At 62.2% G+C, this 230,686-nt stretch carries 203 protein-coding genes, 4 tRNA genes and 1 riboswitch (2 of these 208 only partly in view); of the genes, 55 read left to right on the top strand and 152 right to left on the bottom strand.

Annotated features, from left to right (window positions below; genetic code table 11):
* Positions 1-606 carry the start of a ribonuclease R gene (rnr, locus tag AC1PPK_RS20010; RefSeq protein WP_481114768.1) on the bottom strand. It extends 1,761 nt beyond the left edge of the window, so only the first 606 of its 2,367 coding nucleotides appear in the window; it begins with the start codon at positions 604-606; the stop codon falls past the left edge of the window.
* 150 nt (positions 607-756) lie between these two features.
* Between rnr and AC1PPK_RS20015 the strand changes: the two genes are divergently transcribed.
* The 5 genes from AC1PPK_RS20015 (at position 757) to AC1PPK_RS20035 (ending at position 5,399) form a co-directional block, all read left to right on the top strand.
* Positions 757-841, top strand: a tRNA-Leu gene (locus AC1PPK_RS20015).
* A 162-nt stretch (positions 842-1,003) separates the two neighbouring features.
* A tRNA-Leu gene (locus AC1PPK_RS20020) sits at positions 1,004-1,088 on the top strand.
* Positions 1,089-1,225: 137 nt separating this feature from the next.
* Positions 1,226-1,310, top strand: a tRNA-Leu gene (locus AC1PPK_RS20025).
* 119 nt (positions 1,311-1,429) lie between these two features.
* A complete protein-coding gene (locus AC1PPK_RS20030) occupies positions 1,430-1,780 on the top strand; it encodes a hypothetical protein (protein WP_481114769.1) in 351 nt (116 codons plus the stop codon).
* Between the two features lie 196 nt (positions 1,781-1,976).
* A complete protein-coding gene (locus AC1PPK_RS20035; RefSeq protein WP_481114770.1) occupies positions 1,977-5,399 on the top strand; it encodes a bifunctional diguanylate cyclase/phosphodiesterase in 3,423 nt (1,140 codons plus the stop codon).
* Here AC1PPK_RS20035 and AC1PPK_RS20040 read toward each other — a convergent pair.
* The 5 genes from AC1PPK_RS20040 to AC1PPK_RS20060 all read right to left on the bottom strand — a co-directional run bounded on the left by AC1PPK_RS20040 (position 5,396) and on the right by AC1PPK_RS20060 (position 11,725).
* Complete coding sequence (locus tag AC1PPK_RS20040) at positions 5,396-7,273, bottom strand: putative bifunctional diguanylate cyclase/phosphodiesterase (protein WP_481114771.1); 1,878 nt, start codon at positions 7,271-7,273, stop codon at positions 5,396-5,398. The genes AC1PPK_RS20035 and AC1PPK_RS20040 overlap by 4 nt on opposite strands.
* A 211-nt stretch (positions 7,274-7,484) precedes the next feature.
* Positions 7,485-9,281 carry an acyl-CoA dehydrogenase gene (locus tag AC1PPK_RS20045; RefSeq protein ID WP_481114772.1) on the bottom strand — a complete coding sequence of 599 codons (1,797 nt, stop codon included), beginning with the start codon at positions 9,279-9,281 and terminating at the stop codon, positions 7,485-7,487.
* 61 nt (positions 9,282-9,342) lie between these two features.
* Positions 9,343-10,008, bottom strand: a complete 666-nt coding sequence (locus AC1PPK_RS20050; protein WP_481114773.1) for an energy-coupling factor ABC transporter permease — start codon at positions 10,006-10,008, stop codon at positions 9,343-9,345.
* 26 nt (positions 10,009-10,034) lie between these two features.
* Positions 10,035-10,976 carry an FAD-binding protein gene (locus AC1PPK_RS20055; RefSeq protein WP_481114774.1) on the bottom strand — a complete coding sequence of 314 codons (942 nt, stop codon included), beginning with the start codon at positions 10,974-10,976 and terminating at the stop codon, positions 10,035-10,037.
* The gene (locus tag AC1PPK_RS20060) at positions 10,976-11,725 is read right to left on the bottom strand and encodes an electron transfer flavoprotein subunit beta/FixA family protein (RefSeq protein ID WP_481114775.1); all 750 of its coding nucleotides are present in this window, start codon (positions 11,723-11,725) and stop codon (positions 10,976-10,978) included. Before AC1PPK_RS20060 ends, AC1PPK_RS20055 begins: the two co-directional genes overlap by 1 nt.
* A 230-nt stretch (positions 11,726-11,955) precedes the next feature.
* Here AC1PPK_RS20060 and AC1PPK_RS20065 point away from each other — a divergent pair, with 230 nt between their 5' ends.
* Positions 11,956-12,549 carry a TetR/AcrR family transcriptional regulator gene (locus tag AC1PPK_RS20065; protein WP_481114776.1) on the top strand — a complete coding sequence of 198 codons (594 nt, stop codon included), beginning with the start codon at positions 11,956-11,958 and terminating at the stop codon, positions 12,547-12,549.
* Here AC1PPK_RS20065 and AC1PPK_RS20070 read toward each other — a convergent pair.
* The 7 genes from AC1PPK_RS20070 to ppx all read right to left on the bottom strand — a co-directional run bounded on the left by AC1PPK_RS20070 (position 12,524) and on the right by ppx (position 19,261).
* The gene (locus AC1PPK_RS20070) at positions 12,524-13,324 is read right to left on the bottom strand and encodes a TatD family hydrolase (RefSeq protein ID WP_481114777.1); all 801 of its coding nucleotides are present in this window, start codon (positions 13,322-13,324) and stop codon (positions 12,524-12,526) included. The genes AC1PPK_RS20065 and AC1PPK_RS20070 overlap by 26 nt on opposite strands.
* A gap of 13 nt (positions 13,325-13,337) precedes the next feature.
* The gene (locus AC1PPK_RS20075; RefSeq protein ID WP_481114778.1) at positions 13,338-14,138 is read right to left on the bottom strand and encodes an enoyl-CoA hydratase; all 801 of its coding nucleotides are present in this window, start codon (positions 14,136-14,138) and stop codon (positions 13,338-13,340) included.
* Between the two features lie 61 nt (positions 14,139-14,199).
* Positions 14,200-14,868: an ABC-type transport auxiliary lipoprotein family protein gene (locus AC1PPK_RS20080; protein WP_481114779.1), complete on the bottom strand. Its 669-nt coding sequence runs from the start codon at positions 14,866-14,868 to the stop codon at positions 14,200-14,202.
* 17 nt (positions 14,869-14,885) lie between these two features.
* Entirely contained in the window at positions 14,886-15,836 is a 951-nt protein-coding gene (locus AC1PPK_RS20085) for an MlaD family protein (protein WP_481114780.1), read from the bottom strand.
* A complete protein-coding gene (locus AC1PPK_RS20090) occupies positions 15,836-16,612 on the bottom strand; it encodes an ABC transporter ATP-binding protein (RefSeq protein ID WP_481114781.1) in 777 nt (258 codons plus the stop codon). Before AC1PPK_RS20090 ends, AC1PPK_RS20085 begins: the two co-directional genes overlap by 1 nt.
* Positions 16,609-17,739, bottom strand: coding sequence for an MlaE family lipid ABC transporter permease subunit (locus tag AC1PPK_RS20095; RefSeq protein ID WP_481114782.1), 1,131 nt, complete (start codon positions 17,737-17,739; stop codon positions 16,609-16,611). Before AC1PPK_RS20095 ends, AC1PPK_RS20090 begins: the two co-directional genes overlap by 4 nt.
* Before the next feature lie 10 nt (positions 17,740-17,749).
* Positions 17,750-19,261 carry an exopolyphosphatase gene (ppx, locus tag AC1PPK_RS20100; protein WP_481114783.1) on the bottom strand — a complete coding sequence of 504 codons (1,512 nt, stop codon included), beginning with the start codon at positions 19,259-19,261 and terminating at the stop codon, positions 17,750-17,752.
* A 160-nt stretch (positions 19,262-19,421) separates the two neighbouring features.
* Between ppx and ppk1 the strand changes: the two genes are divergently transcribed.
* From ppk1 to bioD, 7 genes are all read left to right on the top strand, one after another.
* On the top strand, positions 19,422-21,509 hold the full coding sequence (gene ppk1, locus AC1PPK_RS20105) for a polyphosphate kinase 1 (protein WP_481114784.1): 2,088 nt from the start codon (positions 19,422-19,424) through the stop codon (positions 21,507-21,509).
* Positions 21,510-21,734: 225 nt separating this feature from the next.
* Positions 21,735-22,934, top strand: coding sequence for a beta propeller repeat protein (locus AC1PPK_RS20110; protein WP_481114785.1), 1,200 nt, complete (start codon positions 21,735-21,737; stop codon positions 22,932-22,934).
* A 109-nt stretch (positions 22,935-23,043) separates the two neighbouring features.
* On the top strand, positions 23,044-24,375 hold the full coding sequence (bioA, locus tag AC1PPK_RS20115; protein ID WP_481114786.1) for an adenosylmethionine--8-amino-7-oxononanoate transaminase: 1,332 nt from the start codon (positions 23,044-23,046) through the stop codon (positions 24,373-24,375).
* The gene (bioF, locus tag AC1PPK_RS20120) at positions 24,368-25,552 is read left to right on the top strand and encodes an 8-amino-7-oxononanoate synthase (protein WP_481114787.1); all 1,185 of its coding nucleotides are present in this window, start codon (positions 24,368-24,370) and stop codon (positions 25,550-25,552) included. The genes bioA and bioF overlap by 8 nt, the downstream gene beginning before the upstream one ends.
* Positions 25,549-26,283 (top strand): alpha/beta fold hydrolase, encoded by a 735-nt coding sequence (locus AC1PPK_RS20125; RefSeq protein ID WP_481114788.1) that lies wholly within the window; start codon positions 25,549-25,551, stop codon positions 26,281-26,283. The genes bioF and AC1PPK_RS20125 overlap by 4 nt, the downstream gene beginning before the upstream one ends.
* A complete protein-coding gene (locus AC1PPK_RS20130; RefSeq protein ID WP_481114789.1) occupies positions 26,276-27,055 on the top strand; it encodes a methyltransferase domain-containing protein in 780 nt (259 codons plus the stop codon). Before AC1PPK_RS20125 ends, AC1PPK_RS20130 begins: the two co-directional genes overlap by 8 nt.
* A complete protein-coding gene (gene bioD, locus AC1PPK_RS20135; protein ID WP_481114790.1) occupies positions 27,052-27,726 on the top strand; it encodes a dethiobiotin synthase in 675 nt (224 codons plus the stop codon). Before AC1PPK_RS20130 ends, bioD begins: the two co-directional genes overlap by 4 nt.
* Here bioD and AC1PPK_RS20140 read toward each other — a convergent pair.
* The 17 genes from AC1PPK_RS20140 to rpsB are packed head-to-tail and all read right to left on the bottom strand — an operon-like array spanning position 27,715 to position 43,002.
* Positions 27,715-28,512 (bottom strand): TrmH family RNA methyltransferase, encoded by a 798-nt coding sequence (locus tag AC1PPK_RS20140; RefSeq protein ID WP_481114791.1) that lies wholly within the window; start codon positions 28,510-28,512, stop codon positions 27,715-27,717. The two genes, bioD and AC1PPK_RS20140, sit on opposite strands and share 12 nt — an antisense overlap.
* Positions 28,509-28,967, bottom strand: a complete 459-nt coding sequence (locus tag AC1PPK_RS20145) for a CopD family protein (protein WP_481114792.1) — start codon at positions 28,965-28,967, stop codon at positions 28,509-28,511. The genes AC1PPK_RS20140 and AC1PPK_RS20145 overlap by 4 nt, the downstream gene beginning before the upstream one ends.
* Positions 28,964-29,557 carry a ribonuclease HII gene (rnhB, locus tag AC1PPK_RS20150; protein WP_481118241.1) on the bottom strand — a complete coding sequence of 198 codons (594 nt, stop codon included), beginning with the start codon at positions 29,555-29,557 and terminating at the stop codon, positions 28,964-28,966. Before rnhB ends, AC1PPK_RS20145 begins: the two co-directional genes overlap by 4 nt.
* 2 nt (positions 29,558-29,559) lie before the next feature.
* Positions 29,560-30,705: a lipid-A-disaccharide synthase gene (gene lpxB / locus AC1PPK_RS20155; protein WP_481114793.1), complete on the bottom strand. Its 1,146-nt coding sequence runs from the start codon at positions 30,703-30,705 to the stop codon at positions 29,560-29,562.
* A 3-nt stretch (positions 30,706-30,708) separates the two neighbouring features.
* Positions 30,709-31,482 (bottom strand): acyl-ACP--UDP-N-acetylglucosamine O-acyltransferase, encoded by a 774-nt coding sequence (gene lpxA, locus AC1PPK_RS20160; protein WP_481114794.1) that lies wholly within the window; start codon positions 31,480-31,482, stop codon positions 30,709-30,711.
* Positions 31,479-31,910 carry a 3-hydroxyacyl-ACP dehydratase FabZ gene (gene fabZ, locus AC1PPK_RS20165; RefSeq protein WP_481118242.1) on the bottom strand — a complete coding sequence of 144 codons (432 nt, stop codon included), beginning with the start codon at positions 31,908-31,910 and terminating at the stop codon, positions 31,479-31,481. Before fabZ ends, lpxA begins: the two co-directional genes overlap by 4 nt.
* Before the next feature lie 8 nt (positions 31,911-31,918).
* A complete protein-coding gene (gene lpxD, locus AC1PPK_RS20170) occupies positions 31,919-32,947 on the bottom strand; it encodes a UDP-3-O-(3-hydroxymyristoyl)glucosamine N-acyltransferase (RefSeq protein WP_481114795.1) in 1,029 nt (342 codons plus the stop codon).
* A 10-nt stretch (positions 32,948-32,957) separates the two neighbouring features.
* A complete protein-coding gene (locus AC1PPK_RS20175; RefSeq protein WP_481114796.1) occupies positions 32,958-33,464 on the bottom strand; it encodes an OmpH/Skp family outer membrane protein in 507 nt (168 codons plus the stop codon).
* A gap of 33 nt (positions 33,465-33,497) precedes the next feature.
* Positions 33,498-35,789 carry an outer membrane protein assembly factor BamA gene (gene bamA / locus AC1PPK_RS20180; RefSeq protein WP_481114797.1) on the bottom strand — a complete coding sequence of 764 codons (2,292 nt, stop codon included), beginning with the start codon at positions 35,787-35,789 and terminating at the stop codon, positions 33,498-33,500.
* A gap of 6 nt (positions 35,790-35,795) precedes the next feature.
* On the bottom strand, positions 35,796-37,160 hold the full coding sequence (rseP, locus tag AC1PPK_RS20185; protein WP_481114798.1) for an RIP metalloprotease RseP: 1,365 nt from the start codon (positions 37,158-37,160) through the stop codon (positions 35,796-35,798).
* A 5-nt stretch (positions 37,161-37,165) separates the two neighbouring features.
* Positions 37,166-38,359: a 1-deoxy-D-xylulose-5-phosphate reductoisomerase gene (ispC, locus tag AC1PPK_RS20190; RefSeq protein WP_481114799.1), complete on the bottom strand. Its 1,194-nt coding sequence runs from the start codon at positions 38,357-38,359 to the stop codon at positions 37,166-37,168.
* Positions 38,360-38,364: 5 nt separating this feature from the next.
* Positions 38,365-39,186 carry a phosphatidate cytidylyltransferase gene (locus tag AC1PPK_RS20195; RefSeq protein ID WP_481114800.1) on the bottom strand — a complete coding sequence of 274 codons (822 nt, stop codon included), beginning with the start codon at positions 39,184-39,186 and terminating at the stop codon, positions 38,365-38,367.
* Positions 39,179-39,967, bottom strand: coding sequence for a polyprenyl diphosphate synthase (gene uppS / locus AC1PPK_RS20200; protein WP_481114801.1), 789 nt, complete (start codon positions 39,965-39,967; stop codon positions 39,179-39,181). Before uppS ends, AC1PPK_RS20195 begins: the two co-directional genes overlap by 8 nt.
* Before the next feature lie 45 nt (positions 39,968-40,012).
* Positions 40,013-40,570, bottom strand: coding sequence for a ribosome recycling factor (gene frr, locus AC1PPK_RS20205; protein ID WP_481114802.1), 558 nt, complete (start codon positions 40,568-40,570; stop codon positions 40,013-40,015).
* 10 nt (positions 40,571-40,580) lie between these two features.
* Positions 40,581-41,297, bottom strand: a complete 717-nt coding sequence (pyrH, locus tag AC1PPK_RS20210) for a UMP kinase (protein ID WP_481114803.1) — start codon at positions 41,295-41,297, stop codon at positions 40,581-40,583.
* Between the two features lie 16 nt (positions 41,298-41,313).
* Positions 41,314-42,210 (bottom strand): translation elongation factor Ts, encoded by an 897-nt coding sequence (tsf, locus tag AC1PPK_RS20215; RefSeq protein WP_481114804.1) that lies wholly within the window; start codon positions 42,208-42,210, stop codon positions 41,314-41,316.
* A gap of 39 nt (positions 42,211-42,249) precedes the next feature.
* Positions 42,250-43,002, bottom strand: coding sequence for a 30S ribosomal protein S2 (gene rpsB, locus AC1PPK_RS20220; RefSeq protein ID WP_481114805.1), 753 nt, complete (start codon positions 43,000-43,002; stop codon positions 42,250-42,252).
* 287 nt (positions 43,003-43,289) lie between these two features.
* Here rpsB and map point away from each other — a divergent pair, with 287 nt between their 5' ends.
* Together map and AC1PPK_RS20230 are read left to right on the top strand one after the other, a co-directional pair.
* Positions 43,290-44,102 carry a type I methionyl aminopeptidase gene (map, locus tag AC1PPK_RS20225; protein ID WP_481114806.1) on the top strand — a complete coding sequence of 271 codons (813 nt, stop codon included), beginning with the start codon at positions 43,290-43,292 and terminating at the stop codon, positions 44,100-44,102.
* Positions 44,103-44,116: 14 nt separating this feature from the next.
* A complete protein-coding gene (locus tag AC1PPK_RS20230) occupies positions 44,117-46,711 on the top strand; it encodes a [protein-PII] uridylyltransferase (protein WP_481114807.1) in 2,595 nt (864 codons plus the stop codon).
* An 18-nt stretch (positions 46,712-46,729) separates the two neighbouring features.
* Here the strand turns inward: AC1PPK_RS20230 and AC1PPK_RS20235 are convergent, their stop codons facing one another.
* On the bottom strand, positions 46,730-47,263 hold the full coding sequence (locus AC1PPK_RS20235; protein WP_481114808.1) for a peptide deformylase: 534 nt from the start codon (positions 47,261-47,263) through the stop codon (positions 46,730-46,732).
* Positions 47,260-47,997, bottom strand: coding sequence for an S-methyl-5'-thioinosine phosphorylase (locus AC1PPK_RS20240; protein WP_481114809.1), 738 nt, complete (start codon positions 47,995-47,997; stop codon positions 47,260-47,262). Before AC1PPK_RS20240 ends, AC1PPK_RS20235 begins: the two co-directional genes overlap by 4 nt.
* Before the next feature lie 129 nt (positions 47,998-48,126).
* Here AC1PPK_RS20240 and typA point away from each other — a divergent pair, with 129 nt between their 5' ends.
* Positions 48,127-49,941, top strand: coding sequence for a translational GTPase TypA (gene typA / locus AC1PPK_RS20245; RefSeq protein WP_481114810.1), 1,815 nt, complete (start codon positions 48,127-48,129; stop codon positions 49,939-49,941).
* Positions 49,942-50,044: 103 nt separating this feature from the next.
* Here typA and galU read toward each other — a convergent pair whose 3' ends face one another.
* The 4 genes from galU to smc are packed head-to-tail and all read right to left on the bottom strand — an operon-like array spanning position 50,045 to position 57,674.
* Positions 50,045-50,920: a UTP--glucose-1-phosphate uridylyltransferase GalU gene (gene galU, locus AC1PPK_RS20250; protein WP_481114811.1), complete on the bottom strand. Its 876-nt coding sequence runs from the start codon at positions 50,918-50,920 to the stop codon at positions 50,045-50,047.
* Complete coding sequence (ligA, locus tag AC1PPK_RS20255) at positions 50,920-53,019, bottom strand: NAD-dependent DNA ligase LigA (RefSeq protein ID WP_481114812.1); 2,100 nt, start codon at positions 53,017-53,019, stop codon at positions 50,920-50,922. The genes galU and ligA overlap by 1 nt, the downstream gene beginning before the upstream one ends.
* 11 nt (positions 53,020-53,030) lie before the next feature.
* The gene (locus tag AC1PPK_RS20260) at positions 53,031-54,125 is read right to left on the bottom strand and encodes a cell division protein ZipA (protein WP_481114813.1); all 1,095 of its coding nucleotides are present in this window, start codon (positions 54,123-54,125) and stop codon (positions 53,031-53,033) included.
* Positions 54,126-54,146: 21 nt separating this feature from the next.
* Positions 54,147-57,674, bottom strand: coding sequence for a chromosome segregation protein SMC (gene smc, locus AC1PPK_RS20265; protein WP_481114814.1), 3,528 nt, complete (start codon positions 57,672-57,674; stop codon positions 54,147-54,149).
* Positions 57,675-57,882: 208 nt separating this feature from the next.
* Between smc and dapC the strand changes: the two genes are divergently transcribed.
* From dapC to AC1PPK_RS20295, 6 genes are all read left to right on the top strand, one after another.
* On the top strand, positions 57,883-59,097 hold the full coding sequence (dapC, locus tag AC1PPK_RS20270) for a succinyldiaminopimelate transaminase (RefSeq protein WP_481114815.1): 1,215 nt from the start codon (positions 57,883-57,885) through the stop codon (positions 59,095-59,097).
* A 17-nt stretch (positions 59,098-59,114) separates the two neighbouring features.
* Entirely contained in the window at positions 59,115-59,945 is an 831-nt protein-coding gene (dapD, locus tag AC1PPK_RS20275; RefSeq protein WP_481118243.1) for a 2,3,4,5-tetrahydropyridine-2,6-dicarboxylate N-succinyltransferase, read from the top strand.
* 60 nt (positions 59,946-60,005) lie between these two features.
* On the top strand, positions 60,006-61,187 hold the full coding sequence (locus AC1PPK_RS20280; RefSeq protein WP_481114816.1) for a PilT/PilU family type 4a pilus ATPase: 1,182 nt from the start codon (positions 60,006-60,008) through the stop codon (positions 61,185-61,187).
* A 9-nt stretch (positions 61,188-61,196) separates the two neighbouring features.
* A complete protein-coding gene (gene dapE, locus AC1PPK_RS20285; protein ID WP_481114817.1) occupies positions 61,197-62,360 on the top strand; it encodes a succinyl-diaminopimelate desuccinylase in 1,164 nt (387 codons plus the stop codon).
* Positions 62,357-63,316 carry a 50S ribosomal protein L3 N(5)-glutamine methyltransferase gene (gene prmB, locus AC1PPK_RS20290; protein WP_481114818.1) on the top strand — a complete coding sequence of 320 codons (960 nt, stop codon included), beginning with the start codon at positions 62,357-62,359 and terminating at the stop codon, positions 63,314-63,316. The genes dapE and prmB overlap by 4 nt, the downstream gene beginning before the upstream one ends.
* Positions 63,317-63,458: 142 nt before the next feature.
* Entirely contained in the window at positions 63,459-63,908 is a 450-nt protein-coding gene (locus AC1PPK_RS20295; RefSeq protein ID WP_481114819.1) for a response regulator, read from the top strand.
* Positions 63,909-63,923: 15 nt separating this feature from the next.
* On the opposite strand, the gene AC1PPK_RS20300 is transcribed toward AC1PPK_RS20295, so the two are convergent.
* From AC1PPK_RS20300 to AC1PPK_RS20355, 12 genes are all read right to left on the bottom strand, one after another.
* A complete protein-coding gene (locus tag AC1PPK_RS20300; protein WP_481114820.1) occupies positions 63,924-64,424 on the bottom strand; it encodes a glutathione peroxidase in 501 nt (166 codons plus the stop codon).
* On the bottom strand, positions 64,421-64,615 hold the full coding sequence (gene iscX, locus AC1PPK_RS20305; protein WP_481114821.1) for a Fe-S cluster assembly protein IscX: 195 nt from the start codon (positions 64,613-64,615) through the stop codon (positions 64,421-64,423). The genes AC1PPK_RS20300 and iscX overlap by 4 nt, the downstream gene beginning before the upstream one ends.
* Positions 64,615-64,956: an ISC system 2Fe-2S type ferredoxin gene (fdx, locus tag AC1PPK_RS20310; protein WP_481114822.1), complete on the bottom strand. Its 342-nt coding sequence runs from the start codon at positions 64,954-64,956 to the stop codon at positions 64,615-64,617. The genes iscX and fdx overlap by 1 nt, the downstream gene beginning before the upstream one ends.
* Before the next feature lie 23 nt (positions 64,957-64,979).
* Entirely contained in the window at positions 64,980-66,848 is a 1,869-nt protein-coding gene (gene hscA / locus AC1PPK_RS20315) for a Fe-S protein assembly chaperone HscA (protein ID WP_481114823.1), read from the bottom strand.
* A complete protein-coding gene (hscB, locus tag AC1PPK_RS20320; RefSeq protein ID WP_481114824.1) occupies positions 66,848-67,378 on the bottom strand; it encodes a Fe-S protein assembly co-chaperone HscB in 531 nt (176 codons plus the stop codon). Before hscB ends, hscA begins: the two co-directional genes overlap by 1 nt.
* Positions 67,379-67,431: 53 nt before the next feature.
* Positions 67,432-67,755 carry an iron-sulfur cluster assembly protein IscA gene (gene iscA, locus AC1PPK_RS20325; RefSeq protein ID WP_374479566.1) on the bottom strand — a complete coding sequence of 108 codons (324 nt, stop codon included), beginning with the start codon at positions 67,753-67,755 and terminating at the stop codon, positions 67,432-67,434.
* Positions 67,756-67,769: 14 nt separating this feature from the next.
* Entirely contained in the window at positions 67,770-68,153 is a 384-nt protein-coding gene (gene iscU / locus AC1PPK_RS20330) for a Fe-S cluster assembly scaffold IscU (protein WP_079433533.1), read from the bottom strand.
* Between the two features lie 13 nt (positions 68,154-68,166).
* A complete protein-coding gene (locus AC1PPK_RS20335; RefSeq protein ID WP_481118244.1) occupies positions 68,167-69,378 on the bottom strand; it encodes an IscS subfamily cysteine desulfurase in 1,212 nt (403 codons plus the stop codon).
* Positions 69,379-69,421: 43 nt separating this feature from the next.
* Positions 69,422-70,570, bottom strand: a complete 1,149-nt coding sequence (locus AC1PPK_RS20340; protein WP_481114825.1) for a cysteine desulfurase family protein — start codon at positions 70,568-70,570, stop codon at positions 69,422-69,424.
* A 16-nt stretch (positions 70,571-70,586) separates the two neighbouring features.
* Complete coding sequence (iscR, locus tag AC1PPK_RS20345) at positions 70,587-71,075, bottom strand: Fe-S cluster assembly transcriptional regulator IscR (protein WP_481114826.1); 489 nt, start codon at positions 71,073-71,075, stop codon at positions 70,587-70,589.
* A 99-nt stretch (positions 71,076-71,174) separates the two neighbouring features.
* Complete coding sequence (gene cysE, locus AC1PPK_RS20350; RefSeq protein WP_481114827.1) at positions 71,175-71,936, bottom strand: serine O-acetyltransferase; 762 nt, start codon at positions 71,934-71,936, stop codon at positions 71,175-71,177.
* Positions 71,937-72,029: 93 nt separating this feature from the next.
* Complete coding sequence (locus AC1PPK_RS20355; protein WP_481118245.1) at positions 72,030-72,752, bottom strand: RNA methyltransferase; 723 nt, start codon at positions 72,750-72,752, stop codon at positions 72,030-72,032.
* Between the two features lie 78 nt (positions 72,753-72,830).
* On the opposite strand from AC1PPK_RS20355, the gene AC1PPK_RS20360 reads away from it, so the two are divergent.
* A complete protein-coding gene (locus tag AC1PPK_RS20360; RefSeq protein WP_481114828.1) occupies positions 72,831-73,637 on the top strand; it encodes an inositol monophosphatase family protein in 807 nt (268 codons plus the stop codon).
* A gap of 41 nt (positions 73,638-73,678) precedes the next feature.
* Positions 73,679-74,263 carry an arylesterase gene (locus AC1PPK_RS20365; protein ID WP_481114829.1) on the top strand — a complete coding sequence of 195 codons (585 nt, stop codon included), beginning with the start codon at positions 73,679-73,681 and terminating at the stop codon, positions 74,261-74,263.
* Between the two features lie 11 nt (positions 74,264-74,274).
* Here AC1PPK_RS20365 and AC1PPK_RS20370 read toward each other — a convergent pair whose 3' ends face one another.
* From AC1PPK_RS20370 to AC1PPK_RS20445, 16 genes are all read right to left on the bottom strand, one after another.
* A complete protein-coding gene (locus AC1PPK_RS20370; protein WP_481114830.1) occupies positions 74,275-74,859 on the bottom strand; it encodes a class I SAM-dependent methyltransferase in 585 nt (194 codons plus the stop codon).
* 193 nt (positions 74,860-75,052) lie between these two features.
* Positions 75,053-77,152 (bottom strand): polyribonucleotide nucleotidyltransferase, encoded by a 2,100-nt coding sequence (pnp, locus tag AC1PPK_RS20375; protein WP_481114831.1) that lies wholly within the window; start codon positions 77,150-77,152, stop codon positions 75,053-75,055.
* 197 nt (positions 77,153-77,349) lie between these two features.
* Positions 77,350-77,619, bottom strand: coding sequence for a 30S ribosomal protein S15 (gene rpsO, locus AC1PPK_RS20380; protein ID WP_481114832.1), 270 nt, complete (start codon positions 77,617-77,619; stop codon positions 77,350-77,352).
* Between the two features lie 74 nt (positions 77,620-77,693).
* Entirely contained in the window at positions 77,694-78,611 is a 918-nt protein-coding gene (gene truB / locus AC1PPK_RS20385) for a tRNA pseudouridine(55) synthase TruB (protein ID WP_481114833.1), read from the bottom strand.
* A gap of 48 nt (positions 78,612-78,659) precedes the next feature.
* Positions 78,660-79,076, bottom strand: coding sequence for a 30S ribosome-binding factor RbfA (gene rbfA, locus AC1PPK_RS20390; RefSeq protein ID WP_481114834.1), 417 nt, complete (start codon positions 79,074-79,076; stop codon positions 78,660-78,662).
* A 3-nt stretch (positions 79,077-79,079) separates the two neighbouring features.
* A complete protein-coding gene (gene infB, locus AC1PPK_RS20395) occupies positions 79,080-81,935 on the bottom strand; it encodes a translation initiation factor IF-2 (RefSeq protein WP_481114835.1) in 2,856 nt (951 codons plus the stop codon).
* Positions 81,936-81,954: 19 nt separating this feature from the next.
* A complete protein-coding gene (nusA, locus tag AC1PPK_RS20400) occupies positions 81,955-83,427 on the bottom strand; it encodes a transcription termination factor NusA (protein ID WP_481114836.1) in 1,473 nt (490 codons plus the stop codon).
* A gap of 21 nt (positions 83,428-83,448) precedes the next feature.
* A complete protein-coding gene (gene rimP / locus AC1PPK_RS20405) occupies positions 83,449-83,877 on the bottom strand; it encodes a ribosome maturation factor RimP (protein WP_481114837.1) in 429 nt (142 codons plus the stop codon).
* Between the two features lie 133 nt (positions 83,878-84,010).
* Complete coding sequence (rluB, locus tag AC1PPK_RS20410) at positions 84,011-84,949, bottom strand: 23S rRNA pseudouridine(2605) synthase RluB (RefSeq protein WP_481118246.1); 939 nt, start codon at positions 84,947-84,949, stop codon at positions 84,011-84,013.
* 187 nt (positions 84,950-85,136) lie between these two features.
* Entirely contained in the window at positions 85,137-85,709 is a 573-nt protein-coding gene (gene scpB, locus AC1PPK_RS20415) for an SMC-Scp complex subunit ScpB (RefSeq protein ID WP_481114838.1), read from the bottom strand.
* Positions 85,690-86,520: a segregation and condensation protein A gene (locus AC1PPK_RS20420; protein WP_481118247.1), complete on the bottom strand. Its 831-nt coding sequence runs from the start codon at positions 86,518-86,520 to the stop codon at positions 85,690-85,692. Before AC1PPK_RS20420 ends, scpB begins: the two co-directional genes overlap by 20 nt.
* Before the next feature lie 79 nt (positions 86,521-86,599).
* Positions 86,600-87,802: a tryptophan--tRNA ligase gene (locus tag AC1PPK_RS20425; RefSeq protein ID WP_481114839.1), complete on the bottom strand. Its 1,203-nt coding sequence runs from the start codon at positions 87,800-87,802 to the stop codon at positions 86,600-86,602.
* A 6-nt stretch (positions 87,803-87,808) separates the two neighbouring features.
* Positions 87,809-88,468 (bottom strand): site-2 protease family protein, encoded by a 660-nt coding sequence (locus AC1PPK_RS20430; protein WP_481114840.1) that lies wholly within the window; start codon positions 88,466-88,468, stop codon positions 87,809-87,811.
* Positions 88,469-88,565: 97 nt separating this feature from the next.
* Positions 88,566-89,189 carry an L-threonylcarbamoyladenylate synthase gene (locus AC1PPK_RS20435; protein WP_481114841.1) on the bottom strand — a complete coding sequence of 208 codons (624 nt, stop codon included), beginning with the start codon at positions 89,187-89,189 and terminating at the stop codon, positions 88,566-88,568.
* Positions 89,190-89,210: 21 nt separating this feature from the next.
* On the bottom strand, positions 89,211-90,050 hold the full coding sequence (locus AC1PPK_RS20440; RefSeq protein WP_481114842.1) for a 3',5'-nucleoside bisphosphate phosphatase: 840 nt from the start codon (positions 90,048-90,050) through the stop codon (positions 89,211-89,213).
* The gene (locus AC1PPK_RS20445; RefSeq protein WP_481114843.1) at positions 90,047-90,925 is read right to left on the bottom strand and encodes an alpha/beta fold hydrolase; all 879 of its coding nucleotides are present in this window, start codon (positions 90,923-90,925) and stop codon (positions 90,047-90,049) included. The genes AC1PPK_RS20440 and AC1PPK_RS20445 overlap by 4 nt, the downstream gene beginning before the upstream one ends.
* Positions 90,926-90,978: 53 nt before the next feature.
* Positions 90,979-91,073: riboswitch (glycine riboswitch) on the top strand.
* Positions 91,074-91,254: 181 nt separating this feature from the next.
* Between AC1PPK_RS20445 and gcvT the strand changes: the two genes are divergently transcribed.
* The 3 genes from gcvT to gcvP all read left to right on the top strand — a co-directional run bounded on the left by gcvT (position 91,255) and on the right by gcvP (position 95,734).
* The gene (gene gcvT / locus AC1PPK_RS20450) at positions 91,255-92,337 is read left to right on the top strand and encodes a glycine cleavage system aminomethyltransferase GcvT (RefSeq protein ID WP_481114844.1); all 1,083 of its coding nucleotides are present in this window, start codon (positions 91,255-91,257) and stop codon (positions 92,335-92,337) included.
* A gap of 54 nt (positions 92,338-92,391) precedes the next feature.
* Positions 92,392-92,769, top strand: coding sequence for a glycine cleavage system protein GcvH (gcvH, locus tag AC1PPK_RS20455; RefSeq protein WP_481114845.1), 378 nt, complete (start codon positions 92,392-92,394; stop codon positions 92,767-92,769).
* Positions 92,770-92,842: 73 nt separating this feature from the next.
* Entirely contained in the window at positions 92,843-95,734 is a 2,892-nt protein-coding gene (gcvP, locus tag AC1PPK_RS20460; RefSeq protein ID WP_481114846.1) for an aminomethyl-transferring glycine dehydrogenase, read from the top strand.
* Positions 95,735-95,819: 85 nt separating this feature from the next.
* Here the strand turns inward: gcvP and AC1PPK_RS20465 are convergent, their stop codons facing one another.
* From AC1PPK_RS20465 to modD, 9 genes are all read right to left on the bottom strand, one after another.
* Positions 95,820-96,611: a S1 family peptidase gene (locus AC1PPK_RS20465; protein WP_481114847.1), complete on the bottom strand. Its 792-nt coding sequence runs from the start codon at positions 96,609-96,611 to the stop codon at positions 95,820-95,822.
* Positions 96,611-97,489 carry a transglycosylase SLT domain-containing protein gene (locus AC1PPK_RS20470; RefSeq protein WP_481114848.1) on the bottom strand — a complete coding sequence of 293 codons (879 nt, stop codon included), beginning with the start codon at positions 97,487-97,489 and terminating at the stop codon, positions 96,611-96,613. Before AC1PPK_RS20470 ends, AC1PPK_RS20465 begins: the two co-directional genes overlap by 1 nt.
* Before the next feature lie 46 nt (positions 97,490-97,535).
* The gene (locus tag AC1PPK_RS20475; protein WP_481114849.1) at positions 97,536-98,816 is read right to left on the bottom strand and encodes a nucleotide sugar dehydrogenase; all 1,281 of its coding nucleotides are present in this window, start codon (positions 98,814-98,816) and stop codon (positions 97,536-97,538) included.
* Positions 98,817-98,858: 42 nt separating this feature from the next.
* A complete protein-coding gene (gene prsT / locus AC1PPK_RS20480; RefSeq protein ID WP_481114850.1) occupies positions 98,859-101,645 on the bottom strand; it encodes an XrtA/PEP-CTERM system TPR-repeat protein PrsT in 2,787 nt (928 codons plus the stop codon).
* Positions 101,646-101,662: 17 nt separating this feature from the next.
* The gene (gene prsR / locus AC1PPK_RS20485; RefSeq protein WP_481114851.1) at positions 101,663-103,030 is read right to left on the bottom strand and encodes a PEP-CTERM-box response regulator transcription factor; all 1,368 of its coding nucleotides are present in this window, start codon (positions 103,028-103,030) and stop codon (positions 101,663-101,665) included.
* 40 nt (positions 103,031-103,070) lie between these two features.
* The gene (gene prsK, locus AC1PPK_RS20490; RefSeq protein WP_481114852.1) at positions 103,071-105,131 is read right to left on the bottom strand and encodes an XrtA/PEP-CTERM system histidine kinase PrsK; all 2,061 of its coding nucleotides are present in this window, start codon (positions 105,129-105,131) and stop codon (positions 103,071-103,073) included.
* Positions 105,132-105,218: 87 nt separating this feature from the next.
* Complete coding sequence (locus AC1PPK_RS20495; RefSeq protein WP_481114853.1) at positions 105,219-106,604, bottom strand: TIGR03013 family XrtA/PEP-CTERM system glycosyltransferase; 1,386 nt, start codon at positions 106,602-106,604, stop codon at positions 105,219-105,221.
* 414 nt (positions 106,605-107,018) lie between these two features.
* Positions 107,019-108,914: a potassium transporter Kup gene (locus AC1PPK_RS20500; protein ID WP_481114854.1), complete on the bottom strand. Its 1,896-nt coding sequence runs from the start codon at positions 108,912-108,914 to the stop codon at positions 107,019-107,021.
* 183 nt (positions 108,915-109,097) lie between these two features.
* Positions 109,098-109,964, bottom strand: a complete 867-nt coding sequence (gene modD / locus AC1PPK_RS20505) for a ModD protein (protein WP_481114855.1) — start codon at positions 109,962-109,964, stop codon at positions 109,098-109,100.
* Between the two features lie 235 nt (positions 109,965-110,199).
* On the opposite strand from modD, the gene AC1PPK_RS20510 reads away from it, so the two are divergent.
* Complete coding sequence (locus AC1PPK_RS20510) at positions 110,200-113,508, top strand: EAL domain-containing protein (protein ID WP_481114856.1); 3,309 nt, start codon at positions 110,200-110,202, stop codon at positions 113,506-113,508.
* 9 nt (positions 113,509-113,517) lie between these two features.
* Here the strand turns inward: AC1PPK_RS20510 and AC1PPK_RS20515 are convergent, their stop codons facing one another.
* The 7 genes from AC1PPK_RS20515 to AC1PPK_RS20545 are packed head-to-tail and all read right to left on the bottom strand — an operon-like array spanning position 113,518 to position 122,268.
* Positions 113,518-114,468 carry a response regulator gene (locus tag AC1PPK_RS20515; RefSeq protein WP_481114857.1) on the bottom strand — a complete coding sequence of 317 codons (951 nt, stop codon included), beginning with the start codon at positions 114,466-114,468 and terminating at the stop codon, positions 113,518-113,520.
* Entirely contained in the window at positions 114,461-117,283 is a 2,823-nt protein-coding gene (locus tag AC1PPK_RS20520; protein ID WP_481114858.1) for an ATP-binding protein, read from the bottom strand. The genes AC1PPK_RS20515 and AC1PPK_RS20520 overlap by 8 nt, the downstream gene beginning before the upstream one ends.
* Complete coding sequence (locus tag AC1PPK_RS20525) at positions 117,249-117,869, bottom strand: purine-cytosine permease family protein (protein WP_481114859.1); 621 nt, start codon at positions 117,867-117,869, stop codon at positions 117,249-117,251. The genes AC1PPK_RS20520 and AC1PPK_RS20525 overlap by 35 nt, the downstream gene beginning before the upstream one ends.
* On the bottom strand, positions 117,869-119,242 hold the full coding sequence (locus AC1PPK_RS20530; protein ID WP_481114860.1) for a sigma-54-dependent transcriptional regulator: 1,374 nt from the start codon (positions 119,240-119,242) through the stop codon (positions 117,869-117,871). The genes AC1PPK_RS20525 and AC1PPK_RS20530 overlap by 1 nt, the downstream gene beginning before the upstream one ends.
* Positions 119,239-120,822, bottom strand: a complete 1,584-nt coding sequence (locus AC1PPK_RS20535) for a sensor histidine kinase (RefSeq protein ID WP_481114861.1) — start codon at positions 120,820-120,822, stop codon at positions 119,239-119,241. The genes AC1PPK_RS20530 and AC1PPK_RS20535 overlap by 4 nt, the downstream gene beginning before the upstream one ends.
* Positions 120,819-121,076 (bottom strand): PP0621 family protein, encoded by a 258-nt coding sequence (locus AC1PPK_RS20540; RefSeq protein WP_481114862.1) that lies wholly within the window; start codon positions 121,074-121,076, stop codon positions 120,819-120,821. The genes AC1PPK_RS20535 and AC1PPK_RS20540 overlap by 4 nt, the downstream gene beginning before the upstream one ends.
* A 31-nt stretch (positions 121,077-121,107) precedes the next feature.
* Positions 121,108-122,268 (bottom strand): pyridoxal phosphate-dependent aminotransferase, encoded by a 1,161-nt coding sequence (locus AC1PPK_RS20545; protein ID WP_481114863.1) that lies wholly within the window; start codon positions 122,266-122,268, stop codon positions 121,108-121,110.
* Positions 122,269-122,377: 109 nt separating this feature from the next.
* On the opposite strand from AC1PPK_RS20545, the gene mtnA reads away from it, so the two are divergent.
* From mtnA to AC1PPK_RS20570, 5 genes are all read left to right on the top strand, one after another.
* Positions 122,378-123,433 (top strand): S-methyl-5-thioribose-1-phosphate isomerase, encoded by a 1,056-nt coding sequence (mtnA, locus tag AC1PPK_RS20550; RefSeq protein ID WP_481114864.1) that lies wholly within the window; start codon positions 122,378-122,380, stop codon positions 123,431-123,433.
* 23 nt (positions 123,434-123,456) lie between these two features.
* Positions 123,457-124,143, top strand: coding sequence for a class II aldolase/adducin family protein (locus AC1PPK_RS20555; protein WP_481114865.1), 687 nt, complete (start codon positions 123,457-123,459; stop codon positions 124,141-124,143).
* 65 nt (positions 124,144-124,208) lie between these two features.
* Complete coding sequence (locus tag AC1PPK_RS20560; RefSeq protein WP_481114866.1) at positions 124,209-128,792, top strand: response regulator; 4,584 nt, start codon at positions 124,209-124,211, stop codon at positions 128,790-128,792.
* 23 nt (positions 128,793-128,815) lie between these two features.
* Positions 128,816-129,970, top strand: coding sequence for an HD-GYP domain-containing protein (locus AC1PPK_RS20565; protein ID WP_481114867.1), 1,155 nt, complete (start codon positions 128,816-128,818; stop codon positions 129,968-129,970).
* 91 nt (positions 129,971-130,061) lie between these two features.
* On the top strand, positions 130,062-132,869 hold the full coding sequence (locus tag AC1PPK_RS20570) for a putative bifunctional diguanylate cyclase/phosphodiesterase (RefSeq protein ID WP_481114868.1): 2,808 nt from the start codon (positions 130,062-130,064) through the stop codon (positions 132,867-132,869).
* On the opposite strand, the gene AC1PPK_RS20575 is transcribed toward AC1PPK_RS20570, so the two are convergent.
* The 5 genes from AC1PPK_RS20575 to AC1PPK_RS20595 all read right to left on the bottom strand — a co-directional run bounded on the left by AC1PPK_RS20575 (position 132,870) and on the right by AC1PPK_RS20595 (position 136,950).
* Positions 132,870-133,325: a glycine zipper 2TM domain-containing protein gene (locus AC1PPK_RS20575; RefSeq protein WP_481114869.1), complete on the bottom strand. Its 456-nt coding sequence runs from the start codon at positions 133,323-133,325 to the stop codon at positions 132,870-132,872.
* Positions 133,326-133,442: 117 nt separating this feature from the next.
* Positions 133,443-133,976, bottom strand: a complete 534-nt coding sequence (locus tag AC1PPK_RS20580; RefSeq protein WP_481118248.1) for an LEA/WHy family protein — start codon at positions 133,974-133,976, stop codon at positions 133,443-133,445.
* Between the two features lie 8 nt (positions 133,977-133,984).
* Positions 133,985-134,854, bottom strand: coding sequence for an NAD(P)-dependent oxidoreductase (locus tag AC1PPK_RS20585; protein WP_481114870.1), 870 nt, complete (start codon positions 134,852-134,854; stop codon positions 133,985-133,987).
* A 2-nt stretch (positions 134,855-134,856) separates the two neighbouring features.
* Entirely contained in the window at positions 134,857-135,729 is an 873-nt protein-coding gene (locus AC1PPK_RS20590) for an NAD(P)-dependent oxidoreductase (RefSeq protein WP_481114871.1), read from the bottom strand.
* Between the two features lie 75 nt (positions 135,730-135,804).
* Positions 135,805-136,950, bottom strand: a complete 1,146-nt coding sequence (locus AC1PPK_RS20595) for a PQQ-dependent sugar dehydrogenase (RefSeq protein ID WP_481114872.1) — start codon at positions 136,948-136,950, stop codon at positions 135,805-135,807.
* 170 nt (positions 136,951-137,120) lie between these two features.
* Here AC1PPK_RS20595 and AC1PPK_RS20600 point away from each other — a divergent pair, with 170 nt between their 5' ends.
* The 4 genes from AC1PPK_RS20600 (at position 137,121) to AC1PPK_RS20615 (ending at position 142,897) form a co-directional block, all read left to right on the top strand.
* On the top strand, positions 137,121-138,020 hold the full coding sequence (locus AC1PPK_RS20600) for a hypothetical protein (protein WP_481114873.1): 900 nt from the start codon (positions 137,121-137,123) through the stop codon (positions 138,018-138,020).
* A gap of 97 nt (positions 138,021-138,117) precedes the next feature.
* On the top strand, positions 138,118-139,050 hold the full coding sequence (gene ybiB / locus AC1PPK_RS20605; protein ID WP_481114874.1) for a DNA-binding protein YbiB: 933 nt from the start codon (positions 138,118-138,120) through the stop codon (positions 139,048-139,050).
* 130 nt (positions 139,051-139,180) lie between these two features.
* Positions 139,181-139,978, top strand: coding sequence for a caspase family protein (locus AC1PPK_RS20610; protein WP_481114875.1), 798 nt, complete (start codon positions 139,181-139,183; stop codon positions 139,976-139,978).
* Between the two features lie 186 nt (positions 139,979-140,164).
* Complete coding sequence (locus tag AC1PPK_RS20615) at positions 140,165-142,897, top strand: nitrate reductase (RefSeq protein ID WP_481114876.1); 2,733 nt, start codon at positions 140,165-140,167, stop codon at positions 142,895-142,897.
* 34 nt (positions 142,898-142,931) lie between these two features.
* Here the strand turns inward: AC1PPK_RS20615 and AC1PPK_RS20620 are convergent, their stop codons facing one another.
* From AC1PPK_RS20620 to AC1PPK_RS20630, 3 genes are read right to left on the bottom strand one after another with little or no spacing between them, the layout of a single operon-like run.
* Positions 142,932-143,810, bottom strand: a complete 879-nt coding sequence (locus AC1PPK_RS20620) for a hydrolase 1, exosortase A system-associated (protein ID WP_481114877.1) — start codon at positions 143,808-143,810, stop codon at positions 142,932-142,934.
* On the bottom strand, positions 143,807-144,637 hold the full coding sequence (locus AC1PPK_RS20625) for a hydrolase 2, exosortase A system-associated (protein ID WP_481114878.1): 831 nt from the start codon (positions 144,635-144,637) through the stop codon (positions 143,807-143,809). The genes AC1PPK_RS20620 and AC1PPK_RS20625 overlap by 4 nt, the downstream gene beginning before the upstream one ends.
* Positions 144,638-144,886, bottom strand: a complete 249-nt coding sequence (locus AC1PPK_RS20630; RefSeq protein WP_481114879.1) for an acyl carrier protein — start codon at positions 144,884-144,886, stop codon at positions 144,638-144,640.
* A gap of 234 nt (positions 144,887-145,120) precedes the next feature.
* Here AC1PPK_RS20630 and AC1PPK_RS20635 point away from each other — a divergent pair, with 234 nt between their 5' ends.
* The 4 genes from AC1PPK_RS20635 (at position 145,121) to AC1PPK_RS20650 (ending at position 150,173) form a co-directional block, all read left to right on the top strand.
* The gene (locus AC1PPK_RS20635) at positions 145,121-145,837 is read left to right on the top strand and encodes an N-acetyltransferase family protein (protein WP_481114880.1); all 717 of its coding nucleotides are present in this window, start codon (positions 145,121-145,123) and stop codon (positions 145,835-145,837) included.
* Between the two features lie 133 nt (positions 145,838-145,970).
* The gene (locus AC1PPK_RS20640) at positions 145,971-147,200 is read left to right on the top strand and encodes a glycosyltransferase (RefSeq protein WP_481114881.1); all 1,230 of its coding nucleotides are present in this window, start codon (positions 145,971-145,973) and stop codon (positions 147,198-147,200) included.
* A gap of 127 nt (positions 147,201-147,327) precedes the next feature.
* Positions 147,328-148,932, top strand: a complete 1,605-nt coding sequence (locus tag AC1PPK_RS20645) for an acyl-CoA ligase (AMP-forming), exosortase A system-associated (RefSeq protein ID WP_481114882.1) — start codon at positions 147,328-147,330, stop codon at positions 148,930-148,932.
* Positions 148,929-150,173: a pyridoxal-dependent decarboxylase, exosortase A system-associated gene (locus AC1PPK_RS20650; RefSeq protein WP_481114883.1), complete on the top strand. Its 1,245-nt coding sequence runs from the start codon at positions 148,929-148,931 to the stop codon at positions 150,171-150,173. The genes AC1PPK_RS20645 and AC1PPK_RS20650 overlap by 4 nt, the downstream gene beginning before the upstream one ends.
* 105 nt (positions 150,174-150,278) lie before the next feature.
* Here the strand turns inward: AC1PPK_RS20650 and AC1PPK_RS20655 are convergent, their stop codons facing one another.
* The 28 genes from AC1PPK_RS20655 to AC1PPK_RS20790 all read right to left on the bottom strand — a co-directional run bounded on the left by AC1PPK_RS20655 (position 150,279) and on the right by AC1PPK_RS20790 (position 177,926).
* The gene (locus AC1PPK_RS20655; RefSeq protein WP_481114884.1) at positions 150,279-150,572 is read right to left on the bottom strand and encodes a DUF3579 domain-containing protein; all 294 of its coding nucleotides are present in this window, start codon (positions 150,570-150,572) and stop codon (positions 150,279-150,281) included.
* Between the two features lie 287 nt (positions 150,573-150,859).
* Positions 150,860-151,132 (bottom strand): DUF2818 family protein, encoded by a 273-nt coding sequence (locus AC1PPK_RS20660; RefSeq protein ID WP_481114885.1) that lies wholly within the window; start codon positions 151,130-151,132, stop codon positions 150,860-150,862.
* Between the two features lie 79 nt (positions 151,133-151,211).
* Positions 151,212-152,678 carry an NADH-quinone oxidoreductase subunit NuoN gene (nuoN, locus tag AC1PPK_RS20665; protein WP_481114886.1) on the bottom strand — a complete coding sequence of 489 codons (1,467 nt, stop codon included), beginning with the start codon at positions 152,676-152,678 and terminating at the stop codon, positions 151,212-151,214.
* A gap of 40 nt (positions 152,679-152,718) precedes the next feature.
* Positions 152,719-154,200 (bottom strand): NADH-quinone oxidoreductase subunit M, encoded by a 1,482-nt coding sequence (locus AC1PPK_RS20670; RefSeq protein ID WP_481114887.1) that lies wholly within the window; start codon positions 154,198-154,200, stop codon positions 152,719-152,721.
* Positions 154,201-154,287: 87 nt separating this feature from the next.
* Positions 154,288-156,345, bottom strand: a complete 2,058-nt coding sequence (gene nuoL, locus AC1PPK_RS20675; RefSeq protein ID WP_481114888.1) for an NADH-quinone oxidoreductase subunit L — start codon at positions 156,343-156,345, stop codon at positions 154,288-154,290.
* A 12-nt stretch (positions 156,346-156,357) separates the two neighbouring features.
* A complete protein-coding gene (gene nuoK, locus AC1PPK_RS20680) occupies positions 156,358-156,663 on the bottom strand; it encodes an NADH-quinone oxidoreductase subunit NuoK (RefSeq protein WP_481114889.1) in 306 nt (101 codons plus the stop codon).
* 32 nt (positions 156,664-156,695) lie between these two features.
* A complete protein-coding gene (locus tag AC1PPK_RS20685) occupies positions 156,696-157,298 on the bottom strand; it encodes an NADH-quinone oxidoreductase subunit J (RefSeq protein WP_481114890.1) in 603 nt (200 codons plus the stop codon).
* Between the two features lie 42 nt (positions 157,299-157,340).
* Positions 157,341-157,829: an NADH-quinone oxidoreductase subunit NuoI gene (nuoI, locus tag AC1PPK_RS20690; protein WP_481114891.1), complete on the bottom strand. Its 489-nt coding sequence runs from the start codon at positions 157,827-157,829 to the stop codon at positions 157,341-157,343.
* 10 nt (positions 157,830-157,839) lie between these two features.
* Positions 157,840-158,889: an NADH-quinone oxidoreductase subunit NuoH gene (nuoH, locus tag AC1PPK_RS20695; RefSeq protein ID WP_481114892.1), complete on the bottom strand. Its 1,050-nt coding sequence runs from the start codon at positions 158,887-158,889 to the stop codon at positions 157,840-157,842.
* The gene (gene nuoG, locus AC1PPK_RS20700) at positions 158,889-161,237 is read right to left on the bottom strand and encodes an NADH-quinone oxidoreductase subunit NuoG (RefSeq protein WP_481118249.1); all 2,349 of its coding nucleotides are present in this window, start codon (positions 161,235-161,237) and stop codon (positions 158,889-158,891) included. Before nuoG ends, nuoH begins: the two co-directional genes overlap by 1 nt.
* A gap of 7 nt (positions 161,238-161,244) precedes the next feature.
* Entirely contained in the window at positions 161,245-162,555 is a 1,311-nt protein-coding gene (nuoF, locus tag AC1PPK_RS20705; protein WP_481114893.1) for an NADH-quinone oxidoreductase subunit NuoF, read from the bottom strand.
* Positions 162,552-163,028, bottom strand: coding sequence for an NADH-quinone oxidoreductase subunit NuoE (gene nuoE, locus AC1PPK_RS20710; protein ID WP_481114894.1), 477 nt, complete (start codon positions 163,026-163,028; stop codon positions 162,552-162,554). Before nuoE ends, nuoF begins: the two co-directional genes overlap by 4 nt.
* Positions 163,029-163,095: 67 nt before the next feature.
* Positions 163,096-164,349: an NADH-quinone oxidoreductase subunit D gene (locus tag AC1PPK_RS20715; protein WP_481114895.1), complete on the bottom strand. Its 1,254-nt coding sequence runs from the start codon at positions 164,347-164,349 to the stop codon at positions 163,096-163,098.
* Positions 164,342-164,944 (bottom strand): NADH-quinone oxidoreductase subunit C, encoded by a 603-nt coding sequence (locus tag AC1PPK_RS20720; RefSeq protein WP_481114896.1) that lies wholly within the window; start codon positions 164,942-164,944, stop codon positions 164,342-164,344. The genes AC1PPK_RS20715 and AC1PPK_RS20720 overlap by 8 nt, the downstream gene beginning before the upstream one ends.
* A 12-nt stretch (positions 164,945-164,956) precedes the next feature.
* Positions 164,957-165,433: a NuoB/complex I 20 kDa subunit family protein gene (locus AC1PPK_RS20725; protein WP_079433620.1), complete on the bottom strand. Its 477-nt coding sequence runs from the start codon at positions 165,431-165,433 to the stop codon at positions 164,957-164,959.
* 45 nt (positions 165,434-165,478) lie between these two features.
* Positions 165,479-165,853 (bottom strand): NADH-quinone oxidoreductase subunit A, encoded by a 375-nt coding sequence (gene ndhC, locus AC1PPK_RS20730; RefSeq protein ID WP_481114897.1) that lies wholly within the window; start codon positions 165,851-165,853, stop codon positions 165,479-165,481.
* A gap of 81 nt (positions 165,854-165,934) precedes the next feature.
* Positions 165,935-166,019: transfer RNA gene (locus tag AC1PPK_RS20735), tRNA-Leu, on the bottom strand.
* Positions 166,020-166,082: 63 nt separating this feature from the next.
* The gene (gene secG, locus AC1PPK_RS20740) at positions 166,083-166,433 is read right to left on the bottom strand and encodes a preprotein translocase subunit SecG (RefSeq protein WP_481114898.1); all 351 of its coding nucleotides are present in this window, start codon (positions 166,431-166,433) and stop codon (positions 166,083-166,085) included.
* Positions 166,434-166,454: 21 nt separating this feature from the next.
* Positions 166,455-167,216 (bottom strand): triose-phosphate isomerase, encoded by a 762-nt coding sequence (tpiA, locus tag AC1PPK_RS20745; RefSeq protein WP_481114899.1) that lies wholly within the window; start codon positions 167,214-167,216, stop codon positions 166,455-166,457.
* A gap of 123 nt (positions 167,217-167,339) precedes the next feature.
* A protein-coding gene (locus tag AC1PPK_RS20750; RefSeq protein WP_481113585.1) for an IS3 family transposase occupies positions 167,340-168,895 on the bottom strand; the annotation gives its coding sequence in 2 pieces (ribosomal slippage) (positions 167,340-168,466 and positions 168,466-168,895; 1,557 coding nt in all).
* A gap of 79 nt (positions 168,896-168,974) precedes the next feature.
* On the bottom strand, positions 168,975-169,814 hold the full coding sequence (pstB, locus tag AC1PPK_RS20755; RefSeq protein WP_481114900.1) for a phosphate ABC transporter ATP-binding protein PstB: 840 nt from the start codon (positions 169,812-169,814) through the stop codon (positions 168,975-168,977).
* 10 nt (positions 169,815-169,824) lie between these two features.
* On the bottom strand, positions 169,825-170,670 hold the full coding sequence (gene pstA / locus AC1PPK_RS20760; RefSeq protein ID WP_481114901.1) for a phosphate ABC transporter permease PstA: 846 nt from the start codon (positions 170,668-170,670) through the stop codon (positions 169,825-169,827).
* Complete coding sequence (gene pstC, locus AC1PPK_RS20765; protein ID WP_481114902.1) at positions 170,670-171,635, bottom strand: phosphate ABC transporter permease subunit PstC; 966 nt, start codon at positions 171,633-171,635, stop codon at positions 170,670-170,672. Before pstC ends, pstA begins: the two co-directional genes overlap by 1 nt.
* Positions 171,636-171,802: 167 nt before the next feature.
* Positions 171,803-172,840 carry a phosphate ABC transporter substrate-binding protein PstS gene (gene pstS, locus AC1PPK_RS20770; RefSeq protein WP_481114903.1) on the bottom strand — a complete coding sequence of 346 codons (1,038 nt, stop codon included), beginning with the start codon at positions 172,838-172,840 and terminating at the stop codon, positions 171,803-171,805.
* Positions 172,841-172,986: 146 nt separating this feature from the next.
* The gene (glmM, locus tag AC1PPK_RS20775; RefSeq protein WP_481114904.1) at positions 172,987-174,339 is read right to left on the bottom strand and encodes a phosphoglucosamine mutase; all 1,353 of its coding nucleotides are present in this window, start codon (positions 174,337-174,339) and stop codon (positions 172,987-172,989) included.
* Positions 174,340-174,405: 66 nt separating this feature from the next.
* The gene (folP, locus tag AC1PPK_RS20780) at positions 174,406-175,170 is read right to left on the bottom strand and encodes a dihydropteroate synthase (RefSeq protein WP_481114905.1); all 765 of its coding nucleotides are present in this window, start codon (positions 175,168-175,170) and stop codon (positions 174,406-174,408) included.
* Positions 175,171-175,298: 128 nt separating this feature from the next.
* Positions 175,299-177,191: an ATP-dependent zinc metalloprotease FtsH gene (gene ftsH / locus AC1PPK_RS20785; RefSeq protein WP_481114906.1), complete on the bottom strand. Its 1,893-nt coding sequence runs from the start codon at positions 177,189-177,191 to the stop codon at positions 175,299-175,301.
* 114 nt (positions 177,192-177,305) lie between these two features.
* Positions 177,306-177,926 (bottom strand): RlmE family RNA methyltransferase, encoded by a 621-nt coding sequence (locus tag AC1PPK_RS20790; RefSeq protein ID WP_481114907.1) that lies wholly within the window; start codon positions 177,924-177,926, stop codon positions 177,306-177,308.
* 38 nt (positions 177,927-177,964) lie between these two features.
* Between AC1PPK_RS20790 and yhbY the strand changes: the two genes are divergently transcribed.
* On the top strand, positions 177,965-178,420 hold the full coding sequence (gene yhbY, locus AC1PPK_RS20795; RefSeq protein ID WP_481114908.1) for a ribosome assembly RNA-binding protein YhbY: 456 nt from the start codon (positions 177,965-177,967) through the stop codon (positions 178,418-178,420).
* Positions 178,421-178,430: 10 nt separating this feature from the next.
* Here yhbY and AC1PPK_RS20800 read toward each other — a convergent pair whose 3' ends face one another.
* The 7 genes from AC1PPK_RS20800 to AC1PPK_RS20830 form a co-directional block, all read right to left on the bottom strand.
* On the bottom strand, positions 178,431-178,892 hold the full coding sequence (locus AC1PPK_RS20800; protein WP_481114909.1) for a DUF4149 domain-containing protein: 462 nt from the start codon (positions 178,890-178,892) through the stop codon (positions 178,431-178,433).
* 11 nt (positions 178,893-178,903) lie between these two features.
* Entirely contained in the window at positions 178,904-179,380 is a 477-nt protein-coding gene (gene greA / locus AC1PPK_RS20805) for a transcription elongation factor GreA (protein ID WP_481114910.1), read from the bottom strand.
* Positions 179,377-182,601, bottom strand: a complete 3,225-nt coding sequence (gene carB, locus AC1PPK_RS20810) for a carbamoyl-phosphate synthase large subunit (protein ID WP_481114911.1) — start codon at positions 182,599-182,601, stop codon at positions 179,377-179,379. Before carB ends, greA begins: the two co-directional genes overlap by 4 nt.
* Positions 182,602-182,672: 71 nt before the next feature.
* Positions 182,673-183,815, bottom strand: a complete 1,143-nt coding sequence (gene carA, locus AC1PPK_RS20815; protein ID WP_481114912.1) for a glutamine-hydrolyzing carbamoyl-phosphate synthase small subunit — start codon at positions 183,813-183,815, stop codon at positions 182,673-182,675.
* A gap of 158 nt (positions 183,816-183,973) precedes the next feature.
* On the bottom strand, positions 183,974-186,547 hold the full coding sequence (locus AC1PPK_RS20820; protein ID WP_481114913.1) for a response regulator: 2,574 nt from the start codon (positions 186,545-186,547) through the stop codon (positions 183,974-183,976).
* A 116-nt stretch (positions 186,548-186,663) separates the two neighbouring features.
* Positions 186,664-187,470 carry a 4-hydroxy-tetrahydrodipicolinate reductase gene (dapB, locus tag AC1PPK_RS20825; RefSeq protein ID WP_481114914.1) on the bottom strand — a complete coding sequence of 269 codons (807 nt, stop codon included), beginning with the start codon at positions 187,468-187,470 and terminating at the stop codon, positions 186,664-186,666.
* A 47-nt stretch (positions 187,471-187,517) separates the two neighbouring features.
* Positions 187,518-187,865 (bottom strand): outer membrane protein assembly factor BamE, encoded by a 348-nt coding sequence (locus AC1PPK_RS20830; RefSeq protein ID WP_481114915.1) that lies wholly within the window; start codon positions 187,863-187,865, stop codon positions 187,518-187,520.
* A gap of 123 nt (positions 187,866-187,988) precedes the next feature.
* Between AC1PPK_RS20830 and fur the strand changes: the two genes are divergently transcribed.
* Positions 187,989-188,441, top strand: a complete 453-nt coding sequence (gene fur / locus AC1PPK_RS20835; protein WP_481114916.1) for a ferric iron uptake transcriptional regulator — start codon at positions 187,989-187,991, stop codon at positions 188,439-188,441.
* Between the two features lie 12 nt (positions 188,442-188,453).
* On the opposite strand, the gene recN is transcribed toward fur, so the two are convergent.
* Both recN and AC1PPK_RS20845 read right to left on the bottom strand, forming a co-directional pair.
* Complete coding sequence (gene recN / locus AC1PPK_RS20840) at positions 188,454-190,121, bottom strand: DNA repair protein RecN (protein ID WP_481114917.1); 1,668 nt, start codon at positions 190,119-190,121, stop codon at positions 188,454-188,456.
* Positions 190,122-190,147: 26 nt separating this feature from the next.
* A complete protein-coding gene (locus AC1PPK_RS20845; RefSeq protein ID WP_481114918.1) occupies positions 190,148-191,032 on the bottom strand; it encodes an NAD kinase in 885 nt (294 codons plus the stop codon).
* 131 nt (positions 191,033-191,163) lie between these two features.
* Between AC1PPK_RS20845 and hrcA the strand changes: the two genes are divergently transcribed.
* From hrcA to AC1PPK_RS20860, 3 genes are read left to right on the top strand one after another with little or no spacing between them, the layout of a single operon-like run.
* The gene (gene hrcA / locus AC1PPK_RS20850) at positions 191,164-192,192 is read left to right on the top strand and encodes a heat-inducible transcriptional repressor HrcA (RefSeq protein ID WP_481114919.1); all 1,029 of its coding nucleotides are present in this window, start codon (positions 191,164-191,166) and stop codon (positions 192,190-192,192) included.
* Between the two features lie 11 nt (positions 192,193-192,203).
* A complete protein-coding gene (gene hemH / locus AC1PPK_RS20855; RefSeq protein WP_481114920.1) occupies positions 192,204-193,304 on the top strand; it encodes a ferrochelatase in 1,101 nt (366 codons plus the stop codon).
* Between the two features lie 43 nt (positions 193,305-193,347).
* Positions 193,348-193,692 (top strand): phage holin family protein, encoded by a 345-nt coding sequence (locus AC1PPK_RS20860; RefSeq protein WP_481114921.1) that lies wholly within the window; start codon positions 193,348-193,350, stop codon positions 193,690-193,692.
* 9 nt (positions 193,693-193,701) lie between these two features.
* Here AC1PPK_RS20860 and AC1PPK_RS20865 read toward each other — a convergent pair whose 3' ends face one another.
* Entirely contained in the window at positions 193,702-194,229 is a 528-nt protein-coding gene (locus AC1PPK_RS20865) for an AP2 domain-containing protein (protein ID WP_481114922.1), read from the bottom strand.
* Positions 194,230-194,384: 155 nt separating this feature from the next.
* On the opposite strand from AC1PPK_RS20865, the gene trxC reads away from it, so the two are divergent.
* On the top strand, positions 194,385-194,834 hold the full coding sequence (trxC, locus tag AC1PPK_RS20870; RefSeq protein ID WP_481114923.1) for a thioredoxin TrxC: 450 nt from the start codon (positions 194,385-194,387) through the stop codon (positions 194,832-194,834).
* Positions 194,835-194,841: 7 nt separating this feature from the next.
* Here trxC and AC1PPK_RS20875 read toward each other — a convergent pair whose 3' ends face one another.
* Positions 194,842-196,203, bottom strand: coding sequence for a protein kinase domain-containing protein (locus tag AC1PPK_RS20875; RefSeq protein ID WP_481114924.1), 1,362 nt, complete (start codon positions 196,201-196,203; stop codon positions 194,842-194,844).
* 162 nt (positions 196,204-196,365) lie between these two features.
* Between AC1PPK_RS20875 and grpE the strand changes: the two genes are divergently transcribed.
* From grpE to AC1PPK_RS20895, 4 genes are all read left to right on the top strand, one after another.
* On the top strand, positions 196,366-196,956 hold the full coding sequence (gene grpE / locus AC1PPK_RS20880; protein ID WP_481114925.1) for a nucleotide exchange factor GrpE: 591 nt from the start codon (positions 196,366-196,368) through the stop codon (positions 196,954-196,956).
* Between the two features lie 92 nt (positions 196,957-197,048).
* On the top strand, positions 197,049-198,986 hold the full coding sequence (dnaK, locus tag AC1PPK_RS20885) for a molecular chaperone DnaK (RefSeq protein WP_481114926.1): 1,938 nt from the start codon (positions 197,049-197,051) through the stop codon (positions 198,984-198,986).
* Positions 198,987-199,091: 105 nt separating this feature from the next.
* Entirely contained in the window at positions 199,092-200,219 is a 1,128-nt protein-coding gene (gene dnaJ / locus AC1PPK_RS20890) for a molecular chaperone DnaJ (protein WP_481114927.1), read from the top strand.
* A gap of 127 nt (positions 200,220-200,346) precedes the next feature.
* Positions 200,347-201,510, top strand: a complete 1,164-nt coding sequence (locus AC1PPK_RS20895; RefSeq protein WP_481114928.1) for an ABC transporter substrate-binding protein — start codon at positions 200,347-200,349, stop codon at positions 201,508-201,510.
* 113 nt (positions 201,511-201,623) lie between these two features.
* On the opposite strand, the gene cysS is transcribed toward AC1PPK_RS20895, so the two are convergent.
* Entirely contained in the window at positions 201,624-203,006 is a 1,383-nt protein-coding gene (cysS, locus tag AC1PPK_RS20900; protein WP_481114929.1) for a cysteine--tRNA ligase, read from the bottom strand.
* Between the two features lie 225 nt (positions 203,007-203,231).
* Here cysS and AC1PPK_RS20905 point away from each other — a divergent pair, with 225 nt between their 5' ends.
* From AC1PPK_RS20905 to AC1PPK_RS20920, 4 genes are read left to right on the top strand one after another with little or no spacing between them, the layout of a single operon-like run.
* A complete protein-coding gene (locus AC1PPK_RS20905) occupies positions 203,232-203,834 on the top strand; it encodes a tetratricopeptide repeat protein (protein ID WP_481114930.1) in 603 nt (200 codons plus the stop codon).
* On the top strand, positions 203,831-204,400 hold the full coding sequence (locus AC1PPK_RS20910) for a peptidylprolyl isomerase (protein ID WP_481114931.1): 570 nt from the start codon (positions 203,831-203,833) through the stop codon (positions 204,398-204,400). The genes AC1PPK_RS20905 and AC1PPK_RS20910 overlap by 4 nt, the downstream gene beginning before the upstream one ends.
* A 27-nt stretch (positions 204,401-204,427) precedes the next feature.
* Entirely contained in the window at positions 204,428-204,922 is a 495-nt protein-coding gene (locus AC1PPK_RS20915) for a peptidylprolyl isomerase (protein ID WP_481114932.1), read from the top strand.
* 21 nt (positions 204,923-204,943) lie between these two features.
* A complete protein-coding gene (locus AC1PPK_RS20920) occupies positions 204,944-205,678 on the top strand; it encodes a UDP-2,3-diacylglucosamine diphosphatase (RefSeq protein ID WP_481114933.1) in 735 nt (244 codons plus the stop codon).
* A gap of 148 nt (positions 205,679-205,826) precedes the next feature.
* On the opposite strand, the gene purF is transcribed toward AC1PPK_RS20920, so the two are convergent.
* The 24 genes from purF to AC1PPK_RS21040 form a co-directional block, all read right to left on the bottom strand.
* The gene (purF, locus tag AC1PPK_RS20925; RefSeq protein ID WP_481114934.1) at positions 205,827-207,356 is read right to left on the bottom strand and encodes an amidophosphoribosyltransferase; all 1,530 of its coding nucleotides are present in this window, start codon (positions 207,354-207,356) and stop codon (positions 205,827-205,829) included.
* Between the two features lie 10 nt (positions 207,357-207,366).
* Entirely contained in the window at positions 207,367-207,858 is a 492-nt protein-coding gene (locus AC1PPK_RS20930) for a CvpA family protein (RefSeq protein WP_481114935.1), read from the bottom strand.
* Positions 207,859-207,870: 12 nt separating this feature from the next.
* Positions 207,871-208,734: an SPOR domain-containing protein gene (locus AC1PPK_RS20935; protein WP_481114936.1), complete on the bottom strand. Its 864-nt coding sequence runs from the start codon at positions 208,732-208,734 to the stop codon at positions 207,871-207,873.
* Positions 208,735-208,747: 13 nt separating this feature from the next.
* A complete protein-coding gene (gene folC / locus AC1PPK_RS20940; protein WP_481114937.1) occupies positions 208,748-210,022 on the bottom strand; it encodes a bifunctional tetrahydrofolate synthase/dihydrofolate synthase in 1,275 nt (424 codons plus the stop codon).
* Between the two features lie 3 nt (positions 210,023-210,025).
* Positions 210,026-210,901, bottom strand: coding sequence for an acetyl-CoA carboxylase, carboxyltransferase subunit beta (gene accD / locus AC1PPK_RS20945; protein ID WP_481114938.1), 876 nt, complete (start codon positions 210,899-210,901; stop codon positions 210,026-210,028).
* A complete protein-coding gene (gene trpA, locus AC1PPK_RS20950) occupies positions 210,898-211,710 on the bottom strand; it encodes a tryptophan synthase subunit alpha (protein ID WP_481114939.1) in 813 nt (270 codons plus the stop codon). Before trpA ends, accD begins: the two co-directional genes overlap by 4 nt.
* Before the next feature lie 58 nt (positions 211,711-211,768).
* Complete coding sequence (trpB, locus tag AC1PPK_RS20955) at positions 211,769-212,980, bottom strand: tryptophan synthase subunit beta (RefSeq protein WP_481114940.1); 1,212 nt, start codon at positions 212,978-212,980, stop codon at positions 211,769-211,771.
* A complete protein-coding gene (locus AC1PPK_RS20960; RefSeq protein ID WP_481114941.1) occupies positions 212,967-213,590 on the bottom strand; it encodes a phosphoribosylanthranilate isomerase in 624 nt (207 codons plus the stop codon). Before AC1PPK_RS20960 ends, trpB begins: the two co-directional genes overlap by 14 nt.
* A gap of 5 nt (positions 213,591-213,595) precedes the next feature.
* The gene (gene truA, locus AC1PPK_RS20965; RefSeq protein WP_481114942.1) at positions 213,596-214,390 is read right to left on the bottom strand and encodes a tRNA pseudouridine(38-40) synthase TruA; all 795 of its coding nucleotides are present in this window, start codon (positions 214,388-214,390) and stop codon (positions 213,596-213,598) included.
* Positions 214,387-214,992: a CbiQ family ECF transporter T component gene (locus tag AC1PPK_RS20970; RefSeq protein ID WP_481114943.1), complete on the bottom strand. Its 606-nt coding sequence runs from the start codon at positions 214,990-214,992 to the stop codon at positions 214,387-214,389. Before AC1PPK_RS20970 ends, truA begins: the two co-directional genes overlap by 4 nt.
* Positions 214,993-215,021: 29 nt before the next feature.
* Positions 215,022-216,389: a motility hub landmark protein FimV gene (locus AC1PPK_RS20975; RefSeq protein ID WP_481114944.1), complete on the bottom strand. Its 1,368-nt coding sequence runs from the start codon at positions 216,387-216,389 to the stop codon at positions 215,022-215,024.
* 88 nt (positions 216,390-216,477) lie between these two features.
* Complete coding sequence (locus tag AC1PPK_RS20980) at positions 216,478-217,920, bottom strand: type IV pilus assembly protein FimV (protein WP_481114945.1); 1,443 nt, start codon at positions 217,918-217,920, stop codon at positions 216,478-216,480.
* Positions 217,921-218,158: 238 nt separating this feature from the next.
* A complete protein-coding gene (asd, locus tag AC1PPK_RS20985; RefSeq protein WP_481114946.1) occupies positions 218,159-219,283 on the bottom strand; it encodes an aspartate-semialdehyde dehydrogenase in 1,125 nt (374 codons plus the stop codon).
* A 37-nt stretch (positions 219,284-219,320) separates the two neighbouring features.
* Positions 219,321-220,382 (bottom strand): 3-isopropylmalate dehydrogenase, encoded by a 1,062-nt coding sequence (leuB, locus tag AC1PPK_RS20990; protein ID WP_481118250.1) that lies wholly within the window; start codon positions 220,380-220,382, stop codon positions 219,321-219,323.
* Between the two features lie 45 nt (positions 220,383-220,427).
* The gene (gene leuD / locus AC1PPK_RS20995) at positions 220,428-221,066 is read right to left on the bottom strand and encodes a 3-isopropylmalate dehydratase small subunit (RefSeq protein WP_481114947.1); all 639 of its coding nucleotides are present in this window, start codon (positions 221,064-221,066) and stop codon (positions 220,428-220,430) included.
* A complete protein-coding gene (locus AC1PPK_RS21000; RefSeq protein WP_481114948.1) occupies positions 221,066-221,191 on the bottom strand; it encodes an entericidin A/B family lipoprotein in 126 nt (41 codons plus the stop codon). Before AC1PPK_RS21000 ends, leuD begins: the two co-directional genes overlap by 1 nt.
* A 20-nt stretch (positions 221,192-221,211) precedes the next feature.
* Positions 221,212-222,621, bottom strand: coding sequence for a 3-isopropylmalate dehydratase large subunit (gene leuC / locus AC1PPK_RS21005; protein WP_481114949.1), 1,410 nt, complete (start codon positions 222,619-222,621; stop codon positions 221,212-221,214).
* A 34-nt stretch (positions 222,622-222,655) separates the two neighbouring features.
* The gene (locus AC1PPK_RS21010; protein ID WP_481114950.1) at positions 222,656-223,471 is read right to left on the bottom strand and encodes a M48 family metallopeptidase; all 816 of its coding nucleotides are present in this window, start codon (positions 223,469-223,471) and stop codon (positions 222,656-222,658) included.
* A 56-nt stretch (positions 223,472-223,527) separates the two neighbouring features.
* Entirely contained in the window at positions 223,528-224,679 is a 1,152-nt protein-coding gene (locus tag AC1PPK_RS21015) for an MFS transporter (RefSeq protein WP_481114951.1), read from the bottom strand.
* A gap of 133 nt (positions 224,680-224,812) precedes the next feature.
* A complete protein-coding gene (gene aroC, locus AC1PPK_RS21020) occupies positions 224,813-225,952 on the bottom strand; it encodes a chorismate synthase (protein WP_481114952.1) in 1,140 nt (379 codons plus the stop codon).
* 98 nt (positions 225,953-226,050) lie between these two features.
* Positions 226,051-226,386, bottom strand: coding sequence for an acetolactate synthase small subunit (gene ilvN, locus AC1PPK_RS21025; RefSeq protein WP_481114953.1), 336 nt, complete (start codon positions 226,384-226,386; stop codon positions 226,051-226,053).
* 19 nt (positions 226,387-226,405) lie between these two features.
* Positions 226,406-228,070 (bottom strand): acetolactate synthase large subunit, encoded by a 1,665-nt coding sequence (ilvB, locus tag AC1PPK_RS21030; protein ID WP_481114954.1) that lies wholly within the window; start codon positions 228,068-228,070, stop codon positions 226,406-226,408.
* Positions 228,071-228,343: 273 nt separating this feature from the next.
* Positions 228,344-230,020, bottom strand: a complete 1,677-nt coding sequence (locus AC1PPK_RS21035) for a long-chain-fatty-acid--CoA ligase (RefSeq protein ID WP_481114955.1) — start codon at positions 230,018-230,020, stop codon at positions 228,344-228,346.
* Positions 230,021-230,250: 230 nt separating this feature from the next.
* Positions 230,251-230,686, bottom strand: partial view of a CBS domain-containing protein gene (locus tag AC1PPK_RS21040; RefSeq protein WP_481114956.1) — the 3' portion only. Its footprint extends 14 nt past the window's final position; only the last 436 of its 450 coding nucleotides appear in the window; the start codon falls outside the window, past its right edge; its stop codon occupies positions 230,251-230,253.

The following is a 230,686-nucleotide window of genomic DNA, read 5'->3' on the forward strand; positions in this document are numbered from 1 at the left end:
TGCGATCTCGATCTCCATGCCCGGATCGGCGTAATTGCCGAGCACCTCGACCACCTGACCAATCGGCTGCGCATGACGGGTCGGCTGCTGGATCAGCTCGACGACGACGACCTGCCCTGCCGTCACCTTCTTCTTGCCACCTGGCGCCAGCAGCACTTCCTGTGCGATGCGCCGGTTCTCTGGCACCACCCGGACCACACCATGCTCGACCAGCACCCGGCCGACGATGCGCGTATTGGCACGCTCCAGCACCTCAACGATCTTCCCCTCAGGCCGCCCGCGCCGATCGACGCCAGCCAGACGGACCATCACCCGGTCGCCATGGAGAACTTCGCGCATCTCGTTAGGACTGAGGAAGACATCCGGCCCTTCCTCGTCGGTCACGACAAAACCGTAGCCATCCGGATGCCCCTGCACGGTGCCGCGAATCAGATCGGCCTTGGACGGCAGCAGATAGTCGCTACGCCGGTTGCGCATGACCTGACCATCCCGCTCCATCGCAAACATGCGGCGCTCGAAGAATTCGAGTTCAACCGGCAGGATGTCCAGCGCGGTGGCCAGATCCGGAAACGCCAGCGGCACACCATGTTCGGCGAGCGTCTGCATGATGAATTCCCGACTCGGCAGTGGGAAGTCGTACTTCTCGCACTCGCGCTCGAAGAAAGGATCGCTGCGACGCAGCTTGCTCAGTTTTCTTGTGTTTTTTGATTTAAATATTGACACGGATAATTTTTACTCTATAATTCTCGGCTCGTTGCCCAGATGGCGAAATTGGTAGACGCGCTAGTTTCAGGTACTAGTGCCGCGAGGCGTGGAGGTTCGAGTCCTCTTCTGGGCACCAAAAATACAAAAGCCGGTCCATGTGACTGGCTTTTTGTTTGTTTGTTCAACGCACAATGCATTGGAACAGGCTGAAAGCGGGCTCGTCTCGTTTCTCACTGCAGGAAAGTTCTCTTGAATAGCTTGCATCGGGATCAACTTGTTCTATAATAGCGCTTTCGTTGCCCAGATGGCGAAATTGGTAGACGCGCTAGTTTCAGGTACTAGTGCCGCGAGGCGTGGAGGTTCGAGTCCTCTTCTGGGCACCAAAATTCAAAAAGCCGGTCGTTTGACCGGTTTCTATTTTGCAGGATTCGTCGAAGTATCAATTTGACGAATTCAGGCGAGAAAAGTTCAAAAAGAACTTGCAATAAAGAAAATACCACCTATAATGGTGGTCTTCGCTGCCCAGATGGCGAAATTGGTAGACGCGCTAGTTTCAGGTACTAGTGCCGCGAGGCGTGGAGGTTCGAGTCCTCTTCTGGGCACCAAAATTCAAAAAGCCGGTCGTTTGACCGGCTTTTTTGTTATTAGCTCTCCCTTCCATCCATTGGCAAAGCAGCGCACACTGACACAGCTGACTGTCGCATGCGCGCCGCACGGGAGAGCAATGATGAGCAGGACTTCTGCCGAGCGCCAGGAGGGTATCTGGCGTCTCCTGTATCGCTATCTCTGGCCTTTCCCCTACTTCCGGGACGTAAGTCGCGGCACGCTGCTCGAACGACAACAGAACTACCGCTACAACCGGCGCATGGGCATTCACCACCTACCCGGCTTTGTCGCCAAATGGGTGTGCCTGACGCTGTTCTTCTTCGTCCTCGGTGTTCTTTGTGAGCAATTGCTTGAAGTCGTCCTCCCTGCGGCCTGCTGCTACGTAACAGGAACCTGGACGCTGACTATCGTCGTACAGCTCTTGGTTGCCTGGTTATGGCTATGGCGCTTTCCCGAATTGAGCCGATGAGCCACCCAATCATTCGGCCGGATGCATACAAGCTTCGATCACTTCACGCTGATATCCCTTTTTGGGTTGTGGAAATATCCCCGTTGGAGTTAGGCTCTGCCGCCGCCAAAGAGCCCATCATCGCTCGCGGCACGAGCTGCGGAGCCTGAACAGCCACACCGCAAAATCCAACCCTTCAAAACGATGTCCGTCCGACATGAGCGCCGGGCACTGGGAAAGCATGGCCGACAATCCGCGTAGCAATGAAATGCTAGGCTGGCTCAGGAACCAGCATGCACCTGCCACATATTTGCTGCTCTTCGTCGTTGGTGTCGGTGGCATCCTTCTCTCGGTCCTCCTTGGCCGCCTGGATTCAGAGCGCCAAGCGAGCGATGCCCGTGCCAGGGCAACCGGCGAACTGGCCCGCATCAGCGCCATGCTCGAAGGGCAGGTCCGCAGTACCTTCGGAACGGCCGAAGGCATTTCGCACATGCTGAGCATCGACGGCGACATTTCCGATGCACATTTCTACGGCATGGCCAGGATGGCCATCGCTTCCGCATCGCACATCCGCAGCATCGCCCTCGTTCCCGACGACGTGATCCAAAGGATTTATCCCCGGGCAAACAACGAAAAGGCTCTGGGAACAAACCTCAGAACGATTCCGGAACAATACGCCGCGATACAGCGTGCCCGGAACAGCCGTCACGCGCTGCTTGCCGGCCCCCTCAATCTCATCCAGGGTGGGGTAGGACTGATCTACCGGCAACCCATCTTCACCCATCCCCTCCGCGCGGCGCCTCGTTACTGGGGCACGATGTCGATCGTCACGGATCTGGAAAACCTCATCCGGGCCAGCGGAATTTCCAACGACGCCTCGCTTCGCCTGCTGCTGCGTGGCAAGGATGGCCTGGGCAGCGACGGCGAGGTGATCTGGGGCGACACAGCCGTTCTGTCCGAACACCCCGTCAGCCTGACCGTCATGGTCCCCGGCGGCACCTGGCAACTTTCCGCCATCCCGCGCAATGGTTGGCCCAGCCATGCACCGGCTGAATCCCCACTGTTCCTGATCTCGATCGCCAACACGGCCCTGGTGCTTTTTTTCATCGCCCAGTTGATGCGGCGCAACACCCTGATCAGGCAAAGGAACCTCCGCCTGTCCCAGGAAATCGCCGAGCGCGAGGAAGCCGAATCCTCGCTTGCACAAAGCGAGGTCCGCTTCCGTACCTTGTTCGAGCATTCCCCTGACGCAACGTGGGTCATTGATGGCAACGGCCGCTTCATCGAAAGCAACGACGCCGCACTGGCGCTTTTCGGCTTTTCCGACCGCGCTCAGTTCCAGGGCATAACCCCGGTGGAACTCTCTCCAGAACGGCAAGCCGATGGCAGCAGCTCTCCCGAAAAGGTGCGGGAGATCCTCGACATCACGCTCCGGGCTGGGCAGCACCGCTTCGAGTGGCTCCACCGCCGTAGCGATGGGCATTGCTTCCCAGCGGAGGTGACGCTGTGCGTGATCCCGCTCAGCGACGGCCCCATGATCTACGCGGTGGCCCGGGATATTTCCGAGCGCAAGGCGACCGAGGAGGCGCTGGGTTTGCAGCAAGCCCTGCTGCAAACCGTTGTCGATCACGCGCCGTCATTAATCTACGTCTTCGACAAGGACGGCAATCTCCAATGGTCGAACCGCTGTTTCGAGACGGCCATGGGGGCCTCACTGGACACAATGAGAGGCATGCCGCGGGAACATTTCCAGCCGGCCGACCTCGCCCGATTGCAGCGGACTAACGATCTGGCCGTACTGGCAGAGGGCCAGGCCATGCGCTTCGAGGAACAACTGGACGACCACGGGCAACAACGCACCTATCTGACGACCAAGTGCCCACTCCCTGGCGCCGATGGGCAGCCCCAGGCGATCCTGGCGATCTCCACGGACATCACGGAGATAAAGCAGACCACAGAGCAACTGCGCCTGGCCGGCGTCGTCATCGCCAATACCGCCGACGCGGTAATGATCACCGACGCCCAAAGCACCATTCTGTCGGTCAACCGTGCGTTCACCGATATCACCGGCTACAGCGCCGAAGAGGCCATCGGCCAGACGCCCCGTCTGTTGCGCTCCGACCACCAGCCGCCTGAGTTCTATCGGGCCATGTGGGAGACCCTCCGCGACACAGGGGGCTGGCGCGGCGAAATCTGGAACCGCCGCAAGAATGGCGCACTCTACCCCGAGTGGCTCACTATCAATGCAGTCAACGACGACGCCGGACATCACGTGAACTACGTCGCCGTCTTCTCTGATATCTCGGCGATCAAGCATTCCCAGGCCGAACTGGAGCGCCTGGCCCACTACGATCCGCTGACCGACCTGCCCAATCGAACCCTGTTCCACCACCAGCTTCAGCACGACCTGGACCGCGCGGTCCGCTACGAGCGCCAACTCGCCGTACTGATCCTGGATCTGGACGGCTTCAAGACCGTGAACGACAGCCTGGGCCACCCCGTGGGCGATTGTCTGCTGCAGCAGGCCGCAGAGCGCTTCAAGCGCTGCCTGCGGGTCGAGGATACCGTTTCCCGTTTTGGTGGCGATGAATTCGCGGTGATCCTCGGCGATCTCGGACAGGACACCGACGCCGTCGCCGTCGTCAAGAAGATCCTTCAGGCCCTGCAGGAACCCTTCGACCTGGACGGCCACGCAGCCCTAGTTACCGCCAGCATAGGGATCGCGATTGCACCCACCGATGGCCGCACGCCGGAAGAGCTGGTCCGCAATGCCGATACCGCCATGTATGGCGCCAAGGAAGGTGGCCGCAACAGTTACCGTTTCTACCAAGCAGAGATGACCCGCCGGGCTCAGGATCGCCTGACCCGCGAGCGCGCACTGCGACGCGCACTGGAGGAAAAGGAATTCGAACTCTGGTATCAGCCCAAACTCAACCTGGAAAGCGGCCGCATCAGCGGGGCGGAGGCCCTACTGCGCTGGCGGGATCCTGAGCGGGGCATGGTGCCCCCGGCCGAGTTCATTCCGCTGGCAGAACGCACCGCACTGATCATCCCGATCGGCGAACTGGTGCTCGACACCGTTTGTGCTCAGATCAGGCTGTGGCGGAAGACCGGACTGGAGACCGGGCGCATCGCCATCAACGTCGCCGCCCTGCAGATCGAACGCAGCGACTACGTGGATACGCTGGCCAGTGCGCTGGCCCGCCACGGACTTCCGCCCGAGGTGCTTGAAGTGGAAGTCACCGAGAGCCTGATCATGGAGAACCCGGAGCATGCCCGCCAGGTGATCCACGCCATCCAGGATCTGGGCGTGACGACGGCCGTCGATGATTTCGGCACAGGCTACTCCTCCCTCGCCTATCTGAAGGTGCTGCCGATCAACAACCTGAAGGTGGACCGGGCCTTCGTCTCCGATCTACCCCACGACGAAAACGACGTGGCAATCACCCGCGCCATCGTCGGCCTGGGCCAGACCCTGGGCTTCGAAATCACCGCCGAGGGCATCGAGACCGTCGAGCAACTCGAGTTTCTGCGCAGCATCGGCTGCAACCACGGCCAGGGCTATCTGTTCGGCAAGCCCATGCCCGCCGCGGAATTCGAAGACTGGATCATCCGCGGCCAGCACGGTGAGGGCATTTAAGCAGCAGCCAACTCAAGGGCCCCGTGCGTCGCCAGCCAGCTCGGAAAACGTTCCGCTTCGATCGGCCTGGAAAACAAATAGCCCTGCCCCTCGTGGCAGCGCATCTGCTGCAACACAGCCACCTCGGCCAACTTCTCGATCCCCTCGGCAACGATCGCCAGCGACAGGCTGTTTGCCAAAGCCACGATGGCCCGGGCGATCGACTCATTGACAGGGGTGCTATCGATGTCGCGCACAAAGGATTGGTCGATCTTCAGGCGATCGATAGGGAAGCGGCGCAGGTAGCTGAGGCTCGAAAAGCCGGTACCGAAATCGTCGATGGCCAGGCGAACGCCGAGCGCCTTGATCTCATTGAGGGTACGCAGCATCTCCTCGACATCCTTCATCAACACGCTCTCGGTCAGTTCGAGCTCAAGCAAGCCGGGTTCGATGGCGAACTCGGCGAGCAGCGCCTTCAGGAAGCTCACAAAGCCCTTCTGGCGGAGCTGCAAGGCCGAAATGTTGACCGCCACCGGCAACGGTTCCACCCCCTGTGCCCGCCAAGCATTCAGTTGAGCCAGCGCCTGCCTGACCACCCATTCACCAAGCTGAATGATGAGCCCGCTCTCCTCGGCCACCGGGATGAACTGCATCGGCGGAATCAACCCGCGTAGCGGATGACGCCAACGCACCAGCGCCTCCACCCCGCGAACCTTGCCGCTCGCCAAATCGACCTGAGGCTGGAAGAACAACACCAGCTCATCCCGCTCGACGGCGGTGCGTAACTCGGTTTCGAGCGACATGCTGGCCGGGTTGTAGGTATGCATCTCCGGAGAATACGAACAGAAACCGTTGCGGCCGGCTGACTTTGCCTCATACATGGCCGCATCGGCCTTGCTCAGGATGTTATGGATCTGGTCATCGTCGTGCGGATAGATCGCACTGCCGATGCTGACCGTGGCCACCAGGGAATGGCCGAGCATCTCGATCGGCTCCCGCATCGACGCCACGATCCGGTCTGCCACCAGTTCGGCCTGCCCGGGGTTCGACAAGTTCTCCATCAATACCACGAACTCGTCTCCGGCCAGTCGGGCCACGGTATCCACCTGACGGGCAGAAGCCTTCAGGCGCGCAACGATGCGACGCAAAACCTCGTCACCGGCACTATGACCAAGGGAGTCGTTGATCTGCTTGAAGCGGTCCACGTCGATGAACAACAGGGCTACCAGACTTCCCTTGCGGTCGGCCTCCAGACAGGCCTGCTCCAGACGATCGGCCAGCAGCGCCCGATTGGGAATCCCGGTCAGGGCATCATAATGGGCCAGGTAATACAGTTCGGCCTGCTTGCGCTGGGTGATGGTGTCGAGCAGATCGTGGCCGTTGGCGATCCCCATGTAGCGCCCCTGCCGACTGACCACGAAGCCCGTCACCATGTGCTGCATGCCGGCATCGATAATCATCCGCGCCGCATCCTCCACGGTGCTGCCTTCATCTACGATCAGCGGCGGTGTACTGTCGTACTGCTCATAGGCAAGCAATTCGACAATGTTACGGCGACCGAACAATTCCCTAATGTAAGGACGCCCGAAAAACTCCACGAAGGACTTACGATCCAGCAGCGCCACTGGGCGCGCCTGCTCATCCACGACAGGCAGGGCATACAAGCCCGCATCCACGAAGAAACGATCGAGGGCACATTGGCACGACGCACTTACGGACAGGGCATCCATCGCTCGTACCAGTTGGCGCACGGTCGTCGGCTGCTGCAACTGGCCGTTGAAGACATACGCCGCGCGACGTGGCAAGAATGTGGAAGACGCTGGTGTAGGGCTCATAAATTGCGAAGCCGGCCCTGAAGGCACATCCGCCAACCCGGACCGGCTCACCGAAAACACGGGAAACCCAGATACTGCGCATCAAATATTACAGAGCGACGACACTCGCCGCGTATCTGCCCATTACTCGGCCGATGAACTCATGCCATTCAATTGAAAGGATTTTTTCGAAAATCGAGACAAATGCAATAGGAACAAAACAAAAAAGCAAAGGCCGCCCCACCAGGGAGCGGCCTCGCGAACCGAATTGGACGAATCTAGTTCCGAAACGTCAGAACTGCGCCTCGTCCAGAGCCAGCGCGGCAGCCGCACCATTGACCACCGCGTAGGCCAGGCCCGGAGCCTGGGACAGCACGTGATCCGCGTAGAACCGTGCAGTTGTGATCTTGCCCTGATAGAACGCCGCGTCGCCCGCCCCTTCCGCCACCCGGCGGGCCGACACCAGTGCGGCACGCGCCAGTTGCCAGCCACCGGCCACAATACCGAACAGCTTCAGGAACGGGACCGAGCCCACCGACGCCGCCTTGATGTCATTGCCAAAAGTCGCCACGATGTAGTCGACGGCCTCCTCCACAGCACCGATGCCGGCCGCAAGGGATTTGCGGATCGCTGCGAACTCTTCGCCCGCAGCTTCCGCCAGCTGGGCCTCGACCTTGCGCATCTCAGCCACCACGCCCTTGGCCGTCAGCCCGCTCTCGCGAGCGATCTTGCGACCGATCAGGTCGTTGGCCTGGATCGCAGTCGTGCCCTCGTAGATCGCCGTGATGCGGGCATCGCGGAAATGCTGGGCCGCCCCGGTCTCCTCGATGAAGCCCATGCCGCCATGCACCTGCACGCCAGTGGAGGTAATCTCGATTGCGCTCTCGGTGAGCCAGCCCTTCACCACCGGAATCATCAGATCCACGAAAGCCTGGTTCTGGGCCCGCACGGCCGCATCGGCGTGGTGGTGGGCATGGTCGGTCGCGGCACCGACCACATAGGCCAGCGCGCGCTGGGCTTCAATTTGCGACTTCATGCTGAGCAGCATGCGGCGCACATCCGCGTGATGGATGATGCTGACCTTCGGGCCGCCGCGCACTCCAGCCTCGGTGCCTTGGACACGGTCCTTGGCATAGGCCAGAGCCTGCTGGTAGGCCCGCTCGGACAGCGCCAGGCCTTCCATGCCGACGGCAAAGCGTGCCTCGTTCATCATGATGAACATGTACTCCAGGCCACGGTTGGCCTCGCCGATCAGCGTGCCGATGGCGCCGCCCTTGTCGCCGAAAGCCAGCACTGCCGTCGGGCTGGCATGGATACCGAGCTTGTGTTCGATGGACACGCAATGCACGTCGTTGCGCTCGCCCGGCGTTCCGTCGGCATTCAGCAGGAACTTCGGCACGACGAACAGCGAGATGCCCTTCACCCCTTCCGGTGCGTCCGGCAAGCGGGCCAGCACCAGGTGGATGATGTTGTCGGTCATGTCGTGCTCACCGTAGGTGATGAAGATCTTCTGACCGAAAATCTTGTAGGTACCATCGCCCTGCGGTACCGCACGGGTACGCACCGCCGCGAGATCAGAGCCGGCCTGCGGCTCGGTGAGGTTCATGGTGCCGGTCCATTCACCGCTCACCATTTTGGGCAGGTAGGCCGCCTTCTGCTCGTCGGTCCCGCACAGCTTGATCGCCTCGATGGCGCCGGTGGTCAGCATCGGGCACAGAGAGAAGGCCATGTTGGCCGACTTCCACATCTCCATCACCGCGGTAGACACCAGCTTCGGCAGGCCCTGGCCGCCGAACTCCGGCTCACAGGCCAGCGCCGTCCAGCCGGACTCCGCAAACTGCGTATAAGCGTCTTTCCAGCCTGCAGCAGTGCGTACCTCTCCGTTGTCCCACTGGGCACCTTCCTGGTCGCCACTCCAGTTGAGGGGCGCAAGCACCCCGCTGGCAAACTTGTTGGCTTCCTCGAGGATCGCATCCACCACATCGGCGGTCGCCTCCTCGCAGCCCGGCAGGGCCGACACGGCGTCGAGGCCGGCCAGTTCCTTCATGACGAACTGCATGTCACGGATCGGTGCGTTGTAGCTGCTCATCGTTCTTTTCTCCACACGGTGTTGTTATTTGGTTTCTGGTGGCCGCGAAGCCGGGGCACTGCTATTTGTTCATCAGATAGAGACGATCATCGAAACTGGCGACCCACTCCGGGCGATAGATGACCATCAGCGTCAACGCCATGCCCGACAGCCAGGCTTCCGCAAAGCCCAGCAGCAGGAAGAACGGCAGATATTCGGACAGGAGTTTGTCGGCCGAATAGGCACCGGCCGAGAACAGCATCAGGGACGCGATCAAGCCCTGGATCAGAACGATCACCATCGCGCCAATGAAAGCGTTGACGAAGATATATACGAAGAAGTGCTTGGGCAGCCACCGTTCCACAAGACGGAAATACAGGGAGCCCAGTGCCACCGGCACAATGCCCATGGCCAGGAAATTGATGGGGACGGCGGTCCACTCTACGCTGCCGTTCAGCGTGACGCCGGTCAGAGCAAGGGCCAGTACGACAAGAGCCAGCTGCGGCCCAAAGATCAGCGTCGTAGCCATCGCCCCGAGGATGTGGAGGTTGAGACCGGGATACACGCCGGCATTCAGGCTCCACAGCAGAGTGAGAATGACGGCGGCGCCCGCCAGGGCATTCAGCTGATGCCCGTCGAGCATGCGCCGCCACGGGGCGGTCCGGATCACCCACGCTCCGACCCCCAGTCCGCAAAGACAGGCAAAGATGTGCCAGCCTGCAGAGAAGAGGTCAGGAGCGAAGTTCATTCAGCCAGCCCCGGCTCCGGGCGTCCTCAGACGGCGGAGGTCAGTTGCGGCACCGCCTCGAAGAGGTCGGCGACGAGGCCGTAGTCGGCCACTTGGAAGATCGGCGCTTCCGGATCCTTGTTGATCGCGACGATCACCTTGGAATCCTTCATGCCGGCCAGGTGCTGGATAGCGCCGGAGATGCCGACGGCCAGGTAGAGCTGCGGCGCCACGATCTTGCCGGTCTGGCCGACCTGGTAATCATTGGGCACGAAGCCGGCATCGACGGCCGCGCGGGACGCGCCAAGGGCGGCGCCAAGCTTGTCAGCCAGCGGCTCGAGCAGCTTGTGGTAGTTTTCGCCGCTGCCCACGCCACGACCACCGGAGACGATGATCTTGGCAGCGCCCAGTTCCGGACGGGCAGACTTGGTCAGCTCACGACCGACCAGCTTGGACAGGCCCAAGTCGGCAGCCGCAGCCACGTTCTCGACGGCAGCCGCACCGCCCTCGCCCGCAGCCTCGAAGGCGGTGGTACGCACGGTGATGACCTTGACCGGATCAACCGACTTGACGGTGGCCAGCGCATTGCCGGCGTAGATCGGACGCACGAAGGTGTCGGCGGACTCGATAGCGACGATCTCGGAGATCTGGGCCACGTCGAGCAGCGCGGCGACGCGCGGCAGCACGTTCTTGCCGAAGGTGGTGGCGGGCGCCAACACGTGAGTGATGGCACCGGCGGACGCCTGTACCGTAGCGACGACCTGGGCAGCCAGGTTCTCGGCGGCCTGATCGGCAAAAGCAGCGGAATCCGCTACCAGCACCTTGGCCACGCCAGCCACTTTGGCAGCCGCTTCGACGACAGCCACGGAGGCAGAGCCCGCTACCAGCACTGCGACGTCGCCGCCCAGTTTGGCGGCAGCGGATACGGTGTTGAGGGTTGCGCCCTTCAGGGACGCATTGTCGTGCTCGGCAACAACCAGAATCGTCATTACAGCACCTTCGCTTCGTTCTTGAGTTTCTCGACCAGCTGAGCCACATCAGCCACCATCACGCCGGCACTGCGCTTCGGCGGCTCGGCAACCTTCAGGGTCGCCAGGCGGGGGGTCACATCGACGCCCAGGTCAGCCGGCTTGACGGTTTCCAGCGGCTTCTTCTTGGCCTTCATGATATTCGGCAGCGTCGCATAACGCGGCTCGTTCAGTCGCAGGTCGGTAGTGACCACGGCGGGCAGAGAGATCTCGAGGGTCTCCAGGCCGCCGTCGATTTCACGGGTCACGCTCGCCTTGCCGTCACCCACCGTCACCTTGGACGCGAAGGTGGCCTGCGGCCAGCCCTTCAGCGCAGACAGCATCTGACCGGTCTGGTTGGCATCGTCGTCGATAGCCTGCTTGCCGCAGATCACCAACTGGGGTTGCTCCTTGTCGCACAGCGCCTTCAGCAGCTTGGCCACGGCCAGCGGCTGCAACTCGACATCGGTCTCGACGAGGATGCCGCGGTCGGCACCGATAGCCATCGCGGTACGCAGGGTTTCCTGGCAGGCACCCACGCCGCAGGAGACAGCCACCACCTCGGTCGCCACACCGGCTTCCTTCAGGCGTACTGCTTCTTCGACCGCGATTTCATCGAACGGGTTCATGGACATCTTGACATTGGCGATGTCCACACCGGATCCATCGCTCTTCACGCGTACCTTGACGTTGTAATCGACCACGCGTTTAACTGGAACCAGAATCTTCAATGCTGCGCTCCTTCCATTTGTAGAGGTTCTCCACCATATTCTGGATCTACCGCAGGCATCGACGATTCGACCTCCTGCCGGCAAACCTGTTCTCCGACCGCTGCTTACGCCGACAATCCGGTGCTGACACGGAGACGGACCAGCAAAGCCGCGAGCTTCTCACAGGCATCTTGCTTTGTCACTTTCCGTACGGTAGCGTATGGGAACTACACCCGTCAATGCTACACCGTATGGAAAAACCGCCCCGCCTTCAGCTCGACCGTGACTCATGGATCCAATCCGCCCTCGACACACTTGCCGACGAAGGTGTCACCGGCGTCCGCGTCGAAGTGCTGGCCAAGCGCCTGCATGTAACCAAAGGCAGCTTCTACTGGCACTTCAAGGACCGCCAGGACCTACTCTCCGGTGTGCTCGAGACCTGGAAGGACGGACGCATCCGTGACATCGTCAAGCAGACCCGGCCCATCGCCGGCGACGAGGAGGCGCAGATCTTCCACGTCATTGATGTGTATAGCGCCAGCCGCAACCGCAAGGGCATCCTCATCGAACTGGCGATGCGCGAATGGGCGCGCCGCGATACGGCTGCCGCATTGATCGTCGAGGAAGTGGACGCCTGGCGCCTGCGCTGCGCCCGCGAACTATTTCTGGCCGCTGGCATGCCGATGCATGAGGCGTCAACCCGCAGCATGCTGCTCTACGCTTACGTCTTCGGTATCTCGATGATGAACTGCGAGAAATTCGACGGGGACATTGCCCGTATGAAGGACGACATCCGCCAGCTCATCGCCTGCAACCGTCCTACGACCCCGACGCCACAGTCCTGAATCCTGGCAGCTCCGCCAGGCCGGGAATCGCGTCGACCGCATTATCCCCCGTTGCGGCGATCACGGCATCCATGTCGATACCGCGCAACGTCGCCAGTTCCTGCGCGAAACGCGCCAGGTTGGCCGGATCGTTGCGCCCGCCGGTGCACCACGCGGGCGGAATGTCCGGCGCGTCGGTCTCCAGCACGATGGAAGAAAGCGGTAGGCTCGCCGCCAACTCGCGGATGCGCCGCGACCCAGAGTAAGTCATCGCCCCGCCGAAACCGAGCTTGAAACCCAGCTTGATGAAAATCTCGGCCTGCTGCCGACTACCGTTGAAAGCATGGGCGATGCCGCCGCTCACCCGGATCTGGCGCAGGCATTTGAGGATAGCGTCCTGCGCGCGCCGGACATGCAGCACCACAGGCAGGTCGAATTCCCGCGCCAGCTTGAGCTGGGCAATGAAGAACGCTGTCTGGCGCGGCAGGTCGCCGTCCGGGATGAAGCCGTCCAGGCCAATCTCGCCGACCGCCACCGCCCCGCCCCGTGCCAGGCCATCGCGCAGCAGCTCCAGATCCGACTCCTGCGCACGGGCCACGTACATCGGATGAATCCCCAGCGCGTAGCGGCATTCCGGCAGCCGGCCGGCCAGGTCGACGACCTTCGCGAAGTTGGCCGCCTCGACGGCCGGCACCAGCAGACCGCTCACCCCTGCCGCCCGGGCCGCGTCGAAAACGGCAGCGCGGTCCGCGTCAAACTCCGCGGCATCCAGGTGGCAATGGGTGTCGATCAGCACGGGCAAGCTGCGCCTACCTACCGGTCCACACCGGCTTGCGCTTGGCCATGAAGGCGTCGATGCCTTCGGCGGCGTCCTCGCTCATCATGTTGCAGGCCATCACCTCGGCCGCCTGCTGGTAGGCGGCGTCGAGCCCCATCTCGAGCTGCGAGTAGAACATCTGCTTGCCCATCGAGATGGCCACCGGCGACTTGGCGCAGATCGACGCGGTGAGCTTCGCCACCTCCTCGTTCAGCGACTCGATGGGCACCACGCGATTGACCAGCCCGCGGCGTTTCGCCTCGGCGGCATCGATGAAGTCACCGGTCACCAGCATCTCGAAGGCTTCCTTGCGCCCCATGTTGCGGGACAGACCCACACTCGGCGTCGCACAGAACAGCCCGACATTGATGCCGGACACCGCAAAGCGCGCCACGTCTGACGCCACAGCCAGATCGCACATGGACACCAGCTGGCAGCCGGCGGCGGTAGCGATGCCATGCACTCGGGCGATCACCGGCTGGGGCATGGTCACGATCTGCATCATGACCTTGCCGCACAGGCGGAACAGGGCCTGCTGGAAGGACTTGGTGTAATTGCCACGCATCTCCTTCAGATCATGCCCGGCACAGAAGGCCTTGCCCGCTCCGGCCAGCACGACGACGCGCACCGAGGCATCGGCCGCAATGCCGGTGAGTTCCGCCAGCAGCGCCTCCAGCATCGGCTGCGACAAAGCGTTGAACTGACCCGGCCGGTTCAGCGTCAGCGTTGTCACACCATTGGCGTCGTCACGCAGCAGCAAGGGGTCGGTAAGGTTTTCGGCTACAGCATTCATGGGTTCTCCTCCTTGGTCCTCAGTTGTACCTAAGCGCCGGCACGTTCCTGCCGGTCGGCTTTCAGGCTGAACAGCGGGCGTGGACGCCACCACCAGGGCGCGCCCCGCCTTCCTTGTCGATCGCTTCCAGCCAGTCGATCAGCTCGCGGTTGAGCTGCAACACGCCTTCCCGCAGGGCGATGACGCCGCCGACGGCATCCAGTGTCGGCGCCGGGCGGGTGACCGCAAAACCGCGGGTCGCGATGAGCTGATCCGTACGCGGCGCCAGCAAGGCCGCACGCGCCTCGATGAGGCCACGGCTATGCCCTCCCTCATCGAAGACCTGGATGAACTCATCCAGATCTACCCGCAGCCGGCAGCCGCTGGAGGAAACGGCGGTTTCGCTCGTCTTCATCGAGCGCTTGACCGCGAGCTCCACGAGCTGGCCGGGCTGGGCGACCCAGCGGCTTTCCAGATAGAACTGGCGCCGGGTCGGCTGCGCGTAGGCAAGGCGATACTGCATGGTCGTCGAGGCAAGCCACGGCGCTGGCACCACCTCGGCGCTGCGGATCGGAAAACCAAGGGGGCGCAGTGTGGCCGAATCGAGCGGACCGAAATCATGCATCGAGTAGTTGGGCGCCGCCTTCGGCAGGCTGCCACACGCGGCCACGGTGAGCACCAGAAGGAGTACGGGCACCAGGAGCCGGAAGTGGAAATGCTCACGCATCAATAGTGGAGACAGAAAGCGCATCGTTGGTCGCCCCGAACTTACCGAACCGCAGGCCGATTATGAAACCCGGCTTCGCCGGGCCCCGGCGCAGGCTTGCCACGCCCCAACAGCAGGAGCTGCGGCGAGTTGTCGAGTTCGTCGAGCAGGTCGGACAACTGCCGCGACGTAGTGGTGAGTTCCTGCAGCAACACGTTCAAGCGCGGCAACGTGCTGGTCGCAAAACCCTCGCCAGCCGCACCAACGACGCCGTCCACCCGGTCGGCCACGGTCTGCAATCTCAGCAGTAGCGCGCGGCCGTCGCTGGCCATCGGCGCGGCGTCGGCACTCAGGCGTTCTAGATTGGCCAGGGAACGGTCGATGCGCGCAAGGTTGTCCTTGCTGAAGACCTGCCGCACCGCCGCAAGGGCCTTGGGCGCTTCCTGCAGGGTCTGGTCGAGCCCCTTGCTCGACGACTCCAGATTGGCCAGCGTCTTCTCGATGTGGGCCAGATTGTCCTGGCGGGTCAGCACCGCCAGACGATCGACAATTTCCTGCACGCGCCTGAGGGTCTGCACCGAGGCGTCGGCGACCTCCTCCATCAGACCTGGAGCCAGGCGGATGCGCGGCGGCCCGCCGTCTTCGCCCACCAACGGCTCGGGCTTGTCGCCGGCATCGTCAAGGGCGATGTAGGCCAGCCCGGTCACCCCTTGGTTGGCCATGCGCGCCCGCGTGCCGCGGGTGATCGGCAGATCGGTGCGAATCCGCACCTTGACCAGCAGATCCTTCGGATTGGCCGGATCGAGGGCGATGTCCACCACCTTGCCGGCGACAATACCGCGGTAGCGGACGGTAGACTGGGGGTTCAGGCCATTGACGCTGCCCGACGTCACCAGCACGACGTCACGGGTGCTCTCCCGCTTGTCCGAGAACCACCACAGGGAAAGAACGATCGCCCCGCTCAGCAGGATCACGAACAGCCCCGCGGCGATGGCGTGAGCCCGGCTCTCCATCAGCCCATTCCCCTCCCACGCGCCAGCGCAGCACGGGAACGTTCACCGTGGAAAAAACGTTCGATGAAGGGGTCTTGCACGTTCATTATCTCGTCAAGCGGGCCGAAGGCCAGTATACGCCCCTCCGCGAGCACCGCCACGCGGGTCGCCAATGCTGCCAGCGTATCCAGGTCATGAGTCACCAACACCACGGTAAGGCCGAGTGCTCGATGCAGGGCCCGGATGAGCCGCACGAAACCACTGCTGAGGTCTGGATCGAGGCCCGCTGTCGGCTCGTCGAGCAGCAATAACTCGGGTTCCAGGGCCAGGGCCCGCGCCAACGCAACCCGCTTGACCATGCCGCCCGACAGCTCGGCGGGCATGCGTAGCGCCACATCGGCATCCAGCTCGACCATCGCCAGCTTGAGTTGCACCAGATCCCGCAGCATCGCGTCGTCGGCGATGCCGATCTCCCGCAGCGGAAAGGCCACGTTGGCAAACACGCTAAGCGCCGAAAACAGCGCACCATGCTGAAACAGCATGCCGAAACGGCGGCGGCGTTCCAGCTGCTCGGCACGGGAGCCAGCGAACAATGGCTCGCCGAACAAGCTAACAGCACCAGCATTCGGCCGAAGCAAGCCGACCATCTGGCGCAGCAACGTGGTCTTGCCGCTACCCGAACCACCAACGAGAGCCACCACCTCTCCGGCCGGTACAACAAGATCGATGCCGCGATGGACCCAGGCTTGCCCAAAGCGGGTTTCAAGCCCCCGAACCTGAATGGGACAGTCGCTCATCGCGGCAGACCGATGGAACGGGTTGCAATCGCAAATACTGCGTCCACCAGGATGACGACGGTGATTGACGTGACAACCGAGGCCGTGGTGTTGGCCGATAGACTCTCTGTATTCGGCTTAACACGCAGCCCGAAATAACAAGCCACGAGCGCAATCAGCAGTCCGAACACGGCACCTTTGCCCAAGCCGATGACCAGATTTGCCACCGGCACCGCCCGCGGCAAGGCATTCACGAAATAGTCGAAACTCAGGTCCAACTGTAGATTGGCCGACACCATGCCGCCGAACAAGGCCACCGCCGAGCCCCACAGGGTCAGCGGTGCCATCGCCAGCGTCAGCGCCACCACCTTCGGCAGCACCAGCCTCACATAGGGCGAAATCCCCATCGCCGCCAGCGCGTCGATCTCCTCGGTGACGCGCATCACGCCGATCTGCGCTGTCATCGCCGAACCCGAGCGCCCCGCAACGAGCACGGCCACCAGCACCGGACCGAGCTCCCGGATAATGCCGAGCCCCAGGATATTGACGATGAACACATCTGCCCCGAAGGCACGCAACTGCAGCGCCGACAAATAAGACAGCACGACCCCGATCAGAAAGCCCACCAGCGCCGTGACCGGCATGGCCCTGACCCCGACCTTGTAGAAATTGGCGGAGGTTTCCAGCACCGGCCAGTGCCCGCGCGTGTGCAGCAGATGGGCGAAATCAATGACGAGCTGGCCAATCAGCGCCACGAAACCGACCGCATTGCGGAGCATCTTGAAGAAGATGCGACCAACACCTTCCGTGCCGTCGAAGAAACGATAACCCCGCTCGACCGGCAGGCAGCTGTCACCCAGCTCGGCTAGGCGCGCAAAGACCGCCTCCAATCTGTCCGGCAACACGAGCCCTGGCGGGCGCTGCCGCCCCCAACGTCGCCACAGCAGCAACGCTCCGAAGCTGTCGAGGCGCGATACGGCCTCCAGATCCCAGGCGCAGTCAGCCGTGGCCTGTTCGAGCTGACGTTCCAACGCATCGAGATCCGGCTGCAGCAGGCGCAGCGTCCAGTCCCCCGACAACACAGCCCGTGGCGCCCCACCTTCGCGCTCGAGGCGGATCAGGGGAAGCAGACGGGGCTCCGGGCTCATCGACCGACGCCTAGGCGCCAGCCGGACTGCGGGCCGCGGCCCGCTCCACGCGCACTTTCAGAGGCAAACCAATGGTCTGCCACTGACGCTCCTCCTCGTCCAGCGCCGCCGCGGTCAGCGGCAGGTTGCGCAGCCATTCGGCATCCGCCACCACCACGTGCCCACGCCCCTCGCGCTTGAGGCGTAGCGGCGGCACGCCACGGCCATCGCGGGCGCGATGGACAACCGCCGCCAGGCGCAGGCACAGGATCAGGCGCCACTCAGGGCTGTCCGGATCAAGCGCGCCGATGCGCGCCAGCTTACCGCGATGGGCCAGAACCACGCGCGCCAGGCGCCCCTGGTCCATGCGCGAGAAGCCCGGCATGTCGGCATTTCCTAGAATGTAGGCGCTGTGCTTGTGATAGCTCGAATGGGCGACGGACACCCCGATCTCATGCAGCCGTGCCGCCCACTCGAGGAAGCGCCGATCCACGTTCTCCTCGTCGCTGGAAGTCGGATCGAGCTGCGACAGGAAGGCCAGCGCCGTCTCCGTCACCTGACGGGCATGAGCCATGTCCACGCCATAGCGTTCCATGAAGGCCGAGACTGTCGCGTCGCGCAGGTCATGGTGGTGGTAACGACCAAGCAGATCGTAGAGAACGCCAAGGCGCAGCGCGCCTTCCGAGAAGGTCATCCGCTCCAGGCCGAACTCCTGGAAGATCGCCCACATGATCGCCAGGCCGCCGGGCAGCACCGGCAGGCGATCGGGACGCAGCCCTTCCAGTTGCAGGTTGTCCAGGTGCCCCGCCTTCAACATCAGAGTGCGCAGACGATCCAGGCCACTACGGGTGATGCCTCCATCGGAGAGCCCATTGAGCTCCAGGATGTCCACAAGTGCCTTGGCCGAGCCGCTGGAACCGACCGCCTCTTCCCAGCCGACCTCGCGGTAGGCATGCGTGATGGTCTGGATCTCCCTCTGGGCCGCCAGTTCGGCTTCGCGCATGCCGCGCTTGTCGATGCGGCCATCGGGGAAATAACGCAGGGAATAGCTCACACAGCCCATGTAGAGGGATTCGAGTTTGATCGGCTGGAAGCTCCTGCCGATCACGAACTCCGTGGAGCCGCCGCCGATATCCACCACCAGTTGCTGCTTATGGGGATTGGGTAGCGTGTGCGCGACCCCCACGTAGATCAGACGCGCCTCCTCCCGCCCGGCAATTACCTCGATCGGAAACCCCAGTGCCGCCTCGGCCTGAACCAGGAAATGCGGTGCATTCTTGGCCACCCGCAGCGTGTTGGTCGCCACCGCCCGCACGGAGTCCGGCGGATAGTCACGGATACGTTCGTTGAAGCAACGCAGCGCGCTGATGCCGCGGAACTGGGACGCAGCATCCAGCATCCGGTCGGGCGACAGGCCGGCCGCGAGTCGGACGGCCTCCTTGATGCCATCGAGGGGGTAGATCTGGTCGTTGACGATCCGCCCGACCTGCAGACGGAAACTGTTGGAACCCAGATCGATGGCGGCAATCAATTCACGATTCATGAAACACGCACAGATGGCGCCAGACGGCGCGAAAGCTCGAAATTCTAGCACCGTGCGGCACGACGCCCCGCATCAATCCTGCCTCGGCGGCCATCGTCATCTATATGCAACAAAAATGTCACATACTCCGGGCCTAATCAGAAGATCAAGAGGAGAGCCCATGCACCGTGCCAACAATATCCGCCATTTCAACTCGGATCACTTCATCAACCGCGAACTCTCCCTGCTCCAGTTTCAGCGCCGCGTCCTCGCCCAGGCCGCCGACCCCGCAGTACCGCTGCTCGAGCGCCTTCGCTTCCTGTGCATCGTGTCCAGCAACCTGGACGAATTCTTCGAGGTGCGGGTCGCCGGCGTGAAGGAGCAACTGCGTCTCGGCAGTCACGCCATAACCACTGACGGCTTGAGCCCATCCGCGCTGCACAGCCTGATCAGCGCTAAGGTGCACAGCATCATCGCCGAGCAGTATGCACTGCTCAACGACACCATCCTGCCGGCCCTCGCCACCGAAGGCATCGTCTTCCTGCGCCGCAGCGTCTGGACCGACGCCCAGCACCTGTGGGCGCGGGATTATTTCATGCGTGAGGTGATGCCGGTGCTGACACCGATCGGCCTGGACCCGGCCCACCCCTTCCCGCGGGTACTCAACAAGAGCCTCAACTTCGCCGTCGAGCTGGAAGGCCGCGACGCCTTCGGCCGCAGCTCCGGCTCCGCCATCGTACAGGCGCCCCGCGCCCTGCCCCGCGTGATCCGCCTGCCGAAGGAGCTGACCGGCGTCGACTACGGTTTCGTCTTCCTGTCCTCCCTGCTGCACGCCCACGTCGGCGAGCTCTTCGAAGGCATGAACGTGCTCGGCTGCTACCAGTTCCGGGTCACCCGCAACTCCGACATGTTCGTGGACGAGGAAGAGGTCAAGGACTTGCGCGCCAGCCTCAAGGGCGAACTGCAGCAGCGCCACTTCGGCGACGCGGTGCGCCTGGAGATCGCCGACAACTGCTCAGGAGCCATGGCCAACTTCCTGATGAAGCAGTTTGCCCTCAGCCCTGCCGATGTCTATCGGGTTCCCGGCATGGTCAACCCGGTGCGCCTGAATCAGGTGCCCGACTGGGTCGAGCGCCCCGACCTCAAGTACCGTCCTTTCCTGCCGACGCGACCGAAGGGCCTCGACAAGCAGGAGAACATTTTCGCGGCGATGCGTCGTCAGGACATCCTGCTGCACCACCCATTCCAGAGCTTCGAACCGGTCATCGAACTGCTGAAGGCCGCGGCCGACGACGCCGACGTGGTCGCAGTGAAGATGACCGTCTATCGCACCGGCACCGATTCCGTGCTGATGGAGCACCTCGTCCGCGCCGCCCAGAAGGGCAAGGAAGTCACCGTAGTGCTGGAACTGATGGCCCGCTTCGACGAAGAAGCCAACATCAGCTGGGCAGCCCGCCTCGAAGAGGTCGGCGCCCACGTGGTGTACGGCGTGTTCGGCTACAAGACCCACGCCAAGCTCCTGCTGCTGGTGCGCCGCGAAGACGGCAAGCTGAAGCGCTATGCCCACTTGGGCACCGGCAATTACCATCCGCGCACGACCCGCTTCTACACCGACTTCGGCCTGCTCACCGCCAACGACGAGATCGGCGCCGACGTCGCCGAGGTTTTCAAGCAGCTCACCGGGCTCGGCCAGGCGGGCAAACTCAAACACCTGTGGCAGGCCCCGTTCACGCTGCAGCCCAACGTGGTTGCGGCCATCCGCGAAGAAGCCGAGATCGCGCGGGCGGGCCGCAAGGGCCGCATCGTCGTCAAGGTCAATGCGCTGCTCGAACCGGAAACCATCGAAGCGCTCTACGAAGCCTCCAGCGCGGGCGTCGAGATCGACATCATCGCCCGCAGCGTCTGCGCCCTGAAGCCCGGTGTGCCGGGTCTATCCGAGCACATCCGGGTGCGCTCCATCGTCGGCCGTTTCCTGGAGCACCATCGGATCTTCTATTTCCGCGCCGATGGTGCCGACAAACTCTACATGTCGAGCGCAGACTGGATGGAACGCAACTTCTTCAAGCGCATCGAAGTCGCGTTCCCGATCCTCGATCCGAAAGTCAAGCGGCGGGTCATCAAGGAAGGCCTGCGCCCTTACCTGGGCGATAACTGCCAGGCGTGGGAAATGGATAGCGACAACGTCTATCGGAAGAAGAATCCCCGCACGACCCGCCGCGCGGCGCAGGAAATCCTGCTGAAGGAACTGGCCGGCGTTCCAATCGCCTGATCCGGCTCGTTGCAAACACTCCCGCATTCCCGTCGATAACGGAATGCGGGAGGAGCATGGCGGCTGGCGTGTTGTAAAATCGCGAATTCAATCCATTTCTCGATGGCCAACTCCATGTTCCTCCCCCGACGCCGACTGCTCCTCACTGCAACTCTCAGTGCTGCCGTTCTTTCCGCCTGTGGTGGCGGTGGCAGTTCTTCGTCCGCTCCGACTAATGTCACGGCGGTGGCAGGTGATCAACAAATCTTCATCACCTGGGACCAAGCTTCCGGGGTGGAGTACTGGCTGTGGTTCAACACCGGAACGACAACCGTCAATCCGGGGGACAAGACAGCCAGCTTCAAGCTCAGCGTGGGTTCCCCTTATCTGCTGAACATGGACGACCGCTCGGCAGCGCTCGTCAATGGAACAATTTACGCCCTCACACTCAACGGCCGCACCAACGGCGGCCCTGGCGGCCCAGGCTCGACGCCCGTCACTGCGACTCCCCGCCTTAGCGGCGATAACTGGCCGGCTGGCGCAACCCTCGGCAGCAAGACACTGCGCGGTATCGCCTTCGGGCGTGCAATCGGCAGTTCGAGCAACAATTCCTACGTGGCGGTGGGCGATGGCGGCAGCATCTACAACACGCCGGACACCGATGCCGACCGGATCTATCGCTCCACGTCCAAGCTCAACTGGATCACCCCGACCGGTACCGGCGTGTCGTCCTCCATCGACCTGAAAGCAGTTGTCTACGCCAGCGGTCTGGGCAACTACTATGCTGTCGGCACCGGTGGGAACGTCGTCTACAGTTCCGACATCAACAACTGGACGACCCTCGGCAGTTCCACCACGGGCACGGCGAACACCTTCAACGCCATCGCCACCAACGGCTCCACGCTGGTGGCCGTCGGCGACAATGGCACGATCCGTTTATCGACCAACGGCACGTCGTGGAGCACGCCGACGTCCATCAGCCAGGACATCAGCGGTATCACCCTGCGCGGCGTCACATACAACAACGGCATCTGGGTAGCCGTCGGCAGCAACGGCAAGGTACTCACCGCTACAGATGTAAACACCTGGACGGTCAGCACCCAATCGGGCGACCTGACCTCGGTGTCCTCCGGTAGCCAGACCGTCGACAGCACCACCACCTACTACTACATCGCGGTGGGTGCCGATGGTACGGTGCTCACCAGCACCGATGGCGCGTTGTGGACGAGCGCATCTCTGGGCGCCACCCTGTACACCGCCTCCGTTGGCTCTCGCTTGGTAGCTCTTGGCGCCAATGGCGCCGTCTACACGCGTGAGCTCGATGGCACGGGCGGCTGGACCCAGCGCACCAGCGGAACTCCGGGCGCAACCATGTACGGTGCGATACGTGCCCAGAACATCTATACCGCCGTGGGCTCCGGTGGTTCCACCATCTACTCGTATTAAGACTACGCAGTCCACGCAATCGACCGGTGTCGCGAAGGCACCGGGCACCCGAGTGGAGCCGCCAACCCTGGCCGCTCCACTTTTCACTTCCGTCGCAGCAGAAACCACCATGTCGTCCAACACCCGCAACAGCGAGCTCCTCGCCCGCTCCCTGTCCGCCGTCTGGCATCCGTGCACCCAGATGAAGCACCATGAGCAACTGCCGCTGATTCCCATCAAGCGCGGCGAAGGCGCCTGGCTGTACGACATGGATGGCAAACGCTACCTGGACGGCATCAGCTCCTGGTGGGTCAACCTGTTCGGCCATGCCAATCCACGCATCGGCGCTGCCCTCAAGGCCCAGCTCGACACCCTTGAACACGTACTGCTGGCCGGCTTCACCCATGAACCGGTGGTCGAACTGTCGGAATGTCTGGCGGCGCTCACCAGCCATCAGCTCGGGCACGCCTTCTACGCATCGGACGGCGCCTCGGCGACCGAGATCGCCCTCAAGATGAGCGTCCATTACTGGCGCAACACCGGCTGCCCCGCCAAGAACCGCTTCGTCAGCCTGGCCGGCAGCTACCACGGCGAAACCGTCGGCGCGCTGGCCGTCACCGACGTGGCGATCTTCCGCGACGCCTACGCCCCGCTGGTACGCGGTGGCACCTGCGTGCCGACGCCCGACGCACGCCTCGCCGAAACCGGTGAAACGGCCGCCGACGTGGCCCGCCGCGCCGCCGCCGCGCTGGAAGCCCACCTGGCCGAGCACGCCGACGAGACCGCCGCGCTGATCGTCGAGCCGCTGGTCCAGGGCGCTTCCGGCATGGTCATGTACGACCCGGAATACCTGCGCTTGGCCCGCGCCCTGTGCGACCGCTACCAGGTGCATCTGGTGGCCGACGAGATCGCCGTCGGCTGCGGGCGCAGCGGCAGCTTCTTCGCCTGCGAGCAGGCCGGCATCTGGCCGGACTTCCTGCTGCTGTCGAAGGGCATCTCCGGCGGCTACCTGCCCCTGTCCATCGTCCTCACCACCAGCTCCGTCTTCGACGCCTTCTACGACGACGACACGGCCCGCGGCTTCCTGCACTCCCACTCCTACACCGGCAACCCGCTGGCCTGCCGCGCGGCGCTGGCGACCCTCGACATCTTCGCGCAAGACGACGTGATCGCCGCCAACCGCGCCAAGGCCCAGCGTATCGGCGATGCCTTCCAGAGCGCAGTCGGCGGCCACCCGGCCGTCCGCCATCTGCGCCAGCAAGGCATGATCCTGGCGTTCGACGTGGCCGATGCGCCGACCGGCTTTTCCCGCCGCTTCTTCGCCGAAGCCCTGCAGCGGGAACTTCTGCTGCGCCCGATCGGTAATACGGTTTACACCATGCCCCCCTACATCCTCGGCGACGACGAGATCGACTTCCTCGCCAGCCGCTGCGCTGCCGCCCTGGAGGCCAGCCTTGCCTGAGTATCCCGATCCGCTCGAAGAACTAGACGCCGGTCTCGCCGAACTCGACGCCGCCGGCCTGCGCCGCCGTCGGCGCATCGTCACCACCCCCTGTCGCCCGGACACCCGCCTCGCCGACCGGGAGGATGCGGTCACCGCCTTCTGCTCCAACGACTACCTGGGCCTGGCCGCCGAGCCCGCGCTGGCCGATGCGGCGCGCCTGGGCATCGAGCGCTGGGGCGTCGGCTCCGGCGCATCCCACCTGGTCAGCGGCCACTATGCCTCCCATGAGGCGCTGGAAACCCGCCTCGCCGCCTTCGTCGGCATGGAGGAAGCGCTGTATTTCTCCACCGGCTACATGGCCAACATCGGCGTCATGCCAGCCCTGGTCGGCCGTGGCGACGCAATCTTCGCCGACAAGGTCAACCACGCCTCGCTGGTGGACGGCGCGCTGCTGTCCCGCGCCGAGCTGATCCGCTACCCTCACTGCGACGTCCCCGCATTGGCGGCCCGGCTGCAGGCCTCCACGGCACCACGCAAACTGATTGTCACGGACGGCGTGTTCAGCATGGACGGCGACATCGCGCCACTGCGCGACTTGCTCGCGCTGGCGGAGGCGCACAAGACCTGGCTGCTGGTGGACGACGCTCACGGCTTCGGCGTGCTGGGCCCCCAGGGCCGCGGCTGCCTCGCGCACTTCGGCCTGAGCTCACCGCGCCTGATCTACATGGGCACCCTTGGCAAAGCCGCCGGCGTCTCCGGTGCCTTCGTTGCCGGACAATGCAATGTCATCGACTGGCTGCTCAACAAGACGCGCAGCTACATCTTCACCACTGGCGCCCCGCCGCTGCTCGCCGACGCGCTGCTGACGGCCGTCGATCTGATCGAACATGGCGACGCCCGCCGCGCCCACCTGCAGGCCCTGATCGCCCGTTTCAAAGCCGGGCTGACGCTGAAGCGCTGGCAACTGCTACCGTCCGACACGCCGATTCAGCCCGTCGTCATCGGCGACAACCACGAGACGCTGGCCGTTTCCCGCGCCCTCGATGCGGAAGGCCTGTGGGTGCCGGCGATCCGCCCGCCGACGGTGCCGAAGGGTGCCGCACGCCTGCGCATCGTGCTGTCGGCCGCCCACAGCAAAGCGCAGGTGGACCACCTGGTGGCGACGCTCCTGCGGCTGGAAGGAGCCTCAACATGAGCCGCGACCTCGTCCTGCTGCACGGCTGGGGCCTCTCTGCAGCGGTCTGGAAGCCCCTGACTGAGGCGCTTTCCAGCACCTTCACACTGCATACCCCCGACTTGCCTGGACATGGCAGCGCAGCGCCCGTAGGACCACATCTCGACGATTGGACAGACGCCCTGCTTCCCCATATACCTGAAAGAGCCGTTATCGTCGGATGGTCCCTCGGCGCCCAGCTCGCACTGTATCTCGCCCGACAGAACCCGGAACGCGTAGCCAGGCTGGTGCTGATCGGCGCCTCGCCGCGCTTCATTCAAGCTGACGATTGGCCAGCCGCACTGCCGGGCACGACGCTAACCAGCTTCCGCCAAGAGTTCGACGCCACACCGGACGCCACGCAGCGCCGCTTCGTGGCGCTGCAGAGCCTCGGCGACAACGCCCGCAAGGTGGTTGCTGCGGCGCTGGGCAACAGCCTCACGACGGCCGACTACACCCACAAGTCCGCGCTCGCCGAAGGCCTGTGCCTGCTCTCCGAAACCGACCTTCGCTCCATCGTCCCGACAATCCACCAGCCGGTCCGCCTGCTGCACGGTAGCGGAGACAAGTTGATGCCGGTGGCCGCCGCGGAATGGCTGGCCGACACGCTGCCCGATGCGCGCCTGACAGTGTTCGGCCAGTGCGGCCATGCCCCCTTCCTGTCGCGCCCGGAGGAGTGCGCGACGCTGATCGAGGGCTTCACCCTTGACTGACGCCCCCGCCCCAAAGAACGCAGTCCGTGCCGCCTTCGACAAGGCCGCCGACGCCTACGACGCGGTCGCCGCCGTCCAGCGCAGTGCCTGCGACCGCCTGTTCGCGCTGGCCGCCGCACAACCCCTGCAACCCGGCTGCATCGTCGATGCGGGCTGCGGCACTGGCTATGCCCTTCCGGGCCTCAAGCAGCGTTTCCCGGCAGCCCGGTTGATTGCACTGGATTTCGCCACCTCGATGTTGCGGCGCCATCCCGCCGGGCTGGCTGACCCGCTGTGCGCGGACATGGAACGCCTGCCGCTGGCCGATGCCAGCGTTGACCTGCTGTGGTCCAGCTACGCGTTGCAGTGGTGCCATCCGCGTAAGGTCTTCCCGGAGCTGGCACGCAGCCTGCGTCCCGGCGGCCAGCTGTGGATCGCCACCCTCGGCCCCGGCACCCTCGGCGAACTGCGCGACGCCTTCCGTCACGTGGATCAGCACGAACATGTGCTGCGTTTCCAGCCACCGGAAGTCATCGACGACGCCGTCGAGGACGCCGGCCTGCAGATCGTCGCCAGCGAACGCGACACCCTCTACGCCTGGGCACCCGACCTGCGCCGCCTGCTGCGCGACATCAAGACCCTCGGGGCCCATCAGACCGGCGCACCACGCCGCCAAGCCACCCTCGGCAAGGCCGCTTGGGGCCGCCTCAGTACCGCCTACGAGGCCTACCGGACCCCCGCCGGCCTGCCGGCGTCCTACGATACCTACTGGTTGATTGCAGAAAAGAAATGAGCGCCTACTTCATTGCCGGCACCGATACCGAAATCGGCAAGACCTTCGCCACCTGCGCCCTCCTCCACGCCGCCCGCGCGCTCGGCCTGCGCGCTGTCGGCATGAAGCCGATCGCCGCCGGCGCGGAGATGGTCGATGGTGAATTCCTCAACGAAGATGCGGCCCGCCTGCGCGCCGCGGGCAGTTTCGATCCTGGCCTGGCGCTGCTCAACCCCTACTGCCTGGCCAGCCCGATCGCACCGCACATCGCGGCGGCAGAAGAAGGCGTGAGCATTGATCCGGCCAGAATCGACACGGCCTTCCAGGCACTCCGTACTCAGGCCGAGCTGGTGCTGGTGGAAGGCGTCGGCGGTTTCCGCGTGCCGCTGGGCGACGATTTCGACACCGCCGACTGGGCCCAGCACCTGGGCCTGCCAGTGATCCTGGTGGTGGGCATGAAGCTCGGCTGCATCAGCCACGCCCTGCTCACCGCCGAGGCGATCCAGGCGCGCGGTCTGCGGCTCGCCGGCTGGATCGCCAATCAGGTGGATCCGGCGATGCTGCGCTTCGAACAGAACCTGGAAGCTCTGACCCTCCGCCTGCCGGCACCGCTACTGGGCGTGCTGCCGTTCCGCGCCGACCATGACGCCGCGGCGGCAGCCAGCGCCGCCGGTCTCAAGTTACCCGACTGAGTACCTGGTTGAACGCCGCTGGCGCAGTTGCTCGAACAGACACACGCCGGCCGCCACCCCCACGTTGAGGGACTCCATGCCGCCCGGCATCGGGATCAGCACGCGACGGGTGGCTAGCGCCGCCACTTCGGCAGACAGCCCCTGCCCCTCCGAACCGAACAGCCAGGCCACCGGACCGCGCAGGTCCAGATCATAAAGCTCTGTGGCGTCCCGCAGATCCGCGGCCAGGACGGCACCGGGAAAGGCTTCCAGAGCGGCCGCAGCATCCACACCTTCACGGATTTGCAATCCGAAGTGCGCCCCCATCGCTGCACGCAGCACGCGGGGCGACCAGGCCTGGGCACAGCCGGGGGTGAGGAGTACGTCTTTCACCGCAACCGCTGCCGCAGTGCGCAGGATGGTGCCGAGATTGCCGGGGTCCTGAACCCCGTCGAGCAGCACGCAGCTATCGACGATCGGGCGCCCTTCCTCCGCAGCCGGAACGGCGACCACCGCGATCACGCCGCTAGGCGTATCCACCGGGCTGATGTGGGCAAAAAGGCGATCCGGCACCTCGATCTGCCGCTCGGACGGGCAGCGCGCCAGCAGCGCTTCGATCTCCGCCTGCCGGCGCCCGCTCTCGCTGACGACGATCTGCAACACATCGACGCCGCGCTCCAGTGCAACGCCGAGCAGATGTGCGCCATCGAGCAACGTCCGCCCTTCCTTGCGCCGGTCCCGCGCCGACGTCGCCAGCGCGTGCAGGTGCTTGATGGTCGGGTTGTCCCGCGAGCTGATCTGCTTCACGAGAAGGCCAGACCGACCGTGGCAAGGGCGACGGCCAGCGTCCCCAGCACGAGGTTGACAACCACCCGCTGGCGGATCGCGTTGAGCGCCTGCGCCCCCTGGGCCCAGCTCTCCGCGGTCACGGCCGCCTTGAGCGCCTGCCAGGGACCGAACCAGATGCTCGCAAAGATCGCCATCATCAGCGCGCCGACGCCGGCCATCATGTGCCAGGAACGCGGCGCCTGGGCGAAGCCCACCTCCAGCAACATCGCGAAGCCGGACAGGACGATGGCAGCAATGGCGCCCCAGACGATCGGGAAGAAGCGCCCGAAGACCCCATGCCACAGGCTCAGGCGCTGGGCGGGTGGCAGTTGCATGGCTGATGGCCGCAGACAGAAATGGGCGAAGGCCATGCCGCCAACCCAGACGATCACGCCGGCAAGATGTACGAGCAGCAGCAGATGGTGGTGTTTCATCGCAGATCGTCCTCGGTCCACAGGGGCGGGTTGGAGATTACGTCGCGCACCGGCGCAAAGCTCTGGCGATAGATTTCGCAGGCGCCATGGGCACGTAGCGCAGCCAGATGGGCCGCGGTCGGGTAGCCTTTATGGCCGGCTAAGCCGTATTGGGGGTAGCGCTTGTCGAGTTCGACTAGCAGCTCATCACGCACGGTCTTGGCCAGGATGGATGCGGCGGAAATCTCGGCCACCAGCGCATCGCCCTTGACGATGGCCTCGCACGGCAGATCCAGTTGCGGGCAGCGGTTACCGTCCACGAGTACCCTGTCAGGCCGCCGCGACAACCCCACTACGGCACGCTGCATCGCCAGCATGCTGGCGTGCAGGATGTTGATGCGGTCGATCTCGGCAACGCTGGCTTCCGCCACGCACCAGGCTAGCGCCTTCTCGCGGATCTCCACGGCCAGGCGTTGGCGGCGCTTTTCGCTGAGCTTCTTCGAGTCGGCCAGGCCCTCGATCGGCTTCGCCGGATCGAGAATCACCGCGGCCGCCACCACTGGCCCGCACAGGGGGCCGCGTCCAGCCTCATCGACGCCGCACAGGAGCATCTTCAACGTCCTTTCAGGTAGGGCAGGATCGCCGCCGCGGCCTTGTCCGCCGTGTCCTGGCGCAACTGCAGATGCATGTCTGTAAAGGTCTGCTCGAGTTCGGCGATGCGCGCCTTGTCAGACAACCAGCCGTCCAGGGCGTCGGCCAGCGCCTGAGGCGTGGCGGCGTCCTGCAACACTTCGGGCACCACTTCGCGTCCAGCCAGCACGTTGGGCAGGCCTACCCACGGCAGGTAGGCCATGCGCTTCATGAGGCGGAAGGACCATTTTCCGATCTTGTAGGTAATCACCATCGGCCGCTTGAGCAGCGCCGCCTCCAGCGTCGCCGTGCCGCTCGCCACCAGCACCACGTCAGCGGCGATCATCGCCTCCACCGAGTGGCCGAACAGGATACGGATCGGCAGATCCATGTGGGCATGGCGCCGCAAGGCATCCTCGAACAGAACCCGGGTCTCGCGGGTTGCCAGCGGCACCAGGAAACGTGCATCCGGATGACGGGCATACAGCAACGCCGCGGTGGCGATATAGGTGTCCGCCAGATTTCGCACCTCCGACTGGCGGCTGCCCGGCAGAAACGCAAACACAGGCCCGCCGGGCGAGATCTGCAGCATCTCCCGCGTGCCCTCACGGTCGGGCACTAGCGGAAAGACGTCGGCCAGCGGATGGCCCACATAGCTGACCGGCACACCGGCCGTACGGTAGATCTCGGGCTCGAACGGGAACAGGCACAGCATGTGACTGACCGCCCGCGCGATGCCCTTCAGGCGCCCGCGCCGCCAGGCCCAGATGGACGGGCCGACGAAATGGATCGCCGGGATGCCCTTGTCCTTCAGGCGCTTCTCGAGCCACAGGCTGAAGTCGGGTGCATCCACGCCGATGAAGGCTGCCGGCGGATTCTTCACCAGCATGTCCCGCAACTCACGGCGGATGCCCGACAGCTCCCGGTAGTTCTTGAGAGCGTCCACATAGCCGTGGACCGACAGCTTCTCAGCGGGCCACAAAGCCTGGAAACCCACCGCCTGCATTTTGGGACCACCGATGCCGAAGAACTCGGCATCGGGAAGATGGCGCTTGAGCGCCTTGATCAGGTGACTGGCCAGGAGGTCGCTGGAGGCCTCACCCGCCACCATGGCAATCCGCACTGGCATGGATCAGCGAACGATGCCACGCCCGGACTCGGCGATGAAATCGGAAAACTCCTGCAGTTCGGGGGCCTGTGCGGCAGCCTCGGCAATCTGGCGACGCGCTTCGTCGAGGGTCAGGCCGTTGCGATAAAGCGTCTTGTAGGCACGCTTGATGGCCGTGATGCCTTCGCTCGAATAGCCCCGGCGCTTGAGCCCCTCGCTGTTGATGCCGTGCGGCGCAGCCGGATTGCCGGACACCGTCACGAAGGGCGGCAGATCCTGCAGCAGCACTGTACCGACACCGCAGAAGCTGTGGGCGCCGACGCGCACGAACTGGTGCACGCCGGTGAAACCACCCAGGATCGCCCAGTCTCCCACCGACACATGGCCAGCCAGCGTCGCGTTGTTGGCGAAGATGGTGTTGTTGCCGACGACACAATCGTGGGCAACATGCACGTAGGCCATGATCCAGTTGTCGTTGCCGACGCGGGTCAGGCCGCCGTCCTGCACGGTACCGGTGCTGAAGCTGCAGAATTCACGGATCGTATTGCGGTCGCCGATCTCCAGCCGGGTCGGCTCGTTGGCGTACTTCTTGTCCTGGGGCTCGGAGCCGATCGAACAGAATTGGAAGATCCGGTTGTCGCGACCAACGCGGGTGTGCCCCTCGATCACCACGTGGGGACCGATGTGGGTCCCCTCCGCGATCTCGACGTATTCACCGATGATCGAGTACGGCCCGACCTGCACTCCTTCGGCAAGGCGTGCGCCCGGATGAACGATGGCAGTCGGGTGGATCGTCATCGCTTGATCGCACACATGAAGTCGGCTTCGGTGGCCAGCTCGCCGGCCACCTTGGCGGTGCCCTTGAACTTCCAGATGTTGCGCATCACGCGCACGATCTCGGCTTCCAGCACGAGTTGATCGCCCGGCACCACCGGACGCTTGAAGCGCACGTTGTCCACGGAAGCGAAATACACCATCGCGTTCTCGTCCGGCACCGTACCATCGGTCTTGAAGGCCAGCACCGCGGCCGCCTGGGCCAGCGCCTCGATGATCAGCACGCCCGGCATCACCGGGTTGTGCGGAAAATGGCCCGTAAAGAAAGGCTCATTGACAGTCACGTTCTTCAGGCCCACGACGCGCTTGCCTACTTCCAGCTCGGTGATGCGATCCACCAGCAGGAAGGGATAGCGGTGCGGGATGTAACGCTTGATTTCGTTGATGTCGATGATTTCGCTCATGATTTCTTTTCCATTTCGGCGAGCTTTTTCTCCAGCTCGCGCACCCGCTCCGCCATCGCATCGAGGCGACGCAGGTGGGCAAAATTCCGGACCCAATCAGCATGCGGCTGCAGCGGGATCATGGCCGTATACACGCCGGCCTTGTCGAGGGTCTTGGTTACATTGGTGTCGGCAGAGATCACCACATCGTCGGCCACTTCCAGGTGGCCCGAGAAACCAGCTTTGCCGCCCACCATCACCCGTTTGCCCACGCGCGTGCTGCCCGCCAGGCCGGCCATCGCCGCCATGATGGTGTCGTCCCCCACATGGCAGTTATGGGCCACGTGAATGAGGTTGTCCAGCTTTACGCCGCTGCCGACAATGGTGTCGTCCAGCGCACCGCGGTCGATCGTCGTGTTGGCGCCGATTTCCACATCGTCGCCCAGCACCACGCGGCCGATCTGGGGAATCTTGACCCAGTGCTTGTCCGCATCCCGCGCAAAGCCCAGGCCATCTGCGCCGATCACCGCTCCGGCGTGCAGGATGGCCCGCGCACCAATGACGCAGTTGTCGTAGATCTTGACGCCGGGATGCAGCAGAGAACCCGCGCCGACGTGCACACCGTCGGCGATCAGGCAACCGGCTCCGATCACACAACCTTCGCCGATCACGCAGCTCTCGCCGATCACCGCATTGGGACCGACGGATACGGAAGCCGGCAGCGCGGATGCAACGACCGCACTGGCATGTATCCCTGCCGGCGCTTGCTTGGGCGGATTGAAGAGCTGCGCGACGCGCGCGAAGTACAGATACGGATCAGTCGTCAGGATGCGCGGGCGATCGGTCAGCCCGGCCGCCTTCGGCGACAGGATGAATGCGGAGGCCTTGCTCGTTGCCAGCGATGCCCCGAGCTTGGGGTTGGACAGGAAGGCCAGTTCACCTTCCCGGGCCGCTTCGATCGACGCGATCTGCCGAACAACAACGCCCGGGTCGCCGACGAGTTCGCCGCCGAGCCGGCTTACCAGCTCGCCAAGGGAGAATTCCATTGACTGCGGCTTACTTCGCTGCTTCGCTCAGCGCCTTGATCACCTTGTCGGTGATGTCGATGCGCGGGCTGGCGTATACCGCTTCCTGGAAGATGATGTCGTACTTCTCGGCCTCGGCAATCTGCTTGATCGTCTTGTTGGCACGATCCAGCACGCCAGCGAGTTCCTCGTTGCGACGCTGGTTGAGATCCTCACGGAACTCGCGCTGCTTGCGCTGGAAATCCCGGTTGAGCTCGTTGAACTCGCGCTCCTTGTTGCGGCGCTCGCCCTCGGCCATCGTCACACCGTTCTTCTCGAGACCTTCCTGCATGCCCTGGAGTTGCTTGGCCATGCGCTGCAGATCCTGGTCACGCTTCTCGAATTCCTTTTCCAGCTTCTGCTGGGCCTTCTTGGCAGGCGTCGCTTCCTTCATCACGCGGTCGGAATTGACGAAACCGACTCTCACCTCGGCCGCAGCCGTCTGCGCGAAAGCAGCTAGCAAGACTGCCGCCACTGCGGACAAACCAATACCTTTCACTCAAACCTCCATCTGCTTGCCACTCGGCAACAATCAGAACACCGTACCCAGCTGGAACTGGAATTTCTGCGTCTTGTCGCCTTCTTTTTTCTTCAACGCATCACCCAGGCTGAACTTCAAGGGGCCCACCGGAGAACTCCAGGAGAACGCCAAGCCCGCACTGTAACGCAAATCCGAAGCCTGCACCTTTTCGTCGGCCCCCCAGACGTTGCCCACGTCCGCAAACAACGACAGACGCATGGACTTGTCCTTGCCGGAACCCGGCATAGGGAAGTAATACTCGGCATTACCGATGACACGGCGGTTACCGCCCAGCGCACGCACATAACCCGACGAATCCGTATAGTGCGGACCCAGCGTGCTCTGCTGATAACCACGCACCGAACCGATACCGCCGGCGTAGAAGTTCTTGTAGAACGGTAGTTCCTTGCCGTCGTAACCATGCGCGTAGCCGACATCGCCGTTCAGCATCAATGCGTAGCCACCACCAAACGGGATCCAGTACTGATGCTGGTAGTTGGCGCGGATGTAGCGCATGTCGAGCGCGGGAGTCGCAATCTCCACAGAGGCGCGCTGATAGACGCCGGAGGTCGGATACACGAAGCTGTCACGCCGGTCGCGGGACCAGCCGATCGTCGCCAGCAGGCTCTTGGCCGTGTCACCGAAGGTGTTCACGAAACCGACGTAGGGCGACGGACTGGTGTCGTAGACCTTGATCGAGGTCTGATCGACTGCCAGGCCGAAGTTGATCCGGTCATCCTCCGCAATCGGATAGCCGAAGCGGATGCCTGCACCGATGGACGAACTCTTGTAGGTCGCCACCGACAGCGAGGTCGGATCCACGTTGCGCTGGTAGAGATCCCAGCCAATGCTGACGCCGTCGATCGTCCAGTAGGGATTGGTGAAAGACAGCGCAATGGTCTTGTTGATGCGGCCAGTATTCATCTGCAGCGTCATCGCATTACCCGTACCGAACAGGTTCTGCTGGGAAATCGACGCGGACAGGATGACCTTTTCGGAACTGGAGAAACCAGCACCGAGCATCAGGTTGCCGGTCGCCCGCTCCTTGACCGTGAAATTGGCATCCACCTGATCGGTCAACCCGGGGACCGCCGGGGTTTCGATTGTCACCTCATCGAAATAGCCAAGACGATCCAGTCTTACCTTGGAGCGGTTCAGCGCCTCGCCGTCATACCACGCGCCCTCCATCTGGCGCATTTCACGCCGGATCACCTCATCGCGGGTCCGTGCATTGCCCGCAAAATTGATCTTGCGCACATACACCCGCCGACCCGGATCAACGAAAACCGTGAACGCGACCGTACGCTTGGTCTTGTCCACCTCGGGCGCCGCATTCACATTAGCAAACGCGTAGCCCGCATTGCCGAGCCTGTCGGTAATCGCCTTGGTGGTCGCAGTAACGTTGTCACGCACAAAGGTATCGCCAGCCTTCAGCTTGACAAGCTTCTGCAGCTCAGCCTCGGGCACCACCATGTTCCCCGCTAGTTTGACGTCGGAAACGGTGTACTTCTCACCTTCAGTCACACTCAAGGTGATGTAGATGTCCTTCTTGTCCGGCGTGATGGACACCTGCGTCGAATCGACGGTGAAATCCAGGTAACCACGGTTCAGGTAATAGGAACGCAGCGTTTCGATATCGGCGGACAGCTTTTGCTTCGAGTACTGATCGCTCTTCGAATACCAAGTCATCCAGCCCGGCGTCGTCAAGGAGAACAGCTCCAACAGCTCCTTCTCCTTGAAAACCTGGTTGCCGATGACGCTGATCTGGCGGATCTTGGCGGCGTCACCTTCGACCACATTGAAGTTCACACCGACTCGGTTTCGCTCCAGCGGCGTGACAGTCGTCGTGATCTGTACGCCGTAAAGCCCCTTGGAAAGGTATTGACGCTTCAACTCCTGCTCGGCACGCTCAAGAACAGCACGGTCGAAAATGCGCGACTCCGCAAGGCCGACTTCCTTGAGGCCCTTCTTCAGCGCATCCTTGTCGAACTCCTTGATGCCGACGAAATCGACCTGGGCGATGGCGGGACGCTCATCAAGGACGACAACGATGACATCGTTATCCACCTCGATCCTGACATCCTTGAAGAAACCCGTGGCGAACAGAGCCTTGATGGCCTGGGAAGCCTTATCGTCCGAGAAACGCTCACCGACCTTGACAGGCAGGTAACTGAAAACAGTCCCGGCTTCGGTCCGCTGAATCCCTTCAACACGAATATCTTTGACAACGAATGGCTCGAAGGCCAAGGCGGGCGATGCCACGAAAAGTGCGGCGATCAGCCCGGGAAGAAGCTTGGAATTCATCCGATTTCAGCTAGCAACAAGGCGGTTGATGTCGTTGTAGAAGGCAAAAGCCATTAGCGCCGCCAGCAGAGCCATTCCAATCTGCTGACCGATTTCCATAACCCGCTCGGAAACCGGGCCGCCCTTGATGATCTCGATCACATAATACAACAAGTGCCCACCATCGAGCACCGGAACGGGCAGCAGGTTCAGGACGCCGAGACTGATGCTGATCAGGGCCAGAAACTTGATGTAATGAGCCCAGCCCATCTTCGCCGACTGACCGGCAAAGTCGGCAATCGTCACCGGACCACTCAGATTTTTGACGGAAACGTCGCCGACGATCATGCGTCCCAGCATCGAAACGCTCAACGCAGCGGTATCCCAAGTCTGGGCCACCCCCTTGACGAACGCATCGATAAAATCGTACTGGACGATAGTGAACATAAGATCGCGGCGGATATCCGCATCAGCCACCGCGACGCCGATCCTTCCGATGGCCCGCCCTCTTTCCTCCACCGAGCTGGACACGACCTTCAAGACCAGGGACGCATTGTCGCGCAGCACTTCGAATTCCAGCTCGGCACCCGGTGCATCACGGACCGTCTCGACCAGATCACCCCAGCCACCGATCCGCTTGTCACCGATGCGGAGAACTCGGTCTCCGCTTTTCAGACCAGCCCGCTCGGCAGCGCCACCCGCGCTCAGGGCTCCGAGCACCGCTGGCACATTCGGCCGATAGAGGCTGAGCCCGAGCTGGACGCTGATGTCCTGCTCTCCCTGATCCACATGGACACCGGCCATGTCGAGCGGACGAAAAGCGATTTCGTCCTTGAAATTGATCGTCTCTACTGTAACGGCGCGCCGCTCGAAGGCGTGCTGCAACAACTGCCAGCGGAGCTCCTGCCAAGTTGCCACCGGATGGCCGTCTACCGTGCGCACCAGCTCACCATCCGTGAAACCGGCACGCTCCGCGGCACTGGCAGCAGCCGGCACCCCGAGGCGGGGCCGCAGCTCTTCCACGCCGCTAGAATACAGCCCCCAGTACAAGGCGATCGCCAGCACGAGATTGGCCAGCGGCCCGGCCGCGACGATGGCGATGCGGCGCCAGACAGTTTGCCGGTTGAAAGCCCGGTGCGACTCTTCGTCTGCGACCGGCGCCTCGCGCTCATCGAGCATCTTGACGTAACCACCCAGCGGGAACGCCGACAGCGCCCACTCGGTACGATCCCGCCCACCGCGCCAGACCAGCAGGGGTTTGCCGAAACCGAGAGAGAAGCGCAACACCTTCACGCCGCACAAGCGGGCAACGATGTAGTGCCCGAACTCATGCACGACGATCAGAATACCCAGCGCCAGCGCAAAGGGGATGAGGTAGTCCAGCAGATTCATGGCTGTCAGCGGGCTACCTGCACGACGAAACGGGCGGCACACTCACGGGCCCGGCGATCCGCCTCGAGAACCACGTCCAGGGATTCGGCCGCCTGGGACTCAATGGCATCGAGAGTCGCAGCAATGATGCCAGCAATCCGATCGAAACTCAGCCGGCCGTCGAGGAAGCTTGCCACGGCGACCTCGTTGGCTGCATTCAATACCGCTGGCGCGATGCCTCCCTCACGAAGCACCCGATATGCATGCCCTAGACACGGGAAGCGCTGAAAATCCGGCCGTTGAAAGTCGAGACGCCCGATCTCGAACAGATCCAGCGGCTTCACACCGGCGTCGATACGCTCTGGATAAGCCATTGCATGGGCAATAGGCGTGCGCATGTCCGGATTGCCGAGCTGGGCCAGCACCGAACCATCGGCATAGGCTACCAGCGAATGGATGACGCTCTGGGGATGAATCACGACTTCAATATGGTCGGCCGACGCGCCAAACAGCCAGTAGGCTTCGATGACCTCCAGCCCCTTGTTCATCATCGTCGCCGAATCGACGGAAATTTTGCGTCCCATCACCCAGTTCGGATGGGCGCACGCCATTTCAGGCGTCACTGCAGCCAACTCCTCGATAGGCTTATTGAGGAAGGGCCCACCAGACGCCGTCAGCAGGATGCGGGTTACGCCACTGCCATCCAGGCCGCGCTCGAACCCTGCGGGAAGCCCCTGGAAGATCGCATTGTGCTCACTGTCGATGGGCAGCAGGCTGGCCCCGCCCGCAGCGACCTCCTGCATGAACAGCGCCCCGGACATGACCAAGGCTTCCTTGTTGGCTAGCAGGATCCGCTTTCCGCTACGCGCCGCAGCGAGGGCGGGCGGCAAGCCCGCCGCGCCGACAATGGCCGCCATGACCATGTCGACCTCGGGTGCCGATGCGACCTCGACCAGCGCCTCGCTGCCGGACAGCACTTCGGTGCAGCAACCTTCGCGCTCCAGCATGGCCTGCAGGCGCAGCGCATCATCGGCACTTGCCATGACCGCGTAGGCCGGACGATGCTCTAGACACTGGGCCAGCAGCTTGTCCACCTGCCGATGCGCCGTCAATGCAAAAACGCTGTAACGATCCGGGTGACGCGAAACCACGTCGAGCGTGCTGACGCCGATGGAGCCCGTCGCCCCCAGCACGGTAATGAGCTTTTTCCCTTGAATCATGATCTTTATCGTGCCATCCAGAGGGCAATCAGCGCGACGACCGGCAATGTGGAAGTCAGACTGTCGATCCGGTCGAGGACTCCTCCATGGCCAGGCAACAAGGTCCCGCTATCCTTCACGCCGGCTTGACGCTTGACGAGGGACTCGAACAGATCGCCAATGATGCTGAGCGCCGTGAAGCCAACCAGCAGAAGGGCGACTGGTAACAACCCAAGCCCTTTGACGGAGCCCCAATAGGAAATGCAGGCAAGGCCATACAGCGTCACTGCGGCCACTGCTCCATAGGCGCCTTCCCAGCTCTTGCCGGGACTGATGGAAGGCGCCAGCTTACGCTTGCCAAAGGTACGCCCGACGAAATAGGCGGAGATGTCGGCTATCCATACCGCGGCCATGACCCCGAGCAGCAGCCATGGGCTGAGCAGTCGGAGATGCGCAATAGCGAGACTGGGCGGCACCAGCAACACGCAACCGATCAAGGGCGCCGCCGCGCTATCCGGCAAACGCCATTTGGCCCATAGCCAGAACGGAACGCACAGCAGCCAGAAGAGTGCCCCAACCGCATAGATCGGCTCCAGCGCAAACGGCGCAACCGTCGCCTCAAGATGCAGGCCCGCGACAAGTCCCATCGCAAGGCACAGCCCCCCCAGCAACAACGCGTACAGGCGCTTCCGCGAGGTAGAAAACCCAAGCATGGAAGCCCACTCTGTTGCCGCGAGCGCGCAGATCAGGGATGAAAAGACAAGCCAACCGACAGCGGGAAGCAGAAATAGAGCCGACAGCAAGCCCACCAGCAGGACGAGCGCGGTAATAACCCGCGCTTTAAGCATGACCAGGAACGGAAGAGTCTGGCCCGCCGGACACAACCTGCTCACTGGTGCGCCCAAAACGGCGCTCCCGCTGCTGATAGGACAGAATCGCCTCGTCCAGCGCGGCCTCCCCGAATTCGGGCCAGAGCTTGTCGGTGAAATAGAGTTCCGAATAAGCCAACTGCCACAGCATGAAGTTGCTGATGCGCTGCTCACCACCGGTACGAATGAAGAGGTCCGGCTCAGGACAGAAGCTCAAGGCCAGATGCGGTGCAAGATCGTCTTCCGAGAACCCGCTCGTTACACCGGGAGAAGAAGCCAGCATCTTCTCGACGGCTTGCAAAACGTCCCAACGCCCACCATAGTTGGCGCAGATGGTCAGATGCATGCCCGTATTGGCCGCCGTGAGGGCTTCCGAATCACGGATCAGATCCACCAGCGGCTTGTCGAATCCGGCCAGATCGCCGACGACACGCAGACGCATGTTGTTGCGGTGAATACGCTCGATCTCCAGCTTGAGCGACTTCATGAACAACTGCATCAGGAACGAAACCTCGTCCTTGGGACGACGCCAGTTTTCCGAACTGAACGCAAAGACCGTCAGATATTCGACCCCGCGATCCAGACAGGTCCGGATGACTTCCCGCAGTGCATCGACACCCTTCGCATGGCCAGCGACGCGAGGCATCAGGCGCTTTCGCGCCCAACGCCCATTGCCGTCCATGATGATGGCGATATGCCGCGGAATTTTCGCCGCCTCGGGTACACCCCGCGTGGAGCTGAGAAAGGGCAATCGCACCATGATCCGTCCGTCTGAGGGAGAGCGGAAAAAATCCGACCGAGAAGGTCAGATCTGCATCAGTTCTTGTTCTTTCTGAGCGAGCAGCTTGTCGATTTCGACGATCGCCTTGTCGGTCAGTTTTTGAACATCATCCTGAGTACGACGCTCGTCGTCCTCAGAAATCGTCTTCGCCTTAACAGCATCCTTCAGCGATGCATTGGCATCACGACGCAGATTGCGCACGGCAACCTTGGCACCTTCACCTTCGTGCTTGACGACCTTGATCAGCTCCTTGCGACGCTCTTCGGTCAGAGGCGGCATCGGCACACGGATGACCTCACCCTGCGATGCCGGATTCAGGCCGAGATCCGAATCGCGGATTGCCTTCTCGATCTTGCCAACCATGGGCTTTTCCCAAGGTTGGACACCGATCGTGCGGGCATCGATCAGCGTGATGTTGGCAACCTGATTGATCGGCACGGGATTGCCATAATATTCGACGATCACATGATCCAGAATCCCTGCATGCGCACGACCGGTACGCACTTTGGCGAGATCCTGCTTGAGCGCATCGATGGACTTCTGCATCTTGAGCTCGGTCGTTTTCTTCAGCTCTGGAATCATCACTCTTTCCTCAGCAGTAAACCAGCGTGCCTTCGTCCTCACCGAGAACGATGCGCTTCAACGCACCAGTCTTGAAAAGGCTGAAGACATTGATCGGCAGACGCTGGTCACGGCACAGCGCGAACGCCGTCGCATCCATCACCGCCAGATTGCGTGCGATGGCTTCATCGAACGAAATCTTGTGAAAGCGGGTCGCGGAAGGATCCTTCTTGGGATCAGCCGTGTAGATTCCATCAACTTTGGTAGCCTTGAGGACGATATCCGCTCCGATTTCGGAACCACGCAGTGCAGCCGCCGTATCGGTCGTAAAGAAAGGATTGCCTGTGCCGGCACCAAAGATGACCACCCGCCCCTCTTCGAGGTAACGGATTGCCTTTCCGCGAATATACGGCTCGACCACCTGGTCGATACGCAGCGCGGACTGAACTCGGGCATTGACCCCGGCGGCGCGGAACGCGTCACCGAGGGCCATTGCGTTCATGACGGTGGCCAGCATCCCCATGTAGTCGGCGGTCGCGCGATCCATACCGGTCGCGGCTCCCGCCATTCCACGGAAGATGTTCCCGCCGCCAATCACAACCCCTACCTCGACACCGATGCGTGTAACTTCCACCACATCACCGACGATCCGGGCCACCACCTCCTGGTTGATGCCATAGGCATCATCACCCATTAGGGCCTCACCGGAAAGCTTGAGGAGAATGCGCTTGTAAGCGGGCTGGCTCATCGTCCTGTCACCTTTCTTACTTCTGGGCAGCGGCAGCAGCCTGGGCGGCCACTTCAGCAGCAAAGTCGGTAACCTTCTTCTCGATGCCTTCACCCACGATGTACAGGGTGAAGCTGGCGACGGAAGCGCCCTTCGCCTTCAGCAGCTGAGCGATGGTCTGCTTGCCGTCCTCGGCCTTCACGAAGACCTGATCCAGCAGCGTGACGTCCTTCAGGAACTTCTGCACGGTGCCTTCGGCAATCTTCTCGAGCATGGCTTCCGGCTTGCCGGCTTCACGGGCCTTCTCGATGGCAATACGACGCTCGACGTCCAGCAACTCGGCGGGCACGCCGGAAGCATCCAGGGACTTCGGCTTGGAAGCGGCGATATGCATGGCGATATCCTTCGCCAGCGCTTCGTCACCACCAACGAGGTCGATCAGCACACCGATCTTGGAGCCGCCGTGGATGTAGCTGGCCACAGCGCCCTTGGCGTCGATTCGGGAGAAACGACGGATGGACATGTTCTCGCCGATCTTGCCGACCAGAGCCTTGCGAACTTCCTCGACGGACTGACCGCCCAGATCCAGGGCAGACAGCGCATCAACGTCAGCCGGATTCTTGGTGGCAACCAGCTCAGCCAGGCTCTTCGCGAGACCCAGGAAGTCGTCGTTCTTGGCGACGAAGTCGGTCTCACAATTCACTTCAACGATGGCGCCGAGCTTCGCGTCACCAGAGATGTACACACCGACGATACCTTCAGCGGTTACGCGGGCGGCAGCCTTGGAGGCCTTGTTGCCCAGCTTTACGCGCAGGATTTCCTCGGCCTTGGCCATGTCGCCAGCAGCTTCGGAGAGGGCCTTCTTGCACTCCATCATCGGCGCGTCAGTCTTCTCGCGCAGTTCCTTGACCATGCTTGCGGTGATTTCCGCCATGCTTGCTCCTAATAACTATTTGATCGGATTCGACGGAAATCAGGCTTGCTCTTCAGCGCCGTCTTCCACTTCGACGAACTCGTCGGAACCGGCAGCCACGATTTCCTGGATCACGTGGTTCTTGCCTTCCAGAACCGCATCGGCAACGCCGCGGGCGTACAGACGGATCGCGCGGGAGGAGTCATCGTTACCCGGGATCACGAAGTCAACGCCTTCGGGAGTGTGATTGGTATCGACAACAGCCACGACCGGAATACCCAGCTTGTTGGCTTCGGTGATCGCGATCTTGTGGTAGCCGACGTCAATAACGAACAGCGCATCCGGCAGGCCGCCCAGATCCTTGATGCCGCCGAGGCTCTTCTGCAACTTTTCCAGTTCGCGCGAGGCCAGCAAGGCTTCCTTCTTGGACAGACGCTCGACAGAGCCGTCTTCGACCATAGCTTCCATGTCCTTCAGGCGCTTGATGGAAACCTTGACGGTCTTGAAGTTGGTCAGCATGCCGCCGAGCCAGCGCTCATCGACGTAAGGCATGCCGGCACGGCGGGCCTCTTCGGCGACGATTTCACGCGCCTGGCGCTTGGTGCCGACGAACAGAATGTTGCCGCGATTGGCTGCCAGTTTGCGCACGAAATCCATAGCCTCGTTGTACTTGACGAGGGTCTTCTCGAGGTTGACGATATGGATCTTGTTGCGCTGACCGAAGATGAAGGGGGCCATCTTCGGGTTCCAGAAACGGGTTTGGTGACCAAAGTGAACGCCCGCTTCGAGCATTTGACGCATGGTGACAGACATTTTCTACTCCAATACTGAGGTTTAACCGCCGCCCGACCTGCCGTGCAGCCTTTCTGCAAAACGGCTCCGCTTTGAATCCATAACAAGGATTCACAAACCCCAAAGGGTCAGGCGTGTGAATTTTGCCCAACGTCAGGTTAGACAAGCCTCCAAGTATATCAGCATTTGTAGAGCCCTCTCAAGACCGCCCCTGCAGAGCTTCGCACTTCCAGGACAATCCTTGCATTGCCCACGAATTCGGCTTGAGCTAGCCTAATAGGCCTGAAACCCAACAAAATCATGCCTCCATGAGCGTCTCCATAAAAACGCCCGAAGAAATCGAAAAGATGCGCATCGCGGGCCGACTAGGCTCAGAAGTCCTGGACTACATCACGCCCTTCATCAAGCCCGGCATCACCACCGCCGAACTCGACAAGCTGTGCCATGACTACATGGTAGATGTACAAGGTTGCATTCCTGCACCACTGAATTACTGTCCGCCCGGCTACCAGCCATACCCCAAGTCGATCTGCACGTCGATCAACCACCAGGTCTGCCACGGCGTTCCAAGCGACAAAGCTCTCAAGAAGGGGGACATCGTCAATCTGGACATCACCGTCATCAAGGACGGCTATCACGGCGACACCAGCCGCATGTTCGTCGTTGGCGACGCGGGTATCCTTGCAAAGCGGCTATGCCATATTACATACGAATGCCTGTGGCTCGGCATCGCGCAAGTGAAGCCTGGTGCCCATCTCGGGGATATTGGTCACGCGATCCAGGCGCACGCGGAGAAGAATGGTTTTTCGGTGGTGCGCGAGTTCTGCGGGCATGGCATCGGCGCCAATTTCCATGAAGATCCCCAGGTGCTCCATTACGGCAAGCCCGGAACGGGCCTGGAACTTACGCCCGGCATGGTCTTCACCATCGAGCCAATGATCAACGCCGGCAAGGCCGCCATCTCCGAGCTCCCCGATGGGTGGACCATCGTCACCCGCGATCGCAGTCTGTCGGCTCAATGGGAACACATGCTGCTCGTCACCGAGACAGGCGTCGAGGTCCTGACCCTGTCGGCGGGCTCACCCGCCCGCCCGGACATCGTCGCTCACCTCCTGCCCTGAGCATCCGCCAGAACATGCCCGAAACCACCTCCATCATTCCACTCGACGTCACCAGGGAACTCATCGCCCGCTACAAGGGCCGCCTGAAGGCCGGCAGCGAGACCCTGCGCGCAGCCTACGAGGCCAGGCCGCTGACCGACCCCATTCTCAAGGGTCGCTCACATCTGGTGGATGGCGTATTGCTGGACCTTTGGAAGGACTTCGGCCTGCCTACATCAGCAACCCTGGTCGCCGTGGGCGGTTACGGACGTGATGAGCTCTTCCCGTGCTCGGACGTCGATCTGCTGTTTCTGCTCGACGGCCAGCCGGACGAGGATCTGCAGGAACGCCTGACTCAGATGATCGGCCTACTGTGGGACGTCGGCCTGGACATCGGCCACAGCGTGCGAACCGAAGCGGAGTGCCTGGAGGAAGCCGCCCTTGACGTGACGGTGATGACCAACCTTCTGGAGGCCAGGTTCCTGTGCGGCAACCGCCCCCTTTATGCTCAGTTCGAGCAGCACCTGCGGGAACGGCTCAACCCGGGCCAGTTCTTCAAAGCCAAGCGCCTTGAGCAGGAACAGCGCTACACGCGCCACAACGAAACACCCTACTCTCTGGAACCCAACTGCAAGGAAAGTCCCGGCGGCCTGCGCGACTTGCAGCTGATTGGCTGGGTCAGCCGCGCAGCGGGCTTTGGCACCCACTGGCGCGATCTCGCGAAGCACAGCCTGATCACCGACGAGGAGGCCACCGAACTGCGCGAGGTGGAGCGCTTCCTGCAGCACACACGGATCCGCCTGCACCACATCACGGGCCGCCGGGAGGACCGACTGCTGTTCGACCACCAGGACAAGCTCGCCCGCCAGTTCGGCTACGAATCAAACGACGTGCGCCGGGCCTCCGAAGTCTTCATGCAGGAGTACTACCGGACAGCCAAGAAGGTCACCCAGCTCAACACCATCCTGCTGCTGAACTTCGGCGTCGAATTCTTCCCCAACCGCTACCCGGCGGCCATCAACATCAACGAACGCTTCCAGTGCGTGCGCGAGCTTCTGGATGTGCGGGACGAAGGCGTCTTCGACCGCCACCCGAGCGCCCTGCTCGAATGCTTCCTGCTGCTCGAACAGCGCTCGGAGCTGAAGGGCATGACAGCCCGCACGCTGCGCGCCCTGTGGCGCGGACGCAAGCTGATCAATGTAGAGTTCCGCCAGAACCCCGCCAACAAGGCGTTGTTCCTGCGCCTGCTGCAGCAGAAGCGCGGCGTCGTACATGAACTGCGGCGCATGAACCAGTACGGCATCCTGAGCTTCTACCTGCCAGCCTGGCGACGCATTGTCGGCCAGATGCAGCACGACTTGTTCCACGTTTACACAGTGGACCAGCACATCCTGCAGGTGCTGCGCAACGTCCGCCGATTCGTGGTGGCCGAACACGCCCACGAATACCCGCTGCTGACGCGCCTGTGCACCAGCTTCGAGAAACCGTGGCTGATCTACATTGCGGCGCTCTTCCATGACATCGCCAAGGGCCGCGGCGGAGACCACTCCAAGCTCGGAATGAAGGATGCCCGGGACTTCTGCGAATCCCACGGCCTCGAGGCGGCAGATACCAACTTGGTGGAATGGCTCGTCGAACACCACCTGTCCATGTCCAACGTCGCGCAGAAGCAGGATCTGTCCGACCTGGATGTCATCCGGCGCTTCGCAGCGCTAGTCAAGAGCGAACGCAACCTGACCGCGCTGTACATCCTGACCCACGCCGACATCCGCGGCACCAGCCCCAAGGTCTGGAACGGCTGGAAGGGCAAGTTGCTTGAAGACCTGTTCTTCACTACGCAGCGCTTGCTCCGCGGCGCCACGCCGCAGCAGGCCCTGGGCACGCCAATCCGCCAGGACGACGCCCGCAACCTGCTGCGCTACTACGGCCTGCGCCCCGGCACCGAAGACGCCCTATGGGATCAGCTCGACACGGTTTACTTCCTGCGCCACGATCCAGAGGAAATCGCCTGGCACGCACGCATGCTGTACTACCGGGTGGAAGCCGGCGAGCCGGTCGTCAAGGCCCGCCTCAGCCACGTGGGTGAAGGCCTGCAGGTCATGGTCTATATGCAGGACCAGCGCGATCTGTTCATGCGCCTATGCGGCTTCTTCGCGCGCCTCGGCTTCACCATCGCCGACGCCAAGATCCACACCACCCGCCACGGCTACGCACTCGACAGCTTCGTGCTGCTCGACCCCGGCCAGGAGGAAGTGCACTACCGCGACCTGATCAACCTGCTGGAACACGACCTCACCGAGCGCCTGCGCACCAACGCGCCGGTGGATCAGCCCGCCAATGGCCGCCTGTCGCGGGAAGTCAAGCACTTCCCGATCACGCCGGAAGTCAGCATCCGGCCGGACGAGCGCGGCCAGCACTTCATCATGTCGGTCACCGCGGCAGACCGTCCCGGACTGCTGTTCGGCGTCGCCGAGACGCTGACCCACTACGGCATCAACCTGCACACCGCAAAGATCGCAACGCTCGGCGAACGCGTCGAGGATACCTTCCTGATCAGCGGCCCCGGCCTGACCCAAGACGCCCAGGTGCTGAAGATCGAATCGGACCTGCTGGAAAAACTGGCCGTCTGACCGATGCGCGGCCGGCGCTCAGTCGTCGGCCGCCACCGAGCCATCTGGAAACAACACATCGGTAAAGCCGAAGCGGGAGAAGTCGCGCACCCGCGCCGGATACAGCACGCCGTCCAGGTGATCGCATTCGTGCTGCACCACGCGAGCGTGGAAGCCCGTCGCCAGCCGATCGATCGGCACCCCGTACTCGTCGAACCCGGTATAGCGCAGCTGCGTCCAGCGCGGCACCCAGCCCCGCAAGCCGGGCACGGACAGACAGCCTTCCCAGCCCCCCTCCTCGCTTCCATTCAGCGGAATCAGGGTCGGGTTGATCAGCACCGTATCCGGCACGGCCGAGGCATCCGGATAACGCGGACTGGGACCGCCGCCGAAAATCACGACGCGCAGATCGACGCCGATCTGCGGCGCGGCGATGCCCGCTCCGTTCAGGTGCCGCATCGTGTCGCGCAGATCGGCAATCAGCGCCACCAGTTCGGAGGTACCGAAGGCCTCGACAGGCCTGGACACCTTCAGCAGACGCGGATCACCCATGCGCAGAACGTCGCGGATCATGCTTCGCAGATGTGGTCGAGAACGCGCCGCACGCGGCCCATGGCTTCGCGCAGCACCACGTCGATGCTATCGAAGCAGATGCCGCTGGCGCTGCTGGCACGGCCGGCGGCGAAATTGGCCACCACATTGATCGCCGCATAGGGAATGCCAAGCTCACGAGCCAGCGCCGCCTCGGGCATGCCGGTCATGCCTACCAGATCGGCACCGTCGCGCTCCAGCCGGTTGATCTCGGCCGCGGTTTCGAGACGCGGCCCCTGGGTGGCGGCATAAACAGCGCCATCAATGAGGGTTTCCCCCGCCAGCGCACCGGCGGCAAGGATCCGCTGGCGCAGCGCCGCGTCGTACGGCTCGGTGAAATCAATATGCACGACAGGCTCTTCAGAGCTGTCGTGGAAGGTGCTCTTGCGCCCCCAGGTGTAGTCGATGATCTGGTCGGGGACAATCAAGGTGCCCGGGCACAGGTCAGCCCGGATGCCACCGACCGAGGCCACCGAGATGATTGCGTCAGCCTTGGCCTGATGAAGCGCCCACAGGTTGGCCTGATAGTTCACCCGATGGGGCGGAATGGTGTGGCCGTAGCCGTGACGGGCTAGGAATACCACCGGACGATTGCACAAACGCCCAAATGTCAGCGCTCCGGAAGGCTCACCATAGGGCGTGCGAACCACCTCCCTGCGGATCAGATCCAGGCTCGCCAGTTGGGTCAATCCACTACCGCCAATAATCGCCAGCATGCCGGCCGCTCCTCAAAATCCGTGTTGGCCGCGCATCTTAGCACGCCCCCAGACCGGGTCTGTCGATGCTGCATCGCGCAAGACATGCTAAAATACCGCTTTATTCAAGCACTTCCGGTGTCCAACCCCATGTCCCGCTCCATCCGCAACATCGCCATCATTGCCCACGTTGACCACGGCAAGACCACCCTCGTCGACCAACTCCTGCGCCAGTCCGGCACTTTCCGTGACAACCAGCAGGTCAACGAACGAGTGATGGACAGCAACGACATCGAAAAGGAACGGGGCATCACCATCCTGTCGAAAAACTGTGCGATCCAGTATGGCGACACCCACATCAACATCGTCGACACCCCGGGACACGCCGACTTCGGTGGTGAAGTGGAGCGTGTGCTGTCCATGGTCGACAGTGTTCTGCTGCTCGTTGACTCGGTCGAAGGCCCGATGCCCCAGACCCGCTTCGTGACCCGCAAGGCACTCGCCCTGGGTCTCAAGCCCATCGTCGTCATTAACAAGATCGACCGTCCGGGCGCTCGCCCCGACTGGGTCATCAACCACACCTTCGACCTGTTCGACAAGCTCGGTGCTACCGACGAGCAGCTCGACTTCCCGATCATCTACGCCTCCGGCCTCAACGGCTTCGCGATGGAAAACCTCGAAGACGAGCGCAAGGACATGCGCCCGCTGTTCGAAGCCATCCTCAAGCACGTGCCGGCCCCCGAAGTGGATGCCGACGGCCCGCTGCAGATGCAGATCTGCTCCCTCGACTACTCCACCTACATGGGCCAGATCGGCATCGGCCGCATCAAGCGCGGCCGCATCAAGCCCAACCAAGAACTCGTCGTTATGTACGGCGAAGAGAACCGCGGCAAGGGCAAGGTTTCCCAGATCCTGACCTTCAAGGGCCTGGAACGCTCCCCCGCCGAGGTGGCCGAAGCCGGCGACATCGTGCTGGTGGCGGGCATCCAGCAGGTCAACATCGGTGTGACCTTGTGCGACCCGGACTGTCTGGAAGGCATGACCCCGATCGCTGTGGACGAGCCCACCCTGACCATGAACTTCATGGTCAACAGCTCCCCGCTGGCCGGCCGTGAAGGCAAGTTCGTCACCAGCCGCCAGATCCGCGAGCGTCTTGAGAAGGAACTCCTCAAGAACGTCGCACTGCGCGTGAACTTCACCAACGACTCCGACACCTTCGAAGTGTCCGGCCGCGGCGAACTACACCTCACCATCCTCCTCGAAAACATGCGCCGTGAAGGCTATGAAATGGCCGTCGGTCGTCCGCGTGTGGTCTTCAAGGAGATCGACGGCGTCAAGTGCGAACCGTACGAAATGCTCACGGTGGACGTGGAGGAGGAACACCAGGGCGGCGTGATGGAAGAACTCGGTCGCCGCCGTGGCGAACTGCAGGACATGGCGCCGGACGGCAAGGGCCGCGTGCGCCTCGAGTACCGCATCCCGGCCCGCGGCCTGATTGGCTTCCAGGGCGAGTTCCTGACCATGACCCGTGGCACCGGCCTGGCCAGCCACGTGTTCGACGACTACAGCCCGATGGCCGGCGCCATGGCCGAGCGACGCAACGGCGTGCTGATCTCCCAGAACGACGGCGAAGCCGTGGCCTACGCCCTGTGGAACCTGCAGGATCGCGGCCGCATGTTCGTGAGCCCGGGCGACGCCCTGTACGAAGGCATGATCATCGGCATCCACACCCGCGACAACGACCTCGTGGTGAACCCGATCAAGGGCAAGCAGCTCACCAACGTCCGCGCCTCCGGCACCGACGAAGCAGTCCGTCTGATCAACCCGATCCAGCTGACCCTCGAATCCGCCATCGAATTCATCGCCGATGACGAAATCGTGGAAATCACGCCGAAGTCCATCCGCCTGCGCAAGCGCTTCCTGAAGGAACACGAGCGCAAGCGTGCTGCCCGCGACGACGCTTAATTACGCCTCGACTGCCGGCGCCATGCCGGCAGCGCAATAAAAAGCGCAACTCGCCATGAGTTGCGCTTTTTTTATCCCGTCGATCCGATGCCGGATCAGCGGATCACACTTGCCGCGAAGCCAGGAAAGCCGCGAACTCCGTGCCCACTTCCGCATGACGCAGACCGAGCTCGACCGTTGCCTGCAGATAGCCCAGCTTGGAACCACAATCGTAGCGAACGCCCTTGAACTGGTAAGCCAGCACCGCCTCCTCCTGCAGCAAGGACGCGATGGCATCGGTCAGTTGCAGTTCGCCACCAGCGCCCGGCTTGAGCTGGCGCAGATGCTCGAAGATCCGCCCGGTCAGGATGTAGCGGCCGATCACCGCCTGCGTGGACGGCGCCTCTTCAGGCTTCGGCTTCTCGACGATGCCAGTCACGCGCTGCAACTCACCGCTATCCCTCTCAGTACTCACGATGCCGTACTGCCGGGTCTGGTCTGGTGCCACGTTCATTACCCCGAGCACGGAGCAGCGATGGTAGTTGAAGACATCGGTCATTTGCTTCAACACCGGCGCCTGGCCCTGAGAGTCGAGCAGGTCGTCGGCCAATAGCACCGCGAAGGGCTCGTCACCAACCACCGGTGCGGCGCACAGCACCGCGTGGCCAAGCCCGAGCGCCTCTGCCTGGCGGATGTAGATGCAATTGACATGGGACGGCACGGTATCCCGCACGATCTTCAGCAGCTCGGTCTTGCCACGCATCTCCAGCTCGGTCTCGAGCTCGTAGGCCTTGTCGAAATGATCCTCGATGGCCCGCTTGGAGCGCCCAGTGATGAACACCAGGTCGGTCACCCCGGCCGCCACGGCTTCTTCCACCGCGTACTGGATCAGCGGCTTGTCCACGATCGGCATCATTTCCTTCGGACTGGCCTTGGTCGCCGGCAGGAAGCGGCTACCCAGACCCGCGACGGGAAACACCGCCTTCGTCACTTTCTTCATCATCCTTCCCCGAATAATTGGCCCTGGTCGCCGGGCCGTCCCGGTTCGACCGATGCAAGCAGGGCGCACAACGCGTCCTCGTCCAGGATTATGACGCCAAGTTGTTGCGCCTTTTCGAGCTTGCTGCCCGCCTCGGCCCCGGCCACCACGTAGCTGGTCTTCTTGGAGACCGAGCCGCTGACCTTGCCGCCTGCAGCCTCGATCATCGCGGCGGCCTCGTCGCGTCGCAGGCTCGGCAGCGTGCCGGTCAGCACGAAGGTCTTGCCAGCCAAACCGCCTTCGGTCGGACGACTGGGCGCCGGCGCACTCTCCGGCCAGCGCATCTCCCGGCGTAGCGCGGCGATGACCTCCCGGTTGTGCGCTTCGGCAAAGAACTCGGCGATGCTGCGCGCCACCACCGGCCCCACGTCCGGCAACGCCAGCAGCGCTGCCTCGTCGGTGCCCAGCAGGGCTTCGAGTCCGCCGAAATGGCGGGCCAGATCCTTGGCAGTCGTTTCGCCGACATTACGGATGCCCAGCGCGAAGATGAAGCGCGCTAGCGTGGTCTCGCGGCTGGTATCGATGGCCTGCACCAGGTTGGCGGCGGACTTCTCACCCATCCGCTCCAGTCCCGCCAGCACCTCGGCATTGACCCTGCTGACGTCGTAGAGGTCCGCCGGCGTCTTGACGATGCCGGCCTCGACCAGCTGATTAACGATCTGCTCGCCAAGCCCATCGATATCCACCGCCCGCCGGCCCGCAAAGTGCAACAGCGCCTGCTTGCACTGGGCCGGGCAGAACAGGCCCCCGGTACACCGTGCCACCGCCTCATCTTCGCCACGAACGACGTGGGAACCGCATTCCGGGCAGGTTGGGTAGGACTTGAGGAGGTCGAAGCGCTCCAGCTCACCTTCGCGCCGCTCAACGATCGGGCCGACGACTTCCGGGATCACATCGCCAGCGCGGCGTACGATGACCCAATCGCCGAGGCGCACATCCTTGCGGTCAATCTCACCCTGGTTGTGCAGCGTCGCGTTGGTAACCGTCACCCCGCCGACGAATACCGGCTCCAGCCGCGCCACCGGCGTCAACGCGCCGGTCCGCCCCACCTGCACATCGATGCCGATGAGGCGCGTCGCCACTTCCTGGGCCGGATACTTGTGCGCCACCGCCCAGCGCGGCTCGCGGGATACAAAGCCCAGCTCCAGCTGGCGGGCGATGCTGTCCACCTTGTAAACCACGCCGTCGATGTCAAACGGCAGGCGCTCGCGCTGCGCCGCCATCTCGGTGTGGAACCGGGCCAGCGCCTCCGGCCCCTCGGCACGGGTACGGTGCTCGCAGACCGGCAGGCCGAAAGCCGCCAGCGCATCAAGCACACCGCTGTGGGTGTCAGGCTGCGCCCAGCCCTGCACGTCGCCGAGGCCATAGGCGAAGAAGGACAGCGGCCGCTGCGCCGTAATGTTCGGGTCGAGCTGGCGCAGGCTGCCCGCCGCCGCGTTGCGCGGATTGACGAAGACCTTCTGCCCCGCCGCTTCCTGGCGGGCATTGAAGCGTTCGAATTCATCGCGGCGCATGTAGATCTCGCCACGCACCTCCAGCACCGGCGGCACCTCACCCTTGAGACGCAGCGGAATCTGGCGGACGGTGCGCACGTTGCGCGTCACATCCTCGCCGGTGCTGCCGTCGCCGCGCGTGGCCGCCTGGACCAGCACGCCGTCTTCATAACGCAGGCTGATTGCGAGACCGTCGAACTTGAGTTCCGCCGCATAGACGACCGGCGGTGCCTGCTCGTCGAGGCCCAGCGCCCGGCGCACCCGCTGGTCGAAATTGACTGCGCCCTGGTCGGTGGTGTCGGTCTCGGTGCGGATCGACAGCATCGGCACCACATGGGCCACCGAGGCCAGCTCGGACGATGGCTGACCGCCGACGCGCTGAGTCGGCGAATCCGGCGTCAGTAATTCGGGGTTGGCTGCTTCCAGTTCCTGCAGCTCACGGAACAGGCGGTCATACTCGGCGTCCGGCACAGTCGGCGCATCGAGCACGTAGTAGGCATGTTCATGGCGTTCCAGTTCGGCGCGCAGCACAGCCGCCCGGGCACGGGTTTCCTGACTGACAGTCATCCGCACCCCGCTCAGGAAAACAGGCGCTGTGCCAACGGCGAGCCCGGCGCAATGTCACATTCGGCCATCTGCCCCTGGAACTGCTCGATCTGGGTTCGGATCAGGCCAATGGCCTTGTCGCCGAAGGGATTGCTGTTATCGTCCACGACGGCCCCGTTGAGCGCCTCGGCCAATTGCTGGGCAAAGCCCATCATGCGCTCGAAGACCCGCACGCCATCGGCGACCCGCGGCACGTCCAGGGTCAGCGTAACGCCCTTGGTATTCAGGCCGCGCATTTCCTCCGCCGCAAACAGCACCGGCTCCAGGTTTCCGAGCACAAACTGGCTGTTGCCCAGTTCGTCACGGGCATGGAAGCAGCCGTCGCCGAGCAGTTCCAGGCCGGCGGCCTCCGCCAGGCCACGCAGCTTGGTGCCCGCAAAAGCTTGGTTGCGGGCAACCACGTTGACGCCGATCTGGATGTCCACGCCTGCGCAGAAACGGTCCAGCTCGGCCGCTCGTGACAGCGCCTCATTGCGGGCGGGCAGCGATGGGATGGCCATGAAGATGTCGCACATGTGCTGCAAGCTGTCGGACAGGTGGGCCAGATCGCCCTCACTCGCCGGGCCGCGGCGGTCCACCAGTTGCAGCGCCGCACAGACCCAGTGATAGGTGCCGGCACTATGGGCCGTCACCTGCTCCCAGCGGTTGGAGGTGTCGGAAAAACCGAACCAGCGTACCGGCTTGGCGATATCACCGCACTGCTGCGTCGCGGCCTGCCACAGGCGGACGGCGACCAGCGGCTCTATGGATTCAATACGGATCACCCAGTCGGCCCGCTCGTCCACCTCGGGCGGCAGCAGCGGCGGCACCCGCCGCGCGCTGGCGTCCTTGACGGACTGGGCGCTCGGCACCACACGCGCCTGCTGCTCGGCACTGATCACCGGCTCGATCCGCTCGGCGCCCGCCCCCGTCGGCAACTCGCTGAGCACGGGCTCCTGCACGCTCGCGGTGACCTGCTCCGTCTGCTTGCGGTGCTTGCGTTCCTGCCACTTGTTGAACGCGAAGATGCCGATCACCACGGCACCGCCGGCACCGACCAGACCCATCTGCAATTCGTTGATTGCCATCGATTTCCCTTGTATTCCGGACTACGCCGGGGCCGTTTCGGCCAGACGCAGCGCTTCCTCGATATCCACTTCCACCACCCGCGATACACCTTGCTCCTGCATCGTGACACCCACCAGCTGCTGCGCGATTTCCATCGTGATCTTGCTGTGACTGATGAACACGAACTGGGTTTGCGACGACATGCGCTTGACCATCTGGCAGTAACGCTCGGTGTTCGAGTCGTCGAGTGGCGCGTCGACCTCATCCAGCATACAGAACGGCGCCGGATTGAGCTGGAACATGGAGAACACCAGCGCAATCGCCGTCAAGGCCTTTTCGCCGCCCGAAAGCAGCTGGATGGAACTGTTCTTCTTGCCCGGCGGCTGGGCGACGATCGTGATCCCCGCATCGAGGATCTCGTCGCCCGTCAGCACCAGGCGAGCCTCCCCCCCACCGAACAACATGGGGAACAGGCTGCCGAAATGGCGATTGACCGTATTGTACGTCTCTTGGAGTTGCTCCCGTGTTTCCCGGTCGATACGGCGGATAGCATCCTCCAAGGTTTCGATCGCGCCGAGCAAGTCCTCAGTCTGCATGTCGAGGTAATTCTTGCGCTCTGCCGCGGCTTTCAGTTCGTCCAGCGCGGCCAGATTGACCGGCCCGAGCTCGGTGATTTCCCGCCCCAGACGGGCCACTTCCCGCTGCAGCGAGGTCTCCTTCAGGTCCGGCACCAGCAACGGCAGCAGCGCGGCTTCGTCGGCCTGGGCTTCCTCCAGGCGCGCAGCGTGCTGGGCTTCAGCCATCTCCGCGGCCTGCACACGCAGGCGCAGGTCGGCGACGCGTTCGCGCTGGGGCGCAGCCCCATGCTCGGTGCGCTGGCGTTCCTCCTCCAGTGCCCGCAGGCGTCCGTTGGCGTCCTCGAGAATGTTGCGGCTCTCCGCTAGCGCGGACTCCCGTGCCGAGCGCAGTCCCACGGCCTCCTGCAGGGCCGCGGCCACCGAGACTTCGTCGATCTCCATCAGCGTCTCGCGACGCTCCGCCAGCTCGTCAGCAATGCGTTCGAGCTGCTCGGCGGCCAGCGCCCGGTTGCGGGCGATGTCTTCGAGCTTGCTGGCGCACTCCCGCTCGGAATGGCGGGCTTCCTGCAGCTCCCGCGACAGCGCCTGCTCCAGCGCGCGAGTCTCCCGCAGCGAACGTTCCCGCTCCTGCCGCACGGCCTCCGCTGCATCCAGGCGGCCCCGCTGCAGCTCGGCCATTTCCCGGCTGCGCTCCAGCTCGGTCTCGGCCCGCATCAGGCGGTCCCGCTCGGCCTGCTCGCCGTGGGCGATTTCGCCGAGGTCGCGGTCGATCTGGCCACAGCGCTCTTCGTAGCGCAGGTGCGCCTGGTTGAGCTTGAGCACCTCAACCTGCTCGGCATGCACGCGCGCCTGCAAGGCCTGCGCCTCGCGCCGCAGCTGGGTCAGGGAGTCCTGCAGGCGGGTCGCATGCTCTTCCGCTTCGCCGACGCCGGCGTGGGCCATCGATGCCTGTTCCTGGGCGGAATCGACTTCCGCCGCCAGCTGATCGATCTCCCGCTGGCGTTCGATCACCCCATGGGTGCGGGAGTCCGGAGCGTAATGACTGAGGACGCAAGCATCCAGCTGATGCCCTTCCTTGGTCAGCAGCCGCAGGCCAGGCAGCAACTCGGCACGCCGGCTCAGCCAAGGGCCGAGATCATCCACCACGAAGACCTGCGCGAGCCAGCTGGCGAGCAGGGGCAACAACTCGTCGTCGGCCTGCACGAGGGACAGCAACGGGCGGGCGCCATCCGGCGCATTGCCGGGAGCAACGGGTTCCGGCACCGCATCGGCGAGCAGGAAGGCAACCGCGCCCGGCACCCGGTCGGCCAGCGCGGCCAGCGCGGCGCGGCCGTCGGACGCCGGCAAAGCCGCCAGGCGCTCGCGCAATACCGCCTCCAGCGCCAGCTCCCAGCCGGCTTCGACACGGATTCGCTGCCACAAGGGCTTGAGCGCCTCCAGGCCATGGCGTTTCAGCCAGTCGCCCAGCTGGCCCTGGGCCTGCACCTTGTTCTGCAATTGAACCAGGGCTTCGCGCCTCGCCCGCAATTCGGTCGCCCGGCGCTGGGCTTGGCGCTCCGCCTCCAGCGCCTGTTTGAGGGCCTGCTGGGCGGCGGGCAGGCCGGCCTGCAGGTCGGCAATTTCGCCTTGGTGGCGGGCCAGAGTGTCCTCGGCCTCCTCCAACGCAGCTTCCTTTTCGGCAACGGCGCGCAGATCGGGGGCCTGGACGGAGGCCTGCTCCTGCTGCAGGCGCGCCCGGCGCTGGGTCAGGGTTTCGAGGGTCCGTTCGCTACTGACCCGGTGCGCCTCTTCGACACGGATCTGCTGCTCGGCCTGGTTCAGTTCACGCCGCACGGCCGCAGCCGTGGTATCGGCGGTGCGCTGGGCCTCCTCGGCCTCCGGCAGACGCTCTTCGACTTCCGCGTGCCGCGCCTCGGCCTGTTCGGCGCGCAGGCTGGCGTTTTCGAGCAGGCTCTGCCAACGTTCAGCATCTGCGCCCAGGTTCTCTTGCTGGCTGCGCCACTGGGCATCGTCCCGCTCCAACTGGGCCAGGCGGCTTTCCAGCAGGCGCCGGCTGTCGCGCAGGCGCGCCAGTTCGCCTTCGAGGCGGGTCAGTTCGGAGCTCACCGTGAACAGCGCGCTCTGGGCCAGCTGCACGCCTTCGTTGGCGGACATCTGCCTGTCCCGCGCCGCCTCCAGCTGGGCCTCCAGCTCCTGCAGGCGGGTCGAGTCCGCCTCGATACGGCGGGTGGCGTCGGCCAGCTCTTCACTCAGACGAGCCCGTTCGGCGCGCGCCTCGTTGCGCTTGAGGAGCCACAGCAGGTTCTGGCGTTCCGACAGGCTGGTATTCAGCCGGTGGTATTTCTCGGCCACCGCGGCCTGGGCTTCCAGGCGGCCGAGCTGCTGGCCGAGCTCGTTGCGGATGTCGTCCAGGCGCGCCAGGTTGTCCCGCGCGTCGGTCAGGCGGCCTTCGGTCTCCTTGCGGCGTTCCCGGTACTTGGTGACGCCGGCGGCCTCCTCGAGAAAGCCGCGCACCTCTTCCGGGCGGGCCTCGATGATGCGCGAGATCATCCCCTGCTCGATGATCGCGTAGGCCCGCGGCCCCAGGCCAGTGCCCAGGAACAGGTCGATCACGTCCTTGCGGCGGACCTGCACGCCGTTGATGAAATAGGTGGATTCGCCGCTGCGGTCGAGGACCCGCTTCACCGCCACTTCCGCATAGGGCTTCCACTGGCCGGCGGCGCGCCCCTCCGCGTTGTCGAAGACCAGCTCGACGCTGGCCCGCGACACCGGCTTGCGGGTCGTCGAGCCGTTGAAGATGACGTCCTGCATCGAGCCACCGCGTAGCGCCGAGGCGCGCGACTCGCCCAGCACCCAGCGCACCGCGTCGATGATGTTCGACTTGCCGCAACCGTTCGGCCCGACGACACCGACCAGGTTGCCCGGGGTGAGCACGGTCGTCGGGTCGACGAAGGTCTTGAAGCCGGCAAGCTTGAGTTTGGCGAGGCGCACGGGATTCCAGAAAACAAGGGGCAGGAGGCGGGAGCGCCGTTGATGCTGCAGTGCCGCATTGGCGGCCGCCGCTATAATACCACCGGCCCAAAACGAGGCCACAGGGCAGACCGCTCTCCCCCGCGCCGCGCCGACAGCGGCCAAGCCGGGCCCCGCGCCGGCGCAATGAATGCCCGTCGAGGGCCAAAACACAGGACATCCGCCGAAAGTGAATCCGCATCTCCAGGAACTCCACCCTTATCCCTTCGAAAAGCTTCGGGCCCTGTTGGACGGCATCGTGCCGCCGGCCGAGTATTCGCCGATCCGCCTGTCCATTGGCGAACCGCAGCACGCCACGCCGGCCTTCATCCGCGACACGCTGATCGACAACCTCGGCGGCCTGGCCAACTACCCCACCACCCAGGGCTCCGAACAGCTGCGCCAGTCCATCGCCGGCTGGCTGGAGCGCCGCTATGGCCTGCCCTCCGTGAATGCCGGCACCCAGGTGCTGCCGGTCAATGGCTCCCGCGAGGCACTGTTCGCCTTCGCCCAGTGCGTCGTCGACGGCTCCAAGCCCGGTGCCCTGGTGGTCTGCCCGAACCCGTTCTATCAGATCTACGAAGGCGCGGCCTACCTCGCCGGCGCCCAGCCCTACTTCATCAACAACCTGCCGGACGACAACTTCGGGTCGAACTTCGACGCCATCCCCGAAGCCGACTGGCAGCGCATCCAGCTCGTTTACGTCTGCTCGCCCGGCAACCCGACCGGCCGTGTGCTGTCGCTGGACGAGTGGAAGCGCCTGTTCGAGCTGTCCGACCGCTACAACTTCGTGATCGCCGCCGACGAGTGCTACTCGGAGATCTATTTCGACGACGACAACCTGCCGATCGGCGGCCTCGAAGCCGCGCATCGCCTCGGCCGCAGCGACTTCCGCAACGTGGTGATGTTCTCCAGCCTGTCCAAGCGCTCCAACGTGCCGGGCATGCGCTCCGGCTTCGTAGCCGGCGATGCGGCCATCCTCAAGCGCTTCCTGCTGTACCGCACCTACCACGGCTGCGCGATGAGCCCGTCCGTGCAGGCGGCCTCCGCTGCAGCCTGGAACGACGAAGCCCACGTGGCCGAGAACCGCCGCCAGTACCGCGAGAAATTCGACCGCATCACCCCGCTGATTGCCGCCCATCTGGAGGTCGAACGCCCCGACGCGGGCTTCTACCTGTGGTCACGGGTGGACAAGCTGGGTCTCAGCGATACCGAATTCGCCCGCCGCCTGCAGGCCGAATATAATGTAACGGTTCTGCCCGGCAGCTATCTGGCGCGCGAAGCCCACGGCGTCAATCCTGGCGCTGGGTTTGTCCGTATCGCGCTGGTGGCCGAACTGGCAGAGTGTGTCGAGGCGGCCACCCGAGTCGCCACTTTCGCCCAACGACTTTCGAACAATTCATGACTGCATCCATTCACATCATGCCCAATCACGAAAACCCCTTCGCCACCCTCATCGAGGAACTGTGGGAGCGCCGCGCCGACCTGTCGGCCACCAGCGCCACCAAGGAGCAGATCGAGGTCATCGAGCACGTGATCGAAGAGCTGGACCAGGGCAAGCTGCGCGTCGCCGAAAAGATCAACGGCGAGTGGGTCACCCACCAGTGGATCAAGAAGGCCGTGCTGCTGTACTTCCGCACCCATGACAACAAGATCATGCAGGGCGGCGACACCCGCTACTTCGACAAGGTGCCGACCAAGTTCGACAACTACGACGCCCACGACTTCACCGCTGGCGGCTTCCGCGTCGTGCCGAACGCCGTGGCGCGCAAGGGCAGCTTCATCGGCAAGGGTGTCGTGCTGATGCCCTCCTACGTGAACATCGGCGCCTACGTCGGCGAAGGCACCATGGTCGACACCTGGGCCACCGTCGGCTCCTGTGCCCAGATCGGCAAGAACGTGCACCTGTCCGGCGGCGTCGGCATCGGTGGCGTACTCGAGCCCCTGCAGGCCAACCCGACCATCATTGGCGACAACTGCTTCATCGGCGCCCGCTCTGAGGTCGTCGAAGGTGTCATCGTGGAAGACAACTGCGTCATCTCCATGGGCGTGTATATCAGCCAGAGCACCAAGATCTACGACCGCGCCACCGGCGAAATCACCTATGGCCGCGTCCCCGCCGGCTCCGTGGTGGTCAGCGGCAACCTGCCCTCCGCCGATGGCAAGTACAGCCTGTACTGCGCGGTGATCGTCAAGAAGGTGGATGCCCAGACCCGCGCCAAGACCAGCATCAACGAACTGCTGCGCGACTGACCTTTTCCCCCTTCACGGGCCGCCCTTGATGGGCGGCCCTGTTCATTTCCGGGCCGCCCGATGATCATCGACAAGCTCTTCGCCCTGATGGCCGAAAAGAAGGCCTCGGACATCTTCATTACCGTCGGCACCCCGATTCATATCAAGATTGACGGCAACACGCTGCCGATCAATCAGCAGTCGATGGATCCGACGATGATCCACCGCATGGCCTACGAAATGATGTCGCCCGAGCAGATCGAGCGCTTCGAGAAGTACAAGGAGATGAACCTCTCCTTCGGCCGGCGGGACATGGGCAACTTCCGCATCAACATCTTCTGGCAGCGCAACAGCATCGCCATCGTCGTCCGCTACATCCTCGGTGACATTCCGCGCCTGGACAGCCTGGGCCTCCCGCCGGTGTTGTCCGAAGTGATCATGGAAAAGCGCGGCCTCGTACTGGTGGTCGGCGCCACCGGCTCCGGCAAGTCGACGACCATCGCGTCGATGATCGACTACCGCAACGAGAACCGCTCCGGTCACATCCTGACCATCGAAGACCCGATCGAATACCTGTTCAAGCACAAGATGTCGCTGGTTAACCAGCGCGAGATCGGCAGCGACACGCTGGACTGGCAGAATGCACTGCGTAGCGCGATGCGCCAAGCTCCCGACTGCATCCTGATCGGCGAAATCCGCGACCGGGAGACCATGCAGGCTGCCCTCGCCTACGCCCAGACCGGCCACCTGTGCCTGGCCACGCTGCACGCCAACAACGCCTACCACGCACTCAACCGCATCTTCAGCTTCTTCCCACTGGACGCCCGCACGCTGCTCTCCCTCGACCTCGCTGCGACGCTGCGCTGCATCATCTCCCAGCGCCTCGTCAGACGTCCCGACGGCGGCCGCATTCCAACGGTGGAGATCCTGCTGCACTCCCGCCAGGTGGCCGAACTGATCGAACGCGGCGAGATCTCGGCGATCCGCGAAGCCATGGAGCAGAGCCTGGCGCAAGGCTCCCGCACCTTCGAGCAGGATCTTTTCCGCCTCTACAAGGAAAAGTACATCACCCTTGAAGAGGCCCTGGCCAACGCCGACTCGCCCACCAATCTGTCGTGGCTGATCAACAATGCGCAGATCGGCCCCACCGGCACCAGCGACAAGAACAAGGCCAAGCCGCCCTCCACCATCGACTTCGAGCAGACCGAGCCCGACGGCTCCTCCTTCCGGGAGTTCACCCTCGAACTCAACAATGACGACTGACAACAAGACATGAACGCCCCCCAGACCACGGACCTGCCGACCCAGGCCCTGACCCGCGAACTCATCGCCCGCCCGTCCGTCACCCCGCAGGATTCTGGCTGCCTCGAACTCATCGCTGCCCGCCTCGCCCCACTTGGCTTCGTCTGCGAACGCATCGACGGCGGCGGCGTCAGCAACCTGTGGGCGCGCCGCGGCACACAGAGCCCACTGGTGGTCTTTGCCGGCCACACGGACGTCGTCCCCACCGGCCCTCTGGCCGAATGGCACTCCGATCCCTTCGTGCCCACCGAACGCGACGGCTTCCTGTACGGCCGCGGCGCCGCCGACATGAAGTCGTCCCTGGCCGCCTTCGTGACCGCCATCGAGGCCTTCGTCGCCGCCCATCCCGACCACGCCGGCTCGATTGCCCTGCTACTGACCTCCGACGAGGAAGGTGATGCCACCCATGGCACCACGTTGGTCGTCGAGACCCTCAAGGCCCGCGGTGAGAAGCTCGATTACTGCATCGTCGGGGAGCCGACCTCCGTCGATACACTGGGCGACACGATCAAGAACGGCCGCCGCGGCAGCCTGTCCGGCAAGCTGACCGTGAAGGGCGTGCAGGGCCACATCGCCTACCCGCACCTGGCCAAGAACCCCATCCACCTGGCCGCGCCGGCCCTCGCCGAACTCGCGTCCGTCACCTGGGACGAAGGCAACGAATACTTCCCGCCCACGTCCTGGCAGATGTCCAACATCAAGGCCGGCACCGGCGCCACCAACGTGATTCCCGGCGCGCTGGAAGTGCTGTTCAACTTCCGCTTCGCCACCGTACATACCGCTGACGACCTGAAGGCCAAGGTCCATGCAATCCTCGACCGCCACGGCCTCGACTACGACCTGGCCTGGACCCTCGGTGGTAAGCCCTTCCTGACGCCCCGCGGCAGTCTGGTGACGGCCCTGTCCGGCGCGATCCGCGACACCGTCGGCCTGGAAACCGAACTGTCTACCACCGGCGGCACCTCCGACGGCCGTTTCATCGCCGACATCTGCCCACAAGTCGTCGAATTCGGCCCGGTGAACGCCACCATCCACAAGCTCAACGAGTGCATCGCGGTAGACGCCATCGAGCCCCTGTCCGCGATCTACCGCCGCACCCTCGAAAACCTGCTGACTGCATCGGAACCGGCATGACCCACAACGACGAACACGAGCACGCGCATGACCACGATCACGATCACGAGGACGAGCATGAACACGAGCATGGCCCGCTGGCCGAGCTCGTTACCGTGCGCGACTGGATTCGTTACGGGGTCACCCGCTTCAACCGGGCCGGCTGCTTCTACGGCCACGGCCTGCAGGACGCCTACGACGAAGCCGTCTATTTGATCCTGCACACCCTCGCGCTACCCCTCGACCGCCTCGACCCTTTCCTCGATGCCTGCATCCCCAGCGACGAGCGGGTGGAAATTTTCGAGGTCATCGAGAAGCGTGCCAGCGAGCGTCTGCCTGCGGCCTACATCACCGGCGAAGCCTGGCTCGGGGATTTCCGCTTCAAGGTGGATCCGCGGGTCATCATCCCCCGCTCCTACTTTGCCGCGCTGCTGCATGAGGGCTTCAGCCCGTGGATCAGCGATCCGGAAGCCGTCACCTCGGCGATGGACATGTGCACCGGCTCCGGCTGCCTGGCCATCCTGATGGCGCATGCCTTCCCCAACGCCGAGATCGTCGCCGTAGACATCTCCCAGGACGCCCTCGATGTCGCCGCCGAGAACATCGCCGCCTATGGTCTTGAAGACCGCATCAAGCTGGTGCTGTCGGACGGCTTTGCGGCGGTTCCCGGACAGAAGTTCGACTTCATCCTCAGCAACCCGCCCTACGTCACGCAGGAATCCATGGACAACCTGCCGGCCGAATACCTGCACGAACCCGGCCTGGCGCTCGGCTCCGGCGAGGACGGCCTTGACCTGGTCCGCAAGCTACTGGCCGACGCGCACCGCTTCCTGACGCCGGATGGCCTGCTGGCCATCGAAGTCGGTCACAACCGGCACATCGTCGACGAAGCCTTCCCCAGCCTCGCCCCGACCTGGGTATCCGCCCCGGGCGGCGACGACAAGATTTTTGTCCTCGAAGCCGGTCAACTATCGTAAAAGTGGTTTTCAGCGAGAAATCGGTCAACCTCTTCCTGCTCCTGCCGTACTTATGATCATGCGCGGGGCTGGCCCCTTCCGGATCCAGTCCCCCTAACGGAAAGACAAACGCAAGAACATAAGGCAGGATCAAGGAGTCCCTATGGCGACCGATCGCCCGATTCTTCTCGTCGAGGACAATCCTGACGACGAGGCCCTGACGCTGAGGGCATTCAGCAAGAACAAGATCAGCAACCAGGTGGTGGTCGCCAGGGATGGGGTCGAAGCACTGGATTACCTGTTCTGCACGGGGCTACACGCGGCGCGTGACCCGCTGGTGATGCCGGCTTTCGTGCTTCTCGACCTCAAGCTGCCGCGCATCGACGGCCTTGAAGTTCTGCGCCGCATCCGCGCGGACGAGCGCACCGTACTCCTGCCGGTGGTCGTACTGACCACCTCGAAGGAACATCAGGACATCTCCGAAGCCTACCGCCTCGGCGCCAACAGCTACATTCGCAAACCGGTGGATTTCGAGCGCTTTCTGCAGGCCGTCGGGCAACTTGGCCTGTACTGGCTGTCGCTCAACGAACCATCGGAACCAACGACACCTTAGGCGCCCGGCCCTGCACTAACCCAGCAGCGCCTCGATGTCCGGCATAAGATCGGCAGGCGGCGTCGTCGGCGCATAGCGCCTGAACGGCATGCCCGCCTTGTCTACGAGAAACTTGGTGAAATTCCACTTGATCAGCTGGGTGCCAAGCACGCCGGGCAGCGCAGTGGTCAGAAAGCGGAACAGCGGATGGGCTGCAGCGCCATTGACATCTACTTTCTCGCTCAAGGGGAAGCCGACGCCATAGTTGCGCTCGCAGAACTGCGCGATGTCCGGCGCCTCACCGGGTTCCTGGCCCCCGAACTGGTTGCACGGAAAACCAAGTACCACCAGCCCGCGCCCGGCGTAGGTTTCATGCAGCTTTTGCAGGCCTGCATATTGAGGGGTAAATCCACAGCGGCTGGCGGTGTTGACGACCAGCACCACTTTGCCGGCGAAATCCGCCAGCGGAATCGACACCGTACCATCCAGGCTCCGGAATTCGAAGCCGTGGATGGTAGCCGGTGCCGCGGGAGTCATTCGGTCTCCTCAATCCAGGCCTGCTGGATCGCCTCCAGCACACGCTCGCCGCAGTGCTTTGGGTCGTCATTGAATTCGGGCAAGGCCATGATCCAGCGCATCAGGTCCACGAAATTGATCCGCGTCGGATCGGTGTCGGGATGCGTATCGGCAAGCTGGATGGCGATTTCCTGCACATCGGTCCATTTCATCAGTGCTTCCCCTCCCGCGCCATGTTGATGGAGTACTTCGGGATTTCCACCGTCAGCGGGGTTTCCCCGACGATAGCCTGGCAGGACAGGCGGGAGGTCGGCTCCAGGCCCCAAGCCTTGTCCAGCAAATCCTCCTCCAGCTCCTCGGCGGCTTCCAGACTGTTGAAGCCGTCGCGTACGACCACGTGACAGGTCGTACAAGCACAGGATTTCTCACAAGCATGTTCGATTTCGATGCCATTGGCGAGCAGGCTGTCGCAAATGCTCTGGCCGGGTTCAGCCTCGATGACAGCCCCTTCCGGGCAGAGTTCCACATGGGGCAGCACAATCAATGTCGTCATGATTCTTGTCCGTCCGGATTCGTTCAGATCCGGATCTCGTCAATCTTGTGGCCCGCCAGCGCACCGCGGATGCTCTTGTCCATGCGGCGCGAGGCGAACTCGTTGGAAGCGCGGTTGAAAACCTCCAGCTGGATCTTGATGGCGCGTGCGTCCTGGCCTTCCGCTGCGCGGCGCAAGGCCGCAATGGCAGCATCCAGCTCCGCCCGCTCGGCCTCGTTGAGCAATTCGCCGTCGGCTTGCAGCGCCTTTTCGGTCGCCTCGATCACGCGCTCGGCTTCGACCTGCTGTTCCTTCAGCGCACGCACTTCCATGTCGTTCTGGGCGTGCTCGAAACCGGCCTTCAGCATCTCGGCGATCTCGTCATCGGCAAGGCCATAGGACGGCTTCACCTCGACGCGCGCCTCGACGCCGGTGGTCTGCTCCCTTGCGGAAACGGACAGCAGGCCGTCGGCGTCCACCTGGAAGGTCACGCGGATGCGCGCCGCACCGGCCACCATCGGCGGGATGCCGCGCAGCTCGAAGCGGGCCAGGGAGCGGCAGTCGGACACCAGTTCGCGCTCACCCTGCACCACGTGGAAAGCCATCGCACTCTGGCCATCCTTGAAGGTGGTGAAGTCCTGCGCCCGGGCGGTGGGAATCGTCGAATTGCGCGGAATGATCTTCTCGACCAGCCCGCCCATCGTCTCGATGCCGAGGGACAGGGGGATCACGTCAAGCAGCAGCCATTCGTCTTCGGTCGCCCGGTTGCCGGCCAGCACATTGGCCTGCATCGCGGCACCGACGGCGACGACGGTATCCGGATCGAGGTTGGTAAGCGGGGTTTGCCTGAAGAGCTCGCCGACTGCCCGCTGCACGTGGGGCATGCGCGTCGCGCCACCAACCATCACCACACCCTTCACGTCCTCCGGCGACAGGTTGGCGTCCCGCAGGGCTTTCTTGACCGGCTTGAGGGTTTTACTGACCAGGTTGGCGGTGATCTCGGCGAAGACCTGGCGTTCAATGACCAGGTCTACTTCGTCGCCATTTTCGAGCGAGGTACGGATCGGCACGGACTCGTCGAGGGTCAAGCGCTCCTTGACCTCCCGCGCCTTCATCAGCAGGCGGCGGGAATCCCGGTCGGACGGCAGCGAGATGCCGGCGTTGTCGAGGATCCAGCAGAACAGGCGATGATCGAAGTCGTCGCCGCCCAAGGCTGCGTCGCCGCTGGTCGCCACCACCTCGAAGACCCCGCGCGACAGGCGCAGGATGGAAATATCAAAGGTACCGCCGCCGAGGTCATAGACCGCGTAGATGCCTTCCGACGCGTTCTCGAGGCCGTAGGCGATCGCCGCTGCAGTCGGTTCGTTGAGCAGGCGCAGCACGTTGAGGCCGGCAACCCGCGCCGCGTCCTTGGTCGCCTGACGTTGGGCGTCGTCGAAATAGGCCGGCACCGTGATCACCGCGCCGGTCAGTTCGCCACCGAGACTATGCTCGGCGCGCTGGCGCAGGTTTTTCAGGATTTCAGCGGAGACCTCGACCGGGCTCTTGACGCCCTGGACAGTACGCAGGCGCACCATTCCCTCGGCGTCCACGAAGTCGTAGGGCATCGTCTCCACATGGGCGACGTCCTTCAGACCGCGGCCCATGAAACGCTTCACGGACACGATGGTGTTGCGCGGGTCGATCGCCTGGGCGGCCTGGGCCGAGCGGCCGATGTCCACCTGCCCGCCCGGCAGGTAACGCACGACGGACGGCAGCAGCATCTTACCGTTCTCGTCCTGCAGACATTGGGGCACGCCGTTGCGCACCGTGGCCACCAGCGAATTGGTCGTGCCCAGGTCGATGCCCACTGCCAGCCGATGCTGGTGAGGGGCCGTGGACATGCCCGGTTCGGAAATTTGCAGCAGAGCCATCAGGATTCCAGCGCCGTCAAGGCGTCATTGATTTCGTGTTGCAGCTTCTCGAGGAACTTGAGGCGGCGCACCGTATCGGCCGCGGCCTCCAGATCACCGGCGGTGTCGAACTCGGCTTGCAGCTGTTCGACCAACCCCTTCGTGTCATGCCGGATGCGCCGGGCGAGATCGTCCAGCACATCCTCGTCGGCCGCCTCGCGGGCTTCTTCCAGCGCCTCGCGCCACTCCATCTGCTCCATCAGGAACTCGGCGGACATGGCGGTATTGGTCTCGAAGGCCGGATCGACGCCCTTCAGCTCAAGCAGGTACTGGCCACGGGCAAGCGGGCTCTTGAGGGTCCGGAAGGCTTCGTTGGCCCGCGTCGCCCATTGCATGGACAGGCGCTTTTCGGCGTCCGACAGATGGGCGAAACGATCCGGATGGACCCGGCCCTGCATCTCGAGGTAAGCCTGCTCGAGACGATCCAGGTCAACGGCGAAGCGCGGCTCAAGGCCGAACAGCTCGAAGAAATCCTGCTTCATGTCGAGCATGTCAGCCCTCCCCCGCGCCCTGAGAGTGAAACGTTTCGTGGAACGACGTCATCCTAGACCGAGAAGCTCTCGCCGCAACCGCACTCGCCCTTGACGTTCGGGTTGTTAAACTTGAAACCTTCGTTCAAGCCCTCGCGCACGAAGTCGAGCTCGGTGCCATCCATGTAGGGCAGGCTCTTCGGATCGATCAGCACCTTCAGGCCGTGGCTCTCGAAGACGACGTCCTCCGGCAGCACCTCATCGGCGAATTCCAGCTTGTAGGCCATCCCGGAACACCCCGACGTACGCACGCCCAGGCGAATGCCGACGCCCTTGCCGCGCTTGGCGATGAAGTTGCCGATGTGCTTTGCAGCCTTGTCGGAGAGGGTTACTGCCATGATCACGTTTCCTTTCAGCCGTTGTGCTTCTTCTTGTAATCCTCGACCGCCGCCTTGATGGCGTCCTCAGCCAGGATCGAGCAGTGGATCTTCACCGGCGGCAGGGCCAGTTCCTCGGCGATGGCGGTGTTCTTGATTTCCAGCGCCTGATCGAGGGTCTTGCCCTTCACCCATTCGGTGACGAGGGAACTGGAAGCAATAGCCGAGCCACAACCGTAGGTCTTGAACTTGGCGTCTTCGATCACGCCGTCCTTGCCAACCTTGATCTGCAGCTTCATCACGTCGCCGCAGGCCGGTGCACCGACCATGCCAGTACCGACGTCTTCGTCTTCCTTGCCGAACGCACCGACGTTACGGGGGTTCTCGTAGTGATCCAGAACTTTTTCGCTGTATGCCATTTTCGCTCTCCTGTCAGTGCGCAGCCCACTGCACGGTATCCAGATCGATGCCTTCCTTGAACATGTCCCACAGGGGCGACAGTTCGCGGAGCTTGCCGATCTTGTGCTGCAGCAGATCAATTGTGTAGTCGATTTCCTCGACCGTCGTGAAGCGGCCGATGGTGAAACGGATGGAACTGTGGGCCAGTTCGTCATTGCGGCCAAGGGCACGCAACACGTAGGACGGCTCCAGGCTGGCCGACGTGCAGGCCGAACCGCTGGACACGGCGATGTCCTTGATCGCCATGATCAGCGACTCGCCTTCAACGTAGGCGAAGCTGATGTTCAGATTGTGCGGCACGCGATGCGCCATGTCGCCGTTCACGAAGGTTTCCTCGATGGCGGACAGGCCTTCCAGCAGACGGTCGCGCAGCGCGCCGATGCGCTTGTTCTCTTCCACCATTTCCAAGCGGGCCAGGCGGAAGGCTTCGCCCATGCCGACGATCTGGTGCGTCGCCAACGTGCCGGAACGCAGGCCGCGCTCATGGCCTCCGCCGTGCATCTGGGCTTCCAGGCGCACACGCGGCTTGCGACGCACGTACAGGGCGCCGATGCCCTTCGGGCCGTAGGTCTTGTGGGCGCTGAAGGACATCAGATCCACCTTCAGCTTGGACAGGTCGATGTCGACCTTGCCGGTGGCCTGAGCCGCATCCACATGGAAGACGATGCCCTTGTCGCGGCAGATCTCGCCGATCTCGGCGATCGGCTGGACCACGCCGATTTCGTTGTTCACGAACATCACCGACACGACGACGGTGTCCGGGCGGATGGCCGCCTTCAGGACGTCCAAGTCGATCAGGCCGTTTTCCTGCACGTCCAGGTAGGTCGCCTCGAAGCCCTGGCGCTCCAGTTCGCGCACGGTGTCGAGAACCGCCTTGTGCTCGGTCTTGACGGTGATGATGTGCTTGCCCTTGCCGGAGTAGAAGTGCGCGGCACCCTTGATCGCCAGGTTGTTGGATTCGGTGGCGCCGGAGGTCCAGATGATCTCCTTCGGATCGGCGTTCACCAGCGCCGCGACTTCCTCGCGAGCTTCCTCGACGGCCTTCTCGGCTGTCCAGCCGAAGGCGTGGCTACGGGATGCCGGGTTGCCGAACAGCTCCGTGAGGTAGGGAATCATCTTCTCCGCCACGCGGGGATCCACCGGCGTCGTTGCCGAGTAGTCGAGGTAGATCGGAAACTTGAGCATCTTCATCTTCTCCGTGCTGCAAAAATTTAATTGTTCCAGTCACTTAGACCGCCATGGCGGCAAGCGTTCGGAGGTTTTCGAGGTTCTCGTGAAGCGCCCCCAGAAAACCATCCACATCCTGTTCCGTACTGCCGTCGCCGAGGCTGACGCGTACCGCCGAGCGGGCCAGCCCAGCCTCGACGCCCATCGCCACCAGCGTGTGCGAAGGCTCGGGATTGGCGCTGGAACACGCGGAGCCGCTGGCCACCGCATACCCCGCCCGATCGAGCTTGCCGACCAGGGTCTCGCCATCCACTCCTGCCATCGCGAAAAAGCTGGTGTTAGCCAGGCGTTCGGCTCCCGCCGAAAAAATCTTCGCCCCGACGGCAACCAGACCACGCTCCAGGCGTTGCTGCAGCCTGGCCTGGCGTTCCGTGCGATCACGGCGCAAGGCCACTGCGCGCTCACAGGCGGCTCCGAAGCCCACGATGGCCATCACATTCTCGGTACCGGAACGCAGATTCCGTTCCTGGCCACCACCGGCGATCAACGGGGCGAGTTCGACCCGCTTGTCGACGATCAGCGCACCCGCGCCGATCGGCCCGTAGATCTTGTGTGCCGACAGAGTAAGACCGTGCACGCCGAGCGCCCGGAAATCCACATCGATCTTGCCCAGAGCCTGCACCGCATCGCAGTGCATCCAGCCACCGCGGGCGCGGACTTGCGCCGCCAGCGCAGGCACGTCCTGGATCACGCCGGTCTCGTTGTTGGCCAGCATCACCGACACCAGCTTCGGTTTGTCGGCAAGCAGACGTTGGAAATCCGACATGTCGAGGCGCCCTGCCCCATCCACGGCGATCTCTTCGCAGCGCCAGCCCGCGCGCTGCAGTTGCCGCGCCGGCTCCCGCACGCAGGGATGCTCGATGGCACTGATCGCCACCAGACCCGGCTTGAGGTTGGCCGCCGCGCCCTTGATGAAGAAGTTGTTGGCCTCTGAGCCGCCGCTCGTGAAGACGACCTCGGTCGGGTGGGCATTGACCGCCGCCGCCACCTGGGCGCGAGCTTCATCGATGGCCTTGCGTGCCGCGCGGCCGTATTCGTGGCGGCTCGACCCGTTGCCAAAGCGCTCACCGAACCACGGCGACATCGCTTCCCTGACCTGCGGGTCGAGGGGCGTCGTCGCGTTGTGATCCAGGTATACGGGGGCGAACACGGGCCGTCCTTGTCACTCAGGCGGTGAGTTGCAGTTTGTCGGTGGACTTGCCGGCCGCCGGCGTGCGCTCGTCGTGGAGTACTGCCACCTGTGCACACTTCTGCCGCTGCTGCTCGACGAGACTGGCCAGCGTCACCGAATGGAGGTACTCGTACATTCGGCGATTGAGGTTGGTCCACAACTCGTGGGTCATGCAGCGCTGCTCGTCCTGGCAGTTTTCCTTGCCACCACAGGAGGTTGCATCCAGCGGCTCATCCACCGCCGCGATGATGTCCGCCACGGTGATGGAGGCCATATCCCGCGCCAGCGCGTAGCCGCCACCGGGCCCGCGCACGCTGCTGACCAGTTCGAAACGGCGCAGCTTGCCGAACAGTTGCTCGAGATAGGAAAGGGAGATCTTTTGGCGATCGGCGATCCCGGCCAGCGTCACCGGGCCGTCCGCGCAACGCAGCGCGAGATCGATCATTGCCGTGACAGCAAAACGACCTTTGGTTGTGAGTCTCATATCGGCTCCCGGGGCTGGTGAAAGAATAGTTGAATATTTCGGTCAACAATACCAAACCCGACAAATTCAATCAACTATTTTCCCGCCCTCATCAGGCAGTCAGTCGACCATCTTTCCCAGTCCCTTCGGATCGAAGGCGTCTTCCGCCCTGGCCGTGCCTTCCACGCAGATTCCTGCGTCAACAAGCTTCTCCACCAGAACACGGATCCGCCGATCCGTCTCGACCGCATGATCGAGCAGGCCATGCAGCGCCTTGGAAACCGGGTCATCAAGATCTTTCGTCACGCCATAGGCGGTAAAGCCGATCTGCTCCGCCTTGGCCTCACGCTCCCGATTCGATTTGTCATCCGCAGCGACGATACGCGCCGGATTGCCGACCGCCGTCGCGCCGGCGGGGACCGGCTTGACGACCACCGCATTGGAACCCACCTTGGCCCCGTCGCCAACCTCAAAGCCACCCAACACCTTGGCACCGGCACCAATGACGACACCACAACCAAGCGTCGGATGCCGCTTTGTACCGCGATAAAGCGAGGTCCCTCCCAGGGTGACCCCCTGATAGATCGTACAGCCGTCGCCAATCACAGCGGTCTCGCCGATGACGACGCCCATACCATGGTCGATGAAGACCCGACGCCCGATGGTTGCCCCTGGATGAATTTCGACGCCAGTCAGCATCCGGGCCACATGGCTGGTGAAGCGCCCGACCCAATAAAAACCACGCGACCACGCCGCGTGGGCAAAACGATGCAGCCACAAGGCGTGCATCCCGGGATAGCAGGTCAGCACTTCCCACTTGGAGCGTGCGGCTGGATCGTGTTCGAGAACATTGGCCAGATCTTCACGCAGACGACGGAACATGAAAGGGGACCCCCTGAACTGAAGTGCACTGACACAGGCCCGCCTGCAGGCCGAAACCCGCGGCAGGCCCTGTTTATTTCCGACTATTTTAGTCTACTTTTTTTCGAAGGCGCTCAACATTCCGCGCAGAATGTTGATCTCGTCCTTTTCGAGACGAATCCGCCCGTACAGGCGACGCAGACGCGGCCACAAGCGCTTCGAACTTTCCGGATTGAAGAAGCCGCTTGCGGTGATTGCCCGATCCAAATGGGCATAAAAGCCCTCGATCTGCTCATGGGTCGCCGGTTCGAACTCGGTTGCAGGCGCCCGCCCTGGGTTGACCGCGGCCATGCGCAGTTCGTAGCACAGCAACTGCACGGCAGCGCCCAGATTGAGGGACGAATAGGTCTCACTGACCGGGATCTTCACCGGCATGTGGCACAAGGCGACATCCTCGTTGGACAACCCTTTGGTCTCGTTGCCGAAGACCAGCGCCACGTCGCCACTGCCTGCCAGCTGGATCACGTCCGCCGCCGCCTCCCGCGCCCACTTCATCGGCACGGCAAGCTCGCGCCGACGCGCGGTGAGAGCGGCCGCGAAGACTGTGCCTTCCAGCGCCTCCGCCAGCGTCTCCACGACTCGCGCGGATTCGAGGATATCGTCGGCCCCCGCCGCACGGGCAGTGGCGACCGGATCCGGAAAAGACTGGGGACTGACCAGCACCAGCTGCGACAGACCCATGGTTTTCATGGCCCGAGCAGCGGCGCCGATATTGCCGGGGTGACTGGTGCGGGTGAGGACAACACGCACGCGCTCAAGCGCGCCATCGTTGTTCATATTAAAATAAGCGGTTTTCCGAATTAGAGTCAACCGGTGGGCATCCGATGCCCGTGCCGGCAGAGCTCGCCAGACACCATGCATCCCACACTGAACATTGCCATTAAGGCCGCGCGCCGCGCTGCCACCGTCATCAACCGGGCTTCTCTCGATGTGGACCTGCTCCGTGTCGAGGTCAAGAGCCCCAACGATTTTGTGACGGAAGTGGATCGCGCCGCAGAAGAAGCCATCATTCAGGTTCTCCGCGAGGCCTATCCGAGCCACAGCATTCTAGCAGAAGAGTCCGGCGAGACCGGCCCGGAGGCCGAAACCGAGTACCAGTGGATCATCGATCCCCTCGACGGCACCACTAACTTCATCCACGGCTTCCCCCAGTACGCGATCTCCATCGCCCTGGCCCGCCGCGGCATCGTGGAACAGGCAGTCGTCTTCGATCCCAACCGCAACGAGCTGTTCACCGCCTCCAAGGGGGCCGGCGCCTTCTTGAACGACCGCCGCATCCGCGTCTCCAAGCGGGTCAAACTGCAGGACGCGCTGCTCGGCACCGGCTTCCCCTATCGCCAGTTCACGCACGCCGACACCTACCTGGCGATCTTCAAGGAACTCACGCAGAAGACCGCTGGCCTGCGCCGCCCGGGCGCCGCGGCCCTCGACCTGGCCTACGTCGCTGCCGGCCGCCTCGACGGTTTCTGGGAATTCGGCCTCTCGCCGTGGGACACCGCTGCCGGCAGCCTGCTGATCAGCGAAGCGGGCGGCCTGATCAGTGATCTGTCCGGTGAAGCCGACTACCTCAATACCGGCAATGTGGTCGCCGGCACGCCAAAGATCTTCCCTGCCCTGCTGCAGATCATCCAGGGCCACTGCGGCGACAAGCTCAGCGCCTGAACCCCACGATGACGCTGGCGCCTGTTCTCCGCACGCTGTGCATGAGCATGCTGCTGGCGTGCTGCCCGGCATGGGCCGCCAGCAAGATCCTGGTATGGGGCGACAGCCTTTCCGCGGGCTACGGCCTGCGGCCGCAGGAAGCCTGGCCGGTGCTGCTTGAGCAGAAGATCGGCATGGCCAAATTGCCTTACGAAGTAGTAAATGGCAGCATCAGCGGCGAAACCACGGCAGGCGGCCTCAGCCGTCTGCCGACCGCCCTGCAGACCCACAAGCCCGCCATCGTGATCATCGAGCTCGGCGCCAACGACGGGCTGCGCGGCCTACCGGTCAAGGCCATGAGTGCCAACCTGCAGGGCATGATCGATGCCAGCCGCCAGGCCGGCGCCAAGATCCTGCTGATCGGCATGCGCATGCCGCCCAATTACGGTCCGAGCTACACCAGTGCGTTTGAGGGAACCTATCGGGACCTGGCCAAGGCCAACCGGACCCGCCTCGTTCCTTTCCTGATGCAGGGTTTTGCCGACCGCCCGGACCACTTCCAGCAGGACGGCATCCATCCAATTGCCGCCGCCCAGCCGCTGATCGTCGATACGGTCTGGCAGGAACTCCGCCCCCTGCTCCGCTAAGAAAGCCTCAGCTAAGTCGCCGCCGCCGGCAAGCGCAACGACGGCGCATGCCCCTTCACCGCACAAATCCGCTGGATGACCGCCGGCTTCGGCTCATTCACCTCCCCCTGCTCGTAAGCGAGAACAGTGCATGAGCCCGAAACGCGCTCGAAGAGTTCATGGGAGCGCAGCAAGAAATCCGGATTGCTCGGCTTGCCAAAGCGCTCATTGCCAATCATGAAGGTCTCGTAGATCAGGACCCCGCCATGGGCCAGCGCGGTCAGCAACAAGGGCAGGCGCGGCCGATAGAGATAATTGGTGACCACGATCGCATCGAACTGGCGCCCCTCATAAGGCCAGGGCCCCTCTTCCAGATCGACGTCCCGTGTAATGACATGAGGCACAGCCGCCAGCAACTCCAGCGCCACCGCATCCCGATCCACCGCCTCGACCCGGAATCCCCGCCCTGCCAGCCAGCGCGCGTGACGACCGCCGCCACAGGCAAGATCGAGAACCTCCCCCCCGCAGTAATCAAAGGTGCGAAACGCGTCACCCACGGTGACGGCGTCAATACAGACATCTGATGACGCATCATTTTCCAGACTCCAAGCCGACACGCAATCTGCGGCCCTCACTCACCAAGCAGTTATCACAAGCACTCAGGACAGCTCGCTCCCGCCAGAGCCACCCCCCTGCACCCGATTCTAAGCCGACGACCGGCCTTATCCGCAAGGCCGCGCAACTTGCGCTACCCAAAATGAAGAAGGGCGCTTACGCGCCCCTCTTCCCATTACAAGTCAGTCCGCGTTATTACTGCGGAGCCTGCTCGTTCAGGAGTGCCTTCATGGACAGGCGCACGCGACCCTTTTCGTCGGTCTCGAGCACCTTCACGCGCACGACCTGACCTTCCTTGAGGTAGTCGGACACGGCATTGACGCGCTCGTTGGCGATCTGGGAAACGTGCAGCAGACCATCGCGGCCCGGCAGGATGTTGATGATCGCGCCGAAATCGAGAATACGGACCACCGGACCTTCGTAGACCTTGCCCACTTCGACTTCAGCGGTGATCTCTTCGATGCGCTTCTTGGCTTCCTGGGCGCCCTCGGCGCTGACGGAGGAAATCGTCACGTTGCCGTCGTCGGTGATCTCGATGACGGTGCCGGTTTCTTCCTGCAGGCCACGGATCACCGCACCACCCTTGCCGATCACGTCACGGATCTTCTCGGGGTTGATCTTCAGCGTGATCATGCGCGGCGCGAAGGTGGACACTTCGCCACGGGCTTCGCCCAGCGAGGTCTTCATCAGGCCGAGGATGTGCATGCGGCCTTCCTTGGCCTGGGCCAGCGCGACCTGCATGATCTCCTTGGTGATGCCGAGGATCTTGATGTCCATCTGTAGTGCGGTCACCCCCTTCTCGGTACCCGCCACCTTGAAGTCCATGTCGCCGAGGTGATCTTCGTCACCGAGGATGTCGGTCAGCACGGCGAACCGACCGCCGTCCTTGATCAGACCCATAGCGATGCCGGCCACCGGCGCGGTCAGCGGCACACCGGCGTCCATCATGGCCAGGGAACCACCGCAGACGGACGCCATGGAGCTGGAGCCGTTGGATTCGGTGATCTCGGACACCACACGAACGGTGTAGCTGAACTCTTCCTTGCCCGGCAGCACCGCAGCCAGCGCTCGTTTGGCCAGACGGCCGTGGCCGATTTCGCGACGCTTCGGGGAGCCGAAACGACCACACTCACCGGTAGAGAACGGCGGGAAGTTGTAGTGCAGCATGAAACGCTCGCGGTACTCGCCGGCCACCGCGTCGATGATCTGTTCGTCGCGGCCGGTGCCGAGAGTGGTGACCACCAGCGCCTGGGTTTCACCACGGGTGAACAGCGCGGAGCCGTGGGTACGCGGCAGAACGCCGACGCGGATGTCGATCGGGCGAACGGTGCGCGTGTCGCGACCATCGATACGCGGCTCGCCGCTGAGGATGCGGCCACGGACGACCTTGGCTTCCAGATCGAAGATGATGTTGTTGACGGTATTCGCGTCGAACTCCACGCCTTCTGCGGTCAGCGCGGCGTGCACTTCGGCACCGATAGCGGACAGCTGCGCGGAACGGGCCTGCTTCGCGGTGATGCGGAAGGCTTCCTCGATCTTGGCGCCGGCGATCTCCGTCACGCGGGCGATCAGCGTCTCGTTCTTGGCGGGCGCCTGCCAATCCCATTCGGGCTTGCCGGCCACATCGACCAGTTCGTTGATCGCGTTGATGGCAGCCTGCATCTGGGTGTGGCCGAACACCACACCACCCAGCATCACATCTTCCGGCAGCTCCAGAGCTTCGGATTCGACCATCAGCACAGCGCTCTCGGTACCGGCAACAACCAGATTCATCTGGCTGGTTTCCAGTTGGGAAGCGGTCGGGTTGAGGATGTACTCGCCGTTTAGGTAGCCGACGCGACACGCGCCGATCGGGCCTGCAAACGGGATGCCTGCAATCGCCAGCGCTGCGGAGGCGGCGATCATCGCCGGGATGTCCGCATCCACTTCGGGATTCAGGGACACGACCTGGGCAATGACCTGCACTTCATTGTAGAAACCATCCGGGAAGAGCGGACGGATCGGACGGTCGATCAGGCGGGAGGTCAGCGTCTCCTTCTCGGTCGGACGGCCTTCACGCTTGAAGAAGCCACCGGGGATACGGCCCGCAGAGTAGAACTTCTCGACGTAGTCGACAGTAAGAGGGAAGAAATCCTGGCCCGGCTTGGCGTTCTTGGCCGCCACTACGGTCGCCAGCACGACGGTGTCGTCCATATTGACGAGAACCGCACCATGGGCCTGGCGGGCGATCTCGCCGGTCTCCAGGATCACGGTATGGGAGCCGTAGGTGAAACTCTTCTTGATTGCGGTAGGCAAAGGAGGTCCTTTCATTCAATCGGCAGGCGGCAAACCACAACCGCACAGATAGCCGAGGTCACGCGCCGTTCTCTCTGGCGCACAGATGTGACAAAGCCGGCGAAGCCACTCGGACTTACACCGGCTGTGCCCATGATCAAACCTGCGCAAAATGCGCCAGGAATGTCACGTTCAGTAACGAAGCTACGTCTATCCGCTTACTTGCGCAGACCAAGGCGGGCGATCAGCTCACGATAGCTGTCGACGTTCTTGCGCTTCAGGTAGTCGAGGAGCTTGCGACGCTGGCTCACCATCATCAGCAGGCCGCGGCGGGAATGGTGATCCTTGACGTTAACCTTGAAGTGGCCGGTCAGATCGTTGATGCGGGCGGTAAGCAGAGCGACTTGCACTTCCGGAGAACCGGTGTCGCCCTTGGCGCGCGCGTAGTCGCCAACGATTTGCGCTTTTTGTTCAGTGGAGATTGCCATTGTTTAACTCGGTTAGATTTAGCCTTGCGAAGCGCGCGATTATATCGAACGCCAGCGGGATTACTCAAGAAATTTCATTGGGTGCCTGTTGACATCAGACGGGTTGGCACCAACACACCGCCTTCGGTGAGCGTTCCCACACCGAGAAAACGCTCGTCATGATAAACACGCAACAGCACGCCTGCAGCCCCCTCTTCTACCGTGACCGACTGGCCATGGGTGAAGCTGCGCATGCGGGCCTCGTCCAGGAGCTGAACCCCCATGTGCGACAACAAGGCGTCGACCGGCGCCAGGCGGGCATCCCGCTCTTCCAGCGAGAGCACCTCGAAATCGGCCAGCGGCGTCGCCACATCCAGCGTGAAGGGGCCGATATACGTGCGGCGCAACGCCGTCAGATGCGCGCCACAGCCCAGCAAGGCGCCGAGATCGGAGGCCAGCGTACGCACATAGGTTCCCTTGCTGCACGCCACCCGGACACGCAGACTGTCGCCTTCACGCTCCAGGCACTCGAAGCGATGGATCGTCACCCGGCGGGGCTCGCGCGGGATCTCGATGCCAGCACGTGCATACTCGTACAAGGCCTTGCCATGGTGCTTGAGCGCCGAATACATCGGCGGCACCTGCTCGATCTCACCGCGCAGACGCTCCATAGCCGCTTCAATGTCAGCGTCGGACACCTGCACCTCCGCGCGGGCGAGCACTTCGCCCTCCGCGTCGGCCGTGGTGGTAGTGACGCCGAGCAACACCGTCGCGTCGTAGCCCTTGTCGGCGTCGAGCAGGGTCTGGGAAAACTTCGTCGCCTCGCCGAAGGTCAGCGGCAACAAGCCGCTTGCCATCGGGTCAAGCGTGCCTGTATGGCCAGCCTTGGCGGCGTTCAGCAGCCACCGGGCCTTCTGCAGCGCATGGTTGGACGTCATGCCGACGGGCTTGTCGAGAAACAGCACGCCATCGACGACACGCCGCTGGATGCGGCGCTGGGGAGCTTTAGTCAAACAGGAAATTCCAGAAAAAGCGGCAGCGCATGAGCGCTGCCGGCAGTATCAGGCCGCAGTGTCGGGCTTGCTGTCTTCTTTCGGCTCGCCACCTTCATCGGCGGCGAACTGGCGATCGGCCTCGACAGCCTTATCGATCAAGGCCGAAATCCGGTTGCCGGTTTCGACGGAAGGATCGTAATGGAAGTGCAGCTCGGGCAGCGTATGGATACGCACCCGACGCCCCAACTCGCGACGCAGGAAGCTGCTGGCACGACGCAGCCCCTTCAGGATTTCTTCGAGCCCTTCCTGCCCTTTCATCGAGGTGAAGAACACCTTGGCGTGGGCATAGTCGGGGGTGATCTCCACGTCGGTCAGCGTAATGAAACCGACGCGGGGATCCTTCACTTCCAGGCGGATCAGCTCGGCCAGTTCGCGGCGGATCTGCTCCGCCACGCGCTGGCCACGGGAAAACTCCTTCGGCATGGCTTACAGCGTCCGGGCGATTTCCTGGATCTCGAAGATCTCGAGCTGGTCGCCTTCCTGAAGATCGTTGAAATTGCGAACCTGCAGGCCGCACTCGTAGCCGAACTTGACTTCCTTGACGTCGTCCTTGAAACGCTTGAGCGATTCGAGTTCGCCGCTGTGGATGACCACGTGGTTGCGCAGCACGCGAACCAGCGAGTTGCGCTTGACCAGACCTTCCAGCACGTAACAACCGGCGATGGTGCCGACCTTGGAGATCGTGAAGACCTGACGGACCTCAACCATACCCAGGACCTGCTCGCGCTTTTCGGGGGCCAGCATGCCGGACAACGCGCTCTTAACCTCATCGACGGCGTCGTAGATGATGTTGTAGTAGCGCAGATCCACGCCGAAGGTCTCAGCCAGCTTGCGGGCATTGGCATCGGCACGGATATTGAAGCCGATGATCACCGCACCGGAAGCCTGGGCCAGGTTGACGTCGGATTCGCTGATCGCGCCGACACCACCGTGGATGACCTGCACGCGAACCTCGTCGGTGGACAGCTTGACCAGCGAGTGGGCCAGCGCTTCCTGGGAACCTTGCACGTCGGCCTTGATGATCAACGGCAGGGTCTTCACCTCGCCCTCGCCCATCTGTTCGAACATGCTCTCCAGCTTGGCAGCCTGCTGCTTGGCCAGCTTCACGTCGCGGAACTTGCCTTGACGGAACAGGGCGATTTCACGCGCCTTGCGCTCGTCGGCCAGCGCCACAACCTCGTCACCTGCCCCCGGAACCTCGGACAGACCGAGAATCTCGACCGGGATGGACGGACCGGCCTCTTCGATGGGCTTGCCGTTTTCGTCGAGCATGGCACGGACGCGACCGAAGGTAGCGCCAGCCAGCAGTACGTCACCACGACGTAGGGTGCCGGACTGGACCAGCAGCGTGGCCACCGGGCCGCGGCCCTTGTCGAGACGAGCTTCGATGATCAGGCCCTTGGCCATGGACTCCTGCGGAGCCGTCAGCTCAAGCACTTCGGCCTGCAGCAGGATGGCTTCGAGCAGGTCGTCGATGCCCTGACCGGTCTTGGCCGAGACTTCGACGAACATGGTGTCGCCGCCGTAGGCTTCCGGCACCACGCCCTCGGCAATCAGTTCCTGGCGCACGCGCTCAGGGTTGGCGCCCGGCTTGTCGATCTTGTTGACCGCCACGATCAGAGGCACTTCCGCAGCCTTCGCATGGTGGATGGCTTCCTTCGTCTGCGGCATCACGCCATCGTCCGCCGCCACAACCAGCACCACCAAGTCGGTGGCCTTGGCACCACGGGCACGCATCGCCGTAAAGGCCTCGTGACCCGGGGTATCCAGGAAGGTCACCATGCCACGCTCAGTTTCCACATGGTAGGCGCCAATGTGCTGGGTAATGCCGCCCGCTTCGCCGGCAGCCACCTTGGCACGACGAATGTAGTCGAGCAGCGAGGTCTTGCCGTGGTCGACGTGGCCCATGACGGTCACCACCGGAGCACGCGGCTCCAGCACGACATCCTTGTGCTCGGCGCTTTCTTCCAGGAAGGCGTCCGGATCGTCCAGCTTGGCCGCCATCGCCTTGTGGCCCATTTCCTCGACGATGATCATCGCCGTGTCCTGGTCCAGCACCTGGTTGATGGTGACCATCGTGCCCATCTTCATCAGGGCCTTGATGACCTCGGTAGCCTTGACCGCCATCTTGTGGGCAAGGTCGGCAACAGAGATGGTCTCCGGAACGTGCACTTCACGCACGATGGGCTCGGTCGGGGCAACGAAACTCTGGGTGTCCTGTTGACGGCCGCCATTGCGGCCACCGCTGCGACCACCGCCACGCCAGCCGCCGGCACCACCTGTGGTATCGCCACGAGTTTTGATGCCTGCGCCACGACGCTTGGAGTCTCCAACCGCCTCCTTGGCAACCACTTTCTTGCCGTCCTTGCTGCGCGCCCCCTTGTCGTCCGCCTTGGCAGGCTTGTGGAGGGTGCCGGACTTGGATGCAGCCTCACCTTCGGCCTTGGCCTTTTCAGCCGCCGCCTGACGCTGCTTCTCTTCTTCGGCACGCTGCAGCATCGCAGCGCGAGCACGCGCCTCGCGCTCCTGCTTTTCCTTCAGATCGGCCGCCTGACGGGCAGCCAACTCGGCACTCCGTTGAGCTTCGCGCTCACGGGCGGCTTTTTCTTCGGGCGACAGGATCGAACCGACGACTACGCGGCGCACCGGGCGCTGCTGCGCTGCATCCTTGGCAGGCGCAGCAGCGACAGCTTCACGCACCTCCGGCGCGGGGGCGGCAACAGCCTCCTTGGCCTCGACCACGGGCTCCGGCGCCACGACTTCGATAACGGGCTCGGGCTCAGGCTCGGGAACCGGTTCGGGTTCGGGCTCAGGCTCCGGAGCGACCTCGACGACGGGTTCCGGCTCCTGCACGGGCTCGGGGGCCGGGGTCGGCTCCACTTCCATCTCTTCGACGAGCATTTCGACCTCAGGAACGACAACCGTTGCGTCAGCGTCAGCCAGTTCGGCCGCCGATGCGGTTGCAGTCTCGGGCACCAGCGTTTCATCGCGCTTCACGAAGACGCGCTTCTTGCGCACTTCGACCTGCACGGTACGCGCACGCCCGGTGGAGTCGGTCGCCTTGATCTCGCTGGTCTGCTTGCGGGTCAGGGTGATCTTCGCCTTGGACGCGGAGTCGCCGTGGGCGCGACGGAGAAAGTCGAGAAGACGATTCTTGTCCTGCTCGGAGAGCAGATCGGTTTCCTTCGCCTTGTCTACGCCAGCCTTCTGCAACTGCTCGAGCAACACGGAGGCCGGCATCTTAAGTTCGCCGGCAAATTGTGTAACGGTTGTCTGTCCCATCTTGATGAACCTCCGGGTATTACTCGAACCAGTGCGCGCGCGCCTTGGTAATCAGATTCTTCGCCCGCTCTTCGTCCAGCCCCGACATTTCCATCAGTTCATCCACTGCCAGATCGGCCAACTCATCACGGGTATGCACACCGCCCTGGGCCAGCTTGGCTGCCAGGGGCTTGTCCATCCCCTCCAGCGCCAGCATGTCCTCAGCGACGGACTCCAACTGCTCTTCGGTCACGATGGCTTCGGTCAGGAGCACATTACGGGCGCGGTTGCGCAGCTCATTGACCGTGTCTTCGTCGAACGACTCGATTTCCAGCATCTCGGCCAGCGGCACGTAAGCGATTTCCTCGAGGGACGAGAAACCCTCGTCGATCAGGATGTCAGCCACCTCTTCGTCCACGTCCAGCTTGGAAATGAACAACTGGCGAACCGTGCTGTGCTCGGCCTCGGACTTCCGCTCGGACTCGGCTTCGGTCATCAGATTGATGGTCCAACCGGTCAGCTCGGAAGCCAGCTTAACGTTCTGGCCGTTGCGCCCGATGGCGATGGCAAGGTTGTTTTCATCAACAACCACATCCATCGCATGAGCTTCCTCATCCACGACGATGGAAGACACTTCCGCGGGCTGCAGCGCTCCGACAACGAACTGGGCAGCCTCAGGCGACCACAGTACGATGTCAATGTTTTCGCCGCCAATCTCGTTACGGACCGCCGTCACGCGCGAACCGCGCAGGCCGACACAGGTACCGATCGGGTCGATGCGGGGATCGTTGGACTTTACGCCAATCTTGGCGCGAAGGCCGGGGTCACGGGCACAGGCCTTGATCTCGAGCAAACCGTCGTCGATCTCCGGCACTTCGAGTTCGAACAAACGGATCACGAACTCGGGCGCAGTGCGTGACAGAATCAGTTGCGGGCCGCGGGCACCACGGTCGATGCGCAGCAGATAAGCCTTGACACGATCGCCGACACGCAGATTTTCTTTCGGGATCATTTGATCGCGAGGCAGGACTGCCTCCAAACGACCGACCTCGATGATCGCGTTTCCACGTTCCATGCGCTTGATGGCACCGGAAATGATGAATTCCTTGCGCTCCAGGAAATCACTGAGGATCTGCTCGCGTTCAGCGTCACGCACCTTCTGCAGGATGACCTGCTTGGCAGCCTGCGCACCGATACGACCAAAGTCGATGGGCTCCAGCGCCTCTTCCACAAAATCGCCAACCTGGATGTCCGGGTATTCTTCACGGGCGTCGATCAGCCCCATCTGGGCTTCATCATTGTCCACTTCTTCGTCGGGCAACACCTGCCAGCGACGGAAAGACTCGTAATCGCCGGTTTCCCGGTCGATGGACACACGCACGTCGGCTTCGTCGTGAATACGCTTCTTGGTCGCCTGAGCGAGCGCGGATTCCAGCGCAGAGAAAACGATCTCCTTCGAAACGTTCTTCTCGCGGGCCAGCGCATCAACCAACAGCAAAATTTCGCGGCTCATACCTGCTAACCTCCAAATCCCTCAAAACCTGGGTACCAGGCGGGCCTTTTCAATTTCTTCAAACGGGATCTCCATCAACCCCTTTTCCGTCTCGATGACGACGACGCCATCCTTCAGACTTTGCAACACGCCGGTAAAATTGCGCTGATTGGCGATCGGCATGCTCAACCGCAGCTGCACATCCTGCCCGGCAAAACGTTCGAAATCGGCAGGCTTCTTGAGAGCCCGATCCAACCCGGGGGAGGAGACTTCGAGACGGTCGTAATCGACGTTCTCGACCTCGAAGACCCGGGTCAGCTGATTGCTCACGGTGGCGCAATCGTCCACCGTAATACCGTTCGGCGAATCAATGAACACCCGCATCAGGCGCCCACGGGGCGAGGTTTCGAAGTCGACCAGCTCATAGCCAAGGCCTTCCGCGGTCTGTTCGATAAGTTTCAGCAACTCCATTTCCTAGCCCACAAATGAAAAATGGGCGAAACGCCCATCCCTGTTTAAATTCGACCGGATGTCGGTTCTTTCGAACCGGTAAAACAAAAGAATTATACCAGCCCGCCGAAGCGGGCGCAATTTCAACCCTTCGTCAACGGGGAGATGCCGTCTGACGACGGGGCTGGCGAGCCGGCCGCCGCCCCTTGCCACTGGCGTCTACGGGCTTCGGCAACCCTGCCAGCGCGCACACATCCTCCACTGACATGTCCTCCCACATGCCGCGCTTGAGCCGCGACGGCAGCAGCACCGGCCCGTAACGGACGCGCATCAGACGGCTGACGGTCAGACCAAGGGCTTCGAACATCCGCCGCACTTCGCGGTTGCGACCTTCGGACAGTGTCACCCGGTACCAGTGGTTGACGCCTTCACCACCGGCATCCAGCAGCGTGTTGAACTTGGCGGGACCATCCTCCAGTTCGATCCCCTGCAGAAGCGCGTTGCGCTGCGCTTCATCGAGTTCGCCGAGGATACGCACTGCATACTCCCGATCCAGCTCATAACGGGGATGCATCAGTTTGTTGGCGAGATCGCCGTCGTTCACGAAGAGCAGCAGGCCGGAGGTATTGAAGTCCAGCCGACCGACCGCGATCCAGCGCCCCTTGCGCAGCACCGGCAGGTGATCGAACACCGTCGGACGACCTTCGGGATCGTCCCGGGAGACGATCTCCCCCTCGGGCTTGTGATATAGCACCACTCGCGGGATCCGCGGCGCAAAGCGCAGCGGCATGAGCTTGCCGTTGATGCGCACCCGGTCGCCGGGACCGACCTTCTGCCCCACGTCAGCAGGTTCGCCGTTCACGGAGATACGACCGGCAACGATCCACTCTTCGATCTCGCGACGCGAACCAATACCCGCGGCAGCCAGCACCTTGTGCAACCGCTGCGGCTCGGTGTAGGTGGTGTCCTGGGGCCTGCGCCGGTGCTCGCCCTCAGCGGGCGGCAGCAATTCGTTACTGGCCAGCGGATAGACCGCATCCGAAGCCCCGGGTGCACTACGACGCCCCCGCCAGTTGCCACGGCCACCACCCATGTCGCTCACGCCAATGGCCGAGGCATTGCTCTTCGGCTGACGCCCGCCGTCCTGGTCGTGCTCGGGCCGCCCGCGGCGCGCACCTTCGCCTACGGACTGGCCGCGCCCGCGACGTCCGCCTGCGGGGCCTCCGTCCGCCGTTCCACCCGGGCGACCGCCTGCGGCTGCCGGCTTTCCGGTCTTGGGCCTAAACGGCCGGTTCTTGGGTTTTTGGGAGGTCGACAAGATCCATGATCCTTTCGATTTCAGTCAACGGAGGCAACTCGGTCAGACTACGCAAACCAAGGTCCTCCAGGAATTTTCTGGTCGTGGCGTACAGACCGGGCCGCCCTGGCGTATCCCGGTATCCCACCACGTCCACCCACCCTCGGGATTCGAGGGTCTTCAATACACTGCTCGACACCATCACACCGCGGATATCTTCGATATCGCCGCGAGTCACCGGCTGCCGGTAGGCGATGATCGCCAGGGTTTCCAGCACCGCCCGCGAATACTTGGGCGGTCGCTCCTGCTTGAGCCGGTCGAGATACACCTGATACTCCAGGCGAGTCTGGAAACGCCAGCCACCGGCCGTCTGAACGAGTTCAACGCCCCTGCCCTGCCAATCTTCCGTCAGCTCGGCCAGCACACGACGAATCGTGTCCGCCCCCGGATCAGGCTCGAACAGCTGCCTCAACTCACTCACCCGCAAGGGCGACGTCGCTGCCAGCAAGGCCGCTTCGAGCACCAGCTTGAATTGCTCAGGCGTCTGCACGCTCACTATAGGCACGCTTCACGTAGATCGGCGCAAAGGCCTCGTTCTGAGTCACCACAACTAGGCGCTCCTTCACCAGCTCAAGGGTCGCCAGAAAACTGACCACCAGTCCGGCAACGCCCAGCTCGGGATCGAACAGGGATTCAAATACTACAAATGCGTCGTCCTGCAACTTGCGCAGGATCAAGGTCATGTGCTCGCGCACCGACAGCTCTTCACGTTGGATCGTGTGATTCCGACGAAGACGACTCTGCCTGGCGATCTTGAGCCAGGCTAGTTGCAGATCGTGCAGGCTCACTTCAGGCAGACGCTCGACGACCTTCTCGGCCACGAACACGCCAACCCACTCGAAATCCCGCTCAACCCGCGGCATGGCATCCAAGCGCACGGCCGCCATCTTGACCTGCTCGTATTCGAGCAGCCGGCGCACCAACTCCGCCCGCGGATCGAGCTCCTCCGCCTCGCCAGCCCGCGGCGGCCGCGGCAACAGCATCCGCGACTTGATCTCCAGCAGCGTCGCCGCCATCAGCAGATAATCCGCCGCTAACTCCAGATTGTGCTGGCGCATCGCCTCCACGTACTCCAGATACTGCGCTGTCAGCGGCACCATCGGAATATCGAGGACGTTGATGTTGGCCTTGCGGATCAGGTACAGCAGCAGATCGAGCGGCCCCTCGAACGCTTCGAGGATGACCTCCAGCGCGTCGGGCGGAATGTACAGGTCTTTGGGCAAGGCGAAGATCGGCTGACCGTACATCCGACCTATCACCCCATCCAGCGGGGCCGCGGCAGGCGCCGGATCCAGCGGAGCGCTCAGATCCCCGCCCATGCCGTGCACCTTAGCACGCGGGGAACAGCACCCCCAAGCCGCCCTTTATTGCGCATCCGCAACACCATCAGCTATAACTCAAACCCATCGAGTCACGCACTTCCCGCATGGTCTCCTGGGCCAGCTTGCGGGCCTTGTCGCAACCGTCGGCAACGATGCTGCGCACTAGCGAAGGATCGTCCAGGTACGGCTGGGCACGCTCGCGCATCACGTCCTGCGCCTTCAGCACCGCGTCGATGACCGGCTGCTTGCACTCGATGCAGCCGATGCCGGCGCTTGTACACCCCTGAGTCACCCAATTACGTGTCGTGTCATCGGAGTAGATGACGTGGAACTGCCACACCGGGCACTTCTCCGGATTACCCGCATCGGTGCGCCGCACACGGGCCGGATCGGTCTGCATCGTGCGGATCTTCTTCGACACGGACTCCGCCTCTTCCCGCAGGAAGATCGTGTTGCCGTAGGACTTGGACATCTTCTGGCCGTCAAGGCCGGGCATGCGCGAAGCCTCGGTGAGCAGCGCATCAGGCTCGACGAGGATCACCTTGCCGCTGCCTTCCAGGTAACCGTACAGACGCTCCCGGTCGCCCAACGACAGGTTCTGGGTTTCCTCCAGCAGAGCCTTGCCGAGAGCCAGCCCCTCCTCGTCGCCGTTCTGCTGGAAGCGGGTGCGGAATTCCTCGTACAGCTTGGCGCGCTTGGAGCCCAGCTTCTTGACCGCCTCCTTGGCCTTCTCCTCGAAGCCGGGCTCGCGCCCGTACATGTGGTTGAAGCGCCGCGCCAATTCACGCGTGAACTCCACATGGGGCAGCTGATCCTCGCCAACCGGCACCTTGTCGGCACGGTAGATCAGGATGTCGGCGCTCATCAGCAGCGGATAGCCGAGGAAACCGTAGGTGGACAAATCCTTGTGCACCAGCTTTTCCTGCTGATCTTTATAGGTCGGCACCCGCTCCAGCCAGCCCAGCGGCGTCATCATCGACATGAGCAGATGCAACTCGGCGTGCTCGGGCACGCGGGACTGGATGAAAATCGTCGCCTGGGACGGATCGACACCGGCCGCCAGCCAGTCGACGATCATGTCCCACACGCTATTTTCAATACCGCGCGGGTTGTCGTAGTCGGTGGTCAGCGCGTGCCAGTCGGCCGCGAAGAACAGACAGGGATACTCCGCCTGCAGCTTGACCCAGTTTTTTAGTACACCGTGATAGTGGCCGAGGTGGAGCCGCCCGGTGGGGCGCATGCCGGAGAGGACGCGTTCAGCGAACATGGGATGTCAGAGTCCAAAAACGATTGCGATGGCAAAACGGAACAAGGCCACCAGCGGTCCGAGAATGTCGCCCAGAATGCCGGTGAACAGCAACAACAGCAGGATCGGAAAGCCATAGGGCTCGATCTGCGCAAACTTGTAGGCCTGCCGCGCAGGCAGCAGGCTCACGACTATACGGCCGCCGTCGAGCGGCGGCAGCGGCACGAGATTTAGGAACATCAGCACCGCGTTGATCTGAATACCGGCATCGGCCATCTTCGCCATCGGCAACGCATACATATTGTCCGGCGACGCCACTGCGAGCCGGAACAGCAGCGCCCAGCCGAGGGCCATAACCAGATTGGCAAGCGGTCCAGCCACCGCGACCCACAGCATGTCCGCCTTCGGATTGCGCAGCCGCCCGAAATTCACCGGCACCGGCTTGGCCCAGCCGAACAGCATCGGCGAACCGCCCGCCAGCGTACTCACCGCCACGATCAGCCCGGGCACCAGCACCGTGCCTACCGGATCGATGTGACGCAGAGGATTGAGGCTGATCCGCCCGGCTTGCTCCGCCGTCACGTCGCCGAAATGACGCGCCGCGTAGCCGTGGGCAGCCTCATGCAGCGTGATGGCGAAGAGAACGGGCAAGGCCCAGATGGTCAAGGTGGTGATCAGTTCTTGCATGGCAGGCGCTACCGAAGGCCGGCGATTCTAACAGAGCCGCGGGCCATCCCCTTCGCCTCGCGCTCGATGCGGCCGGGCAGCGTGCCCCGCAAGCCGCTCACAGACCGAAGGGCTCGAGACTGCCCCGCCCTTCACGCACCAGTTCAGGCACGCCGCTGGTCAGGTCAATGACCGTCGTCGCCTCGCCGCGACAGGCACCCGCCTCGATCACCAGATCGACATCCTTCTCGAGCCGGTCGCGGATCTCCTCGGCATCGGTCAGGGGATGCTCCTCGTCCGGCAGCAGCAAGGTTGAACTCAGCATCGGCTCACCCAGCTCGGCGAGCAGTGCCGACACCACCGGATGGTCGGGAATGCGGATACCGATGGTCTTGCGCTTGGGATGGAGAACCCGCCGCGGCAGCTCCTTGGTGCCTTCCAGGATGAAGGTGTAAGGTCCCGGCGTGACGGCCTTAAGCAAGCGGTACTGGCTGTTGTCGACACGGGCGTAAGTAGCGATTTCCGACAGGTCGCGGCACAGCAGCGTGAACTGGTGACGTTCGTCCACGTCACGGATGCGCCGGATGCGCGCCAGCAACGGGCTATCACCGGTGCGCCCACCGAGGGCGTAGGCGGAATCGGTGGGGAAGGCGATGAGACCGCCGTCGCGCATGATCTGGGCAGCCTGCTTGATGAGCCGCTGCTGGGGTTGTTCAGGATGAACGGAAAAGAACTGGGCCATGATTCAGTTAGACAATGGTATTCACACCAGGCGCGTCCACACCGGCGTAAGGTCAGGGGGAAGCGGAGGCGCCTTCCCCAAGTCAATGGGACTGTCTTCCGGGCCGTGAAAGTCGGAAGCCCGCGACGCCAGCAATCCGAACTTGCGGGCCAGGCGTGCAAAAGCCAGCACCTGCCCACCATCGTGAGCGCCGCAGGACACCTCGACGGCGTCGCCGCCGCGGTCGCGGAAGGTTTCCAGCAGGATGTCCATCTCGGCGTGGCTCAGGCGATAACGGCCCGGATGGGCGATCACCGCGACGCCCCCCGCGCCCTTGATCCAGCCGAGGGCATCCTCCAGCGTCGCCCAGACGTGCTCCACGTAGCCCGGCTTGCCTCGGGCTAGGTAGTGCAGGAAGACGTCATGAACATTCTTCGCACATCCTTTTTCAACAAGAAATCGCGCAAAGTGGGCACGACTGAGCAAGGCCGGGTTGCCGGCATAGGCCAGCGCGCCTTCCAGTGCTCCGGGGATACCGATCCGCTCGAGTTCTGCAGCAATGCGCACAGCGCGGCCATCCCTCCCGCCGCGTACTTGGGCGAGGCCGGCAACGAGAGCAGGATTGGTCCGGTCTATGCCCAGCCCCACCATGTGCACCGTCTGGTCCAGCCAGGACACCGAGATCTCCACGCCGGGCACGAAGCGCAGACCAACCTCATCGGCTGCCGCTACCGCCTCGTCAAGGCCGAGCAGTTCGTCATGATCGGTGAGAGCCAGCAGATCCACGCCGTTGGCCTTCGCGCGGCGAACGACCTCCGCCGGCACCAAGGTTCCGTCGGACGCGGTGGAATGGCAGTGCAGATCGGCATTCAACGCATTCATGGCTTATTCGACAACAAAAAGGTCTCTATGATCCGCGCAACGATTTCCGGCTGATCATGGTGCAGATTGTGGCCGGAGTCGGAAACCTCGACCTCCTGAAAATTACGGAAACACGCCTTCCCTTCCGCATGGGCCTCGTCGCTGACACCAAGCCGCCGACGTAGAGCCGGATCGGCCGGTTCGACCCACAAGGTCGGTGCCGTCACCCTGCGCCAGCACGCAAGCGCCTCCGCTCTCCTATAGGAGATCGGATTGACCCGGCGATGGGCGGGATCACCTGCCATTCGGATAGCATCGTCACCATTGGGCTCGCCAAGGTGCCTGACAAGGAAGGCAGCCTTGTCAGGCGTGAGTCGCGGATTGTCCGCCTGTAGTCTGGCCGCCAGCGTATTCCGGTCGGGATAACCCCGGAAAGTCGAGTCGGCTTCGAGCTGCAACAACCATTTCTCTAGTCGTCCCGGCGCATCGACCGGCCGGCTGTCTGCCAAGCCGAAGGCATCGAGGGCAACAAGCTTTGCAACGCGGCTGGGCCGAACCCCGGCGTACTGGCAGGCGACATTGCCGCCCAGACTATGACCGACCAGATTTACTGACTCATCCGAAGCAACAATACGCAGAATCGCGTCTAGGTCGGCTAGGTAATCCGGATACCAATAGGCATCGGAGCCAGCCCATTCCGTCTGGCCAAAGCCGCGCCAGTCGGGCGCAATCACGTGCCAGTCAGCCTGTAAAGCATCGACGATGAACTGGAAAGACGCAGAAACATCCATCCATCCATGCAGCATGAACAGCTTGGGAGCGCCTTCACGCCCCCACTCGCGCAGGTGGTAGCGCAGGCCGCGAATGCCGACGAAACGGCTTCTGGAAGGGATCATCTTTAATAGTGTATCAGACCCTTGTCGCGCCTCGCCCTCGATGGTAAGGTGCGCGCCGTCGTGTGGGAGAGCGTTCGCAGGCCTATTACCGCGAACCGCCGAAGGCGCAACCCCCGGAACCGCTCAGGCAAAAGGACCGCCGACGAATCAAGAATCTGGAGAGCGATGCCCTCCTGCCCAGCGTGCAGGCCGCATCCACCGAAGGGGCACGCAGAAGGTCTAGACCGCTGCAATCTCTCAGGTACAAAGGACAGATGGGGCCGAAGCGAATTCACGTCGCATCGGCCCCTTTGCCTTTCTACACTGGAACGATTGTCACGGAGAGCCCCATGGCCCAACAAACCCCGCTTTACGCCTCCCATATTGCCGCCGGCGCCCGCATGGTCGATTTTGCCGGCTGGGACATGCCGGTCAATTATGGCTCGCAGATCGAGGAGCACCACGCGGTGCGCCGCGATGCCGGCATGTTCGACGTCTCCCACATGCTCGCCCTTGACCTGGAGGGAGCCGACGCCAAGGCTTTCCTGCGCGGCCTGATTGCCAACGATGTAGCCAAGCTCGCCGAACCCGGCAAGGCCCTCTACTCGTGCATGCTCAACGAACAGGGCGGCGTCATCGACGACCTGATCGTCTACTTCTTGACCGACACCCGCTACCGAATCGTCGTCAATGCCGGCACCGCCGACAAGGACGTGGCTTGGATGGAGCAGCGCCTGGCTGCGACCAGCACGCAGGCCACCCTCGCCGTGCGCCGCGACCTGGCGATGATCGCCGTGCAGGGCCCCAACGCCCGAGCCAAGACCTGGGCCGCCCTCCCCGGCGCCGAGGCCGCGTCCGCCGGCCTGAAGGTGTTCCAGGCCGCCCAGTTCGGCGACATCTTCGTCGCCCGCACCGGCTACACCGGCGAGGACGGTTTCGAGCTGACCCTGCCGGTCGACAAGGCCGTTTCTACCTGGAATGCCCTCGTTGCCGCCGGCGTCAAGCCCTGTGGCCTCGGCGCCCGTGACACCCTGCGCCTGGAGGCCGGCATGGCCCTCTACGGCAACGACATGGACGACACGGTCTCCCCGCTGGATGCCGGCCTGACCTGGACGGTGGACTTCAAGGACGAAAGCCGCGACTTTGTCGGCAAGGCCGCCCTCGTCGCCAACGGCACCGGCAAACAGACCCTCGGCCTGATCCTCGAAGACAAAGGTGTGCTGCGCTCCCACCAGAAGGTGATCACCGCTCAGGGCGAAGGCGAAACTACCAGCGGCACTTTCTCGCCAACACTGGAAAAATCCATCGCGCTGGCCCGCCTGCCCCTTGGCGTAGCCGCCGGCGACGCCGTCGAAGTCGAGATCCGCGGCAAGCGCCTCAAGGCCCGCGTGGTAAAAGCCCCCTTTGCCCGCAACGGCAAGGCGCTGGCCTGACGGCAGCACGGCATCGAACACCATTCCCTTCATCGACTTGAACAAGGACATACCATGAACACCCCCGCGAACCTGCGCTACACCGCCTCCCACGAATGGGTCCGCATCGAAGCGGACGGCACCCTGACCGTCGGCGTCACCGACCACGCCCAGGAAGCCCTCGGCGACGTGGTTTTCCTCGAGCTCCCGGAAGCCGGCCGCGTCGTCGCCAAGGAAGAGGCCGTTGCCGTGATCGAATCCGTCAAGGCCGCCTCCGACATCTACGCGCCTGTCGCCGGCGAAATCCTCGAAGCCAATCAGGCCGCCGTGGACGCCCCCGAATCCGTCAATGCCGACGCCTACGCCGCCTGGCTGTTCAAGATCAAGCCGGCCAACGCAACCGACGTGGACGGCCTGCTGGACGCCACCGGCTACGAAGCCGCCATCGGCTGATCACCCCTTCGCGGGCGCGCCCGGTCGGCGCGCCCCACCCTGCTGTTGCTGTAACCCAACCCGAGTTTCTCCCATGTCGAAGACCCTTCTCTCCGCCCCGCTCGCCACGCTCGAACAGGGCGACGACTTCATTCGCCGTCATCTGGGCCCCTGTGCCAACGAACTGCCGGCCATGCTCGCCGCCATCGGCGTCGACTCCCTGGACACCCTGGTCGCCCAAACCGTGCCCGCCGGCATCCGCCTGCCCTCCCCGCTGGCCCTCGGCGAACCGACGCCGGAACACGTTGCCCTCGCCCAGCTCAAGGCCATCGCCGGCAAGAACGTGCTGAAGAAGTCCCTCATCGGCATGGGCTATTACGACACCATCACGCCGAAGGTCATCCTCCGCAACGTGATGGAAAACCCGGGCTGGTACACCGCCTACACGCCCTACCAGGCCGAGATCGCCCAGGGCCGCTTGGAAGCGCTGCTGAACTTCCAGCAGATGGTCATCGACCTCACCGGCCTGGAACTCGCCAACGCCTCGCTGCTCGACGAAGCCACCGCGGCTGCCGAAGCCATGGCGATGGCCCGCCGTATCTCCAAGGTGAAGAGCCAGGCCTTCTTCGTGGATGAAGGCGTCTTCCCGCAGACCCTCGACGTGGTGCGCACCCGTGCCGCCTATTTCGGCTTCGAGCTGATCGTCGGCCCGGTGGCTGATGCGGCCCGCCACGAAGTCTTCGGCGCCCTGTTGCAATACCCCAACGAGCGCGGCGAAGTTGCCGACATCTCCGGCGCCATCGCTGGCCTCAAGGCCAAGGGTGCCGTCGTAGCCGTCGCCTCCGACCTGCTCGCGCTGGTGCTCCTCAAGTCGCCTGGCGAGCTGGGTGCCGACATCGCCCTCGGCTCTGCCCAGCGCTTCGGCGTGCCCCTCGGCTTCGGTGGCCCCCACGCCGCTTTCTTCGCCACCCGCCAGGCCCATGTGCGCTCCATGCCGGGCCGCATCATCGGCGTCTCGAAGGACGTCCGCGGCAAGACCGCCCTGCGCATGACGCTGCAGACCCGCGAGCAGCATATCCGCCGCGAGAAGGCCAACTCCAACATCTGTACGTCCCAGGTGCTGCTGGCCAACATGGCCGGCATGTATGCGGTCTACCACGGTCCGGAAGGCCTGCGCACCATTGCCGCCCGCGTCCACCGCCTGGCCGCCGTGCTCGCCGAGGGCCTCCGCCAGGCCGGCTTCGAGCTGGCCGCAGAACGCTTCTTCGACACCCTGCAGGTGGCCACGGACGAACGCAGCGTCACAATCTACGCAGCCGCCCAAGCCGCCGGCTACAACCTGCGCCACGTGGACGGCAAGGGACTCGGCATCTCCATCGACGAGAAGACCACCCTTGCCGACATTGCCGCGCTGCTCGAAGCCTTTGGCGCCAAGGCCGACGTGGCGGCGCTGGACGCCCAGGTCGCCAGCCGTGGCGGCAACCTGCCGGAAGCCCTGCTGCGCAACGACGCCATCCTGTCCCACCCAGTGTTCAACACCCACCACACCGAGCACGAGATGCTGCGCTACCTGAAGCGCCTGCAGAACCGTGACCTGGCCCTTGACCACTCGATGATCTCCCTGGGCTCGTGCACGATGAAGCTCAACGCCACCAGCGAGATGATCCCGGTCACCTGGCCCGAGTTCGCCGACATCCATCCCTTCGCCCCGGCCGAGCAGACCACCGGCTACCTGGAGATGATCGACGGCCTCGCCGCCCAACTGCGCGAGATCACCGGCTTCGACGCGATCTGCATGCAGCCCAACTCTGGCGCCCAGGGCGAATACGCAGGTCTGGTGGCGATCCGCCGCTACCACGCATCTCGCGGCGAGCAGCACCGCAATGTATGCCTGATCCCCAAGTCGGCCCACGGCACCAACCCGGCCACCGCGCAGATGTGCGGCATGGACGTGGTCGTCGTCAATTGCGACGACAACGGCAACGTGGACCTGACCGACCTGCAGGCCAAGGCCGCCCAGCACGCCGACAAGCTGGCCGCGCTGATGATCACCTACCCCTCCACCCACGGTGTCTTCGAGGAAGACATCCGCGAGATCTGCGCCAGCGTGCACCAATACGGCGGCCAGGTTTACATGGATGGCGCCAACCTCAACGCCCAGGTCGGCCTCACCTCCCCCGCCTCCATCGGCGCCGACGTGAGCCACATGAACCTGCACAAGACCTTCTGCATCCCCCACGGCGGCGGCGGACCGGGCATGGGTCCGATCGGCCTGAAGGCACATCTGGCACCGTTCATGGCCGACCATGCAGTCGCTCCGACCGGCACCGAGGACCGCCCCAATGCCGGCCAGGGTGCCGTTTCCGCCGCCCAATTTGGCTCCGCTAGCATCCTGCCTATCTCCTGGATGTACATCACGATGATGGGCGGCCGTGGCCTCAAGCGCGCCACCAAGGTGGCGATCCTCAACGCCAACTACGTGGCCAGCCAACTCAGCACCCACTACCCGGTGCTGTATACCGGCAGCCAGGGCCGCGTTGCCCACGAGTGTATCCTCGACATCCGCCCGATCAAGGCCGCCACTGGCATCAGCGAAGTGGACATCGCCAAGCGCCTGATGGACTACGGCTTCCACGCGCCGACCATGTCCTTCCCAGTGGCCGGCACGATCATGGTCGAGCCCACCGAATCCGAGGACAAGGGCGAACTGGACCGCTTCATCGCCGCCATGGTGAGCATCCGCGCCGAGATTCGCGCCATCGAGGAAGGCCGCGTACCGGGCGACAACAATCCACTGAAGAACGCGCCCCACACCCAGGCCGACTTCTTCGGCGACTGGGACCGCCCATACTCCCGCCAAGAAGCCGCCTTCCCGCTGGCCTGGGTTGGCGACAACAAGTTCTGGCCGAGCGTGAACCGTATCGACGACGTTTACGGCGACCGCAACCTGTTCTGCTCCTGTGTGCCGATGGACGAACTGGCCTGAAACTAGCCTAACGCTGGCCGGAAAATGAAAAGCCCGGGATGGAGAGACATCCCGGGCTTTTTTGCACCTTGCACGACGACCAAGCTCAGGGCTGCTGCAGCAAGGCCTTGATGAAGGACGCCGGAATCGCATAGGAGATCGCCGATGGATTGGTGATTGCAGCCTCCTTGCTGCCTTTCACGAACACGGTGTTCACGATCCCCAAGACTTCACCGGTCGCCGGACTGTAGACCGGACTGCCGCTGTTGCCCGGGTAGGAAACGGCGTCCAGCTGGAACACGGAATAGCTCCCGACAGCCAACCGACGCACTGTCTGGGCCTCTAACTGACGGGCGCTCGGCAAAGGCTGCCCGACAGGCGTGATTGCGGAAATAATGCCCTTATGGGTGACCGGCACGATGCCGATCGTCGCTCCTAGCGGAAAACCCGTGAGTGCGATGTCCTGACCATCGCGTACGGCATCGGAATTACCAAGACGTAGCGCTGGCATCGGAGGCCCATCAAAGCGCAGCACCGACACATCGTGGTCACGATCAATCGCTTCGCGACGAACAGGCCTGACCGAAGCCCGCCCCGTACCGGGCAAAGCAATGACCAATTGCTCCTTGGTTTCCGAGTTCTCGACCACGGCCCCCTCTACGTGGGCGTTCGTCACAACCTGGTTGCCATTTCCTGCGACGAAGCCGGTACCCACGAAGCGGAACTGCGGGCTGCGAGTCGGTTCGAATGTACCCACAGCAACAACCGACTTCTTAACAAGGGCAACGGTATCGGCTAGATCCGCCAATGCGTCGACGGATACGCCTCCCAACCCACACAGTACGGCAGCAAGCGCCACTGATGGCGCAGTCGAACGAGCCTGCATCCACACGCTCATCACCGCCCCACGACCTTGAGCGCCTGCAACACGGGAGATGCATCGGCAACCCGGGCGTCAAAAGGGTGCTCGGTACGCGGGAAGAACTCCAGGATGCGCTTCACGTAGTTCTGGGTCTCCTTGAACGGCGGCACCCCACGATAACGGTCAACCGCGCCTTCGCCGGCGTTATAGCCCGCCACCGCCAGCGCGACATTGCCGCGATAATAGGCCAGTAACCAGCGCAGATAGGCCAGCCCGCCCTTGATGTTCTGGACGGGGTCAAAGGTGTCCTTCACGTTGAAACGGCTCGCAGTCTCGGGAATCAGCTGCATCACTCCCATCGCGTTCTTCGGTGACGTGGCATTGGGGTCGAAATTGGACTCAGTCGTCGCGATGGCCAACGCCAAGCGCGGCTCGATGGAAAAGCGTGGGGCCAGCGTCGTGACGAGTTCGACCACTTTCTTCTTCTGCTCAGGGAGGGACGCCAGGTACTTCTGGGTGTCCCAAGTATCCCTGGCTACGAATCCCCGCCCGCCATCCCGTGAGGTCAGGCAATCCGGAACTGCACCGGTGTAGTCACCGACCAGTCGGCGTGCCTTCTCGGCGCCGGCGTGGCCCTTGAAGAGCGCCATCTCGAACAAGGTTGCCGCATAGCGATCATCCCGTTCCACACCACGACCGTTGGCATACATCCAGCCGAGGCTGTACATCGCCTCGGCATTGCCCATCCGGACGGCCTCGCAATACAGCTCTACGGCCTGCTCCGGATCACGCGGGACCCCCTCACCGTGCTCGTAGGCCAAGGCTTGTTCGACGATACTCGCAGAGTCGGCATCCTGCTCGGCTGCATGCCCCATGCCCGAGATCCCCAGGGCCATGCCAAGGAATACGACCAAGGATCTTTTCCAGCCATGCATCACTTCCGACTCCAAACCCAGCCCTTTAGAGCCGCCAGACCGTCACACCAGCGGCTTCGAGCTCAGCCTGATCATAGAAGCTCTTGACGTCGGCAAACACACCGTTCGGCTCGAGCTTCTCGCAAAGACGACCCACACCCAGTTCAGAGTATTCCGTGTGTGCGACTGCTGCAACGATAGCCTTGGCACGCGGCAGTTCATCCCAGGCGATCAGACTCACACCGTACTCGTGTTCGGCCTCCACGGACTCCGCGACGGGATCGTACACCAGCACGTTGCAGCCATAGCTCTGCAGTTCATGGATCACGTCGATAACCTTGCTGTTACGCAGGTCCGGACAGTTCTCCTTGAAAGTCAGGCCCAGCACGATGACGTTCGCCCCCTTGATGCTGTGGCCAGCACCGATCATCTGCTTCACGGTCTGTTCGGCCACGTACTTGCCCATGCTGTCGTTGATGCGCCGGCCAGCCAGGATGACCTGCGGATGGTATCCAAGCATGTCAGCCTTATGCGTCAGGTAATAGGGATCGACACCGATGCAGTGACCACCAACCAGACCCGGACGGAAAGGCAGGAAATTCCACTTAGTACCAGCCGCCTTCAAGACCTCAAGGGTATCGATGCCGATCTTGTGGAAAATCACCGACAACTCGTTCATCAGTGCGATGTTGAGGTCACGCTGAGTGTTTTCGATTACCTTCGCGGCCTCGGCCACCTTTATGGAACTCGCGGGATAAACCCCCGCAGTAATCACCATGCCGTAGGTCTCGGCCACCTTCTTGAGCGTCTCCGGCGTATCACCCGACACCACCTTGACGATCTTGGTGACGGTGCGCTCCTTGTCACCCGGGTTGATCCGCTCGGGCGAATACCCGACGAAGAAGTCTTCCTTCCACTTGAGGCCGGAGAACTTCTCAAGGATCGGAATGCAGACCTCTTCGGTCGCGCCGGGATAGACGGTGGATTCGTACACGACGGTGGCACCACGCTTGAGGTTGCGACCGACGCTCTCGGACGACTTGACCAGCGGGGTGAAGTCCGGCTGATGTGCATCATCGACCGGCGTGGGAACCGCCACGATGATGAAGTCCGCCTCACCGATTACCTTGGGGTCGGTACTGCAGGTGAGATGAACAGCTGCCTTCAGGTCCTCGGTACTGACCTCACCCGTCGGATCGACAAACCGCCCATAAGCGGCAACCTTCTCGGCCGACAGATCAAAACCCACGGTTTTCATCTTCTTGCCAAACTCAACAGCCAGGGGCAAACCCACATAACCGAGGCCGATAACAGCAATGGTACTCATGATCACGTTCCTGAAATATTTATTGCCAGATGGTGAGAACCGTTACAACGAAGCTCGCAACTTGTCGATCTCGATACGGATTGCCGTCTTTTCCGGCGCATTCTTCAACGCAAGGTCGAGCTCCTTGCGAGCCCCTCCCGTATCGCCAGATTTGATCAGTGCCCGAGCGAGACTCAATCTCAACTGAGGTAGATTGGGCCCCAGGCTGACCGCTTTCTTCAAGGTCTCAACCCCTTTGCCAACATCTCCGTTTTCAAGCTGCAGCGTGCCATAGGTGTCGAGCACAACCGGGCTGTTGGGTGCCAAATTGACGGCCTGTTGTGCAACGCCAAGAGCACTCTTGTCTTTCAACTTGCCCAATGCCCACGCCATGTTGTTCAACAACATGGGGTTCTTCGGAGCAATCTCCAGCATCTGGCGATACTGCTGAACAGCCTGATCGTACTTCTGGGCGGCCAGATTGCTTTCCGCAATATAGCTGCGTAGCGTGAGATCCTTCGGATTAGCCTTGATCCAGTCCGAAGCCAGCTTGCTGGCTTCCTGGGACTGCCCCGCAGCAACCTTGGATCCATACAGCCGGACGGCCGCTTGAGCTGACTTGTCGCGCTGGAACGCCTCGCCATACGCCGCCACGGCTTCGTTCTTCCGGCCCAACGCGAACTGGACATCACCTTCAAGGACGAAACCCACCGCGGACTTGCTCTGTTGTTTCTGGACGTTCTTCGCGATATGCACGGCCTCCTCACCCCTCTTTGTATTGACAAGGATGGCAATTAGACGCTGCTGGACCTCGATGCTGTCGGGCTTGATCACAAGAGCTTTCCGCAAGGATTGCTCTGCACCCGTACTATCCTTCACCGACGATTGAAGATCGGCCAAGGACAGCAAGGCATTGGGCGAATTGGGCTGCTTATCCACGAGTTTGGAGAAGGTTGCGATAGCCTGCTGCAGCTCACCGGCTGCAACCTGCGATCGGCCAAGTAGCTCCAGAGCTATGGGATCTTCCGGAGCCGATGCAGCGGCCTCCTGGGCCAGTAGCAAGGCACGCTTGGCGTCCCCAAGCTGGACCAGCATGCGCACCAACGCAACACGGATCGGCAAGGAACTCGGCAGTTCAGCCAACCCCTTTTCCAATACGGCCTGCACTTCCTTGGTCGAGGCACCGGTCAGAGCCAGAAGCTCTCCGTACTGCATGTACGCCTCTGGAATCTTCTTGTTCTTGCTGAGGAAGTCCTCGTAGCGCTTGCGCGCAGCAGCCGGATTCTTCTCGCTGATATCCAGACGGGCCAAATTGCCAAGGGCCGGAAGGAAATCCGGCTTCAATTCCAGTGCCCGTTCAAAAGCTTTGCGCGCTCCGGCCACATCCTTGCTGGCCATGAACACGCCCCCCTTCATATTGAAGGTCACCGGATCGTTCGGCTTCTTCTTCTCCAGGCCCTTGACCGCATCCATCGCCTTGGCACTTTCACCGCGACGCAGATGAGCCATGATCAGCGCAATGTCCGCCTGGGAGTTATCGGCGTCCAGAGCCGACGCAGCCTCCAAATCCTGGAAGGCCCTCTCGGTTTCCCCCGCAGCAAGCCGGGAAACCCCGAGGCGGGTCCGATACTGGGCATTTTTCGGATCAGCCGCACTTGCACGGCGGAAATACTCTTCTGAGCGCGTGAAATCACCATTCATGGCATAGACCTGCCCTGCCAAGCTGAGAACGGCGATATCGTCGGAATGATCCTTCAACAGGGGCTGCAAGGCATCCAGAGCTTTTACCGGCTCTTGCAACCCAAGATGGGATGCGACGAGCAGACGTCGCGCAAGAGGCAAGTTTGGCGCCTTTTCGAGAACTTTGCTCAGGTTGTCCCGCGCCTGACCGAAGTCGCGCCGTTGCAGTTGCAGACTTGAGGCAAGCAATAGCGCCGGGGGGTAATTCGGCGCAACGCGCAGAACCTGCTGAACCCCTTCGTATGCCTCCTTACTCTTCCCGTTCCGCAGATCGATAAAGGCCTGGATATAGAGCGCCAGGGGATGATTCCCCACCGCTTTCTTCAAATCCTTGACCTTGCTCTGCGCAACATCGAGCTTATTGCTGCGCAGAAGCTGTGAAATCAGGCTTTGGTAGGCGGGCAGATCCGTCGGTCGAGCGGCAATAACTGCCTCAAACTCGGGAATGGACTCCTCGGGCCGATTCAAGCCTAGCAGAAGCTCCCCGCGCAATGCGTGCGCCTCCGGCAACTTGGGAGCGTCCTTGATGACCGCATCGACATCTGCCAGCGCGCCCTGCAGGTCGCGGCCACTCGCCTTCACTCTGGCCAGACCGACACGCGCCTGGGGATAGCTGGGAAACTCCTTGAGCGCCCCCTCGAAAGCCTGAACCGCCTCATCACGTTTGCCCTGGGTCATTTGTGCCAACCCGACGGTTGCCAGCAAAGATGCCCGCGCCTCAGCCTGGGACAGCTTCTGATCATGAAGTTCGGTCAGAACCCGCACGCCCTGGCCACTAAACAGAAGACTCTCGGCCAGAACCGGCACCACCTGATCAGGAGAAAATCCCAAATCCAGAGCCCGCTTGAGCTCCTTCTCGGCATCGGCGTAATTCCCCTGCTGGAAATGCACTTTACCCAACAGATAACGTGCCTCGGCAAGACTGGGATTCTTTTGCAGCGCGTTTTTTAACTGAATCGTCGCAGCGTTGGTGTCGTTCTTTGCCAGATACTCCTTGGCAGACGCCAGCATCGATTCGGGGTTCGCCCCGCAAGCAGTCAAAAGAAGGGCGCACAGGGCGCTGATGGCGGCGCTTCGCACCTTGGCACCATGCCTGAACGGGAAACGCATCTGCGGGGATCCTTGGGTCACGTTGAAATCTCTTTCTTCAAACCGAAGCGGTTCATCAAATCGTAAAGGGTTGGGCGACTGATACCCAGCACCTCGGCCGCGCGGGCCACATTGCCATTGACCCGGGCCATGACCCGGACCACCGCTCGACGTTCGGCCTCTTCGCGCACAACCCGCAGGTTCAGTGCCTCCAACTCCTCGTCCGCATTCTTGCCGAGTCCGACATCGTCGGCAGTAATGCAGTTCGCATCCGCCATGATAACCGCTCGCTTGATGGCATTTTCAAGCTCACGAATATTTCCGGGCCAACGATGCGACTCGATACTTTGAACCGCATCATCAGTGAGTGTCATCACACCTCGCCCATGTTCACCGGCAAAACGTTGCACGAAGGCATGAGCCAGCAAAACCGCATCCCCATCCCGATCCCGCAGCGCGGGGATGTCAACCACGATTTCAGCCAACCGGTAATACAAATCCTCCCGGAAGCGACCGGCCTGGATGAGCCCCTTTACGTCCTGATGCGTCGCACAGACGATTCTCACATCGACCGGAATCTCCTCACGACCGCCGATACGTTCGATGACCCGCTCCTGCAGAAAGCGTAACAACTTGGCCTGCAGAGGCATGGGTAAATCACCGATCTCATCAAGGAACAGAGTGCCCTTGTTAGCGACTTCGATCTTGCCAAGCGTTTGTTTCACCGCTCCGGTGAATGCACCCCTTTCGTAACCAAACAGCTCGCTCTCGAGCAGATTTTCGGGGATCGCGGCACAGTTGATGGCGACGAAACGCTCATTGCGACGCGGAGAAAGCTCATGCAAACCGCGAGCCAGCACCTCTTTACCGGTTCCACTTTCACCCAGCAACATTACCGTGACGTTTGCCGACGCAACCTTCTCGATCAGGCGGCACACCCGCAGCATACCGGGATCCCGCGTGATCACGCCCGCCAGTGCACTGCCCTGCTGAATCTTGAGCTTGCGGTTGTCCTGCTGCAGATCGTACAGGCGCAATGCCCGATCAAAAGTGAGAGACAGCAACTCGGGCTCGAAGGGCTTCGCAAAAAAGTCGTACGCACCCATTCCCACGGCACGAACTGCATTCTCCCGGTCGTGCTGGCCCGTCAGTACTACAACCTTGGTATCCGGCGCCAGCGCCAGAATCTCCCCCAGCAGCTTGAAACCCTCGGTCACGTCGTCGGGGGCCGGCGGCAGCCCAAGATCCATCGTCACGACGGCCGGCTCATGGCGCCGCAGTTGAACAATAGCCTCTTCTCGATCGGTGGCGACCACCGTTTCATACTGATCGAAAGCCCAACGCATCTGCTTTTGCAGCGCGGGATCGTCCTCGACGATCAACAAAGTCCTGCGTTTCTCGCTCATATGACTACTCAGCCAATGCTTCGTTACCGGCATTCTGGGGTTACGCCGCGAGCGGCAGGCGGATCTCGAATCTTGATCCCACCCCCACCTCGCTCTGCACCGTTAGGCTTCCCCCAAGTTCATTCACGTACTGCTGCGCCTCATAGGCTCCGACCCCCATGCCGCTGGCTTTGGTCGTCTGGAACGGCTTGAACAATTGTTCCCGAATGAAAGCGGCCGACATGCCTGACCCGCTATCCCGAACGGTAATGCAGGCAAACTTACCCTCCTGGGATAGCCCGACTGACACACTACCATGCTCGGGTGTCGCGTCCAGAGCATTTTGCACTATATGACCGAGTATTCGCTCAAGACGCTCAGCATGGGCCAAGACAGCTAGGTCCGGCAGGGCGCCGAGTAACCTGGGACTGGGTTTGAACAATCGCTTGGACTGCAGCACATGTTCGACCACCCCTCCGATCTGGACAGGACGACGCTGGTTGATCGGGGTCTTCTCCATCAACTGAGCCATCAACCCCCGCATGCGTGTTTCCACATGCTTCACCGTTTCCAGCATATCCGCCTGGAATTCCGGATTGTCCTTGTGACGCTCGGCATTACGCAACATCAGCGAGAGCTGGGCCACGAGATTCTTCAAATCATGGACAACGAAGGCGGACATACGGTTGAACGCATCGAACTTACGCGCCTCAATCAAGGCCTCGGCAGCCTGCATCCGTGCAATGTAGCCGGCGGCTTGCCGCCCCGCCATCTTGAGCAGATCAAGCACTTCCCAATTCACATCTACGGGCGTTCGAGGCGTCAGGAGAATCACGAATCCCACCAGCACGCCCGAGGAAATCAGCGGCACGATCAACCACATATCCGAGAGCTCCGACGCCCAAACCGGCATAGGCAAACCGGCTCCGGATGACAGCCCACTGCGCATTTCCTGCAGATTCACCACCCATTCCCGCTCCAGCAGGAACCGACAGAACTCGGAATCGGCCTGCTCGCGCACGCCATAATCCGGCATGTTGAGACGCGCCTGCTGGCCGTAGATGCCATTCAGATCGCAAAGCCAGACACCCCCTCCAGGACTTTCGACCAGATCTGCAAGCGCCTTGACCACGGACTCACCAAGACTCAACCCATCCCCCGCCACCGACAAGGCCTGAGTCACACTCAGCCACTCCTTTCGGTAGTCGTAGCGATATGCAAAGAAATGCTTGGCCAGCAGAACCCGCAGGCGAGCCCGGAATGCCCCCGAAACGATCAGCACACAGAGGAACAGAATGCCACTGAAGAGCAGCGCCAACTGAAGAGCCTCTCCCCACTCCCCGCCGAAATAACGCATGTAGTAACCAGCACCGGCGATCACCAACAAGTACAGACCAGAGCCGGCCAGCGCCGTCGAATGGAAAACCACGTGGCGAGATAAGGAAACACGCAGCGTCCAATCCGGATTGCGGGACGCCGAGACCGCCAGCAAAGGAATGGTCAGCGTATGAGCAAAGCCACGAACACTCCAGGTAACCGGATCAATGCGGCTGAACAGCAGCATATCCGCATACAGATACACATCGAAGGCAAACAGACTACCCAAGGCAAGCGTCAGCGGCTTGATGCCCCAACGATAGCGCTCAGGTACAGCACGATAGAAAAGCTCGAGCAGAACAAGCCCGAACACGGAGGACATCAATGATGTCGCAGCCCAAGTACGCATTGGCGTGCCATAAAGCGGCACTCCCAAGCTGAAACAGAAGACTCCGCCAGCAGCAAGGGCCACCACGGCCAATGCCCCTGGTGCAGGCCAGCGTGGCAACTCATCTATTTCGCTGTCGGCGGACGACTGGGACAGCAAAGCAACAAGAAAGCCGAACCAAGCGGCAAGGCGCAGTACATCAAAAAAATTAGCCAGCTGGAACAACCACCCCCAGCCTGAAACGGAGAATGCCCAGTTAGCCCCTGCCCACAGGGCTCCGCCCGCCGCTGCGGCAATCAACAAGGCTCCACGCCGTCCCTTCTTCCAGGCTACCGCCAGATACAGTCCGAATACCGCGTGGACGATGGCCGCGAACGCGTAACTCCAGACCGATACTTGGGACAGGACGGATTCCATCAGTTCTCAACAAAAAGGCATGTGCCCCCGCTTGGCGGGAGCACAGCATGTCATTCCGTCAGGGGTGAAAACAACGCGATAGAACGATCAATGCGCTCCGTCACCCGTCAAAACCACTCGAACAGTTTCAAACAACACTACGGTGTCCAGAAACAGCGTGTGGTTTTTCACGTAGTAGAGATCGTACTGCAGTTTGTTGATCGCATCATCGACAGACGAACCGTACTGGTAACGAACCTGGGCCCAGCCTGTCACACCCGGCTTGACACAATGACGAACTGCGTAGAACGGGATGTCCTTGGTCAGTTGGTCCACGAAGAAGGGACGTTCGGGGCGCGGCCCGACCAAGCTCATATCTCCCCTCAACACATTGAACAGCTGTGGCAGCTCGTCGATACGCACCTTCCGAATGAAGCGACCGACGCGTGTGACCCGGTCGTCGTTGGCCGCGGCCCAGCGCGGCTTGCCATCCCGCTCGGCATCCCGACGCATACTGCGGAACTTGGTGACTTTGAACAGCCGACCGCCAAGACCGACACGTTCCTGGCGATAGAGCACCGGGGCTCCATCCTCAATCACGATAGCCAGCGCAGCCAGTACCATGACCGGCGCGGCAAGGAGGAGCAGGCCAAGAGAAGCCACGATATCGAAGATCCGCTTCACCAGCGTACGCCCCCAGCCCTGACGGAAGCCTTCCCCATAAATCAGCCAGCTGGCTCGCAGGGAGTCGATTCGCACCTGACCTCGCACCCGCTCGAAAAAGCTGGACAGATCCAGAACCTTGATGCCGGCCATTTTGCAATCGAGCAATTCGCGGAGCGGAATCACCCCCCCCCGACGCTCCTTGAGCGCAACGATGATCTCATTGACGCGCAGCTCATTGGCCGCAGCCAGAAGACTGCCATCGAAATGGACGATCCGCTTCGGGTCGACCCTCACTTCATCATTGCTGCCTGCCGGGTAGAACCCCACTACCTGCAGGCTGGCATTGGCGGGATGCGTCAGTGCGTGCTCGACTGCGACGGCATCCGCCCCCGTCCCGATAACCATGATTCTCTTGACCAAAACCCCTGCCCCTGCACGTCGAACTGCAACTCCCCGCACGGCGACCACCAACCCCAACAGGGCAATGACATTAAGCTCTATCGCATCATGGGCGAAAACCCCCCACGGCAACACTCGAAACACACCATACGCCACCGGAACGCTCAGCACGATGGAAATGACCACCCGCATCACGGTTTCACGCCATTCGCCACTGAAACTAACGCGATAGAGACCGAGGGCCCCATTAAGCATCATCATCACCGCAGCAAACATCAGCGCGGATGGCACGACGGAGAACAGGAGCGCACCATCCACCTTGTCCTGAACCAGGAACACGACAATCACCGCGACAAACAGCAACAGCGCATCGAACAACAACTGCAGCACAGTGTTGGAAGGTACGTAATGATTGAAGAGTTTCAGCATTCCGAGCTCCGGCCGATCTTGCAATACGGCCGCCCATGCAAATTAGATGAAGCCATCAAACGCAGACGCACTCACACCCCAGAAAAAAGCAGCACATTATCTATGAAGACGGCGTGAAGGTCATGCCGATTGTGCACTGCAAATTTGCCAAATGCGTGAAACCTTGCGCTTCAGCACGATAGCCCCAGACGCTCGAAACACCCGTGATGCCCGTCACGGGGAGAAGTACTTTTCGACGAATTCGATGCCCACAACGGGCTCAAACGAGAGCCAGAATTATATGAAAGGCATTCTTAGAATTGAATCAATTTCTTGATTTTATTAAAAATAAAAAAAATTATCACTTATTTCATTTTTAAAGCAACAGATCCAGACGACTCCTAAAAAATGACATTCGTATAAACTCAAAAATTATCAAAGCTCAATTTGGGTACCAAATTCAACCACCCGATTGGCCGGGATGCAGAAAAAATCGGCGGCACTGTGCGCGTTTCTGAACAGCAGGATGAACAGCCGCTCCCGCCACAGGCCGAGAGAGGCCCCAGTCCTGGGGATCAGCGTCTCCCGCCCCAGGAAGAACGAAGATTCCATCAGCTCAAAGGCGAAGCCCTGGTCCTCGCATATGGCCAGCGCGGCAGGGATGTCCGGATCGTCCTTGAAACCATAGCGGACGAAAACCCGGTAAAAGCCGAAATCCAGCTCCTCCACCCTGACCCGGTCGGCAACCTGCACATAGGGAATATCCTCGGTCACCACGTTTACCAACACGACCCGCGCGTGCAATACCTTGTTATGCAGCAGGTTGTGCAGCAGCGCACGGGGCACCCCGTCGGGCGCCGTGGTCATGAATACGCCAGTTCCCGGAACGCGCAGCGGGGGATCATGGAACATGGACTGGATAAACAGGTCGAGCGGCATCGTGTCCTGCCGCATGCGCTCCGATAGCAGCGCACGCCCGCGCTTCCAGGTCATCAGCAACGTATGGACCGCCAGCCCCATCGCCAGCGGGAACCAGCCTCCATCAAATATCTTGACGCTGTTGGCGGCAAAGAAGCCGAAATCGACTGTGAAGAACAAGGCCAGGAAGGCCACTGCCGGCGCCCAACGCCACCGCCACAAGGCGCGCACCACTACGAAGGCGAGCACCGTGTCGATCATCATCGTCAGCGTCACTGCGATGCCGTAGGCCGAGGCCAATGCGCTCGATGAGCGGAAGCCGATCACCAGCGCGACCACCGCCGCCAGCAACAACCAGTTCACATTGGGCACATAGATCTGCCCCATCTCCTTGTCGGAGGTGTGGATCACGTGGATCCGTGGTGAATAGCCCAGTTGCACGGCCTGCTTGGTCAGCGAAAAGGCCCCCGAGATCACGGCCTGGGAGGCAATGATGGTGGCTAGTGTCGACAAACCGACCATCGGCAGCAGCAAGGGCTGTGGCACCAGGAGGTAGAAGGGATTGGATACCGCCGCGGGATTGTCGAGGATCAGGGCGCCCTGCCCCAGGTAATTGAGATACAGGGCCGGAAACACGTAGCCGAACCACGCGACCTTGATCGGGCGCCGGCCGAAGTGCCCCATGTCTGCATATAAGGCTTCGCCACCGGTGATCGCCAGCACCACCGCGCCCAGCGCGAGGAAGCCCAGCCAATGGTTATTGGCAAAAAAACTCACCGCGTAGGCGGGATTGATGGCGCGCAGCACATCGGGGTGGCGGGTGACGTTCATCGCCCCGAGCACACCGAGGGTCGTGAACCAGAACAGCATCACCGGGCCGAACACTGCACCGACCCGGGCGGTTCCCTTGCTCTGGATGACGAACAGGCCGGTCAGCACGAGCAGCGAGATCGGCAGCACATAGGGTTTGAAGGCCGGCGTCACAACCTCCAGCCCCTCCACCGCCGACAGCACCGAGATGGCCGGCGTGATCACCCCGTCGCCGTAGAACAAGGCGGCACCGAACAATCCCAGGCCGGCCATCGCGGCGCCCAGGCGTGGCGACTTGCTGGTGCGCAGGGCGAGGGACGTCAGGGCCATGATGCCGCCTTCGCCCCGGTTGTCGGCCCGCATGATGTAGACCACGTACTTGAGAGACACGACGATGGTCAGCGCCCAGAACACCAGGGACAGGATGCCCAGCACGTTGTCCGGGGTAACCGGCACGGCGTGAGGGCCATTGAAGACTTCCTTCATCGTGTACAAGGGGCTGGTGCCTATATCGCCGAATACCACCCCCATCGCCGCCAGAGCGACCGGCAGGACCTGCATACGGGACTGCTTCTCTTGCCCGGAGGCAAGCACTGTACTCATACGGCTCTCCTGAGACATCTCCGACGGATCCACCGATCCGCCCCTGGAACTCACTGCCGACTGCGGATTGCCACAATCGGGCGCCCCAGGGGGCCGGTCATCGGAGACGTCCCGCCACGCTTGGGGCCGAGATACTACCGCATTGCAACAGGAGCCGGAGACAGAACCTCCGGAGACGACGACTCATGCCAACGGCAGTTCAAAACAGACGGCGACGTCCGCGGGCGGCGCGGTATAGGGCGCGGACGTCACCAGCAGATCGGCACCGGCCGCCACGAAGGCCGCCGCATTCTCCGCCTTCACCCCCCCGGCGGCGGCAAGCAGCGGCGCTCCGCGTCCGTTGGAGACGCGTTCATGCACCCATTGCCGACACTCCGCCACCTGCTCGACGGAGAACTTCTCGAGTTGCAGCACATCAGCCCCCGCTCGGGCCCATTCAGCAGCCTCCTCAACACCACCGACCTCGACGACGATCTTCTTTTCCGGCTCCCGGGCTCGCAAGCGGGCCACAGTCTGCGCCGGCGTCTCGCTCAGGAACAGGCGATGCTCGGCAAACACCAGCAAGGATTCGGACAAACCCATACGGTGGATCGTCGCCCCACCGGCACGCACGGCCTTCACCGACATGGCTTTCGCACCCGGCACATTCTTCCGGGTGCAGGCCACCGCGACTCGTCGCCCCCCCGCCTCCGCCGCTTTGACAATGGCCGCGGCCGCCGTTGCCAGTCCGCTGGCCCACTCCATCAGAACCTGTCCGGTTTTCCACGCGGCGTGCAGGGAATCGGCTCCCCCTTCGGCCTCAAGCAGCAGACGACCGGCCTCCACGTGAGTCCCCGACGGCACCCATAGACGCGCCCGCGCCCCGACCAGCTCAAAAAGGCGTGTCGCCTCCTCCGATCCACATACCGTCATGGCGCCCCGCGCGCGAAAGGCCACCCGCCCTTCTCGCCCGCCGATACCCAGCGACGCCGTGGTCAGATCACCGCAGGACACATCGTCGGCCAGCAACGCAAGAAGGGTCGCGTCCGCCAAATTGAACGAAGACATCATCAAGGCTCCCGAAATCGATCACAGAAACAAATTGAGGACGGCCGATGATACTCGCCAGCCGCATTAATGCAGCGGCTGCGGAGTACACCACAGCAGCCCGACAGTAGTGCTCCACCAGGAAAATCCGGCAACGCTACAATGACGCCGACTTGCCGCACGGAACCCGGGTTCGCACAGAACAGCCCTTGACCGCCATCGGCTTTCGACACCAGCAACCTGATACCGCAGACAGCCAATGCCTTTCTCCCAGCGGATACAGCAACTCGCCGGAATTGCCGTCGCCTATGCGCTGTGCGGCCTGATCGCACTCCATATAGCGATCCCGCCCGGCTACGTCGCACCGCTCTACCCCCCCGCAGGGATCGCCCTGGCCGCCATGCTCATCAAGGGCCGACGCATCTGGCCGGCCATCTTTCTCGGTGCAGCCATCACCAACGTGGAGGCGGTCACACGTGCGGGACTCGGGGGGATCAACTGGATCATGCCCCTGTGCGTCGGCGCCGGCGCAGTTCTACAGGCCTTCGCCGGCGTGGCGCTGATCCGGCGCTGGGTCGGCTTTCCCAATTCTCTCGACAGCGCCGGCTCCATCCTGCGCTTCTTCTTCGTCGCCGCCCCGCTCAGTTGCCTGATCAGTGCCAGCATCGGCGTCGGAGCCCTGTCCCTGCTCGGCTCGGTCCCGGAACACGATGCCATCTTCAGCTGGTGGAACTGGTGGGCCGGCGACGCCATCGGCATTCTTATCGCATGCCCGCTGATCTTCGCCTTCTGGGGGCAGCCGCAGGGGGACTGGGCACCTCGCCGCCTGGGTCTCGTGATTCCCATGGGCACCGCACTGATCCTGCTGGTCGGTCTGGAAATCCAGATCGGCCAATGGGAGCGTCAGCGCCTTCAATCCCGTTTCGAAAGTGACGCCCACTTCATCTCCAATCTGCTGACCAGCCGCCTGGCCAACTATCAGTCGGTCCTGCAATCCGCCGAACGGGTGATGGTCGCCGCACCGGATCTGGATGACGAGGGCTTCCAGCAGTTCGCCGCCTCATGGCTGACCCGCCTCGGCGGCATCCAGGCCATCGGCTGGATTCCCCGCGTTCAGGGCTCCCAACGCACAGCTTTCGAACAGGCGGCACGCAGTGCGACGGGCGTTAGCGACTTCCACATACTCGATCGCGGAGCTGCCAGCGAGCTGTACCCGGCCCGTGACCGCGCCGAGTATTACCCCGTCCGTTTTGTCGCCCCGCTGGAGTCCAACCGGCGCGTCTTCGGCGTCGATGTATCGACGATTCCGGCCAGCGCGGAAGCCATGCAGCGCACCAGTGCCGACGGCCAGGCTGCGGCCTCCAGGGCCTTCGAGCTCACCCAGGAGACGCAGGGCATGGCCGGCGTCGTGCTGTACCAACGGGCCAATCACCGCGGCCTGCCTCCGCCGGCCAGTCTAGACGGTTTCGTCTTCGTCGCCCTGCGCGTAGAAGAAAGCGTGGTCAGTGCCCTGCGCGGCCATGAGATCCCCGGCATCCAGTACTGCTTGACCGAAAATGTAGGCGGCCAGACGGTCGGCAACCATCTCGCCGGCCACCAATCCTGTCCGCTGGCGGGCGCTGTCGGCACCGACGGACTGACCCCCTGGATAGAGCCCATAGAGTTCGGCGGTCAGTCCTGGACTCTGACCCTCAGCACCGATCCGAGTTACTCCTTCCGCCAGCGGGGCTGGGAAGCCTGGACCCTTCTTGCCATCGGCCTGTTGAGCATCGGCACACTGGGCGCTTTCCTGCTGGCCACCACGGGCCGCGCCCGCCGCATTGAAGAGCTGGTGGATCGGCGCACCATCGAACTGGCCGACGCGGGCCGTCGCTTGATCGACCAACAGGCCATGCTTACCCACGCCGAGCGGATCGCCCACCTCGGCAGCTGGGAAGCCGACCCGGCGAACGACCGCAACCACTGGTCTGCCGAGCTGTACCGCATTCTCGGCGTACCGACCGACACCCCAAGTACCCTGCAGAACTTCCTGGCTGCCATCCACCCGGAGGACCGTCTGCGGTTGCAGAACACCCTCGACAGCGTTCAGCAAGGGCAGCCCGGCGCAAATCTGGACATGCGCCTGACAAGCCCGGGCAGGGACGGCCGCATCGTGCATGTCAGCATCGAAGCCACGCCGGCCAGCAATGGCATGCGTACCCTGCGCGGCACGGTGCAGGACGTTTCGGAAAGCCGGGCCGCGGAAGCTCACATCCATTATCTGGCCCACTACGACACCCTGACCGGCCTGCCCAACCGCAGCCTGTGGATCAACCGCGCCGAGCAGGCACTCGCTTTCGCCCGGCGCAACCATACCTGCGTCGGCGTGCTATTCCTCGATCTTGACAATTTCAAGAAGGTGAACGACACCCTCGGCCATCCGACCGGCGACCGCCTGCTGTCGGCCGCTGCCAAACGTCTGTCCCAATGCCTGCGCGATGAAGATGTGCTGGCCCGTCTGGGTGGCGACGAATTCGTCGTGCTGCTCCCCCAGCTGTCCCGCTCGGAAGATGCCGCCACCGTCGCCCGCAAGCTGATTGACAGCCTGCTCACGCCCTTCGACATCGACGGCCAGGATCTCACCGTCAGCACCAGCATCGGCATCGCCCTGGCGCCCGACAACGGCACCCATGTGGACGTGCTGCTGAAGCATGCCGACACCGCCATGTACGACGCCAAGAACGAGGGACGCAACGATTTCCGCTTCTTCACGTCCGAGATGAACAGCCGTGCCTACGCGCGCCTGATGCTGGAGAACGCACTGCGACGCGCCATTGAACGCAACGAACTGGTCCTCGAATACCAGCCCCAGTGGGAGATGCCCGGCAAACGGCTGATCGGCGTCGAAGCCCTGGTGCGCTGGGACAGCCCCGATCGCGGCCGGGTCCTGCCGGGCGAGTTCATTCCCCTCGCCGAGGAAACCGGCCTGATCCACGCCATCAGTGACTGGGTCCTGCACGAGGCCGCCCGCCAGCAGGCCGCTTGGCGCGATGCGGGCCTGCCGGCGCTGACCGTCGCCATCAACATCTCGGCCCTGCAGTTCCGCCGCCCAGGCTTCATCGACCGACTCCAGCATGCGCTGACCCACTGGAACATTCCGCCCAGCAGCATCGAGCTGGAGATCACGGAAAGCGCGCTGATGCAGCCCAGCTGCGAAACGGAGCAGCAGTTCGCCACGCTGCGCAAGCTGGGCGTCGGTCTGGCGCTGGACGACTTCGGCACCGGCTATTCGAGCTTGTCCTATCTCAAGCGCTTGCCGCTGACGCGCCTGAAGATCGATCGCTCTTTCGTGCAGGACCTGCCCGGCGACCCGGAAGACGCCGCGATCGCTACTGCCACGCTGTCGATCGCCCGCGATCTGGGCCTCGACGTGGTCGCCGAAGGCGTGGAGACCGAAGCCCAATGCGACTTCCTGCTGGAACGCCAGTGCCGCGTGATGCAGGGCTACCTGCTCGCCCGACCGCAACCCGCCGTGAACATCACCCGCCTGCTGCGCAGCGAGGCCGAACGCGGCGCGGTCCCGGCCTGAACGCCCACACTAGCCATCGCCGGCTCCGCCGCTGCGGATCCGCGCCATCGCCACGGACGCCGCCGCGGTGCGGTTCTCGACACCCAGCTTGGCGAAGACGTGCTCCAGATGCTTGTTGACGGTGCGTGGGCTGGAACCGAGGATCTCGCCGATGTCTGGGCTTGTCTTCCCCTTGATCACCCAATAGAGCACCTCAGCCTCGCGGTTGGTCAGGCGGAAGGCCCCCATCAACGCGTCGAGCACCGCCGCATCGGACTCCTCGCGCAGGCTCACCAGCCACTCGTCGTCGCCGGTCCGGTCGTGCAGCGTGAAGATCAGCCGGCGCGCGCCTTGGTTCAAAGACAGCGGCGGAAACTCCCGGCCCTCGCCACGGGCACGGCCGGAGGACTGTACCCAGGCCATCACCGACGGCGGCGCCTGGTCCTCGAGGCCTTCCACGCCCTCGAAATAGGTCTGCATCAACTTTCTGGCCAGCGGCGTCTGCCACACCACCCGACCGCTCTCCGGGCGGATGGCCAACGTCGCCTGGCCGAAGGCGTCCAGCGCACTGCGCGCCTGCTTCATGAGCCGGGCGCTCTGCATGTGGGCGGCGATGCGGGCCAGCACCTCCTGCGGGCGGATCGGCTTGGTCACGTAGTCCGCACCGCCGGCGGCAAAAGCCGCCACCACGTGCTCGGTCTCCGTCAGCCCGGTCATGAAGACGATGGGGATATGGCGTGTCGTGAAGTCGGCCTTCAAGCGCCGCGCCACCTCGAAGCCATCCATGCCCGGCATCATCGCGTCGAGCAGGATCACGTCGGGCAGGCTCTGGCGCGCCCGCTGCAGTGCCGTCTCGCCGTTGGTGGCGACCAGCACCGTGTAGCCGGATTCGTCTAGGGCGTCGTGAAGCACCGAGAGGTTCTCCGGAATGTCGTCCACGATCAGCACGAGGTCGGAATTGAGCCGGTCGAAATCAGGCATGGCGGGCTTTTTCCAGCAGCGGTGGAATGGCGTCGAGGTGGAAGCCACGGGTCAGCTCGCGGACTTCGGCCACAAAGGGGGCATAGGCCGGATCGGCCGCTTCGATGTCGACCAGGCGGGCCAGGATGCCCTTCACGTAGCCGAGCTCAACCTGGTGGGCCAAAGGCTCCAGCAGCGCTGCCGGCGGTGCGATCCAGCCGACGGGCGGCGCGACGACGGGCTGTTCGTCCCCGGATTCCAGCCATTCGAGGCCTAGGCGCTGGCCGATCCAGTCCAACAGTTCGTTCACCTGCACCGGCTTGAGGATGAAATCGGCGGCACCGATACCCAGATCACTGTCGTCGCTGTGCAGGCCGCGCTCGTAGGCATTAGCCGAGATGATCGCCACCGGCGTCGCGGCCTGGGCCCCGGCGCGGAGGCGGCGCACCGTCTCCCAACCGTCCATGCCCGGCATCGCCAGGTCCATGAATACCAGGTCGGGGCGGAATTCTGGCAACAGGTTCAGGCATTCATGCCCGGACGCCGCCTGGGCCAGCACGAAGCCGAGAGGCTCCAGCAAGGTGATCAGGAACTCCCGGTCCACCCGCTCGTTGTCCACGATGAGGATGCGTCGCCGCTCGCCGCGGTAGCCCAGGCGGTTGCGTCGCGGCAGCTGACGCGTCGCCAGCTCGTCGCGGACCTGGGGCAGGAACAGGCGCACGCGGAAAGTGGTGCCAACGCCAAGTTCGCTGTTCACCGTCAGCTCGCCGCCCATCACGTCGGCGAACATGCGACTGATCGTCAGCCCCAGCCCTGCCCCGCTGGCGCCCTGGGCCGAGCTGCCGCGGGAAAAGGGCTCGAAGATGCGCTCGATCTCGGCCGCCGAGATGCCCGGCCCGGAATCCTCGACCTCGAAGGTCGCCATCTCCATGCGGTAGGCGAGGCGCAGACTAATGTGGCCGCTGGCGGTGAACTTCACCGCGTTGCCCAGCAGGTTGATGAGGATCTGGCGCAGGCGCTTCTCGTCGGCGCGCAGGAAGGCCGGCAGCTCACCCTTCGGCTCGAATCGGAACTCCAGCCCCTTGTTGCGCGCCTGCAACTCGAACATACCGACGATCTGCCCCACGAAGTCACGGAAATCCAGCGGTTTCACGTCCAGGGTCAGCTTGCCGCCCTCGATGCGCGCAATGTCCAGGGTGCCTTCGATCACCGACAGCAGGTGGTCGCCGCTGCGGCGGATCACGTTGATCGCCTGGCGCCGGTGCACCGGGATCGAATCGTCCCCGTCGAGAATCTGCGCATAGCCGAGGATGCTGTTCAGCGGCGTGCGCAGTTCATGGCTGATCGCGGTGATGTAGCGGCTCTTGGCCTGGTTGGCCAGGTCGGCGACCTGCTTGGCCTTCTGCAATTGTTCGTCGGTGCGCCGGTGGGAGTCGATCTCGCGCATCAGCAGATGGGTCTGGCGGTTCGACTCCTCCTGGGCCACCTGGCGGCTCTTGTGAGTCAACACCAGCCACCACACCACCAGCCCGGCCAGCAGCAACAGCGCCGCATAACCTTTCAGGAAAGCCAGCCGCAGGGCCGGCGCGAACTCCGGCGCGCTGGCGCCGAGCAGGCTGAGCCCGTGGTATTGCAGCAACCACATCAACAGCGCCAGCCCCGGCGCGATGACACCCATCAGCAGCAGGTAGTGGCCGAGCCCGGTCTCCAGGTAAGGCCACGCGGAGCGCGGCAGGAGGCGCCGCATCGCCGCCGACCACTGGGCCGAGAGGCGTGCTTCGGGCTTGCAGAGGTCATTGCAGCGGGCGTCCAGCGAACAGCACAGGGAGCAGATATCCCCCTGGTAGGCCGGGCAATGGGCCAGGTCGTCAGCCTCGTATTCGCGCTCGCAGATCGCACAGCAGCGGGCTCCGCCGGCCACGGACGGTGCCGGCCGCCGCGCGATGTAGTAGCGCCCGCCGGTGATCCAGGCGATCAGCGGCGCGGTGGCGAAGGCAACAACCAGCGCGATGAGCGCCGAAAAGGCAGCCGCATCCGGCCCGAAAACGCCCAGGTAGGCGGCCACCGACAGAACCGACGCGATGCCCATCGCACCGACGCCCACCGGATTGACGTCGTACAAGTGGGCGCGCTTGAACTCGATGCCCGGCGGCGACAGGCCCAGCGGCTTGTTGACGACCAGATCAGCGACCACCGCCATCATCCATGAGATAGCCACGTTGGCGTACAAGCCGAGCACCTTGCCGAGGGCCTGGAACACATCCAGTTCCATCAGCACCAGCGCGATCAACGTATTGAAGACCACCCACACCACCCGCCCCGGGTGGCTGTGGGTCAGCCGCGCAAAGAAGTTCGACCACGCCAGCGAGCCGGCGTAGGCGTTGGTGACGTTGATCTTGAGTTGGGACACGACAACGAACAGCGCCGTCGCCCCCACCGCCCAGTGCAGGCCCGGAAACACGTATTCGTAGGCGGCCAGGTACATCTGGTTGGGGTCCACCGCCCGATCCGCCGGCACCGAGTTACTGATCGCCAGATAGGCCAGCAGCGCGCCGCCAAGCATTTTGACCACCCCCAGCAGCACCCAGCCGGGCCCGCCGACCAGCACCCCAGCCCACCAACGCCCGCGGTTGGCCGGCGTCTTCTCGGGCATGAAGCGCAGGTAGTCGGCCTGTTCGCCCATCTGGGTCATCAGCGCGATGCCCACCGTCAGCGCGGCGCCAAAGGCCCGCATGTCGAAATCCGCCCCAGCGCCGTGCTCGCCGCCATAGGACATGATGCCGTGCAGCACGTCCGGGCGTTCACTGAAGACGAAGACGTAGGGCACCACCAGCATCAGGATCCACAGGGGCTGGGTCCAGCGCCTGCAGGCGGCTGATCGCCGTCACACCGTGGGTGACCAGCGGAATTACCACCACCGCGCACAGCAGATAGCCCCAGGCCGGCGGGATGTCGAAGGCCAGGTCCAGCGCGTAGGCCATGATCGCCGCTTCGAGGGCGAAGAAAATGAAGGTGAAGGACGCGTAGACCAGCGACGTCAGCGTCGAGCCGATGTAGCCGAAGCCGGCGCCACGGGTCAGCAGATCCATGTCCACGCCGTAGCGCGCCGCATAAACGCTGATCGGCAAGCCAGCCAGGAAGATGATCAGCCCGGCGGCGAGGATCGCCCACAGCGCGTTGCTGAAACCGTAATCCACCAACAACGTGGCGCCGACGGCCTCCAGTACCAGGAAGGAAGCCACGCCGAAGGCTGTGTTGGCGACCCGCCATTCCGACCAGCGCCGGAAGCTGCGCGGAGTGAAGCGCAGCGCATAATCCTCAATGGTTTCGCGGGCGACCCAGGCGTTGTAGTCGCGGCGGACTTTGACCACCCGCTGGACGGCATCCGGCTCCGCCGCGGCCGTCGATGCCTCGGCGTCCATCACTCCTTCATGCCCAGCCGCTCCAGGCGGTAGCGCAGGGAACGGAAGGTCACCCCCAAATAGCGGGCCGCCGCGGTACGATTGCCACCGGACTTCTCCAGCGCCTCCTCGATGGCATGGCGCTCCACCTGATCGAGGTAATCCTGCAGGTCGGTACCGGCCGGAGCCGCAGCGGCAGCCGGACTGCTCTCACCGATGTCAGCCGGATCGAGCAGGAGGTCGTCCGCCTCGATCATCTGCCCGCTGGACAGGGCCAGCGCCCGCTCGAGTATGTTCTCCAGTTCACGCACATTGCCTGGAAAGGAATAGTCGCAGAGCGCCTTCACCGCCCCGGCACTGAGCGTCGCCACCGGCAAGCCCGACGACTCGGCCAGACGTTCGAGGAGGATCTCCGCCAGGCGCGGGATGTCCTCGCTGCGCTCGCGCAGCGCCGGCATGCGCAGTTCGATGACGTTGAGGCGGTAGAACAGATCCTGACGGAAGCGCGAGGCCTCCACCATGGCCTTCAGATTCTGGTGGGTGGCGCTGAGGATGCGCACATCCACCGCCGTCTCGGCGGTATCGCCGAGACGGCGGAATTTCTTCTCCTGGATCGCCCGCAGCAGCTTGACCTGCATCGCCAGCGGTAGATCGCCGACCTCATCAAGGAACAGGGTGCCGCCGTGGGCGGCCTGGAAGAAGCCTTCCCGGTCCGTGTCGGCGCCGGTGAACGCGCCCTTCTTCGCCCCGAAGAACTCGCTCTCCATGAGGTTTTCCGGGATCGCACCGCAGTTTACCGCCACGAAGGGCGCCGCCGCACGGGGGCCCAGTTCGTGGATCATCCGGGCCGCGCGCTCCTTGCCACTGCCGGACTCGCCGGAGATGAAGACCGGCGCCTGGCTCCTGGCCAGTTTTTCGATCAGCGAGCGTACCTGCACCATCGCCGGCGAATCGCCGATCAGGCTGGAGTTGTCCTTCTGCCTAGCCTCACCGTCCTTGACCGATACCGAGAAGACGGATTTCACCAAGGCCCGCAGCTGGTCGATGGAAACCGGTTTGGCGAGGTAGTCGAAGGCACCGGCCTTGAGCGCCGTCACCGCGTTGTCCATGCTGCCGAAAGCGGTGATCACCGCCACGGGTAGATCGCGGATGTTTTCCGAGATGTAGCGCACCAGCTCCAGACCGTCGCCGTCGGGCAAGCGCATGTCGGTCAGGCACAGGCGATAGCGCTTCTCGCCGAGCAGGCGCCGGGCTTCCGCCAGGTTGGCAGCGCCATCGCTGACCAAGCCGAGGCGCAACAAGGTGAGTTCGAGCAGTTCTCGGATGTCGTCCTCATCGTCGACGATGAGGACATCCGGCCCGCCGGAGCGGGCCCGTCTTTCAGGCTGGATCATGGTTTCACGCGTCCAGTGATGCGGAAATGGGCGCCGGCGGGCGAAGTGCCAGGCTCGTCGCGGCACAATTCGAGCACCGCGCCGTTGGCCTCGGCCAGCTCCCGGGCGATATACAACCCCAGACCGGTCCCTTTCGAATGGGTAGTAAAAAAAGGCTCAAAGACCTGCGTCCGCAGCTCCTCAGGAATCCCCGGGCCATCGTCGGACACGTCCAGCGCCACGCGACCGTCATCGCAAGGCGATGCCGTGATTGTCACCGCAGCCGGCTGACCACTGCAATGGCGGCGCGCATTACCCACAAGATTCCACAGAATCTGGCGCAAGTGGGTGCGGTCCATCGCCATCTGCAGTTCCGGCCCGATCCGATTGACGACGAGCCCCGCTGCGTCGCTGGCGTTCGCCACCGCAAACTCCTCCAGGAACTCGTCCACGAAATCCCGCAGCGGCAGGGCTTCCGGCAGCGCCTCATCGCGCCGGCCGAGGGCCAGTACGTCGCCGACCAGGCGGTCGATACGCTGCGCGTTGTTGCCGATGATGCGGATCAGGCGGGCCTGCATGTCGCTGCGCTTCTCGTCGCGCAGCAGTTCTGCCGCCTGGTACACCGATGCCAGCGGATTACGGATCTCATGGGCGATGCTGGCGGTCAGGCGCCCCAGTGCCGCCAGCTTGACCTGCTGGATCTGGCGATGAGTGCGGTCATAATCCTCCAGGTAGATCAATGTCTCGCCGGCCTCCCCGGCAGGGAGCAGGCGGAGCAACAGCATCTTGCCTGTCAGTTCGGCACGGATGCGCCGTGCCGAATCATCCTTGTGCCCACCGCGCTGTAGCTCCCGCGCCAGGGCTGGCGCACAGACCGCCAGCACAGCCCCCTCCTGCAGTGCCGGACCGAGCAAGGCCGCGGCCTGGGGATTGTAATGGCGCACGGCGCCATCCTCGCCAACCACCAGCACACCGTCCTGCATGTCTTTGATGATCTGCCGATTCAGGCGTAGCTGGCTGGCCAGGTCTTCCCCCCGCTGGCGAGCCAGGTTCTCGTTGGCGATCGCCCGCAGGGCCAGCAGGCGCGCCACCTGGGCGATGGCGAAGAAACCGATGCAAGTCACCCCGACGGTGAAGAAGTCCGTCATAGGCCGGTCCGACAACAGGCGGGAGGTGTTCTCGAGCAGCACCGCCAGCGTCGCATAGGAAGCATAGAACAGCACCATGCGCCCCTGCCCGACCAGGCCGGCGCCGGCCAGCGCCACCAGGATCAGGATCGGCATGCCGCTGCGATAGCCACCGCTGGCCCACATGATCAGCGTCAGCAGCGTGATGTCCACCATCACCTGCACCGTCACCAGACGATTCATGCCGAGCAGACGGGCGGCGTCCGGGAAGCCGAGGATCAGCACCGCCGCCAGATAAGCGAAGGCGGCGCCGAAAAACAGGGTCGGGGAGTCACTGCCAAGTTGCAGCGCCCGCCCCGTCACAACGAAAATCCCGGCCAGCACCAAGCGGAACAGGTTGAGATAACGTAGCGGCTGGCTGCGGTCGTCGCCAGGCTGGAACTGGCTCGCCAGGGGAGCAGAACCGGCGCTCACGGGCGGGTGCCGAGGCGGCGGTGTTCCTCCGAGCAAAAGAAGTGGCCGTCGCTCGTCACACCTTCGCTCTCCGGCACATGCACGCCGCAATGGGCGCAGGCCACCATCTGCTCGATCTCACCCGCCGGGGGCTGGCTCGTCCCCTGCTCCGGCACGGAGTCGCGTCCCTCCTCACGTCGCGGGCCAGGCTGCAGTGCGCGACGGACGTAGAAAACAGCCAGCAGGAACAGGACGAACAGCAGGATATTGCGCAAGACGAGGGCCTCCGGGGATTTCCGGGGCAGTTTAGCAGAAGCGTCCGAGGCGCTCGAAAGCCGCCTCCAGCGTGTCGTCCCGCTTGGCGAAGCAGAAGCGGATCACTTGTTCGTCGCGGCCGTCGCCAAAAAAGGCCGACAGCGGGATCGCTGCGACGCCGACCTTACGGGTCAGCCATTCCACGAAGGTAGTGTCAGGCATGTCGGCGATCGCCGTGTAGCGGGCCGTCTGGAAATAGGTGCCGGCACAGGGCTGCAGCTCGAAGCGCGTGGCCGCCAGCCCGCGCCGGAAGAAATCGCGCTTTTCCTGGTAGAAGGCCGCCAGGCGCAGGTGGCGGTCGGCGTCGGCCATGTAGTCGGCCAACGCCAGCTGCACCGGCGTATTGACGGTGAACACGTTGAATTGATGCACCTTGCGGAATTCCGCCATCAGTTCCCGCGGTGCCAGCACGTAGCCCACCTTCCAGCCAGTCACATGGTAGGTCTTGCCAAAGCTGGAGACGATGAGGCTGCGCTCGGCCAGCTCGGGATAACGGGCTGCGCTCTCATGACGGGCGCCATCGAAGACGATGTGCTCGTACACCTCGTCGGCCACCACCACGATCCCGGTGCCGCGGGTGATCTCCGCCAGCCGCTGCAGGTCGGCAGCGGACCACACGGTGCCGGTCGGGTTGTGCGGCGTGTTGATCATGATCATCCGCGTGCGCGGCGTCACCAGCGCCAGCACCGCGTCCCAGTCGGGGCGGTAGTCCGGCGCGGCCAGGCGGGCGCGGCGCACCACGCCCCCCTGCAGCGCGATGGCCGGCACGTAGGAGTCGTAGACCGGCTCGAAGACGATCACCTCGTCCCCCGGATGGACCAGCGCCGCCACTGCGGTGAACAAGGCCTGGGTCGCGCCGGCCGTCACGGTGATCTCGTGTTCCGGATCGTAGGTCGCACCATACAGATCCTCCACCTTGGCGGCGATCGCAGTCCGCAGTGCCGGTGCGCCGGCCATCGGTGCGTACTGGTTGTAGCCGCTGCGCATCCAGTGGGCGACCCTCTCGAACAGTGTGTCTTCCGCGTTGAAATCGGGAAAGCCCTGGGACAAATTGATCGCCCCGCACTCCTGGGCCAGGCGGGACATCACGGTGAATACCGTCGTTCCCACTTCGGGCAGACGGGAAACAAGGGGGATGGGAAAGGACGGCATCGCAAATACACTCCGGATCAGGCACTCCGATTCTGGCAGATGGACTGCGGCAGAGCCAACCGGCGTCAGGCGCCGCTACAATCGGACCGCCATCCAACAAGGAACTACCGTGTCCGACACCTGCCCCACCCTGCGCCGCGACGGCGATCAGGTCGTGATTCTCGACCAGACCCGCCTGCCTTACCGGGAAGTCTTCCTCCGCCTCGACAGCCTGGCCGACGCCGCCACCGCGATCCGCGACATGCAGGTGCGCGGCGCCCCGCTGATCGGAGCCACCGCCGCCTTCGGCATTGCATTGGCCTTGCGCGGCGATGCCTCCGATGCCGCACTGCAGGCCGCCGACGCCTGCCTGCGCCAGACCCGCCCCACCGCCGTCAATCTGCACTGGGCGCTGGACCGTATGCTCGCGACGCTCACCCCGCTGCCGGCCAACGCGCGCAGTGCCACCGCCTGGGCCGAGGCCGAGGCGATCCGCGCCGGCGACGCCGCTGCCAATGCCGCAATCGGCCAGTACGGCCTCGAGCTGCTGCGCCAGCTGCCGGGTGCCGGCGAACGCCCACTGCAGCTGATGACCCACTGCAACGCAGGCTGGCTCGCCACCTGCGGCCACGGCACCGCCCTGGCACCGATTTATGCCGCTCACGCCGCCGGCCTGCCGGTCCACGTGTGGGTCAGCGAGACCCGGCCGCGCAACCAGGGTCTGCTGACCGCCTGGGAGCTGGCCCGCGCCGGCGTGCCGCACACGCTGATCGCCGACAACGCCGCTGGCTGGCTGATGGCGGAAGGGCGTGTGGATGGCGTGATCGTCGGCGCCGACCGCATCGCCGCCAACGGCGACACCGCCAACAAGGTCGGCACCTACCTCAAGGCCCTGGCCGCCGCAGCACATGAGGTCCCGTTCTACGTAGCCGCGCCACGCTCGACCATCGACTTCGGCTGCCCCGACGGCCGCCACATCCCGATCGAAGAGCGCAGCGCCGACGAAGTGCGTGCCATCAGCGGCCTGGCCGACGACGGCGAGGTGCACCGGGTGCGGCTGACACCGCCCCGCGCCGCGGCATGCAATCCGGCTTTCGACGTCACGCCCGCGCCATTGCTGGATGGCATAATCACCGATCTGGGCATATGCCCACCCGATGCGCTGGGCCCGCTGGCCCGCCGATGATCCGGTCCCCAGGGAGGCCTCTGATGAACGAAAACGTACTTCGCGAAGGCCTGCTCGCCACCGCCCGCAGCATGGCCGCCAGCGGACTCAACGCTGGCACCGCCGGCAATGCCAGCGTGCGCTGTGCGCGAGGCTTCCTGATCACCCCCAGCGGCCGCCCCTACGAAGACTGCAGCGGTGACGACATGGCCCTGGTGGCGATGGACGGCAGCTGGACCGGCCCCTACGCGCCGTCCAGTGAATGGCGCATCCACCGGGACATCTTCGCTGCACGGCCGGAAGCCGGCGCCGTGCTGCACGCCCACTCCCCCTTCGCCACTGCGCTGGCCTGTCACCGGCGCGACATCCCGGCCTTCCACTACATGATCGCCCGCTTTGGCGGCGACAGCATCCGCTGCGCACCGTACGCAACCTTCGGCACCCAGGACTTGTCGGCCTCCGCCATCGCCGCACTGGAGAACCGCAATGCCTGCCTTCTGGCCAACCACGGCATGCTGGTGTTCGGAGCCGACCTGCGCCACACGCTGGCCCTCGCCATCGAGTTCGAAACCCTCTGCGAGCAATACTGGCGGGCCTGCCAGCTTGGCACGCCAGTATTGCTGGGCCCGGGCGAAATGGCCGAGGTGATCACCAGATTCAAGAGCTACGGCCAGGCCAAGGCCACCAACGCCCCCGACGCCATCAATCCCCCGCCCTCAGACCTGGACTAATTGCCCGGCCGATGCCCCACCCGACCTCCCCGCGGCAAAGTCTTGCACGCAGTCTCCTGTGGCGCATGTCGGCCGTTTTCGTGGCCTGTCTGCTGTTATTCGGCGGCGCCTTCCACTACCTGGTCGTCGCTCCGGCCACCCAGACGCTGGCGCGCGTCCAGCTCGACCTGGCGACGCGCCAGATCCAGGCCGAAGTCGAACGACGCTTCCGGCACATGGAGATCGAACTACGCACCGCACGTTCGCTAGGGGAAGCCGGCCGCCTCGATTTCAACGACATCGAAGCCTTCAACACCGCCCTGCTACCGGTGCTGAATGGCGGCACCTTGATCACCGCCATCCACCTGGCCGCCGCCGACGGCCGGGAACTGAGCCTGAGGCGGGATGGGAAGGGCTGGACCAACCTCATCACGCCGCCCGTGGGCCAAGGCGGCGGTAGCCGCTGGTGGCACTGGACAAGTGCCGGCAAGCTGCAGCACGAACAAACCGGCGAAGAACGGGAGGATCCGCGCCGGTCCCCGTGGTTCGATACGGCTCTGCAGGCTCCCGCCAACGACCCGCTGGCCTGGTCGCCCCCCTACCGCAACACGCCCGACGGGGACGGCGGGATTGCCATCGCGACGCGCTGGAAAGACGCCGACGGCAAGGCTCGAGTCCTTGCCTTCGAGATCCAGCTCGCCGACGTGTCACTGCTGACCATGGACAGCCCGATCGGAGAACGGGGCGGCAGTGCGGTGCTCACCGCGGCCGGGGAAGTGGTCGGCGTACCGCGCTACCCGCGCTTCGCCAACCGGGCCGACCGGCACGGAGCCATCCTGCGCCCGGCCGCCGAGCTTAATGTGGACTTCCTTACCCACGGCTATGCCCGCTGGCTGGACAGCGAGCGGCAAAGCGAAAAGATCCTGCGCTTCGACAACGAACGGGAAAGCTGGCTGGCGGAATTCATCCCGGTTCAGCTGGGCAGCCAGCAGTGGTGGGTCGGCGGCTTTGCCCGTGAGGCCGACTTCATTCCCGCCCGCCTGCGCGACGTGGCACCGGCCCTCGCCTTGCTCATCGTGCTGGCAGCCCTCGCCGCGGCCCACCTGGCCCGGCGTGTGTCCCGACGCATCGAAGCGGACCTCGCCATCCTGGTCGAACGCAGCGAGCGCATCGGCCGCCTCGACCTGTCTCCCGGCGAACCCATCGACACACCGTGGCGGGAGATCGCCGAACTGGCCGAGTCCCACGAGAACATGCGCGTCCAGCTGCAACGAGCGGCGGACGAACTGCTCCAGGCACGCAGCCAGCTCGAAGAAAAGGTCGACGAACGCACCCACCAGCTGGAGGAGAAGACCCAGGCGGTGGCCAACCAGCTGCTGTTCATCGAGGTCCTCATCGATGCCCTGCCCAACCCCGTCTTCTACAAGGACCCCGATGGACGTTTCCTGGGCTGCAACCGGGCCTACGAGGACGCCTTCGGCACCACCCGCGCCTTCCTCCTTGGCAAGACGGTGCTCGAACTGCCCTACCTGCCGCCGACCGAACGCATAACCTTTCACGAGGAAGACCTGCAGATCATTGCGAACGCCGGCGCATCCCACACGGAGCGCAGCCTCCCCTTTGCCGACGGCCGCGAACACGACGTGCTCTACTGGGTTTCCGGCTTCCGCCTGGCCAACGGCGAACCCGGCGGACTGCTTGGCGTCATCGTGGACATCTCTGCCCAGAAAGCCGCCGAACGCAAGACCCGCAGTGCCGACGAGTGGAGCCGGCGCATGCTCGAGTCGAGCCCGATCGCAGTGGTCATCAACCGCCCCGACGGCACCCCGCTGTTCGCGAACACGCGGGCCTTGGTGCTGGCCGGCACCGACATGCAGACCTTCATGCAACGCTCCGTCACCGGTTGGTTCCGCGACCCATTGGTGGGCGAACGAGCCCTCGGCCGTCTGCGCGACGGGTGGCCGGTGCAGGACATGGAAGTCGAGTTCCAGAATATCGACGGCACGCCGTTCTGGACGCTGATGACCATGGAGCAGATCGAGATGAGGGGCGCACCGGCCCTGATCAGCTGGAGCTACGACATCACGGCTCGCAAGGCGGCCGAACAGGAGCTGCGCAAGCTTTCCCTGGCCGTCGAACAGAGCCCGTCGATGCTCGTCATCACCTTGCCAGGTGGAGCGATCCAATACGCCAATCCGCGCTTCCGCCAGGTCTGCGGCTTCAGTGCCGACGAGTTGCATGGCACCCAGCCCGATCTGCTCGACGCCCAAGGACTGCCCTTCGAGTTCCACGCCGAACAGTGGGACGCACTGCGCACCAATGGTATCTGGCGACGCGAATGCCAGCTCCGGCGGCGCAGCGGCGACCCCTTGTGGGTCGGCCTGTCGGTCAGCGGGCTGGCCGAGGACAACGGCGAGATTACGCACTGCATCTGGGTTTTCGAGGATCTCGCCCTTTACCGCCAGGCCGTGGTGACGCTACGCGAAGCCAAACGCCTGGCGGAAGAGGCAGCCGAGTCCAAAGCACGCTTCCTGGCCAACATGAGCCACGAGATCCGCACGCCGATGAACGCCATCATCGGCCTAGCCAGCCTGTGCCTGGGCACCGAACTGCCGCCGCGCCAGCACGACTATGTCACCAAGATCCACGCCGCCGGCACCTCGCTGCTGCACGTGGTCAATGACATCCTCGACTTCTCGAAGATCGAAGCCGGCAAGCTGAGCCTCGAACACATCACCTTTGCCCTCGACCAACTGCTCGACAACGTGCTCACCTTCGTCAGCCAGAAGGCCCGCGACAAATCCCTCGAACTGCTGCTGCAACTCGCGCCGGATGTTCCGCAGGACCTCGTCGGCGATCCACTGCGCCTCGGTCAGGTCCTGACCAACCTGCTCGGCAACGCCGTGAAGTTCACCGAAAAGGGCGAAGTGACGGTCCAGGTCGACGTAGCGGAGCAGGCCCTGCGCCATGTCGTGCTGCGCTTCGCCGTCCGCGACACCGGTATCGGCATGAGCGCAGAACAGCTCGGCCGTCTGTTCGAGGCCTTCGCCCAGGCAGACGACTCGATGACCCGCCGTTTTGGCGGTACCGGGCTGGGCCTGTCCATTTCCCGTCACCTGGTCGAGATGATGGGTGGGAAACTGGCCGTACGCAGCACTCCCGGCGAAGGTAGCTGCTTCAGCTTCGATCTCCGTTTCGAACTCGCCGAGCCCCGCGCACCGCGAGCCTTGCCGGGCGTCCTCGAGGGCCTGCGGGTCCTGGTGGTGGATGACCATCCGGTGGCCCGTACCGTGCTACTGGACCTGCTGCGCAACTTCCCCTTCCGCAGTGAAGCCGTATCCTCCGCGGCGGAGGCAGTGGCCGCGGTGCGCCGGGCCGACGGCGGCGATCGCTTCGGACTGGTGCTGATGGACCTGCGCATGCCCGAGCAGAACGGCATCGAAGCCACCCGCCGCATCAAGCAGGACCGCAGCCTCATTTCTCCGCCGACGGTGATCCTGTTGACCGCCTTCGGCGATGAGAATACATCGGCCGACGCTGCCGAGGCCGGCGCCGACGGTTACCTGCACAAACCCGCCACGGCCTCCACCCTCCTCGACGCGATCGTCGGCGCCTTCGGCACCGACGCGGCCCCGCCGGCCCGCGGCGAGCTTGCCAACTCGCCCAGCCTGGCCGGCCTGCGCGTCCTCGTGGTCGAGGACAACGACATCAACCAGCAGATCGCCTGCGGCATCCTGCATCGGCTCGGCGCCCAGGCCGACGTGGCCGATAACGGACGGATCGCCGTCGAAACCCTCGACGCCACGCCGGACGCCTTCGACGTCGTGCTGATGGACCTGCAGATGCCCGAAATGGACGGGCTCGAGGCCACCCGGCGGATCCGCCGTAATCCGCAGCTGGCCCGGCTGCCGGTGATCGCGATGACCGCCCATGCGATGGCCGACCAGCGCCAGCGCTGCCTCGAAGCCGGCATGAACGACCACGTGGCCAAACCCATCGTTCTCGAACACCTGGTCGAAGCCATCCTGCGCCACACCCGCGGTGGCTGCACCGCCCTCACCCCGCGGCCGCCGGCCACCGTCGGTCTGCCGCCACTCCCGGGCCTCAACGTGGCCGCAGCCCTGCGCCGGGTCGGCAACGACGCCACCGAATACCTTGCGCTGTTGCGCCATTTCACCCGCAGTCAGGCCGATTGCCCGCAGCGCATCGATACCGCCCTGTCCGCTGGCGACCTCGCCACCGCCGAACGCCTGGCCCACACCCTGCGCGGCACTGCCGCCAACCTAGGCGCCACAGCCTTGCAGGAGGCCGCGGCAACCGTCGAAAACGGCTTGCGCAAAGGCCAATCCACCGATACCGCGCGCAGCGCCCTGCATACAGAACTGAACGCGCTGCAAGCGCTGCTGATGGGAACCCTCCCGCCCGAAGAGGAAGCCGACGCGGGCGGGCACCTCAGCGACGAGGAGTTCGACGCCGCCCTACGGGAACTGGCCCATCTTCTCGACACCGCCGACGGCACGGCGCCGACCCGCTTCAAGCAGATCCGCGCCGACCTTGCCGCCCGCCTGGGCAACGAGGTCGCTGGAGAAATCGCTGGCGCTCTGCAGGCTTACGATTATGATCAGGCCTTGGCCTGCCTGTCCCCGCATACCCAGCCGAACGGCGCTTAGCACTCGCCCGGAGCCTCTCACAGATGCCCTCTACCGACCCTCGCAACCCGTTGATCCTCGTGGTCGATGACGCACCCGACTCCATCGAGCCCATCGTCCACTGCCTGCACCGCGCCGACTTCCGCACCCGCATCGCCACCAACGGCGCCCGCGCGTTGGCGCTGGCGGCCAGTACGCCGCAGCCCGACCTGATTTTGCTCGACGTGACGATGCCGGACATTGACGGCTACGAAGTATGCCGGCGCCTGATGGGGGACCCGCAGACCGCGAGCATTCCAGTGATCTTTCTGACAATCCGCAACGAGGAAGTGGACGAGCAGCTCGGCTTCGATGCAGGCGCGGTGGACTACATCACCAAACCGATCAGCCCGCCGCTGGTCCTCACCCGGATCCGCAATCACCTGACGCTGAAAGCGGCCAGCGACTTCCTGCGCGACCGCAATGCTTACCTGGAGCAGGAGGTCGTGCGCCGCACCCGCGAACTGGGACTGATGCAGGATGCCACCATTGTCGCGATGGCCTCCCTGGCCGAAACCCGCGACAACGAGACCGGCAACCACATCCGGCGCACACAGATGTACGTGCGCACCCTCGCCCGCCACCTGCAGCGCCACCCGCGCTTCGCCACCGAACTGAGCGACGAGAACATCGAGCTGATGTACAAGTCGGCACCGCTGCACGACATCGGCAAGGTCGGCATCCCCGACCGTATCCTCCTCAAGCCCGGCCGCCTGACTCCAGCCGAGTTTGAGATCATGAAGACCCACACCACCCTGGGCATGGAAGCCATCAGCAAGGCCGCGTCGCTGTTCGGCCTGTCAGCCAGCTACCTGCGCTACGCCAAGGAGATCGCCCATTCCCACCAGGAGAAATGGGATGGCAGTGGTTATCCCCAGGGCCTCGCCGGCGAACGCATTCCGTTGTCGGCCCGCCTGATGGCCGTTGCCGACGTCTACGACGCATTGATCAGCAAGCGCGTCTACAAGCCGGCCTTCACCCACGACGAAGCCAGCGAACTTCTCCTCCGCGGGCGCAACAACCACTTCGACCCGGACATCCTCGACGCCTTCATCGAGTTGCAGAACGAATTCCGCGCCATTGCGCAACGCTTCGCCGACGTGGAAGTGGACCACGAACACGAAGCCGAACGTCTGCGCATGGTCTTCGGCGAGGACTAGGATGGCCCGGGACTCAAGATTGGCCGGCTACGACCGTTAAGTCTGAGGGAGGATCCGCCGACAGAGATCCGTTCATCCTTCAGGAGACTCGATGACCCGCAGCACGACATCCGCTCAGGTTGTCGACGTGTTTCGCCGCTACGGGCTGGCCGTACTCGTCTTTACCCTGGTTCTTGCCTTCACGCTGAACAGTTACCACGCCACCATCCTCGAGGAGCGGGAGGCGGCGGGTATGCACTTTCAGCAACTGGCCCGGCAGCACATCGCCCAGTTGCGCGAACGGACGGAAGGCCTAGTCACCCTCAACGAGGTCCTGCGCCGCCACGTCGCCCAGACACCGCGGATCGATGAACGGGAGTTTGCGGACTTCGTCGCACCGCTGCGGGCCCACTATCCGGAAATCCGCCAGCTCGGTGTGCTCCACCTGAGCGGCGACAAAGCCCTGGTTAGCGTCTCCGTGAAGCCAGATGGCGAGGTGCCGTCCGACGCTGCCCTGCTCGCCCCATCCCGCCTTCCGGATGAACCCAGCCGCGCTGCCCTCCGCCAACTGATCGTTGACGCCGCCAACGGCGAGGACGGCGTTGCCACCCACCTGCACGCCCTACGTCAAGGCAAGGGCGACGGTGACGACACCCTATTGCTGCTCGCCCCCGTGAGACCTCTCGCGGCGCCCCGCCATGCCACCGCCCGGGAGCTGGTGTTCATCGAAGTCCCACTGAGCCGGCTGCTTAGGGAAATGCTCATCCCGGCGACCGGCGAAGGCCGCGCACCACTGGAGTTCGAACTCATTGATGCCGATGACGGCGCCCATCGCCTGTTCTCGACCCCGAACTACCGCCTGAGCGACCAATCCTACGCGGACGTCATTCAACTCTACGATCGCCGCTGGCTGCTGATCGCCGCACCCGACGCCGGAGGGCTGCTCCTGGACCCGGGACCGGATGCAGGTGCCCAGCTTTTTTCCGGCTTGTCCCTCGGCTTGTTGGCCGCGTTGATCCTTTACGTGCTGCAAACCCGCGCCGACGCGATCCGCAAGCAGGTCGCCGAAAAGACCCTCGCGCTCGCGGACGCCAACGAGGCCCTAGGCCAGTACATCAGTGCGCTGGCCGAAACCAACCGCCTGCTGGAGACCGAGGTCGAGAAGCACGCCCGCTCAGAAGCCCTGCTGCGGGAAACCACCTCGTTGCAACGGGCGATTCTGGACTGCGCCGAATACGCCATCGTCTACACCGACTCCAACGGCATCATCCGAGTTGTAAACCCTGCCGCCGAACGCCTGTTCGGCCATGCGGCTGAAGATCTGGTCGGGCTGGAAACGCCGCTGGTCTTCCATACCGCCGAAGACATCGCCCGCTGGACCCTCGCCCACCGCAACAACGGCTTTGCCGCGCTCGCCGAAGAAGCCAGCGCCAGCAACCACACGGAACCACGGGAGATCAACCTGCGCCGCCGGGACGGCAGCATCTTCCCCGCCAACATCGCCATCTCAGTGGTTCACGACAGCAAGAAGCAGATCCGCGGCTACCTGGGCATCATCGCCGACATCACCCAGCGACGGGCAGCCGAAAGCCGCATCCGCCACCTGGCGCACTACGACAATCTCACGTCGCTGCCCAACCGGACCCTGCTCAACGAGCACCTGGCCGAAGCGATAGGTCTGGCCTCCCAGCTACAGCGGGGCGTAGCCGTGCTGTTCACCGACCTCGATCGCTTCAAGTTCGTCAACGACACCCTCGGTCACCAGGCCGGCGACCAACTCCTGCTGCTGGTCGCCCAGCGCCTGCGTGCCTGCGTACGCGACGGCGATCTGGTGGCACGCACTGGCGGCGACGAATTCGTTGTCGTCCTCGGCGACCTGGAGGAAGGCTCCATGCCAGAGGACGTCGCCGAGCGCATTCTCACCAGCCTGGCCCGCCCCTTCGACCTATCAGGCCAGCAATGCACGGTGACCCCGAGCATCGGCATCGCCCTCTACCCGGGCGATGGCCTCGACGGACACGCGCTGATCAAGAACGCCGACGCCGCCATGTACTTGGCCAAGGAGCGCGGGCGCAACAACTACCAGTTCTTCGATCACAGCCTGTCAGCCCGCTACAGCGAGCGCCTCGAACTGGAGAACCGCCTGCGCCAGGCCGTCGACGCCGACCAGCTCGAACTGTTCTACCAGCCCCAGGTGGACACCCTCTCCGGCGAACTGATTGGCCTGGAGGCGCTGATCCGCTGGCGGCAACCAGACGGCACGATGGTGTCGCCGGACGTTTTCATCCCGATCGCCGAAGAGTGCGGTCTGATCGTGCCGATCGGCGCCTGGGTGCTCCACGAGGCCTGCCGGCAGAACCATGCCTGGCTGCAGGAAGGCATCTGTCGCGTACCCGTAGGCGTCAACCTGTCGGCGCGCCAGTTCGACGACGCGGACCTGCTCGACACCATCAAGGCTGCCCTGGCCGGCGCCCGCCTGCCACCAGCCTACCTCGACCTGGAACTGACCGAGAGCCTGGTGATGCGCAACCCGGAACATACCCGCAGCCTGCTGGCCGAATGCAAGAAGCTCGGCCTCCAGCTGTCAGTGGATGATTTCGGGACCGGCTATTCCAGCCTCGCCAATCTCAAGCGCTTCCCGATCGACCGTCTGAAAATCGACCGATCCTTCATCAAGGACATCGTCAGCGAACCGGACGACGCGGCCATCGCGCAGACCATCGTCGCGATGGCTCATACGCTGCGCCTGGAAGTGATTGCCGAAGGGGTTGAGACCGAAGCCCAGCTGGCCCTGCTGCGTCGCTGGCGCTGCGACGCCTACCAGGGCTACCTGTGCAGCAAACCGATCAGCGCCACCGAGATGACCACCATGCTGCGCGGCCTGCGCGCCTCACGGCTGGTCTCGTTGGCGCCGCTCTGATCAATACGGGTAACCGGCCATCCGGCCACCGACCACACTACCCAGCACCGCCCCGACCGCAGTGGCCGCCACCCGGCCACCGCCGCGGCCGATCTGGTTGCCGATCACCCCACCGGCCAGTGCGCCGACCGCCTGCCCGACCACCCGGTTGCCGTCGTAGCGCGGATAGGCGACGGCGGGCTGCGGCGGGTAGTAGGCCTCAGGCTGCGGCTGGGCGTAATACACCGGCCGGTCGCGATACACGATACGTTCCCGGTACACCACTTGCGGCGGAGCCTGATATACAGCCGGCGGCGCCTGATACACCACCTGCGGTTGCTCGTAGACCACGACGGGCCGGCCGCCGTGGCGGTAGCGATGATCACAGTGGTCGTCATCATCCCAACCACGGTCGGCCAGGGCGTTGGCGCTGAAGACGACAGCGGCGAGAGCCGCCGGGATCATGAGCTTTTTCATCGTTCTACTCCTGCTGGAATCGGGCGGCGCGATTGCCGCCCCTTGCAGGAAATAACGCGATGACCAGCCCGGCGTTGGCAGCCGGAGTGTAAGCCCATGTAGATTTGTAAGTAATGCTCAGAAGGTTTCCGACTGCCCCTTGTCCGGCGTGGGCTCGGTCTTCGGACCGCTGCCACCGCCGAAGATCTTGGGAAAGGCCACTTCCCCGCTCTTGTCGAAGTCGAAGCCGCCCAGGTTGCCGGTCACCAGGCGCCCGCGGATGCGGTAATCGACCTTGTCGCGACCTCGCCCCAATTCGCTGAACTGGCGCAGCAGCTTGTCCAGCCCAGTCGTGGCGGTCACATCCAGCACCGCCTCACCAAGCCGTGGCACCACCACCGGCTGATTGCTGACGCCGTGTGCAAAGGGCTGGCCATTGATATCCACATTGAAGTTGAGCCCTTCGATGGGAATCTCGGCATTGTTCGGGTTGGTGATGCGCAGGCTAACGATGAAGCGCTGTTCAAACAGGCCGGCGTCCAGCAGGCGGATGCCGGCCACCTTCACATCGGGCTTCGTCAGGCCCAGTGTCAGCCCGGCGCAGCCGCCCAGCACGGTTGCGCCCACTGCGGCGCCCAGCAACAGCGCAAAGCGTCGGCGTGAAATTGGCATCGTCACGATCATTCTCCCGCGGGTTCGAGCACTTTCAACAGGCTCGCCGTATCGTCCCGGCCACCGCCCAGCGCCATCAGCGCGTTGAGCTGCTGCCAGGTCTGGGCCGCCACCGGCAAGGGTGCGCCCAACTGGCGGGCCTCTTCCATCAGGATAGCGAAATCCTTGTGATGCAGCCGCGACTGGATACCGGCGACGAAGTCACGCCGGGCCATGCGCTCGCCCATCACGTCAAGCACCCGCGAGCCGGCCGAACCGCCCATCAGAGCCTCGCGCACGCGGGCCAGGTCCACACCGTGGGCGCCGGCCAGGCACATCGCCTCGGCACAGGCCTGGATCGCATTGACCATGATCATCTGGTTGCAAGCCTTGGCCACTTGGCCGGCGCCGGCCGGGCCGATGTGCACCACCGTCTTGCCCAAGCAGGCCAGCACGGGCCGCACGCGCTCCAGCACGTCCGCCTCGCCGCCAGCCATGATGGCCAGCGTCGCGTCCCGCGCACCGATCTCGCCGCCGGACACCGGCGCATCCAGCCAGCCGATTCCGCGCTCGGCATAGCGGGCCGCCACCTTGCGGGCCGTACCCGGCGCAATGGTGCTCATGTCTACGTGGATGCCACCCGGCGAGAAGCCTGCATTGAGACCGTCCGCACCGAGGGCCAGATGCTCGACGTCGGCGCTGGCCGTCACCACCGAGATCACCACCTCGCAGCGGCTCGCCAGTTCGGCCGGCGTCGCGCACACCTGAGCCCCGGCTTTCACCAGCGGCGCCGCCGACTCGGGCCGCCGTGCCCATACGGCCAACTCGTGGCCGGCCGCCAGCAGGTGGCCGGCCATCGGCCGGCCCATCACACCCAGTCCGACAAATCCGACCCGCACCGTCATTCTCCCGACAGGCTTTCCAGCAGCTTGAGGGCGGCGATGGAATCCTCCTCGCCCATCCCACTACCGACCAGCGCATTGAAGAGCTGAGCCGTGGCGGCGCTGCTCGGCAGCATCAGCCCGAGGCGGTGGGCTTCCTGCATGACGATGTTCATGTCTTTCTGGTGCATCCAGGCCTTGAAGCCCGGCTTGAAGTTGCGGTCGAGCATGCGCTGGCCATGGTTTTCCAGAATGCGGCTGTAGGCGAAGCCACCGAGCAGCGCCTCGCGCACGCGGCCGGCATCGACACCGCTCTTGCGAGCGAAGTTGAAGGCCTCGGCTACCGCCATCACGCCGACGCCGGTGAGGATCTGGTTACACGCCTTGGCCACCTGGCCGGCACCGGGCCCGCCGATCAGCGTGGCGGCCTTGCCCATGCAGGCGAACAGCGGCTTGACGGTCTCGAAGGATGCCTCGTCGCCGCCGACCATGATGGTGAGCCCCGCGTTGATCGCCCCAACCTCGCCGCCGGACACCGGCGCATCGAGCATCGTCACGCCCCGTTCGGCCAGCCGTGCCGCAATCGACTGGGCGGCAGCCGGCGCAATGGTGCTCATGTCCACGTAGATCAGCCCAGCTTTGGCGCCTTCGGCCACGCCACCGGTGCCAAGGGCCACCTGCTCCACGTCGGCGGCATCCGCCACCATCGAAAACACCACGTCACAGGTCGCAGCCACCGCCGCGCTGTCGGCGGCGCCCTTGGCGCCGGCTTCCAGCAGCGGCACCATGGATTCTGCGCGGCGCGCCCACACGGTCACGTCATAGCCGCCCTTGAGGAGGTTGAGCGCCATCGGGCGCCCCATGATGCCCAGACCGATGAAACCGACTTTCATTGCTTGCGTCCTCGCGACCGAAAAGGACGCAGCCTAGCCGCCACCGCCCGGTGATGCAATCGGGGAAACGCGCGCTTACGAACCGCCGTCGTAGCTCACACGGTAGATCGCGCCAGCCTGATCGTCGCTGATCAGCAGCGAACCGTCCGGCAACACCAGCACATCGGCGGGCCGCCCCCACACGTGCTCCTGACCACCGGCATCCACCTGCAGCCAGCCCTCGGCAAAGACATCCTGGCGCAGCACCTTGCCAGCCTGGTCCAGTTCCACACGCACGATGCGGTAGCCGGACTTGCGGCTGCGGTTCCACGAACCGTGCTCGGCGATGAAGAGGTTGTTGCGGTAGGCCGCCGGGAACATCCGGCCGGTGTAGAAACGCATGCCCAGCGCCGCCACGTGCGCCCCGAGCTTGGCAACCGGCGGCGTGAACTCCTTGCACGTGCGCTTCGTGCCGAACTCCGGGTCGGCGATGTCGCCCTGGTGGCAATAGGGATAGCCGAAATGCTCGCCGCTCTTCGTCACCCGGTTCAGCTCGTCGGACGGCAGCTCGTCGCCGAGCATGTCGCGGCCGTTGTCGGTGAACCACAGGTTGCCGTCCGCCGGGCTCCAGTCGAAGCCGACGGTGTTGCGCACACCCCGCGCCACCATCTCGGCACCGCTGCCGTCCGCGCGGATGCGCTGGATGTTGGCGTAGCGCCGCTCGTCCGGCTCGCAGATGTTGCACGGCGCGCCGACCGGCACGTAGAGCCAGCCATCCGGGCCAAACGCGATGAACTTCCATCCATGGTGCGTCTCGGTGGGAAAACGGGTGCTCAAGGCCCGCGGCACCGGCGGCTTGTCGAGGTGCCGGGCGACGCCGTCGAGGACCACAATGCGCGACACCGCCGACACGAACAGGCTGCCGTCCCGGTAGGCCACACCCACCGGCTGCTCCAGCCCGCTGGCCAGCGTGCGCACACGCGTCGCCCGCCCCTTGTCGACCTCCACCCCATAGACCTTGCCGGCCGTCCGACTGCCCACATAGACCACGCCACGCCCGTCGGCGAAGTCGCCAAGGCTCATCCCGCGGGCATTCGGCACCCGATCGGTGAGCACCTCCACGCGGAAACCCGGTGGCAGGCGCAGCATATCCACCTGCGGCGCGGCCAGCGCCGGAACGCACAAGCCCACGCTCAGCAGCAAGGCACCGCTACGCAGGTTTTTCCAGAAAACGGACTTCACACCCATCTCCTTTCGCTTTGCATCGGCCGCCAGCATGCCGTGGCCAGGCCGCCACGACCACCGGCCACAGCCCCCGCTTGACGTCGTCATTGTCTTCGGCCCAGTCGGCATCTATCTTGGATGCGGGGCGGCAACACAGCATAAGACCCCTTCATCGAGGAGAGTTCATCATGGCCGAACGCGCCCTTGCCCCTTACGCTGTCGGAGGAAGCTACCTGAGCATCGATGGGGCGATCTACCCGTTGGTGGATTACACCCTGCCCGAGATCAACTGGTCGGTGCATGAACCCGGCACCGGTGCGCCAACGTCGCGAACCGACATCCAGATCGGGGAGCCGGAGCTCGGCACGCTGATCCTGTCCATACAGCCTCAGTCCTTCCCGCTGCTGGCGAAGTGGGTGCTAGAACTGGCCGGCGGCGGCCATCACCTGCTCAATCTCGAGGTGCTGCGCACGGATCTCAACGGCACGATCCAGGAAGGCTTCCAGCTCGCCGGCTGCGTGCTCACCGAACTGCACTTTCCCCCCTGCTCCGCCACGCAGAAGGACCTTTACTTGGTCCGCGCGGTCCTTCAGCCCGAAAGGATTGCCGCGCTTCCGGCTGGCAGCCCGGTAAAACCGCCCGTCGGCATCAAGCAGCGCCCGTGGCTGGTGTCCACCTTTGAGCTGAGCGTCGATGGTCTGCCCACCAGCGCCATCCTGAAGATCGACGGCCTCGACCTGATCCGCGACGTCTTGGCCCGCAGGGTCGGAGAGCAGCGCGCCCCCCTAACCTACTACGGCGTCGCCCGCTGCTCGCCCCTGGTACTGACGATCGGCGGCCGGGACTACCCGGCGTGGCGCGACTTCGCGCTGAAGCAGCTCGGCAGTGGCACGCCAGCCAGTGCCCTAGGCGCCAGGCTGGCCTTCCTCGACACCAGCCTCAAGCAGGAACTGGGCAGCCTGAAGTTCTCACTGGCGGGCCTCGCCGGATTCCAGTTTGCCCGCGTGACCTCCCGCGGTGACGAGGCGGCAGGCCCTCAAGGAGTGGCCAGGCTGCCGGTCGGGGACATGGCGCTGGACATCCCGTAGGCCCCGTCCTCACCGCCCGACGCATCCCCGCATGCCAGCCGGACTGACGCTTCCGCTACACTTCTGCGCTCATCCATCGATACGCGTACTCTTCCCCATGTCCTACGCCCCATTCATCAAGGAGATCGGCCGCGGGCCGAAAGGCTCCAAACCGCTTACCATCGACCAGGCCGAATCCCTGTTCGGCGACATGCTCGACGGTCGCGTGCCCGACCTGGAAATGGGCGCCATCATCCTGTCGATGCGCATCAAGGCCGAGTCCACGGACGAATTGCTGGGCTTCCAGCGCGCCCTCGACGCCCGCACGGCCTGCATCCGCGTTCCGGCCGGTCCCCGCGTGGTGGTGCTTCCCACCTACAACGGTGCGCGCCGGCAAGCCAACCTGATGCCCTTGCTGGCCCTACTGCTGGCGCGGGATGGCGTGCCGGTGCTGATCCAGGGGCGCCACGACTTCGACAGCCGGATCAGCCCCTTCGAACTACTGGCGGGCCTCGACATCCATCCGGCGGCAAGCCTCGCAGAGGCGGAAGCCCAGCTCGCCGAAAAGCACCTGACCTGCCTTCCGCTGGAAACCCTGGCGCCGGGACTGGCGCCGCTGCTCGCCCTGCGCCCGCGTCTTGGCGTACGCAACAGCGGCCATACGCTGGCCAAGCTGCTCGATCCGGCGCCGGGCCACAGCGTGCGGGTCGCCTCAATGACCCACCCTGAGTACCTGGAACGCATCCACGAACACCTCGTCGCCACCGGCGGCGTGTCCATGCTGCTGCGCGGCACCGAAGGTGAAGCCTTTGCCAATCCGCGCCGCCGACCACGGCTGGAAGTCTTCGTGAATGGCGACGCGCAGGTCGCCTTCCCAGCCGAGGAAGGCGGCGCACCGCCGGTGGAAGGGCGCGCCGACGATCCGGAAGTCGCCGCCAACGCCGCACTGATCCGCGCCATGCTGGCCGGCGACGTGGCGATACCACAACCCATCCTCGATCAGGCCAGCGCGCTGAAGGAACTCAGCAGGGTTCCCCGCGCCACAGCCTGAGACCGCTCCCGCACAGGCTGTCATTGACCTTTCCCCGCCCCGTGCTTAAATCCAATGGCCATGCCAATGCAATGAACCGGGCCACGAGGCCCCGCATGGCCCAAACGACATGGGAGAGGGAGAAGGGATCATGAGCAAGAAAGCCTTGTGCATCGGCATCAACGACTACCCTGGCACACAGAACGACCTGAGCGGCTGCGTCAACGACGCCACCGACTGGGCTGCTGCACTCGCCGCACGCGGCTTCGCCGTCACCACGCTGCTCGATAGCCAGGCCACCAAGGCAGCAATGGTCGGCGCCATGACCGACCTGATCGGCGGCTCGGCCAAGGGCGACTCCATCATCATCACCTACTCCGGCCACGGCACCTGGGTGCCAGACCAGAACGGCGACGAGCCGGACGGCCGCGACGAGGGCCTGTGTCCGTGGGATATCGGCTCCGGCAACGTACTTCTGGACGACGAGATCGCACCGATCTTTACCCACCACGCCACCGGCGTGCGAGTGGTACTGATCTCGGACAGCTGCCATTCCGGCAGCGTGACCCGCGGCAACGCCCTTGATCTCGACCCGGGCCTCCCACGCGCGCGCTTCCTGCCGCCCGAGGCATGGATGAAGGCCGCCGACCTACCCGCCCCCCGCGTCGCCAAGCTGCCCACCTCGGGTGGCCTGTCGCGCAGCGGCGGCGACCTGCTGCTGGCCGGCTGCACCGACAGCCAGTTCAGCTGGGACACCAGCTTCAAGGGACGTCCGAACGGGGCCTTTACCTACTACGCACTGAAGGCTCTGGCTTCGCTGCCGGCCACTGCCAGCTACCAGGACTGGTTCAAGAAGATCACGCCGGGCTTCCTGCCGACCAACCAGCTGCCGCAGAACCCGCAGATCTTCGGCACCCGGACGGCCCGTTCCTGGAAGGTGTTCGCCTGACCTACGGCCTCCATCGGCCCTGAGCCACCGCGCCGCGCCCACTCCTGGTGCGCGACCGCGGTGAGCGCACCATTTCGACGCCGCATCGCCACTCTTTGGTGCGTGCGAATGGCGCTACGCAAGGAACACAGGGTCTTAGACGATTGGCACGACGCTTGCTGGACTCCGCTCACCAAAGGAGTCGTAATGGCAGAAACCAAATCCACCTGTTGTTACTGCGGCGTCGGCTGCGGTGTCGTAATCGAACATGAAGCCGGTCGCATCACCGGCGTCCGGGGCGACCCGGACCATCCGGCCAATTTCGGCCGGTTGTGCACCAAGGGTGCCACGCTGCACCTGACCGCCGCGCCCGACACCCAGGTCGCCCGCGCCCTGTATCCAGAGTTACGCACCGACCGCAGCAGCCCCCGCCAGCGCGCGAGCTGGGATACTGCGCTCGACGCGGCCGCCGGGCGTTTTGCGGCGATCATCGCCGAGCACGGCCCCGACGCCGTCGCGGTCTACGGTGCCGGCCAGTTGCTGACCGAGGACTACTACGTCTTCAACAAGCTGATGAAGGGACTCGTCGGCAGCAACAACCTGGACACGAACTCCCGCCTGTGCATGTCCAGCGCGGTGGCCGGCTACAAGCTGAGCCTGGGTGCTGACGCGCCGCCGTGCAGCTACGCGGACATCGCCCACACCAGCGCGCTGTTCATCACCGGCAGCAACACCGCCTTTGCGCATCCGATCGCCTTCCGCCGCATCGAGGACGCCCGCAAGGCCAACCCGGACATGAAGCTGGTCGTCATCGACCCGCGCCGCACCGACACAGCCGACGCCTCCGACCTGCACTTGGCCCTGCTGCCCGGCACCGACATCGCGCTGTACAACGCGATGCTTCACGTGATGCTGTGGGAGGGCTGGGTGAACCGGGACTACATCGACGCCCATACCGAAGGCTTCGACGCGCTGAAGAAGACCGTCCGCGAATACACGCCGGCAATGGCGGCCACGATCTGCGGGCTGGACAAGAAGCGCATCGAGGAGGCGGCACAGATCTTCGCTACCTCGAAGGCCACGATGTCCATGTACTGCCAGGGGCTCAACCAGTTCTCCTTCGGCACCCACAACAACTCGGCGCTGATCAACCTGCACTTGGCAAGCGGCCAGATCGGCCGCCCCGGCGCCGGCCCCTTCTCGCTGACCGGTCAGCCCAACGCGATGGGTGGCCGTGAAGTCGGCGGCCTGGCCAACCTCCTGTCCGCCCACCGGGATATGGCCAACCCCGAGCACCGCGCCGAAGTCGCCGCCCTGTGGGGCGTGGACAGCGTGCCCGACAAGCCAGGCAAGAGCGCCGTGGAACTGTTCCGTGCGCTGAAGTCGGGCGAGGTGAAGGCGGTATGGATCGCCTGTACGAACCCGGCCCAGTCCATGCCGGACCAGGTCCTGATCCACGAAGCCCTGCAGGCCGCCGAGTTCGTCGTCGTGCAGGAAGCCTTCAGCCACACCGAAACCTGTGCTTACGCCGACCTGCTGCTGCCCGCCACCACCTGGGGCGAGAAGGACGGAACCGTCACCAACTCGGAGCGGACCATCAGCCGCGTCCGACCCGCCGTGTCCGCGCCGGGTGAAGCCCGCCACGATTGGGCGATCGTGGTGGACTTCGCCCGGCGTCTGGGCGCCCGCCTCGGCAAGGGCGAGTTGGCCGCCCGCATGTTCCCGTATACCAAGCCGGAAGAAGTCTGGAACGAGCACCGGGAATCCACCCGTGGCCGCGACCTGGACATCACCGGCCTGAGCTATGCGACACTGGAAACCGTCGGCCCCCAGCAATGGCCCTTCCCCGAAGGTGCCAGCCAGGGCAAGGTCCGGCTCTACGAAGACGGCATCTTCCCAACCCCGTCCGGCAAAGCCCGCTTCGTCGTCACCGAGCACCGCATCACCGCCGAGTCGCCGAGCGCCCGCTACCCGCTGCACCTCAACACCGGCCGCCTGCGCGACCAGTGGCACGGCATGAGCCGCACGGGCCTGGTCGCCCGCCTGTACAGCCATGAACCCGAACCCATGCTGCACATGCACAAGGACGACATGGAGCGCCGCAGTCTTGCTACCGGCGATCTGGTCAAGGTAAAAAGCCGGCGCGGCGAAGTGGTGCTGAAGGTGCTCGAATCCGCCACGCTACGCCCTGGCCAGTGCTTCGTGCCGATGCACTGGGGCGGCAACACGATGGGCGGCCAGGGCGTCAATGTACTGCTGCCCGGCGATTTCGATCCCTACTCGAAGCAGCCCGAACTCAAGCACGCCGCCGTGCAGGTGGAGAAATACACCGCCGGTAAGACGCTGGTGGCGATGCGTCGCACTGAGGTAGGCGAGGATGGCCAACTCCACCCGAACCCGCTGACCGTCATGGAAGGCCTGCGCCGCTGGCTGCCCCACTTCCCCTACGCCAGCCTGACGCTGGCCGGACGCACAGCCCCTGTGGTGGTACTCAAGGCTCGTGGCGAAGAACTCGAGCCTGCACTGCTGGAAGCCCTGGACAAGGAACTGGCCCTCGACGATCCGACCAAGGTGCTGTCCTACCAGGACAGCCGCAAGGACATCGCAAAGCGCGCCCTCGTGGAAGGTGATTCGCTCACCGCGGTGCGTCTGGCCGGCGAAACCAAGGCTGCCGACTGGCTGGCCGACATGATGGTGCAGGGACACTCCGCTGCGGCAGTCCGCCAATGGCTGCTCGCACCGCTGACCCAGCCGCCAGCAGGTCAGGCCGCCCGCGGCAAGGTGATCTGCAACTGCTTCGACGTGGCCGAGGACGACATCCTGGCCGCCTTCCGGGCCGGTGAGTCCCTCGAGGTCCTGCAGACCCGCACCAAGTGCGGCACCAACTGCGGCTCCTGCGTGCCCGAACTGAAGCGTCTGCGTCAGAGCGTTTCGAACTGATGACGACAGGTCGGGCAAACACCTGACCTGTCGCTCACACCTCAGCGAATCCCTTGGCCACGAGCCAGTTCAAGGTCGCCTCTGATACGGCAGCCACGTCGCCAGGCCCCGACAGGGTGTGATCGGCATCCGGAAAGCGTTTCACATCCGCCCCCCTACGCGCCACCAACCTCTGCCACCCGGGACTGGCTGCCAGGACGTCATCGAACTCGCGCGCCACGTAGTCACGGCCACTCAGGAAAATGGCCAATGGTTCGTTTTCCCGTACTGCCAACCCATGCAGCATCCGCTCGGGCAGCGCCACATCACGATCCTTGGACTGTACCGGTCCCTCAGGCACAGCACCCCGTGCGGCCTTCGCGGTCGAAAAGAAGGAACGCACCGACTGCCCAATATTGACTCCGCCGCCCAGCAGCTTTTTCCAGAATGAAGGGTCAGTGAGTCTCTGCAGATAATAGTGCTTGAGAAACACCTTCGCCTCACCCACCTCGGTATGGACCCAAGGGTTCAGCAAGATGGATCCCGCGACACGCGGATCATTGGCGGCGGGATAAAAGCAGATCGCACTGGCACCGTCACACAGCCCCCATAACACGACCTGCCGTAAGCCGGGCTGGGTCTGGAGGAAGGCGCCGATTGCTGCCTCGATATCCTGGCTGACATTCTCGAAACTACGTTCCACACCACTGGAGTCGCCCATGCCACGATAGTCGAAACGCATGCATGGAACCCCCTGCGCCGATAGATGTCTTGCCAGCAAGACGAACTGCCGATGAGAACCGACCCGGTATTGAGGCCCACCCACCACGACAAGTACACCGACCGCGGCCTCCTTCTGAGGCGCAGAGACAATACCCATCAGAGATTCGCCAGCACATTCGAAAATGACGGGAACATCGCGCCAAACGCTCATGTGAACGTCTCCAGAGCGCGTACGGACGCATCGATCAGCGCCAAACTGGTTTCGATCTCCTGCGTCTGCCAAAAAGCGGTACCTGCCACTGATTCGGCTCTCGCCTGAATTCCAGCACTCTGCCAACGGTCGACGAGTATCCGCAACGCCGGCGTCACGTCCTCGCGGCCTTCGCTCCCCACTTCAAGTGCTACCACCTGCGCCGGGTAGGCATCCGGCAAGCCCAGGCTTGCCGTCTCCAGACCGTTAGCGACCGCAGGCGGTAAGGCATAGCCGGCCACCTGCACGGATTCGCCAGCCTTCAACGCGGACCTGGCCGCATCCATAGCGGATTTGGCATCGGCGTCGGCCATCATTTCAGCTGCTGCCTTGAGACGCAGAAACTGGGTCAGATGCTGGCGTCCGTTACCCACCGGTTGCCATAGCAACAGCGGAGCGGCAATTTCCGTGGAGCAAAGCAGATCGGCCAGGAGCAAAGCCCCAGTACGCATGCCCCACAACACGAGTCGTCCTGGCAGATTGGCCGCCGCCCATACCCAAGCATCGTGGCAATCCTGGACCCAAGCACGCCAAGAGGCCTCACCGAACTCCCCGCCGCTATCCCCACAACCGGTCAGATCGATCTGCAGCGTCAACCAGCCCTGCGAAGCAAAGGCCTCGACAGCGAGTGCCACCATTCGCCGGGATTTGTTCATCTCCTCGGCAAACGGGTGTACAAAAATCAGCGTACCAACCGGATCGGGAGCATGGGTCAGAAGACAGAACCGTCCATCGAGTAGGGGCCCCGGGAGATAAAAAGCCTCCCGCCGCGGCCTCAGCACGGTCATTCAGGCCAGCTTTCCATTCACAAAGGCAATGACGGAACCAACGGTCTCGAAGGTCGAACCATCGATCTCATCATCCTCGACGATGAAGCCGAACCGCTCTTCCAACATATTGATCACACCGACGACAGCCATCGAGTCCAGGTCCGGCAAAGCACCCAGCAGTGGGGTATCGACATCGAACTGGGCCGTGTTTCCCCCCAGGCTCAAGACTTCATCGAGAATCGACAGTACTTCCTTCTTCGTATCCAAAAGCTAACTCCAATCGGGTAAGCAAACACTAAAACAGCATCCGGAACACAAGGCCCGGCAACAGCAAGACTGATATCATTATATGCGAGCCGATCATCGTACGGACCGTGATATCGGTGGCAAGCTTAGCGCGCGCTCCTGCCTCCTCCGCTTCCACGCGTTCCACACACCGTCCTTGAACGCGAACAGCGTCAGTCCGGCCGTCGCCAGTCGTTCCCTCGCGAAACCAACCACATGCCTCTCAAGCGCATTCGCAATAACTTCATTCAACTGGGCACCTTGAATGGCAGCCTGTATCTCCTTGACTACGCATTACGCAAGCTCAGCGCCGGGCGCGCCTACATCAAACGCTACTACCTCGTCGCTCAGCCGGTACAAGACCGACCTGCCTGCCGCCCATCGACCAAGAATCCGGTCGTTTTTCTTGAGCCTGGCTCTCCACTGGCATCGTCATTCCCTCGTCCACCGGAGGTCATTGCCAAACGCATAAGTGATGGCGCGCATTGCTTCGTTGCCTTGTCCGGGGAAGAGTTTGCCGGATTCCTGTGGCTGGCCTTCAATGCCTATGACGAAGATGAGGTGCGTTGTCGCTACGAACTTGCCGACCCCCAGCATTGCGTCTGGGACTACGACGTTCATGTGGAACCGAAATATCGGATCGGTCGCACTTTTGCCCGGCTGTGGGACAGTGCGAATGCTCACCTGAGCAGACATGGCGTGAGTTGGAGCATCTCACGCATCTCGGCCTTCAATCCAGCGTCACTGGCCGCACATGGCCGCCTCGGCATTCGCACTCTCTTCAGTGCAAATTTCCTGTGTCTGGGGCCGATTCAAATCACCATCATCAGCGCAGCACCCTGGTTCCATGTGAGCCTGTCGCCGTCATCGCGCCCTTGCGTGCGGCTACAGGCGCCGAAATGCGCAAATGAACGTAGCTTGTCGCGGAATTAGCACATCCTCTCGGTTAAACTGCCGCAGCTTATCCACAATCAATTTTTCAGCCATTGCCACTCTTTGAGAGGCTGCCCTAAAGGCACCCTTTCAGGGAGCGAGACACGTGCCCATGCCTGATCGACGCGTACTGATGATCGCTTACCACTACCCCCCCGTGCGGGTCAGTAGCGGAATCCAGCGTACCCTGAAGTTCTCCCAATATCTTCGCGACCACGACTGGGAGCCAATGATCCTGACGGTTTCGCCTCGCGCCTACGAGGCTGTCGGCGATGATCAGATGAAAGAGATCCCACCGGGCCTCATCGTGGAACGCGCCTTCGGTCTCGACACGGCCCGCCACCTCTCGCTCAAGGGACGTTACTTCCGATGGATGGCGCAGCCAGACCGCTGGGTGAGTTGGTGGCCGGCGGGAGTGATCAAGGGCCTCAAGCTGATTCGCAAACATCGCCCCAAAGCAATCTTCTCGACCTTCCCCATCGCCACGGCTCACCTCATCGCGCTGACCCTCCATCGACTCTCCGGACTTCCACTCATTGTCGACTTTCGAGATGCAATGACGGAGCCGGGCTATCCTACCAATCCTGTCACATGGCGGACTCACAGGCGGCTGGAACAGGCGCTGATCAAGCACTGCACCCACGCGATATTCACTACTCCAGGCACACGAGATATGTATGCGGAGCGCTACCCGGACAAGCCGGCAAGCTGCTGGGCGGTCATCGAAAACGGATTTGACGAAGACAATTTTCGCGATGCAGAGACCGGACTCGACGCCAGCCGTATCGGCCTATCAGGACAAATGGTCCTCATTCACAGTGGTATTCTCTATCCAGAAGAACGAGATCCCAGACCGTTTTTTGCTGCGCTGAAGGAGATGAAGGATGCCGGAGAGGCATCCATGGAAACACTGCGCGTCATCCTGCGTGCTACTGGCAGCGACACGTACTACACCAAGCTCCTGTCAGACTATGGCATCGACGATCTCGTCTCGATTGAACCTTCAATCGCTTATCGGAGTGCCTTACAGGAAATGATGCGTGCGGATGGCTTGTTGCTGCTGCAAGGCGCAAGCTGCAACAAGCAGATCCCAGCCAAACTCTATGAGTATGCACGTGCTGGTCGGCCGATCATCGCACTGACAGACGCCGCCGGCAGTACCGCAGCACTGATGAAGAAGCTGGATGCACCCTGGATCACCGATATAGCGAACACGTCCGCTATTCGAAGCCTGCTGAGTGAGGCTCTGCACAAGTGGCATAACCAGCAATTGAATGGGGTTCAGCGCAGCTTGGCCGATACCTGCTCGCGCCGCTCCAGAACTGCGGAACTTGCGCGCCTGCTGGATGGCCTTCCCCAATAGCCAAGATTTTGTCATATGGTGTAATCCTGCACGCAATCCACAGGGGAAAGCTAGGATAGACTTCAACTGCTCCAATGCTTGATGGATCTGCCGCTCCAACGTGGCTTGACAATCGTTCTCTCAATCAATGCTCAACACCACCCTACTCCACGAATTGATCAGCGCCTCGGCCGAGCGAGCGCCCACTTCACCGGCTCTGACAGCAGGTACCACAACCCTGAGCTACGCCGATCTGGACACACAAGTGGGCGGATTTTCTTCTGGTCTGGCCGGCCTAGGGCTGGAACGCGGTGAAAGAATCGGCATTTTTCTGGAAAAGCGGATCGAAACAGTCGTCGCCAGCTTCGGCTCCGCCCGCGCCGGCTGCGCCTTCGTTCCGATCAACCCGATTCTCAAGGGCGAGCAGGTCATGCATATCCTGCGCGACTGCAACGCCCGTGTGCTGGTGACCTCTGCAGAGCGCTTGCCCCTGCTCGCGGATACGCTGTCCCACTGCCACGACCTGCGCCATGTCGTACTGATCACCACACCGGCAGCCACGCCCAGGCTCACGGGCGTGAACATCGTACATTGGGACGACCTCCTCTGCGCCTCCGGACAACCGGGACACCGGATCATCGACACCGATCTGCTGTCCATCCTGTATACGTCCGGCAGCACTGGACGCCCGAAAGGCGTTGTACTGTCCCACCGCAACATGGTGGCCGGAGCCAAGAGCGTGGCCAGCTATCTCGGTAACAATCCGGATGACACACTGCTGGCAGCCCTGCCCCTGTCCTTCGATGCAGGCTTTTCCCAGCTCACAACAGCCTTTCACACCGGCGCCAAAGTTGTGCTGCTGAACTACTTGCTGCCGCAGGACGTACTCAAGACTGTCGTTCGAGAGAGGGTCACCGGCCTTACTGCAGTCCCTCCGCTATACATTCAGCTCGCTCAGCTGAAATGGCCAGCCGAAGTTACAGACCATCTACGCTACTTCGCCAATACTGGCGGGCGCATGCCGCTCGAGACCCTCAGGTTGCTCCGCAGCCAGTTGCCCGAGACAAAACCATTCCTGATGTACGGTCTTACCGAAGCATTCCGCGCCACTTACCTGCCTCCTGAGCAGGCCGATATCCGGCCAGACTCCATCGGCAAGGCTATTCCCAACGCCGAAGTAATCGTACTGCGGGAAGACGGTTCGGAATGCAGCCCCAATGAGCCCGGTGAGTTGGTCCAACGTGGCGCCTTGGTTGCAATGGGCTACTGGAACGACCCGGACAAGACAGCCGAGCGCTTCAAGCCCCTTCCGAACACAGCTCCTGGCCGCCAGTCGGGCTTCGTCCTGCCGGAAATCGCCGTTTTCTCGGGCGACACCGTTCGCCGTGACGAGGAGGGCTATCTCTACTTCATCGGACGCCGCGACGAGATGATGAAGACCTCCGGCTATCGCGTCAGCCCTACCGAAGTCGAAGAGATCCTGTACAGCACCCAATTGGTCGGAGAATGTATCGCCTTCGGCGTACCACATCCAAGCCTCGGCCATTCCATCTGCGTCATCGCAAGCGGCAAGGACGGAGCTCCACTCGATAAAGCAGCCTTGCTCAGCGAATGCAAGCGGCGCATGCCGGCCTACATGATTCCCGCCGCAATTGAAGCGCACGAGGGTCCGCTGCCGCGCAATCCCAATGGCAAGATCGACCGCAAGGCACTTTCCACCGAATACGAAATGGCTCACAGGGTACAGCAATGAGTGATGCAAGCCGCGACAAGCCGGTCCATGTCACCATGGACCAATTCAAGTCCGCCGATGGCGAACTGCTGATCGGCGGCATTCCTCTCCGCCGCCTGGCTGAACGTGTCGGACAAACCCCGTTCTACGCCTACGACCGCAAGCTACTGACCGACCGTGTCGCCGAATTGCGTGCAGCCCTCCCATCTGGCATCAAGATTCATTTCGCGATGAAGGCCAACCCGATGCCCGCCGTGGTCGATCACATGGCCAGGCTGGTGGACGGGATCGACGTGGCCTCGGGACGCGAACTGAGGATCGCCCTCGACAGTGGCACCGATCCCCACGACATCAGCTTTGCAGGGCCGGGCAAGCGCCATGAAGAACTGCGCCAGGCGGTTGCTGCGGGGATACTGATCAACGTGGAATCCTTCCGTGAAGTGACCGAACTGGCCGCCATTCGACAAGAGAGCGGCTGGCCGGTGCGCGTAGCGGTGCGCGTGAATCCCGATTTCGAATTGAAGAGTTCAGGCATGAAGATGGGAGGCGGCCCCAAACAGTTCGGCGTCGACGCCGAACGCGTGCCCGACCTGCTCGCCGACATCGGTCGCGCCGGCCTTGCGTTCGAAGGCTTCCACCTCTTTGCGGGCTCCCAGAACTTGCGCCCCGACGCCATTGTTGAAGCCCAGCGCAAGTGCTTCGATCTGGCCCTTCGTCTCGCCGAGGCAGCCCCGGCACCGGTCAAGTTTTTGAACCTCGGCGGCGGCTTTGGCATCCCGTATTTCCCAGGCGAACAACGCCTGGATCTCACTACCATCGGTGCCAATCTCAGGGCCATCGAAGAGGAAGCAGCGGAAAAGCTGCCTGGCGCAGAGATCGTAATCGAACTGGGACGCTATCTGGTCGGTGAAGCAGGCGTCTATGTCTGCAAGATCGTAGACAGGAAGGACTCCCGCGGACATACATTCCTCGTCGCTGATGGCGGCTTGCATCATCACCTGTCAGCCTCAGGGAATTTCGGCCAGGTCATCCGCAAAAACTACCCTGTCACCATTGGCGATCGCCTGGACGAGCCCGCCAGTCAGAGCGTCTCTGTCGTCGGCCCTCTCTGCACACCACTCGATATTCTCGCCGACCGGATGCTCCTTCCCGATGCAAAACCCGGCAATCTCGTCGTTGTGTTCCAGTCGGGAGCCTACGGCGCCAGCGCAAGTCCTCAGACATTCCTCGACCATCCCCGCGTTGTCGAAATTCTGGTCTGAACAGACCGCATTCCCAATGAAAAATGGGCCATGCAATTTGCGTGGCCCATTTTTTTCACGACTCCAATTCAAACATCGGCTGTCCGACAGGACCGCCCGTCGCCATCAACCGAAATGGTCATCCGGCAACGACTCCAGCTGCAGATCGTTGTCCTTCGCGAAATTGCGCAGGAAGTTGTACGCCAGCGGCTCGATTTCGTGGATTTTCGCATCCACCAACACCGTCTTGTCTCCCCTCAAATTACACGCCGGCCTGACATATGGCGAATAAGTCATACGATTGTCCGCTCCGAATACGGACATTATTCCGCACAAACGATCCGCCCAATCACTAGGACGAAAGGTCCTGCCATCACTAGTGCGCCCAACAATAACGAAATTTTCGATTTTTTTAATCATGTGCGATGACTGAAATGATTTCGCCGAACTGCGGCCCGACCACAAGCACTCTCCTCGTCTCCCTTTCGATGAGAGGCCCCGAAAATTTCATTTTGAAACCTGATCCAATCCAGCTCCAACAAGTAAAAAGGACAACTGACTGAATGCTAGACGATCGCTCCAGGACATACAAACATGCCCATCCCCAAAAGCAAAACTGTGGACCGAGGCCCACAGTTTCATATGATCACTTTGTCCATCCGCGCACACCAGTATCTGACATCCGATGGGACGCGTCACGCCTGCCTCTAGGACTTCAACTCGCGCGACCACAGGTGGCGATAGACAAACCCTGGGTATGCAAAGACAGCAAACAGACACATCGTGATCGCGAAGAACTCCCAATGCTGGACATAGCGGGAGCCGTTCTCAGCCGCCTCTCTAGCGCCGAGAAGGGCACCCGCCAGAAAGTAATAGGCTACAAGCTCCAGCATCCGCAGAAGAATCGTCTTCTTCTTCGCCAAGCTGACTACGAAGAATAGCCGCTCACTGAAGAAAGGCAGGTTCGCGAGAGCGAACAACAGTACGAACTCTCCAAAATGCCTCACCTGCCGCCTGCCTTTCCAGTGACGTGATGACCGCGCTATGCCTCGAGCCCGCTTAGAGCGAACCCAGCAGCGAATAGGCACACAGAGACATCAATGCCTGCGGTGCCAAGCCCAACACAGCGATGGCGATGCCGTTCAAGGACAGCAGCGCACGCATGTCGGCCGGAGCTGAAATGGGCGTCGCATCCAGCGGCTCGTCGAAGAACATGATCTTCACGACGCGCAAGTAGTAGAACGCACCGATCAGCGACATCACCACTGCCAGGATCGCGACCCAGATATAACCAGCCGCCACGACGGCCTGCAGTACGGAGAACTTCGCAAAGAAACCGACGAAGAACGGGATACCCGCCATGGAGAACATCACCATGGCCATCACACCGGCAAACCAGGAATTACGCTTGTTCAGCCCCTTGAAATCGTCTAGCGCTTCGGCCTCGAAACCAGCACGTGACAGCAGCAGCAGCACACCGAACGACGCCAGACTCATCAGTACATAGGACACGACGTAGAACATCGCAGAGCTGTAGGCGTTGAGCGCGAAATGACGATCACCGCCAACCACACCGGACACCAGGCCCAGCAGCATGAAACCCATGTGGGAGATACCGGAATAACCCAGCATGCGCTTGAGGTTCGACTGGGCGATCGCCGCAAGATTGCCCAGCACGATCGACAGAACCGCCAGCACCATCAGCATCGACTGCCATTGCTCGGCAAACTCGAACAGCCCATTGACCAGCAGACGCATGGCCATCGCAAACGCCGCAAGCTTCGGGGCGGAGGCGATGAAGAGCGTGATAGACGTCGGAGCGCCTTGATAGACGTCCGGAATCCACATGTGGAACGGAACCACACCGAGCTTGAATGCCAGACCAGCGACAACGAAGACAAGGCCGAAAAGCAGCACTGTCTTGTTGCCAGCCTGCTGGTAGATGGCTTGGGCCACGCCAGAGATTTCCAGCGTGCCGGCAGCACCATACAGCATCGAGATTCCATACAGCAGCAGACCGGAAGCCAACGCGCCCAGGACGAAATACTTCATCGCCGCTTCCGTCGCACGAGCAGAGTCACGCTGCAGCGCGACCATTGCGTAAAGGGCCAGGGACAGCAGTTCCAGACCCAGGTAGATGGTCAGGAAATGGTTGGCGGTGATCATCACCATCATGCCCAGCGTCGCAAAGATCGCCAGCACGTAGTATTCGGTGGTCTCGATCTTGCGGTCGTTCATGTAGCTGCGCGAATACAACAGCGCGATAGCCACAGCGAAGTAAACGACGAGCTTGAGGAAATCGCCCATCAGATCATCCACGTACATGTTGCTGAACGTGAAGCTCACCTGCCCGTCCATCGTGAACAGCGTGATTGCCGCCGCGCCGATCAGCGTGAGCTGGCTCAAAGCGTAAGCCACGTTGCGCGGCTGCTTCGAGAACGTCCCCGCAAGGAGGATCACGAAGGACATTGCAACGACGAATAACTCAGCCGCTGCCGGGTAAAAATCAGGGATTACAAAGTTCATCTTAAGGCCACATTCCGCTGGTTTCGTATCCGTTACAGGCTCAAAGCTTGCTCACCGCAACATGCTTGAGCAGTTCATTGACCGACGCGTGCATGACTTCCGTTACCGGGAAAGGATAGATACCCATGGCCAGAACACACACGGCAAGGATCCCAAGGAAAACGAACTCGCGATTGTTGATGTCGGTCAGCTCGGCCACGTGATGGTTGGCCACTGCACCGAATACCACGCGCTTGTACATCCACAGCGTGTAGGCTGCACCGAGGATCAGCGTGGTAGCGGCGCCGAAACCGATCCAGAAATTGAACTTCACGGCGCCCAGCGCAACCATGAACTCCCCGACGAAACCAGACGTAGCCGGGAGCCCGGAGTTTGCCATCGCGAAAAGCATGAATAGTGCAGCGAACTTCGGCATCACATTCACCACACCACCGTAGTCCGAGATCTGACGGGAGTGCATGCGGTCGTACAGCACACCGATGGACGCGAACATCGCTGCAGACACGAAGCCGTGGGAAATCATCTGGACGATCGCCCCTTCAATACCCAGCGGGTTGAAGATGAAGAAGCCCAGGGTCACAAAACCCATGTGGGAGATGGACGAATAAGCAACCAGCTTCTTCATATCCGTCTGCACCAGCGCCACGAAACCGATGTAGATCACCGCAATCAGGGACAGGGTGATGATCAGCGGCGCGAAGGCATGGCTAGCATCGGGAGCGATCGGCAGGGCAAACCGCAGGAAACCGTATGCGCCCAGCTTCAGCGCGATGGCTGCCAGTACGATCGAGCCACCGGTAGGTGCCTCCACGTGGGCATCAGGCAACCAGGTATGAACCGGGAACATCGGAACCTTGACAGCGAAGGAGACAAGGAAGGCCAGGAAGATCAGACTCTGCACATCCATGCCGAGCTTGAGTTGATGCCAATCCAGAATGTTGAAACTACCGCCAGACTCCATGAACAAGTAGAGCAGCGCGATCAGCATCAGCAACGAGCCGGCAAGGGTATAGAGGAAGAACTTGATCGCGGCATACACCCGGTTAGCCCCACCCCACACACCGATGATGATGAACAACGGAATCAGCGAAGCCTCGAAGAAGACGTAGAACAGCACGCCGTCGAGCGCGGAGAAAATGCCGTTGATCAGGCCAGACATGATCAGGAAGGCCGCCATGTACTGGGCGACTTTCTCCTGGATCACCTCCCAGCCAGCCACCACGACGATCACGGTGATGAAGCTGTTGAGCAGAACGAAGAGCACCGAAATGCCATCGACGCCGAGCACGTAGTTAATGTTGAAGCGCGGAATCCACGGATAGGCTTCCACGAATTGCATGGAGCTCGTGGTGACATCGAAGCCCGTGTAGAGCGGTATGCTGACGGCCAGACCCGCTAGCGCGAAAAACAGCGCAACAAATCTCGCGACCGACGCATTACGGTCCGACCCCGAAGCGAGCGCTAGTAGGCCACCAACGATCGGAACCCAAATCGCAAGGCTGAGGAATGGAATACCCGTCATCTCTACTTTCCGTTCTATGCGCCCCGTGAGGGGCGCAAAAGTCCTAAATTATGTGAAGTGCTCTCAAGCCGTTTTCTATCGAGCGGATTAGCCCCGATTGACCCAGAAGGCCAGCAGCAGGAAAACACCAATAATCATCGAAAACGCATACTGATAGATGTGGCCGCTCTGGAAGAGGCGCGATAGCTGGGCGATCAGACCCACGGCCTTGGCGGTACCATTCACCGCGATGCCGTCGATGATGGTCTGGTCGCCGACCTTCCACAGCAGGCGGCCGATCAGTCGGGCACCCGCGGCAAAAACCGCTTCATTGATCTTGTCGAAGTAGTACTTGTTCTCCAGCAGGCGATGAATCGGACTAAAGACGCGGGCGATCACCGGCGGAACCGACGGAACGACCAGATACAGTAGGCCGGCGAGTGCAACGCCACTCATCGCCAGGATGAACGGCAGCGACGTGAAGCCATGCAGCGCCATTGCGGCCGAACCGTGGAACTCCTCGCCAAGTTCGGCCATGGCGTGGTGGTGCTCGGCGAAATGAATGACACCCTTGAAGAAATCGCCGAAGAGCATCTTGTCAATCGACAGGTAACCGATCAGCACCGACGGGATGGCCAACAGGACCAGCGGAACAGTGACAACCCACGGGGACTCATGCGGCTTCTGACCCGGAGCCAGACCGTGATGGTGCTCGTCGTGATGATCATCATCGTGACCATGCTCGTCATGAGCGTGCTCGTCCGCATGGGCATCATGGCCGTGCGCAGCTTCCTCATGGTGAGCCTTGCCGAAGCGCTCCTCGCCATGAAAGACCAGGAAATACATACGGAACGAGTAGAAGGCGGTAACGAAGACACCGGCGATCACGCAGAAGTAAGCATAGCCCGAACCGTACAACTCAGAGAGCTGCACTGCTTCAATGATCGTGTCCTTGGAATAGAAACCGGAGAAGAACGGGAAACCGATCAGCGCCAGAGAACCCAGCAGCGACGTGATCCACGTAACCGGCATGTACTTCCACAGGCCACCCATGTTGCGCATGTCCTGATCATGGTGCATGCCGATGATCACGGAACCGGCACCAAGGAACAGCAGGGCCTTGAAGAAGGCGTGAGTCATCAGGTGGAAGACCGCGGCGGAGTACGCCGATACGCCCAGCGCGACGGTCATGTAGCCCAGCTGAGACAGGGTCGAATAGGCAACAACACGCTTGATGTCGTGCTGCACGATGCCCAGGAAACCCATGAACAGAGCCGTAGTGGCACCGATGATCAGCACAAAGGACAGGGCCGTTTCGGACAGCTCGAACAACGGGGACATGCGGGCAACCATGAAGATACCTGCAGTCACCATCGTCGCCGCGTGAATCAGTGCGGAGATCGGCGTCGGGCCTTCCATCGAATCCGGCAGCCAGACGTGCAGGGGCACCTGTGCCGACTTGCCCATGGCGCCGATGAACAGGCCGATACAAATGGCAGTGATCAAGGGCCAGCCGGTTTCCGGAATGGTCATGCCGGCAAGCTCACCCGCCTTGGCGAAGACTTCCGTGTAGTTCAGGGTGCCGGCGAAAGCTGCGATTAGACCGATGCCCAGCAGGAAACCGAAGTCACCAACACGGTTGACCAGGAATGCCTTCAGGTTTGCAAAGATCGCCGTCGGGCGCGTATACCAGAAGCCGATCAGCAGGTAGGACACCAGGCCCACCGCTTCCCAACCGAAGAACAACTGCAGAAAGTTGTTCGACATGACCAGCATCAGCATCGAGAACGTGAACAGAGAGATGTAGCTGAAGAAGCGCTGGTAACCAGGGTCCTCAGACATGTAGCCGATAGTGTAGATGTGCACCATCAGCGACACGAAGGTCACCACCAGCATCATCATCGTGGTCAGGGAATCGATCATGAAGCCGACTTCAAGATCGAGACCACCACTGGAAGCCCAGTGGTACAGAGTTCCATTAAAGGTATTCCCCGCCTGGACGTCCTGGAAGATGATCACCGACAACGCGAAGGCAGCCGCGACGCCTGCGATGGTGACGGTGTGAGCCCCTCGCCTGCCGATGATCTTCCCGAATAGCCCCGCCATGATCGCGCCGAAGAGCGGCGCAAGCGGAACCAGCAGATATAGCTTTTGCATCCCAGTCATTCGAACGCTTCCTTATCCCTTGAGGCTATCCAGGTCATCAACGTGGATGGTCCGCAGGTTGCGGAACAACGCAACCAGAATTGCCAGACCAATGGCCGACTCCGCGGCCGCCACAGTCAAGATGAAGAACACAAAAATCTGGCCTGAAGCGTCCCCGAGATAATGCGAGAAGGCGACGAAGTTCAAATTAACGGCCAACAACATCAACTCGATCGCCATCAGCAGCACGATCAGGTTCTTACGATTCAAGAAGATGCCCACTACGCTTATCGCGAAGAGAATGGCACCCAATATCAGATAGTGAGACAACGAAAGCATTACTAGGCCCCCCTGACGATCGCCAGCAGAAATTATTCTTTTTCTGCACGCATCGACACGATGCGCACACGATCATCACGCTTGACAGCAACCTGCACCGCGGGATCGATGATCTTCACGTTCTTGCGCTTGCGCAGCGTCAGTGCTACGGCAGCCACCATCGCGACCAGCAACACGATCGATGCCAGTTCGAACGGATAAACGTACTCGGTATAGAGGAGACGGCCAAGTTCCTTGGTGTTGCTGTAACCCTGCTCCACCTCGGCGGGCTTGGGCATCGCATCGAGACCGAAGTAGCGGCCGCCGAGCACCATGACCATCTCGATCACCATCAACACACCGATCAGTGCGCCGACGGGCAGATAGCTCCAGAAGCCCTGCCGAATCCGTTCGAGATTGATGTCGAGCATCATCACGACGAACAGGAACAGCACCATCACCGCCCCGACATAAACCATCACCAGTGCAATCGCCAGAAACTCGGCGTGCAGCAACATCCAGATCCCGCCAGCGCTGAAGAATGCCAGCACCAGGAACAAGGCGGCGTGCACCGGGTTGCGTGCCGTGATGACCCGCAGCGAGGCGAGCACCATGACCGTCGAGAAGAAGTAAAAGACTACCGACTGAAAATCCATCTGCGTATTCCGATGTGTGTATCCGTATCCGCTTCCGCGTCTTTACCGGTACTTAGAATCGATCTCTCGATCCTTGGCGATCTGCGCCTCGTACCGATCCCCAACCGCGAGAAGCATCTGCTTGGTGTAATACAGATCACCCCGCTTTTCGCCGTGATATTCAAAAACACGGGTCTCAACGATGGCATCCACCGGACATGCCTCCTCGCAGAAACCGCAGAAGATGCACTTCGTCAGGTCGATGTCGTAGCGACTGGTACGACGGGAACCGTCGTCGCGCTGCTCGGACTCGATCGTGATGGCCATCGCCGGACAGATTGCCTCGCACAGTTTGCAGGCGATACAACGCTCTTCCCCATTGGGGTAACGACGCAAGGCATGCAAGCCACGGAAACGGGAGCTCTGGGGCGTCTTCTCGTCGGGAAACTGAACCGTGATCTTCCTGGCAAAGAGATGACGTCCGGTCAGTGCCAAGCCCTTAAGCAACTCCTTAAGGAATAGGCTCCCTACGTAATTCTTCATAGAACCCATATCGATCCCCTTACTTCCACAACGACAACGGCGACATGATCCACACCGCAACCACTACCACCCAGAAGAGCGTCAGCGGAATGAAGACCTTCCAACCCAGCCGCATGATGTGGTCATAGCGGAAGCGCGGGAACGTTGCGCGGAACCAAAGAAACAAGAACAGAATGAACGCGATCTTGATAGCGAGCCAGATAAAGCTATCCGGCAGGAAACTCACCGGCGACAGCCAACCACCCAGGAACAGGATGGAGGTCAGGGCAGAAACGAGGATCATGTTGGCGTATTCGCCAAGGAAGAACAGCGCAAAGGCCATCCCCGAGTACTCGACCATGTGACCCGCCACGATTTCCGATTCGCCTTCTACAACGTCGAAGGGCGCGCGGTTGGTTTCCGCGATACCGGAGATCAGATAGACGATAAACATCGGGAAGAGCGGCAACCAGTTCCAGCTCAGGAAGCCCAGACCCAGATCAGCACCCTGCCCCTTGCCCTGAGCCGCCACGATGTCCGACAGATTGAGACTGGAAGAGATCATCAGCACACAAACCAGTGCGAAACCCATTGCGATCTCATAGGAAACCATCTGGGCTGCGGCGCGCACACCGCCGAGGAAAGCGTACTTCGAGTTGGATGCCCAGCCGGCGATGATCACGCCGTACACTTCGATGGACGTCACAGCCAGCAGGAACAGCAGGCCAGCATCGACGTTACCGATGACCCAGCCATCACTGAAGGGCACCACCGCCCATGCTGCCAGCGCAGGACCGAGAGCCAGAACCGGCCCGACGATGAACAGACCCTTGTTGGCGCCGGAAGGAACAATGATTTCCTTCAGCAGCAGCTTCACGCCGTCGGCGATCGGCTGCAGCAAACCGCGCGGCCCCACGCGATTGGGGCCGATGCGGACCTGCATGTAACCGATGACCTTGCGCTCAGCCAGCGTCAGATAGGCAACACAAAGGAACAGCGGCGCGATGATGCCGATGATCTTCAGCAGTGACCACACCAGAGGCCACGCACCACCAAAAAAAGTCGCTACGGGTTCGATGATGGCTTCCATCACACACGCTCCACGCTAACTTCGCCATGCAGGCCACCCAGCGCCGAAGTGTCTGCGTGCCCACCAGCCAGACAAATGCTTCCTTCGACGACGCCATCATCTACCACGACCGGAACGGTCACGGCGCCAGTTGCGGACTTCACCTTCGCCGTGCCACCTGCCTCCAAGCCCAGCTTGGCGACCGTGGATGCACTGGCGCGCAGCGCTGGTGCCTGGCCGTCCCGGGTTTTCTGCAGCGGCGCGGACCGCCGTGTGATGGGATCTGCGGCATAAATCGGAATGTCCGCAACGCGTTCCACACCCTGCGCGGCAGCGCCAAGCGAGAAGGAATCAACAGTCAGCGCATTGTTCAAACGAGCGCGATCGACCTCCTGCGCGGCCCCGAGAACGATCTGACGTACATCCTCGACCTTGTCGAAACCGAAGCCATCGAGGCCCAACAATTCCCCGAGAACGCGCAGCACCTTCCAGCCCGGGCGTACCTCCCCAGCAGCTTTCACCACCGGGTAGAAGGCCTGGGCACGCCCTTCAGCATTCACGAAAATACCGGCCGTCTCGGTGAAAGGCGCGATCGGCAGAAGAACGTCGGCATAGGCCATTGCGCTCTCCGACTTGAAGGCCGACAAGGCGATGACCGTATCTGCCTTGCCCAGCGTGTCTACCGCAGCCTGTCCGGCCTGGGTATCCAGTTCGGCATCGAGACCGAACAGTACGTATGCTTTCAGCGGCGCCTTCAGCATTTCGGCGGCGTTCTTGCCGCCCTTCGCGGGCAGGCTGCCAGCCAGATAGCCGCCAACCGAGTTGGCAGCCTCGCCTAGAATACCGAATCGCCCCTTGCTGAGACGGGCGATTTCCTGGGCAATTGCTTCAATGCTGGCGGCGTCGGCATGCTGCTGCGCGTAGTTGCCGATCCAGACGGCCACTTGCTTGCCGGACGCAAGGCTATTGGCCACCGACAAAGCTGCCGCATCGGCCTCAACACCAGCGGCAGCAGATACGAACACCTCGGCCAGATCCTGACCGGTCTTCTGCGCTAGAGCCTTTGCCACACCGACTAGCGCACCGGCAACAGCCGACGGCTTGACCTGGATCTTGTTCTCGACCTTAAACTGCCAGTCGTCAATGACCGGATTCAGCACGCTGACCTTCAGGCCACGCTTCACGGCCTGACGCACGCGCTGGGCGACGAGCGGGTGATCCTTGCGGAAGAAGCTGCCGACAATGAACAGGCGATCAAGGCTGCCGATCTCCGCCACGTTCAAACCAAGCCAGGGCGCGCCGGCGCGACGCGCGTCAGCCGAGAAATCGGTCTGACGCAGACGGAAATCGATATTGTCGGAACCTAGCCCACGCACGAGGGCCTGGAGAAGATGCATTTCCTCGAGGGTGCTGTGCGGAGAGACAAGCGCACCGATAGCCTCGGCACCATGTTCGCTGCGGACAGACTTGAGGCCGTTGGCAACGTATTCAAGTGCCGACTGCCAGTCCGTCTCGATCCACTTGCCACCCTGCTTGATCTGCGGCCGGATCAGACGCTCTTCGCCGTTCAGCGCCTCGTAGGAGAAGCGATCCTTGTCGCTCAGCCAGCACTCGTTGAGAGCATCGTTCTCCAGCGGCAGCACCCGCTTCACGACATCATTCTTGACCTGTACGACCAGGTTGCTGCCGAGGGAATCGTGAGGGCTCACGGACTTCCGGCGGGACATTTCCCAGGCACGGGCGCCGAAGCGGAAAGGCTTGGAGGTCAGCGCGCCGACCGGGCACAGGTCGATGATGTTGCCCGACAGTTCGGAATCAATGGTCTTCTCGACAAACGGCATGATTTCGGCATGCTCGCCGCGGAAAGCCTGGCCAAGCTCCATGAGACCCGCGATCTCGGTCGTGAAGCGAACGCAACGAGTGCAGTTGATGCACCTGGTCATGTCCGTCGACACCAGCGGGCCGAGATCCTTGTTGCCGACCACGCGCTTCTCTTCCTCGTAACGGGACTGCACGCCGCCGTAACCGACGGAGAGATCCTGCAACTGACACTCACCGCCCTGGTCGCAAATCGGGCAATCCAGCGGGTGATTGATCAGCAGGAATTCCATCACGCCCTTCTGCGCCTTGACCGCCTGCTCGGAATGGGTCCAAACCTTCATCCCGTTGGTCACCGGCGTTGCGCACGCAGGCAACGGCTTCGGAGCCTTCTCCACCTGTACAAGGCACATGCGGCAGTTGGCCGCGATAGAGAGCTTCTTGTGGTAGCAGAAATGCGGCACATAGGCGCCGACCTGGGAGGCAGCCTCCATGACGGTGCTACCGTCAGGAACCTGCAACTGCTTTCCGTCAATTTCGATTTCTAGCATGTCGAGCCTACGCCACGTAAATCTTGCTGCCTTCGCGCTGTACGTCCTGCGGGACAAGGCATTTCTTATGTTCGATATGGAATGCGAACTCGTCGCCGAAGTGCTTGATGAAACTCTGCACCGGCATTGAGGCGGCATCGCCCAGAGCACAAATCGTCCGGCCCATGATGTTTGCCGTGACGCTATTCAGAAGGTCCAGATCGTCCGGACGGCCGAGCCCGTTCTCGATTCGATGAACGACCCGGTACAGCCAGCCCGTACCTTCCCGGCACGGCGTGCATTGGCCGCAGGACTCTTCGAAGTAGAAGTAGGACAACCGCTCGAGCGCCTTGACCATGCAAGTGCTCTCGTCCATCACGATCACTGCACCGGAACCGAGCATCGATCCCGCTTTGGAGATCGAGTCGTAGTCCATCGTGCAATCCATCATGACGGATGCCGGCAGCACCGGAGCCGACGAGCCGCCGGGAATAACCGCCTTGAGCTTGCGACCACCGCGAACCCCACCCGCCATCTCCAGCAGGTCGGCAAACGGCGTACCCAGCGGAATCTCGTAGTTGCCGGGCTTGTTCACATGCCCCGACACCGAGAAGAGCTTGGTGCCGCCATTGTTCGGCTTGCCGAGCGCCAGGAAGGCATCGCCACCCTCACGGATGATGTAGGGAATGGACGCAAAGGTCTCGGTGTTGTTGATCGTGGTCGGCTTGCCGTAAAGACCGAAGCTCGCCGGGAAAGGTGGCTTGAAGCGCGGCTGCCCCTTCTTGCCCTCGATCGACTCGAGCAAAGCGGTCTCTTCACCGCAGATGTAGGCGCCGTAGCCGTGGTGGGCAAACAGGTCGAAACTGAAATCCGAACCCAGGATATTCTTGCCCAGCAGGCCCGCCTCACGTGCTTCCTGCAGCGCTTCCTCGAAACGGCTGTAGACCTCGAAGATCTCACCGTGAATGTAGTTGTAGCCCCGCTCACAACCCATTGCATAACCGGCGATGATCATGCCTTCGATCACCGAATGGGGGTTGTAGCGAAGGATGTCGCGATCCTTAAAGGTACCGGGCTCGCCTTCGTCGGAATTACAGGCCAGATACTTCGCACCGGGGAAAGCCCGCGGCATGAAACTCCACTTCAGGCCTGTCGGGAAGCCCGCACCACCCCGGCCACGCAGAGATGACTTCTTGACTTCAGCGATGACGTCATCCGCGGAAATTTTCTCGGCGATGATCTTTCTCAGTGCCTCGTAACCGCCGCGCTTGATGTAATCGGCCAGACGCCAAGTACGGTCACCGTCGAGACCGGAAAGAATAATTCCTTGAGAACTCATTTTTTCAGATCTTCGAGCAGTTGATCGATTTTCTCTTCCGTCATCCAGCTGCACATGTGGTGATTGTTCACCAGCAAGACGGGCGCATCGCCACAAGCCCCCATGCACTCACCCTCCTTGAGAGTGAACTTGCCGTCGGACGTGGTCTCGTTGAAGTCGATACCGAGACGCTTCTTGATGTAGTCGGCCGCATGCACGCCACCGGAAAGCGCGCAGGGCAGGTTGGTGCATACAGTGATCTTCCGCGCACCGACCGGCGAGAGGTCGTACATGTTGTAAAAGCTGGCCACCTCATATACAGCGATCGCCGGCATTTCGAGATACTTGGCGACGAACTCGATGGTCTCGCTGGACAGCCAGCCTTTTTCTTCCTGCGCAATTCTGAGCGCTGACATAGAAGCGGACTGCTTTTGATCAGGAGGATACTTAGCGATCTCTCGATCAATTTTCTTCAGGGATTCCGGACTCAGCATTTTATGTGTCTACTGTCAGCAGAATTACGATATGACTTTGGCGACCACAGGCTTCAGGCAAGACCGATCAGCGGTCCACGTCACCAAACACGATGTCCATGGTGCCAATAATGGCCACCACGTCAGCAATCATGTGCCCGCGGGACATTTCATCCATTGCCGAAAGGTGTGCAAAACCCGGGGAGCGGAGCTTGAGGCGATATGGCTTGTTTGCGCCGTCGGACACCGCATAAACACCGAACTCACCCTTGGGATGCTCGACAGGCGCATACACTTCACCTGCCGGGACGTGCATACCTTCCGTGAACAGCTTGAAGTGATGGATCAACTCTTCCATGCTACCTTTCATGCGCTCTCTGGACGGCGGGGCCACCTTATGGTTACCTGAAATCACCGGACCGGGATTCTTGCGCAGCCAGTCGATACACTGCTTAACGATGCGGTTCGACTGACGCATTTCCTCGATGCGGCACAGATAGCGGTCGTAACAGTCGCCTTCAACGCCAACCGGGATATCAAAATCCAGCTGACCATAGACGTCGTACGGCTGCTTCTTACGGATATCCCACTCGATGCCAGAACCACGCAACATAACGCCAGAGAAGCCCAGCGCCAGCGCCTTTTCCGGAGACACGACACCGATGCCGACAGTACGTTGCTTCCAGATACGGTTATCAGTCAGCAGCGTCTCGTACTCATCGACATACTTCGGAAAGCGGCTAGTGAAGTCCTCCAGAAAATCGAGTAGGGAGCCCTGCCGATTCTCGTTCAGCTCAGCAACGGTCTTCGCGCTCTTCCACTTGGAGACTTCGTACTGCGGCATGCGATCAGGTAGATCGCGATAAACGCCACCAGGCCGGTAATAAGCAGCATGCATGCGAGCACCGGAAACGGCCTCGTAAGCATCCATCAGATCCTCGCGCTCACGGAAGGTGTACAGCACCATCGTCATGGCGCCGATATCCAGAGCATGCGTACCCACCGCGAGGAGGTGATTCAGGATCCGGGTGATCTCGTCAAACATCACGCGGATGTACTGAGCCCGAAGCGGCACTTCAAGCCCGAGCAGACGCTCGATCGCCATACAGTACGCGTGCTCATTACACATCATCGACACGTAGTCGAGACGATCCATATAAGGAACGGACTGCACCCACGTCCGCGTCTCGGCGAGCTTCTCGGTACCGCGGTGCAGCAGGCCGATATGGGGATCAGCGCGCTCGACAACTTCACCATCGAGCTCGAGAACCAGTCGGAGCACTCCGTGCGCAGACGGGTGCTGAGGACCGAAGTTGATTGTGTAATTGCGGATCTCAGCCATTTCCGACATTCCCATAATTCTCGTCACGTACAATACGTGGCGTATTTTCCCGCGGCTCGATCGTCACCGGCTGATAGATTACCCGACCGAGATCCTGGTCATAGCGCATTTCCACATAGCCGGTAACGGGGAAATCCTTGCGGAACGGATAACCGACAAAACCGTAATCGGTGAGAATGCGGCGCAAATCCGGATGGCCTGCAAAAGTGATGCCAAACAGATCGAACGCCTCCCGCTCGAACCAGTTCGCGCTCGGCCACAAGTTGACCAGTGACGAAAGAACCGGAAAGGAGTCATCTTCGGCAAAAGTACGCAGACGAAGGCGCTGATTCTTGCTGACGGAAAGAAGGTGAACCGAAACAGCAAAACGCCCACGAGCCCCGGCACCGGAATAGGAGGAATAGTCCAGCCCGGTCAGATCAACCAGTTGCTCAAAGCGAAACTCAGGTTCATCCCGAAGTGCCTGCGCAATATTGAAATAATCAGCAGCAGCCACAACCACCGTCACCTCATCCCGGGCAACGATGACTTCTTTCAGCTGCTCACCAAATCTGTCTGCCAGCGACTGGCTGAGGCGCTCAAGTTTCTCACTCATGATGTTCGACAATCAGCGAGCAATCGTGCAGTCGCGCTTGATCTTGTTCTGCAATTGAACAATTCCATAAAGCAGCGCTTCCGCGGTAGGAGGACACCCGGGCACATAGACATCGACCGGAACAATGCGATCACAACCACGGACCACAGAGTACGAATAGTGGTAATAGCCTCCGCCATTCGCACACGAACCCATGGAAATCACCCAGCGCGGCTCGGACATCTGGTCATAAACCTTGCGCAGGGCCGGCGCCATCTTGTTGCACAGGGTGCCCGCAACAATCATCAGGTCAGACTGACGCGGACTGGGGCGGAACACCACCCCGAAACGGTCAAGGTCATACCGGGAACATCCGGCGTGAATCATCTCCACCGCACAGCAAGCGAGACCGAAGGTCATCGGCCACAGAGAACCCGTGCGAGTCCAGTTGATTACCGTATCAAGCGAAGTGGTTACAAACCCTTCCTTGAAGACACCTTCGATACTCATAGACACCCTTCAAGCAACAATTACCGCCCAAGGCAACTGGACAATTTATTCCCAGTCGAGAGCACCCTTCTTCCAGACATAGACATAGCCGAGAAGCAGGATACCCAAGAAGACGATCATCTCGAAGAACCCGAAAAGCCGGATGCTTTCGCTGGCTGCAATTTCCCGCAGAATGGTCGCCCACGGAAAAAGAAATGCAATCTCGAGATCAAATAGAATGAAAAGGATAGCCAGAAGATAGTAACGCACATCAAACTTGATACGCGCATCTTCAAACGGCTCAAAGCCGCACTCAAAGGGAGAGAGCTTTTCCGCGTCAGGCTTACTGGGACCAAGGACCCGACCTGCGACGATGGGAATTAAACCAAAGACAGCCGCAAACAGGATGAAAACAAGAACTGGAAAATACCCTTCCAACATACCTGACCCCTCCCAACCGCAAGCAGTTATTAGCACACCTGCAAGCAAACGCCCGCATTTGCGGGCGACTAGCTTAATCCATGGTGCCGACGATGAGACTCGAACTCATACGGCTTTCGCCACTACCCCCTCAAGATAGCGTGTCTACCAATTTCACCACGTCGGCCTGTTTGTTTGACGCCCGAAATTATAAGGGCAATCACCCCTTGGCGCCAAGCATTACTTTGATTTATCGAGGAATGTCCTTGGACTTGGAATCCTGATTTTCACTCGCCGCAGGCGCCACGGGAGCTGCCGCAGGGGCAACACCATCCATGACACTCTTGACCGCCGGAGCTTTCTGCCCGGCGAGATAGCTCAAACTTAAGCTCGTAACAAAGAAGACAGCGGCGAGAATTGCCGTCGCGCGACTCAGAAAATTGGCAGAACCGGACGAACCAAAGAGACTGCCCGACGCACCGCTCCCAAATGCCGCCCCCATGTCAGCCCCCTTACCATGCTGCATAAGCACCAGACCGATCACACCAAGACCGGCCAGCACATGCACAACGAGCACAACTGAAAACACCATACCGCTCATCAAAATCTCCAACAAGAAAACCTATGCGGCCACCAAAGACGCCGCACGACAAATTCCCAAAAAGCCTGGAGCAACGAGAGACGCCCCACCGACAAGCGCCCCGTCAATATCCGGCTGCACGAACAACGAAGGGGCATTCTCCGCAGTGACGCTGCCACCATAAAGGATGCGCACCCCCTCCGCCGCAACTCCGGCCAAATCAAGGTGCGCTCGAATGAAGCGATGCATTGCCTGAGCCTGCTCAGGCAATGCGACCCGCCCCGTCCCAATCGCCCAAACAGGCTCATAAGCTACGGTCAACTTCGCCGCATCCTCCTGCCCAAGAGCCGAAACCACGCTATCAATCTGCTCACCAACTACCGCTTCGGCCTTGCCATCCTCACGCTGCCCAAGGGTTTCCCCCACGCACACGATGGGATTCAGACCTGCCTCGAGCGCAGCCCGGACCTTGATGGCCACAACCTCGTCAGTCTCCCCAAACAAGGAACGACGCTCAGAGTGCCCCACGATCACCCAGGCACACCCCAGATCAACCAGCATAGAGGCACTCACCTCACCGGTATAAGCCCCCGCATTGAACGAACTGATATTTTGCGCGCCCAGCGCAACCCAAGTACCTTCCAAGGCCTGCCCCACCTGCCCCAGATATGGGTACGACGGACACACAACAACCTCGACCGCCACATCCCGCCCCCCCTCCTTCAGAGCGGACAGCAGAACATCATTCTGGGCACGGCTGCCATTCATCTTCCAGTTGCCGACTACGAGCTTTTTCCTCACCATAGGCACCAGGCTAAATTTTTTGATTCTATCTTCCCGACATCAAAACGTCAAAAAGGCCGGCATGAGCCGGCCTCCGGAATGCCCCCACCAGGCCGGCGCGCGTCAAGCTAGTTGTCGCCTGATTCATGCAGCTCTTTGCTGTTTATTCCCCATGGCAACAACTACGTCTCGCTCGGGATTGAGAGTCACCACGGTGATGGGTGACCAGTCCCGGGTGTTGCCCGTCCAGCGCGCAGGATGGCGCGCTCGGGCCTGGGCATAGAGTGCGTGACGCGCCGCCAGGATCGCGTGATCCTCGCCCGCATGGCGCTGGGCCGGGCTCACGTAGCGGATGCCGCTGTGGCGATGCTCGACGTTGTACCACTGCACGAAACCGCTGGCCCAGGATCGGGCGGCTTCCAGATCCTCGAATCCCCTTGCCGGAAACTCGGGTCGGTACTTGGCCGTGCGGAACAGCGCTTCGGCGTAAGCATTGTCATCGCTGACCCGGGGCCGCGAGTAGGAAGGCTTGATACCCAGCCAGTGGAGCATCGCCAGCACCGTGGTGGCCTTGAGCGTCGCGCCGTTGTCGCCGTGCAGGATGGGCTTGTCCGCCAGGGCGGCGATCCCTTCAGCCAGCGCCGTGCGACGCACCAGATGGGCGGCATGTTCGGCGGCGTCGGTGCCGTGCACTTCCCAGCCGACGATCTTGCGGCTGTAGAGATCCAGGATCAGATACAGATGGAACCAGCGCCCGGCTACCGTGGCCGGCAGATAGGTCATGTCCCAGCACCACACCTGGCGCGGTGCGGTGGCGATGTGGGTGCTCGGTGGGCGAGAGGCTGCGGGGGCTTTGGCACGCCCCCGATGCGTCGTCTGGCCCGCTTCGCGCAGGAGGCGGTGGAAGGTCGATTCGCTGGCCAGATAGACGCCTTCGTCGGCCAGCATCGGAACGATGCGCGCTGGCGGCAGGTCGGCAAAGCGGGCGTCGTTGGCTACCTGCAAGAGCGCATGCCGCTCCGCCTCGGTGAGGGCGTGGGCAGGCCGGGGGCGCAGCGTTGCCGGTCTGAGGTCCCCGCGCACGAGGCCGTCCTCACGTTTCCAGCGCTGCAAGGTCCGCAGCGTGATGCCCGCCACCTTGCAGGCCGCGTCAAGACGCGCCCCGGCGTGCTGGGCGGCTTCAATGTTCCGGACCTTCATCCGGCGATCTTCCAGGCCGATCATGCGTCCTCGTCCCTGTCCTTCGGAAAGATCGCCTCGAGCTTTTTTGAAAGCACCAGCAGGGCTGCCGCCTCCGCCAGGGCCTTCTCCTTGCGGCGCAATTCCCGCTCGAGCTCCTTGATGCGACGCCGATCCTGCTTGGTCTGCAAGGGACTGGCACGGGCCTCCTCGGGTGTTGCCAAGGCTTGCGTGGCTGCCTGACGCCATTGGGCTAGATCCTGCGGATAAACCCCGTGCTCCCGGCACCAGGCATTCCGGGCCGTCTCATCGAGGGCCGCGGTGGTGAGCACCGCCTCGAACCGGGCCGCCGCTGTCCAGGCCCGCTCGCGAGCGGGCCTGGACAGCGCATCACTGCGCCAACGCTCCAGCGTCGCTACGCCCACGCCGATCTCACGCGCAACGGCCTCCACCGTCGCGCTCTCCGGCGGCAACAATCTCGCCACCGCCCTATCCTTGAATTCCTGTCCGTATCGCGCCACGTCGTTCTCTCATCATCGCCCCCGAATTTAGGATTCTATCGAGGCGACAACTATTCTGACGCGGGGGGAGGCAGCTCGATCAACCGAACCGACCCGTGATGTAGTCTTCGGTTTCCTTGCGCTTGGGCTTGATGAATATTTCGTCGGTCAGACCAAACTCCACCAGTTCACCCAAGTACATATAAGCCGTGTAGTCCGAGACACGGGCAGCCTGTTGCATGTTGTGCGTAACAATGGCGATCGTGTACTCGCTCTTTAGCTCATGCACCAACTCCTCGACCTTGGCAGTGGAGATCGGATCCAGCGCCGACGTCGGTTCATCGAGCAGAAGCACTTCCGGCTTGACGGCAACGCCACGCGCGATGCACAAACGCTGCTGCTGACCACCGGACAGGGACAGACCGCTCTGATTGAGCTTTCCCTTGACCTCATCCCACAGAGCCGCCTTGCGCAGCGCCCATTCGACACGGTTATCCATGTCAGCCCGCGACAGGCTTTCATAAAGACGGACGCCAAACGCGATGTTCTCGTAGATCGACATCGGGAAAGGGGTAGGTTTCTGGAAAACCATCCCGACCTTGGCACGCAGAGCATTTACGTCCTGCCCCTGATCAAGGACATTCTTTCCGTTCAGGAGAATCTCGCCGGTCGCCCGCTGGCCCGGATAAAGATCGTACATCCGATTCAGCGTACGCAGCAGTGTCAACTTGCCGCAGCCCGAGGGACCAATGAAAGCCGTGACCATGCCTTCGTTGATATCGAGATTGATGTGCTTCAGCCCCTGAAAGGAACCGTAGAAAAAGTCGAGATTGCGGATACGGATCTTCGGGGTCTGCTCCGACCCCACCACTTGAGACGTCTGTTCGCCCCGCAACTGCGAGAAGGACATGTCACGCTTAGTTACTGCAGAAGATTGCATGATGAATTTCCTAGATCTTTTTGCGGAACAGGGTGCGAACGACAATATTCAGGCACAGCACGCCGAAGGTAATAATGACCGCACCGCCCCAAGCGAGGGAATTCCAGTTCTCGTAAGGGCTCATTGCAAACTGGAAAATGACGACCGGCAGGTTGGCCATCGGACCATTGAGGTCAAGGCTCGTAAATTGGTTATTGAGGGCGGTAAACAACAACGGCGCCGTCTCACCACTCACCCGCGCAAGGGCCAGCAGGATACCGGTCAGCACCCCGGCCTTCGCCGCGCGTAAAACCACATGCAGGACCACTTTCCAACGCGGAGCCCCCAGTGCAGCAGCCGCTTCACGCAAGCTGGCTGGAACGAGATTCAGCATGTTCTCGGTCGTTCTCACCACAACCGGAATAGCGATCAAGGTCAAAGCAAGTGATCCCGCCCAGCCGGAAAAGTGCTGCACCTGAGCCACATAAACAGTGTAGATGAACACGCCGATAACAATCGAAGGCGCTGACAACAGGATGTCATTGATGAAGCGGGTTGCCGGTGCCAGCCACCCCTTTCGCCCATATTCGGACAAATAGACGCCGGCAAGAATGCCGATCGGGGTGGCAATGAAAGTGGCCGAGCCAACCATCATCGCACTACCGAGAATGGCATTGGAAAGCCCACCTTCGGAACCCGGCGCTGGAGTCGGCAGCGTGAACAAGCTCAAACTCAGTGCCCCCACACCCTTGTAGAGGAGCACGATCAGGATCCAGGCCAGGAAACCCATCCCGATGCCCATAGCCAACATCGACATCACCAACGCGAGCTGGTTGGTACGCTTGCGCTTGCGGTAAAGAGCAGACGAATCGATCATCAGGTTTTCTCCCCTTCCATCCGACCAAGGCGCATCAGCAGCAGCTTGGAGAGCGCGAGCACGACGAAGGTCACGAAGAACAAAATGAGGCCCAGCGCAATCAAGGATGCCACGTGCAAATCGGACGCCGCTTCGGCAAACTCATTAGCCAGGGTCGAGGCAATACTGTTACCCGCCTCGTACAGGGATGGGCTGATGCGGTGGGCATTGCCAATGACGAAGGTGACCGCCATGGTCTCACCAAGCGCACGCCCCAAACCCAGCATGACCCCACCGATGACGCCAACACGTGTATAGGGCAGCACAACATTCCAGACAACTTCCCACGTTGTCGCCCCCAAACCGTAGGCTGACTCCTTGAGAATTCCCGGCACCACCTCAAAAACATCGCGCATCACGGATGCAATGAAAGGGATGACCATCACTGCCAGAATCAGGCCGGCGGAAAGAACGCCAATACCGTTCTTGGGCCCTTGGAACAGGGTACCCAAGAAAGGAATATTACCCAGCGTCGCCGACAGGGCCGGTTGAACATAATCGGCAAACAGGGGCGCAAAGATAAACAGGCCCCACATGCCATAAATGATGCTTGGCACGGCGGCCAGCAGCTCAACGGCGATACCCAGCGGACTGCGCAACACAGGCGGGCACAACTCTGTCAAGAAGACCGCAATTCCAAAGCTGACGGGAATCGCGACCACGAGCGCAATAATCGACGTACTCAGCGTTCCATATACGGAAATGAGACCACCGAACTTGTCCGTAACCGGATTCCATTCAGCACTAAACGGAAAGCCAAAACCGAATTCCTTGATCGCCGGCCAGGCGCCATAAAGCAGGGAACCGAGAATCGCCACAAGGATCGCAAGGACGGAAAACGCGAAGAAACGCGTCGTCTGGTGAAACAGGGCGTCCTGAAAACGCTGGGCACGCATCCGGTCTTTTGGCGGTTCAGGTTGCTTCACACCGGAGACGGCGTCAGCAAGGCCAGGAGCGCCACCAGCCGTAGTACCGCCAGCGCCTAACACAGAGCTATGGGAAGACATTGCAGCTTACCGTTTCAATCTAGCAAACAAAACGGATGGATGAGCAACGACTCGGCCGCCCATCCATCCTGTCTAATTGGAACCGCTTACTTCCAGACCGGGTGACCCGAAGCGTCCTTCAGGCCTGAGCGCCACGCCGCATCAATCTGCTTGACGAGAGTGGCAGGCAAAGCCACGTAATCCAGATCCTCAGCCGTCTTTTGGCCGTTCTTGAATGCCCAATCGAAGAACTTGAGCACCTCGCCACCCTTCACCGCATCAGCCTGAACCTTGTGCATCAGCACGAAACTGGCACCGGTGATCGGCCAGCTGGTCTTGCCCGGCTGTTCGGTCAAAATCTCGCCGAACCCAGGAACCTTATTCCATTCTGCATAGGCAGCAGCAGCCTGGAAGGTCAGGTCGTCAGGCTGAACATACTCACCTGCCTTGTTCTTGAGCGAAAGGTGAATCATCTTGTTCTTCTTGGCGTAGGCGTATTCGACATAGCCGATACCGCCCTTAATACGCTGAACATAAGACGCCACGCCTTCGTTGCCTTTGCCACCCACACCTTCAGGCCACTGGACAGCAGTGCCCATACCGACCTTCTCTTTCCACTCCACGTTCACCTTGGAAAGATAATTGGTAAAAAGGAAGGTCGTGCCAGAACCATCCGCACGACGAACCACGGTAATATTTTCGTCGGGCAGCTTCACGCCCGTATTCAGCGCAACGATTGCCGGATCGTTCCATTTCTTGATCTTGCCGAGATAAATATCAGCAAGAACCGCACCGGTCATCTTCATGGCGCCAGGTGCAACCCCATCCAGATTCACGACGGGAACCACCCCGCCGATCACGGCGGGGAACTGCACAAGACCATCCTTTTCGAGCTCTTCCGCCTTTAGCGGCATGTCCGACGCACCGAAATCAACCGTCTTGGCCTTGATCTGCTTGATACCACCACCGGACCCGATGGACTGATAGTTCAGGCCGACATTTGTCTTAGCCTTGTAGATCTCAGCCCACTTGGAGTAAATGGGGTAGGGGAAGGTGGCGCCAGCACCGGTGATATCGGCGGCCTGGACGACAGCGGCACCCCCCAGAGCGACAACGAACGAACAGGCACGAACGAAACCTTGCATGAAATTCTCCATCGTAGAGACGAACTGCGAAACAGTCGGTTACACACTTAACCAACCAACCCAAGAGCCGCAAAATACGCTCTTGAGCCGGATTGAATTCTACGAGTTGAAAATTTCAAATTTGTGACATGTTGCGCTGCAGCACGTCACATTGCCGCAGCGCGCACCACTTCTGCCAACCCACTGGCGATGCGATCCACGATTGCCGCATCACTGCCCTCGACCATGACTCGCAGCAGCGGCTCGGTTCCCGAAGGCCGCAAGAGCACTCGACCTTGAGCACTGAGTTCCTTTATCGCAGCATCGACCGCAGTCTTGATCTCCATGCAGTCGGACCACACGAAGCCCTGCTTGATACGCACATTGACCAGCCTCTGCGGATAAAACACTAGGTCAGCACAAATTTCCTTCAGTGATACATCCTGCTGACGAAGCGCCGCAAGAACCTGCAGTCCGGCAATGATCCCGTCCCCAGTCGTATGCCTGTCCAGACAGATGATGTGCCCGGAGTTCTCCCCCCCAAGACGCCACCCCTTCTCATGCATAAGCTCAAGCACGTATCGGTCCCCGACCTTCGCACGAGCGAATGGCAGGCCCAGGCGACCGATGGCATGTTCGAAGCCCAAGTTGCTCATCAAGGTACCGACCACCCCCCCGCGGCCGCCTGCCAGGCACGCAGCCTTGGCAATAACGTACAAAAGCTTGTCTCCATCGTAGATATTGCCCTCTGCATCAGCCATCACGATGCGATCACCATCGCCATCGAGCGAGATACCGACATCAGCTCCGCTCTTCAGAACAGCGTCGCGAATGCTGGTCGGCACAGTGGCACCCACACCATCATTGATGTTCGTACCGTTGGGCTCGACGCCAACCAACACCGTTTCAGCCCCCAGTTCGTGGAAGACCTTCGGCGCCACCATATAGGCGGCACCATGGGCACAATCTACGGCGATCTTGAAGCCTCGCAGATCCAGTTCATTAGGAAAGGTGTTTTTGCAGAACTCAACATAACGCCCCCGGGCATCATCGATGCGACGCGCCTTACCCAAGGCGGCAGACGGCTCGCACCCCATGGGTTCGTCGAGACGGGCCTCAATTTCGAGCTCCACAGCATCCGGCAGCTTGGTACCCGCGGCACTGAAGAACTTGATCCCGTTGTCCTCGAAAGGATTGTGGGACGCGGAAATCACCACACCGACCTGCAGGCGCAGCGCACGCGTCAAGTAAGCGATCGCCGGGGTCGGCAGCGGTCCCGCCAGATAGACATCCACACCAGCCGCCGAAAAGCCCGCCTCCAAGGCCGACTCAAGCATGTAACCCGAAATACGCGTGTCCTTACCGATGATCACGGCGGGACGCTCTCCTTGGCGCAACTTCTCGTGTGCCACCAGCGTCTTGCCAGCAGCATAACCAAGCCGCAAACAGAAATCGGGCGTAATCGGCGGCTCTCCCACGCGACCACGCACGCCATCGGTTCCAAAATAACGTCGAGACATCTTTCCCCCAGTTCTGCGGTGCCACCCAGGCACGGATCTCGTCATTGCTCTCACCCGCCAACAGTGTCAGGCAAGCCTCTCCCACAGCCTCAATACATCGCGCGTCACCCCCACATCGTGGGTCCGCACGATTCGGGCACCATTCTGCACGGCAACCAAGGCTGCCGCTGCGCCGACAACCACCCTATCCCCTACCGGCCGACCACTGATCTCCCCAAGCATCGTCTTGCGGGACATACCTACGAGAACCGGCAAGCGTCCGCCACAAAAGCCAGTCATCCCCTTGAGCAAGGCAAGATTGTGATCGAGCGTCTTGCCGAAGCCAAAGCCTGGATCGAGCACAATACGCTCTTCACCCACCCCAGCACGCTGCAACACTTCAAGCCGTTGGACCAAGAACTGCTCCACGTCAACGAGGACATTGCCATAAGTCGGCGCAAGCTGCATTGTGCCCGGCTCTCCCTGCATGTGCATCACACATAGGGCTGCACTGCTGTCCCTTACAGCCTCGAGCGCACCTGGAACCCTGAACGCCGCGATATCATTGATCATATCCACGCCGACACGGATCGACTCGCGCATTACAACCGGCTTCACCGTATCCACGGATATCGGGATATTGAACGAAACTAACGCCTCCACCACAGGAATGACCCTGTCGAGCTCCTCCTGCTCGGAGACCGCTTGCGCCCCGGGACGCGATGACTCACCACCGACATCAAGGAGTTCCGCTCCATCGGCGATGGCCTGCTCGGCCGCCCTCAACGCAGCATCCCTGCTCAGGTAGCCTGGCCCCGAAAAGGAATCCGGCGTCACGTTGATGATCGCCATGATCCTGGGCTTGCTGAGATCTAACTGGAAGCGGCCACATGTGAGAACTGAAGACATAAGGTGATCTCTAAATAAAAGGGCCGGCTCACACAGGAGCCGGCCCGTAAATCAACACAGGAATCTAAAACTCAAGCCGCGGGTGCAGGAGCGGTCGGCGCAGCCCCCGTACTGTCGTCGCTTGGACGCTTGGGGATCTGGGATGAGGGCTTGGGCGGCCGCGGAGCCCGCCCGGCCATGATGTCATCGATCTGGTCCGCATCAATGGTTTCCATCTCCAGAAGCGCAGCCGTCATCGCCTCGGCTTTGTCCCGATTCTCCTCGATCAGGCGACGTGCCAAGGCGTACTGCTGATCCAGAATCCTTCTGATCTCCGCATCCACCTTCTGCAAGGTCGCCTCGGACATATTCTTGTGCGTCGTGACCGAGCGCCCTAGAAACACTTCACCCTCTTCCTCGCCATAAACCATCGGGCCGAGATTGTCCGACATTCCCCACTGGGTCACCATCCGGCGAGCAAGATCGGTCGCACGCTGAAAATCATTCGACGCACCTGTCGTCATCTGATTCATAAAGATCTCTTCAGCAATTCGACCACCAAAGAGAACGGCGATAGTCTGCAGCAAGCGCTCACGATCCTGACTGTAACGATCCTGCTCCGGCAACTGCATGGTGACACCAAGCGCGCGCCCCCGCGGAATGATCGTGACCTTGTGTACGGGATCGGTCTTGGTCAGACACTTCGCAACAATCGCATGCCCAGACTCATGGTAAGCAGTATTCCGGCGCTCCTCCTCTGGCATGACCATGGAGCGGCGCTCCGCCCCCATCATGATCTTGTCCTTCGCGCGCTCGAAATCATCCATGTCTACGAGGCGCTTGTTGCCGCGGGCAGCAAAGAGCGCAGCCTCATTGACCAGATTGGCAAGGTCAGCCCCTGCAAACCCCGGACAGCCGCGAGCAAGAATCAACGCGTCGACGTCGGGCGCAATGGGGACTTTACGCATATGGACCCGCAGAATCTGCTCCCGCCCCCGAATATCTGGCAAGGGAACCACAACCTGCCTGTCGAAACGGCCTGGACGCAACAGGGCCGGATCAAGAACGTCGGGGCGGTTGGTCGCAGCGATCACAATTACGCCCGAAACGCCTTCAAAGCCATCCATCTCGACCAACAACTGGTTCAGCGTTTGTTCACGTTCATCATTACCACCACCCAGGCCGGCACCACGTTGCCGACCCACCGCATCAATTTCGTCGATGAAGATGATGCAGGGAGCCTGCTTCTTGGCCTGCTCGAACATGTCACGCACGCGCGCAGCCCCAACGCCGACAAACATTTCCACAAAATCCGAACCGGAGATTGAGAAGAACGGAACCTTGGCCTCACCCGCGATCGCCTTCGCCAACAAGGTCTTACCAGTACCCGGAGAGCCAACCATCAACACCCCCTTGGGAATATGGCCCCCGAGCTTCTGGAACTTGGAGGGGTCACGAAGGAACTCAACCAGTTCGCCAACCTCCTCTTTAGCCTCGTCACAACCGGCCACATCGGCAAAAGTCACCGTGTTGGCAGTCTCATCAAGCATCTTGGCCTTGGATTTCCCAAACGAGAAGGCGCCACCACGCCCGCCCCCTTGCATCTGGCGCATGAAGAACACCCATACACCAATCAGCAAAATCATCGGAAACCAGGACACAAAGATATTCATGAGGAAAGACTGCTCCTCCTCAGGCTTCGACGCCGTGACCTTTACACCGTAACGCATCAGGTCGCCGACCATCCAGATGTCCTGCACTCCCGGCGTGTATACCGTGATCTGCCGCCCGTCTTGAGTCGTGGCTCGTACGGTGCGTCCATCCACAACCGCCTTCGAGATCTTGCCCTGCTTCGCGTCCTCCATGAACTGGGAGTACTCGACCGAATTCTGGGCCGCCTGACGATTGTTGAACTGGTTGAAGACCGTCATCAAAACGACGCCTATCACCAACCAGATCGCGAGATTCTTGAATAGATTGTTCAAAACGATTCCTTGAAAGCCCGACGGGGGCCACAGCTTAGTGGACTGATTCTATGTCTGATCGTTCGCCGGATCAAATGATCGTAGCCATAGTCTGACTCAATAACAGGGCCCGACCTAGGCCCGCAGTCCAAAGCCCAACAAGTACACCTCGGAACTACGCCCCCGGGATGCTTGGGGCTTGCGCACGACTACAGACTTGAAGACCCGCTCCATCTCCTTGCGAAACTCATCAAAGCCCTGCCCCTGAAACACTTTGACAAGGAACTTCCCACCCGGATTCAAGTGCTGATCCGCAAACTCAAGGGCCAATTCAGCCAGATGAATCGAGCGCGCCTGATCGCTGGAGGGGATACCTGAAATGTTCGGCGCGATATCCGACATCACGAGATCAACCCCCCGCCCATCCAGTTGCGCCTCAAACCGGGCCACAAATTCCTCGTCATGGAAATCACCCTGCATGAACTCGACACCATTGATGGGCTCGATCGGCAACAAATCCAACGCAAATACCCGCCCGTGCGCTCCCACCCGCCCAATAGCGACCTGGCTCCATGAACCCGGGGCCGCCCCCAGGTTGACCACAACCATACCGGTGCGGATCAGCTTATCCTTTTCGTCGATCTCCATGAGCTTGTACGCCGCCCGGGCGCGCCAGCCTTCAGCCTTGGCGCGCTGCACGAACGGATCATTTACATGCTCCGTCATCCACGATTTACTGGTCTTGGTACGCTTCATCGCGGTACAATTACGCCTTTTTTTCAATGAGTTGCAAAATGATTGAACTTTCGCCCGCGCAGCGCCGCGCGTTCCGCGCGCAAGCCCACCACCTTAACCCCGTGGTCAGTGTCGCCGGCAATGGCCTGACGCCTGCCGTGCTCAAGGAGATCGATCACGCCCTGCAGGCTCACGAACTGATCAAGGTCCGCATCTACGGTGACGACCGCAGTCTTCGGGAGTCCATTCTCACCAGCATCTGCACCGAACTCGGCGCCTCGGCCGTTCAACATATCGGCAAGACGCTGATCGTCTGGCGGGAAAAGCGCGAACAGGAAGTTACTCGGACTTCTTCCACCGATCGGCCGAAAAAGCCGCTGGCCAAGGCAAAGTCCGCCAAGGCGCTATCATCCCACCGGGGTATCGCCTCCTTGAAGAAGAAGGCTGGTGCCAAGAAGGATTACTGGTTCGCGGCTCCCGGCAAAGGGCCCCGACGCCAATCCGACGACGCCTGAACGACGTCGATCAACGCAACCCCTTGTCCTGCCAAGTGACCAATAGCAGTCCAAGCAGACTTTCCACCAGATAGACAACACTGGAAACGCCATGCCAAGCCACGAACCGGCTACGCAAGGCGCTTTCCATGACTTCGCGCGGCAAGGAATCTTCCTTCAGCTGCGCCAGGATCGGCTGGATTCCGAAATGGCCAGCCACCGTCAGCAGCAACATCAGAAAAATCACCCAGAAGACGCCGCTCTTGAAGACCGCGCCATTCTTGCGAAGTGCAAGGAACACCAACAGATAGCCGGCAGACACCAGGCCTAGCCAGGCAACGTAGGTGAACATTTCCCCTGCCAGGCGCCCGGCAAGCATGCGGTCGTCAAGCAACCGGAACAGCGTGGGCGCGGCAAGGTAGCCGATCGCCCACAGCGCCCCAACCCACAGAGTGATCAGGATGCTGTAGACGTATTCAGCAAATCGAGACATGGGCGCGAGGCTTACTCGTAACGGACGTCGATCAGCTCAAGCTCACGCACGCCACCGGGCGCCTGCACCTCGGCAACGTCACCTGCAAACTTGCCGATCAAGGCACGGGCGATAGGAGAGCTGATCGCAACCTTGCCCGCCTTGATGTCAGCCTCGTCGTCGCCGACGATCTGGTAAGTCACCGATTCGCCGTTATCCAGGTCCTCGAGCTCCACCGTGGCGCCGAAGACGCAGCGCCCATCCGCATCGAGCAGCTTGGGGTCGATGATCTGGGCGTTGGAGAGTTTCCCCTCCACCTCCCGGATACGCCCCTCGATGAAACCCTGGCGCTCCTTGGCCGCGTCATACTCGGCGTTTTCGGAAAGATCACCATGGGAACGCGCCTCGGCAATCGCCGCGATGACGTCCGGACGCTCGACGGTCTTCAGGCGGTGCAGCTCCTGACGCAACAGCTCTGCACCAGCAACGGTCAGCGGTACCTTGTTCATGCCTTCACCAACTCGCCATGGAGACCCTGCAGGGAATAGGCCTCGAGCCCCACCAGATGGCGCATGCCCATGCAGGCTGCACGCGCACCTTCGATCGTTGTGTAAACCGTGACCTTCGCCGCCAGCGCGCTGGTACGGATCGAACGGGAGTCTGTCACCGCTTGGCGCTTTTCCTCAACCGTGTTGATGACGAGGCTGATCTCGTTGTTCTTTATCATATCCACGATGTGCGGCCGGCCCTCGTTCACTTTGTTCACCGCGGACACGGGCAAGCCAGCAGTGGAAATCGCCGCGGCGGTACCGCGGGTGGCGACTACGGAGAAGCCCAGATCGATCAGCTCACGCGCAACCTCAACGGCCTTCGGACGGTCAGTGTGCTTGACGCTGATGAATGCCTTGCCCGAGGTGGGCAGGCGCACGCCGGCGCCGAGCTGGCTCTTCACGAAGGCTTCGGCAAACGTACGACCGACGCCCATGACCTCGCCGGTGGACTTCATCTCGGGCCCGAGGATCGTATCGACACCTGGGAACTTGACGAAGGGGAACACGGCCTCCTTCACGGAGTAGTACGGCGGCACGACTTCACCAGCAACGCCCTGATCGTCGAGGCTGCGGCCGGCCATGCAGCGCGCGGCGATCTTTGCCAGCGGCAGGCCACAAGCCTTGGAAACAAACGGAACGGTCCGAGATGCGCGGGGGTTCACTTCAAGCACGTAGACCACAGCGTCATCGCCCTCGCCCTGGATCGCGAACTGGACGTTCATCAGACCGCACACGTTCAGCGCACGGGCCATCGATTCCGTCTGGCGACGCAGTTCGTCCTGCAGCTTCTGCGACAGCGTGTAAGGCGGCAGGGAACAGGCGGAGTCACCCGAGTGGACGCCAGCCTGCTCAATGTGCTCCATGATGCCGCCGATCATGACGCGCTTACCATCGGACAAGGCATCCACGTCCACTTCGGTCGCGTCGTTCAAGAAGCGATCGAGCAGCACCGGGGAATCGTTGGAGACCTTGACAGCCTCACGCATGTAGCGCTCGAGATCCTTCTGCTCATGGACGATTTCCATCGCCCGACCGCCCAGCACGTAGGACGGGCGGACCACCAGCGGGTAGCCGATCTCGGCCGCCAGGCGCACGGCGTCTTCCGGCGTACGGGCGGTACGGTTGGGAGGCTGCTTCAAGCCCAGTTCGAACAGCAGCTTCTGGAAGCGCTCGCGGTCTTCGGCTGCATCGATCATGTCCGGGCTAGTGCCGATGATGGGCACGCCGTTGGCTTCGAGCTCGCGGGCACGCTTCAGCGGAGTCTGGCCGCCGAACTGAACGATCACGCCGACGGGCTTCTCGACGGCGACGATCTCGAGGATATCTTCGAGGGTCAGCGGCTCGAAGTACAGGCGATCCGAGGTGTCGTAGTCGGTGGATACGGTCTCCGGGTTGCAGTTGACCATGATGGTCTCGTAGCCGTCTTCGCGCATGGCCATCGCCGCGTGCACGCAGCAGTAGTCGAACTCGATGCCCTGGCCAATCCGGTTCGGACCACCACCCAGCACCATGATTTTCTTGTTGCCGGTCGGCAGCGCCTCGCACTCGTCCTCGTAGGAGGAGTACAGATAGGCGGTGGAGGTGGCGAATTCGGCAGCGCAGGTATCCACGCGCTTGAAGACCGGACGCACGCCGGCGGCATGGCGATGCAGGCGCACGGACGTTTCGTCCGTCGCCAACAGCTTGGCCAGGCGACGGTCGGCAAAACCTTTGCGCTTCAGCTCGCGCAGTTCAGCCGCGTTGATGCCCTTGAGGGAACGCCCCACCAGGGACTTCTCGGTCTTGATGAGGTCTTCGATCTGGATCAGGAACCACGGATCGATGCGGGTCAGCGCGTGCACCTGCTCGAGGGTCATGCCTTCACGGAAGGCCTGGCCCACGTACCAGATGCGTTGGGAGCCCGGCTCGCTGAGTTCGCGCTCCAGATCGTCCTGATCGGCTTCGACTTCGTCCAGGCCGTAGGCGCCGGTCTCAAGGCCACGCAGGGCTTTCTGAAAGGACTCCTGGAACGTCCGGCCCATAGCCATGACCTCGCCCACGGACTTCATCTGGGTGGTCAGGCGATCATTGGCCAGCGGGAACTTCTCGAAGGCGAAACGCGGGATCTTGGTGACCACGTAGTCGATGGACGGCTCGAAGGACGCCGGCGTCGCGCCGCCGGTGATGTCGTTCTTCAGTTCATCGAGGGTAAAGCCGACGGCGAGTTTGGCCGCCACCTTGGCAATCGGGAAACCGGTCGCTTTGGAAGCCAGCGCGGAGGAGCGGGACACGCGCGGGTTCATCTCGATGACGATCATGCGACCGTCCTTCGGATTGATCGCAAACTGCACGTTGGAGCCGCCGGTATCCACGCCGATTTCGCGCAGCACCGCGATGGAGGCGTTGCGAAGGATCTGGTATTCCTTGTCCGTCAGCGTCTGGGACGGCGCCACAGTGATGGAATCACCGGTGTGCACGCCCATCGGATCGAGGTTCTCGATGGAGCAAACGATGATGCAGTTGTCCGCCGTATCACGGACCACTTCCATCTCGTATTCCTTCCAGCCGATCAGCGACTCTTCGATCAGCAACTCGTTGGTCGGAGACGCTTCCAGGCCGCGCTTGCAGATTTCCGCAAACTCTTCCGGATTGTAGGCAATGCCACCGCCGGTGCCACCTAAGGTGAAGGATGGGCGGATGATAACCGGAAAGCCGATGTCGGCCTGCACCTGCAGGGCCTCGTCCATGCTGTGGGCAACGCCGGAACGCGCGGAGCCAAGACCAATCTTGGTCATGGCATCCTTGAACTTCATGCGATCCTCGGCCTTGTCGATGGCCTCTTCCTTCGCGCCGATCAGCTCGACACCAAACTTCTCGAGCACACCGTTGCGCGCAAGATCGAGCGCGCAGTTGAGCGCGGTCTGGCCGCCCATCGTGGGCAGCACGGCGTCCGGCCGTTCCTTCTCGATGATGCGCTCGACGACCTGCCAGGTGATCGGCTCAATGTAGGTGACGTCGGCTGTTTCCGGATCCGTCATGATCGTGGCCGGGTTGGAATTGACCAACACAACCTTGTAACCCTCTTCACGCAAGGCCTTGCAGGCCTGAGCGCCAGAGTAATCGAATTCACAGGCCTGGCCGATGATGATCGGGCCGGCGCCGATGATGAGAATGGTCTTGATGTCTGTACGTTTGGGCATGGTTCTTCAGAGACTGGAAAGCGGTTGATCGAGAACTGGTGCGTCGCGGCGCACCACCGTGACGATCGGCTTCAGCTCCTCGCCTCCATCAGCGCAATGAATCGGTCAAACAGGTAGGCCACGTCGTGCGGACCGGGGCTCGCCTCCGGGTGTCCCTGAAAGGAGAAGGCCGGCACATCGGTACGCGCCAAACCCTGCAGGCTGCCGTCGAACAGCGACACATGAGTCACCCGCACGTTGGCAGGCAGCGTTGCAACGTCGGCAGCGAAACCATGGTTTTGGCTGGTGATCAGCACCTGGCCGGAATCGAGATCCTTCACCGGATGGTTCGCGCCGTGGTGGCCGAACTTCATCTTCATGGTCTTGGCCCCTGACGCCAGTGCGAGCAACTGGTGTCCCAAGCAGATGCCGAAGGTAGGAATACCCTTCGCGAGTACCTGCTGGATCGCCTCGATAGCGTAGCCGCAGGGCTCGGGATCGCCAGGCCCGTTGGACAGGAAGACACCATCGGGATTGAGGGCCAGCACGTCCGCGGCGGGAGTCTGGGCGGGCACTACCGTCAGGCGGCAGCCACGCTCGGCCAACATGCGCAGGATGTTGCGCTTGACGCCATAATCGTAGGCCACGACGTGAAAACGCGGGTTCTCCTGGGCCACGTAGCCGGCGTCCAGACGCCACTCCCCATCCGTCCAGGGATAAGACTCAGTGGCGGACACAACCTTGGCGAGATCCATGCCGGCGAGCCCCGGAAATGCCCGGGCCTGTGCGAGCGCGGCCTCCACGTTCAGTTCGGCAGCCGTTGCCGCCGTTACGATAGCGCCGCTCTGGGCCCCTTTCTCACGCAGGATGCGCGTGAGCTTGCGGGTATCGATACCGGCGATCGCGACGATGTTCTCGGCCTTGAGATAGGCATCCAGCGACTGCTCGCTACGCCAGTTGGACGCCACCAGCGGCAAATCTCGAATCACCAGACCGGAAGCAAAAACCTTGGTGGCTTCATTATCTTCCCGATTGATACCGGTGTTTCCGATGTGCGGATAGGTGAGCGTGACGATCTGGCTACAGTAGCTCGGGTCGGTAAGGATTTCCTGGTAGCCGGACATGGCGGTGTTGAACACCACCTCGCCGACCGTTGCACCAATGGCCCCGATGCCTTTGCCGTAGAACACCGTCCCGTCGGCAAGAACAAGAATGGCGGGCGGGAAAGCTGACACGGCGAACTCCTCGAAATCTTGTGATTGGACGACTTGCATGCGTAGCCGGGCTACACATGAAAAACGGGATCGCCCTGAAGGCCATCCCGTAAGAAACTTTCTAATTATAGCCTGAAGCCACCTCTCCCGGCAAACCCGACTGTAGGAATACAGACAAACTATGTCACCTTCCGCGCCCTACGCAGTACACCCGCAAGGTGGCCGAGCGCCTCAAGAAGTTCCGGCAACTCACGGCACACGGCAGCCCTGTCCTCACTCTTCCCCGCCACCTCCAGGCGTTGCGCGACAGCCACGACGAGTTCGGCGTTGAATACCCCCGCCGAACCCTTGATCGAATGGGCCAGATTACGGATCCCAGCAAAATCGTCGGCACGCTGAGCCTGCTCCAGCGCCTTGCGATTGCGCTCCAGATCATTGAAGAAAAGTGTGATCAGCTGCTGCAAGGCAGATTCATCCCCGTCGAGCAGTTCCAGCGTGGCAGCCAGGTCTGCCACATCGCTCCCACCCCCAAGATCGATACAGGGCTCACCCCCGTCTTCGTCTCGCTCTCCCCCGACGACGCGCCCGATCGCCGCAAAAAGCTCGGCCGGCTTGATGGGCTTAGCGATGTAATCATCCATCCCGGCCATTAGACAGCGATCACGATCACCCTGCATCGCATGTGCCGTCATGGCGATGATCGGCGTGAACTTCCAGTGACCGCCAGCCGCCCAACTGCGCCTGGCTTCTCGCGCCCTGATGGCCTGCGTCGCCTCGAACCCTCCCATGACCGGCATCTGAACATCCATCAGAATCAGGTCAAAGCGCCCCCTGTCGAAACAGTCGACAGCTTCCTGGCCGTTCGATGCCACGGTGATCGAGTGCCCCGCCTTCTCCAGCATCTTTACAGCTACGGTCTGATTGACCGGGTTATCCTCGACCAACAGGATACGGTACGCATGCCCAAGGCGCGCAACCGACAGCGGCGCCGCTATGGACTCAGCGACGAGGAAACGCTCTTCCTCCACTACGCCCCCCTGCAACGACAGGCGTAGGGCATCGACCAGATCAAGCTTGGAAAAAGGCTTAATCAGCCGGGCGCCGATCTTGAAATGCTCACACTTCGCCGAATCACCACGCTGCGCGTTGCCATCGAGCATCATGACCAGGCGATCAAGGCGCGGCCACCCCTTGATCAGCCTTTCGGCCAGCGCATAACCGCCCGGCGCCGGCATCGCTGCGTCCATCAGCAGCCAGTCATACGGCGCATTCCCTGCCTGAGCCGCCTGCAACTGAGCAAGGAGTGCCTCTCCATCCGCTACATCCCTGACATCCACCCCCAGGGACCTGAGCTGTAAACCAACACAACGGCGCAGCGCCTGATTTCCAGCAGCCACAAGGACGCGCCGCGCGCCAAAGACAGGCCCGTCGGCCAGCGGTTGCGCTGGCACGTTGACATGCACCGAGAAACTGAATACGCTACCTTGACCGGGCCCGCTCGACACGCTGATAGTGCCCCCCATCAGCTCTACGATCCGCTTGCTGATTGCCAAGCCCAGCCCTGTCCCGCCATACTTTCGCGTCGTCGACTCGTCAGCCTGGGAGAACGCGCCAAAAATCGCGGCATGCTTGTCCTCGGCGATACCGATCCCGGAGTCACGCACATCGACTTCGAGGAGCGCACCGCGATCTTCCAGCAGCCGGGCACGAACAACGACCTCAACCTCTCCCTTGTCAGTGAATTTGATCGCGTTCCCGACAAGATTGGTCAGCACCTGGCGCAGGCGGGTGGGATCCCCGATCAAGACAGCAGGAACCTCGGGCCCCACATAGTAGAAGCACTCGATCCCCTTCTGATACGCCCTCAGGGCGAGGGACTTCATGGTGTCGCCGAGCAGACCGGGCAAGGAGAACTCGACCTGCTCAAGATTCAGCCACCCAGCCTCGATCTTCGAAAAATCGAGCACGTCATTGATGATGTGCAACAGGGAGTCAGCCGAACTCTTGACCGTATTCAGATACTCGCGCTGCTCGTCATCGAGCCGCGTATCGAGCACCAACTCCGTCATACCGATGATGCCGTTCATCGGCGTGCGGATCTCATGGCTCATGTTGGCCAGAAAATCACTCTTGGCCCGATTTGCCGCCTCTGCCTGCTCCTTGGCGTGCAACAGCTCAAGCTCGGCGCTCTTAGCGCGGGTGATGTCCCGATATATCCCCATCATGCGGAGCCAGCGACCATCGCTGCCGCGACCACTCGCCCTACCCTTGACAAGAATCCACCGCCACGTGGAAGTTTTGTCGAGGATCCGGAACTGCGCTTCGAAGCAATCCAGCTCTCCACGCAGATGCGCCACCACTTGGTGATGCAGCAACTCCCGGTCGTCCTCATGCAACAGCGGCATCCAGGAGGAAAAATCGCTGGACAGTTCCGCGACACCATAACCCAGCATTTCCTGCCAGTGCGCATCCATGACCAGTGTGCCATCGAGAAGGTCCCAGTCCCACAGGCCTGCCTCGGTATTCTGCATGGCAAGCCCCAGACGCTCGCGCAGATCCTGCGCTTCCCGTTTTGCGACCTCCTGGGACAGAAGCAGCCCTTGCAGGGCCTCCAGGATTTCCCCTGCCGGTGCACACAGAACGTCATCCACCGGCTTGATGGCCCCCGCCGCAACACCGGCGGCTACAAAGGCCCTTAGCGCCTGCCCAAGCTCGGCATCAGCAAGAAAGGGGGTGATCGCTGGATCGGTCAAATCGGCGGCCTCACGACGACAAACGTATGGATGTGAGGGCACCCCCTCCCCAACCACTGTTGGACACCCTGCCATATCGGCAGGATGTCCCGCGGCTTGAACCGCGATTGGCCGATTTACTTCAAGCCAAGCACATCCTGCATGTCGAACAGCCCCGCCTTGCGCGCAGCGATGAAGCGCGCAGCGCGCAGGCTCCCCGACGCATAGGGCATGCGGCTGCCCGATTTGTGAGTGATCTCGATGCGCTCACCGATCCCCGCAAACAGCACGGTATGGTCGCCCACGATGTCCCCGCCACGCACGGTCGCAAAGCCGATGGTCTGCCCGTCGCGCTCCCCGGTCACGCCTTCGCGGCCATAAACGGCGCACGACTCGAGATCGCGCCCCAGCGCCGACGCAACTACCTCCCCCATACGCAACGCAGTCCCGGACGGTGCATCCACCTTGAGGCGATGATGCGCCTCGATGATCTCCACGTCGTAGCCTTCATTGAGAATCCGCGCGGCCACGTCCAACAGCTTGAAGACTGCATTCACCCCGACTGCCATGTTCGGCGCGAAGACTACAGGGATGTCTTGCGCCGCAGCACCAATCACGGCCTTTTCCTCAGCCGAGAAACCCGTCGTGCCAATCACCATGCCACAGCCCGCGACCCTGGCCAGTCCGAGGTGATGCAAAGTCCCCTCCGGCCGCGTGAAATCTATCAGGCAATCCGCCTGCGCCAGGCCAGCAGCCACATCGCTGGTGATAGCCACGCCGCACGGAGCACCGACCAGATCGCCGGCATCCTTGCCGATGAAGGTACTCTCGGAGCGCTCGAAGGCGGCAACCAGCACGGTCTCCGAATCCTTCAGGGTTGCCTCAATGAGCATCCGCCCCATTCGGCCGGAGGCGCCGGCAATCGCGATACGAACTTGAGTCATGAAAATTCCGGAATAAACGTATTAAGAGGCTCCGCCGGGCCCGCCTATCAGGGTTGCGAAGGCGCCTCGCCTGCGCGGACATCCCCTTCGAGGCGCACGAGTTTGCCGTCCTCGAAAATCACGGTCAGGCGGCGCTCCTGCAGACTGCCCTTGCCCGGCTGAAAACGGTAGACGTAGTCCCAGCGGTCCGAATGAAAGACATCGGTCACCAGCGGCGTCCCAAGCACGAAACGCACCTGATCCCGCGTCATTCCGGGCTTGAGCTGAGACACCATTTCCTGGGTCACGAAATTGCCCTGCCGGACATCGATTCTGTAGGGTTTGAAAAAGTCGCCGACGGTAGTGCAACCGGAAAGGGCAGCTACCAGCAGAACAGAAGAGAACAGTTTGCGCATGGCGTTTCTGGAAGGCGGGAATGGGAGTCGGCCGAAAGGCCGCATTCTCAAGGATGGTCTGAAACTATATCATACGGGGCCGGTCGGACTTTCGACCGCCGCATCCAAGTTTTCGGGGCTCCCATGTCCAGTAATTCGCAAAACCTAAAGAGTATCGGCCTCAAGGCCACCTTCCCGCGACTCAAGATCCTCGATCTGTTCCAGAAGGTGGAAAATCGCCATCTGACGGCCGAAGACGTCTATCGCCTGTTGATCGCCGAAGACATGGACATCGGACTGGCCACGGTTTATCGCGTGCTCACCCAGTTTGAACAGGCCGGCCTTCTCGAACGCCATTACTTCGAGTCCGGCAAGGCGGTCTTTGAACTCAATGAAGGGCACCACCACGACCATCTGGTGTGCCTGCAGTGCGGCAAGGTGGAGGAATTCTTCGATCCCGCCATCGAGGAAAGACAGAACCGGATTGCCGAAGAGCGCGGTTTCGCCGTTCGCGAACACGCGCTTTATCTGTACGCTGACTGCAAGAAGGACCCCTGCCCCAACCGCCCGGGCAGCGGCCCCATCACGAGTTCCTGAACGTCGCGGGCCTCAGCCGGCGCGCTGCAGGCCCAGCATCTCGGCTGCATGGTCGCGGGTTGTATCAGTGATATGTACGCCACCCAACATCCGGGCAATCTCCTCGACGCGCTCGGCAGGCGCCAGGCTCTTCACACGAGAAAGCGTCTGACCGTCGCGGGTTTCCTTCGCGATGGTCCACTGCCAGTCAGCCTGAGCCGCCACCTGGGGCAGATGGGTCACGCACAGCACTTGGCGATCACTCCCGATCTGCTTGAGCAGACGCCCCACGATCTCGGCCACCCGCCCGCCGATACCGACATCGACCTCGTCAAAGATCAGCGTCGGCGTAGCTGCATTGCGGCTCGCGATGACCTGAATCGCCAGACCGATCCGTGACAACTCCCCGCCAGACGCAACCTTGGCGAGGGGGCGCAGCGGCTGGCTGGCATTTGCGGTCACCAGGAACTCCACCGTCTCGAGCCCGCTGACACAGCCCTCCTCCACCGCCCGGACAGCAATCTCAAAGCGGGCACCGGCCATCGCCAGCGACTGCATTGCATCGGTCACCGCCTCCGACAGCGCCGCCGCCACGCCGCGGCGTACCACCGACAGGCGTTCGGCGGCCTCCATGAAGCGCGCTTTAGCAGCCGACTCCTCCCGGGCCAGCGCCTCCGGATCGGCTTCCCGCGTGAGGCGCTCCAGGCGCAGCACGCTATCAGCCTGCAGATCGGGCAAAACCTCGGGCGCCACCTTGTGCTTGCGCGCCATGCTGGTGATCGCGTGGATGCGCTGATCGATCTCTGCCAGACGCTCGGGATCCACGTCAAGCCGGTCCCGATAGCGACGCATCGCATGCAGAGCTTCGTCGAGCTGGATGCTGGCGCTCCCCAGCAGTTCCTGCACGTCGGCAAGCTGGCCATCGTGCTGCGCCATGTCTGCCACCCGCGCGAGCAGGTGATCGAGTTGTGACACTAGCGCGTAGTCACTGTCCGCCAGACCTTCCAGCACCTCCGTGCTGCCCGCGATCAACCCTGCAGCATGAGCCAGGCGGGTCTGCTCCTGGTTGAGCGTCGCCCACTCGTGGGGATCGAAGGCCAGCTCACGCAATTCGCTGACCTGCCAGGCCAGCAGTTCGCGCTCCCTCTCGGTACTCAAAGCCCCGTGCTCCGCCACCTCCCGCGCCCGTCGCAGGGCCGACCAGGCACGGTACAAATCGGCCACCTCGGATGCCTGCCCGGATAAGCCGCCATGGGCGTCCACCAGTTCCAGTTGGGCCTCCGCGCGCAACAGCGCATGGTGGGCGTGCTGGCCGTGAATGTCTGCCAACCACTCCCCGGCGGCCCGCATCTGGGCCAGCACAACGGGAACGCCGTTGAGCCACGTTTTGGAACGTCCGCCGCTGTCGATGACCCGACGCATCAGCACCGAGCCGTCACCGGAATCCAGCTCCTGTTCGACCAGCCAGTCCCGCAACGCGCCATCTTCCGGGAGATCGAACTCCGCCAGGATCTCCGCCTTGGCCTGCCCGGTCCGCACAACTCCGCTCTCGGCCTTGCCGCCCAGCACCAGCCCCAGGGCATCCAGCAGGATCGATTTACCCGCGCCGGTCTCGCCAGTCAATGCACCGAAACCGGCCTCGAACTCAAGTTCGAGTTGATCGACGATCACAAAGTCGCGAATGGAAAGATGACGCAGCATGAAGGCAGAAAGAAAAATTGAGCGGATCAGCCGTGGCGGGGCGCGGAACTCCAGTGCAGCTTCTCGCGCAGCATGGCGAAATAACTGTAGCCCACAGGATGCAGCAGACGCACCCGGTGGGGAGAACGGGTGATCTGCAGGGTGTCGCCCGCCCGCGTGTCGTAGCGCGTCTGTCCGTCGAAATGCACGCGGGAGTCGTGTGGCGGCAACAGCACGATCTCGATGCGACAGCGGTCCGGCAGCGTGATGGGACGCGCGGTCAGCGTATGGGGGCACATTGGCACCAGTGCAATGCCGTCTACGCTCGGATGCAGGATCGGGCCATTGGCTGACAGCGCGTAGGCCGTTGAGCCGGTCGGCGTCGAAATGATCATGCCGTCCGAACGCTGGGTATAGACGAACTCTCCGTCGATACGCAGATCGAACTCGATCATGCGCCCGAGATCGCCCTTATTGACCACCACATCATTGAGCGCCACCGTATGAAATACGCGCTTTCCATTGCGAAGCACTTCGGCGTCGAGCAGCACGCGGCTTTCTTCCGAATACCGCCCCTCGAGCACCTCACTGATCTTTTCCAGCGCGACTTCCCGTGAGATATCAGTCAGGAAGCCGAGCCGCCCCTGGTTGACGCCAACCAACGGCACTTCGTACTCGGCCAGCCGACATGCACTATTTAGAAGCGTACCATCGCCCCCAAGTACGACCGCGAGATCCGCCTGAACGCCGATCTCCTCATAGCTGGCGACGGAGAAACCCGCCGTCAGCCCGGTGGAACTGGCGGTCCCCTGCTCGATCAGCACCTGGAGCCCCAGGCCGCGCAAATGATTGGCCAGCCGAAGCACCGCTTCAGCCACCTCGGGGCTCTGATACTTGCCGATCAGCGCAATCGTCTTGAACTCGCAGGTCATGCACCGATTAAACCACATTATTCATGGACGCCGCAGGCGACCAAGACAAAACAGAATCAACCGGCACCATTCATGCTTCTCATGAGCGCGTCCCTTCCTTAGAATCCCAGCGTCTCTCCGAGCCCTCTGCCATGACCAGCCTCGATCAACGTTCGCAAATCCTCCTCAAGACCCTTGTGGAGCACTACATCGCCGAAGGCCAGCCGGTTGGCTCGCGTGCCCTGTCGCGCCATTCCGGCCTCAAGCTGTCCCCGGCAACGGTGCGCAACGTGATGTCGGACCTGGAAGAACTGGGCTTCATCACCAGCCCGCACACCTCGGCCGGCCGCGTACCCACCGCGCGCGGTTATCGTTTCTTCGTCGACAGCCTGCTCACGGTGCTGCCCATCGACTTGGGCCAGATGCGGGAGATCAAGGGGCAGATCCAGCCCGGCGAACCGCAGCGGGTCATCAACGCCGCCTCCCAGCTGCTGTCCGGCCTCACCCACTTTGCCGGCGTCGTGATCTCCCCGAAGCAGGACGCCATCAAGATCCGCCAGATCGAGTTCGTCAGCCTGTCGGAAACCCGTGTCCTGCTGATCCTCGTCACCACCGGTGGCGACGTGCAGAACCGCATCCTGTTCACCAAGCGCCACTACAGCCCGGCCGAGCTGGTCACCGCTGCAAACTACCTCAACCAGCACTTTGCCGGCCTGGCATTTCCCGAGATCCGCACGCGCATCCAGGACGAACTCAAGCAGCTCCGCTCCGACATGACCGACCTCATGAGCGCAGCCGTCGAGGCTGGCAGCGAAGCCCTCGAGGAAACCCAGAGCACCTACGTGATCTCCGGCGAAACCAACCTGCTCGATGCGGAAGACCTGTCCTCCAACATGGCCCGCCTGCGCGAACTCTTCAAGCTGTTCGAACAGAAGACCGGCCTCATGCAGCTGCTCGACATCTCCAATCGCGCCCAGGGAGTGCAAATCTTCATCGGTGGAGAGAGTGGACTGAGCCCCCTCGACGACTGCAGCGTCATCACCGCACCTTATGAAGTAGACGGGCAGTTGGTCGGCTCCGTCGGCGTCATCGGCCCGACCCGCATGGCGTACGAGCGGGTGATCCCGATCGTCGACGTCACCGCCCGCCTTCTAACCAGCGCCCTTTCGGGCCACAACTGACGAAAGCCGACATGCCCCGATACTGGCAGGAGCCAGCCCATACCCATGGCCAGATACCCCGCATCGGCATCCTGCTGGTCAATCTCGGCACCCCAGCCGCGGCAAGCGCCGACGCCCTCCGCCCCTATCTGAAGCAGTTCCTGTCCGACCCGCGGGTCGTCGAGATTCCACGCCTCATCTGGTGGCCTATCCTCAACGGCATCATCCTGCGTACCCGGCCTGCAAAATCCGCCGCCAAGTACGCCAGCGTGTGGACCGACGAAGGCTCGCCGCTCAAGGTCCACACCGAAAAGCAGGCGAAGTTGCTGGCCGGCTTCCTGACCCACGCGGGCCAGCCGAACCTGCAGGTGAGCTGGGCCATGCGTTACGGCCAGCCATCCATCCGCAAGCAGCTCGATGCACTGCGCAGCGCCGGCTGCAACCGCATCCTTGTCGTCCCGCTCTACCCTCAGTTCGCCGCCAGCACGACCGCGACGGTGATCGACGACGTGGCCGACTGCCTGCGCCATTGGCGCAACCTTCCGGAAATCCGCTACGTACGCAGCTTCGGTGACGATCCGGGCTACATTGCAGCCCTGGCCCAGTCAGTGCGCGACCACTGGAAGAAGGAGGGGCAGGCCGACAAGCTCGTTCTCAGCTTCCACGGCATTCCTCGCCGCTCGCTGGATCTGGGCGACCCCTATCACTGCGAGTGCCACAAGACCGCCCGCCTGCTGCGCGAGGCTCTGCAATTGCCGGAGGAGCGCGTCATCGTCAGCTTCCAGTCGCGCTTCGGCAAGGCCGAGTGGCTCACCCCATACACGCAGCCCACGCTGGAGCAGCTGGCGCGCAACAAGACATCCTCATCCGTGGATGTCATGTGCCCGGGTTTCGTGTCTGACTGCCTCGAGACACTCGAAGAAATCAACATGGAATGCAGGGAGGCCTTCCTCCACGCCGGCGGCCAGCGCTTCAGCTACATCCCCTGCCTGAACGAACGCCAGGACTGGATCGAAGCCTTGATGAAGCTGAGCCTCCGCCAGCTGGGTCACTGGCTCGACGAAGCGAGCCCGGACCGGGATGCGCTGGCCCGCCAGACGGAGCGCGCCCGCGCCATGGGCGCAGCATCATGACCACAATCGGCACGCCGGCCAGCCGCGGCAGAAACGGACAATCATGAAGCTCCTTTTACGCTGGGTGCTCAACGCGGTCGCGCTGATACTGATCCCGGAAGTGCTCACCCGCATCCATGTCGACAGCTATTCCGCCGCCTTGGTGAGTGCGCTCCTGCTGGGCTTTGTGAACGCAATCATCCGGCCGATCCTGATTATCGTGACCCTGCCGATCACGATCCTGACCCTCGGCTTGTTCACGCTGGTCATCAACGCCCTGATGTTCTGGTTCGTGTCCGGTCTGGTGCACGGCTTCGTCGTGCCAGATTTTCCGACGGCGTTCTTGGGCGCGTTGCTATACAGCCTGCTAACCTGGATGGTCAGCATGGCCCTGGGCGACAAGGATTAGCCGCAGAAGTCAGCGCGAAGTAGCAGAGCCCACGACCGCCGTACGGCGCCTGCTGAGTGGCTTGCGCCGCACAGCCCCGGGATCGAAGGCACCGACCAGTTTGCCAAGCGCCGCCGACCTGGCGTCCATGGCCATCTGGAAGGCGCCGTCTTCGCCGTACTTCTTGACGGAGAACTTGACTCGCTTGCGCTTCCCATCCGGCAAGGGCCACGACGCCACCCAGAACCAGCGCTGCTTTTCTTCAGGCAGATCGCGGGTTTCGGAGGCACAGTATCTGCACACTCCCACGACACCCGAACGGTTGTTCTTCTTGACGATGTTGGAGTATTCCTGCATCGACAGCGGTGGATGGGCGGCGATGATCTCGTCCCGATACGCTTTTGCAGCTACGAACGAACGCTGCCGCCCGCCTAAGACGCCGTCGCTGAAGTGCTTGCGATAGATCACGCCGCGCCGCTGGATCGTCACCAGCCAACCATGGGTACGACTGGTTTCGTTATCGACCCGACTGATCCCGTATGTGCTGCCCCGACCCACGCGCCACCTCCCTCCGCCTCGCACAGATGTTGCGATACAAGCTGGATTTCGGCCGAATTTAGTGGAACTTTAGATTTTCACAATATATCCACTCGTCACCACTTGAAACCCCGGATTGCTCCCCAATGTAAGCCGAACCCATCCGGAGCCCCGCCATGAGCGCCCCTTTGCTGATCGCCTGCCCCCATTGCAACGCACTCAACCGCATGCCCGCAATACGCTTACGAGACGCCGGACATTGCGGCAAATGCAAAGGCGCCCTTTTTACTGGGCACCCGATCCATCTGACAAGAAGCAATTTTTCTGCTCACGCAGAACACAGCGATATTCCTTTGCTAGTGGACTTCTGGGCTCCCTGGTGCGGACCATGTCGCAGCATGGCCCCTTCGTTTGAAGCTGCAGCAACAGGCCTTGAACCCCAGATCCGGCTCGGCAAGGTCGATACGGAGGAAGAACCCGGTCTGGCGGCACGCTTCGGCATCCGCAGCATCCCGACGCTGGTTCTCATGCAAAAAGGCAGGGAGCTTGCGCGACATTCCGGAGCCATTGGTCGTCAGGATATCCAGCATTGGGCCCACGCAAATCTCGGCAGCCCCGCTCCATGACTCCGGGTCAGTTATCGACCAACTGGAGTTCCATCCCGAAACCGCTCGCCGTGATGCGCTCTGCAGGCGGCCCATTCTGCGCCAGATCCCGCTGAGCCTGCCCCAGACGACGTGCGATGACGGTAACGAGCCTCGAACGGAATGCTTCCTGGCATTCATCCGTCGCCAGGGACAATGAAGCCGGATTCAACTCCAGATACACGGTGGACGTTGTCGTGACCACCGTATTCATGTGTTTGTGGTCCTGCTGGTCGAGATAGGCCAGCTCACCAAACACCTCGCCGTAGCCGTACTCGCTGACGCGATGCCCATCGACGGAAATCTCCACACGCCCGTCGATGACGATTCCGAAACGCTGGTCAGAATCTCCTTCCCGCATCAATAAAGTGTTCGAATCCACCTTGCGCCAGCGAGAAATCCGCAGAATCTCCCAGATTTCCACATCTTCGAACTCCACAAAAAACGGCATTTTTCGCAAAATTGAAAAGCGCGTCGTATCTTGCGGCAAACTGGTGTCGTCGAGGATCTTGTACCTGACGGCTGACAAGTCCTTGGCAAAGTCTGCGCCATTTTTGTAGCGGGAATACAGGTCCTTCTCAAGCGCCTTTCGGATGACGGTATCCAATTGCTCCGGCAAATCTGCGTTGATCTGCGAGACGAGCGGAGGCTCGGTATTCAGGATCTTGTAGATCAACTGGGCCGGATTCTTGGCACGGAACGGCAGGCGCCCCGTCAACATGTGGAAGAGCACGACCCCGAGCGAAAACAGGTCGGTCTTCTGATTCAGCGGGTAACCCTTAATCTGCTCCGGGCTCATGTAAGCCGGAGAGCCAACCCCCATGATGAAGGTCGAGTCGGACTCGCTCTTCTTGCTGATATTGAGGGCAAGCCCGAAATCCGTAATTTTGATGTTGTCCTGCTCGTCGATCAGGATATTGGCCGGCTTGATGTCCCGATGTACGATGCCCTGGCGATAGGCGTAATCCAGCGCCATGCAGCACTTGAAGATGATTCCGATCGTCCGGTGCTGCGGTAAAAGATTCTGAAAAGTGCAATACGGCTCCAGCGTCGTGCCCGGGAAGTACTCCATGACGATATAGGCGTAGTCCTTCTCGACCGCCGTATCGAAGATCTTGATGATGTTCGGGTGGTCCAGACGACGGGACACATCCATCTCCGCTCTCAACAGCTTGAGCAGCCGACGGTTCCACTTCGCCTCGTCCTTCGACTTGTCATCGAAACGGATCAGCTTGAGGGCAACCGGCTCCGGGTACTGGGGGTGCTCGGCCAGATAAACAGTTGCCGTAGCGCCACGACCCACCTCGCGGAGCAGCTTGTATTTACCGATCTTGCTGGGTTCTTGTTCCATACCTGTTTTACGCCCCAGAGCCTGGAAAGATGACCGGGACACGCCGGATTCATCGCAATTTTACACCCACAGTGGATACAAGGCGGCATCGATGAAAATTGCCCCTTGAAATCTTAACCTGCGCCCCCAAGTTACCGCGAGTCCCAAAAAGGAGCCCTACCCATGCAAGATCAAGACACCACGCCGAACGCAGAAGAAACGCGGACCCCGGAACTCGTGGAAAACGCCACCGGCACTGAGGCCGAGCACGTTTCCCAGCCCGCGGATGCGCCGAGTGTCGACTCCCTGCCAAACCTTACCGAACAACTCCGCCAGGCCGAACTGAAGGCTGCCGAACACCATGATGCGTGGTTGCGAGCCAAGGCCGAGACTGAAAACGTCCGCCGCCGGGCCCAGGACGACATCGCCAAGGCCGGCAAGTTTGCCGCCGACAAGTTCGCCCAGGCCATGCTACCGGTCAAGGACAGCCTCGAAGCCGCCCTCGCCACCGAGAACGCCACCCTCGAAAGCTTCAAGCAGGGCGTCGAGCTGACACTCAAACAGTTGGTCTCTGCCTTTCAGGGCGCCAATGTGGTTGAGGTCAATCCGGTTGGCGAGAAGTTCGACCCGAACAAGCATCAGGCGATCAGCGCCATCGAGGCCGACGGCGAACCCAACACGGTGATCAATGTGCTGCAGAAGGGTTACCTACTGCACGACCGCACTATCCGCCCGGCGCTCGTGGTCGTGTCGAAAGCCAAATCTGCCGCTTGAAAGCGGCGACGGCATCCCCATATCGGTAACAAGCCAGCGCTCCGCCCCCGTCAGAGCGCATGTCAAACAGAATTCGAACTGAAGGAAAACTCATGGGCAAGATCATCGGCATCGACCTCGGCACCACCAACAGCTGCGTTTCCGTGATGGAAGGCGGCAAGCCGAAGGTCATCGAGAACTCCGAAGGTGCACGCACCACCCCGTCCGTCGTCGCCTACGCCGACGACGGTGAAATCCTGTGCGGCGCCCCGGCCAAGCGCCAGGCCGTCACCAACGCCAAGAATACCCTCTACGCCATCAAGCGCCTGATCGGCCGCCGCTTCGAAGAAAAGGAAGTACAGAAGGACATCGACCTGATGCCCTTCACCATCGCCAAGGCCGACAACGGCGATGCCTGGGTTGAAGTGCGCGGCAAGAAGATCGCCCCGCCGCAGGTTTCCGCCGAAGTACTGCGCAAGATGAAGAAGACTGCCGAAGACTACCTCGGCGAAGAAGTCACCGAAGCGGTCATCACCGTACCGGCCTACTTCAACGACAGCCAGCGCCAGGCTACCAAGGATGCAGGCAAGATCGCCGGCCTCGAAGTCAAGCGCATCATCAACGAGCCGACCGCGGCCGCGCTGGCCTTCGGCATGGACAAGAAGCCGGGCGACTCCAAGATCGCCGTGTTCGACCTTGGCGGCGGCACCTTCGACATCTCCATCATCGAAATCGCCGACATCGACGGCGAGCACCAGTTCGAAGTGCTGGCCACCAACGGCGACACCTTCCTGGGCGGCGAAGACTTCGACCAGCGCATCATCGACTACATCGTCACCGAGTTCAAAAAGGAACAAGGCGTCGATCTCAAGAACGACGTGCTGGCCCTGCAGCGCCTGAAGGAGGCCGCCGAAAAGGCCAAGATCGAGCTGTCCTCCGGTCAGCAGACCGAAATCAACCTGCCCTACATCACTGCTGACGCCACCGGACCGAAGCACCTGGCACTGAAGATCACCCGCGCCAAGTTCGAATCTCTGGTCGAAGACCTGGTCGAGCGCACCATCGACCCCTGCCGCGTGGCCCTCAAGGACGCCGGCGTGAAGGTTTCCGACATCGACGACGTGATCCTGGTCGGTGGCCAGACCCGCATGCCTAAAGTCATCGACAAGGTGAAGGAGTTCTTCGGCAAGGATCCGCGCCGTGACGTGAACCCCGATGAAGCTGTCGCCGTCGGCGCGTCCATCCAGGGCGGCGTGTTGCAGGGCGAAGTGAAGGACGTGCTGCTGCTCGACGTCTCCCCGCTGTCCCTCGGCATCGAAACCCTGGGCGGCGTGATGACCAAGCTGATCCAGAAGAACACCACGATTCCCACCAAGGCCTCGCAAGTGTTCTCCACCGCCGACGACAACCAGTCCGCCGTGACCATCCACGTGCTGCAGGGCGAACGCGAAATGGCCAGCGGCAACAAGAGCCTCGGCCAATTCAACCTGTCCGATATCCCGCCGGCCCCGCGTGGCATGCCGCAGATCGAAGTCACCTTCGACATCGACGCCAACGGCATCCTGCACGTGTCCGCCAAGGACAAGGCCACCGGCAAGGAAAACAAGATCACCATCAAGGCCAACTCCGGCCTGTCGGATGACGAGATCCAGCAGATGGTCCGCGATGCCGAGGCCCACGCTGAAGAAGACAAGAAGGCTCACGAACTGGTCAACGCCCGCAACCAGCTCGACACCCTGGTCCACTCCGTGAAGAAGGCCCTGGCCGAGCACGGCGACAAGATCGGCGAAGACAAGGCCAAGATCGAAGCCGCCATCAAGGATGCCGAAGACGCCATCAAGACCGGCGACAAGGCCGCCATTGATGCCAAGAGCGAAGCCCTGGCCGCCGTCAGCCAGAAGCTCGGCGAGCACATCTACGCCCAGGCCCAGGCTGAAGCCGGTACCGCCGGCGCAGGTGCGAGTGCTGGCGCGGCCGGTGGCAACAGCTCCAAGGCCAACGATCCGGACGTTGTCGACGCCGAGTTCACCGAGGTGAAGGACAAGAAGTAAGCCTGTCCGGCATCACTGCCGAATCGACAGTTCCGGCCGAGCCATGCCGGCGCCCTGTGCGCCGCTCGGCTCGGCCTTTCCACAAGATAGCCAGAGCACCCAAAAATGGCGAAACGGGATTTATACGAGATCCTCGGCGTCAATCGCGACGCCTCCGAGGATGAACTGAAAAAGGCCTACCGCAAGCTGGCCATGAAGTACCACCCGGACCGCAACCCGGACAACAAGGAAGCCGAGGAGAAGTTCAAGGAGGTCAAGGAGGCCTACGAGATCCTCACTGACAGCAACAAGCGCGCGGCATATGACCGCTACGGCCATGCCGGAGTGGATCCATCCATGGGCAGCAGCGGTGGTGGTGGCCAGGGCTTCGAAGGCTTCGCCGACGCATTCGGCGACATCTTCGGCGACATCTTCGGTGGTGGCGGCGGACGCGGGCGTTCCAACGTCTATCGCGGCGCCGACCTGCGCTACAACCTGGAGATTTCCCTCGAGGAAGCCGCCCGCGGCGCCGAGAAAACCATCCGCATTCCCGCCCTCGAGGAATGCGACAGCTGCCATGGTAGCGGCGCCAAGCCGGGCACTCAGCCCAAAACCTGCCCCACCTGCGGCGGCGCCGGTCAGGTGCGCATCCAGCAGGGCTTCTTCTCGATCCAGCAGACCTGCCCGAAATGCCACGGCAGCGGCCGCATCATCCCCGAGCCCTGCACGTCCTGCGGCGGCGCCGGCCGGATCAAGCGCCAGAAGACCCTGGAAGTGAAGATCCCTGCGGGCATCGACGACGGCATGCGCCTACGCCATAGCGGCCATGGCGAACCCGGCGTCAACGGCGGTCCCGCTGGCGATCTCTACGTAGAGATCCACATCAAGCAACACCCCGTCTTCCAGCGGGATGGCGACGATCTCCATTGCGAGATGCCGATCAGCTTCACGACGGCTGCGCTGGGCGGCGAGATCGAGATTCCAACGCTTGACGGTGCAGCAGCCATCCGCATTCCGGCCGAAACCCAGAGCGCCAAGGTCTTCCGCCTGCGCGGCAAGGGCATCCGCAACGTACGCAGCCACGCCCCCGGCGACCTGATGGTGCACGTCATCGTGGAAACCCCCGTCAAACTGACTGATCGCCAGAAGGAACTGCTGCGGGAATTCGATGAGATCGCATCGTCCAACGCGGAGCGTCACAACCCGAAGGCAAAATCCTGGATGGACAAAGTGAAGGATTTCTTCGGCGCTTGATTATTGCCGCACTGCAGCACCCTGACACACGGGCCGACGTTGTTTCAACGTCGGCCCGTGTGCTTTCCGAAAGGCATTTTTTTTGTCCTATACTCGTGGCCGGCTCCGATTTGATTAACAAAAAATAATGACAATGATGCCCTTCCACACCATTAAGAAACTGATCACCTGTATTGGTGCCGGCTTGATGCTGGCGTCAGGCACACCAGCCCAGGCAGCCGATCCAGGCGTAGGAGACACCACCATCACGCTGGGCATGTCTGCCCCCTTCAGCGGTCCCAATGGCGCTTACGGCAAGGAAATGAAGGAGGGCGCCCTGGCCTATTTCGCACAGCTGAACGCCGCTGGCGGCATCAACGGCCGAAAGATAGAGCTGGTCGCCCTCGACGACGGCTACGAAACGGATAAGACCGTTGCCAATACCCGCAAGCTCATCAACGAGTACAAGGTTTTCGCACTGATGGCCTTCTATGGGTCGTCCCCGACCACGGAAGCCATGAAGGTGTTCAGCGAGGCCAAGGTGCCCCTGATCGGCACCATCAGCGGAGCCGGCAGCCTGCGCAGTCCGGTCAATCGCTACATGTTCCACCTGCGCGCCAGCTACGCCGACGAAACGGAGGCCATCGTTAATCACCTCGTCGGCCTGGGGATCACCAACATTGCGGTGTTCTACCAGAACGATGGATTCGGCAAGTCGGGGCTGGAAGGTGTGAGCGCTACGCTGGCCCACCACAAGCTGAAGCCGGTCGCCGTCGGCTCGATCGAACGCAACTCACTCGATGTCGGTCCCGCCGTCGCCCAGATCGCCAAGACGGACCCTCAGGCTGTCATCATGGCAACCCTTTACAAGCCCAGCGCCGAGTTCATCCGGCAAATGCGCAAGGCCGGGCAGATGCCCCAGTTCTCGACGCTGTCGCCCATCGGAGCCGATCTGCTGGTAAGCGAACTGGGCGCAAAGGATGCGCACGGCATTGGCATCTCCCAGGTCATGCCCTACCCCTGGAACGACACACAATCCATCGTCAAGGAGTATCAGAAGGCGCTACAAGCATCCGCCAAACACAGCAATTACAGCTACTACGGCATCGAAGGCTACATCAATGCCAAGGTGGTCGGCGAGGCGCTCAAAAAGGCGGGCAAGGAACCCAGTCGAGAGAAGATGGTATCGGTACTTGAAGGCGGCAGCATCGATGTCGGCGGCTATCGTGTCACCTACACACCGACCAATCACAACGGATCACGCTTTGTCAACCTCACCGTGCTGGGCCGCGACGGGCGCGTCCTGCACTGAACGACATAGGACGTGGCCTCTGAAACGGGAAGGCCCTAGGAACCTTGGCAGTTCCCAGGGCCTTTTCCATGTGGCGAGGACGCCCATAGTGGCGCAATACAGTCAGCAAGCAGTCAGGCACGCCGCCAGATCGTCCCCTGGGGCGTGTCTTCGAGGACGACGCCGTCGGCCAGCAGTTCAGCTCGTATCCGGTCAGCCTCGGCAAAGTCCTTTGCCTTCTTGGCAGCGATACGGGCGGCAATCTTATCCTCGATGGCAGCCCCCTCCCCTACATCGCCATCGACGCCAGCTTGCAGGAAGACCGTCGGGTCTTGCTCCAGCAAACCCAGCACGCTGCCCAGAGCTTTAAGTTCCGCGGCGGCATCAGCCGACCGGGATCGATTCACCTCGTTGGCCAGGTCGAACAACACCGACAAGGCTTCCGCAGTGTTGAAGTCATCGTCCATGGCCGACCTGAAGCGCGCTGCAGCCGGCGTGGCCCAATCGATCTCGATCGCGCCCACCGCCGGAACATTGCGCAGCGCCGTGTACAAGCGCGACAGAGCACTGCGGGCATCTTCCAGGTGAGCATCCGAGTAATTGAGCGGACTACGATAGTGGGCCCGCAGGATGAAGAAGCGCACCACTTCAGGCGCGTAATCCTTCAGCACATCGCGAATGGTGAAGAAATTGCCGAGACTCTTCGACATCTTCTCGTCGTCCACCCGGACGAACCCGTTGTGCATCCAGTAATTGACGAAGGAACATTGATGCGCGCCCTCGCTCTGGGCAATCTCGTTCTCATGATGGGGGAACTGCAGGTCAGCGCCACCGCCGTGGATATCGAAGTGATCACCCAGTAACTCGGAGCTCATCGCCGAGCACTCGATATGCCAGCCCGGGCGGCCAGGTCCCCATGGAGAATCCCACTTTACCTCCTCCGGCTCCTCCGCACGCGCATGCTTCCACAACACGAAATCGAGTGGATCGTGTTTGCCCCCCGCGACTTCAACGCGCTCGCCGGCGCGCAGTTCGTCGAGGGACTTGCCGGACAACTTGCCGTAGCCATCGAATTTGCGCACCGAATAGCACACATCCGCATTGGCGGCCTGATAGGCCAGGCCGTGGCGCTCCAGATCGCCGATCAGGCGCTGCATGGACGGTACAAACTCAGTGGCGCGCGGCTCATGGTCTGGACGCAATACACCCAGTGCATCCGCATCTTCATGCATCGCAGCGATGAAACGGTCCGTCAGGGCCCGGATGCTCTCTCCGTTATCCTGCGCACGCTTGATGATCTTGTCGTCGATATCCGTGATGTTGCGCACATAGGTCACGGCGTAACCGCTTGAACGCAACCAGCGCGCCACCATGTCGAACACCACCATCACGCGCGCATGCCCCAGATGGCAGTAGTCGTAAACCGTCATTCCGCAAACGTACATGCGGACCTTGCCAGGTTCGATGGGGCTGAACTGCTCCTTCTTGCGTGAAAGGGAGTTATGAAGTTTCAACATGGGGGAAATCGCTAGCCAGAAAGCCGATTGAAAATGAAAGCGGCATCACGCCGCCAATGGCAGGCAAACAGACCTTGCCAAAATCGAAAGGAGAAACCTTTGAGCCTGGGCCATGAGGGGGCTCATGGTCGGCAACTACGCTTCTTGGTAAAATGCCGCGCTTATAGCTGAATCGCTCCTGCCACAACGCCTGCGTACCTTACCCACGGGCCCTGATCATAACACATGTCAAAACGAGCCCTGGCCGCCGCCCTGTTCCTCCACATCCTGGTGTGCAGCTCGGTCAAGGCCGAATCCGTGCAAGACCTGCAGGGCCTACTCTCCCAAGGAAAATTCGGCCGTGTTGTCGAACGCACCGATGTGCTGCTGACAAGCAAGCCACGAGATGCGCAACTGCGTTTTCTGAGGGGAGTCGCCCTCGCCGAGCTCGACCGCAACGCCGATGCGATAGCCGTTTTCCAGAAGCTCACCGAAGACTATCCCGACCTGCCTGAGCCGTATAACAATCTGGCGGTCCTGCATGCCAAACAAAAGCAGTACGACAAGGCACGCCTTGCGCTGGAAGCGGCCATCCGGCTGCGTCCGGGCTATGCTACCGCCCACGAGAACCTCGGCGATGTCTACGCTGGGCTAGCTGGCCAAGCCTACGACAAAGCACAATCCCTGGATCCTTCCAACGCAGCGACTCGACACAGAATATCGATCATCCGCGAGATTACGAGTATCTCGCCCGCCAAAGCCGTCGCGCCCTCTCCTCTGGCCACGACACCTGCCACCTTGCCCGCTCGCCCCACCCCGACCATCACCGCTCCCAAGGACACCCAATGAAGAAAGCCCTCTTGGCCCTCGCACTCGCTGGCCATAGCCTGTTCGCCCTGGCCGCCAATCCTCAGGTCGAGATGAAAACCAGCGAAGGCACTATCGTGCTCGAGCTCTACCCGGAAAAGGCCCCCAAAACGGTGGCTAACTTCCTCGAGTACGTGAAAAGCGGCTTTTACGACGGACTGATCTTCCACCGCGTCATCGACGGCTTCATGATTCAGGGCGGCGGTATGAATACCCGCATGGAAGAAAAAGCCACCCGTGCGCCGATCCCGAATGAAGCCCGTAACGGCCTCAAGAACGACGCCGGCACCATCGCCATGGCCCGCACCCAGGACCCAAACTCCGCCACCGCGCAGTTCTTCATCAACCTCGAAGACAACCGCCCGTTGAACTACCCGTCGCCTGACGGCGCTGGCTACGCGGTCTTCGGCAAGGTCACCAACGGCATGGACGTCGTTCGCAAGATCGGCAAAGTGCCCACCGCCAATCGGGGCTTCCACCAGAATGTCCCGGCCACGCCTGTCACCATCCAGTCTGTCCGGCAACTGCCCGAGCAGGCTGGCAAGTAAACCTCACACAAACCAACAGGAGCACTCATGGCTGTCAAACTCAGCACCAACCACGGCGACATCATCCTCGAACTGGACGCCGAAAAGGCCCCCGAAACCGTCAAGAACTTCCTCGCCTACGTGGAAGCCGGCCACTACGACAACACGATCTTCCACCGCGTGATCAACGGTTTCATGATCCAGGGCGGCGGCTTTGAGCCGGGCATGAAGCAAAAGGCTACCCAGGCACCGATCAAGAACGAAGCCGACAACGGTCTGAAGAACGAGATCGGCACCATCGCCATGGCCCGCACGCAGGATCCGCACTCCGCCACGGCCCAGTTCTTCATCAACGTCGGTGACAACGACTTCCTCAACTACCGCTCCCCCGACATCCAGGGCTGGGGCTACTGTGTCTTTGGCCGCGTCACCGAGGGCCTCGACGTCGTCGAGAAGATCAAGGGTGTCAAGACCGGCTCCGCCGGCTTCCACCAGGACGTGCCGAAGGAAAACGTGGTCATCACCCGCGCCGAAGTCATCTAAGACTCCAGGGCGACCAGCATCATGCAAATCCATTTCATCTCCGATCTGCACCTGAGCGCTGATCGCCCTGAACTCACCGCCCTGTTCGAACATTACCTGACCGGCCCCGCCCAGGCAGCCGACAGCCTGTACATACTCGGTGATCTGTTCGAATACTGGGCCGGCGATGACGATCTGGACGATCCGCTCAACCACGGTGTTGCCGAAGCACTCGCCGTCTTTGCCGAAGGTGGCTGCAAGGTCCACTTCATGGCAGGCAACCGCGACTTTCTACTGGGCAGCGAATTCGCGACCCGCGCACGCCTGCATATCCTCGATGAGCCGACGCTGATCCAGCTGGGTGAACAGCGTACGTTGCTATGCCATGGCGACAGCCTGTGCACCGACGATCTCGCCTACCAAGCTTTCCGCAATCAGGTGCGCAACCCAGCCTGGCAAGCCCAGTTTCTTACACAGCCGCTGGCCGTCCGCAAACAGATCATCGCCGGCGTGCGCATGAAGAGCGAGACCGCCAAGTCCGAGAAGGACGCGGCGATCATGGACGTCAATGGCGATACGGTTGCGGCGCTACTGCGTGAACACGGCTTCCCGCTGCTGATTCACGGGCATACCCATAGACCAGCGGTCCACCAGATCGAAGTGGACGGACATCGCTGCGAACGCTGGGTGCTGGCTGACTGGAGAGTCGAGGCCGAACTGGCCTCTGGAGAAGTACTGACATGGGCAGACGGGAAACTCTCCCGCCAGCCCCTGTGAACAAACCGATAGACTTGCCTCAGCCGCGCGCTTAGATCAGCACCGGACCTAGCAGACTTTCACGCCCCTGGGCCCCACGTGCGTACAACGAGATGACCAAGGGTAGTGGGTGCTGGACTTGCATCCAGATCCCCCACCGGGTTTATTATCAGCTTTCGCTGCGGGAGATCAGGTTGAGGTCCATCTGGCCACCACCTTCTTCACCGGCTGGCTTGCCAGCAGCACAACTACGTTGGTTTTCGATACCGCTCAGGTACTCCTGGGTTACGTCGCCAGTTACGTAAGTGCCATCGAAACAGGAGGTTTCGAAGACGGAAACCGCCGGATTCAGCGCCTTCACCGCATCCTTTAGGTCTTCCAGATCCTGGTAGATCAGTGCATCGGCACCGATCTCCGCACAGATCTCCGCTTCGGTACGGTCGCTAGCGATCAACTCGGCCTTGGTCGGCATGTCGATGCCGTAAACGTTCGCATAACGCACCGGGGGCGCAGCGGAGGCCATGTACACCTTGGTCGCCCCGGCATCCCGCGCCATCTGCACGATCTCGCGGCTGGTGGTTCCGCGTACGATGGAATCGTCCACCAGCAGCACGGCCTTGCCCTTGAACTCCTGGTGAATGGTATTGAGCTTCTGGCGCACCGACTTCTTGCGGATCGCCTGCCCGGGCATGATGAAGGTACGGCCAATGTAGCGGTTCTTCACGAAGCCTTCGCGGTATGGCACGTTCAGGCGATGAGCCATTTCCATCGCCGACGGACGGCTGGAGTCGGGAATCGGGATGACCACATCGATCTTAAGATGCGGCAGGGTCTCGCGCAGCTTCTTGGCCAGGGAACTGCCCATGTTGATACGCGCATCGTAAACCGAGATGCCATCGATCAACGAGTCCGGACGGGCCAGATACACGAACTCGAACATACACGGCGCATGCACCGTGTGGGTCGCACACTGACGGCTATGGAAACGCCCTTCGGTATCGATGAGGATCGCCTCGCCCGGCGCCACGTCGCGCACCAGCTTGAAGCCCATCACGTCCAGCGCCACGCTCTCGGAAGCAATCAGCCACTCAACGCCGTTGGGCGTATCGTTACGGCCGATGACCAGCGGGCGGATCCCGTAGGGATCACGGAAAGCCAGCAGGCCGGTACCGGAGATCATAGCCACCGTGGCATAGGCGCCGCGGCAACGGCGATGCACACCGGCCACCGCGTCGAAAACAGTCTCCTCATCCAGGCGGAAGCTCTTGGCAGCCGCCTGCAGTTCGTGGGCCAGCACGTTGAGCAACACTTCCGAATCGGAGTTGGTGTTGATGTGCCGCAGATCGGACAGAAACATTTCCCGCTGCAGCTCTTCCGCATTTGTCAGGTTGCCGTTGTGGGCCAACATGATGCCGAAAGGCGAGTTCACGTAGAAAGGCTGGGCCTCTGCAGCAGCCGACGCCGAACCGGCAGTCGGATATCGAACATGGGCGATACCCATGTTGCCGGGCAGATCCCGCATGTTCCGGGTCCGGAACACGTCGCGCACGAGGCCCGACGCCTTGTGCATGTGAAACCGCCCGCCTTCCGCAGTGGCGATACCCGCTGCGTCCTGACCACGGTGTTGTAGCACCTGCAGGCCATCATAAAGGAGCTGATTGACGGGGGTTGTCGCTACTACGCCCAGAATGCCACACATTTCAAACCACCTATCGGTATCTAAGTCTCTTTGCCAGAAGCTCGGGGAGCCACGGTTTGGAAGCCAGCACAGCGGCTTCGAGGGGAGCAGAGAGGCTCGCCTCCTGCCACCACCTGCTTCCGGCGAAGCCGCCGAGGCCGACGAGCAACGCCACTGCAAACACAATCACGCCACCTCGGACCGCACCGAAGCATGCGCCAAGAAAACGATCCGCGAAACCCAGCCCTGCCGCCCTGACAAGTTCGCCCAGGGCCCAGCGCAGGATCGCCACAAGAATCAGTACGACCACAAAAATCGAAATAAACGCTGCCGGCACCTGCAGCACCGGCTCCTTTACCAGAACCGCCACGAAAGGCTGTACGCTGCCGGTTAGGGTCTTGGCCGCCATGAAGGCCAGCACCCACGCGCACAGCGCCACCAACTCCGAAATCAAGCCCCGCCAAAAACCCAAAACTGCCGACACGCCCACGACGGCCAGCAGGAAGTAATCAAACCCGTTCAAAGGAATTGCACGTCAAGGCTTGGACGCCACCGACGCCTGCACTCCAAGGATCTTGCTGATCCGGGCGGCCGCCTTGTCGGCAGCTGCCTTGTTGGGGAAAGGGCCGGCGCGGACCCTGATCTTGTCACCCAGCGGCTCCACGTATGAAGCGTAGCCCTCCGCCTTCAACTTGGCGCGCAGACTTGTCACGTTCGCCACCTCGCGATAGGCGCCGAGCGACACGACATGGGCCCCGCCCGCGCCCGTCTCCTTGAGAGCAGCACCGCTCAACAAGGCCTTGGCGCGCTCGGTGTCGGCGTGAGCCTTATCGGCCTCGGCCTTTTCTTTTTCCTTTTCCCGCTCCCTTTCCTTCTGCTTGGGATCGGACTTGGCTTCGAGCTTGGCCTCAGGCTTTTTTACATCGGGTTTGGGTTCCGCCTTCTTCGGCGGCTCTGGCTTGGGGTCCGGCTTTTTGGCAGGTTCGGGCTTGGCTTCCGCTTTTTTCAGCGGCTCGGGCCTTGGGTCCGCCTTGGCCGCCTCCTTCTTGAGCTTGGAGGGCGGCAGCAGTTCCTGCCCCGGCTTCAGCAGCGGCGGTGGCAAATCGCCGTCATCCTTGTGGTGCGCCCCGTCGTCCACCTCAGGCACAACCGCTTCTTCGACAACGGTTCCTGCCACAGGTTGGGACGGCGCAGGCGCCTTGCCAGTGATCACCCGCGACGTGAAATTGCTGCCCTCCTGGCTCGGAAGGCGGATCTGCACATCGGGCACCGTCTGCCGCGGCTCGTGATCCATCACCATCGGCAGGACGATTACGGCAGCCAGGGCCAGCGCGGCAGCCCCCACCAGGCGACGACGCGCGCGCTTCTTCAGGTCGATCTGGGAATCGTTATCGGCCATCTTGCAGCAATACCTATTTGGACGCCCCGGCAGTTGCCAGAACGTCGGCTACCGTGAGGAAGGAGCCAAAGACCACGATTCTATCACCCTCGGCAGCCTGACCACGTGCCGCTCGATAAGCTGCGCTCGGCGACTCGAACTCCGAGATATCAACACTCACCCCCGCTTCTCGCAGGATCGCGGCAAGGCGCTCCGCCTCCAGGCCCCGCGGACCGGGCAGCGTTGCCACCAGCCAGTGGTCCACGCGGTCGCGCAGCAAACGGATAACGCCCGGCACATCCTTGTCGGCCAGCATACCGATCACCGCCCAGGTTTCCGGGAAGAAGCCCATGCTGGCGAGGTTCTCGTTGAGCACCCCGGCAGCCTGAGGGTTATGGGCCACATCGAGAATCACCGACGGACGCCCCGGCAGCACCTGGAAGCGCCCGGGCAGATCCACCAGCATGAAGCCCTGGCGGATAGCCTGCATCGGCACAGGCAGGATGCCCCGCACCGACTCACACGCAGCCATCACGGCTGAGGCGTTAAGCAGTTGATTGGCACCCCGCAGTGCCGGATAGGCGATCCCGCCGCGGCGCGCTCCGCCCGCCAGCCAGAATGCCCACTGCTGCTGGTCACCGGAAAAACCGAAATCACGACCGCTGACAAGCAGTCGCGCACCAATAGCTTCAGCATGGGCCAGCAGGGATGCAGGCGGCAGCGGATCACTGCAGATCGCCGGCTTGCCGGCTCGGAATATGCCTGCTTTCTCGAAGCCGATCGTCTCCCGATCATTACCCAGGAACTCAATGTGATCCAGGGCCACGCTGGTAACGATGGCGCAGTCGGGCTCGAACACATTGACTGCGTCGAGCCGCCCGCCAAGGCCGACTTCGAGGATGATCGCATCGAGCCCGGCCCGGCAGAATGCAACCCAGGCCGCCAGCGTTCCGTGCTCGAAATAAGTCAGCGGCGTCTCACCACGTGCGCGCTCAACCTCGGCAAAAGCCTCGACCAGGGCTTGGTCGTCCACCTCGCGGCCATCGATACGCACACGCTCGTTGTAGCGCAGCAGATGGGGCGAGGTGTATAGACCCACGCGGTAGCCGGCCGCCAGCAGCACCGACTCCAGCAGCGCACAGGTAGAGCCCTTGCCATTGGTCCCACCGATGGTGAAGACCGGGCAGGTCTGGGGCAGGTTTAGCGCTTCGCGGACCTGGCGGACACGGTCCAGGCCAAGCTGGATGGCCTGGCCATGGCGTGCTTCCAGCAGGTCCAGCCAGCCTTCAAGTGTTTCGGGCAATTGCATGGATCAGGCAACACCGCCAACCGACGGCTGGCGCGTGAGAAGAGTGATGAGTTCGGGGAGTCGGTCGCGCAGTTCGCGCCGATCGATGATCATGTCCAGAGCGCCCTTCTCGAGCAGGAACTCGGAACGCTGGAAGCCCTCGGGCAGCGTTTCGCGTACCGTCTGTTCGATGACTCGCGGACCGGCAAAGCCGATCAGGGCTCCCGGCTCGCCGATCACCAGATCGCCCATGAAGGCAAAGCTGGCGGACACTCCGCCCATCGTCGGGTCGGTCAGCAAGGTGATAAAAGGCAGACGACGCTCGGCAAGGCGCGTAATGGAGGCCGTGGTCTTGGCCATCTGCATCAGGGAGAACAGACCCTCCTGCATCCGCGCACCACCAGTGGCCGTCGCACAGATGAAGGGCAGACGCTGCTCCTGGGCAGCTTTGACGCCGCGCACGAAACGTTCGCCGACCACTGAGCCCATGGAGCCACCGAGAAACTCGAACTCAAAACATGCCAGCACGACTGGCACGGTCTTGATCGCCCCCTGCACCACCACCAGAGCATCGGCTTCACCGGTATCCTCGTTCCCCGCGGCGAGCCGGTCCGGATAACGCTTGGAATCCTTAAACTTCAGCGGATCGACGGGCACCACTTCGGCGCCGATCTCGAAACGCCCTTCCGGATCGAGCAGGTAGTCGATGCGCTGACGCGCACGGATGCGTTGGTGATGCCCGCACTTTGGGCAGACGTTGAGGTTACTCTCCAGATCGGAACGATAGAGCACTGCTTCGCAGGATGGGCACTTGCTCCACAAGCCCTCGGGAATCGACTTGCGTGCAGACGGCACATCCCGCTTGATCTTGGGCGGCAGCAGCTTGGTCAGCCAACTCATTGCTGCTCCCCTGCGGCATCCATCGCTTCACGAATGCCGCGAATGAAGGCCTGCACGCGAGCCGGCGCCTCAGCGCGCTCGCTTTGCTCGATCTCCTCGATGATGCGGCTGCCGATCACCACCGCGTCGGCAAGGCCGGCAATGCGCGCCGCCGTCTCCGCATCACGGATACCGAAGCCGACGCCTACCGGCATGCCGACCTTTTCGCGAATGATGGGTATGCGACGGGCGACTTCATCGAGGTCGAGTGTGGCCGACCCGGTTACGCCCTTCAGGGAGACGTAATAGATGTAGCCGCTACCAGCAGCCTCCACATCAGCGAAGCGCTGTTCGGTGGAGGTCGGCGCCAGCAGGAAGATCGGGTCGAGGCCCACAGTGCGACAGGCTTCAGCGAAGCCTTGGCACTCCTCGGGCGGGTAATCCACCACCAGCACGCCATCGACACCGGCATCCGCGGCTGCGTGTGTGAAAGCCCCCATCCCCATGGCCTCGATCGGGTTGGCGTAGCCCATCAGCACGATCGGGGTTTCATCCCCCGTCGCACGGAAGGCGCGCACGATGTCGAACACCTTGCGCAGGCTCATGCCGGCGGCCAAGGCCCGTTCAGAGGCGCGCTGGATGGTCGGCCCATCCGCCATCGGGTCGGAAAACGGAACGCCGAGCTCGATGACATCAGCCCCGCCCGCAACCAGTGCCTGCATCAACGGCAGGGTCATCTCGGGTGCGGGATCTCCGGCGGTGATGAAGGGAATGAGCGCCTTGCGGCCTTCGCCTTCGAGCCGCTTGAAGGTTCGTTGAATTCTGGACATGAATGGGTACGAATGATCAACGGCCTTGCCGACTATGGCCGGCAAGGCCGTGAAGAGGTTAAAACTGGATGCCGGATTTCTCGGCGACGGTATGCATATCCTTGTCGCCCCGGCCGGAGAGGTTGACGAGCAGAACCTTGTCCTTCGGCAGCGTCGGCGCCAGTTTGGCCGCGTAGGCCAGGGCATGGGACGACTCCAGTGCCGGGATGATACCTTCGAAGCGACAGAGGTCGTGGAACGCCTTCAGCGCTTCCGCATCGGTGATACCCACATACTCGGCGCGCTCGATGTCCTTGAGCCAGGCATGCTCGGGACCGACGCCAGGGTAATCCAGACCGGCAGAAATAGAATGGGTCTCAATGATCTGGCCATCCTCGTTCTGCAGGAGATAGGTACGGTTGCCGTGCAGCACGCCGGGACGCCCTGCCGACAGGGAGGCCGCATGCATGCCCGTTTCGATGCCACTGCCAGCAGCTTCGACCCCCACCAGACGAACATTCTTGTGCTCGATATACGGGTAGAAGATCCCCATCGCATTGGAGCCGCCGCCCACGCACGCAATTACGTAATCGGGCTGGCGACCAGCCATCTCGGGCATCTGCTCGATGCACTCCTCGCCGATGATCTTCTGGAAGTCGCGCACCATCATCGGATAGGGATGCGGGCCCGCCACCGTACCGATGATGTAGAAGGTATTGCCGATGTTGGTGACCCAGTCACGCATGGCTTCGTTGAGCGCATCCTTGAGGGTCTTGGAGCCGCTCTCCACCGGCACCACCGTGGCACCCAGCAGCTTCATGCGATACACGTTGGCAGCCTGCCGTCGCACGTCTTCCGACCCCATGTACACGACGCACTCCATGCCATAGCGGGCCGCTACCGTGGCCGTAGCTACGCCGTGCTGCCCGGCACCGGTTTCGGCGATCACCCGCGGCTTGCCCATGCGGCGGGCCAGCATGGCCTGGCCGATGCAGTTATTCACCTTGTGGGCGCCGGTATGGTTGAGGTCTTCGCGCTTCAAGTAAATCTGCGCGCCACCGAGCAGTTCGGTCCAGCGCTTGGCATGGTAGATCGGGCTCGGGCGCCCGACGTAATGCTTCAGCTCGTAGGCGTACTCGGCCATGAAGGCCGGATCCTGCTGGGCTTCCTCGTAGGCCTGGCGCAGTTCGGTCAGTGCTGGAATAAGGGTTTCCGCGACGAACACGCCGCCATAAGGACCAAAATGGCCGCGCGCATCGGGTAGATCGTAAGGGGCATCAGCCATGTGCATGTCGAACTCCGGCAACAAATTCGGTGATCCTGGCAGCGTCCTTGACGCCCTTCGCGGCTTCCACGCCGCTCGACACATCCACGGCCCAAGGCTGGACGCGCCGCAGCGCCTCCTCCACGTTGCCCGCGTGCAGCCCACCGGACAGGATCAGCGGCACAGGCAGTCGGGAAGGAATAAGCGACCAGTCAAAAGTTTCACCCCCACCGCCATAGCCTTCGACGAAGGCATCAAGGAGCAAACCTTGGGCAGCAGGGTAGCAAGCCGCGTATTTTAGCAGATCAAGCCCGGGTCGCATCCGCGCCGCCTTGATGTAAGGCAGGCCGTAGCCGAGACACAGGGCCTCGCTCTCGTCACCGTGGAACTGCAGCACCTGCAGCGGCACCACAGCCCTGGCCGCCTCGACATAGCTGCGCTCAGCGTTGACGAACAGACCGACGACTGTGACGAAGGGTGGCACCAGCCGGGCCAGCTCGGCGGCCCGCTCGAAACCCACGAAGCGCGGACTGGGCGGATAGAAGACGAAACCGATGGCGTCAGCCCCGGCGTTCACTGCCGCGAGGACGTCCTCCTCCCGGGTCAGACCACAGATCTTGATACGCGTCCGATGCATGGCGCTCACGGTACAAGGAGTTGGGGAGGCGCGATGATACGCCCGCCACCCGGCAAGGGCCACCGCTCGGGATACTCGACCCCCGACAGGTACAAGCCGCCGGGTGCGAACGTCGGTGCAGCCTGGGTTCGGTCCCGCGCGGCGAGCACTTCCGCCATCCATTCGATGGACTTGCGTCCAAGCCCCACATAGACAAGCGAGCCCACGAGGTTACGGATCATGTGGTGCAAGAAGGCATTGGCATGGAAGTCGAACAGCACCACCTCGCCTTCGCGGTGGATACGTACCGAATGCATCTGCCGGACCGGCGATTTGGCTTGGCATTCGGCCGCCCTGAACGACGTAAAATCGTGGGTGCCGATCAGGCACTCCGCCGCCCGGACCATCCGCTCCACATCGAACTTGCCATGAATCCAGCCGACCCGCCCCTCCAGCAGACTGGGACGCACCCTCCGGTTGAGCAGCACGTAACGATAATGTCGGGACTCGGCACTGAACCGTGCGTGAAACTCCCCACCCACCTCCACTGCCCACAACACACCGACACTGGCCGGCAGATGGCTGTTGACACCGCGCACCCAGGCCTCAAGCGGGCGCTTGGCAACAGTATCGAAGTGGGCCACCTGCATGCTGCCATGCACGCCGGTATCCGTTCGCCCAGCACACACCACGGCAACCGGATGCTGGGCGATGACGGCCAGCGCCCGCTCCAGTACATCCTGAACCGTCCGTCCATGGGGCTGCGTCTGCCACCCCAGAAATGCATTCCCGGCGTACTCGACGCCTATCGCAATCCTCAATGGAGAGCTCCCAACAAGATCAACACCACCACACTCCCTGCAACAAGCCCATCCCACCAACGTAGAGGAAGCGTTCGAATACACAGGCTCTCCACGGCAAGCAACGTGTCGTCGTGAACGAGCAACGCACGCCACCCACCATTGGGAGGGCTTTCCACGTAACGAAAAACCAGCAACACCCGCACAGCAAGGCGCTCCACCGGCAATCCGAGCCTACCCAAGGGTCCCGCCAGCACCATCAAGCCGGTGACCAGTTCCTGATCCCGCGTCGATTCCAGCAGCACCGCCACCAGTAGCACCACGACAAGCAACTGCACGCAATGCATGGATGCCGCCGCGATACCCTCAAGCGTCGGGCCGGCGCTCCCCAGGAATGGGACAACCAGCTCGCCGGGAGTGAACAGCGCGAACAGCACCCACAACACCAGCAGCAACACACGCACGCGCTTGACGAGCCGCCACGCGCGATGCCGGGCAAATAAAAATGCCCCCACCAGAACAATAAGCCCGAGGCCCCATAACCAGGGACCTCGGGCCAGTTGCGCCAAGATTACCAGCGCAGCCCAGGCGACAAGACGTGTCGCCGGGTGCAGGGAAATCATCTTGCTCTCATCAAACGAACAGCAAAACCTCACGAAAGACGGGCAAGGATCTTACGGGCCTCATCCTTCTGCAGCGGAGCCCCTTCCCGCAAGACTTCCTCGACCAGCTCTCTCGCCCCATCCTTGTCGCCCATCTCCTCATAGGCACGCGCCAACTCCAGCTTGGTCGCCACCTCCTGCTGCAGCTCCAGATCAAGCGGCGGTTCGGTCGGGGGTCCAGCATCCGGAAGCTCCGCCACGGAGTCGAGATCCGAAGGCAGGTCGAGGTCAATTGAGTCCAAATTAACGACTGGATCGAAAGGACGCGTCGCCGTCATTTCCTTGTCATCCAGTTTCTCATCGAGTTCGAAATCAAAGTCCAGCAGGCTGCTATCGAAACTGGTTTTTTCCAGATCCATCGTAGAAGCCCCAGCCTCGTCGCGAAGCGGTTCGTCAGCGAGCGTGGCGGTAAGGTCCACATTGACCGTCGCGTCAGACGCGGGCTCAAGGTGATGCTCACCGAACTCCGAACTGATCTCGAAGTCGAGGTCACTGGGATCGGGCAAACTGTAGTCGTCGGTCACATGCTGAGGACGCGTCGACGTGGCCTCCAGACTCGCTGGCATACGGTCATTGTCCACCCGGGTCGTCTGCGGAACTGGCGCAGGTTCATTATCGAATCCCAGATCGAAATCCAGGGCACTGACCGTCGGGGAGTGGCCGCCCTTCGAAAGCTCTTCACCACCTGCGACATCGTCTGCATTGAGATCCAGATCAAAATCGAGCACCCCGACATCCGGCACCTCTGCACCTGGAGCTGGCGTAGATGCAACCCTGTCAATATCCTCAAGGCTGGCATATTGATTGAGTTCCCCCGGCAACGCCCAGGTGTCCTTCAACTGCGAAGGCGACTCTAGCGGATCTTCTCGCCCCATAACGGGCTCTGACTCACGCAATTCGGGCGTTCTGGCCTGGGCCTGCACCTGCATACCCCCCGTGGCAACCGGGGCAATCGCCTGCGCAACCGGAGGAGTCGCCACATTTACGTTTGCTGCCACGCCAGGCGTCGGGATGCGATATAGAGGGCTATCGGGGTCGACTTTGCGCCCAAGGGCAGCTGCCTTTTCCCAATCCTGCCCGTTCCCCCCCGTCAACGAATAGAGCTCCGTTGCGGTCGTCTCAAACTGCTTCAAGTTCTTCCGCTGGGCGTAAATCTCGAGCAGCTTCAGATGGACGCCAGTACGCCCCGGATCGGTCTTCAAGGCATCAAGCAGAATCTCCTCGGCCTGCGCATCCCGGCCATAAGCCATGTACACGTCGGCCTCAGCGACCGGATCGACCCCCTCATCGGTATCAATCGACGACAGACCCGACTGGCTGAAATCCGTCTGAATCTGGCTGCTGCTTCCGGTATCCACACTCTGTCCGCCCGAACTGCCGAAGACAGAATTGGAAGCCTCCCCGAATTCCGACAGCGCGGAAGTCGTGCTTGGAGCGGCCTGTGCCTTACGACGCTGGTAAACCTTGTACCCCCCCCCAGCCCAACAGCAGCGCCAAAATTCCTCCCCCCCCCAAGAGCAGGGAAAGATCTTCGGGCGGAGCAACCTGAGGCGGAGTGACTTCGGCAGGCTTCGGCGGAGGCGAGGCAGGTTGAGGAGCAGGCGGCGGCACCTGCTGAGCCGGCTTGGACTCAGGCTCGGGAACGGGCTCCGGCGCCTTCGCAACGGGCAGAGTGTCAACCGTAGCGCCCGCCGGGTTCGCCGGAGCAGCAACCGGCGGTTCAGCAGACGCTGCCGGGGCAGCCGGCTTCGCTTGCTCAGCCGTTTGCGCCAACCCCTGACTCTTCAACTCGACAAGCCGCTGAAGCTCCTTGATGCTCTTTTCAAGATCGGCGAGTCGATTGTTCGCCTCTTTCAGCGCCTTATCGCGGGAAACGATATCTTCTTCCAGAGCCTGTAGCCGAGCCCCTGATTTGTCTCCACCAAGCCCGCCAGCCCGTCCTTCATCGCTCTTTGAGACCTTCAACTGATCCGTCGAGCCGGCCGACACCGCCGCCCGGTCATCAATCTTGGCTCCAATCCGGCCGCCACTTCCCTGACGCGCCGGGGCTTCCTTCGCTGGCGCGTTGACGGCCTGCTCAGCCAGCTTCTGCCGATAGCGTCCAAAGTCGGAAGATTTGCCGACGATCTGGCTACGCTCGCCACCACCAGCCTGCCGAACAGTCTCTGCATCAGGGATGCGCAGGATCTTGCCGGCTTGCAGCCGATTCACATCATTGGCATCAAAGGCAGAACGGTTCCCTTGGAACAACGCGGCAAGCATCTGCTCCATAGAAACACCATCCGGTCGATTTTCAGCCGCAATCGCGTGAAGCGTATCTCCCGGCTTGACGAGATAGGTCTTGCCTGCACCGCCATTTTCCCGCACTGCACGCGTAGTCGACGCCGGATGGCGCACTGCGGCGGGAGCTTCTGCACGACGCGCACCGAAATCCGAACGAATCTCCGGAGCGGCCACTGGAGCCGCATGGCGCCCTGCCCCGGTATCGGGCGGATCCAAAAGGAATGTGTATTCGCGGATAAGTCGTCCAGCCGCCCAGTTCAACTCGACCAGCATATCGACGAACGGCTCGTTGATCGGCCGGTCGCTGGAGACCTTGACAACGGCACCACCAGTCCGCCGTTCGATGGTCATACGCAGACCATTGATTGACGGCGCGTAATCGACACCGGCCTGCCGGAAAGCCTCCGCTGACGCCAGACGCGCCGTCATGTTCTGGAGTTCTTCGGGGGTAGCTGCGACCTCCACCTCGGCCCGCAAGGGCTGCCCCAGCCCACTCAGGACGGTGATCCGCCCCAGACCTGCCGCGTTGGCACCGAGAGAGACTGCGCCGATTGACGCAGCGAGCAGGGTGAGCTTGAGCCGGCTATTCACAGAGTTCTTATGCACGAAGGCTGATCATCAGAATCAAGTTATTGATGAACATAACATCATGGGTTTGGAGTGGCAAGTTCAAGCCGTTTTTGAAGTTTCCACCTCAAGCCCGGCATGCATATTGCAAACTCAGCACACTACAGCCCTTTCCGTCTCGACAACCAAGCCGCTTGTCCAACACAGCATCCAACACAAAAAGAAAATGCCGTTCAGCTAGCGCGGAACGGCATTCAAACAACGGTACGGCGAGGTATCAGTCCTCGAGCAGGATGCGCAACATGCGCCGCAGCGGCTCCGCGGCACCCCACAGGAGCTGGTCACCAACGGTGAAGGCCGACAGGTACTCCCCGCCCATCGCCAGCTTGCGCAGGCGGCCGACAGGGACAGTCAAGGTGCCGGTCACAGCGGTCGGAGTCAGATCGCGCACAGACTCTTCACGCTTGTTCGGAACGACCTTGACCCAGTCATTGGCGCTAGCCAGCATGCCTTCGATCTCATCGATCGGGAGATCCTTCTTCAGCTTCAGCGTCAAAGCCTGGCTGTGGCAGCGCATCGCACCGATACGCACGCAAAGGCCGTCGATGGGCACAACCGGCGTCCCGAAACCTTCGCCACGGCCGAGGATCTTGTTGGTCTCGACGCCCCCCTTCCACTCTTCCTTGGACTGGCCGTTACCCAGATCCTTGTCGATCCACGGAATCAGGGAACCAGCCAGCGGCACGCCGAAGTTGGAAGCCGGGAAGGCGTCGTCACGCATCGTGCCGGCCACTTCGCGGTCGATGTCGAGGATCGCAGAGGCCGGATCATCCAGCAATTCCTTGACCGAACGATTCAGCTCGCCCATCTGGCTCAGCAGCTCACGCATGTTCTGCGCACCCGCGCCGGAGGCAGCCTGATAGGTCATGGAGGTCGCCCACTCGACGAGGTCACGTTGGAACAGGCCGCCCAGAGCCATCAGCATCAGGGACACGGTACAGTTGCCGCCGATCCAGTCGCGACCGCCCTTGACCAGGGAGTCCTTGATGACGTTCTGGTTCACCGGATCAAGAATGATCACTGCACGGGGATCCATGCGCAGGGACGACGCGGCATCGATCCAGTGACCATTCCAGCCCGCCTCGCGCAGCTTCGGATACACCTCGTTGGTATAATCACCGCCCTGGCAGGTGATGATGATGTCGAGCGCCTTCAGCTCATCAATGTTCTTCGCATCCTTCAGCGGGGGCGCTTCCTTGCCAAAACTCGGTGCCTTGCCGCCCGGGTTGGACGTGGTGAAGAACACTGGCTCGATCAACGCAAAGTCGTTTTCCTCACGCATGCGCTGCATGAGCACGGAACCGACCATCCCGCGCCAGCCAACCAGACCTACTCTTTTCATATTGATCCCCAATCAGGCTTGAATTGTCTTCTTGTGCTCAGAGGGACGCGATCACGGCGTCGCCCATCTCCTTGGTGCCCACGCGACGGGTGCCCGCCTCATAGATATCACCAGTGCGATAACCAGCAGCCAGCACCTTCTTCACGGCGGTTTCGATGCGGGCAGCGTGCGCTTCCAGGTTGAAGGTATAGCGCAGCATCATCGCCGCCGACAGAATGGTTGCCAGCGGGTTGGCCAGCCCCTTGCCGGCGATATCCGGGGCAGAACCATGACTTGGCTCATAGAGGCCTTTATTGTTGGCATCAAGGGAGGCCGACGGCAGCATGCCGATAGAGCCGGTCAGCATCGAGGCCTCATCCGACAGGATGTCGCCAAACATGTTGCCGGTCACCATCACGTCGAACTGCTTCGGTGCGCGCACGAGCTGCATCGCGGCGTTATCCACGAGCATGTGGGACAGCTCGACGTCAGGATAATCGGCTGACAGCTCAATCATCACGTCACGCCACAGCTGGGTGCACTCCAGGACGTTCATCTTGTCGACCGAGCACAGTTTCTTGCCGCGCTTGCGGGCGGCCTCGAAGGCCACCTTGCCGATACGGCGGATTTCGGACTCCGCATACACCATAGTATTGAAGCCCACGCGCTCGCCGTTTTCCTCGCGGATGCCGCGGGGCTGGCCAAAATAGATATCGCCGGTCAGTTCGCGGACGATCAGGATGTCCAGACCGGACACCACTTCAGGCTTCAGCGTGGAGGCGTTGGCCAGCTCCGGATAGAGGATAGCCGGACGCAGGTTGGCGAACAGGTTGAGCTCCTTGCGGATGGCCAGCAGGCCACGCTCGGGACGCTGCTCACGCGGCAGGGAGTCCCACTGCGGGCCGCCCACGGCGCCCAGCAGGATCGCGTCAGCTTCCTTGGCCAGCTTGCTGGTTGCCTCAGGGTACGGCGTGCCGGTGGCATCGACGGCACAGCCGCCGATCAGGGCCGTCGATGCCACAAAGTCGAAACCGTCGCCGCGCACCGCCTCAAGCACGCGCAGGGCCTGTTCCATAATTTCGGGACCGATGCCATCACCGGGCAAAACACAAATCTTGATCGTCATTTTCTAAATCGAATTCGTTACAGGGGCGCCAGGCGCCGATCAGGCAAACAGCCAGGGTTGGTCAATGCGCCGACGCGCTTCGAACTCCTGGATCTTGTCGGCGTGCCGCAGCGTGAGGCCGATATCATCCCATCCGTTGAGCAGGCACTCTCGGCGGAAGGCATCCACTTCGAAGGGGATGACCTTGCCGTCAGGGCGGGTGATCGTCCGGGCTTCCAGATCCACCATCAGGCGATAGCCGGCGGTCCCCTGACACTGGGCAAACAGCGCGTCCATTTCCGACGCCGCCAGTTTGATCGGCAGCAGGCCGTTCTTGAAGCAATTGTTGTAGAAGATGTCGGCGAAGCTCGGCGCAAGGATCACGCGGAAACCGAAATCCTCCAGCGCCCACGGTGCGTGCTCGCGTGAGCTGCCGCAGCCGAAGTTGTCACGGGCAAGCAGGATTTGCGCTCCTTGGTAACGCTGCTGATTGAGTACGAAGTCTGGATTCCTGGGACGCGTGGAACAATCCTGGCCAGGCTGGCCGACATCCAGGTAACGCCACTCGTCGAACAGGTTGGGACCGAAGCCGCTACGCTTGATCGACTTCAGGAACTGCTTCGGAATGATGGCATCGGTATCCACGTTGGCGCGATCCATCGGCGCCACGAGGCCATCGAGTTTACGGAAGGGATTCATTACTTGACCGCCTTCTGGATGGCTTCGCCACCCTTTTCAATATCCTTGCCAATGCCCTGAACGGTATTGCAGCCGCTCAGCAGCACGACGACCAATGCACCGAGCAATGCGGTGAATTTACGCATAGCGCAATCTCTCCGGACGCTCAGGCCAGTTCGCGAACATCAGCGAAATGCCCGGCGATCGCCGCAGCAGTCGCCATGGCGGGGCTCACCAGATGGGTACGACCACCGGCGCCCTGACGCCCTTCGAAGTTACGGTTGGACGTGGACGCACACCGCTCGCCCGGCTCCAGCCGATCCGCATTCATGGCCAGGCACATGGAGCACCCCGGCTCACGCCACTCGAAACCTGCGGCGATGAAGATCTTGTCAAGCCCTTCGGCCTCGGCCTGACGCTTGACAAGACCCGAGCCCGGCACCACCAGCACCTGCTTGACGTTATCGGCCTTGCGGCGACCGCGCGCGACATAAGCAGCGGCGCGCAGATCCTCGATGCGCGAATTGGTACAGGAGCCAATGAAAACTTTGTCGATGGCGATGTTCTTGATCGGCGTCCGCGGCGTGAGGCCCATGTACTGCAGCGCACGCTCCATGCCCTCACGCTTCACCGGATCCTTTTCGAGAACCGGGTCGGGCACGATTCCGTCGATCGGCGCGACCATCTCGGGCGAAGTACCCCAGGTCACCTGCGGCTTGATCTGCGCAGCATCGAGTGCAACGACTGCGTCGAAATGGGCGCCGTCATCAGAGTGCAGAGTGCGCCAGTACTCTACGGCGCGATCCCACACGTCGCCGCGTGGCGAGAACGGACGATCCTTCAGATAGGCGATGGTCTGCTCGTCCACCGCCACCAAGCCAGCGCGGGCCCCTGCTTCGATCGCCATGTTGCAGACGGTCATGCGGCCTTCCATCGTCAGGCTGCGGATCGCGCTGCCGCCGAACTCGATGGCATAGCCGGTACCGCCGGCGGTGCCGATACGACCGATGATGGCCAGGACCACATCCTTGGCGGTCACGCCCGCGCCAAGCATGCCGTCGACCCGCACGAGCATCGTCTTGGACTTCTTCTGCAGCAGGCACTGGGTGGCCATCACGTGTTCGACTTCGGACGTACCGATGCCATGGGCCAGACAGGCAAACGCGCCGTGAGTCGAAGTGTGCGAATCGCCGCACACGACGGTCATACCGGGCAGCGTCGCGCCATTCTCGGGTCCGATCACGTGCACGATGCCCTGGCGCTCGTCCTTGAACGGGAAGTAGGCCAGCGCGCCGACTTCACGGATGTTGCTGTCCAGGGTTTCAACCTGCTGACGGGACACCGGGTCCTGAATGCCCATTTCCCAGTGATCGGTCGGCGTGTTGTGGTCGGCCGTCGCAACGATGGAGTTCACGCGCCATGGCTTGCGCCCGGCCAGCTTGAGGCCTTCGAAGGCCTGCGGGCTGGTGACTTCATGAACCAGGTGACGGTCGATGTAGATCAACGCCGTGCCGTCATCCTCGACGTGCACCACGTGGCTCGACCACAATTTTTCGTAAAGCGTTTGCGCTTGCATGGGCGAAGTAGAGCTGAGGGCGGAAAAACTTTAATTATTTCACAGGCCTTGCGCGCTGAGTAGCTTGCTCGTAAAGGGGCATCACACGAGCGGCGTACTCCGTCAGGTCACGCTGGCGGGTTTCATTGGACGGGTGGGTCGATAGCCACTGGGGCTGGGTACCGTTGGAGACCTTGGCCATTTTCTGCCAGAGACTGATGGCAGCCCGCGGGTCATAACCTGCCCGCGCAGCCAGTTCAACACCCATACGGTCAGCCTCGGTCTCATGCTCGCGGCTGTTGGGCAGTTCGAAACTGAGCTTCGCCGCGCTGCCGATCAAGTCTGTTCCTCCCCGGCCCACGCCGAGAGCTGCGCCAAGCACATTGACGCCGATATTGGTCACCATCGCCTGAGAGGCCCGCTCCCGCGCGTGCTCACGTAACGCATGGGAAATTTCATGCCCCATGATCGCGGCAATCTCGTCATCGGTCAGATCCAGGCGCTCGAGGATTCCGCTGTAGAAGGCGATCTTTCCACCAGCCATGCACCACGCGTTGAGCTCTTTCGAGCTCAACACATTCACTTCCCACCTCCAACCGGGCGCATCGGGACGGAAAATCCCCGTCATCGGAATCAGGCGACGGGCCACCGCACGCACCCGCTCAACCTCGTCCCGATCCCGGTTCAGCGCATTTTTCTGAGCAGCCTCTGCGATAATCTTCTGGTAACTCTGGGCGGAAGCCTGCTCCATCTCCTTGGAAGAAACCATCATCATCTGCCGACGCTCTACGCCGACAGCACCGGACTGCGTCGTCTGCACGGACTGACAGGCCACCAGGCCGCTCACCGCCAGCAGCGCCGTGCCCAGCATGCGCCACCATTCGAACCCAGCTCTCATCCTGCTCCCGACATCCTGTTCAGTTGATTTCAGACAGTCTCGACGGCCAAACGATCCCGCCAGCCGCGACTAAGGGCTACCAGACCCATCAATGCGAATACCGAAGCGAGGGTATAAGTCCATCCGGCGCCGACGAGTTCCCACGTATAACCGCTGATCAGCCCCCCAAGCACCCCGCCGGCACCAAAGGAAATACTCCCATACAGAGCCTGCCCTCGCGCCTGGTGCTGCGCGCCAAACCAGCGATTGACGGCGGCAACGGCCGCTGCATGATAAGAGCCGAAGGTTGCGCCGTGCAGCAACTGTGCCAGCGCCAGCACGACCAAGGAATCAGCTCCCCAACCGATCATCACGAAACGGAAGACTGCAGCAGCAAAACTGAAGAGAAGCAAATTACGCAGGGAAAACGCTTTCAGCAATTGGGGCATACCCATGAAAACCAGGATCTCGGCCAGCACCCCAAGGGTCCACATCCAGCCGACGAAGGTCTTGCTGTATCCATGAGCAACGAGATGCAGCGAGTAGAAGACATACAAGGCTCCATGGGCGGCCGACATGAAAAAACAGGCCGTCAGCAGTGCCCTCACCTCTGGGCGACGGAGAATGCTCCCCAGAGAAGCGGGCGCCACCGTCTCCCGTGCCTTGCGGACTTCAGGGATCGCCAGGGCACACGCCAGGATGCCTGCAAGGATGGCCAGCGTCACCCACAACAAGTTCCTGATCGGCATTTCATCAAGCAGATAACCCAACCCGAGCACAGCCAGTACGAAACCGACGGACCCCCACACCCGGATGCTGCCATAGCGACTGGCCCTCCCTTCCAGATGCGCAAAGGTCAAGGTTTCCACCAGCGGTAAGGCGGCGCTCCAGAAGAAAGCCAGGAAGGCCATGCTCACAAAGAGCACCCCATATGCATTGCTGAGCAGAAAACCGGAGAAACCCAGCACGGATAGCACCGCCGACAGACGGACGATAGGCGCACGCGTGCCAAATCGATCGGCCAGCCACCCCCACAAGGTCGGCGCAAGCGTCCGCATGACCGACATCAGGGACATCAGCACTGCAATCTCGGCCGCCGAGCTACCGACCGACTGCAGATAAAGGCCAAAGTACGGTGAAAAAGCGCCGACAAAGGCAAAGTAGAAGAAGTAATAACCCGACAGGCGCCAGTAGGGAATCATCAGAGATATTGGGGGCAACCCCGGTCACTACCAAGAAAAAGAGCGCCCGAAAGCGCTCCTTCCATCTGCCAGAACCTCACCCGTGCAGGCAAGGAACTCCACGCCTGTCCTCCAGGCGCAAAGCTGAACGCGATCAAGCCTTCGGACGGGGAGACGGCACGGCCTGCTTGCCAGCCGGCGCCAGCCCGGCCACCTTTGGCGTGGAGCACTCCACATCGGCATTCTGGGCACGATGACGCAAGGCATGATCCATCAGCACGATCGCCAGCATGGCCTCTGCGATGGGCGTGGCGCGAATGCCGACGCACGGATCATGGCGACCGTGGGTATTCACTACAACTGGTTCCCCGGCCTTATTGATGGAGTGGCGATCAAGACGGGTACTGGACGTGGGCTTGATGGCCATGCTGACCAGGATGTCCTGCCCAGTAGATATCCCACCCAGCACACCACCGGCGTTGTTCGACAGGAAGCCTTCCGGCGACATTTCGTCCGAGTGCTGCGTCCCCAGTTGGGCGACGCTGGCAAAACCGGCACCGATCTCCACGCCCTTCACCGCGTTGATGCTCATCATCGCGTAAGCGATGTCGGCATCGAGACGATCAAACACGGGCTCGCCCCAGCCAACCGGCAGGCCGGTCGCTACGACATTGATCCGCGCACCGACAGAGTCTCCGGACTTGCGCAGATCATCCATGTAGCTTTCGAGTTGCGGAACGATGGCCTGATTCGGTGCAAAAAACGCGTTGCCATCCACCTCGTCCCACGACACGAAGGGAATGTCGACAGGGCCGAGCTGTGACATGTAGCCCTGAATCACCACGCCATAGCGCTCCTGCAGCCACTTGCGCGCAATCGCTCCAGCCGCCACGCGCACCGCGGTTTCGCGGGCCGACGAACGGCCGCCGCCGCGGTAATCGCGAATGCCGTACTTCTGCCAGTAAGCGTAGTCGGCATGCCCCGGACGAAAACTCTCCGCGATGTTGCCGTAGTCCTTGGAGCGCTGATCCTGGTTGCGAATCAGCAATGCGATGGGCGTACCGGTCGTAACACCCTCGAAGACCCCCGACAGGATCTCGACCTCGTCCGGCTCCCGGCGCTGGGTCACGTGCCGGGACGTACCCGGCTTGCGCCGATCCAGCTCGGCCTGGATGTCGGCCTCGCAGACCTTCAATCCCGGCGGACAGCCATCCACCACGCAGCCGATGGCGGGGCCATGGGATTCACCGAAGGAAGTGACGCTGAAGAGCGTGCCAAGGGTATTACCGGACATGGAAAGACTCGCGGAGACAGGAGATTGAAGACTAGGCAAGCAAGGCGGCGGAGTCTAGCACGCCACCGGCACGAGGCCGGTGGCGTGTGAAGAACGTGTTACTTGAAGAACTCGTCCAGACAGCCGAACACCGGGTGTTCGCCATCATGCTGCTTCACGTAGAGGACGTCCTCGAGCTTCTCGACTTGGCGAATCATCTTCTCGAGACGCTCATCCTCGAAAATCAACAGCCAGATGCGGCTAGTCTCGCCAGAGCCGACCGGCATGCACAGGATGCCTTCCACGTTGAAGGCCCGCCGGGCAAACAAACCACAGATGTGGCTCATCACCCCTGGGTGATTGGCCACACCCAACTCAAGAACAACCTTCTTGAAGCCCGTATGTTCGGGCACATCGGGAATGTACTCGGAAAGATTGGTGTTTTGTTCGGACATAGTGTTCTCTCCTGCGGGCTCAGCCGATCATCTCGGAGTTGGCGGCGCCCGGCGGCACCATGGGGTAAACGAATTCGTTCGGGTCGATGGTTGCGTGGATCAGGCAGGGTCCCGGCGTATTGAGCGCCTCGGCCAACACGGCACGGGGATTGGGCGCCGGATCCAGATCGACGGCACGCATGCCAAAACCCTCAGCGATCTTCAGGAAGTCGGTGGGACGCTCGTAGCGGGACGCCATGATGCGCTTGCCATAGAAAAGATTCTGCTGCTGATGCACCAACCCCAGGGACTGGTTGTTGAACAGCACGATCTTCACATTGGCGTTCTCCTGAGCCGCAGTCGCCATCTCCTGAATGTTCATCTTCAGGCTGCCATCACCGGAAAAGCAGACCACCGTACGCTCGGGCTCCGCCAAAGCCGCACCGATCGCAGCCGGGAAGCCGAAGCCCATGGTGCCGAGGCCGCCGGAGTTGAGCCACTGGCGGGCGCGGCGGAACGGATAGGCCTGCGCAACCCACATCTGGTGCTGGCCCACGTCGCTGGTGATGATGGCACTATCGTCCAGACAGCTGGCAACCGCATGGATGAGGCCATACGGCGAACGGGGATTATCCACACCGGGCATGGCCAGCGGGAAGCGCCCCTTCAGGCTCTCCACGTGGGACAACCAACGCTTGCGCAACTGGGGCTTCACGCGCGGCAGCAGTTCGGACAGCACCTGCCCCACATCACCGGCAATCGCCACATGCGCAGTCTTGACCTTGTGCAGCTCCGAACGATCGATGTCGATATGGATGATCTTGGCGTTCGGACAAAACTCGGCGGTCTTGCCGATAGCACGGTCATCGAAACGGGCGCCGACACAGATCAGCAGATCGGCCTCTTCGAGGACATAGTTGGTGTAACGCGCGCCATGCATGCCGAGCATCCCGACCGACAACGGATGATCCATCGGCATGGCGCCCAGCGCCATCAGCGTCATCGTGGTCGGCAGGGACGCCTGCTCCGCCAGCGTCACCGCGAGCTTCGACGCGCCGGAGTGGATCACACCACCGCCGAGGTAAAGCACGGGGCGCTCGGCCCCCTCGATCATCTTCGCAATCTCTTCGATCGCGCCGATGTCGAAGCTGGGCGCAGCATCGGGCACCACCACATCGGGATATTCCTCGAAGCTCACGATCTGGTTCTGCACATCCTTGGGCACATCCACCAGAACAGGGCCAGGCCGGTCGGACATCGCGATACGGAAGGCGGCCGGGATTGCAGTCAGCAACTCCTTAGCGGAACGAACCAGGAAATTGTGCTTGGTGATGGGAATCGTGAGCCCGTAGGTATCCACCTCCTGGAAGGCATCCGTACCGATCATCGACAAGGGTACTTGGCCGGTCAGCGCGATGATGGGGATGGAGTCCAACTTGGCATCAGCGATCGCCGTGATGAGGTTGGTCGCTCCTGGGCCGCTAGAGGCCAGACACACTTCCGGACGGCCGGATACGCGCGCCATACCCTGGGCGATGAAGCCCGCACCTTGCTCGTGACGACACAGCACGTGGTGAATCTTCTCGCTCTTGGAAAGCGCGTCATACATCGGCAGGGCTGCACCGCCAGGAACACCCGCGATAGTGCTGATACCCTGCCGTTCGAGCAGCTTCACGATCAGGTCTGCTCCAGTCATTTGCATCATCAAAAATCTCCTTGAGGCTTTGGGAGCCGTACAACGTTCCGGGCCGGGGGACAAAAAACAAAACCCCCGCCGGTTGCGCGCCGGCGGGGGTCTGAAAATTCTTTACTGATTACCTACGGACCCTTACGACGCGCGCACACCTACGCTTACTACGCGTACTACAACTACGTCGACAGGAAGGGAGCGGGCAATCAGGTTCATAAGGTCATATACAAGACTACTCTACAATTATTCTTCAGTTCCTGCCGCAAACACAAGCTCTTTTTTGTCAAATCACTTCGCCGCCTGTCCAGAGTCCCGCAGGACGCGGCGCAGGATCTTTCCCACGTTACTCTTGGGCAAGGACTCACGAAACTCCACGAATCGGGGTACCTTATACCCGGTCAATCCCGCACGACAGTGATCGATCAAGGCCCCTGCGGTCAATTTTGGATCTTTGCGCACAACGAAGATCTTGACCGCCTCGCCGGAGTGCTCATCAGGAACACCAAGCGCCGCGACCTCCAGCACACCAGGGTGACTTGCAACCACGTCTTCGACCTCATTTGGATAAACGTTGAAGCCCGACACAAGGATCATGTCCTTCTTGCGATCAACAATGCGAACGAAACCATCGGCATCAATGGTCGCCACATCGCCGGTTCGCAAAAAACCGTCATGCGTAAAAACCTTGGCCGTGTCCTCGGGGCGCTTGTAATAGCCCTTCATCACCTGCGGCCCCTTCACGCACAACTCCCCCGCCTCCCCTGATGCGACCTCCCTCCCGTCATCATCACGCAGACTAATGATCGTGGACGAGATCGGAAGTCCGATGGAGTGATTGAATTCGGGCAAATCGAGGGGGTTGATACAGACCGCAGGAGACGTTTCAGTCAAACCGTAAGCCTCGGCCAAAGGCTTGCCAGTCACTTTCCTCCAACGGTCTGCCACCCCCTGTTGAACAGCCATTCCACCGCCCAGCGCAATTTTCAATGAAGAGAAATCAAGATGGGAGAACCCAGGATCGTTCAGTAAGGCGTTGAACAAGGTATTGACCCCGGTGATCACCGTGAAGCGATGGCGCCCCAGTTCCACAACGAACCCCGGGATATCCCTCGGGTTTGTAATGAGTACGTTTGTTGCGCCGATCTTGAAGAAAGTCAGGCAGTTCGCGGTAAGTGAAAAAATGTGATAAAGCGGCAGAGCGGTGATGATGACCTCTGAAGCAATCTTCACATAAGGGCTTATCCACGCATGGGCCTGCTGCAAATTCGCAACGATATTTCCATGCGTTAGCATGGCACCCTTTGCAACGCCAGTCGTGCCTCCCGTGTACTGCAGATAAGCAAGGTCATCGTGACCAATAGCGACAGGCTTAAACTCGCAGCGGTGTCCCAGATCCAATGCCACGCGAAATCTCTTGCACCCTGGCAAATCCCACGCGGGAACCATTTTTCGCACATGGCGAATAACAAAGTTCACAAGTGCAGATTTCGGAAAGCCCAGCAGGTCACCCAACCCCGTCACAACGACATGACGCACAGCAGTGTGCTCGATCACATCCTGAAGGATGTGCGCAAAGTTCTCGACGATGACAATGGCCTCACACTCGGCATCACGCAGTTGATGCTCCAACTCTCGCGCCGTATATAAGGGATTGACGTTCACCACAGTACCGCCCGCACGCAAAATCCCAAACATAGCAACGGGGTACTGAAGGCAGTTCGGCATCATGAGCGCAACCCGAGCCCCCTTGCCGAGGCCCAACGTACCTTGCAGATAAGCCGCAAAGTCACGGGATTTCGCATCCAGCTCGGCGTAGCCCATGGCCTTACCCATGCAGACATACGCGACATGTGCGCCGAAAGCACGGACGCTCTTGTCAAATAAATCAACAAGGGAAGAAAATTCCGCCGGATCAATCTCCGCAGGTACACCATCGGGGTAGCTCTTCAGCCAGAGCTTATCCATGTGGTCTCCTCTGCCATTGGTCGCACTAGAGGGAAACCGGCAGACAAGGTATCGCCTTACCGCCGGCGCCAACCTTTACGAGCGCCTTAATCCATCATGCGAGGATCAGCTCCCAACATACCGCTTTTTTTGACGGCGCCCTTCTCGTGTGGCACACCTTGCAGTATCAGCCCCCCCCCGCCCTGCACGCCAACCGCAACATAGGCCTGCAGTGCAGTTATTACTTCAAATCACACCTGATCTTCCTCAGCAGGCCAGTTCCGAATGTAGTTCTTAAGCATCCGATTCTCAAAACTCTGCTCCTCAAGCACCGCCTTGGCCACATCGTGGAAAGAAACCACACCAAGAAGAACCGCATCGTCCATAACAGGAAGATAGCGCTGATGGTGCTCGACCATTTGTCGACGCAACTCATCCATTTCCATATTGGGCGCAGCTACGACTGGAGTTGTCAGCATTGCGTCTGCCACAGAAAGATCCTGCCATGCAGCACCCGCCTTCTGGGTGCCGAGCAAAACTTCCCTGAAGGTCAACAGACCAGCCATACGCCCTTTGTCAAACACAACCAAAGACCCGACATCCTGCTCCGTCATAATAGCAACCGCTTCGGAGAGCGCCTTGTTTGGTGCTATGGTGAAAAGGACCTTGCCTTTGATCGCGAGAATT

The sequence above is a fragment of the Zoogloea sp. JDB1 genome, assembly GCF_056724025.1.

What these genes read in the sequence shown, in the direction of transcription:
- nuoI (WP_481114891.1), bottom strand. Translation starts at nt 157,829, where the DNA reads ATGGGTTCTATGAAGAATTACGTAGGGAGCCTATTCCTTAAGGAGTTG.
- rpsO (WP_481114832.1), bottom strand. Translation starts at nt 77,619, where the DNA reads ATGGCAATCTCCACTGAACAAAAAGCGCAAATCGTTGGCGACTACGCG.
- AC1PPK_RS20590 (WP_481114871.1), bottom strand. Translation starts at nt 135,729, where the DNA reads ATGAAAGTCGGTTTCATCGGTCTGGGCATCATGGGGCGCCCGATGGCG.
- AC1PPK_RS20895 (WP_481114928.1), top strand. Translation starts at nt 200,347, where the DNA reads ATGACAATGATGCCCTTCCACACCATTAAGAAACTGATCACCTGTATT.
- dapD (WP_481118243.1), top strand. Translation starts at nt 59,115, where the DNA reads ATGCCCAATCACGAAAACCCCTTCGCCACCCTCATCGAGGAACTGTGG.
- AC1PPK_RS21015 (WP_481114951.1), bottom strand. Translation starts at nt 224,679, where the DNA reads ATGATTCCCTACTGGCGCCTGTCGGGTTATTACTTCTTCTACTTTGCC.
- nuoL (WP_481114888.1), bottom strand. Translation starts at nt 156,345, where the DNA reads ATGACTGGGATGCAAAAGCTATATCTGCTGGTTCCGCTTGCGCCGCTC.
- prmB (WP_481114818.1), top strand. Translation starts at nt 62,357, where the DNA reads ATGACCCACAACGACGAACACGAGCACGCGCATGACCACGATCACGAT.
- AC1PPK_RS20920 (WP_481114933.1), top strand. Translation starts at nt 204,944, where the DNA reads ATGCAAATCCATTTCATCTCCGATCTGCACCTGAGCGCTGATCGCCCT.
- recN (WP_481114917.1), bottom strand. Translation starts at nt 190,121, where the DNA reads ATGCTGCGTCATCTTTCCATTCGCGACTTTGTGATCGTCGATCAACTC.
- folC (WP_481114937.1), bottom strand. Translation starts at nt 210,022, where the DNA reads ATGCAATTGCCCGAAACACTTGAAGGCTGGCTGGACCTGCTGGAAGCA.
- cysS (WP_481114929.1), bottom strand. Translation starts at nt 203,006, where the DNA reads ATGTTGAAACTTCATAACTCCCTTTCACGCAAGAAGGAGCAGTTCAGC.
- AC1PPK_RS20075 (WP_481114778.1), bottom strand. Translation starts at nt 14,138, where the DNA reads ATGAATGCTGTAGCCGAAAACCTTACCGACCCCTTGCTGCTGCGTGAC.
- AC1PPK_RS20800 (WP_481114909.1), bottom strand. Translation starts at nt 178,892, where the DNA reads ATGTCTCGATTTGCTGAATACGTCTACAGCATCCTGATCACTCTGTGG.
- AC1PPK_RS20560 (WP_481114866.1), top strand. Translation starts at nt 124,209, where the DNA reads ATGTCGGCCGTTTTCGTGGCCTGTCTGCTGTTATTCGGCGGCGCCTTC.
- AC1PPK_RS20095 (WP_481114782.1), bottom strand. Translation starts at nt 17,739, where the DNA reads ATGAGCCCGGAGCCCCGTCTGCTTCCCCTGATCCGCCTCGAGCGCGAA.
- rpsB (WP_481114805.1), bottom strand. Translation starts at nt 43,002, where the DNA reads ATGTCTGTCACCATGCGTCAAATGCTCGAAGCGGGCGTTCACTTTGGT.
- hrcA (WP_481114919.1), top strand. Translation starts at nt 191,164, where the DNA reads ATGACCAGCCTCGATCAACGTTCGCAAATCCTCCTCAAGACCCTTGTG.
- dapB (WP_481114914.1), bottom strand. Translation starts at nt 187,470, where the DNA reads ATGACTCAAGTTCGTATCGCGATTGCCGGCGCCTCCGGCCGAATGGGG.
- lpxD (WP_481114795.1), bottom strand. Translation starts at nt 32,947, where the DNA reads ATGGAATTCTCCCTTGGCGAGCTGGTAAGCCGGCTCGGCGGCGAACTC.
- secG (WP_481114898.1), bottom strand. Translation starts at nt 166,433, where the DNA reads ATGAGCGGTATGGTGTTTTCAGTTGTGCTCGTTGTGCATGTGCTGGCC.
- AC1PPK_RS20430 (WP_481114840.1), bottom strand. Translation starts at nt 88,468, where the DNA reads ATGCAAGAACTGATCACCACCTTGACCATCTGGGCCTTGCCCGTTCTC.
- AC1PPK_RS20035 (WP_481114770.1), top strand. Translation starts at nt 1,977, where the DNA reads ATGAGCGCCGGGCACTGGGAAAGCATGGCCGACAATCCGCGTAGCAAT.
- ybiB (WP_481114874.1), top strand. Translation starts at nt 138,118, where the DNA reads ATGTCCTACGCCCCATTCATCAAGGAGATCGGCCGCGGGCCGAAAGGC.
- ppk1 (WP_481114784.1), top strand. Translation starts at nt 19,422, where the DNA reads ATGCACCGTGCCAACAATATCCGCCATTTCAACTCGGATCACTTCATC.
- AC1PPK_RS20045 (WP_481114772.1), bottom strand. Translation starts at nt 9,281, where the DNA reads ATGAGCAGCTACAACGCACCGATCCGTGACATGCAGTTCGTCATGAAG.
- iscX (WP_481114821.1), bottom strand. Translation starts at nt 64,615, where the DNA reads ATGAAATGGACCGATGTGCAGGAAATCGCCATCCAGCTTGCCGATACG.
- gcvH (WP_481114845.1), top strand. Translation starts at nt 92,392, where the DNA reads ATGAACACCCCCGCGAACCTGCGCTACACCGCCTCCCACGAATGGGTC.
- rbfA (WP_481114834.1), bottom strand. Translation starts at nt 79,076, where the DNA reads ATGCCGAAGGAGTTTTCCCGTGGCCAGCGCGTGGCGGAGCAGATCCGC.
- ispC (WP_481114799.1), bottom strand. Translation starts at nt 38,359, where the DNA reads ATGATTCAAGGGAAAAAGCTCATTACCGTGCTGGGGGCGACGGGCTCC.
- pstS (WP_481114903.1), bottom strand. Translation starts at nt 172,840, where the DNA reads ATGCAAGGTTTCGTTCGTGCCTGTTCGTTCGTTGTCGCTCTGGGGGGT.
- trpA (WP_481114939.1), bottom strand. Translation starts at nt 211,710, where the DNA reads ATGTCCAGAATTCAACGAACCTTCAAGCGGCTCGAAGGCGAAGGCCGC.
- typA (WP_481114810.1), top strand. Translation starts at nt 48,127, where the DNA reads ATGTCCCGCTCCATCCGCAACATCGCCATCATTGCCCACGTTGACCAC.
- AC1PPK_RS20525 (WP_481114859.1), bottom strand. Translation starts at nt 117,869, where the DNA reads ATGGACGCCGAGGCATCGACGGCCGCGGCGGAGCCGGATGCCGTCCAG.
- AC1PPK_RS21010 (WP_481114950.1), bottom strand. Translation starts at nt 223,471, where the DNA reads ATGCTGGGCACGGCGCTGCTGGCGGTGAGCGGCCTGGTGGCCTGTCAG.
- AC1PPK_RS20260 (WP_481114813.1), bottom strand. Translation starts at nt 54,125, where the DNA reads ATGGCAATCAACGAATTGCAGATGGGTCTGGTCGGTGCCGGCGGTGCC.
- AC1PPK_RS20280 (WP_481114816.1), top strand. Translation starts at nt 60,006, where the DNA reads ATGATCATCGACAAGCTCTTCGCCCTGATGGCCGAAAAGAAGGCCTCG.
- AC1PPK_RS20555 (WP_481114865.1), top strand. Translation starts at nt 123,457, where the DNA reads ATGAACGAAAACGTACTTCGCGAAGGCCTGCTCGCCACCGCCCGCAGC.
- AC1PPK_RS20125 (WP_481114788.1), top strand. Translation starts at nt 25,549, where the DNA reads ATGAGCCGCGACCTCGTCCTGCTGCACGGCTGGGGCCTCTCTGCAGCG.
- AC1PPK_RS20085 (WP_481114780.1), bottom strand. Translation starts at nt 15,836, where the DNA reads ATGGAGAGCCGGGCTCACGCCATCGCCGCGGGGCTGTTCGTGATCCTG.
- ilvB (WP_481114954.1), bottom strand. Translation starts at nt 228,070, where the DNA reads ATGATGCAAATGACTGGAGCAGACCTGATCGTGAAGCTGCTCGAACGG.
- leuC (WP_481114949.1), bottom strand. Translation starts at nt 222,621, where the DNA reads ATGCAAGCGCAAACGCTTTACGAAAAATTGTGGTCGAGCCACGTGGTG.
- gcvP (WP_481114846.1), top strand. Translation starts at nt 92,843, where the DNA reads ATGTCGAAGACCCTTCTCTCCGCCCCGCTCGCCACGCTCGAACAGGGC.
- AC1PPK_RS20365 (WP_481114829.1), top strand. Translation starts at nt 73,679, where the DNA reads ATGAGCATGCTGCTGGCGTGCTGCCCGGCATGGGCCGCCAGCAAGATC.
- modD (WP_481114855.1), bottom strand. Translation starts at nt 109,964, where the DNA reads ATGATGTCTTCGTTCAATTTGGCGGACGCGACCCTTCTTGCGTTGCTG.
- AC1PPK_RS20655 (WP_481114884.1), bottom strand. Translation starts at nt 150,572, where the DNA reads ATGATTAAAAAAATCGAAAATTTCGTTATTGTTGGGCGCACTAGTGAT.
- tsf (WP_481114804.1), bottom strand. Translation starts at nt 42,210, where the DNA reads ATGGCGGAAATCACCGCAAGCATGGTCAAGGAACTGCGCGAGAAGACT.
- AC1PPK_RS20230 (WP_481114807.1), top strand. Translation starts at nt 44,117, where the DNA reads ATGCCCGAAACCACCTCCATCATTCCACTCGACGTCACCAGGGAACTC.
- AC1PPK_RS20615 (WP_481114876.1), top strand. Translation starts at nt 140,165, where the DNA reads ATGGCAGAAACCAAATCCACCTGTTGTTACTGCGGCGTCGGCTGCGGT.
- aroC (WP_481114952.1), bottom strand. Translation starts at nt 225,952, where the DNA reads ATGTCCGGTAATACCCTTGGCACGCTCTTCAGCGTCACTTCCTTCGGT.
- AC1PPK_RS20790 (WP_481114907.1), bottom strand. Translation starts at nt 177,926, where the DNA reads ATGAAGCGTACCAAGACCAGTAAATCGTGGATGACGGAGCATGTAAAT.
- ppx (WP_481114783.1), bottom strand. Translation starts at nt 19,261, where the DNA reads ATGAATCGTGAATTGATTGCCGCCATCGATCTGGGTTCCAACAGTTTC.
- AC1PPK_RS20640 (WP_481114881.1), top strand. Translation starts at nt 145,971, where the DNA reads ATGATCGCTTACCACTACCCCCCCGTGCGGGTCAGTAGCGGAATCCAG.
- accD (WP_481114938.1), bottom strand. Translation starts at nt 210,901, where the DNA reads ATGAGTTGGCTGACCAAGCTGCTGCCGCCCAAGATCAAGCGGGATGTG.
- AC1PPK_RS20650 (WP_481114883.1), top strand. Translation starts at nt 148,929, where the DNA reads ATGAGTGATGCAAGCCGCGACAAGCCGGTCCATGTCACCATGGACCAA.
- AC1PPK_RS20715 (WP_481114895.1), bottom strand. Translation starts at nt 164,349, where the DNA reads ATGGCTGAGATCCGCAATTACACAATCAACTTCGGTCCTCAGCACCCG.
- grpE (WP_481114925.1), top strand. Translation starts at nt 196,366, where the DNA reads ATGCAAGATCAAGACACCACGCCGAACGCAGAAGAAACGCGGACCCCG.
- lpxA (WP_481114794.1), bottom strand. Translation starts at nt 31,482, where the DNA reads ATGACGATCCACCCGACTGCCATCGTTCATCCGGGCGCACGCCTTGCC.
- yhbY (WP_481114908.1), top strand. Translation starts at nt 177,965, where the DNA reads ATGATTGAACTTTCGCCCGCGCAGCGCCGCGCGTTCCGCGCGCAAGCC.
- uppS (WP_481114801.1), bottom strand. Translation starts at nt 39,967, where the DNA reads ATGGTGCGATTGCCCTTTCTCAGCTCCACGCGGGGTGTACCCGAGGCG.
- AC1PPK_RS20530 (WP_481114860.1), bottom strand. Translation starts at nt 119,242, where the DNA reads ATGATCCAGCCTGAAAGACGGGCCCGCTCCGGCGGGCCGGATGTCCTC.
- AC1PPK_RS20860 (WP_481114921.1), top strand. Translation starts at nt 193,348, where the DNA reads ATGAAGCTCCTTTTACGCTGGGTGCTCAACGCGGTCGCGCTGATACTG.
- AC1PPK_RS20440 (WP_481114842.1), bottom strand. Translation starts at nt 90,050, where the DNA reads ATGAATGCGTTGAATGCCGATCTGCACTGCCATTCCACCGCGTCCGAC.
- hscB (WP_481114824.1), bottom strand. Translation starts at nt 67,378, where the DNA reads ATGCTCGACATGAAGCAGGATTTCTTCGAGCTGTTCGGCCTTGAGCCG.
- ilvN (WP_481114953.1), bottom strand. Translation starts at nt 226,386, where the DNA reads ATGTCCGAACAAAACACCAATCTTTCCGAGTACATTCCCGATGTGCCC.
- AC1PPK_RS21035 (WP_481114955.1), bottom strand. Translation starts at nt 230,020, where the DNA reads ATGGATAAGCTCTGGCTGAAGAGCTACCCCGATGGTGTACCTGCGGAG.
- AC1PPK_RS20065 (WP_481114776.1), top strand. Translation starts at nt 11,956, where the DNA reads ATGGAAAAACCGCCCCGCCTTCAGCTCGACCGTGACTCATGGATCCAA.
- AC1PPK_RS20635 (WP_481114880.1), top strand. Translation starts at nt 145,121, where the DNA reads ATGCCTCTCAAGCGCATTCGCAATAACTTCATTCAACTGGGCACCTTG.
- AC1PPK_RS20570 (WP_481114868.1), top strand. Translation starts at nt 130,062, where the DNA reads ATGACCCGCAGCACGACATCCGCTCAGGTTGTCGACGTGTTTCGCCGC.
- AC1PPK_RS20910 (WP_481114931.1), top strand. Translation starts at nt 203,831, where the DNA reads ATGAAGAAAGCCCTCTTGGCCCTCGCACTCGCTGGCCATAGCCTGTTC.
- gcvT (WP_481114844.1), top strand. Translation starts at nt 91,255, where the DNA reads ATGGCCCAACAAACCCCGCTTTACGCCTCCCATATTGCCGCCGGCGCC.
- AC1PPK_RS20620 (WP_481114877.1), bottom strand. Translation starts at nt 143,810, where the DNA reads ATGAGCGTTTGGCGCGATGTTCCCGTCATTTTCGAATGTGCTGGCGAA.
- nuoK (WP_481114889.1), bottom strand. Translation starts at nt 156,663, where the DNA reads ATGCTTTCGTTGTCTCACTATCTGATATTGGGTGCCATTCTCTTCGCG.
- AC1PPK_RS20645 (WP_481114882.1), top strand. Translation starts at nt 147,328, where the DNA reads ATGCTCAACACCACCCTACTCCACGAATTGATCAGCGCCTCGGCCGAG.
- AC1PPK_RS20520 (WP_481114858.1), bottom strand. Translation starts at nt 117,283, where the DNA reads ATGCTGGTGGTGCCCTACGTCTTCGTCTTCAGTGAACGCCCGGACGTG.
- AC1PPK_RS20495 (WP_481114853.1), bottom strand. Translation starts at nt 106,604, where the DNA reads ATGCTGAAACTCTTCAATCATTACGTACCTTCCAACACTGTGCTGCAG.
- prsT (WP_481114850.1), bottom strand. Translation starts at nt 101,645, where the DNA reads ATGCGTTTCCCGTTCAGGCATGGTGCCAAGGTGCGAAGCGCCGCCATC.
- rluB (WP_481118246.1), bottom strand. Translation starts at nt 84,949, where the DNA reads ATGGGTGGTGGCCGTGGCAACTGGCGGGGGCGTCGTAGTGCACCCGGG.
- AC1PPK_RS20970 (WP_481114943.1), bottom strand. Translation starts at nt 214,992, where the DNA reads ATGATTTCCCTGCACCCGGCGACACGTCTTGTCGCCTGGGCTGCGCTG.
- AC1PPK_RS20545 (WP_481114863.1), bottom strand. Translation starts at nt 122,268, where the DNA reads ATGCCGTCCTTTCCCATCCCCCTTGTTTCCCGTCTGCCCGAAGTGGGA.
- nuoN (WP_481114886.1), bottom strand. Translation starts at nt 152,678, where the DNA reads ATGAACTTTGTAATCCCTGATTTTTACCCGGCAGCGGCTGAGTTATTC.
- AC1PPK_RS20600 (WP_481114873.1), top strand. Translation starts at nt 137,121, where the DNA reads ATGGCCGAACGCGCCCTTGCCCCTTACGCTGTCGGAGGAAGCTACCTG.
- iscU (WP_079433533.1), bottom strand. Translation starts at nt 68,153, where the DNA reads ATGGCATACAGCGAAAAAGTTCTGGATCACTACGAGAACCCCCGTAAC.
- dnaK (WP_481114926.1), top strand. Translation starts at nt 197,049, where the DNA reads ATGGGCAAGATCATCGGCATCGACCTCGGCACCACCAACAGCTGCGTT.
- AC1PPK_RS20145 (WP_481114792.1), bottom strand. Translation starts at nt 28,967, where the DNA reads ATGAAACACCACCATCTGCTGCTGCTCGTACATCTTGCCGGCGTGATC.
- AC1PPK_RS20725 (WP_079433620.1), bottom strand. Translation starts at nt 165,433, where the DNA reads ATGAGTATCGAAGGTGTCTTCAAGGAAGGGTTTGTAACCACTTCGCTT.
- AC1PPK_RS20510 (WP_481114856.1), top strand. Translation starts at nt 110,200, where the DNA reads ATGCCTTTCTCCCAGCGGATACAGCAACTCGCCGGAATTGCCGTCGCC.
- rimP (WP_481114837.1), bottom strand. Translation starts at nt 83,877, where the DNA reads ATGGAGTTGCTGAAACTTATCGAACAGACCGCGGAAGGCCTTGGCTAT.
- AC1PPK_RS20030 (WP_481114769.1), top strand. Translation starts at nt 1,430, where the DNA reads ATGATGAGCAGGACTTCTGCCGAGCGCCAGGAGGGTATCTGGCGTCTC.
- AC1PPK_RS20445 (WP_481114843.1), bottom strand. Translation starts at nt 90,925, where the DNA reads ATGATCCCTTCCAGAAGCCGTTTCGTCGGCATTCGCGGCCTGCGCTAC.
- nuoE (WP_481114894.1), bottom strand. Translation starts at nt 163,028, where the DNA reads ATGCTGAGTCCGGAATCCCTGAAGAAAATTGATCGAGAGATCGCTAAG.
- AC1PPK_RS20355 (WP_481118245.1), bottom strand. Translation starts at nt 72,752, where the DNA reads ATGAACAACGATGGCGCGCTTGAGCGCGTGCGTGTTGTCCTCACCCGC.
- folP (WP_481114905.1), bottom strand. Translation starts at nt 175,170, where the DNA reads ATGGCGATCATCAACGTGACGCCGGATTCCTTTTCGGGGCCAGGCTAC.
- infB (WP_481114835.1), bottom strand. Translation starts at nt 81,935, where the DNA reads ATGGGACAGACAACCGTTACACAATTTGCCGGCGAACTTAAGATGCCG.
- bioD (WP_481114790.1), top strand. Translation starts at nt 27,052, where the DNA reads ATGAGCGCCTACTTCATTGCCGGCACCGATACCGAAATCGGCAAGACC.
- pstA (WP_481114901.1), bottom strand. Translation starts at nt 170,670, where the DNA reads ATGATCGATTCGTCTGCTCTTTACCGCAAGCGCAAGCGTACCAACCAG.
- AC1PPK_RS21000 (WP_481114948.1), bottom strand. Translation starts at nt 221,191, where the DNA reads ATGCGTAAATTCACCGCATTGCTCGGTGCATTGGTCGTCGTGCTGCTG.
- AC1PPK_RS20905 (WP_481114930.1), top strand. Translation starts at nt 203,232, where the DNA reads ATGTCAAAACGAGCCCTGGCCGCCGCCCTGTTCCTCCACATCCTGGTG.
- AC1PPK_RS20830 (WP_481114915.1), bottom strand. Translation starts at nt 187,865, where the DNA reads ATGCGCAAACTGTTCTCTTCTGTTCTGCTGGTAGCTGCCCTTTCCGGT.
- leuD (WP_481114947.1), bottom strand. Translation starts at nt 221,066, where the DNA reads ATGAATCCCTTCCGTAAACTCGATGGCCTCGTGGCGCCGATGGATCGC.
- AC1PPK_RS20575 (WP_481114869.1), bottom strand. Translation starts at nt 133,325, where the DNA reads ATGAAAAAGCTCATGATCCCGGCGGCTCTCGCCGCTGTCGTCTTCAGC.
- AC1PPK_RS20515 (WP_481114857.1), bottom strand. Translation starts at nt 114,468, where the DNA reads ATGCCTGATTTCGACCGGCTCAATTCCGACCTCGTGCTGATCGTGGAC.
- AC1PPK_RS20360 (WP_481114828.1), top strand. Translation starts at nt 72,831, where the DNA reads ATGCATCCCACACTGAACATTGCCATTAAGGCCGCGCGCCGCGCTGCC.
- AC1PPK_RS20335 (WP_481118244.1), bottom strand. Translation starts at nt 69,378, where the DNA reads ATGCTCAAGTTTCCGATCTACCTCGACTACTCGGCAACGACGCCGGTG.
- AC1PPK_RS20090 (WP_481114781.1), bottom strand. Translation starts at nt 16,612, where the DNA reads ATGAGCGACTGTCCCATTCAGGTTCGGGGGCTTGAAACCCGCTTTGGG.
- AC1PPK_RS20475 (WP_481114849.1), bottom strand. Translation starts at nt 98,816, where the DNA reads ATGAGTACCATTGCTGTTATCGGCCTCGGTTATGTGGGTTTGCCCCTG.
- cysE (WP_481114827.1), bottom strand. Translation starts at nt 71,936, where the DNA reads ATGTTCCGTCGTCTGCGTGAAGATCTGGCCAATGTTCTCGAACACGAT.
- AC1PPK_RS20875 (WP_481114924.1), bottom strand. Translation starts at nt 196,203, where the DNA reads ATGGAACAAGAACCCAGCAAGATCGGTAAATACAAGCTGCTCCGCGAG.
- AC1PPK_RS20465 (WP_481114847.1), bottom strand. Translation starts at nt 96,611, where the DNA reads ATGAGCGTGTGGATGCAGGCTCGTTCGACTGCGCCATCAGTGGCGCTT.
- dapE (WP_481114817.1), top strand. Translation starts at nt 61,197, where the DNA reads ATGAACGCCCCCCAGACCACGGACCTGCCGACCCAGGCCCTGACCCGC.
- carB (WP_481114911.1), bottom strand. Translation starts at nt 182,601, where the DNA reads ATGCCCAAACGTACAGACATCAAGACCATTCTCATCATCGGCGCCGGC.
- ndhC (WP_481114897.1), bottom strand. Translation starts at nt 165,853, where the DNA reads ATGTTGGAAGGGTATTTTCCAGTTCTTGTTTTCATCCTGTTTGCGGCT.
- trxC (WP_481114923.1), top strand. Translation starts at nt 194,385, where the DNA reads ATGAGCGCCCCTTTGCTGATCGCCTGCCCCCATTGCAACGCACTCAAC.
- AC1PPK_RS20240 (WP_481114809.1), bottom strand. Translation starts at nt 47,997, where the DNA reads ATGCTGGCGATTATTGGCGGTAGTGGATTGACCCAACTGGCGAGCCTG.
- nuoG (WP_481118249.1), bottom strand. Translation starts at nt 161,237, where the DNA reads ATGCTAGAAATCGAAATTGACGGAAAGCAGTTGCAGGTTCCTGACGGT.
- glmM (WP_481114904.1), bottom strand. Translation starts at nt 174,339, where the DNA reads ATGTCTCGACGTTATTTTGGAACCGATGGCGTGCGTGGTCGCGTGGGA.
- AC1PPK_RS20435 (WP_481114841.1), bottom strand. Translation starts at nt 89,189, where the DNA reads ATGGCCCAGTTCTTTTCCGTTCATCCTGAACAACCCCAGCAGCGGCTC.
- nusA (WP_481114836.1), bottom strand. Translation starts at nt 83,427, where the DNA reads ATGAGCCGCGAAATTTTGCTGTTGGTTGATGCGCTGGCCCGCGAGAAG.
- AC1PPK_RS20580 (WP_481118248.1), bottom strand. Translation starts at nt 133,976, where the DNA reads ATGCCAATTTCACGCCGACGCTTTGCGCTGTTGCTGGGCGCCGCAGTG.
- AC1PPK_RS20500 (WP_481114854.1), bottom strand. Translation starts at nt 108,914, where the DNA reads ATGAGTACAGTGCTTGCCTCCGGGCAAGAGAAGCAGTCCCGTATGCAG.
- AC1PPK_RS20235 (WP_481114808.1), bottom strand. Translation starts at nt 47,263, where the DNA reads ATGATCCGCGACGTTCTGCGCATGGGTGATCCGCGTCTGCTGAAGGTG.
- AC1PPK_RS20295 (WP_481114819.1), top strand. Translation starts at nt 63,459, where the DNA reads ATGGCGACCGATCGCCCGATTCTTCTCGTCGAGGACAATCCTGACGAC.
- AC1PPK_RS20935 (WP_481114936.1), bottom strand. Translation starts at nt 208,734, where the DNA reads ATGGCCGATAACGATTCCCAGATCGACCTGAAGAAGCGCGCGCGTCGT.
- pstB (WP_481114900.1), bottom strand. Translation starts at nt 169,814, where the DNA reads ATGCAATCTTCTGCAGTAACTAAGCGTGACATGTCCTTCTCGCAGTTG.
- AC1PPK_RS20845 (WP_481114918.1), bottom strand. Translation starts at nt 191,032, where the DNA reads ATGACCTGCGAGTTCAAGACGATTGCGCTGATCGGCAAGTATCAGAGC.
- AC1PPK_RS20195 (WP_481114800.1), bottom strand. Translation starts at nt 39,186, where the DNA reads ATGCTTAAAGCGCGGGTTATTACCGCGCTCGTCCTGCTGGTGGGCTTG.
- AC1PPK_RS20685 (WP_481114890.1), bottom strand. Translation starts at nt 157,298, where the DNA reads ATGGATTTTCAGTCGGTAGTCTTTTACTTCTTCTCGACGGTCATGGTG.
- fdx (WP_481114822.1), bottom strand. Translation starts at nt 64,956, where the DNA reads ATGACGACATTGATTGTGCTGCCCCATGTGGAACTCTGCCCGGAAGGG.
- asd (WP_481114946.1), bottom strand. Translation starts at nt 219,283, where the DNA reads ATGAAAAGAGTAGGTCTGGTTGGCTGGCGCGGGATGGTCGGTTCCGTG.
- hemH (WP_481114920.1), top strand. Translation starts at nt 192,204, where the DNA reads ATGCCCCGATACTGGCAGGAGCCAGCCCATACCCATGGCCAGATACCC.
- AC1PPK_RS20425 (WP_481114839.1), bottom strand. Translation starts at nt 87,802, where the DNA reads ATGTTCGCTGAACGCGTCCTCTCCGGCATGCGCCCCACCGGGCGGCTC.
- purF (WP_481114934.1), bottom strand. Translation starts at nt 207,356, where the DNA reads ATGTGTGGCATTCTGGGCGTAGTAGCGACAACCCCCGTCAATCAGCTC.
- AC1PPK_RS20565 (WP_481114867.1), top strand. Translation starts at nt 128,816, where the DNA reads ATGCCCTCTACCGACCCTCGCAACCCGTTGATCCTCGTGGTCGATGAC.
- AC1PPK_RS20915 (WP_481114932.1), top strand. Translation starts at nt 204,428, where the DNA reads ATGGCTGTCAAACTCAGCACCAACCACGGCGACATCATCCTCGAACTG.
- AC1PPK_RS20960 (WP_481114941.1), bottom strand. Translation starts at nt 213,590, where the DNA reads ATGCATCGGACGCGTATCAAGATCTGTGGTCTGACCCGGGAGGAGGAC.
- tpiA (WP_481114899.1), bottom strand. Translation starts at nt 167,216, where the DNA reads ATGGTGAGGAAAAAGCTCGTAGTCGGCAACTGGAAGATGAATGGCAGC.
- nuoH (WP_481114892.1), bottom strand. Translation starts at nt 158,889, where the DNA reads ATGGAAGCCATCATCGAACCCGTAGCGACTTTTTTTGGTGGTGCGTGG.
- pyrH (WP_481114803.1), bottom strand. Translation starts at nt 41,297, where the DNA reads ATGAGCCAGCCCGCTTACAAGCGCATTCTCCTCAAGCTTTCCGGTGAG.
- ligA (WP_481114812.1), bottom strand. Translation starts at nt 53,019, where the DNA reads ATGACTGTCAGTCAGGAAACCCGTGCCCGGGCGGCTGTGCTGCGCGCC.
- iscR (WP_481114826.1), bottom strand. Translation starts at nt 71,075, where the DNA reads ATGAGACTCACAACCAAAGGTCGTTTTGCTGTCACGGCAATGATCGAT.
- nuoF (WP_481114893.1), bottom strand. Translation starts at nt 162,555, where the DNA reads ATGAGTTCTCAAGGAATTATTCTTTCCGGTCTCGACGGTGACCGTACT.
- lpxB (WP_481114793.1), bottom strand. Translation starts at nt 30,705, where the DNA reads ATGCCAGTGCGGATTGCCATGGTGGCGGGTGAGGCCTCCAGCGACCTC.
- AC1PPK_RS20720 (WP_481114896.1), bottom strand. Translation starts at nt 164,944, where the DNA reads ATGAGTGAGAAACTTGAGCGCCTCAGCCAGTCGCTGGCAGACAGATTT.
- trpB (WP_481114940.1), bottom strand. Translation starts at nt 212,980, where the DNA reads ATGCACATGGCTGATGCCCCTTACGATCTACCCGATGCGCGCGGCCAT.
- dnaJ (WP_481114927.1), top strand. Translation starts at nt 199,092, where the DNA reads ATGGCGAAACGGGATTTATACGAGATCCTCGGCGTCAATCGCGACGCC.
- prsK (WP_481114852.1), bottom strand. Translation starts at nt 105,131, where the DNA reads ATGGAATCCGTCCTGTCCCAAGTATCGGTCTGGAGTTACGCGTTCGCG.
- galU (WP_481114811.1), bottom strand. Translation starts at nt 50,920, where the DNA reads ATGAAGAAAGTGACGAAGGCGGTGTTTCCCGTCGCGGGTCTGGGTAGC.
- AC1PPK_RS20300 (WP_481114820.1), bottom strand. Translation starts at nt 64,424, where the DNA reads ATGACTCCCGCGGCACCGGCTACCATCCACGGCTTCGAATTCCGGAGC.
- bioA (WP_481114786.1), top strand. Translation starts at nt 23,044, where the DNA reads ATGTCGTCCAACACCCGCAACAGCGAGCTCCTCGCCCGCTCCCTGTCC.
- AC1PPK_RS20080 (WP_481114779.1), bottom strand. Translation starts at nt 14,868, where the DNA reads ATGCGCTTTCTGTCTCCACTATTGATGCGTGAGCATTTCCACTTCCGG.
- AC1PPK_RS20670 (WP_481114887.1), bottom strand. Translation starts at nt 154,200, where the DNA reads ATGACGGGTATTCCATTCCTCAGCCTTGCGATTTGGGTTCCGATCGTT.
- fur (WP_481114916.1), top strand. Translation starts at nt 187,989, where the DNA reads ATGTCCAGTAATTCGCAAAACCTAAAGAGTATCGGCCTCAAGGCCACC.
- bamA (WP_481114797.1), bottom strand. Translation starts at nt 35,789, where the DNA reads ATGAATTCCAAGCTTCTTCCCGGGCTGATCGCCGCACTTTTCGTGGCA.
- AC1PPK_RS20625 (WP_481114878.1), bottom strand. Translation starts at nt 144,637, where the DNA reads ATGACCGTGCTGAGGCCGCGGCGGGAGGCTTTTTATCTCCCGGGGCCC.
- AC1PPK_RS20050 (WP_481114773.1), bottom strand. Translation starts at nt 10,008, where the DNA reads ATGAACTTCGCTCCTGACCTCTTCTCTGCAGGCTGGCACATCTTTGCC.
- hscA (WP_481114823.1), bottom strand. Translation starts at nt 66,848, where the DNA reads ATGGCTCTGCTGCAAATTTCCGAACCGGGCATGTCCACGGCCCCTCAC.
- map (WP_481114806.1), top strand. Translation starts at nt 43,290, where the DNA reads ATGAGCGTCTCCATAAAAACGCCCGAAGAAATCGAAAAGATGCGCATC.
- greA (WP_481114910.1), bottom strand. Translation starts at nt 179,380, where the DNA reads ATGAACAAGGTACCGCTGACCGTTGCTGGTGCAGAGCTGTTGCGTCAG.
- prsR (WP_481114851.1), bottom strand. Translation starts at nt 103,030, where the DNA reads ATGAGCGAGAAACGCAGGACTTTGTTGATCGTCGAGGACGATCCCGCG.
- iscA (WP_374479566.1), bottom strand. Translation starts at nt 67,755, where the DNA reads ATGGCAGTAACCCTCTCCGACAAGGCTGCAAAGCACATCGGCAACTTC.
- rseP (WP_481114798.1), bottom strand. Translation starts at nt 37,160, where the DNA reads ATGAATCTGCTGGACTACCTCATCCCCTTTGCGCTGGCGCTGGGTATT.
- AC1PPK_RS20610 (WP_481114875.1), top strand. Translation starts at nt 139,181, where the DNA reads ATGAGCAAGAAAGCCTTGTGCATCGGCATCAACGACTACCCTGGCACA.
- AC1PPK_RS20055 (WP_481114774.1), bottom strand. Translation starts at nt 10,976, where the DNA reads ATGACGATTCTGGTTGTTGCCGAGCACGACAATGCGTCCCTGAAGGGC.
- frr (WP_481114802.1), bottom strand. Translation starts at nt 40,570, where the DNA reads ATGATTCCAGAGCTGAAGAAAACGACCGAGCTCAAGATGCAGAAGTCC.
- rnhB (WP_481118241.1), bottom strand. Translation starts at nt 29,557, where the DNA reads ATGCTCCTGTGCGGCGTCGATGAGGCTGGACGCGGCCCCCTGTGCGGG.